Here is a 226310-nt window from a genome sequence, read left to right as displayed (position 1 = left end):
ATCCGATGACCGACCCGACCGATCTGGTGGCGCTGGTGCGCAAGTACGCGCCCGGGTCGGTGGTGACTGTCGAGTACCGGCGGGGGTCGGCGCGGCAGAACGCCTCGGTGACGCTCGCCGCCGACGCGAAGTGAGCACCGGTCACCCCCTCCCGGATGGTCACCTGACGTGCGTAGTCTTGCCGTGGACACGGACGAGGAGGCCGCGGTGTTCGAGAACCTGAACTGGTGGGAGATCGGCGTCCTGCTGCTCCTGGCGCTGTTGATCTTCGGGGACCGGCTGCCCAACGTCATCAACGACGGTCTCCGGATGGTCCGCAACCTGCGCAGCATGGCGCGCAACGCCACCGGCGACCTGAGCCGCGAGCTGGGTACGGACATCCAGCTGGAGGACCTGCACCCCAAGGCGTTCATCCGCAAGCACCTGCTCAGCGAGGACGACGAGCAGGCGATCCGCAAGCCGCTGCAGAGCATGTACGACAACCTGCGCTCGGACGTCACCGGCGTGCACGACGAGCTGAAGGACGTCGCGAAGGCCGCCGACCTGCGTACCCCCAGCGTCGCGACCAGCACCCCCACCCCGCCGGCCCCCCGCCCGTCCTACGACGACGCCACCTGACCCGGAAAAGGGACCGCCCCCTCTCGCGTGCGGCGGGAAGGGGCGGTTGGGGAGCGGTGGGAGCTAGCGGCCGGCGGGCTTCAGGCCCAGGGGCTTGCCGAGCAGGGACTCGCGACGCACGGCCAGGCGGTCGGCGACCTGGAACAGGGCCTTCGCGGCGGGAGCGTCCGGCTGCGCCAGCACGATCGGCTGACCGGCGTCGCCGCCCTCGCGTACCCGGGTGTCCAGCGGGATCTGCCCCAGCACCGGCACCTGCGCGCCGATGGTCCGGGTCAGCGACTCGGCCACCGCCGCGCCGCCACCGGCCCCGAAGACCTCCATCCGGGAGCCGTCCGGCATCTCCAGCCACGACATGTTCTCGATGACGCCGACCACCCGCTGGTGGGTCTGCAACGCGATCGCGCCGGCCCGCTCGGCCACCTCCGCGGCGGCCGCCTGCGGCGTGGTGACCACCAGGATCTCCGCGTTCGGCAGCAACTGGGCCACCGAGATCGCGATGTCGCCGGTGCCCGGCGGCAGGTCGAGCAGGAGGACGTCCAGGTCGCCCCAGTAGACGTCGGCGAGGAACTGCTGGAGCGCCCGGTGCAGCATCGGCCCGCGCCAGACCACGGCGGCGTTGCCGGGGGTGAACATGCCGATCGAGATGACCTTCACGCCGTGCGACTGCGGCGGCATGATCATGTCTTCGACGCGGGTCGGCGCGCCGTCGGCGCCGAGCATCCGGGGCACCGAGTGGCCGTAGATGTCCGCGTCCACCACGCCCACCGAGAGGCCCCGCGACGCCAGCGCGGCGGCCAGGTTGACGGTCACGCTCGACTTGCCGACACCGCCCTTGCCGCTGGCCACCGCGTAGACGCGGGTCCGCGAGCCGGGCTGGGCGAACGGGATCACCGGCTCGGCAGTGGCGCCACCGCCGCGCAGCTTCGACTGCAGCTCCTGGCGCTGCTCCGGGCTCATCACCCCGAAGACGATCTCCACGCCGCTCACGCCGGGCACCGCGCCCACGGCGGCGGTGATGTCGCTGCGCAGCTTGTCCTTCAGCGGGCAGCCGGCCACGGTGAGCAGCAGCTCCACCCGGACCACGCCGTCGTCGTCCCGCTCGGCGGACTGGACCATGCCGAGTTCGGTGATCGGCCGGCGGATCTCCGGGTCGTTGACGGTGGCCAGGGCGGCCTGGATCGCGTCGGAGACGGTGCTGACGGGTGCTGACATGCCCGCAATGCTACGTCGCGGGTCATCGGCCACCGCCGCTGGCGGGGGCGGTGTGAGCGATTCGATGGCCGGTCAGCCCTCGTAGCGACCGTCCCGCGCGAAGTCCCCGTCCAGCTCGTCCCGGGGCTCGTCCAGCCGCTCGGCGCCGGCCGTCCGGCGGGCCTCCCGCTCCTGCTGCCGCCGCTCCAGCTTGCGCCGCCGCTCGGCCGCCTCGTCCAGTTCCTCACCCAGCCGGGTCAGCTCCGAGCGGAGAAAGTCCCGGGTCGCCACGTCACCCATCGCGATCCGCAGCGCGGCGATCTCCCGCGCCAGGTACTCCGTGTCCGCCTTCTGCAGCGTGGCCCGCCGCCGGTCCTCGTCCAGCGCGATCCGGTCCCGGTCCGCCTGCCGGTTCTGCGCGAGCAGGATCAACGGCGCCGCGTAGGACGCCTGCAGGGACAGGACCAAGGTCAAGAACGTGAAGGTGTACGGGTCGAAGCGCAGGTTCGCCGGGGCCAGCGTGTTCCACAGGAACCAGGCCACCAGGATCAGCGTCATGTAGACGAGGAAGTTCGCCGTGCCCATACCCCGGGCGATGCCCTCGGCCCAGCGGCCGAACGTCTCCGCGTCGACTCGGCGCAGGCGCAGGTTCCGTGGGGTGCGCGGCTGGTCCAGCCGGTCGCCCCGTCGCTGATCACTCATCGTCGCCGTCCAGGGGGCCGTCGTCGGTGGCGGACGAGGGGGATACCGCGTCCCGGTCCCGCCAGTCCCGCGGCAGGGAGTGGTCGAGCACGTCGTCCACTGTCACCGCGCCGACCAGGCGGTTGTTCCGGTCCACCACCGGCATGCTCACCATGTCGTACGTCGCCATCCGGCGGGTGATCTCGGGCAGCGGGGTCGACGTCCGCAGCGGGTCGATGTCGTTGACCACGATGCCGCCGAGCAGATCGGCCGGAGGTTCCCGGAGCAACCGCTGGAAGTGCACCATACCCAGGTAGCGGCCGGTGGGCGTGGTCAGTGGGGCGCGGGTCACGAAGACCTGGGCGGCCACCGCGGGCGAGAGCTGCGGCTCCCGGATCCGGGCCAGCGCCTCGGCCACCGTGGCGTCCGGCGGCAGGATCACCGGTTCCGAGGTCATCACGCTGCCGGCGGTGCCGGAGGCGTAGCGCAGCAACTGGCGTACCGGGTCGGCCTCGTCCGGCTCCATCAGGTCGAGCAGCACGTCCTGCTCCGGCGGGGGCAGCTCGTTGAGCAGGTCGGCGGCGTCGTCCGGCTCCATCTCCTCCAGCACGTCGGCGGCGCGCTGGCGGTCCAGCGCGGCCAGGATCTCCACCTGGTCGTGCTCGGGCAGCTCGCTGAGCACATCGGCCAGGCGCTCGTCGTCGAGCGCTGCGGCCACCTCGTTGCGCCGGGCATCGGGCAGGTCCTGGAGGGCGTTGGCGAGGTCGGCGGGGCGCATGTCCTCCAGGACGGCGAGCAGGTTCGCCGTACCCCGGTTGTCGCCGACCGCGCCCAGGCCGTGCACCCGGTCCCACTCGACCTGGTGGAGGTGGCCGCGCCGGGTGAGCCGGCCGGTGTGCTCGCGCACGGCGACCCGGCTCAGCGTCCACTCGCCGCCGCGGCTGCACTCCATGGCCACGTCCACCACGGAGCCGGCCCGGCCGCCCTCGACCTGGACCCGGCGGTCGAGCAGTTCCTGGAGCACCAGCAGCTCGTTCGGGCGCTTCTCGAACCGGCGCAGGTTGAGCGTGCCGCTGCCGAGCACCACCCCGTCGGGATCGATGGAGGTGATCCGGTTGATGGACAGGAAGATGCGTCGTCGCATCGGCATCTCCGCGACCAGGCCGACCACCTCCGGCGGTCGCTGGGTCGCGCGCATCCGCGCCACCGCGTCCCGGACGCGGCCGACCTGATCGCCGTTCGGGTCGAAAACGGCGACTCCGGCGAGTCGAGCGAGGTAGACCCGGTTCGGCGTGCTCACGGGCACCAGCCTAAGGGCCTACTCTCTAACAGCATGTCGACCTTGGGCTACGAGATCGTGGACGTCTTCACCGACCGCCCCTTCGCCGGCAACCCGCTGGCCGTGGTGTTCGGCGCGGAAGGGCTGGCCACCGAGCAGATGCAGGCGCTCGCGCTGGAGTTCAACCTGTCCGAGACGGTCTTCGTGCTCCCGCCGACACAGGTCGGCGCCACCTACCGGGCGCGGATCTTCACCCCCGCCGACGAACTGCCCTTCGCCGGGCACCCGAGCGTCGGCGCCGCGGTGACCGCGAGCCGGCGTGGCGTCTTCGGCGCGGGCCGGGTCACCCAGGAGTGCGGCGCCGGCGTCTTGCCGATCGAGGTGACTGCCACCGGCGCGACGCTCACCGGCGGCACGCCCACGCTCGGCCCGGAACTCGACCCGGAACCGCTGCTGGAGATGGTCGGCCTCACCGGCCCCGACCACGTCGGCCCGCCGCCGCGCGTCGCCGGGTGCGGCCTGGAGTTCCCCTACCTTCCGGTACGCCCGGACGCGGTGGCCCGGGCACGGTTGAACACGGCGGCGGCGGAGCGGTACGGCGTTGAGCACGTCAGCCTCTTCTCCTGGGACGCCGATTCGCAAACCGCGCACGCCCGGGTCTTCGTGCCGGGGCTCGGCGTGCCCGAGGACCCGGCGACCGGCTCGGCCGCTCTCGGGCTGGGCGTGTGGCTGGTCGCGAGCGGGCTGCTGCCCGGCGAGGGGCGCGCGGAGTACACCGTCCGGCAGGGCATCGAGATCCACCGCCCCTCCACGCTGACCTGCACGGTGACCGCCTCCGGCGGGCTGGCGCTGGGCGCGACCGTCTCCGGCCAGGTGATGCCGGTGGCCCGAGGCGAGATCACCGTCCCCCCGTTCATCGGCTGACCCCACCCCACCCCACCCCCATCCCACCTTGTTGATCAAGGAGTTTGTGTCGGCGAACGGGCCTCTGGAGGACACGAACTCCTTGGTCAACCGGCCGGGGCGGGAGGGACGGGCCGGGATGGGGGAGGATGGCGGGGTGAGTGACGAGGTGGACGAGCGGGTGACTCCTCCGCTGGTGGACGAGGCGGTGAAGAAGGCCGCTGTCTGCTGGGTGAGCAGTGGCGGCGGCCCGGCGTACGCGCTGTGGTGCCTCCCGCTGGACGGCACGCTGCTGGTGGTCACCGGCCCGGGTGAGCAGGCCGCCCCCGGGCTGGCCGACAGCGAGACCGCCGAGGTCACGTTGCGCGGCGACCACGGCGGACGGATCGTCACCTGGTCGGCGCGGGTGACCCGGCTGCGACCCGGCACCGAGGAGTGGGACACCGCCGCGCCGTTGGTCGCGGCGAAGCGGCTCAACGCCTCAGGGGCTGCCGCCGAGCTGGTGGAGCGATGGGTGGCGCAGGGATGCGCGCTCAACCGGCTCGCGCCCGTCGGCGCCGTCGTGACCGGCGCCGACCTGCCGGACAGCTCGCTGAGTGAGCAGCCCCGGCCGGCCCCCGTGGTGCGGGCCGTCCGCAAGCCGTTCCGCCTGCACCGCGTCCGCCGCCGCTGACCGCGAACCGCCGGGGCGTCAGGCGGCCGCCCGATCCGACCCGGCCGCGTCCGACGGGCCCGGTCAGGCGACGGGGACCGGGTCGAGCAGGTCGAGCACGTCCGTCAGCGAGGTCAGCGACGGCCCGTCGAAGCCGTGGTCGGCGTTGAGGACCACGTGGCCGGCCAGATCCGGCGCGGCCAGCCGGACCGCGCTCAGCCCGGCCCGTTCCGCGCCGGTCAGTTCCTGGCTGTCGCCGTCGCCGACGTAGAGGCAGTCGGCCGGCGCCTGGCCGAGCCGGTAACACGCGGCGAGGTAGAGCTCCGGGTCCGGTTTGCAGCGCCCGAGGCGTACCGAGAAGATCTGGGCGTCGAGCAGCGGCGCGACCGGGAGCTGCGGCAGGAACGCCGGCAGCTCGTGCGTGCAGTCGCTGACCAGCCCGGTGCCGACGCCCCGGCGACGCAGCGCGGCCAGGACCGGGACCGCCTCGGCGCGCAGCCGGGTGTCGGCGCGTACGGCAAGGTGCCGGGAGGCGACGGCGGCGCGTACCGCCGCGTCGGACGGGTGGACGCCGAGCCGGGCGCACACCCGGCGCATGGTGGACTCGGCGTTACCGAAGGAGCCGCTGGCCCGTTCGTAGAAGCTGCTGTCCAGCACCTCCATCAGGGCCTCGGGGGAGCAGCCGAGCAGTTCGGCGGTGGCGATGTGGGCGGCTCCACGCCGCGCGCCGTGGGTCAGGGTGCCGAAGAAATCGAACAGCACGGCCTGGAATCTGGGCATGAGGGAACGCCTCCGGACGTCGAGGGGGGGAGATCGCCGGGACGCATGATCGTAACGGAGTGCTGACTTTCCGTGTCGGTCGGGTGTTCGTGTGAGGATTACCGCTCGTGCCGACCGTTCCGCATCGCCCGCCGCTCGACGTGTTGACGGTGGGCGCGCTCGCCCTGGCTGTCGCCTCGGTGTCGTCCTCGGCGCCGCTCGTGGCGTTCGCCGCCGCCTCGGCGCTCGCTGTCGCGTTCTGGCGTACCGCGTTGTCGGCTGCGGTCCTCGGGCCGGTGGCGCTGACCCGTCGACGGGCCGAGCTGCGCGCCCTGACGGTCGGGCCGGGCCGGCGTGAGGGCCTCTACTGCGTACTCGCCGGGGTTGCGCTGGCTGCCCACTTCGCCACCTGGATGCCGAGCGCGCAGCTCACCTCGGTCGCGGCCGCTACCGCGCTCGGCGCGACGCAGCCGGTCTGGCAGGGCCTGATCGCCCGCTGGCAGGGGCGGCGGCTGCCGGCGGCGGTGTGGGCCGGCATCGCGGTGGCCGTGCTCGGCGCGGCGCTCGCCACCGGCGCGGACTTCGGCGTCTCGGGCCGGGCGTTCGCCGGTGACCTGCTCGCGGTGGTCGGCGGCCTGTTCGCGGCCGTCTACACCGCCTTCGGTGAGCGGGCCCGGGCCAGCATCAGCACCACCACCTACACCACCGTCTGCTACGGCGTGTGCGCGCTGGTCCTGCTGGTGGTGTGCCTGGTCGGAGGGGTACGCCTGCACGGCTTCGAGGGCACGACCTGGCTGGCGATCCTCGGACTGGTGGCCGGCGCCCAACTGCTCGGCCACTCGATGTTCAACTACGCCCTGCACCGGGTCTCCGCGACCACTGTGAGCGTGCTGATCCTGCTGGAGGCGCCCGGCGCGGCAGTGATCGGCTGGGTGTGGCTGGGCCAGCTGCCCCGGCCGCTGGCCCTGCCCGGCCTGGCGTTGCTGCTGGCCGGCGTGGCGGTGGTGGTGCTCGGCGGGGCGCGGGCCGGTCGCCGTGCCACGCCGGTCGCGGCGCCCGCCGACCCGGACCCGCTGGGCGACGCGGAGCGGGCGCGGCGACCCGGCGACGCGCCCGACTGAGCCGGTCGGGGCGAAGTCGCGCCGTTCCGGCCCCTGGACGGTCCCGTTTGCACGAAAGTGCTCAGGGTGGGGGCGGAGCGGGACGACGCGGCACAGGCGGGCACGGTCGTCACGCCCTCGGCCGAGTTCCCGCCGCTCGGCGACGAGGAACGGGCGGCCCTCGGCCGGATCGGCGAGCGGTGGCGCGGCCCGCGCCGCGCCGACGACCTGCCGGTCGACCCGACGCTGGGCCGGCACGACCACCATCCGGCGCCCACCCGCTTCGGCCGGCTGGCGCCGATCGACATGTTCACCCTGGCGCAGCCGGGGGAACTGGTCGCCACCGGCGCGGCGGACCTGCCCGGCAACCGGGCCGGCCGGTCGGTCGCCCGGGTCCGCCGGACCCTGATCGGTCCGCCGTTGTCCAGCGCGTCGGTGCTCTACGAGCGGATGCGCAAGCTGGTCGCGCTGCCGGTGCTCTCCTCGGATCTGCTCAGCTCCGTCGCGTACGGGCCGGAGGCGATGCTCGCGGTGCTGGTGCTGGCCGGGAGCGCCGCGCTCGGGCTGGCCCTGCCGCTGGCCGCCGTGCTGGTGGTGCTGATGGTCGCGGTCGGCCTGTCCTACCGGCAGACCATCCCGGCCTATCCGCACGGCGCCGGCTCGTACATCGTCGCGGGGGACAACCTCGGGCGTACGCCGGGACTCGCCGCCGCGGCCGGGCTGATGCTCGACTACGTGCTGACCGTGTCGGTGTCGATCGCGGCCGGGGTGCACGCGGTCACCTCGGCGCTGCCCGGCCTCGGCCGGTGGACCGTGCCGCTCGGGGTGCTGGTGATCGCCGTGCTGCTCGCCGGCAACCTGCGTGGCGTACGCACCGCCGGGAACATCTTCGTGCTGCCCACGTACGCGTTCGTGGTGGTGCTGCTCGTGGTGCTGGCGGTCGGGTACGCGAAGGCCGCCTCGCGGGGTTTCGCGCCGCTGCCGCCGCCCTCGGCGCCCGCGGCCGAGGGGCTGGGCCTGCTGCTGGTGCTGCGGGCGTTCTCCTCCGGGGCGGTGTCGATGACCGGCATCGAGGCGGTCTCGAACGCGGTGCCCGCGTTCCGCCCGACGGAGTGGCGCAATGCCCGCACCACGCTGGGCTGGATGGTCGCCATGCTGGTGACGCTGTTCGCCGGCCTGATCGGGCTGATCCACCTCGACGGTCTGGCGCCCCGCGCGGACGAGACGCTGCTGTCCCAGCTCGGCCGGGTCACGTTCCCCAGCGGTCCCGGGTACGCGATCCTGCAGGCCACCACCGCGCTGATCCTGCTGCTCGCGGCGAACACGGCGTTCAACGACTTTCCCCGGCTGCTGTTCTTCATGGCCCGGGACGGGCACGCGCCGCGCCGGTTCCTGCACATGGGCGACCGGCTGGCGTTCAGCAACGGGCTGGTGGCGCTGGCGCTGACCGCGGCGGTGGTGTTCGTCGCGTTCGGCGGGCACACCGAGCGGCTGATCCCGCTCTACGCGGTGGGCGTCTTCCTCGCCTTCACGCTGTCCCAGACCGGCATGGTGGTGCACTGGCGGCGCCGTCGGGGGCCGGGCTGGCGTCGCCGGCTAGCGGTCAACGCGGTCGGCGCGACGCTGTCCGGCCTGGTGCTGCTGACCGCGGCGGTAGCCAAGTTCGCCGAGGGCGCCTGGGTGGTGGTGCTCGCGGTGCCGCTGCTGGTGTTGCTGTTCCGCCGGATCCACGGGCACTACGACCGGCTGCACCGCGCGCTGGCGCTGCACTCGCCGCCGTCCGCGCCGCCCGCCGAGTGCGACGAGCTGCCCCAGCAGGTACGCCACCTGGTGGTGGTGCCGGTGGCCCGGCTGAACCGGGCGTCGCTGCGCGCGCTGGCGTACGCGACCTCGCTCGGGCGGCCGACGCTCGCCGTGCACCTCGCTCCGGCGCAGGACGAGGCGGACCGGTTCCGGGACCAGTGGCGGGCCTGGGGCGACCACCTGAAGCTGGAGACGATCGTGTCGCCGTACCGGTCGGTGATCGGCCCGCTGGCGCACTACCTGGAGGCGCTGCACGCCGCGAGCCCGGACCTGACGCTCACCGTGATCGTGCCGGAGGTGGTGCTGCGCCGACGTCGGTACCGGCTGCTGCACAGCCGCGCCGAGCAGCGGCTGCGGACCGCGTTGCGGGCGCTGCCCGGCGTGGTGGTGACGAGCGTCCCGGTGCACGTGTCGCGGTGACGCTCAGAGGTATCCGGCGAAGTGGTCGGCGACCAGCGCTGCGACCGCCTCGGCGTCCCGGTCGAGGTCCACCTCGATCACGCGTACCCCGAGCGCCCGGGCGGCGGCGACCGCGTCGGCGGCGACCAGCTCGTCGCGCGCGATCCGATGACGCCACGCCCGCTCCGGGTCGCTCACGCCGGGATGCCGGGCCATCGCCCGCGGCAGCCGTTCCACCTGGTACGCGCGGAACTCCGGCGTCGGCACCAGCACCACCATCTGCCCTGTCGACTCGACGATCGGGGCAACCAGTTCGGGCCGCAGCCCCCAGCCCTCGGCGACCACCCGGCGGCCGCTCACCAGCGCGCTCAGGTCGTCGAGCACCCACTCGAAGCGGCGCGGAAATCCGGCGAGGGTCTCGGCTGCCATCCGCTCCGGGTTCGTCGTCACCCAGGTCGCCTCCGCGTCCGGGCCGTCCGGCGGCTCATCCCGTCGGATCCGGTCGGCGATCCGCCGGTCGTCGTGCCCTCGCGCGTCGTGGCGGTCGTAGAGGTACGCGGTCAGCCCGTACCGCAGTGCCAACGTGACCGCGAGTGTCGTCTTGCCGGCCCACTGCGCGCCGCCGATCCAGAGTGCGCGGCGGGCGGTGGCCAGAGGATCGAAGTCCATGCCCCGACACTGCGCCTCGCCAGCCCCAAGATCAAGTCTTGTTCTCGGCGTCCCCGCGTGATGAAGTGAGGGAGAAGGCGCAGCTCAGACGTCGCGTACCTCAAGCACGCGGGTGGCGGGCGCGGCATCGCCCAGCTCGGCGCGCAGCGCGACGCGGTCCGGGTCGACCAGGAACGCGTCCAGCCCGGCGCGGGCGGCGAACCGGATCACGTGCACCTCGGTCTCCCCGTCGCCGGTACGCAGCCGCCGTTGCAACTCGCCGCCGTGCCGGCCGAGCAGCGCCAGCACCGCGTCCTCGTACCGCCGCCCGGCGTCCGCGTCGGCGCTCAGGTCGACCAGCGCGACCAGCAGGACCTCGTTTCCCGTCGTCATGGCGTCGAGTGTCCCAGCGGACCGGCGGTCGTGGTGACCCGCTCAGGCGTCGACGCCGACGGCCTTCGCGCTGGCCGTCCAGAGCCGCGCGGCCAGCGCCGGGTCGGCCGCCTTGGGCCGGGGCCGATGCGGCTTGCGGTCGGCGTAGTAGCCGCCGTTCATCAGCCGGGACGGGTCCTGGCAGGCGAGCCAGACCAGCGTCTCGGCACCCTTCTCCGGGCTGCGGAACGGCAGCAGCCGCATGCCGAGCGCCACGATCCGGCTCTCGTTGCCGAAGCGGGTCCGCACCACGCCCGGGTGGAACACGTGCGCGGGCACCTCCGGCCAGCGCCGGGCCGCCTCGGAGGTGAACAGGATGTTCGCCTGCTTGCTGGTGCCGTACGCGCGGAACGGCCGGTACGAGCGCAGCGCGGAGTTGAGGTCGTCGGGATCGAGCACGCCGCTGCGGTGCGCGTCCGAGCCGGTGACCACCATCCGCCCGATCCGGTCTCGCAGCAGGTTGCTGAGCAGGAACGGGGCGAGGTGGTTGGCCTGCATGCTCAGCTCGAAACCGTCGACCGTGGTGATCGGCTCCAGCACGATCGCGCCGGCGTTGTTGGCGAGCACGTCGATCCGGTCGTAGCGCTCGCGCAGGCGTTCGGCGAGCCCGCGTACGTCGTCGAGCACCGCGAAGTCGGCGCGGAACAGCTCCGGCTGCTCGCCGCAGCACTCGCGGACCCGCTCGCCCGCGGCGCGCAGCCGGGCCGGGTCCCGGCCGACCAGCACCACCTGGTCACCGCGGCGCGCCAGCTCCTCCGCGGCGGCCAGGCCGATGCCGGAGCTCGCCCCGGTCAGCACCACGATCCGACGCTCAGTGAGATCTTCCACAGGTCCATTCACCCCGGTCACGGCACGAGGTTACCGTGGCGTCACCACGCCCTTTGGGATCGTTAAGTTCTCGAAATCCACCGCTGCGCCGGCGCCTGCGCCGGACGCTGGAAGGAGCGCACCCATGACCGCTGTCGGTCGTCCCCGCCGATCCTGCCTGGCGGTGCCCGGCTCCAGCGTCAAGATGCTCGGCAAGGCCCAGGGCCTTCCCGCCGACCAGGTCTTCCTGGACCTGGAGGACGCGGTCGCCCCGCTGGCCAAGCCGGACGCGCGCAAGAACATCGTGGCGACGCTGAACGAGGGCGACTGGGCGGGCAAGACCCGCGTGGTCCGGGTGAACGACCTGACCACGCCGTGGACCTACCGGGACGTCATCGAGGTGGTCGAGGGCGCCGGGGCGAACCTGGACTGCATCATGCTGCCGAAGGTGCAGAACGCCGAGCAGGTGCACTGGCTGGACCTGCTGCTCACCCAGATCGAGAAGACGCTCGGCCTGGAGGTGGGCCGGATCGGCATCGAGGCGCAGATCGAGAACGCGGCCGGGCTGGTTAACGTGGACGCCATCGCGGGCGCCTCGCCCCGGGTCGAGACGATCATCTTCGGCCCGGCCGACTTCATGGCCTCGATCAACATGAAGTCCCTGGTGGTCGGCGCGCTGATCCCGGACTACCCGGGCGACCCGTACCACTACATCCTGATGCGCATCCTGATGGCCGCGCGGATGCACGACAAGCAGGCCATCGACGGCCCGTTCCTGCAGATCCGCGACGTGGACGCGTTCCGCGAGGTGGCGAAGCGCTCGGCGGCGCTGGGCTTCGACGGCAAGTGGGTGCTGCACCCCGGCCAGATCGACGCGGCGAACGAGGTCTACTCGCCGGCGCAGGCCGACTACGACCACGCCGAGCTGATCCTCGACGCCTACGACTACTACACCTCGGAGGCGGGCGGGAAGCTCGGCGCGGTGATGCTCGGCGACGAGATGATCGACGAGGCGTCCCGCAAGATGGCCCTGGTGATCGCCGCCAAGGGCCGCGCCGCCGGCATGTCCCGTACGTCCTCGTTCACGCCGCCCTCGGCCTGATCGCGCGTCGGGCCGCCCCCGCGCCCGGGGGCGGCCCGGTGGCGTCAGTAGCTGCTGCTGGCGCTGGACGCGCCGATCGCGATCACGATCATCACGATGTAGAAGATGATGCCGGCGACCAGCAGAGCGGTCAGGATCCAGCCCACGATGATGGCCGCCGTGGCCATGCCCTCGCCCTGCTCACCGGTCTCCCGGATCTGCTTGCGCGCGACGTGGCCCATGATCGCGCCGATCGGCGCGGTGATGCACGAGGCGAATCCGACGAGCGACAGGACCAGCGCCACGATGGCCATCGTGTTGGTGCGGGCCGGCGGCATCGCGTAGCCGGGATAGGCCCCCGGCGGCGGGTAGGTGCCCGGGGGCGGGTAGCCGGGCATCGCGGCGGCGTACGGGTCGCCGCCGGGTGGGGCGTACGGGGACTTCGCGCCCGCGTACGGGTCGGCGACCGGCGCGTAGGGATCGGCGACCGGCGCGTACGGGTCGGCCTGGCCCGGCTGGTTCGGGATCGCGGGCATGATCGGGTCGGCCGGCGGCGCCGAGTGCGGCCCGGCCGCCGAGGGGTCCTGCCAACCACCGGGCGGTGGGGGATAGCTCATCTGATCATCTCCAGGTACGTGGTCGGCTCAGGGTAGCCACCGGCTCGCGACACGGAGCACCCTCTTTCCGGGCGCGCGTTGCCCGGCGGGTCGGTACCGGGCAGGATCCTCGGCATGGCACTTGACGCGCGTGGGGGTCGGTCGCGACGGGACATGAGCCGGCCGGGGTCGGTGCGGCGCCCGCGTGGCGGCGAGCCGGTCGGCGCCGCCGACTCCGAACGGCCGGCGCCGCTGCCGGAACCGGCCACCATGCGGCTGGACGGCCGGGTCGCGCTGGTCACCGGCGCGGGCAGCGCCGACGGCATCGGGTACGCGACCGCGCGCCGGCTGTCCGACCTGGGCGCCCGGGTGGCGATCGTCTCCACCACCCGGCGCATCCACGAGCGCGCGGGCGAGCTGGGCGTCACCGGCTTCGTCGCCGACCTCACCGACGAGTCGGAGGTGGGCGCGCTCGCCGACGCGGTGGCCGAGCAGCTCGGCGACGTCGAGGTGCTGGTGAACAACGCGGGCCTGGCCAGCCGGGCCAGCCCGGAGGTGCTGCGGCCGGTGGCCCAGCTGACGTACGACGAGTGGCGCGGCGAGATCGACAGGAACCTGACCACCGCGTTCCTGTGCAGCCGGGCGTTCATCGGTGGCATGGCCGAACGGGGCTGGGGCCGGATCGTCAACCTGGCCGCCACCGCCGGGCCGGTCAACGCGCTGCCCACCGAGGCGGCCTACGCGGCGGCCAAGGCCGGCGTGGTCGGGCTGACCCGGGCGCTGGCGATGGAGATGATCGCCGACGGGGTGACTGTGAACGCGGTGGCGCCGGGCATCATCCACACCGCGGCGTCCACCATGGCCGAGATCAAGCAGGGCCTGGGTACGCCGGTCGGGCGTCCCGGCACGCCGGACGAGGTGGCCGCCGCGATCGCGTTCCTCTGCTCGCCGGCCGCGTCGTACATCACCGGGCAGATGCTCGTGGTCGACGGTGGCAACAGCGTCCGGGAGGCGCAGTTCCGCTGAGCCTCAGTAGGTGCCGTTGTCGGAGTTGGCCCAGATCGCCAGCCCGATCCAGCCGCAGCAGGCCACCAGGCCGATCGCGGTGAAGATGTAGCTGAGGATCAGTCCCCAGGTGGCGAGCTGGTCGCCGTCCTCGCCGGTCTGCCGGATCTGCCGCTTCGCCAGGTGGCCGCAGACGATGCCGGCGGGCGCGAAGACGAACGCGAAGACCAGTGACAGGATGGCGAGCACGTTCGTGCCGCCGGGGCGTGGCCCCGGCCCGGGTGGGCCGTACTGGCCGTAGGGCGGCTGCGGGGCGTACGGGGGCTGCTGGCCCCACTGCGGATGCTGCTGGCCGTACTGCGGCTGCCCGTACGGCTGGCCGTGCGGCGGCGGCTCGTACGGTGAGGGTGGCTGCTCGTCAGTCACGCGCGCCCCTTTTCCCCAGGTGAACGGGCCCTCTCTCTTGCGGACGCTACCCGTAGCGGTGAACCTTTTCACAGCGGTTGTAGGGACTGGTCACCTTGGCTGCGCCGGTCCCGGGGCCGATACTGACCGAGCGTTCAGTTACCCCTGAGTAATGCGCCGACGACCCCGGAGGCTGAGATGGCCCGACTCGCCCAGACGCCCGGACTGACCGACGTGCAGCGGTCGATCCTGGAAACTGTCCGGGAGTTCGCCGACAAAGAGATCATTCCGCACGCGCAGCGGCTGGAGCACGCCGACGAGTACCCGAGCGACATCCTCGACGGCATGCGCGAGATGGGGCTGTTCGGCCTCACCATCGACGAGGAGTACGGCGGGCTGGGCGAGTCCCTGCTGACCTACGCGCTCGTGGTCGAGGAGCTGTCCCGGGGCTGGATGTCGATCTCCGGCATCGTCAACACGCACTTCATCGTGGCGTACCTGATCTCGCAGCACGGCTCCGCCGACCAGAAGGCCCGGCTGCTGCCCCGGATGGCCACCGGCGAGGTGCGCGGCGCGTTCTCGATGTCCGAGCCCGAGTGCGGCTCGGACGTCTCGGCGATCAAATCGAAGGCCGTCCGCGACGGCGACAACTACGTCCTCAACGGCCAGAAGATGTGGCTGACCAACGGCGCGTACTCGTCGGTGGTGGCCACCCTGGTCAAGACCGACACCGGGGCCGACTCGGTCTACGGCAACATGAGCACCTTCCTGCTGGAGAAGGAGCCCGGCTTCGGTGAGACCGCGCCCGGCCTCACCATCCCCGGCAAGATCGACAAGATGGGCTACAAGGGCGTCGAGACCACCGAGATGGTGCTCGACGGCGTCACCGTGCCCGCCTCCGCCGTGCTCGGCGGCGAGGAGAAGGTCGGCCGCGGCTTCTACCAGATGATGGACGGCATCGAGGTCGGCCGGGTCAACGTCGCGGCCCGCGCCTGCGGCATCTCGATCCGGGCGTTCGAGCTGGCCGTCGCGTACGCCCAGCAGCGCCACACCTTCGGCCAGCCGCTCGCCCGGCACCAGGCCGTCGCGTTCAAGCTCGCCGAGATGGGTACGAAGATCGAGGCCGCGCACGCGCTCATGGTCAACGCGGCCCGGCTCAAGGACGCCGGCCAGCGCAACGACGTCGAGGCCGGCATGGCCAAGCTGCTCGCCTCCGAGTACTGCGCCGAGGTGGTCCAGGAGGCGTTCCGGATCCACGGCGGCTACGGCTACTCCAAGGAGTACGAGATCGAGCGCCTGATGCGCGAGGCGCCGTTCCTGCTGATCGGCGAGGGCACCTCGGAGATCCAGAAGACGATCATCTCGCGCGGCCTGCTCAAGCAGTACAAGCAGTAGCGTTCAGCGTTCCGCCACGCCGGGGGCCGGCGCCGGGGGTGTCACCGGCAACCCCACCGCCAGCGCCTCCGGCGTGGTCCGGAACGCCTCGATCGCGGCGATGAGCCGTTCGTCCGGCACGGCCAGGTCGCGTCCGCCGACCACCGTCCGGGGCAGCCGCTCCGGTTCCAGCCGGAGGTGCACACCGCCGGCGCGCTCGCCGGAGCGCCGGACGCCCCGGATCTCCGACCACGGGTACCAGTCCCCGCCGTACCGGAGCCCGCCGCCGGTCAACGCCAGCCGGCCGGTGAACCGCGTCTCCGCGTAGACCACCCAGCCCAGGCCGAGAGCCACCGCGGCCAGCACCGGCGGTCGCCCCGCCTCGACCTGCGGCCAGCGCTCGGTCAGGACCGAGAAACCGCCGAGGGCCACCACGACACCCGCTGTCACGTCCGCGGTCAGCCCCAGCCATCCCGCCGCCGACCGCCGGGCGACCAGCCCCGGTTCGGCGCCGTGCGGCCCGGCCACCCGGGGCCGCCAGATCAGCCGGCCGGTCCGCCGTGGCCGCCAGTACCGCTGCGCCAGGTGCCCCAGCATCACCAGCCACACCACGCCACGAGCCGCGTCGAGGTGCGACGGATCCAGCGCGAGGAGAACCCGGCCGCTCACCGCGGCCACCGCCGTACCGGCCAGGAGCGCGATCAACCGGCGGGACCACAACCCGTCGCGGTCGGGCACCGCCGCAGCCATCGGGCCGGGACCGGACATGCCCGGAAGGGTACGCGCCGCGTGCCGCGCCGTCAGTCGGCCGTCGGGCCGGAGGTACGGGTCAGTCCGGCGGCGGCCCGCTCCACGATGAGGCACCTGTCCTCGACGTAGTCGAGGCCCGCCTCCTCGGCGATCCGGCGCGCCTCGCCCGAGAAGATGCCGAGCTGCAACCACACCGCCGGGGCGCCGATCGCCACCGCCTGCCGGACCACGTCGACGGCGTCCCGCGCCGGGCGGAACACGTCGACCAGGTCGACCGGGTGCGGGATGTCGGCCAGCGTCGGGTACGCCTTCTCGCCGAACAACTCGTCCACAGTCGGGTTGACCGGGATGATCCGCCAGCCGTGCCGCTGCATCTCCAGCGGTACGCGGTGCGCGGCCTTGCCCAAATCGCGGGAGGCGCCCACGACGGCGATCACGGCGGAGTCGGCGAGGATCTGCTGAGCGGAACGCATCCCCCGAGCCTAGCCCCGCCGGCGCGGGTCCTCCCCGCTAGAGGTAATGCTCAGCAGCGTTGTGGGTCTGCACCGGCAGGTGACAGGTGTAGTCACGCGGCCTGACTGGCCGGTGGGTGCATGATGGCCTCGAATTCAACGGGGTCAACCCGGACAGCGACCGCTGGCGTCGGCGGCGGTGATAGGTCCGTTCGATCCAGGTCACGATCGCGATCCGTAGTTGTTGGCGGGTGGCCCATGATCGGCGGTTCAGGACGTTGTTCTACAAGGAGTCCGAAGCCGCCGCGTCGCGCGAGTCGCTACCCTCCCGTTAGGTCAAGAAGCTTTCAGTAGTGACTATAGGAGGTTGTGCTTACGGGCGAAGGCGGGAAACTCAGCTCCCGAGCAGGGCAGACGAGCATCGGTTGCTCTGAGTGCCTCAATGAGGTTCCCCGCAGCCGTAAGGGTTTGTTTGCCGTCCCGGCAGGCCCCCGCGAGAAGCCAGATGGTGCCGTGCACCCGGGCGCCGTGGGCGCGGGCGACCTGCGTCGCGTTCCTGTCGTCCGTGATGGCCACCCCATCCCGCAGTTCGGCGGCAGCGAGGACGGACGCCTCCCCAAGGTCGCGCTCACCCGAGCCGAGCCGCGCGGCCCATTTGGTGAAGCACCGCACCTCATCGAGGGTGTCTAACTGGGCAGTGGTCAGCCAATCCGCCTCGCAAGCGACGGCCAGTTCACGATGATCCGCAGATCCCGCCCGCAACTCCTCCCGAACCACCTGAGTCGTCCAACAATCGGCATCGAGCAGCAGGTCCTGCAAGACGTCCAGCCGGTCAGCGAGAGTGAAGTGGCTGAGAACCATCGTGTCGAGTACAAGGACGGGGTTGGCTTGCGCCGACAGGCTCACGGCGCGATCTCCAGGTCGTCCTCCTGCGGCAGATCCTCGTCGGCGATGTGGCCATGCATCAACTCCAGAGCCCTCGCCCGGGTGATGCGCCTGTTCCGCCACGCGTCCATCACGGCCTGTGCGTAGGCGGGCGGTACCCGCACCGACACAAGGTCGGGCTGCGGCGCCCAGCCCAATGCCTCCATGAACTCCACATGCGTGGGCCGAACCTGGCTCCAGGATCTACGCGTCTCTGCGTCGATGGTCCCTGCCTGCTCAGCCTGCCGCAACGCCAGCAACCAAGAGGTACGGTATCGAGCCGCATAGCTCACGATCTGGTCCCGGCTCACCGTCCCGGGGGCTCCGGCTGCGGCAATCGCTTGCACGGGCAGCAGCAGTTCTGCGGCGAAGGCATCAATCACCGCCTCCCGTTCTGCACGCGAGGCACTCACGCCGAGGTCGGCAGAATACTCATCACCAATGATGAGATGCCCCAACTCGTGTGCAGCGGTAGCCCGACGGCGGCCAGGGTCGCCCGTAGTGCTTACGACAGCAACCGCGATGTCGCCCTCGACGAGCGATGCTCCGTCGCCTGGAAGGTCGGTGACCAGCACCCACTGACCTGCGCGCTCACAGACGTCCATGATGCTGCCGATCGGTGCATCGCCGAGCCCGAACCGCTGTCGCAGCCACCGGGCTGTCTGACGCGCATCATCCTCGGATTCCACTGAGTGCGGGTAGCGAAGCAGCGGACGGGTAAGCAATACGCCAAGATCCAGCAACTGCTGGACGTTGCGCAGCCACTCAACCATGGCGATTTCGAGGCGTTCCGACGATCGTGCTGCCTGAGTGTCCGTTTCCTCGGTCAACGGGGCCGCTCGTCGGGACAACACCGCCGGCGGCGGCTGAATCAAGTACTCCATCGACACTCTTAGTGCCCTGGAAAGCCGAGCCAGCTCCATGCCGTCCAAACGGCGGCTGCCAGCCTCAACCTTGGCCAGCATTGTGCGGTCCAGCCCCACCATCGCCGCGAGATCCTGCTGCGAGATCCCCAGCGACAACCGGGCTCGCCGTACCTGCTCACCGACGAGGGGCCAGACCCAACCATCAGCCATGGTGCGATAATCGCACACTTGGCGCTGGAGTGGGTCAACACACGGAAGTTCAGGGGTCAACCTCAGGGGCATTACCGCTAGAGCAGGGAGAGCTGTTCGGCGGCCGGGGCGGGCGGCGGGGTCTCGGGCAGCCGCCTGTTGTCGCCGGTCTCGCCCCGGTGCAGCCCGTGCCGGCGTGCCGCCATCCGCACCCGCGCGGTCACCTCCCGCTGGTACGCCTGCGGCGCGTACGAGCCGGCCTGGTAGAGCCGCCGGTAGCGGGGCACCAGGTGGGGGAACTCCCGGGCCAGCCAGCGGGCGTACCACTCCCGGGCGCCGGGCCGAAGGTGCAGCGGCAGCGGCGTCACGCTCGCCGCCCCGGAGGCGGCGACGGCCGCGACGGTGGCGTCGATCGACTCCTCGTCGTCGCTGAGGCCCGGCAGGATCGGCGCCATCAGCACACCCACCTCGAAGCCGGCGTCGGCGAGCTGACGGACCGCGTCCAGGCGGCGGCGCGGGCTCGGCGTACCAGGCTCGGCCGCCCGCCAGAGCGCCTCGTCCACGAATCCCACCGAGTACGACACCCCGACCCGGGTCACCTCCGCCGCCTCGCGCAGCAGCGGCAGGTCACGCAGCAGCAGCGTGCCCTTGGTCAGGATCGAGAACGGGTTCGCGAAGTCCCGCAGCGCCTCGATGATCGGCGGCATCAGGCGGTAGCGGCCCTCGGCCCGCTGGTAACAGTCCACGTTGGTGCCCATGGCGACGTGCGCGCCGCGCCAGCGTGGGGCGGCCAGCTCACGGCGTACCAGCTCGCCCGCGTTGACCTTGACGATCACCTTGCGGTCGAAGTCGGCGCCCGCGTCCAGGTCGAGGTAGGTGTGCGTGTTGCGGGCGAAGCAGTTGTGGCTGACCACGCCGTTGGCGATGAAGTCGCCGGTGCCGGTGGTGATGTCCCACAGCGGAAGCTCCAGGCCGAGATCCTCGACGGTGCTCACCTGGAGGTGCGCCGCGCACTTGAGCGCCATGCCCTCGATCGAGCGCCGGGCCGTGACGGCCGGGTCGGTGAGGTGGAAGAAGCGCAGCCGCTCGGGCAGCCCGCCGGTCAGCCGGAGCTGACGCGCCGCGCCCGGCATGCCCGGCACGTCGAGCGCCCACCGGAAGCCGAAACGCTCCAGCGCGCCGGACGTGCGGGCCTGGCTCCCGTCGTCCGCGACGCTGATCCGGAACACGCCCCGGTGGCAGGTGCCGGTGGCGTCGAACATGCCGGCCAGGTAGCCCAGCGACCAGTCGTCTGTCGTCTCGCCCGGCGGGCGCAGCAGGCCGGTGACGACCTCGGCCGGGCCGGACGTGCGTACCACCGTGGTCGTCGGCCGGCGGCCGACCCGGGTGACTGTGGCCCGCTCGACGGTGACCCCCGCGTCGGCCAGGTAGCGTTCGGCCCGCTCCAGCGCCTCCGCCTCGGCGGTGGCCAGCCGGAACCGGGCACCGGCCCGGTCGTCGTCGCGGAGCAGGGCGTGCAGGTAACCCCGGCGGTAGTCGGCCGAGCGCTTCGGCGCCACCGCGAACCGGCCGGTGCCCAGCAGGCGGTTGCGGGTGGTCAGGTGGGGACGGCGGCCGCCGCCCCGCATGCTCCCGGTGACGTGTTTCCAGCCGCGTTCGGTCAGGAACCGGTGGTCGCCGCTGGCGACGAGCGTGGTGCCGTCGGCCAGGGTGACCCGGTAGGCGCGCTTCACAGTGGACCACTTGTCGAGCACCGTGGTGACGACGTAGTGGCGGTAGGCGCCGCGCCGCCGGGTGCCGTAGATCCGGTCGCCGGGCTCCAGCTCGCTGATCGCCCTGGTGCGCCCGTCGGCCATCAGGATCGGCGTGTCCCCGCCCAGGCAGTAGACGCAGGCGTGTGAGCAGCCCCGGTAGGGGTTGATCGTCCACTCGAACGGCACACGCGACTGGCCGGGCACCCGGTTGATGATCGACTTGGCGCGGACCTCGTAGAACGTCATGCCGGCGAAGCCCGGGGTGTCGAAGGTGCGGGCGACGGCGCCGGGCAGCGCCAGCGGCAGGGGTGGAGCCGCCGGCGCCGCCCGATCGGGAGTCCCCTCGTCCGGGGGAGCGGAGAGGTTGTCCCAGCGCATGGAGCTCATTCGAACATGTGTACGAACAAAGCGCAAGTGACGCTGCGGACACCGCGCGCCGCCGTGCCCCGGGGCGGGGCAGGATGGGGGCATGGAGACGTCGACCTTCGTCTACGACGGCGACTGCGCCTTCTGCACCCGGTGCGCGCAGTTCATCGAGCGTCGGATCCCGACCGGCGCCCGGGTGGTCCCGTGGCAGTTCGCCGACCTGGCGGCGCTGGGCCTGACGGAGGCCGAGTGCGAGGAGGCGGTCCAGTGGGTGGGCGCCGACGGCTCCCGCGCCGCCGGGCCGGACGCCATCGCCCGGCTGCTCGGCGACAGCGGCCCGCTCTGGCGGTTCGCCGGGGCCGGACTGCGCCTTCCCCCGGTACGCGCCGCGGCCTGGCCCGCGTACCGCTGGGTGGCCCGCAACCGGCACCGGCTGCCGGGCGGCACGGCCGCGTGCGCGCTGCCGCAGGAGGCCCGGGAACGGCTGTACGGCCCGACCGGACGCCCGGGCCCGACCGCCTGACCGGCCGGGTGGCCGTGGTCAGGCGGTCGCGGTCGAGGACGGGTCGGGGGCCGGTGCCGGCGAGAGGGGCGCCGTCGCGGGCGCCGTCGGCGCGGCGGGCGGCGGACGGCCGAGCAGGCGCCGGACGAACACCACCGGACGGACCTTCTCCAGCGCCAGGAAGCTGGTCATCGCCACCAGGTGCGGCGCGAACGAGATGGTGATCGTCGCGATGGTCACCAGGTGGAACGAGTAGAAGAAGCCGACGGTCATCGTCCGCCACCGCGCCGGCAGCACGAACACCAGCGGGCTGAGCAGCTCGAACGCCAGGATGCCGAACTGCGCCACGATCAGCAGGTGCGGCACCTGCGCGATCAGGTCGGCGAGGTCGGTGCCGCGCCGGATGATCGCGCGGGCCAGCACCGAACCGTTCGCCCAGTCCAGGCCGCCGAAGCGGAACTTGGCCCAGGCGGCGAGGAAGTACGTGCAGATGACCGAGATCTGGGTGACCCGCAGCGCCCAGCCGCCCGCCTCGGTACGGGTCGGGTCGCCGTGCCGGGCGCGGCCGGCGGTGGGCAGCACGGCCAGCGCCACGAGGAGCGCGAAGCGGTCGTGGTCGACCTTGCCGTAGCTCATCGCCACGATCATCCACTCGAAGTACAGCGCGAAGACCGTCCAGCCGAGCAGCCGGTGCGCCCGGCCGGTGGCGGCGAGCAGCGCGGTGACCAGCAGCGCCCAGAACACCACGCCGACCAGGGCGGGGGTGGGGGTGGGCAGCGGGAGCAGCCGGCCGACGAGCAGCGGCTGGTAGAGGTCGCCGGGTACGTCGACCCGGGTGCGTACCCAGGGTGTGAACACCACCAGGTCGGCGGCGACGAAGAGGTAGACCAGGGTGCGGAACGCGGCGATCCGGCCGCGCGGGACCGCCTCGGTCAGCCAGGCGGTCATCCGCCGGTCTCCCAGCGCACGGCCGTCTCGTCGGTCCACCTGCCGGTCGGGCGGCCGCCCTGGATGTCGAACCAGCGGACCACGATGCGCACCTCGACCAGGTCGGGGGCGTCGGGGTGGCGTTCGGCGTACGCGTCGGCGACGGTCCGCAGCAGGCTCGGATCGGCGGCGTAGCGGTTCTGCTGGCCCTCGATCTCGGCGCGGCGGATGCCGGTGGCGTCCTGGCCGAGCGGGACCACCGCGCCGGTGCGGTCCACGCCCTCGACCCGGGTGTCCGGGGCGGGCGCGTTCGGCGGGTCGGAGGTGGAGTACATCCGGAACGGCCCGAACGGGAAGTCGTCGTCGGTGCCGCGCACGGTGCCCAGGAGCAGCAGCGCCAGGCCGAGCAGGGTGGCGCCCACTCGGACCGCGCGCCCGCGGGCGGTCAAGGTCTCCATCGCATGGTGACGATACGGGAGTGAAGCGGCCGAAAGTGTCCCTCAGTCGGCCATTCCTCACTGTCCGTCCCGGCGGTGCGGCGGGCGTGGAAACGCCGCCGGCCGGCCCCTGGCGGGGTCGTCCGGCGGCGTCGGGTACGTCAGTGGTTGTGCTCGGCCAGCTTCTTGCGGACGTCGTCCATGTCCAGCGCCTGGACCTGCTCGATCAGGTTCTCCAGCGCGGACTCCGGCAGCGCGCCCGGCTGGGCGAACACGATCACGCCGTCACGGATCGCCATGATCGTCGGGATGGAGCTGATGTTGAACTTCGCCGCCAGCTCCTGCTGCGCCTCGGTGTCGACCTTGCCGAAGGCGATGTCCGGGTGCTTCTCCGAGGACCGCTCGTAGACCGGGGCGAAGCGCTTGCACGGGCCGCACCAGTCCGCCCAGAAGTCGAGCAGGACGATCCCGTCCTGGCCGGTCACCTCGTCAAAGTTGGCCGTGGTCAGCTCAACCGTTGCCATTGCTCTCTCCGATCACCGCGGATTGTCGTACGCCCGGTGGAACCAGGGTCAGTCCGTCCGAATTCCCGGCACGGTGGGGGCGAAACGCACAGCGCCCGGACGGTGACCCTGGGCACATCGAACTCTATCTGTGCGGGCCGCTCGTGCGGAACGCAAATGCATGCCGCACTTGCGTGACGGGACGTGATGGGAGCGTTTCCAAGGAGATCACGCACAGTTCTGGCTACGAATCAGTAACTTCGGGCTTGACGAGCATCTATCCAGCCTGCGGAGATCGCTTACCGACAGTGCGTCGGTGACTTTCCGTAGTGTTACGAAAAGGTAAATGTGACCTCCGTCTCTGTTGATGTGGTGCGCCGTACGGCAGAATTCTTCGCATCAGAGCGTGGGCGGCGGGTGCCGGGGAGGGCCCCGCCGCTCATTGCGTCCGGACCTCGGTGGCCCTCGGTGTGACATTTCCGCCGCGTGAGCGCCCCGCACCTCGCCTTAACAAGCGATAAGGCATGCTGTGCCGAACTCCATCGCCGCCTGTCGAAGGGGACAAGGATGCAGTTCGGCCGCTACTACGAGGAGTTCGAGGTCGGCGCGGTCTACCGGCACTGGCCGGGCAAGACGGTCACCGAGTACGACGACCACCTCTTCTGCCTGCTCACCATGAACCACCACCCGCTGCACATGGACGCGCACTACGCCGAGTCCGCCTCGCAGTTCAAGCGCAACGTGGTGGTCGGCAACTACATCTACTCGCTGCTGCTCGGCATGTCCGTGCCGGACGTCAGCGGCAAGGCGATCGCCAACCTGGAGATCGAGTCGCTGCGGCACGTCGCGCCGACGTTCCACGGCGACACCATCTACGGCGAGACGACGGTCCTGGACAAGCGGGAGTCGGCCTCCAAGCCCGACCGGGGCGTGGTCGCCGTCGAGACCCGCGGCTACAACCAGGACGGCACGCTGGTCTGCGTGTTCCGCCGCAAGGTCATGGTCCCCAAGAAGGAGTACGCGGCCGCCGCCGTCCCGGACGGCGTCGACCCGGAGCGTCCCAGCTTCCCCGAGCCGCGCTGACCCGCGTCCGTCCGGCTCACCGGGCCTCGTTCTCCGTTCGGCGGGGACGGGGCCCGGATCTCGTCCGGAGGCATATGCTCGGGCTGGAGGTGCCCATGAGCCACTCCGAAGCCGTAGAGCCGCCTTCCGCCGGTCGCCGCGCCGCGCCGCTCACCACCGCCGCGTACTCCGCGACGGAGTGGGACCTGCTCACCGACCTGCCCGGCCGCGTGCTGGTCGCCGCCGCGGCGCCCGGGCCCGGGCGTCCGCCGCGCGGTGTCGCCGCCGGCCTCGCCGGTCTGGACGCGGTGGCCGCCGGACGCGCCTTCGACAGTGATCTCGTCCGCGCCGTGGTGGCCGCCATCTACGCCCGCCACGACGGCGCGACCGAGCGGGACGAGCGCCTGACCGACCTGGTCGACCTGCTGGCCGCCGCCCGGGCCGCGGTACGGGTGCTGCGCCGCCGCGCCGATCCGGCCGACTCGGCGGCGTACCGGCAGTGGGTGGAGTCGGTCGCCGCCCGCGTGTGCCGCGCCGGGCAGACCACGCCGAGTCCCGCCGACCGGCGTTTCCTCGACCGGCTGGGCGGCGCGCTCGACCTGCGCTGACTGTGAGGCTGGCCGGGCCGTACCCTCGGCAACCGTGACCGACGACCAGCTCGACGTGGGTGTGGGGCCGTGGCCCGGTGACCCGCCGGACGACCCGCGCTACGACCCGGAGCTGCTCGTCGCCGGTGACCGGCGCAACGTGGTGGACCGGTACCGCTACTGGCGGCGCGAGGCGGTCGTGGCCGATCTGGACCGGCGGCGGCACGAGTTCCACGTGGCGATCGAGAACTGGCAGCACGACTTCAACATCGGGACCGTGGTCCGCAACGCCAACGCCTTCCTCGCCGCCGAGGTGCACATCGTCGGGCGGCGGCGGTGGAACCGCCGGGGCGCCATGGTGACCGACCGCTACCAGCACGTCCGGCACCATCCGACGATCGAGGAGTTCGTCGCCTGGGCGCGGGACGAGAGCCTGCCGGTGGTCGGGATCGACAACCTGCCCGGCTCACGGCCGATGGAGACCGCCGTGCTGCCGCGCCGCTGCGTGCTCCTCTTCGGTCAGGAGGGACCCGGCCTGTCCCCGGTGGCGCGGTCGGCCTGCGACGCGCTCTTCTCGATCGCCCAGTACGGCTCGACCCGGTCCATCAACGCGGGCGTGGCCAGCGGCATCGCCATGCACGCCTGGATCCGGTCGTACGCCGGGCCGCCGCCGGACTGACGCCGCGGTTCCACCACCGGACGGAAATCCCACGCCGGTCGGCCCGCCCCGCTTGACGCCCCGCCGTGCGGGGGCGACGGTGAGGGTGTGACTGTCGCGGTGAGTTGTCCGAGATGCGCCGGGCCGGTACGCGAGCCGGACCTGATGCACGCCGAGCACCGGTGCCTGCGCTGCGGCCCGGTCGCGCCGCTGCACGTGCCCGAGCGCATCAACGACGAGATCATGGCCAGCGTGGTCGAGCGGATGGCGGCCGACCCCGACCCGACCGGCCGGCTCCGGATGCCGCTGTGGTGCCCGTGGCCGCTCCCACCGGGTTGGACGCTCACCGGCGTGGCCTGGGCGGGCGACGAACGCGCTGGAGTCCGGGCCACGCTGGTCGCCTGCGCCGGACCGGCCCCGCTGGACGGTGGACCGGCCGACCTGATCTTCGTCGCCGAGGAACCCGGCATCGGTCTCGGTTCCCGCTTCGCGGGACTGCCCGGCCCCGATCCCGGTCCCCAGGTGGAGGAGGCGTTGACCGATCCCGGCCCTGGTCATCCCGAGCGGCTGCCGCACGCGAAGATCCGCGTTGGCGGCCATCCGACTCCACTGTGGCTCGTACGCTCCGAAACGGATCGAAGCGCGTACGCCGGCGAGGCTCGGGGAATGTGGCTCCATGCGATAGCCTGGCCGGCGAGTGCGGGTCACCTCCTCGCGGAAGAAGTCGTGCTGCACGACCTCACCGAGTGGACACCGCCCGAACTCGTGTACGGCGCACCGTCTCCGTACCTGCACGGACGGGCCTGACCGCCCGCACCGGTGAGTCGGAGAGCGGACGCAGATATTCACGGTAAGACACCATGCTGATACTCTGGGTGCCGCTGCGGTAAACGGACCCGGCGCCGCGCGAGAGGATGGCCCGCTATGGTCAAGAAGGTCCTCACCTGGGCCGGCATCGCATTCTTGATCTTCTTCGTTGCGTACCGGCCCAACTCCGCCGCCGACGTCTTCAAGTCTCTCGGCGGCGGCATCATGGACATCGCGCAGGGCTTCGGCGACTTCTTCACCAACCTCGTCGCCTAGCCGCCCATGGGAAGCCCCTCCGGTCCACCCTTCGACCCGGACGACCCCGACCGGGCACGCCGGGAGCGCGACACCGAGCCGATCCCCCGGATCGACCCGGACGAGCCGCCCAGCGCCTACGGCCCCGGCCCGTACGCGGACGCGGACGACGCCGGCTACGGCAGCGCGTACACCGGTGAGGGGCGGTCCGGCCGGGCCTGGGTACGGGATCCGGACGGCTTCCCGGACCAGCCGATCTCCGAGGAGGAGCTGGCCGGGCTGCGGTCCGACGCCACCGGCATGGCACCCCGCCGGGTGCTGCCGTTGGAGGACGAGCCCAGCTCGCTCGTGGCGCGTTACCTCTTCCCCACCGAGCGCTACCGGGGCGAGTGGAAGCGGCACTGGATCCACCTCACCACCCCGATCATCGTCGGCGTGGCGGCCACGTTCGTGCTCGGCTACCTCTCCGGCTTCCTCGCCGGGCGGGACGTCGGCGCGCTGACCACCGTCGCCGTGCTGCTCTGGTTCGGCGTGATGGGCTGGGTCGCCTGGAAGGTCGCCGACTGGTGGTACGACCGGTTCATCCTCACCAACAAGCGGGTGATGGTGGTCAACGGGATCATCACCCGCCAGGTCGCGATGATGCCGCTCACCCGGGTCACCGACATGAAGTACGAGCAGAGCCCGACCGGCCGCGCGCTCAACTACGGCACGTTCGTGCTGGAGTCCGCCGGCCAGGAACAGGCACTCCGGGTGATCAAGAACTTGCCCAACCCGAACGAGCTCTACCTGCGCGTGGTCGAGGAGATGTACGAGCCGCAGGCGGTCGAGGCACGGCTGGGCAAGGAGGCCGACGAGGCGAAGGCCGACGACGGAGCTTGAAAGTTTTCGTCCGAACATCGGATGAACTGCACACCTTCCGCCATCGACCTGACCGACCGGGCCGTGGCATCCTGCCAGGCAGGACGGGGGGAGATGAGCGTGGTGAGCAGAGATCCGCTGGAGGAGGAGTTCCGCGAATTCGTCGCGGCCCGGTCCGGCGCGCTGCTGCGCACCGCCTACCTGCTCGCCGGTGACTGGGCCACCGCCGAGGACCTGCTCCAGACCGCGCTCACGAAGACCTACCTGGCCTGGAAGCGGCTCGGCGGGATCGAGGCCATCGAGCCGTACGCCCGCCGGGTCCTGGTCAACACGTCCACCAGCTGGTGGCGGCGCCGCTGGCACGGCGAGCGCCCCACCGAGGTGCTGCCGGAGCACGCCGGCGTCGACGAGATCGAGCAGCAACTCGACCGGGACGCGCTCTGGCGGCACCTGCAGGCGCTGCCCGCCCGGCAGCGGGCCGTGCTGGTGCTGCGCTTCTACGAGGACATGTCCGAGGCGCAGACCGCCGCGCTGCTGGAGATCTCCCCGGGCACCGTCAAGAGCCAGACCTCCCGGGCGCTCAACACGCTGCGTCGCCGCCTGGGCTCCGAGGCGGCCCTGAGCCTGCCCGAGCCCGCGTCTCCGCCGCCTGCCCCGGCCGGCCGGCCGGGGCCGCCCGCGCGCGGAAACGAGCAGTCCGTGCCAAGGACCCCGGCGCCGCGACCCGCAGCCCGGGTGCCGCGGCCGGTACCGCCACCGGCGGCCCCGGTCCGCCCCGCCGTTCCGATCCCGGCGGAGAGCCGATGACCGGCATCCGGCACGACTGTGACAACCGGACCGGTGGCCCGGAGCGTCCATTGGCCGTGAGCGACGACGAGCTGGAGCGGGCGCTGCGGGAGACGCTGTCCCGCCGCGTCGCCACGTCCCGGCCGCTACCAGTCGACCCGGCCGGAGAGGTGCTGCGCCGGGCACGCCGCACCGGCCGGCGGCGTACGCTCACCGGCCTGGCCCTGGCCGGCGTCGCCACCGTGTTCGTCACCACCGGCGTGGCCCAGTTCAGCGCCTCCGGCGGCGACGGCGGCACCCCCACGGTCGTGCTCGGCGACCCGCCCGGGCTCACCCCGTCCCCGCTGGCCTCGGGGCCCCCGATCACCCGCTTCGGGCCGGTCCGCGCCGAACTCGACCTGCTCGTCGGCGACCGGCTGGACACCAGCGGCGGCGAACGGCGGCAGCTGACCGGGGTCAGCGGCGTCGAACGGGCGCAGCGCGTCCACGACCGCGAGGGCTGGCTGATGACCTCGGCCGCCACCGCCGCCGGTCGTACCCTCTGGTGGGTGCCGGCCAACGGCACCGCGCCGCAGGTCATGCTCGCCGCCGCGGAGGCGGTCGCGATCTCCCCGGACGGGCGGCAGGTCGCCTGGCGGGACGGCCCCGAGGTGATCGCCGCCGGGGTGGTCGCCGGGCAGCTCATCGCGCCGGTCCGGACCCCCGCGCCCGACGGCGCCGTGCCGGTCGGGTTCGCCGGCGACGCCGTGCTGATCCAGCAGCCCGGCGAGGGCGGGGTGAGCGTCTGGGAACGCGCGCTCGGTGGGCAGCCGGCGCCCGCGAACCCGGACGTGCGCGCCGTCTACGGCACCCGGCCCGACGGCCGCCTGGTCGGCCTGATCACCGCCGACCGGCCCGGGCAGCACTGCCTGGCCCTGCTCGACCCGGCCCGCGACCTCGCGCCGGTGCGTACCGGATGCGGGGTGAAGCTGGCCGCCGACGGACTCGGCGGGGTGTCCGCCGACGGCCGGTGGCTGCTCGCGAACGGCAACGCCCGCTCCGCCCTGCTGGTCGACCTGGCCGACCCGGGCGCCTCCCCGGCCGCGCACCCGGCCGGCCCGGTGCTGGCCGGCGACGTGGCCTGGACCCACGCGGGCGTGGCGCTGCACGTGGACGCGACCGGAGGGCTGGTCCGGGTCAAGCCGGAGCGGGTGCTGGCCGGGGACCGGCCCACGGCGTCGCCTGTCGAAGGGCTGGCGCCGGGGGACCGGCCGGTGGTGGTGGCCGACGTCCCCGCCGCTCCGGAAGGCGCGTAGCGTCGGGCGGGTGAGCGATCCGGCCCGCATCGACCTGCACACCCACTCCACCGCCAGCGACGGCACGCTGACCCCGCCCGAGCTGGTCCGGGCCGCCGCCGGCGCCGGGCTCGACGTGGTGGCGCTCACCGACCACGACACCACCGCCGGCTGGGCGCCGGCTGTCGCCGCGCTGCCGCCCGGCCTCACCCTGATCCGCGGCGCGGAGATCTCCTGCCGCTGGTTCGGCGTCGAGCCGGCGATCCCGCTGCACCTGCTCGCGTACCTCTTCGACCCGGCCGAGCCGGAACTGGCCGCGGAGCTGGCCCGGGTCCGGCAGGCCCGCGAGGAACGCGGCGAGCGCATCGTGCGGCTGCTCCAGGCCGACGGCATCCAGGTGAGCTGGACGGAGATCCTGGCCGGCGCGGACGGCGGCACCGTGGGCCGCCCGCACATCGCGCAGGCGCTGATCCGGGCCGGACTGGTCGCCACCACGAGCGAGGCGTTCGGGCCGGACTGGCTCGGCGAGCGGTACCGGCTGCCCAAGGACGACATCGAGGTGTTCCGCGCGGTGGCGCTGGTGCGGGCGGCCGGCGGCGTGCCCGTCTTCGCCCACCCGAGAGCCAGCCGGCGCGGCCGGATCGTGCCGGACGAGCTGATCGCGGACCTGGCCGCGGCCGGCCTGGCCGGCCTGGAGGCCGACCACGAGGACCACGACGCGGCCGAGCGGGAGCACGTCCGCCGACTCGCCGCCGAGCTCGGGCTGCTGGTCACCGGCTCGTCCGACTTCCACGGCACGCACAAGACCGTCCGGCTCGGCGCGCACACCACCGGACCCGAGGCGTACGAGCGGATCGTCGCGCTGGCCCGCGGGGTGACCCCTGTCGCTTCGAGCTGAAGCGCTCCGGCGGCACGGCTACCGTGTCCGCGTGGATCTCAAGCTCTTCGGCGAGGTCTTCGTGACCCTGCTGGTGATCGTCGACCCGCCCGGAATGATGCCCATCTTCCTCGCGCTCACCGGGCCGTTGACGGCGCGCGACCGGAACCGGGCCGCCTGGCAGGCCGTGGCGCTGGCGCTCGGGGTCATCGTGATCTTCGCGGTGGCGGGGCAGACGATCCTGGCGTACCTGCACGTCGACCTGCCCGCGCTCCAGGCCGCGGGCGGCCTGCTGCTGATCCTGGTCGCGCTGGAACTGCTGACCGGCAAGTCGGACGACCCGAGCCAGCAGGTCACCTCCAACATCGCGCTGGTGCCGCTCGGCACCCCGCTGCTGGCCGGGCCGGGCGCCATCGTGGCCACCATGCTCTTCGTCCAGCAGGCCGGCGGCGCCGTCGACTACCTGGCCATCGGGCTGGCCATCGTCGCCGTGATGGTCACCGTCTGGGTGGTGCTGCGCTTCTCCGGCGGGATCGTCAAGGTGCTGCGCCCCGGCGGCATCGAGGTGCTGACCCGCATCGCCGGCCTGCTGCTGGCCGCCATCGCCGTGCAGCTCATCGCCGACGCGATCGCCGCATTCGTGACCCAGTACCTCAACAACGCCTGAGCGCTTCGTCCGCTGTCGTACCGGGGTGGCAGGATCTCAGGGGTGCGACGACAGTCAGCAGCCAGTGGCTCCCGGGCTCCCCGACCGCGCGCCGAGCAGTCCGAGCAGCTCGGCTTCGAGGGCATGCCGGAGCGCCTGTTCGTCTGCACACCGAGCAAACTCGGCGCGTACGCGGACTGTCCCCGCCGCTACCGCTACGCCTACGTGGACCGGCCCGCGCCGCCCAAGGGCCCGCCGTGGGCGCACAACTCGCTCGGCGCCAGCGTCCACACCGCGCTGAAGAACTGGTACGCGCTGGCCCCCGACCGCCGCCGCCCCGAGGTGCTCGGCACGCTGCTCAAGGGCACCTGGGTCCGCGAGGGCTACCGCGACGACGAGCAGGAACGCGACGCCTTCCGGCGGGCGCTGACCTGGCTGGAGAGCTACGTGGCGGGCCTCGACCCGGCCGACGAGCCGGTCGGCGTGGAACGGGTCGTCGCGGTGAAGACCGCGGTGCTCGCGTTCAACGGCCGCACCGACCGGATCGACTCGCGCCCCGGCCCGGACGGGCGGCCCGAACTGGTCATCGTCGACTACAAGACCGGTCGCACCGGCCTCGACACCGACGACGCGCGCGGCTCGCAGGCGCTCGCGCTCTACGCGTACGCGGCCGAGCGGGTGTTCCGCAAGCCGTGCCGCCGGGTCGAGCTGCACCACCTGCCCACCGGCACCGTCGCCGCGCACGAGCACACGCCGGAGTCCCTGCATCGGCAGCTCACCCGCGCCGAGGACACCGCCCGCGACATCATGGCCGCCGAACGCGCGGTGGCCGACGGCACCGACCCCGACGCGGCGTTCCCCACCGAGCCGGGGCCGCGGTGCGGCTGGTGCGACTACCGGCGCACCTGCCCGACCGGCGCGCAGACCCCCGGCAAGGAGCCCTGGTCCGCCGTCGAGCGATTCGCCGACCCGGCCTGAACGCGGGTCGCCTTTAGGCCGCGGTCAGGCGGGCGGCGCGTTCCTTGGCGGCCTGCTGCAACGGGCCCTCCCGGTAGCGCCGGGGCACCGCGGCCAGCGCCAGCCGCAGCGCCCGCGCGCTCAGGTCCGCCGACAGCGCGGTGGTGGGCAGGCCCAGCCCGCCGTAGAGCCGCAACGCCCACGGCGGCAGCATCCCCAGCGCGGTGGCGGCGATCCCCAGGTACGCCCAGCGCGGCGGCCCCAGGTTCAGACCGACCCGCGCCGGCAGGCTGACCTTCCACGGGATCGGCGGCGCGGTCAGGAACAGCGCCGTCTCGGCCGCCTCCCGGGTCATCCGCAACTGCGGGCGTACGTCCCGGTAGTAGTCGGCCACCTCGGCGGCGGTGCCCGGCACGTCGTCCGGGTCCAGCCCCACCAGGGCCGCCGACCGGCGCTGCTCGGTGTAGTAGCCGTCCACCTCGTCGTCGGTGAGCGCCAGACCGGCACGCCGGGCGGTGCTCACGAACGACTCGATCTCGGTGACGTGCACCCAGCGCAGCAGCTCCGGCTCGTCGACGCGGAACTCCTCGCCAGTGAACGGGTCGGTGGCGCGCATCCGGGCGTGCCGCGCACGCACCCGCCGCCCGGCCGCCTGCGCCTCGGCCGTGGTGCCGTAGATCGTCGTCCCCACGTACGTCGCCGTGCGGACCAGCCGGCCCCAGGCGTCCGAGCGGTAGTTGCTGTTCTGCGCGACGCCCGCCATCGCACGCGGATGCAGCGCCTGGAGGTAGAGCGAGCGCAGGCCGGCGACGATCAGGATCGGTTCCTCGTGCACCTTCCACGTGACCGAACCCGGACCGAACAGGCCGAGGTCGTCAGTGTCCACCGATCAAGAGTGCCACGGTCTTCGCCGGTCACCCCGGGTCGGTGTCCTCGGTGCGGCGCCCTCGGTGCTCGCTCAGTCGTCGGCGGAGCGGCGCGACTGGCAGGCCGGGCAGAGACCCCAGAAGGTCACCTCGGCCTCGTCCAGCTCGAAGCCGTGCGCCACGTTCGGGTCGAGGCAGGGCGCGCTGCCCACCGCGCAGTCGACGTCGGCGATCTCGCCGCAGCCCCGGCACACCACGTGGTGGTGGTTGTCGCCGACCCGGGCCTCGTACCGCGCGGGGCTGCCGGCCGGCTCGATCCGGCGGGACAGCCCGGCTCGGGACAGCGCGCCGAGCACGTCGTAGACGGCCTGGGTGGAAACGGAGTCGATCCGCTGACGGACCCGGCGGGTGATCTCGTCGACCTCCAGGTGCCCACCGGCGGAGAGCACGTCCAGCACGGCGAGACGCGGTCGCGTGACCCGTAGGCCCCTCGACCGGAGCAGTTCCTCACCCGTGGACATGAATCCATGACAGCACGCAGGTGACAGGCCGACAAGCGAGCGTGCTCGCGGGTGGCCGGGGCCACAGGTGAACCGGCGGGGCCGCGTCTGCGTGTGTGGGGTTACACAGCCTCGCGACGTACGCTGTGCGCGCCTAACCACCCACTCGCCGGAGGTGTCGGTGTTCAGGGAATTCAACGGTCTGCCGCTGCACGTGCTCGTCATTCACGCGGTGGTGGTGCTCGTGCCGCTGCTGGCGCTGTTCGCCATCGCGTACGGATTGCTGCCGCGCTGGCGGCACCGGCTGGACTGGGCGGTCGCCGCGCTGGCCGTGATCACCCCGGCGGTCGCCTGGGTCGCGACCGAGTCCGGCGAGGAGCTGGAGGGGATCCTGCGCGCAAAGGGCTACCCGCCGGACCGGCTCCAGCAGATCAGTGAGCACGCCGAGTACGGCGACACCCTGTTCTGGTTCTCGCTCGGTCTCGGCGCCGCGGCGCTGCTGCTGGTGCTGTCGGCGAGCAGGTTCGCCCGCGCCCGGAACCTGCCCCGCTGGCTGCCGATCGTGCTCACCGTCGCGGTGGCGGTGCTGGCGGGCTTCGCGCTCGTGTACGTCTACCTGACCGGTGACAGCGGCGCCAAGATGGTGTGGGACGGCATCGTCTGAGCGTTGCCGCTCAGAACAGCAGCCGCGAGCAGAGCAGGCAGGTGAGCAGCACCAGCACCACGGCGACGACTGCCCCGACGCCGTAGGTGAGCCGCTGCGCGCGCTGCTCCGCCTGATCCATCGCGGCCATGTCCTGCGGCGGAAGCCGGCGGGGCGGCGCCGGCTGGACGTGCACCGGTGGCCGCCAGCCGGGCGGCGGAGGCGTGCTCGGCGGCGGTCCGGCGTAGCCACCGGCAGCCGGGTCACCGGCGGACCGGCCCGGCCAGGGCCCGCCGGCCACCGTCCAGCCGCCGGCCGACTCCGGCTTGGCCCACGGGCTCTCGGTGGCCGCCTCGCGCGACCACGGGCTGTTCGGCCCGGACGCCCCGGAGGTGTCGGCGGCGGTGACTCCCGTTCCAGCGGCGCCTTCCCCGGTCGGCTGGCTCCCGGCTTCGCCGGGTCCGGGCGCGTCCCACCCGGCGTGGTCGGCGGGGTGGCTCACGGGTCGGTGGTCGGCCGGGCGGCCCACGGGTCCGGAATCGGCGGGGTCGCCCACAGGCCCTGGGCCGCCCACAGGCCCTGGGTCGCCCACAGGCCCTGGGTCGGCCTGGCCGGAGCCCGACCCGCCCGGGCGGGACGCCCCGGCGTCGTTCTCCTCGCCCGTGGCCTGTTGCTCCGGGCGTCGCCAGGTCTCGTCGTCGGGGCTGCCACCGCTCGGCGTCGTCACGCCGTCCGACGCTACCAACGCCCCGGCCGGTCGGCCGCCCGACACCGACACCTCGGCGCGTACCTCTTGCGCGGCGGGGCTCCGACCCGCTGCCGGGCCCGACGAGATCGAGTGGCCGTTCAGGGTTGCCCCCGGTCTGTGTCTGGCTGTTCGGGATCACGGTGCAGTCCGCGCCGGGCTGTTCCCGATCGCAGCCGTGGCGGCGCCGGACGTCGCGGGGTCGAGGTGGCCGCCGTTCCGGCGGTATCGTTGCTGCTCGTGACCGACCCCGGCATCCGGGCACCGCGCGGCGACGACGACCGCGTGGTCGACCTCAGCGAAGACTTCGTGGTGCTGCCCGAACAGACCACCGACGACACCGACCGCGGCTGGGGCGAGCGCCCCGGCGGCAACGACGACTGGCTGCTCGCCGAGCGCCCGCCGCACTGGGACTGACCGCGGCTTCGCGTCACCCGCGTACGACCACGGCGAAGCGGCTGCCCTCCGGCAACCCGACCGCCCGGCGCGCCTGCTCGGGCGGCAGCGCCAGGTAGAGCGCGGAGGACCCGTCGACCGCCCCGGCGGCGCCGACCACGTCGAGCACCAGCGCACGCGGCGCCAGCAGCGTGGGGTCAGCCGACCCGCCGGCGGGCACCACCATCAGATCGACCCGGGCACCTGGACGCAGCACCGCGAGGGCGGCCGGCTCGGCCAGCCGGATCGGCACACCGACCGCACCGGCCGGCAACGCGCGTGGCCCGTCGGGCGGCGGACCGGCCGGCGTCGTCGAGGCGGCCGGGGGAGCCCCGGGTTGGCAGGACGGAGGTGTCTGGAGCACCGCCGCGGCCAGTCCCAGCAGCACCGCGACGAGTGCCACCCGCAGTAGCGTCCGGCGTCGCGGCAATCCGCGCCAGCGGACCGGACGCAACGTCGCCTCGCCACCCGCCACCGCTGCCTCCCACCGTCGGCCAACCTTCCGACCCGCAGGCTAGGGCCGAGCCATCGTCGCCCGCGGCCCCACCGCTTGCCCCTGTGGATAACCCGCCGTCCTGTGCACAACCGCTGCCCGGGCGGGGTCCGGCGCCACCACTTCGGGGAGGTGGTCACATCCGGAGTGGCCGGGGCCGCCAGTTCGGGGAAGTGGCGCTATCTCGGCGAGCTGATGCAGCAACCTCGCCGAGGTGGTGAGCAGCGCGCGAGTGGTCGGGAGCGGGCGCTCCATCGTGCGGGGCGGCCATACGCAACGTGGCCGCCCCGGAAACGGGACGGCCACGAGCGCGAAAGCGTTGGTCAGGAGGAACTGGACGCCGCCGGCGCCTTGCTCGCCGTCGACCCGGAACCCGAACCAGAGCCGGAACCCGAACCAGGGCCGGAACCGGACGACCCCGATGAGGAGGACGAGGACGAACCAGACGACGTCGAACCGGACGACGAGGACGACTCGGACTTGGCCGGCTTGTTCGCGGCGCTGCTCCCGTTGTCGGACCCGGACGTACGGGAGTCCGTGCGGTAGAAGCCGGAGCCCTTGAACACGATGCCCACCGAGTTGAAGAGCTTTCGCAGCCGCCCCTCACACGCCGGGCACTCGGTCAGCGGGTCGTCCGAGAAGGACTGCACCGCCTCGAGCTGGTGGCCGCACGCGGTGCAGGCGTACTGGTACGTGGGCACGTTCTCCTCCGGATCTTGGCACGGCCTGTTGGCACTCGTGGTATTCGAGTGCCAATGGTGCGTCATGACCCCCGGGTTCGTCCAGCGGAAGCGCCCGGGCCCACACCCGGGACGGCCACCAACCCGTCCGCCGGAGTGATCACACAGTGCACCGGGCGGTCGTGCGGCTGGGCGGGGACCGCCTCGACCAGCTCGCCGTCGTGCAGGAGAGCCACCGTCGGCACGGTGGCGGGCACCCGGGCGAGCGCCCGGTCGTACGAGCCGCCGCCGCGGCCCAGCCGGATGCCCCGGCGGTCCACCGCTACCGCCGGCACCACTACGAGTCCCGCCGCGGCCACTGCGGCGCGGCCCCGGGTCGACGCGGTCGGCTCGCGCATGCCCCGGCCGGCGGCGCGCAGCGACTCCCGCCCGGTGTAGGGGGCCCAGTCCAGGTCCAGGTCGTCGCAGAGCACCGGCAGCAGCAGCTCGGCGTCGGGCGGCAGCGCGGCCCGCAGCACCTCGGGCAGGTCGTCCCCGCCGGGCTCGGAGGCGACCGGCACGTACGCGCTCATCCTGGCCGGTCGCAGTCGGCGTACCAGGGTCACCAGCTCGGCCTGGACGGCGGCCGCCGCGACCGCGCGCTCGGGCGCGGACAGCGACCGGCGGGCGGCGAGCAGCGCGACGCGCATCTTCTGCTTCGCATCGTGCGCTTCATCCGAAAATTCCGGCACGCAACACTCCTGACGCAACGCTTGCCTAATGGTCGCTCTGTGTCAGCATCGCACCAAGGGGCGCGGAACTTCCGGGGGGAAGCTTGACGCTACGCGGGCGGTTGACGGCAGCCTTCCTCGCGGTGGTGCTCGGCCCCGTCCTGCTCGGCGCGCTCTTCGTCGGGGCGACGTTGAGCGCCGTCGACCGGAGCCGCGCCACCGAGCGACTGGGTCTGGCCGCGGCCGGTGTGCGTACCTCGATCGACGCGCTCTGCCAGCAACTGCGCGCGGCGGCCGACGCGGTCGCGCTGGTGGCCGACCCGGTCGCCCGGCCGCGTGCGGCCGACCAGGTGGTCGGCCGGGGGCTCGCCGCCGGCGTGCTGATCGCCGACGCCGCCGGCCGCACCAGCTACGCCACGGCGGGCGGTCCGCCCGGGCGCTGGCAGGACTGCGCCGGCGCCCCCGCCACCCCGATCGGCGCGCTCTCCGCTCAGGTGCGGCTGCGCGACCCGGCCGGCGCCGACCTCGGCGCGGTCGCCGCCGCGCAGCCCGTCGACCGGGCCTTCGTGGCGCGGCTCGCCGCCGTCACCGGCGTCGCGGTCACCCTCCTCGACGCCCCCGGGCAGATCACCCACACGACCGAAGAGCAGGGGGTACGCGCAGCGGTGCTGGCCGCCGCCGGCAAGGCGCGCGGGAACGGCGTGGCCGGGACGGGCGACGGCCGGTACGTGCGCCGGGTGGGCCCGATGCCCGGTCAACCGCTGCCGCTGGTGCTCTCGATTCCCGGCGAGCGCCCACCCGGCCTGTACGGCGCGCTGATCGCGGCGGTGGCGCTGGCCGCCCTGCTGGCCGTGCTGACCGCGTGGCGGCTCGCCCGGGTCACCACCCGGCCGCTGGGCGAGCTGGCCGGGGCGGTGGACCGGGTGGCGCAGGGCGACCTGAGCGCCCGGGTGCCGGTGCGCAGCCGGGACGAGATCGGGCGGCTGGCCAGCGCGTTCAACCGGATGGCCCGGGAGACCGGCAGTTACGTGGCGGCGCTGACCAGCAGCCGGGACCAGCTGCGCAACCACCTCGCCGTGCTCGGCGACACGCTCGCCAGCACGCACGACCTGCAACGCATCCTGCGGGTGATCCTGGACAGCGCGATCGCCGCCACCGGCGCCCGGGCCGGCGCGGTGCTGCTCGTCGACGCCGAGGGCGTGCTCGTCGGCCGGTGCGTCGAAGGGCTGACCGGACGCTGGCCCACGAGCGACCCGGCCGACCCGGCGACGCTGCGGGTCGCGGTCGGCGCCGGGGTGCTCGGCGCGGTCGCCGCCACCGGTGAGCCGCTGCGCGGCCGGTGGACCCCACCCGACGCCCCGACCGGGGAGCCGTCCTGCGAGACGTACGTGGCGGTGCCGTTCGCCACGCCCGGCGGCGCCGAGTCGCGCGGCCCGGACCGTCCCGGCCACCCGCCCGCCGACGGCGACCCGCCCGGCTCGGCCTGCGCCGCGCTCGGCGTGCTCGTGCTCTACGACCGGCTCGGCGGTCCCGAGTTCCACGACGACGACGTGGTGACGCTGCGGACGTTCGCCGGGCACGCGGCGGTCGCGGTGGAGAACGTCCGGGTGCACGAGGAGGCGCAGCGGCTCTCCCTCACCGACCCGCTGACCGGGTTGTGGAACTACCGCTACCTGCGCGAGTCGATCCGCCGGGAGGTGGAGCGGGCGAACCGGTTCGGCCGGATGCTCAGCGTGCTCGCGCTCGACCTCGACCGGTTCAAGCGCGTCAACGACACCTGGGGGCACGCCGCCGGGGACGCCGTGCTGGTCGAGTTCGCGCGCCGGGTACGCGGCGTGATCCGCGAGGTGGACCTCGCGTTCCGGCAGGGCGGCGAGGAGTTCGTGGTGCTGCTGCCGGAGACCGACGCGCGGGGCGCCACGATCGTCGCCGAGCGGCTCGGCGCGGTCGTACGGGACCAGCCGGTGACTGTCGAGGGAAGCACCGACGGGCCGGTGCACGTGCCGGTGACCGTCTCCATCGGCATCGCCGTCTACCCGGACCACGCCGTCGACGGCCAGCAGGTGCTCGACGCCGCCGACGACGCGCTGTACGCGGCGAAGGCCGCCGGACGCGACGGCTACCGGCTGGCCCCCGCGCCCGATCCGGTTCCCACCCAGGAGATCCCGGTGGTGGCCGTGACCGTCAGCCCGCCGGACGGGCTGCCCCGGGCGGGCACGGCGGACGCGCCGGGCACCGTCCAGGGCGGCGCGTCTTCCGGTCCTCACCCGCCGCGGCAGAGCCGTGGCCGATAGTCTCGCGACATGTCGGAGCACTCAGCGAACCCCTCAGCGACCCGCGGTCGCTCCCGCGCGGTCAAGGCCGTGATCCCGGCCGCCGGCCTGGCCACCCGGTTCCTGCCGGCCACCAAGGCGGTTCCCAAGGAACTGCTGCCGGTCGTCGACCGGCCGGTGCTGCAGTACATCGTCGAGGAGGCCGCGCAGGCCGGCATCGACGACATCCTGCTGATCACCGGTCGCGGCAAGACCTCGATGGTCGACCACTTCGACCGCCGGCCCGACCTGGAGGGACGGCTCGCCAAGAAGCCCGAGCTGCTGGCCGAGGTCAAGCGCACCGAGGAACTCGCAGCGATCTACACGGTCCGCCAGCCGGAGCAGCTCGGCCTCGGCCACGCCGTCGGGTACGCCGAGTCGCACGTCGGCGACGCGCCCTTCGCGGTGCTGCTCGGCGACGAGTTCGTCAAGCCCTCCGAGCCGCTGCTGCCGGCCATGCTGGAGCTCCAGGCCCGCACCGGTGGCGTGGTGCTCGCCTTCTTCGAGGTCGACCCGGCCGAGACCAGCCGTTACGGCATCGCGTCGGTCGAGCCCGCCGAGTCGGAATACGGCGACATCGCCGAGGTCGTCAAGGTCACCGGCATGGTGGAGAAGCCCAGTCCGGAGGAAGCGCCCAGCAACCTGGCGGTCCTCGGGCGGTACGTGCTCCCGGGGAAGATCTTCGACGCGATCCGGCGTACCGACCCGGGCAGCGGCGGCGAGATCCAGCTGACCGACGCGATGGAGCTGCTGCGTACCGAGGGGGTGCCGGTGCACGCCATCGTCTACCGGGGCACCCGCTACGACACCGGCATGCCGCTGGGCTACCTGCAGACTGTGGTGCAGATCGCGGCCGAGCGGGAGGACCTGGGCGCCGAGTTCCGCAAGTGGCTGGCCGAGTTCGTCAACAACGGCGACGAGACGGTCACGGCGGCGATCCTCAACGGCATGCGTGACGCGTCCGGCGGTGCCGATACATGACCGCGACGGCCGACGCCGAGGCGGCCGCGAACGAGTTGACGCCGCTCGCCGACTACCTGGGCAGTGTGCTGCGCAGGTTACGCGCGCTGCCTCCACTCGACCTCGACCTGACCCAGGCGTACGGCAACGTGCTCGCCGAGGACGTGGTCGCCCCGCACTCGTACCCCGCCTTCGACCAGGCGGCGGTGGACGGGTACGCCGCGCGCTGGGAGGACATCTCCGGTGGGAGTCGGGGGCCGGGCTACGTCCCGGCCCCCTCCGGTATGCCCGGTGGCCGCAGCATCCGGCTCAACGTCGTCGGTGACCTGGGCGCGGCGAGCTGGCGGCCGGTTCGGCTCACCCCCGGATCGTGCTTCTCGGTCGCGGCGGGCGCGCCGCTGCCGATCGGCGCCGACGTGGTCGTCCCGGTGGAGTGGACCGACCAGGGCATGGCCGCCGTCGAGATCTTCCGCGCCCCCAAACGGGGGTACGGGCTGCGCCGCGCCGGGGAGGAACTGGTCGCCGGCACACTGCTCGCCCGCGCCGGCGCGTACGTCTCACCGGCGCTGGTGGCGGTGTTCGCCGCCACCGGCATCGGGCACGTCGTGGTGCGGCCCAGTCCGCGCGTGGTCATCGTGGCCACCGGCGACGAGCTGGTCGACGTGGGCCGGGGCAGCCAGCCCGGGCAGGTGGTCGACACCAACTCGCACGCGCTCACCGCTGCGGCGGCCGAGGCGGGCGGGCTCGCGTACCGGGTGGGGATCTGCGACGACGACCCGGAGGCGCTGCGCGGCCTGCTGGACGACCAGACGCTGCGGGCCGACCTGATCATCACCACCGGCGGCACCGGTACCGGCCCGGGCGACATGGTGCGCCGCATCCTGTCCCGCCGCGAGGGCGGCCGGGCCGGGCCGGTCACCTTCACAGAGGTGGCCCTCTATCCGGGAACGGCTCTCGGGTTCGGTACGGTCGGCGCCGAGGAGGTGCCGGTGGTGTGTCTTCCCGGTGAGCCCGGCGCGGCGCTGATCGGCTTCGAGGTGCTGGCCCGCCCGGCGATCCAGCTGCTGGCCGGCGCCGAGCCGGTGTTCCGGCCGAGCGTCCGCGCGCACCTGCTGGAGACGGTCTCGTCCCCGGTGGGGCTGCGCGAGTTCCGGCCCGCGCACGTGGCCGAGCGGCGTGGCGGCGGGTACACGGTGCAGCCGCTCGCCGGTGGCCCGTACACGCTCTCCGGCCTGTCCGACGCGAACGGCCTGCTGGTGCTGGGCGAGCGGGTCACCACCGCCGCCGCGGGGTCCACCGTCGACGTGCTCCTGCTGGACCGGCGCCGGTGAGCGCGAGGAGTGAGCTTGCGAGCCCCGCAGTCGCGAGCGAAGGGCAAGCCCGGTGAGGTTCTGGCGGGCTCCGGGGTGGCCGGCGGTGCTCGTGGACGGCCCGGTGGTGCTGCGGCCGTACCGGCGCTCGGACGCCGGCGCCTGGTCGGAGATCCGGCGCGCGAACCGCGAGTGGCTGGCGCCGTGGGAGTCGCACGTGCCCGGCGGCTGGTACGAGACCAACTCGCCGGCGGCGTTCCGGCTGGTCCACGCGGACCAGCGCAAGTCCGCGCGCAGCGGCGAGGGCATGCCGTTCGCGGTGTGCCTGCGGGAGGACGGCCGGGAGCGGCTGGTCGGCCACGTCAATATCGGCAGCATCGTGCGGCGGGCGTTCTGTTCCGGGTACGTGGGCTACTGGGTGGACTCCCGGGTGGCCGGCCGGGGCGTGATCCCGACCGCTGTCGCGCTCGCCGTGGACCACGCCTTCGGACCCGGTGGCCTGCACCGGATCGAGGTGAACATCCGGCCGGAGAACATGCCGTCCCGCCGGGTCGTGGAGAAGCTCGGCTTCCGCGAGGAGGCCTATCACGTGCGCTACATGCACATCGACGGCGCGTGGCGCGACCACATCGGATACGCGATGACCGGCGAGGAAGTAGTCGCCGAGGGCGGCTTGCTGGCGCGGTGGCACCGCGTACGTGACAACCGCCGCTGACGCGCCCGCACGGCGCGGCGCACTGTGAACTGGGTCGACGGCCCGTAACCTCAAGTAACTGCAAGCTGCGGCAAGCGCTGCCCGCCCGCATGAAGTGCGCCGTAAACGACGGTCGACGGAACAAGTTGCGGCGGGCGGCGCTCGCCGGAGAACTTTGGTGACGGGAGGGGTGAGGGTGCCCACGTCGGTGCTCCTCGCCGTCCTCGCCGCCGCCGGTCTGCTCGCCCTCGCTCCGGCGCTGGTCCGCCGGTACGACGCCACCGAGCGGCTGGTGGCGGAGCGGGCGCAGTCGACGGCGCGGGTGCTCCAGCGCCAGCGTCGACGGCGCACCGTGCCCGGGCGACGGCCGCTGCACCCGCCGCGCTCCCTCGTGGTGACCCTCAGTGAAGACTCCGACACGGGTAGTCTCGCCCGCCCGGTCTCCGCGCCACCGCTGCGCCGCCGTTCCGGCCGGCTCCGGCCCGTCTCCGCCGTCCCGGCCCAGTCCCGCCGACGGAACTCGCCCCGGCGGCGGCACACCCCGGCGATCTACCGCCGGCGCCGGGTGCTCGCCGCGCTGCTGCTGCTCAACCTGGTGGAACTGGGCGGCGTGGTACTTGTCGGACCCGGGTTCTGGATCAGCGTCTCGGTCACCGGCACGCTGCTCGTGGCGTACGTCGTACACCTGCGGCAGCGTGCCCTCGCCGAACGTCGGCGGCGGCGCGCGGACGCCCGGGAGGCGGCCTGGCTGGCCGCCCGCCAGGCCGAGGTGCGCCGCGAGCAGGCCCGGCGCGCGGCGGCCCGGCGGGAGGCGCAGCGCCGGCTGGCCGCCCAGCGCGAGGCGGTCCGGCGTACGGCGATGGGGCTGGACCGTCCCGCGGACCTGCCGCCCGCGGCGAGCGGCGGCTCGGTGTCCTACCGGCGGGCGGGTGGCCTGCGCGGACGCCCCTACCAGTCCGGCCGAGGCGCCTGACTCCCTTGCCCGCCGCGTGGGGATCCGACGGCGATCTTGGAAGATTTCGGCCCCTCTGGGGGCCCTTTCCTTCCAAGATCTACGTGGGCGGTGGGGCGGTTCGCGTCGTGGGGGCGCTACCTGTTAGCCTTGTCGCCGGCCCACCCGGTGAAAGCTGGGTGGGACCGACGCCGGTTCGCCGGCGGAGGGGCTGTGGCGCAGACCGGTAGCGCACCTCGTTCGCATCGAGGGGGTCAGGGGTTCAAATCCCCTCAGCTCCACCCAGTTCAAAGGCCGTTTCCCGTGATGGGAGACGGCCTTTTTCGAACCCGCTCGCGTCAGTCGAACAGCTGGTCAAGCGCTTTCTGTTCGAGGTCACGCCAGCGCTGGACGTCCTTCAGCGCCTTGGCGATCTCCTTCTCGTCGAGATGGTGGGCGCCTTCCTCCCGGATGCACGCGACGCTGAACGGCCGGCCGACCGACGGCGAGGTCTGCTCCAGCGCCTCCAGCACCCGCACCACGCCCACCACGCCGTACTCGACGGTGCGCTTGGTCATCCGGAAGTGGGACAGCAGCGCGCCGGCCTGCTGAGCCATCGGCGCGCCGGAGCCGATGGCGTGGAAGCCCACGTCCTCGTAGCGGCCGATGAGCCCGTTCGGGTTGATCTCCACGATCCACGGCCCGCCCTGGCTGAAGCCGGCCGCGAGCAGGTACGCCGACACCCCGCCGCCGGAGCCCTCGCCGGGCACGTCCGGGATGTAGTTCTCGTAGTGCTTCTTGAAGACGGGCAGGACGCGCTCCTGCAGCTCGCCGCCGATGTCCGGCGCTTCGAGGATGGCGGTGGCCGAGTCCTGGAGGAGGGGGCGCAGGTCGTTCAGCACTCCGCGCGCGCCGCTGCCGCCCCAGGCGGCGCAGTCGCCGAGCGGGTGCAGCTTCTGCGCGGGGAAGCTCAGACCGCGGTCGCTCTCGGTGATCTGGGAGTCCGCGCCGATCACCACCCCGTCGCTGCAGACAACGGCGAGTACGACGGTCATGGGGTCCTCCTGTGCAGGGGTGCGGGGTTGGGGCGCGAGGTACCCGGCATCCCGCCTGCCTACACCCGGCAGGGACGTCCGTGTGGCGGCTGACACCGGTCACAAGCCGGCGGTGCCCAGAATCAGACTGGGCGGTCTCGGTGAAGGCGCCACCCGGCAAACCCAGCGCCCGACAGCAGGACGGTGGCGGCCACGAGGTTGAATACCGCGACGCGCTGCGCGCCGTGGTTCTCGGCGTCCTCCACCCCCGGCGCGAGGTCGTCGGGGTTGTAGCGGATGCGTACTCGATCGCCCTCGTCGAGCTCGGGGCTGCAGCTCGTGCACTCCGCGCTCAGGGGTTCGCCGCTACGAGGTGTGAACTCCACGGTGACCTTGCTGGCGCGTCCATGACGGTCGACGTCGACGACTGTGGCGTCTGTGGTGAGGCCGCGGTTCGCGAGGCCAATCGCGGTCGTGCCGTTATAGAAGGCGGCGCAGCACATGAAGGCGGAAGAAGCGGTGAGGATGATCAACGCGCCAATCAGCTTGCGTTGTCGCGGGTGAAGTTGTTCCCAACTTTCGTCCACGTCGCGATGCTAAGCACCGACGTCAACGGTGATGCGCTACGACGACGGCTCGTGGAAGTAGACGGTGGCCGCGGTGAGGAAGAACGTGACCGCGTACGTGAACCGGCCTGCCTCGACCGCGTCGTCGAACTGCTCCTCGAACGCGCGAGCTTCGGCGGGGTCGAGTACGCCGCGCTGAGCCGCCGTACCGGCCCAACTGCGCAGGCCGAGAACGTTGTCGGCGGCGTTCGGGTTCCGAACCAGCAGCGTCCGGGGCTCGACGGTGACCTCGGCCAGGCCGAGCGTGGCGAGAATGCCGGCGTGCTGGTGAGCCAGGGTGCCGTTGCGGAGCATGACGTCGGCCCGGAATCTCAGCACGCGCCGGGCCAGATCCTGGTCGGCGATGTCGAGTACCTGCGTGTCGTAGTCGGGGTCGGCGAGAACTATCCGGCCACCCGGGCGGACGACCCTGGCGAGCTCCCTGATCGCGGCGCGGGGATCGGCGAGGTGCTGCACGGTGCGGTCGGCCCAGGCACCGTCGATCGAGTCGTCGAGGAACGGCAGCCGGTGGGCGTCGGCGACGGCGCACCGGGTCAGGCCACGGGCTCGCATGGCGACGGCCATGGTCAGGGAACGATCCACCGTCAGCACGGTGACGTCGTGATCGTCCCTCAGGCGGACCGCGCTCGCCCCGGTGCCCGCACCGACGTCGAGGTAGCGCCGGCCGGGCGACGGGCGGAGCAAGTCGCGTACCCGCTGCTGGTATGCCTGGTAGAAGGGCTCGCCGCTCAAGCGGTCGAGCACGCCCACCCACGATTTCGGGTCCGGCTGCCGGTCGACATCGGTGAATCCGTGCACGGACTGGAGCCTATTGCGCTGCTGTCGGTTGAACCCGCAGCGCCGACGCGCGTCAGCGGGGCCGCTTGTCCTCGATGTGGACGACGGTCAGCTCATGGCCGTCTCGATCTCGCTTGTGGCGCCCGTACAGACCGACAGCAAGGTCGCTGTCGTCCGAGACCTCGTCCGGGCCGACGTAGGTCAACACGTCGTTGTGATGGCCGTAGACCGCCCAGCCGGGGCCGGGATCGAGCGTGACGGTACCGAAGTCCGCAGACGGCGAGCCGACGTGGACGGGGCCGTACTCGCGCAGGATCTCGACGGCCTGTGCGGCGAGGTCGACGCCCGGCGCGGGGTCCGGCAGGACGACGCACGTGCCGTGCGCGAACACGACCCAGGACTTGCCGTCTCCCAGGATGATGCGACGCCAGGTGTCGGCCAGGTTGTCGTCGGACATGGAGCTGATCATTGCCGAGTCCGTGCGCCGTCGCTACCCGCGAACCGTCCCGCCGCCGAACCATCTGGTCAGCGCGCCCTCCAACGTCCGCTGGCCGTCGCCCACCCAGACCACGTGACCGTCCGGCCGCAGCAGCGCCGCGGGCACGTCCAGCTCGTCGCCGGTGCCGGCGACGAGCCCGACCCGGTCGGCCCAGCCGTCCACCGACAGCTTCCCGGTCCCGTCCAGCAACAACCCGCCGCCGGTACGCATCAGCTCGTACAGGCGTCCCTGCGGCAGCGGTACGTCGCGCAGCCGCCGCCCGAGCAGAGGATGACCCTCGCCGACGTCGTACCTGACGCTGATCGCGGTGACCTTCTCGATCAGGAAGCGGTTGACCTCGTCGAAGTCCATGAGCTGCGTCAGCACCTGCCGCACCGCCTGCGGTCCGGGCTCGTTCGTGGTCAGCAGCATCTGCGCGCGCGTGTTCGTCAGCACGTCGGCGGCCACCGGGCGCCGCTCGGACTCGTAGGTGTCGAGCAGGTCGTCCGGCGCCCACCCGTTCACCTCCGCCGCCAGCTTCCAGCCCAGGTTGAACGCGTCCTGGATGCCGAGGTTGAGCCCCTGCCCGCCCAGCGGCGGGTGGACGTGCGCGGCGTCGCCGGCCAGGAACACCCGCCCGACCCGGTAGTGCTCGGCCAGGCGGGTCGCGTCGCCGAAGCGGGACAGCCAGCGGGGCGAGTGCACGCCGAAGTCGGTGCCCGCGTACGCGGTCAGTTGCCGTTTGAAGTCCTCCAGCGTCGGCGGTGCCGAGGTCACGTCGGCCGCCGGCACGACCACCCGGAACACGCCGGGCGTGCCCGACGGGCCGAGCCCGAACCGCTTCTCGGTGCGGCGTACCTCGGTCATGATCGTGGTGACCTCGTCCGGGGAGGCGGTCACCTCCATCTCGCCCAGCAGCGTGTCGACTGTCGACGGCTCGCCGGGGAATCCGACGCCGAGCAGCTTCCGGACGGTGCTGCGCCCACCGTCGCAGCCGACGACGAACCGCGCCCGCAGCGGCGGCGCGCTCGCGGAGTCGAGGTGGACGGTCACGCCGTCGTCGTCCTGCTCCAGCCCGGTCACCGCACTGCCGCGCCGGATCTCGGCCCCGACCTCGGCCGCGTGGTCGGCGAGCAGCCGGTCGGTGAGCGTCTGCGGGATGCCGAGCACGTACGGGTGGGCGGTGTCCAGATCGGCGGGGGCGGGCTTGTCGATGCCGGCGAAGAAGCCCCGGATCGGGTGCTTGCCGCCGTTGTCGAGGAACCGCTCCAGCAGCCCCCGCTGGTCCATCACCTCGATGCTGCGGACGTGCAGCCCGAGCGAGCGCACGTACGGCGGCGGTTCGGGGTCCCGCTCCAGCACGAGCACGCCGACGCCCTGGAGGCGCAACTCGCTCGCCAGCATCATGCCGGTCGGCCCGCCGCCGACCACGATCACGTCGAACACAGCTTCCCCCGTGCCGATTGTCAGGCGACCGTCCCCTCGGGCGGCACGAACCGACCATAGCCGTTGTGCCGGTCAGCCTCGGCGGAACGTCCGGCGGTAGGTGTCCGGCGGCACGCCAACTGTGCGGTGGAAGTGCCGGCGCAGCGTCGTCGCCGTACCCATGCCTGACGCCTCCGCGACGGCGTCGATGCTGTCGTCGGTGTTCTCCAGCAGTTCCTGCGCCCGCCGGATGCGCTGGGTGGCCAGCCACTGCGACGGCGTGGCGCCGGTCGCGGCGGTGAAGTGGCGGACCAGGTTGCGGGTGCTCATATTGGCCTGGCGGGCCAGGTCCGCGACGGTCAGCGGGCGGTCCAGCCGCGCCATCGCCCACGGCAGCAGCGCGGCGAGCGGGTGGTCCTCGCGGGCCGGGACCGGCGTGGTGACGTACTGGGCCTGGCCGCCGGCGCGGTGCGGCGGCACGACCAGGCGGCGGGCGACCGCGTTGGCGACCGTGGAGCCGTGGTCGCGGCGGATCAGGTGCAGGCACAGGTCGATGGCGGCGGCCTTGCCGGCGGAGGCGAGCACGGTGCCGTTGTCCACGTAGAGCACGTCCGGGTCGACGTGGACGCGGGGGTAGCGGGCGGCGAGCGCCTCGGTGTGCGCCCAGTGGGTGGTGGCGCGCAGCCCGTCGAGGATGCCGGCGGCGGCGAGCACGAACGCGCCGGTGCAGAGGGAAACCATCCGAGCGCCCGCGTCGTGGGCGGCGCGGACCGCGTCGACCAGGTCGGACGGCGGGTCGGCGTCGGTGTCCTCGATCGCCGGGACGATCACCGTGTCGGCGCGGGCCAGGTGGTCCAGCCCGTGGTCGGGCGTGACGGCGAACCGGCCGACGCCGATCGGGCCGGGGCCGCAGACCACCAGGTCGTACCAGGGGTCGGCCAGCCCGGTCGGGTCGCGGACGAAGATCTCGCAGGCCGCGGCCAGTTCGAAGTGCAGCATCCCGTCGGTGGCGGCGAGCGCGATGGTGGCCATGTCCGAAACTGTACGGGCATTGGCGTTTGCGACACTGGCCCCGCCCCGGCCAGCCCGGCGAGGATCATTCCAGTCGATCTTCTGAGGGGGCGTCATGCGGGTGGCGGTGTTCGGGGCGTACGGGCACACCGGGCGGTTCGTGGTGGCGGAGCTGCGTGAGCGGGGGTACGAGCCGCTGCCGCTCGGGCGCGACGCCGGGAAGCTGGCGGCCGCGTTCCCGGAGGGGGAGCACCGGGTGGCGTCGGTGGACGATCCGGCCTCGCTGGACCGGGCGCTGGCCGGGGCAGCGGCGGTGGTCAACTGCGCCGGGCCGTTCGCCTCGACCGCGGGTCCGCTGATCGAGGCCGCGCTGCGCGCCGGGATTCCCTACGTCGACGTGGCGGCCGAGATCGAGGCCAACCGGGACACGTTCGCGCACCACGCCGAGCGTGCCGAGGCGGCCGGCGTCGCTGTGGTGCCCGCCATGGCGTTCTTCGGCGGACTCGGTGACCTGCTGGTCACCGCCGCGATGGGGGACTGGACGGCGGCCGACGAGGCGCACGTCGCGTACGGGCTGAGCAGCTGGCACCCGACGGCCGGGACGGTCGCCTCCGGCGTCGTGTCGCGCGAGCGCCGCGACGGCCGGCGGGTCCGCTTCACCGACGGGCGACTGGTGTACGCCGACGGCGACCTGCCCCGGCTGGACTGGGAGTTCCCGGCGCCGCTGGGGGTGCGGCCGGTGCTCGGCGAGTTCACCATGGCCGACGTGGTGACCGTGCCGAGTCACCTGGACATCCCGGAGGTGTGCACGTACATGACCGCCGACGCGGCCCGCGACCTGGCGGCGGGGGACGCTCCGGCCGCTGTGGACGAGCGGGGCCGGTCCGCGCAGACGTTCGCCGTCGACGTGGTCGTGCGTGCCGGTGACGTCCGGCGGCGGGTGGTCGCGCACGGGCGGGACATCTATGCGATCAGCGCGCCGCTCGCGGTCGAGGCGGTGCACCGTTTGCTCACCGGGCGTGCCCGGGCCAAGGGTGTCGCCTCGGCCGGCCGGATCTTCGACGCGCCGGACTTCCTGCGCGCGCTGTCGGACCACCTCACCGTGCGGTCGCTCGCGGCGTGACGGACGGAGACGGCCGGCCCCCCCGGATCGGGTGGGCCGGCCGTTTCGCGGGTGGTCAGCAGCTGGTGTAGCCGCGTCCGCCCTTGCCCCAGCTGCAGCTGTCGACCAGGCTGCCGGAGGGGTTGCGCAGGTAGGCGGTGTCGCCGTCGTTGTTCCAGACGTACGCGGCGCGGCCCCAGTAGCGGTGGGTGCCCTTGTTGGTGCCCTTGCCGGTGTGGATGACGATGCTGTTCCCGGCGGCCACCTTGAAGTCGCCGGTGAACGAGTAGACGTGGCCGGCCTTGTCGCGCACGTAGTAGCCCTTGAGGTTCTGGACCGTCTTGCGCTTGTTGGTCAGCTGGACGTACTCGGCGTTCAGGCTCGCGTTCGAGCGGGTGTCCTTGCCGGGGGAGTCGTAGTACACCTTGGTGATCATGAAAGGCGGCGTGGCGGCCTGGGCCGGAGCGGCGGCGGCGAACGTGCCGGCGAGGGCGATGGTGATCGCCGACGCGATGCCGAGAAGCCTTCTGCGCACGATGTCCCCTTGAGGTCAGAGCGGTGTTGGCGGGCGAGAGCGTAGCGAGGATTCCCGGCCGAAATTGTTCCCACGAGGCGTGTCCGGCGGGTTTCGGACCGGCTGGCGGGTCCGGTGTGGCCGGTCGTCGAACCGGCCCGGTCGGTGGGGTGAGGCCGGGACGCCGGAACGGTTACGCATCCACATGCGCCGATTGACAATGTTTGGAATCCAAACTTATTCTCGCGCTGGGCGGGTGCGCGCCCCGCCCTCCCCGTCCACGCGCCCACCCCACCACGAAGGAACCACCATGTTCCGCTCTTTCCGTACCGCCCGATTGCGGGTCGGCCTGGTCGCGGCGACCGCCGCCACACTCGTGGCCGGCACCGCACTGCTGGCGACGAACGCCCAGGCGGCGGCCGGCTGCCGCGTCACCTACACGACCGCCAGCCAGTGGCCCGGCGGCTTCACCGCGAACGTCGACGTGACGAACCTGGGTGACCCGGTAAGCGGCTGGAGCCTGCGCTGGACGTTCCCGTCCGGCCAGCGGGTCACCCAGGCGTGGAGCGCCAACGTCACCTCCTCCGGCGCCGACGTCACCGCCACGAACGTCGGTTACAACGGCGCGATCGCCACGAACGGCACCGTCTCTTTCGGCTTCAACGGCTCCTGGACCGGCACCAACACCGCGCCCACCGCGTTCACGCTCAACGGCGTGGCCTGCACCGGCGGCGTCGGCGGAACCACCCCGCCGCCGACCACCACGCCCCCGCCGACCACGCCGCCCCCGACCACCCCGCCGCCCACCACCCCGCCGCCCGCCGGCAACGCGATGGCCGCCGTCGCCGCCATGCAACCCGGCTGGAACCTCGGCAACTCCTTCGACGCGGTCGGCGCGGACGAGACCGCCTGGGGCAACCCGCGGGTCACCGAGGCGCTGCTGGACAACGTCCGGGCGCAGGGCTTCAACAGCATCCGCATCCCGGTGACCTGGAGCAACCACCACGGCGCCGCGCCGAACTACACGATCGACTCCGCCTGGCTCAACCGCGTACGCGAGGTGGTCGGCTGGGCGCTCGCCGACGGCTTCTACGTGGTGCTCAACATCCACCACGACTCGTGGCAGTGGATCAACACGATGCCCACCGACCGCACAGGCGTGCTGAACCGCTACAACGCGCTCTGGACCCAGATCGCCGCCGCGTTCAAGGACTCCTCGCCGAAGCTGACCTTCGAGAGCGTCAACGAGCCGCAGTTCACCGGCAGCTCCGGCGACGCGCAGAACGCCACGCTGCTCAACGAGCTGAACACGTCGTTCCACCGCATCGTCCGCCAGTCCGGCGGGAACAACGCCACCCGGTTGCTCGTCCTGCCGACCCTGCACACCTCCGCCGAGCAGGCCCGGGTGGACGAGCTGGTCAGCACGTTCAACACGCTCAACGACCCGAACCTGATCGCCACCGTGCACTTCTACGGGTACTGGCCGTTCAGCGTGAACGTCGCCGGCGGCACCAAGTTCGACGCGACGGTCCAGCAGGACCTGACCGACCAGTTCGACCGCGTCTACAACGCCTTCGTCACCCGCAACATCCCGGTGATCATCGGCGAGTACGGGCTGCTCGGCTTCGACCGGCACACCGGCACCATCGAGCAGGGCGAGAAGCTGAAGTTCTTCGAGTTCCTCGGCCACTACGCGCGCAGCCGCAAGCTGACCACCCAGCTCTGGGACAACGGCCAGCACTTCGACCGCACGTCGTTCGTGTGGAAGGACCCCGAGCTGTTCGCGCAGATCAAGTCGAGCTGGACCACCCGCTCCGGCACCGCGTCCAGCGACCAGGTGTACGTGCCGCGCACCGGCACGATCACCGCCAAGAGCCTGACGCTCAACCTGAACGGCACCACGTTCCAGGGGCTGCGCCAGGGCACCACCGACCTGGTCAACGGCACCGACTACACGGTCTCCGGCAGCACGCTGACGCTCACCGCGTCGGCGCTCACCCGGCTGGTCGGCTCCCGCGCGTACGGCGTGAACGCCAACCTCCAGGCACGCTTTTCCGCGGGCGTGCCGTGGCGGATCAGCATCATCACGTACGACCCGCCGGTGCTCTCCAACGCGACCGGCACCACCGCCGCGTTCACGCTCCCGGCGCAGTTCCGCGGCGACCAGCTCGCCACCATGGAGGCCCAGTACGCGGACGGCAGCAACGCCGGCCCGCACAACTGGACCTCGTACAAGGAGTTCGACGTGACGTTCGCGCCGAACTACACCGGCAACACGATCGCGCTGAAGCCGGAGTTCTTCGCCGAGGTCAACGACGGTCAGCGGGTCACCCTGACGTTCCACTTCTGGAGCGGCACGAAGCTGACCTACTACGTGACGAAGTCCGGCAGCACCGTCACCGGCACGGTGAGCTGACGGCGACGGCACGGCTCGCGGCGGTGGGCGTCGACACCGCCGCGAGCCGGTCCCGGCGGAGTTCCCCGCCGGACCGATGAGTTCCCGGGCCGGCGACGGTCGACAGAGGCATGAACACGCTTACTCTGCAGACGCCCGAGGTCGACCTCGTCTACGACATTCGCACGCCGAGCGCCGCCGACGCCGGACACCGCCCGCTGTTCATGATCGGCCAGCCCATGTGCGCCGACGGCTTCGCCACGCTGGCCTCGTACTTCCCGGACCGGACCGTCGTCACGTACGACCCGCGCGGGCTCGGGCGCAGCGTCCGCAAGGACGGCCGCGGCGACGACGTGCCCGAGGTCCAGGCCCGGGACGTACGCGACATCATCGACGCCCTCGGCACGGGACCGGTGGACATGTTCGCCAGCAGCGGCGGCGCGGTGACCGCGCTCGCCCTGGTGGCCGCGTACCCGGACGCGGTGGCCACGCTCGTGGCGCACGAGCCGCCGCTGGTGCAGGTGCTTCCCGACGCCGAGGCCGCCCGGCGGGCCATGGCCGCCTGCCAGGAGGCGTACCAGAAGAGCGGCTGGGGCGCGGGTATGGCGGCGTTCATCGCCATGACGTCGTGGCGGGGCGAGTTCACCGACGAGTACTTCGCCCAGCCGCTGCCCGACCCCGCCGCGTTCGGCATGCCGACCGAGGACGACGGCAGCCGGGACGACCCGCTGCTCTCCGACCGCGCCGCGGCGGTCACCCGCTTCCGGCCGGACGTGGACGCGCTGCGCGCGGCGCGTACCCGGGTCGTCGTCGCGGTGGGCGAGGAGTCGGCGGACACCTTCACCGGACGCACGTCGGTGGCCGCGGCCGAGCTGCTCGGCGGCAAGGCCGCGGTCTTCCCCAGCCACCACGGCGGATTCCTGGGTGAGGAGATGGGCCACGCCGGGCAGCCGGAGGCGTTCGCCCGCCGGCTGCGGGAGATCCTCGACGGCGCCGCCTGACCGGACTCAGGCGCGGCGCACGTCGGTGACCATGACCGGGTAGGGGCCGGCCGGCATGTCGGCCCCCGCCTGGTCGGCCGGAACCACGTTCTCCATCCGCAGCCGCAGGGTGGCCGGGTCGGCGGTGTCCACCGTGATCCGCCACTGCCATCCGTCGCCGTACCCGGCGCTCAGCTCGACCACCGCCGCGCCGCCCGCCGTGCCGGTCAGCGTCATCGCCGTCGGCTGCTGGTGCCACGAGTCGCCCCACCAGGCGACGAGCGAGCCCGGCTGCTCGCCGGCGGCGATCACCAGCAGACCGTCCTGCGGCCCGTCGCCCGGATGGCCCCACGAGTACGAAACGGTGGTCAGGTGGCCACCGGCGGCGGTCGCGACAATGGCGGTGGCCGGCGACTCGGCGAGCGGATCGGCGGGCATCAGACGGAAACCGCTGGTGCCGGCCCAGGACCCGGTGACGTCAGTGAGAACCATCGCCCCAGGATAGGAACCACCCCCGACACCGCCCGCCGACGCGGATCACGCGGCGCGCCACCGGGCCCGGGCATCGCCGGCCTTGCGCGTGCACCGCATCAGCGTGCCCTTGACGGTACGGCCGGTCGCGCCGACCGGCGAGCAGAAAGCGCCAGGGTGGACGGCGCCCTGGACGGTGCCGGTGGACGGCTTGGTGGTCCGGGGCGCGCTCGTGGTCCGCTTCGGTGTCGGCTTGGGCGTGGTCCGCTTCGGCTTCGGCCGGGGCGCCGGACGCGCGGTCGCGGTCTGCGGCGACGGCTCGGCGGCCCGCGTCGTCGGCGGAGCGGACGGCGAGTCGGTCGGTGCGGCGACGTTCGAGGGCGAGCCGGACGAGTGGGCGGCAGGGGGCGGATCGGCGCTGCGCGCGGTCGCGGTCGAGGCGGCGCTGATCGACGCGGGCTTCTCGTCCGTCGCGCCGCCGACGGCGGCGATCCCGCCGCCGCAGCAGCACAGCACCAGCACGCCGCCGGACACGAGCACGGCTTTCGTGCCGCCGGAAAGCCGGCGCCACCAGGACTGATTCGGTATCGCCCATGATCTCTGCGGTGATGGCTTGGTCACGCAACTCAGTCTGCTTGCGTCATCAATGATTGCGATTGGTCAACTGGTGCGTTTCGCATCGACGCTCGGCGACCCGTGCCGCCGATCCGTCGAGACACACAAGCCGATCATCGTGGATGACCGGACGCCGAGAGATCTTGGAAGATTTCGGCCCCTATGGCAGCCGTTTGCTTCCAAGATCTGGCTAGGCGGTGAAGTTGTCGTCGGCGTCGCGGGCGTCCTCCTGGATGTGCTCGCCGGGGCGCTTGCCGCGGATCTCGTCCAGTTCCCGCACCCGGTCGGCCTCGGCGTGCTCGTCCTGGTTCAGGTCACCCAGGCGGGCCCGGGCCGGACCGGCCAGGTTCTCCAGGTCGTTGTTCGCCCGTTCGACGCTCATGCCGCCTCCCCGGATCGTCGCGTGGCGGCCCTCGCCGCCTGCCACGTCGCGTCCCCGCTGACCCGCACGGCAAACCGCCGCCACCGGATCGGCGTCAGCCCGCATCCGGCCGGCGGTCATGCGGTCGGCAGGGCCGGGATCATGTCCTCGGCGTGCCGCAGCGTGTCGGCCAGCCGGACGCGCGACTCGTCGTCCAGTGGGACCGACCGGGCCTGCCTTACCCGTTCCCGGGCGGCCTCCGGCTCCCCGAGTTGCAGCGCCATCTCGGCCCGGTAGACCAGCGCCTCCACCAGGACGGCGGGTTCGTCGGCCGCGTCGGGCCGGGCCAGCGCGCCGTCGAGGATGCGCGCGGCCTGAGCGGGATTACCGCGCGAGTCGCCCTGCACCACGGCGTTGCCGAGCGTACGGGCGAGCCCGCCCCGGTCGTCGTCGGCGTCGGGCGTCGAGGCCCGGGCCACGAACCGGATCCAGTTGCCGCCCGGATCGACAATGCTGAACCCGGAATGCCCGTCCTGGTTGCGGCGGGGCCGGGGCCGGGTCATCCGGGGTACACCGGCGACCAGCACCTTGCCGTACGTGGCGCGCATGCCGTCGGCGAAGGCGCGGTGCAGGACGGTCAGGTCGTCGACCACCACCAGGCAGGAGCCGTACGAGTCGGCGGGGTCGAACCCGGGCATCCCGAAGAAGTGCAGGTTGAGGTCCTCCCGGCGCAGGGCCAGGTACGGGTTGGGGCGCTCCTGCCGGTGCGTCACCTCGAAGCCGAGCGCCTGGTAGAAGGGCGCCACGTCGTCAAGTGAGCGGCAGGGCAGCAGCGGGATGGTCGTCTCGTTCGCCATGCTCCGAGCCTGGCCACCGGGAGCGCCCACGCGCACATGGAAAGGCCCGAACGGCCGACGGGCATTGTCCGAACGGGCACCGGGGCCGGTCCGAGACGGACCGGCCCCGGTGCGGGGTCAGGCGCGGGTCAGGGCTTCCAGGACCCGGCGGTACGGAAGCGGTGCTTGTACTCGACGACGCCGTTCTGGTCCTTGACGTCGAAGATGAGCTGACCGCTGCGCTTGGAGCCGGCGGGCAGGTTGTTGCCCGAGGTCATCAGTTTGCCGCACCCCGAGAAGGCGCCGCCGATGCCGTTCTCCTCGGTGCCGTCCTCGGCCACCCAGGAGAAGTAGAACGGGTTGATCGAACCGGTGCCCTTGGTGATCTCGGCGGTCACGTCGGCGATCAGGAACATGCCCTTCTTCGGGCCGGGCATGATCTCGTTGCAGGCGGAGTTCCGGGTCCGGAAGTTGCCGACGGTGATCTCGATGGTGCCGTCGGTGTCGTTGACGATCAGCTTGTCGCCGGCCGGCATGTTGAAGGTCTTGTCGTCGGTGGTGCCCGGCTGCGGCGTGCCGGTGGGGCCGCCGGTCGGGGTCTGCTCGTCCGGGACGCCGTAGGTGACGCCCGGCGTGGGCAGCGAGTCAACCGCCTCCTGGGCCTTGTTCACGCCGCTGTAGACGGCGAAGATGCCGCCACCGCAGCAGAGCAGCAGCAGGAGCGCCGCGACGATGCCGATCGTGATCCAGACGTTCTTGTTCGACTTCTTGGCCGGCGGTCCGAACGGCGCTCCCGGCTGATACGGCGCGCCGGTGGGCGGGTGCGGCTGCCCACCGCCCGGCGGCGGGTAGCCCCCCGGCTGCTGATACGCCGCGCCCGGCGGCTGGTACTCACTGCCCGGGGGCGGGTACGCGGTGCCCGGCTGCTGGTACTCGCCTCCCGGCGGCTGATACGCCGCGCCCGGCTGCTGGTACTCACCGCCCGGGGGCTGATACGCCGCGCCCGGGGGCTGATACTCACTGCCGGGCGGCGGGTACGGCGCGCCCGAGGTCGGCGGCGCCGGCGGGAACGCCTGGGTGGGAGCGGGCGGCGGGTACTGCTCACCCGGCCCCGGCTGCGGCGGGTACGGCGCCCCGGAGGCCGGCGGATACGGCGCTCCCGACACCGACGGCTGCGGCGGCCCCGACACCGGCGGCTGCGGCGTGCCCGGAGGCGGCGGGTAGGGCGCGCCCGAGATCGGGGCCGTCGGCGCGTCCGGGGCGGGCGGCGGCTCGTAGGGGTCGCTCGGCGGCATCGGCGCGGTGGGGAACGCCTGCGTCGGCGGTTCCGGCGGCTGCTGGTTCGGGTCCGGTGACCCGGACGGAGGCTGAGGGTGGCTCACCGTACTCCTTGGGGCGCCTTCGGGATTTCAGTCGGAACGACGGTACAAGCCGGGGTCAACCCGGCCGACAGGGCGTCATCGATGTGGCAGGACGGCGGCGGTGCGGACCAGATCGTCGTCCACCGCGAACCGTCCGGTCACGCGCGACGGCGGGTCGGCCACCGGAGCGGCGGCGAGCCGGGCCGGCTCGATCTCGGCGTGGAACGTGCCCGCCTGCGGGTCGAGCGTGACGCGCGCGTCGGCGAAGCCCAGCCAGGTCCCGACGAGCGGGTGCCAGACCTTGTAGACGGTCTCCTTGGCGCTGAACAACACGGTCGGCCAGGGCATCCCGGCCGGCAGCCGGGCCAGGTCCGCCTCCTCGTCGGGGCGGCACACCTTCCGCCGTACCCCGGGGGAGAGCGGGCGGTGCCGCTCGGCGTCGATGCCGACGGCGCGCACGTCGGCGGCGCGGGCGGCGGCGGCCGCGCAGTAGTCCCGGGTGTGGGTGATCGCGCCGACGACGCCGGGCGGCCAGACCGGGGCCCGGTCCGCGCCGGCCGGCACCGGCGTGCCGGTCAGGCCGAGCGTGGCGAGTGCCCGGCGGGCGCAGACCCGGCCGGCGGTGAAGTCGCGGCGGCGGTGGAGCACCGCGCGCTCGCCCAGGGCGGCTCGTTCGGCCGGGAGCAACTCGCCGGACCAGTCGGCCGGGCCGGCCACCGACACGGCGACCACGGCCGGCAGCAGATCACGCACGTGCGACGGATGACGGAGGCACGCGGTGAACGTACCGTAACGCTGGGGCGTGCGGTGGCGCTGAAGGTGTGTTGCGGGGAGGCAACCGGCCCATCACGACCACGATTCCGAACAGGGAAGGAGCGGCGGATGACGCGTGGCGCGGAGGCACCGGGGAGGCGGGACGGCGAGCACGTGCCGGTGACCCCCGACTGGACCTGCGGCTCGTGCGGTGACGAATGGCCCTGCGCCACGAAACGTCACCACCTGCTGAGCGAGTACCAGGTGGATCGGGCGTCGTTGAGCGTCTATCTCGGCTCCTGCCTGGCCGCGGCCACGCAGGATCTGCGCTCCGTGCCGGTCACCGCGCTCCAGGACCGGTTCATCGGCTGGGTGCCGCGCGGCTCGAGGACGATCTGAGCTCCCGGTGGCCGTCGTGTCGGGTTCACGACGGCCACCGGGAGTGGTCCTTCAGCCGCGGCGGGGCCGCCGGGTGAGCGCGAAGCCCACCACGCCGGCCACGGCGGCGAGCACGCCGCCCACGCCGGTCCACACCCAGCGCGAGCCCGCGTCGGGGAGCCAGCCGGTCAGGTCGGTCTCCTCCTCGGCCACCGGCTCGGGGGTCGGCTCGGCGGCCAGCACCGTGCCGGCCCTCGTGTTCGGCACCAGCGGCGCGGCCAGCTCGCCGTCGTCGCCGGACGCGCCGCCCTCGTCGGTGGCGCCGACGAGCATCTCCACCTCGACCGGCAGGCCGAGGTCGGGCTCGGGCAGGTCGGTGACGGAGAGCCGGACGTAGTAGGTGCCGGGCAGCGGGTCGCCCGACCACGGCTCGGCCCACGGCCGTACCCGGCGCAGCGTGCAGCCGAGCGCCACGCTCGTGGCCGCCGCGTCCGCTGTCGGCGTCTGCGCGCCGGCCGTGCACGCCTGCCGGCGGCGCAGCCCGTCGAAGACGTCGACGGTCCAGGTGGACGCGCCGGTGCGTCGCTTCGGGAACGTGACGGTGGCGGTGATCTCGTGCACCTGCCCGGCGTCGGCCCGGAACGACCAGTACAGGTGGTCGCCGGTCGACGCGCCCACCTGCACCGGCTGCCCGGCGGTGACGGTGGTGGCGGTGAGGAACGAGGTGCCGGCCTTGGTCACAGTGGTCGCGCCCGGTGACGGACTGGGCGCGGCCAGGGCCGCCGCCGGGGTGAGCGCGAGACCGACGGCGGTGGTCGCCGCCGCGGCGCGGATCAGCGTACGCATGCTCAGTTCACCCTCCACGTGTGCACCCACCAGCGGGTGAGCAGTCCGGCGACCAGCCCGGTGAGCAGTCCGGCCAGCGTGAGCAGGAGCAGCAGCACCCAGCCGCGGCCGAGGTCCGGCCCGTCCGGGGCGGGGGAGGCGGCGACCACGTCGACCGTGAGCTCCACCGGCATACCCGGCTGGGTCTGCGTGCCGGGCTTGGCCGCGAAGGAGTTGCTGACCACCAGGCAGACGGTTCGCACGGCCTGCTCCGCGCCGGGGCTCGGCTCCGGGCTCGGGCCGTCGTCGTCCTCCTCCTCGGCGGCCGACCAGCGCAGTCCGGCGGAGACCACGTCGGTGCGCCCGCTTCCGGCGTCGACGCCGCGGACCAGTTCCCGCCCGTCCGGCGCGGTGGCGCGCAGCAGCACGCCATAGTCCGGGTTGACCGGCCGGTCCAGCGCGACGCTCACCGAGGCGCGCAGCTCCTGGCCGGGCCGCACCGGCACCCGGTACCAACGGTGCTCGGAGAACGCCTCCCGGTCGCTGTAGACGCCGGGGGCGAGCAGCGGCGCGCCCTGGCACGCCGCGCCGCCGCCGACCACCGCCGGGGTGGCCGTGTACGTGTCCCGGGCCCGGTCGACGAGCTGCTTGATCCGGCCGGTCAGCTCGTCGGCGCTCTGCGCCGCCGTGTAGGTGCCGCCGGTCGCGCCGGCGATGCAGAGCAACTGCTTGCGTACCTTCTCGTCCGGGGCGAGGCCGAGCGTGTCCACGACGAGCCGGGTGCCCTGGGCGGCCAGCTCGCGTGCCACCTCGCACGGGTCGGGCGGGGCGCAGGTGTCCTCACCGTCGGTGATCAGCACGATCCGGCGGGCGGTGCTGCCGGTGCCCAGGTCCTGCGCGGCGGAGCGCAGCGCCAGCCCGACCGGTGTGAAACCGGTCGGTCGCAGCCCGGCGACGGCGGCCTTGGCCTGGGTACGGTCCACCGGGCCGACCGGCACGATCTGCTGGGTGTCCAGGCAGCCCTGCTTCTTGTCCTTGCCCTGGTAGGTGGCGCCGAGCACCCGGATGCCGAGCTGTGTCTCGTCCGGCAGGGCGTCGACCACCTCGTTGAACGCCTGCTGCGCGACGGAGATCCGGCTGCGCCCGTCGATGTCCCGGGCCCGCATCGAGCCACTGACGTCGAGGACCAGCTCCACCTTGGGTGGCTCGGCGACGGGCTCGGAGGTCTCGTCGTCGGCCCCGGCGGGGCTCGGTCCGATCAGCGCGGCGGCCGTCAGCAGTCCGAAGAGGACAATCGTCGATCGTCTCTTGTTGATCACCGGGCGAAGTGTAGTGAGATCCACTTTGGAAGATCATCCGGGTCCGGCGTCCCTCCGCTCCTGCCTGGCGCCGGAGATCGAACCCGTTATGTTCCCGCAGGATGACCCACTGTTAGATGCCGGAGGTGAACCTTTCGGCAGTGGCGTGCCCGTCGCAAATCTGACCGGCCCGCACCCGTTGTGCCCGTGCCGGAGTGTGGTTAAGCTCTGTCTTGCGCGCCCCAATCGCCCGCTTCCCCCGTGGCAGGCGATCGGGGCGCGCTTCTTTGTGCCGGCGCCCGCGCCTCTAGATCCAGCGGCCGTCCAGCCACATCCGCGCCGACCACTCCGCGTACGGCAGCACCCGGCCCACGAAGATCGGGTAGAAGTACGCGAAACAGAGCGCCACCAGCAACACGTAGGCGCCCGCGATGATCCCGCCCACCATCCGCCGATCCCGTAGCTGCTGCGGATCGGGCGGCGCGGCCGTAGCGGTCGTCGCGGTTACCGGCGCCGGAGTGGTGATCGCGCCGAGCACATAGACCACCGCCAGCACCAGGAACGGCACCGCGGGCGCGGCGTAGAAGGAGAACATCGTCCGGCCGTCGAGCGCGAACCAGAACCACGGCAGCAGGCCGGCGGCGATGCTGAGCAGGATCGCGCCCGCCCGCCAGTCCCGCCGGGCCAGGCCGAGCCAGGCGGTCGCGGCGATCGCCGGCAGGAACGACCACCACAGCAGCGGCGTGCCCAGCAGCAGCACCTCCGACGCGCAGCTCGGCGCGCCACAACTGCCGTCCCCGGACCAGTGGAACGCCACCGGGCGGCCGAGCAGCAGCCACTGCCACGGCCAGGACTGGTACTTGTGCGGGTCGTCGAGCTGGGTGTGGAAGCCGTACGAGGCCTTGTGGTATTCCCACAGGTTGTTCAGCGCCCCGACGAACGGGGTGTCGCTCAGCTCCGGGTTGTTCGGGTAGCGCTCGGCCAGGCGGTAGTAGCCCTCGTCGCTGAGCAGCCAGCCCGACCAGGTCGCGACGTAGGTGACCACCATCAGCACGCCGGCCGCGAGCAGCCAGGGCAGCTCGTCCAGCACCGCGTCACGCCACGGACGGCGAACCCCTGCCGAACGGCGGACGCCCACCTCCCAGAACAGCACCAGCAGCGCGAACGCCGGCACGAAGTAGATCGCGCTCCACTTGACCGAGCAGGCGCAGCCGAGCAGCACCCCGGCCGCCAGCCGCCACCACGGCCAGTTCCGCCAACCGGACGGAGGCCGCCCGGCCCGCCCCGGCCGGGTCGGGTCGAGCCCGGCCTCCAGGGCCCGCGTCCAGCGCCGCCGCCGGGCGTCCCGGTCGAGCACCAGCGCGCCGAACGCGGCCAGCACGAACAGCAGCAGGAAGATGTCGAGGATGGCCGTGCGGGACAGCACCAGGTGGAACCCGTCGAGCGCGAGCAGCAGGCCCGCCGCGCAGCCCAGCACCGTGGACCGGAACATCCGCCGGCCGATGCGGACCAGCAGCAGCACCGACAGCGTGCCGGCCACCGCCGCGCCGAACCGCCAGCCGAACTCCGGCGACGTCGTGATCAGGTGGCCCGGCACCGAGACGCCGCTGTCCGCGTCCTGGTAGCCGAAGGCCCACTCGCCGATCCCGATCATCCACTTGCCCAGCGGTGGATGCACCACGTACGAGGGGCCGTTGTCCTTGTAGTTCCACTCGACGCCACGGTCGATCAACCCGTACGCGTCCTTGGCGTAGTAGGTCTCGTCGAAGACCTTGCCGGGCGGGAAACTGAGCCCCACGAAGCGCAGGATCGCCGCGATCGCCACCACCACGGCTGTGGCCAGCCACGCCTGCCCCCGACCGATGCGGTCGTCGACGGTGGCGAGCCGCCGCCGCACGGCGGCGGGCAGCCCGCCCCCGCTGCCGTCGCCGCGCTCGGCGGTGGAAGGGTCCGGGTTCGCGCTCTGTGCTGTCGACGCACTCGTCACCCGGCGATCGTAGGCTGCGAGGGTGCCCGGTGGCGTCCATCGTCTCCGAAATTGGTACGACCATCGATGAGGGAGCACGCGCCGTGGGGGAAATGTCCGAGGTCGGACGGCTGGTGTTGCTCGGCGCGCCGCTGGGCAACCCGGCCGACGCGTCCGCCCGGTTCCGGGAGGTGCTGGCCGTCGCCGACGTGGTCGCCGCCGAGGACACCCGGCGGCTCACCCGGCTCGCCCGCGACCTCGACGTGACGGTGCCCGGCCGGATCGTCTCCTACTTCGAGGGCAACGAGGAGCGGCGCACCCCGGAGCTGGCCGAGGTGCTCGTCGCCGGCTACACGGTCGCGCTGGTCACCGACGGAGGCATGCCGAGCGTCTCCGACCCCGGATACCGGCTGGTCCGGGCCGCCCTGGACGCGGGCGTGCCGGTCACCGCCGCGCCCGGGCCGAGCGCCGTCACCACCGCGCTGGCGCTGTCCGGGCTGCCCTGCGACAGGTTCTGCTTCGAGGGCTTCCTGCCCCGTACCCCCGGCGCCCGCCGCTCCCGCCTGCGGGCGCTCGCCGCCGAGGACCGCACGCTGGTGTTCTTCGAGGCGCCGCACCGCATCGCCGGCGCGCTGGCCGACCTGGCCGAGGCGTTCGGCGCCGACCGGCCCGCCGCGCTCTGCCGCGAGCTGACCAAGACGTACGAGGAGGTGGTCCGCCGTCCGCTCGGCGAGCTGGCCGAGTGGGCCGCCGACGGCGATCCCCGGGGTGAGATCACGCTCGTCGTGGCGGGCGCGCCGGCCACGCCCGCGGTCCGGCCCGACGACGACACGCTGCGCGCCGCGGTGGCCGAGCGCGAGGCGGCCGGGCTGTCCCGGCGCGACGCGATCACCGAGGTCGCCACCGCGTACGGGCTGCGGCGGCGCGAGGTGTACGCGGTGGTGCACAGCTGAAAGGAAGGGCCCCTTCTTAACGCCTGCGGTAGAGGAAGGGCCCCCTTTTAACACCTCACCTCACCAGGCGGCGGCCAGGAACCCGACGGTGATCAGCGCCGGCCCGGCCAGCGCCAGGCCGACCGCCCAGCGCCGCTGCCGCTCGTCCGCGAGCCGGGTCGCGCCGGTCCACCGGGCGATCCCGGCGGCGCACCCGGCCACCAGCGCCAGCCCGAGCAGCCAGCGCAGGTGCTGTCCGGGGCCGGTGTCCGCGTAGGCGGTCGATCCGTCCGGCCCGGTCATCCGGGCCGGCAGCAGGGTGCCGGTGGCGGTCCGCCCGGCCGGCACGCCACTGACCCGTACGCCGTGGGCCTGGAACCGGTCGCCGTCGGCCAGGAAGATCCCCCGGCAACGCTGGGTGAGCCCGCCGCCCGCGCACTCGGTGATCATCACGGTGCCGCCTGTCGAATGCCCCGCGGCCAGCCAGAACGGCCCCGCGCTCACCCAGGCGAAGAACGCGGCGAGCAGGCTCAACGCCAGCAGCACGGCGAGGCCGACGGGCGGGGTCGGCGGGAGGACCGGGCGGGCCGGCGCCCGCCGGCCCGGTGGCCGGGCGGGGAGCGGGTGCGGCTCGTCGCGCAGCGGCGTGCCGTCCCAGTGCACCTCCTCGATCGGCGCCCAGCCGCCCGCCTGCGCGGCCCTGCGCTGCCAGCGGGGCTGCCGCACCGGCACCCGGCTCGGCACCGCGTCCACCGGCGCGCCGGTGGTCGGCTCCACCTCGACCGGCGGGTCCGCCGGGTCGAGCCGGGGCTGCGGCGCGACGGGCGCGCCCGCCGGGGCGGGTCGCGCCCGCCGGGTGGTGGCCGCCGACGGCTCCGGCGCCGCTGGTCTGTTGGTCACGATGTTCATTTCACACCGGTACGCCCGGCTTGCGGTGAAGCTCACGCCGCGTGTCGGCGACAAATCGGACGTACGGCCGGCGCCTGCCGCCCATTGGTTCGCGGCCCGCCCACCGCAATCACTAGGCTTGCTGCTCATGAGTCACGTTCTCGCCGCGGTCGCCTGGCCCTACGCCAACGGCCCGCGCCACATCGGCCACGTATCCGGATTCGGCGTTCCCTCCGACGTCTTCGCCCGGTACATGCGGATGGCCGGCCACGACGTGCTCATGGTCTCCGGCACCGACGAACACGGCACCCCGATCCAGGTGCAGGCCGACGCCGAGGGAGTCACCCCGCGCGAACTGGCCGACCGCTACAACCGGGTGATCGCCGAGGACCTGCGGGCGCTGGGCCTGTCGTACGACCTGTTCACCCGCACCACCACGCGCAACCACTACGCGGTGGTGCAGAAGCTGTTCACCGGCCTATACCGCAACGGCTACATCGTCCCGAAGGTCACCACCGGCGCGATCTCCCCGTCCACCGGCCGGACGCTGCCCGACCGCTACATCGAGGGCACCTGCCCGATCTGCGGCTACGACAGCGCGCGCGGCGACCAGTGCGACAACTGCGGCAACCAGCTCGACCCGATCGACCTGATCGACCCCAAGTCGAAGATCAACGGGGAGACGCCGGAGTTCGTCGAGACCGAGCACTTCTTCCTCGACCTGCCCGCCCTGGCCGACGCGCTGCGGCAGTGGCTGGACAACCGCGAGGGCTGGCGCCCCAACGTGCTGCGGTTCTCCCGCAACCTGCTCGACGACCTCCAGCCCCGGGCCATCACCCGCGACCTGGAGTGGGGCGTGCCGATCCCGCTGGACGACTGGCGCGACCGGCCGGACAAGCGGATCTACGTCTGGTTCGACGCGGTCATCGGCTACCTGTCCGCGTCCATCGAGTGGGCCCGCCGCACCGGCGACCCGGAGGCCTGGCGCAAGTGGTGGTCGGCGGACGGGGAAGGGAAGGACGCCCGCTCCTACTACTTCATGGGCAAGGACAACATCGTCTTCCACTCGGTGATCTGGCCGGCGCTGCTCGGCGGCTACTCCGGTGAGGGGGCCCGCGACGGCGAGCCGGGCGAGCTGGGCCGGCTCAACCTGCCCACCGAGGTCGTGTCCAGCGAATACCTCACCATGGAGGGGCGGAAGTTCTCCTCCTCCCGCAAGGTGGTCATCTACGTCCGGGACTTCCTGGAGCGCTACGACGCCGACGCGCTGCGCTACTTCATCGCGGTGGCCGGCCCGGAGAGCAACGACACCGACTTCACCTGGGCCGAGTTCCTGCGCCGCAACAACGACGAACTGGTCGCCGGCTGGGGCAACCTGGTCAACCGGTCGGTGTCGATGGCGGCGAAGAACTTCGGCGCCGTCCCGCCGGTCGACCCGGCCGGGCTCACCGAGGCCGACCAGGCGCTGCTGGACACCGCGAAGGCGGGCTTCGCCACCGTCGGCGACCTGATCGCCCGGCACCGGCAGAAGCAGGCCATCGGCGAGGCCATGAAGGTCGTCGCCGAGGCCAACAAGTACCTCTCCGAGCAGGCGCCCTGGAAGCTCAAGGGTGAGGACGACAAGCCCCGCATGGGCACCATCCTGCACGTCGCCCTCCAGGTGGTCAGCGACGCCAACACGCTGCTCACCCCGTTCCTGCCGCACTCCGCCCAGAAGATCCACGAGCTGCTCGGCGGCACCGGCACGCACGCCCCGATGCCGGTGATCGAGGAGGTCGACGACCTCGACGGCGGGCCGTCGTACCCGGTGCTGACCGGTGACTACACGGTCGGGGCGCGCTGGGAGTCCGTACCCCTGGAGGTGGGCCGGCCGCTCGCGGCGCCGAAGCCGGTGTTCCGCAAGCTCGACCCGTCCATCGTCGAGGAGGAGCTGGCCCGGCTGGCCGGCTGAGCACGCGCGCGAACCGCGGCCCCGGGGATCTCCCCGGGGCCGCGATCGTCCGCCGGGTCAGGCGGTCGCCATGCTCGGCTTGCCGATGAACTCCATGATGGCCTTGTTGACCTCGGTGGGATGGGTCCACGGCGTGCCGTGCGGCGCACCCTTCAGCGTGACCAGCTTGGCGTCGGACAGCATGTTCACCAGCCGCTGGCCCGTCACCGGGAACGGCAGCACGTTGTCCTTGTCGCCCTGGATGATCAGCACCGGCACGTCGATGTTCGGCAGGTCACCGCGGAAGTCGGTCTGCCAGGCGTCCACCGAGTCGTGGGTGCCCTTGGCCGACGCCTGCGCGCCGATCTGCCAGTGCGCGTGGTACGCCTCGTCGCTGACCAGCTTCCCCCGGTTCTCGCTGGCGTTGAAGAACGCGTCGCAGAACTGGGTCAGGTAGGCGAACCGGTCCTGGATGATCGCCTTCTGGAACCCCTCGAACATGCTCTTGTCGACGCCCTCCGGGTCGTCGGGCGTCTTCAGCAGGTACGGCGCCAACGGGGCCAGCAGGACCGCCCGGTCCACCCGGTCCGACCCGTACGCGCCCAGGTAGCGGGTCACCTCACCGGTGCCCATCGAGTGCCCGACCAGGATCGCGTTGCGCAGGTCCAGCTCGGTCATCAACACGTCCAGGTCGGCGGCGAACGTGTCGTAGTCGTAGCCCATGGCCGGCTGCGCGGAGTTGCCGAACCCACGCCGGTCGTACGTGATCACCCGGTACCCGGCGTTCAGCAGCGGACCGCTCATCTTCTCCCAGGTCGCCCCGTTGAACGGGAAACCGTGGATCAGCACGATCGGCTGACCGGAACCGTGATCCTCGTAGTACAGGTCGATGGGTGCGGAGTTCTCCGTACCGACGGTGACGAAAGGCATGTCGGGATTCCCCCTCAGCGCGGGCTTCTCGGACCCCAACGGCTTCCCGACCTGCCCCCGTCTATGCGTGCCGGGCCGGATAGGGCAGGTCCACCACCCGGTCATCGGTCAGCTCGCCGCCCGGCGCCCAGACCTCGTACACGCCGCGTTCCAGACACTGAGCGCCGGTCGCGGCCACCGCGTCCGGATCCGGGCGGCGCAGCCGCAACCGCAGCCAGCCGCCCTCCTCCCGCAGCACCAGGCACGGCGCCCCGCGCCAGGTCGCCGTGCGCAGCCGCCGGGCCGCCGTGTCCACCGGGTAGCGGGCCGCCCGGGTCATCGCCAGCACCCGGAACCCGCCCGGCTGGTCGGCCACCGCCTCGTACTCCGAACCCGCGTACGTGCCGACGAGCCGGGTCGAGCGCGGCGCCTCGCCGGTCGGCACGTACTCCTGATCGGCGGCCAGGCCGGGCACCGCGGCGAGCAGGTGCCGCCACTGCGGACCCGCCAGGCGCAGCCAGCCCCGCTGCTCCGCCTGGTAGGTGTAGAGCACCACCTCCACGCCCTCGGCCGGATAGGCCAGCAGCGTGGCGTTCGCTGGCATCGGCAGGTCGGCGAACTCCCGGGTGACGAACTCCGGCACGAGCTGCGCGCTGCTCGGCACGAACCCGGTGCCCAGCACCGGCGGCCCCAGCCGGTCCCGGGGCGGCAACGCCATGAGGCCGCGGTGCGCCTCGCCCACCGGCACGTCGTAGTCGGCCGGGTCGGCGGCCCGCCAGCGCAGCGCGTACGCCACGTCGCCGCCCTCGGAGTCGCCCCGCAGCACCGCCATCCCGGCCGGTGTCCGCAGGTGCGCCACGTCGTGCTCCCGGTAGCAGAAGCCGTGCGGCAGCCACCCCCGCACGTAGCCGGCGAGCTGGCGGGCGGAGAGCACCTTCACCATCCGGGTGCCGGGCCGGATCACCGCCGAGGCCCGCACCGCGGCCAGCGTCGGGTCACCCGCCGCCCCCGGCTGCTGGCTGAGCCGGTGTACGTACGCCCAACCCCGGTCCCGGTGCACCGGCATCAGCAGCGGCGCGTCCGTCTCGTCGGCCGTCCCAGGACCCCCGTGCACCGCGTCCACCTCGGTCGCGTGCACGAACCGGCGCCACGGATAGCCGCCCCCGGGCCGGGGACACCACTCGAAGCCAGGTGCCTCGTCGGCGCTGAACAGCTCGTACGCCGCGCCCCGGGCGATCTCCTCGGCCGGGTGCACCCGGCCGGCGTACGTCACGCGCAACCCGGCCCGGTCGGAGGCGGGCCCACCGGCATGGTCGGTGACTGTCACTCCGGGACGCTAAGCCCGCCAGATGTGGGGCGTGTGAACGGCCGGTGGCGGTCCGGGAACGCCGGCCCGCGCCGGTGTGTGATGCTGGCCGCGATGACCGAGCAGACCGAGACCCGCAAGCAGCGCGCCGCCCGCCGGGCCGGGGAGTTCCCGCCCGCACCCGAGCCGCTGCCCGTACCCGTGCCGGACAGCCACACCCACCTCGACATCACCGTCGGCGAGTTCGGCACACCGCCGGGCGGCGCCTCCGGCGAGGACCCGGTGGCCGCCGCGATCGCCGTCGCCGCCCGGGCCGGCGTGGACCGGCTGGTCCAGGTCGGCGTGGACGTCGACTCGTCCCGGTGGGGCGCCGACGTCGCCGACCGGTACGCAGCGGTGCTCGCCACCGTCGCGCTGCACCCGAACGAGGCGCCCCGGCTGGCCGACCTGGACGAGGCGCTGCGCGAGATCGAGACGCTCGCCGGCCAGGACCGGGTCCGCGGCGTCGGCGAGACCGGGATGGACTTCTTCCGTACCGGCGAGGAGGGGCGCGCCGCGCAGGAGGAGAGCTTCCGGGCACACATCGCCATCGCGAAGCGGCACGGCAAGGCGCTGGTCATCCACGACCGCGACGCGCACGCCGACGTGCTGCGCGTCGTCGACGACGAGGGCGCCCCGGACACCGTGGTCATGCACTGCTTCTCCGGCGACGCCGACTTCGCCCGCGAGTGCGTCCGGCGCGGCTTCCTGCTCAGCTTCGCCGGCACCGTCACGTTCGGCAGCGCCGCCGCGCTACGCGAGGCCGCCGCCGTCACCCCGCCGGAGCAGATGCTGGTGGAGACCGACGCGCCGTACCTCACCCCGATGCCGCACCGGGGACGGCCCAACGCCTCGTACCTGATCCCGCTGACCGTCCGCTTCCTCGCCGAGACCACCGGCGCCGACCTGGACACCCTCTGCGCCGCCATCTCCACCAACGGTGAGCGCGCGTTCGGCCCGTGGCGTTAAGAAGGGGCCCCTCCATATCGCGAGGCGTTAAGAAGGGGCCCTTCCTTCCCCTCGGGCGGGGGCGCTTACGCTACGGGGCGTGACCGGACTCCTCGGCCCGGCGGAGATCCGGGAACTCGCCGCGCGCCTCGGCGTCACGCCGACAAAGAAGCTCGGCCAGAACTTCGTGCACGACCCGAACACCGTGCGCCGCATCGTCACCACCGCCGGGCTGACCCCGCACGACGTGGCGCTGGAGGTCGGCCCCGGCCTCGGCTCGCTCACGCTCGCCCTGATCCCGGTCGCCGCGCACGTGCACGCCGTGGAACTCGACCCGGTGCTCGCCGCCGCGCTGCCGGAGACCGCCGCCCGCTTCGCCGGCGAGGCCGCCGGGCGGCTCACCGTCCACCCGGCCGACGCGCTGCGGGTCACCGCCGCCGACCTGGCCGACCCGGCACCGACCGCGCTGGTGGCGAACCTGCCCTACAACGTCGCCGTGCCGGTCGTGCTGCACCTGCTCGCCGAGCTGCCCACACTGCGGCACGGCCTGGTGATGGTGCAGAAGGAGGTCGCCGACCGGCTCGTCGCCGGTCCCGGCTCCAAGGTGTACGGCATCCCGTCGGTCAAACTCGCCTGGTACGCCCGCTCCCGGGCCGCCGGCAAGGTCCCGCCGAACGTGTTCTGGCCGGTGCCGAACGTCGACTCCGGTCTGGTCGCGTTCACCAGGCGCGAACCGCCCCGGCCGGACGTACCCCGGAAGGCCGTCTTCGCCGTCGTCGACGCCGCGTTCGCGCAGCGCCGCAAGACGCTGCGCGCCGCCCTGGCCGGCTGGGCCGGCGGCGCGGACCGGGCCGCCGCGGCGCTCGCCGCGGCCGGCGTGGACCCGTCCGCACGCGGCGAATCGCTCACCGTGGAGCAGTTCGCCGCCATCGCCGCGTCGGCCCCCGACGGCTCCGCCGCCGAGCAGTAGGCTGGCGCCGTTGCCCGACCCCGCCGAGGAGCTGACCGTGCAGAAGCCGTTCGACATCCGCCCGCGTCCAGGGGAGCGCACCCGGTGACCGAGGCATGGCGACCGGAGGACGAGGACGGGCAGCGGCGCGGGGCCAGCGGCCCGGTCAAGGTGCGGGTGCCCGCCAAGGTCAACCTGCATCTCGGGGTGGGACCGCTGCGCCGTGACGGCTACCACGAGCTGAACACCGTCTACCACGCGATCTCCATCTACGACGAGCTGACCGCCCGGCGCGGCGACACCCTCACCCTCACCATGGAGGGCGAGGGCGCCGGGGAGCTGGCGCTGGACGACACCAACCTGGCGCTGCGCGCCGCGCACGCGCTCGCCGGCTACGCGGGCGTCGCCCCGCACGCCCGGCTGCACCTGCGCAAGCAGATCCCGCTCGCGGGCGGGCTCGCCGGCGGCAGCGCCGACGCCGCCGCCGCGCTCGTCGCCTGCGACACGCTCTGGGGCACCGGGCTGTCCCGCGACGAACTGGCCGGCATCGCCGCCGACCTCGGCTCCGACGTGCCGTTCCTCATCCACGGCGGCACCGCGCTCGGCACCGGCCGCGGCGAGACGGTCAGCCCGGTGCTCGCCCGCCCCACCTCCTGGCACTGGGTGGTGGCGATCGCCGACGGCGGCCTGTCCACCCCGGCCGCCTACCGGGAACTGGACCGGCTACGCGACGCCGGGGCCGCCGGGACGCCGCTGGGCAGCACCGACGCGCTGCTCGCCGCGCTGCGCCAACGCGACCCGCGGGTCCTCGCCGCCACGCTCGGCAACGACCTCCAGGCCGCCGCGCTGACCATGCGCCCGTCGCTGGCCGAGACGCTCAAGGCCGGCGAGGCCGCCGGCGCGCTCGCCGGCATCGTCTCCGGCTCCGGACCCACCTGCGTCTTCCTCGCCGCCGGCGAGTCCGACGCGGGGCGGATCGCCGCCGAGCTGACCGCCGCCGGGGTGTGCCGGGAGGCCCGCGTCGCGCACGGACCGGTCGCCGGCGCCCGCGTGGTCTGACGCCCCGTACCCTTGACTCAGGCGTCCCGGGCCCCGGGACGCCTGAGTCGTGAAAGGTGGGGAATGGCCAACATCGTCAACCTGGACCGGGTGTCCAAGGGGTACGGCGCCGCCGGGCCGCTGCTCACCGACGTCTCGCTCGGCCTCGACGACGCCGACCGGGTCGGCGTGGTGGGCCTCAACGGCGCCGGCAAGTCGACGCTGCTGCGGCTGCTCACCCGCACCGAGGAACCCGACGACGGCCGCGTCACCCACCGCCGCGACCTGCGCGTCGCCTGGCTGCCACAGCGCCTGGACCTGGCCCCCGACCTCACCGTGCGGGACGTCGTGCTCGGCACCGCCTGGCTCGGCGAGAGCATGGGCGCCGAGCACGAGTGGGCCGGCGACGCGGGCGTGCGCGCCATCCTCGACGGCCTCGGCATGCCCCACCTCGGCCTGGACACGCCGGTCGGCCCGATGTCCGGCGGGGAACGCCGCCGGGTCGCGCTCGCCGCGCTGCTGGTCCGCGACGCCGACCTGCTCGTCCTCGACGAGCCCACCAACCACCTGGACGTCGGTGGCGTCGACTGGCTGGCCCGGCACCTCGTCACCCGCAAGGGCGCGCTCGTCGTGGTCACCCACGACCGCTGGTTCCTCGACGCCGTCTGCACCACCACCTGGGAGGTCGCCGACCAGACCGTCCGGGCGTATGAGGGCGGCTTCGCCGCGTGGACGCTGGCCCGCGTCGAGCGGCAGCGCGTGGCCGCCGCCACCGAGGCCCGCCGGCAGAACCTGCTCCGCAAGGAGATCGCCTGGCTGCGCCGCGGTGCCCCGGCGCGCACCTCCAAGCCCAAGTTCCGCATCGACGCGGCGAACGCGCTCATCGCCGACGTCCCGGAACCCCGCGACACCATGTCGCTGCAACGGCTCGCCACCGCCCGGCTCGGCAAGCAGGTGTACGACCTCGAACACGTGCGGCTGCACGCCGGCCCGAAGGAGATCCTGCACGACACCACCTGGCAGGTCGGGCCCGGCGACCGGGTCGCGATCCTCGGGCGCAACGGCGCCGGCAAGACCACCCTGCTGCGGATGCTCGCCGGGGTGACCGGCCCCGACGGCGGGCGCTTCGCCGCCGGGCAGACCGTCCGCCCCGCGTTCCTCTCCCAGGAACTCGCCGAACTCCCCGGCCACCTGCGCGTGCTGGAAGCCGTCGAAGAGGTGGCCCGGCGCGTGCAGTTCGGCGACCGGGAGATCAGCGCCGCCCAGCTCGCCGAGATCTTCGGCTTCGACGACCGGCGGCTCTGGACCCCGGTGAGCGACCTGTCCGGCGGGGAACGCCGCCGCCTGCAGATGCTGCGCCTGCTCGCCGGGGAACCCAACGTGCTCCTGCTCGACGAGCCCACCAACGACCTGGACACCGACACGCTCGCCGCGCTGGAGGACCTGCTCGACTCCTGGCCCGGCACGATCGTGGTGGCCAGCCACGACCGCTACCTGATCGAGCGGGTCACCGACGTCGCGTACGGCATGTTCGGCGACGGCCGGCTGGTGCACCTGCCCGGCGGCGTCGACGAGTACCTGGCGCGCGCCGCCGCGGCCGGCGGCCCGGCGCCCGCCGACCTCACCCCGGCCACCGCGGCGCCGGCCCGCGAGGGCATGTCCGCCGCCGAGGTACGCACCGCGAAGAAGGAACTCAACCGGCTGGAACGGCAGATCGCCAAGCTGGAACAGAAGGAGGCGGCCCTGCACGAGCAGCTCGCCGCGAACGCCACCGACTACGCCCGGGTCGCCGAGCTGGACGCACAGCTCAAGGAGGTACGGGCCGAGCGGGACCGCACCGAGGAGACCTGGCTGGCCCTGGCCGAGGAGCTGCCGGGCGGCTGACCTGCCGCCGGGGTGGGGGGTGTGCGGCGTCACTGACCGGCGTACGGGACAATCACCGGTGGAACCCTCGTCCGAACGGTCTTTTGGAGACGCAGAGATGGCCCACACCCCCGTCAACCACCCCGCGCGGCCGATCTACCGGGCGATCGGCGGGATCGTTGGTCTGTACTTCGTCGTCTTCGGCGGCCTCGGCGTCATCGCCAGCGCCGGTGGCGATTTCTTCGCCCAGGACGACACCAAGGTTCTCGGCCAGGGCACCAACATGGCGTTCTCGCTGGTGTCGGTGCTCGTCGGCGTCGTGATCCTGGTCGGCACCGCGATCGGCCGCAACCTCGACGTGGCGATCAACCAGTGGCTGGCCTACACCCTGATGGTGATCGGCCTGGGCTCGCTGGCGTTCCTGCAGACCGACGTCAACATCTTCAACTTCTCGATCATGACCGACGTCGTGGTCCTGACCCTGGCGCTGGTGCTCCTGATGGCCGGCATGTACAGCAAGGTCGGCTCCGACGAGGAGCACGAGGCATGGCAGAAGGCCCGCCTGGTGCTCTGATCCCTCCTCGTACGAAGGCCCGGCGCGCCGCGCGCCGGGCCTTCGGTGTTTTCCGGACGCGAACGGACAACCCAGGCGACAATTGCCCCGAATCAGTCGCACGACTGGAGGGCACCATGGCGCACTTCCCGGTGAACCACCCCGCGCGGCCCCTCTACCGGGTGCTGTCCGGGCTCATCGGCCTCTACATCCTCGTCTTCGGCGTCTACGGCGTCTTCCTGACCTGGGGCGAAGGGCTGTTCGGCCGGGGCAGCAACTGGGCGCTGGGCCTGCGCACCAACCTGGCCTTCTCGCTGGTCTCGGTCGTCTTCGGCGCGGTCCTGCTGGTCGGCGCGTCCCGCCGCACCAATCTCGGCCACTACATGAACCTCACCGCCGGCGTGGTCTTCCTGGTCACCGGCATCCTGATGATGTCGGTGCTGCAGACCTCGGCGAACTTCCTCAACTTCTCGATGTCCACGGTCATCGTGTCGCTGCTGTTCGGGCTGATCCTGCTCGCCACCGGCCTGTACGACAAGGTCGGCACCGCCGAGCACGCCGAGGAGGAACGGCAGCGCCGCTACCACCCGATCGGCGAGCGCTGACGCGGCTGTTGCGCTGACGCGGCGTCAGCCCCGGGGGATCGGCCCGGGCTTCGACTCCAGGTGCGACAACCCGTTCCAGGCCAGGTTCACCAGGTGCGCCGCCACCGTCTCCTTGCGCGGCTTGCGCACCTCCAGCCACCAGCGCCCGGTCAACGCCACCATGCCCACGAGAGCCTGGGAGTAGAGCTCGGCGAGCTTCGGGTCGTACCCCCGGATGGAGAACTCGCCCGCCAGGATGTGCTCCACCTGGTGCGCCACGTCGTTCATCACGCTGCTGAAATTGCCGGTCGCCGACATCAGCGGCGACTCCCGGACCAGCACCCGGAACCCGCTGGTCTCCTCCTCGATGTAGGTCAGCAGCGTCAACGCGGCCTGCTCCAGCAGCTCCCGCGGATTGCCCGCGGTCAGCGCCGTGGTGATCCGGTCCAGCAGGGCCCGGACCTCCCGGTCCACCACCACCGCGTAGAGCCCTTCCTTGCCGCCGAAGTGCTCGTAGACCACCGGCTTGGACACCTTGGCGCGCGCCGCCACCTCTTCGATCGAGGTCGCGTCGAACCCGCGCTCGGCGAAGATCTGCCGGGCGATCGAGATCAACTGCTCGCGCCGCTGCGTCGCGGACATCCGCACCCGGGACGGCTTCGCCGCCGGCGCGGGCCGCCGCCGGGCGCGGTCACTGCCGGGAACGTCGGTCACCCGCCCCATCCTGCCAGGCGAGGCGTACGCGGTCCGACCGGACGCCTCGTTGTCGTACGTACGTTCTAGCCTCCGAGGGTGGCTCTCGGTGATCATTCGAACGCGCACGGCTCGTACCGTGGTCGAAAGCCGGAACTGCACGCCCAGGCGCTGGCTCTGCGGCGCGCCGGTTGTCCCGTCGGGGAGATCGCCGCGCGGCTCGACGTCTCCAAGTCGACGGCTTATCTCTGGACTCGGCACCTGCCGCTCGACCCGGCGTTGGTGCGGCGGCGTCGTCAGGCCGCGCAGCGGGCCCGATCTGATGCGCAGTGGGGCGCGCACCGGGCGGCACGCGACGCGGCCAGGGCGGAGGCGGTCGCCGCGTCCGCCGAGTGGGTGCGAGGGCTGGGCTTGCGCGAACTGCTGCTGATCGGGGCGGCCATCTACTGGTGCGAAGGCGGCAAGGCCAAGCCGTGGCGCCCGCACGACTGCAGGATCAAGTTCGTCAACAGCGATCCGATGCTCGTGGCCCTGTTCCTGCGCTTCCTGGATGCCGTCGAGGTGCCGCCGGAGGATCGACGCTTCCGGGTCAGCATCCATGAGACGGCTGACGACGCGGCGGCGGTCCGGTGGTGGGCGGCGCGGGTGGGTGTGCCCGCTGATCGCTTTCAAGCCACCACCATCAAGAGGCATCGTCCACAGACGACACGGAAGAACGTCGGAACCGACTATCACGGCTGCCTGACCATCCATGTGGTGGGCGGAAGCCGGCTCTACTGGAGGATCGAGGGGATCATGAAAGGAATGAGCAATGAAGATCCACCACGTGACCGGTAAGGTGTAGGCAGCCGGCGGGCAGCTTGCCTTTTGCCCGTTTTCGACCATCCCGGGTCGTCTAATGGCAGGACGTCAGGTTTTGGTCCTGATTATAGGGGTTCGAATCCTCTCCCGGGAGCTTCTGCTGTTTGCCCTCCCGCGGGTGGTTAGCATGACCGCGAGACTGTCGCCGTCCCGACGGGAGAGCCACGTCGTGTCCCAGCCCCACCTCCGCACCGTTGTCGTGCTCGCCGCCGGTGAGGGCAAGCGGATGAAGTCGTCCCTGCCCAAGGTGCTGCACCCACTGCTCGGCCGTACCCTGCTCGGTCACGTCCTCGCCGCGGCCGGGCCGCTGCGCGCGGACCGCACCGTGGTGGTGGTCGGCCACGGCGCCGACCAGGTCCGGGCGCACCTGACCGACGTGGCCCCGGCGGCGACGCCGGTGCTCCAGGAGCGCCAGCTCGGCACCGGGCACGCCGTCCGCATCGCGCTGGACGCGGTGCCGGACGCGACCGGCACCGTCGTGGTGATCAACGGGGATGTGCCGCTGCTGCGGCCGGAGACGGTTCGGGCGCTCGTCGAGGCGCACGAGGAAGCCGCCGCGGCGGCGACGGTGCTGGCGGCCGAGGTGCCGGACCCGACCGGCCTGGGCCGGATCGTGCGGGACGTGCAGGGGCACCTGGAGCAGATCGTGGAGGAGCGGGACGCCTCGCCCCAGCAGCGCGCGCTGCGGGAGATCAACGCGGGCATCTACGCGTTCGACGCGGCCCGCCTGCGGGAGGCGCTGGGCAAGCTCTCCACCGACAACGACCAGGGCGAGGAGTACCTGACCGACGTCTTCGCGCTGCTGCGCGACGCCGGGGAGCCGGTGGCGGTGCACTGCGCCGCCGACCACGTGGAGACGCTCGGCTGCAACGACCGGGTGGAGCTGTCCGCGCTGCGGCGGCTGCTGCGGGACCGGGTGAACGAGGGCTGGATGCGTACCGGGGTCAGCATCCTCGACCCGCACACGACGTGGATCGACGTGACGGTGACCGTGGAACGGGATGCGGTGATCGACCAGAACACGCAGCTCCAGGGCGCCACGGTGGTCGGCGCGGGCGCGCTCGTCGGCCCGGACACCACGCTCGTGGACACGGTGGTGGGCGCGGGCGCGAGCGTGGTGCGCTCCCACGCGCTCGGCGCCGAGGTGGGGCCGGAGGCCAGCGTGGGGCCGTACGCGTACCTGCGGCCAGAGTCGCGGCTGGGCCGCAAGGCGAAGGTCGGCACGTTCGTGGAGACCAAGAAGACGTCGATCGGTGAGGGCTCGAAGGTGCCGCACCTGTCGTACGTGGGGGACGCGACGATCGGCGACCACAGCAACATCGGCGCGGCCACCGTCTTCGTCAACTACGACGGGGTACGCAAGCACCACACCACCATCGGCAGCCACGCGCGTACCGGAGCGGACAACATGTTCGTGGCGCCGGTGCGGGTCGGCGACGGCGCGTACACGGCTGCGGGTTCGGTGATCACCGGGGACGTGCCGCCGGGCGCGATGGCGGTGGCGCGGGGCCAGCAGCGCAACGTGGAGGGCTGGGTGCTGCGCAAGCGGGCCGGCACGGAGGCCGCGGAGGCGGCGCGGCGGGCCGGTGAGGATGCGCCGGACACGGGCGCAGCCGCAAGGGAAGGTGACTGACTCCACGGGGATCGGCGGGCCGTGGGTGGATCGCTGAACCGGGGGCATACTGCAACCGAACACTCCCCGGCCTCACCGCCGCCGGGCACCACCGACATACGGGAGCAGACGGGCCCATGGGCAGCATCGTCGCCGAAAACCGCAAGAGCCTGATGCTCTTCTCCGGGAGGGGTTTTCCGGAGCTGGCCAAGGAGATCGGTGAGGTGCTCGGCGTCGCGCCGACGCCGGCCGACGCGTACGACTTCGCCAACGGCGAGATCTTCGTCCGGTACAAGGACTCGGTTCGTGGTTCGGACGCCTTCGTGGTGCAGTCCGTGACGCACGGCGTGAACACCTGGGTCATGGAGACCCTGATCATGGTCGACGCGCTGAAGCGCGGTTCGGCCAAGCGGATCACCGTGGTGCTGCCGTTCTACCCGTACGCGCGGCAGGACAAGAAGCACCGCGGCCGGGAGCCGATCTCGGCGCGGCTGATCGCCGACCTGCTCAAGACGGCGGGCGCGAACCGCATCCTGACCGTCGACCTGCACACCGCGCAGATCCAGGGCTTCTTCGACGGCCCGGTGGACCACCTGTTCGCCATGGACGTGCTGGCCGAGTACGTGGAGCACAAGTACGCGGGCCGCCCGATGACTGTGGTGGCGCCGGACTCGGGCCGGGTACGTGTGGCGGAGCGCTGGACCGACCGGCTGGGCGGCTGCCCGCTGGCGTTCATCCACAAGACCCGCGATCCGCTCAAGCCGAACCAGGTCGTGGCGAACCGGGTGGTCGGTGAGGTCGAGGGCCGGGTGTGCCTGATCGTGGACGACATGATCGACACCGGCGGCACGATCACCAAGGCGGCGGACATCCTCAAGGAGCAGGGCGCGGCGGAGATCGTGGTCGCCTCGACCCACGCGCTGCTGTCCGACCCGGCGACGGAGCGGCTGAAGAACAGCCCGATCAGCGAGGTCGTGGTGACGAACACGCTGCCGCTGCCGTCGGAGAAGCAGTTGGACAAGCTGACCGTGCTGTCGATCGCCCCGCTGCTGGCGCGGGCGATCCGGGAGGTCTTCGACGACGGTTCGGTGACCACCCTGTTCGGTGGCCTGAGCTGAGGAGTGCCGGTCCGGTCGCCGGTGTTCCGGCGGCCGGGCCGATGCCCTGCGGAACCGGCGGCGCGGTGATATGGGGGACTGCCGGAGAGCCGGGAATTCCCTCGGGTAGACTGGTGCGGTTGCCACGGCGAGGGTGCCCGGCGGGCTGCTGACAAGCACCGCACGGAGGCGCCGTCATCGACGCGGTGCTCCGGGCGGTCGTTCATGACCCTAGCCCCAGCGAGCCCCTCGCCCCAGCACCGCCAGACGACAAGCCGCCGCAGCGAAGCATCAGGAGTTTCCCCGTGTCCGAGGTAAAGATCAGCGCCGAGCCCCGTACCGAGTTCGGCAAGGGTGGTGCCCGTCGTACCCGCCGGGCCGGCAAGGTGCCCGCCGTGCTGTACGGCCACGGCGAGAAGCCCAAGCACATCGCGCTTCCGGCGCGGGAGTTCGCCGCCGCGATCCGTAAGGGCGGCGCGAACCAGCTCTTCGCGATCGAGGTCAGCGACGGCACCCAGGTGCTGGCGCTGCCGAAGGCGATCCAGCGTGACCCGATCAAGGACACCTTCGAGCACGTGGACCTGCTGCTGGTCCGCCGCGGCGAGAAGGTCACCGTCGAGGTCCCGGTCCAGCTGACCGGTGAGGCCGCCAAGGACACGCTGATCGTGCACGACCACGACACGCTGTCGGTGACCGCCGACGCGACCAAGGTGCCGGACCACCTGGAGGCGTCGATCGAGGGCGCCGAGCCGGGCACCACGATCACCGCCGCCGACGTCGAGCTGCCGGCCGGCGTCGAGCTGGCCACCGACGAGGAGACCGCTGTCGCCTCGGTGACCGCCGCTCCGACCGCCGAGCAGCTCGAGGCCACCCTCCCCGAGGTCGAGGAGGCCACCGAGGAGGCCGAGGCCGAGGTCGGCGAGGAGACTGCCGAGGGTGCCGAGGGCGCTCCGGCCGCCGAGGGCGAGGAGGCCCCGGCCGAGGCGAAGACCGAGGCCTGACCGGTCCGCAAGGCTGTGCGACAGGCGTCCCCGGTTCCCGGGGGCGCCTGTCGGCGTATCGGGACGGCTGGTCGGGGAAGCGAGCGGGAAGGGGCGTCGGGTGACGGACGAGGCGGGGCCGTGGCTGGTGGTCGGCCTGGGCAACCCCGGCCGGGAGTACGCGAACAACAGGCACAACGTCGGGTTCATGGTGGCCGACCTGCTGGCGGCCCGGGTGGGCGCGAAGTTCGGGCGGCACAAGCGCGCGATGGCCGAGGCCGCGGAGGGGCGGCTGGGGTTCGGCGGGCCGAAGCTGGTGCTGCTCAAGCCGTTGACGTACATGAACCTCTCCGGCGGCCCGGTGGCCGGGTTGGCGCAGTTCCACAAGATCCCGCCGGCGCACGTGATCGCGGTGCACGACGAGCTGGACATCCCGTACGGGCAGGTGCGGGTGAAGTGCGGCGGCGGCGAGGGCGGCCACAACGGTCTGCGTTCGATGTCGAAGTCGCTCGGCACGAAGGACTACGTGCGGGTGCGGTTCGGCATCGGCCGGCCGCCGGGGCGGCAGGACCCGGCTGACTACGTACTCTCGGATTTCTCCCCGTCGGAGCGCAAGGAGCTGGAGTTCCTGGTGGACCGCGCGGCGGACGTGGTGGAGTCGGTGGTTCTCAAGGGCGTGGAGCCGACGCAGAACCTGTACCACGGGGGCTGAGCAGTGGCCGGGGACCGAAGGGCGGGCGACGGGAGCATCATGGGCAGTCCTCCGATGATCGACGGCGGCTTCGCCCGGTGGCTGGCGTCGCGGGCCGGTCAGGCGCTGACGGCGTTGCGGACGGAGATGGGGTTCGCCGACGCGGGCGCGCTCCGGTCGGCCGGGGACAAGGTCTCGCACGACCTGATCCGCACCGAGCTGGCGAAGTGGCGGCCGGCGGACGCGGTGCTGTCGGAGGAGGACGAGGGTTCGCGGCTGGCCTGGACGGCGGAGGTGACGGACGCGGCGTTGTCGCGCCTGAACGCGGACCGGGTCTGGATCATCGATCCGCTGGACGGCACCCGGGAGTACGCGGAGGAAGGGCGCTCGGACTGGGCGGTGCACGTGGCGCTCTGGTCGCGTCACGCGTCGACGCCGCACGGTCTGGTGGCGGGCGCGGTGGGCCTGCCGGCCCAGCACCGGGTGCTCGGCACGGACCATCCGCCGGCGTATCCGCCGATGACAGTGGAGGCGGCCGTGGGTGGCGGCCGGCGGGTCATCCGGTTGGCGGCCAGTCGTAGCCGTCCGCCGGTTTTCCTGACCGATCTGGCAGAGGACGTCGGCGCTCATCTGGTCCCGATGGGCTCGGCGGGCGCGAAGATCGCCGCCGTGGTCACCGGCGAGGTCGACGCGTACATCCACGCGGGCGGTCAGTACGAGTGGGATTCGGCCGCTCCGGTCGCTGTGGCGACGGCCACCGGTCTGCATGCTTCCCGGATCGACGGTTCTGCGCTGAAATACAACGGGGCCGACCCGCGTCTACCGGATCTGCTGGTCTGCCGCAAGGATCTCGCGAGTCGGTTGCTTGCAGCGTTGCAGCGGCATTCCGGGTAACCTGAGCGTTCTTCTTCACGAGTCCGACCTGAAAGGTCTGGAATCCGATGTACGGATCCGTGCGAATCGAGTTCGTGTCATGACGTCCCCCGCCGCGTACCAGGTGTCGCACCTCGACGCCCTTGAGGCGGAGAGCATCTTCGTGATGCGCGAGGTGGTCGCCGAGATGGAGCGGCCGGTGCTGCTCTTCTCCGGCGGCAAGGACTCGATCGTGATGCTCCGGTTGGCCCAGAAGGCGTTCGCGCCGGCCAACATCCCCTTCCCGGTGATGCACGTGGACACCGGGCACAACTTCCCCGAGGTGCTCGACTACCGCGACCAGCGGGTGGCCGAGCTGGGCCTGCAGTTGATCGTGGCGAGCGTGCCGGAGGCGCTGAACAAGGGCCTGGTCCGCGAGTCCGCCGACGGCATGCGCAACCGGATCCAGACGCCGGTGCTGCTGGAGGCGGTGGAGAAGCACCGCTTCGACGCGCTGTTCGGCGGCGCCCGGCGCGACGAGGAGAAGGCGCGGGCCAAGGAGCGGGTGTTCAGCTTCCGCGACGAGTTCGGCCAGTGGGACCCGAAGAACCAGCGTCCGGAGCTGTGGGCGCTGTACAACGGCCGGCACCACCCGGGCGAGTCGATCCGGGTGTTCCCGCTGTCGAACTGGACCGAGCTGGACGTGTGGCACTACATCGCGCGGGAGCGGATTCCGCTGCCGTCGATCTACTACGCGCACGAGCGCGAGGTGATCGAGCGCGACGGCATGCTCTACGCGGTGAACGAGTTCTTCCGGGCCCGCGCCGGTGAGCAGCCGTTCAAGGCCCAGGTGCGGTACCGGACCGTGGGTGACGCCTCCTGCACCGCGGCGGTCCGGTCGGACGCCGACACGGTGGAGAAGGTGATCGAGGAGGTGGCCGCCACGCGGATCACCGAGCGCGGCGCGACCCGTGGTGACGACCGGGTCAGCGAGGCCGCCATGGAGGACCGCAAGCGAGAGGGCTACTTCTGATGAGCGTCGAGACCCTGGCGCCGGCCGAGAGCGACACCGCGCGGCCGATGGACCTGCTGCGGTTCGCCACCGCGGGCAGCGTCGACGACGGCAAGTCGACGCTCATCGGCCGTCTGCTCTACGACACCAAGTCGCTGTTCACCGACCAGCTCGCCGCCGTCGAGGCGGTCAGCGCGGCGCGTGGCGACGAGTACACCAACCTGGCGCTGCTCACCGACGGCCTGCGCGCCGAGCGGGAGCAGGGCATCACCATCGACGTGGCGTACCGCTACTTCGCCACGCCGCGGCGCAAGTTCATCATCGCCGACACCCCCGGGCACATCCAGTACACCCGGAACATGGTCACCGGCGCCTCCACCGCCGACCTGGCGCTGATCCTGGTGGACGCGCGTAAGGGCCTGGTGGAGCAGTCCCGCCGGCACGCGTTCCTCTGCTCGCTGCTGCGGGTGCCGCACCTGGTTCTCTGTGTGAACAAGATGGACCTGGTGGACTGGTCGCAGGAGGTCTACGAGCGGATCGCCGACGAGTTCACCGCGTTCGCGGCGAAGCTCGACGTGCCCGACCTGACGGTGGTGCCGGTCTCCGCGCTCAAGGGCGACAACATCGTCACCCGCTCGGAGAACATGCCCTGGTACGAGGGTCCGTCGCTGCTGCACCACCTGGAGCGGGTGCACATCGCCTCCGACCGCAACCTGGTCGACGTGCGGTTCCCGGTGCAGTACGTGATCCGGCCGCAGTCCACCACCGTCACCGACTACCGGGGCTACGCCGGGCAGGTGGCCTCCGGTGTGCTCAAGCCGGGCGACGAGATCATGGTGCTGCCGTCCGGCTTCACCAGCCGGATCGCGGCGGTGGAGACCGCCGACGGCCCGGTGGACGAGGCGTTCCCGCCGATGTCGGTGACGGTCCGGCTGACCGACGAGCTGGACATCTCCCGCGGCGACATGATCTGCCGGCCGAACAACGCCCCGATGGCCGTGCAGGACATCGAGGCGATGGTCTGCTGGATGGACGAGACCCGCCCGTTGCAGGTCGGCGGCAGGTACGCGATCAAGCACACCACCCGCTCGGCGCGGGCGATCGTGCGCGGCCTGCACTACCGGCTGGACATCAACTCGCTGCACCGGGACGAGACGGTGGGCGAGTTGAAGCTCAACGAGATCGGCCGGGTCCGGCTGCGCACCACGGTGCCGCTGCTGGCCGACGAGTACCGCCGCAACCGCACCACCGGCGGCTTCGTGATCATCGACGAGGCCACCAACCGTACGGTCGGCGCCGGCATGATCGTCGAGGCCGGCTGACCCCCTGCTTCGTAAGGAAGGGCCCCTTGTTGACAGCGCGCTGTTAACAAGGGGCCCTTCCTCTACCGCAGGCGTTAATAAGGGGCCCTTCCTTACACCCTCAGCCCAGGCGGGTGACGCCGTCGGCCGGGAGGACCGTGAGCGTGCCGGGGGCGGTGAAGCCGCGCTTCGCGTACGCCTCGGTGACGGCGGCGGCCACCGGGTCGGCGGCCTCGGCGTCGACCAGGGCGAGCACGCAGCCGCCGAAGCCGCCGCCGGTCATCCGCGCGCCGTACGCCCCGGCGGACAGCGCCGCCTCGACCGCGGTGTCGATCTCCGGCACGGTGATCTCGAAGTCGTCGCGCATGGAGGCGTGTGAGGCGGTCAGCAGCGGACCGGTGTCGCGGACCCGGCCGGCGCGCAGCAGCGCGACGGTGTCGAGCACCCGCTGGTTCTCGGTGACGACGTGCCGGACCCGGCGGCGGGTCTCGTCGTCGTCGAGGCGGGCCAGCGCGGCGTCGAGGTCGGCCACGTCGACGTCGCGCAGCGCGGTCACCCCGAGCGTCGCGGCGGCCCGCTCGCAGCTGCGGCGCCGGGCCGCGTACTCGCCGTCCGCGTGCCGGTGCGGCGCCCGGCTGTCGATCACCAGCACGGCCAGCCCGGCGGCGTCCAGGTCGAACGGGATCTGCTCGACCTCCTCGGTGCGGCAGTCGAGGAACAGGGCGTGCCCGGCCTGGCCGCGGATCACGGCGGACTGGTCCATGATCCCGGTGGGCGCGCCGACGTAGTCGTTCTCGGCCCGCTGGGCCAGCCGGGGCCACGCCTGCGCGGGCAGGTCGAGGCCGCCGAGGTCGACCAGCGCGGCCAGCACCGCCGACTCGATCGCGGCCGACGAGGAGAGCCCGGAGCCGACCGGCACGTCGGAGGCGACGGCGAGCCGCGCGCCCGGCACGTCGTGGCCGGCGGCGCGCAGCGCCCACACCACCCCGGCCACGTAGGCGGCCCAGCCGTCGACGCCGCCGGGCTCGTCGGCCTCCGCCGCGCCGAACTCGACCGGCTCGTCGTCCAGCTCCGACCAGACCGTCCAGCGTCCGTCGGGGGCGGGCGCGGCGGCGACCACGGTACGCAGCGGCAGCGCGAAGGGCAGCACGAAGCCGTCGTTGTAGTCGGTGTGCTCGCCGATCAGGTTGACCCGTCCGGGTGCCGCCCAGCGGCCGGCCGGCTCGGTGCCGTACCGCTGCCGGAAGCCGGCGGTGGCGCGGTCGGCGACGGTCATGAGGGCTGCCCCGCGACGTGGGCCCGGTAGAACGCCCAGGCGTCGCCGACCATGTCGTGCAGGGTGGGCTTGGCCGGCGTCCAGCCCAGCTCGTCGCGGGCGAGCGCGGAGGACGCGACCAGTTCGGCCGGGTCGCCCTCGCGGCGGGGGGCGACCTCGACCGGCACCGGGTGGCCGGTGACCTCGCGGACCACGTCGACCACCTGCCGGTTGGTGAAGCCGTTGCCGTTGCCCAGGTTGTAGATGCGGTGCCGGCCCGGGGTGGCCGCGTCGAGCGCGAGCAGGTGGGCGCGGGCCAGGTCCTCCACGTGGATGTAGTCGCGTACGCAGGTGCCGTCGACAGTGGGGTAGTCGTCGCCGAAGAGCTGGAGCTTCTCCCGCCGCCCGGCGGCCACGTCGAGCGCGATCGGGATGAGGTGCGTCTCCGGGTCGTGCCGTTCGCCGATGGCCAGCCCGTCGCGCAGGTACGCCCCGGCGACGTTGAAGTAGCGCAGCGAGACGGCGGCCAGGTCGTGCGCGATCGCCTCGGAGGTGAGCGCCATGTCGACGGCCAGCTTGGTCGCGCCGTAGGTGCTGGTGGGGGCCTTGACGGCCGTTTCCGGGATGGGTAGTTCGGTGGGGTTGCCGTAGACGGCGGCGGTGGAGGAGAAGACCATCCGGGGCACCCGGGCGGCGCGGACCGCGTCGATGAGCGCGATCGAGCCGACGGTGTTGGTGTGCCAGTACAGCTCGGGCCGGATCATCGACTCGCCGGCGGCGATGAGGGCCGCGAAGTGCAGCACGCCGTCGTACCCGGCGTCGGGGGTGAGCACCCGGGCGGCCTCGTGCACCGGCAGGTCGACGTGGGTCGCCTCGGGGGCGAGGGCTTCCCGGTGACCGGTGCGCAGGTCGTCCAGCACGGTCACCTGGTGGCCGTGGTCGAGCAGCATCCGGGTCACCACGCTGCCGATGTAGCCGGCGCCGCCGGTGACGAGCAGTTTCACGTCGGTCGTCCTCCTGCCTGGGCCGCGTCCCGCGGCCTTCCCGCGATCACCCTACGGCCGGGGGCGGTGTCGCGGCTGTCGAGTTGAGCCCGCCTCCATTCCATCACAATCCTTCATGACTGAACAGATCCGAACATCGGCCCGAGCGTACGGTGGCCGCTGTCTACCATCCTTCTCATGCGGGAGGGTGGTGGTCCCGGGCCCCGGCGGCGTCCGCCGGGGCGGCTCCGACGCGAACCCGGCCCGCTGGCCCGCACCGTGGCCCGCCTCGTGGTGCGGGCCGCCGACGGCGCCACCCGCCTGGTGACCGACCTGCTCGGCGCCAGCCCGGTCGCCGGCCGGGAGCGGATCAGCGAGGCCGAGCTGCGGGACCTGGTCGCGGCGAACACGCTGCTCGACGCCGACGAGCGCCGGATCATCGACGAGGTGCTGCTGGCCGGCGCCCGGCTCGTCCGCGAGGTCATGGTGCCCCGCACCGAGGTGGTCTTCCTCAGCGCGGCGCTGCCGCTGGCCCAGGCGCGGCGACTGGTCCGGGACGACCCGCACACCCGCTACCCGGTGGTCGACGGCACCCACGACGACGTGGTCGGCATGGTGCACCTGCGGGACGTGCTGCTGCGCCCGGAACCCGACCGGCCGCTGGTGGTCGGCGAGCTGACCCGCGAGGTGAAACGCCTGCCGGACAGCAAGCGCGTGCTCGCGGCGCTGACCGAGATGCGCCGGGAGGGCCACCACCTGGCCGTGGTCATCGACGAGTACGGCGGCACCGCCGGCATCGTCACCTGCGAGGACCTGGTCGAGGAACTGGTCGGGGAGATCCGCGACGAGGAGCACGGCCCGCCCGAGCCGGAATCCACCGGGCTGCCCGCCGTCGTGGACGGCCGGCTCAACCTGACCGACTTCGCCGAACGTACCGGGGTGCCGCTGCCCGCCGGCCCGTACGAGACGGTGGGCGGGTTCGTGATGGCCGCGCTGGGCCGGCTGCCGGTGGCCGGGGACGAGGTGCCGGTGGCGCTCGACCCGGACGACGGATCGGTCCCCGCCGATCCGGCCGGCTGGCTGCTGCGGGTGCTGGCGCTCGACGGCCGGCGGGTGTCCCGCCTGGCGGTCTCCGCCGCGCGGCTGCCCGAGCCCCGGCGTGAGGTGAACAGTCCGCTTCCGCCCGTACCCGCCCGATCCACCGGCCCGTCATGACGGACGCCGGGGCTTGCTGACAGAATTGCCGCCATGTCCGACGTACCCGCCCGCCCGCGCGTCTTCTCCGGCATCCAGCCGACGGCCGACTCGTTCCACCTCGGCAACTACCTGGGCGCGCTGCGGCACTGGGTGGCGTTGCAGGACAGCCACGACGCCTACTACTGCGTGGTCGACCTGCACGCCATCACCGCCGGGCACGACCCCAAGGTGCTCAAGCACCGCAGCCGGGTGGCCGCCGCGCAGCTGTTCGCGCTCGGCCTCGACCCGGAGCGCAGCACGCTGTTCGTCCAGTCGCAGGTGCCCGAGCACCCGCAGCTGGCCTGGGTGCTCGGCTGCATCACCGGGTTCGGCGAGGCCGGCCGGATGACCCAGTTCAAGGACAAGTCGCAGAAGCAGGGCAGCGAGCGGGCCAGCGTCGGCCTGTTCACGTACCCGATCCTGCAGGCCGCCGACATCCTGCTCTACCAGGCGAACGCGGTGCCGGTGGGCGAGGACCAGCGGCAGCACCTGGAGCTGTCCCGCGACCTGGCGCAGCGGTTCAACTCGCTGTTCGGGCGCACCTTCACGGTGCCCGCGCCGCACATCGTGAAGGACACCGCGAAGATCACCGACCTGCAGGACCCGACGGCGAAGATGTCGAAGTCGTCGTCCTCCCCGGCCGGCATCATCGACCTGCTGGAGGACCCGGCCCGCTCGGCCAAGAAGATCCGCTCGGCGGTCACCGACACCGGCCGCGAGATCGTCTTCGACGCCGAGGGCAAGCCGGGCATCAGCAACCTGCTCACCATCTACTCGGCGCTGTCCGGCCGGTCCATCGACGACCTGGTGGCCGCGTACGACGGCAAGGGCTACGGCGACCTCAAGAAGGACCTGGCCGAGGTGGTGCGCGAGTTCGTCACCCCGATCCAGGAACGCACGAACGGCTACCTGAACGACCCGGCCCAACTGGACAAGCTGCTCGCGCGGGGCGCGGAGAAGGCCCGCGTGGTGGCCGACGCGACGCTGCGTGCGGCGTACGAGCGGGTCGGTTTCTTCCCGCCGGTGCGGTTCGAGTAGCGGCCCGGGCGGGACGGGTGACGCAGCCGGAGGCCGGAGGGGTGGCGCGCGACGTGGCGGGCAATGACGCGGCGCCGGGCGGCGCGGACACGATCCAGATCGGGATCGCCGTCGACATCCCCGAGCCGTGGGGCGGGATGCTCACCCGCCGCCGGGTCGAGGCCGGCGACCCGGCGGCCGTCCCCGCGCACGTCACCCTGCTCGGGCCCACCGAGATTCCGGTACGCGCGCTGCCCGCCGTCGAGGAGCACCTGGACCGGGTCGCCGCCGCGCACCTGCCGTTCACGCTGCACCTGCGCGGCACCGGCACGTTCCGCCCGGTCACCCAGGTGGTCTTCGTGGCGGTGGCGGCCGGGATCAGCGAGTGCGAACTGCTGGCCGCCGCCATCAACTCCGCTCCCGAGCTGCGCCGCGAGCTGCGTTTCCCGTACCACCCGCACGTCACAGTGGCACAGGACGTGCCACCCGAGGTGCTCGACAAGGCGTACGAGGATCTGGCCGACTTCTCCGCGCTGTTCCAGGTGGAGGCGTTCACGCTGTTCTCGCACAGCGGGGCTACCCGGTGGCAGCCCCGGCGCGACTTCCGGCTCGGCGGGGCGAGCTGAACATTCGACCGGCCGGGGCTCCTCCGCCACGGGCGGAGATCAGCGAGGATGACGGGGTGAACGTCTTCGGCCGGATCGAGGCGGCGGTCGGGCGCCGCATCGACGCGGCCCGGGGCCGGTCGTCGGTCTTCGACCACGTGTGGCGGGCCGGGACGCTCTACGCCGACCTGCTCGCCGGGCGGCTCGCCGCCGCCATCGCGTACTACGGCTTCTTCGCCGTGTTCGCGCTCGCGCTCGTCGCGTACTGGGTGTTCGGCGCGGTGCTGCGCGACAACGAGGAGGTCAGCCGCGCGGCCGCCCACTTCCTCGAAGAGAACCTGCCCTTTCTCGACCCGGCGCAGATCGCCGAGAGCAGCAACACCGTCGGCGTGGTCGGCCTGGTCATCCTGGTGTTCACCGGCATCGGCTGGGTGGAGGCGATCCGCTCCTCGCAGCGGCTGATGTACGGCTTCAACCAGCAGCCCGGCAACCTGGTGATGCGGCGGCTGGTCGACCTGGGCGTGCTGGTCGCGGTCTTCGTGCTGCTGTTCGTCTCGGTCGCCGCCGTGGACGCGCTGGAGTCGCTGCTGCGTTTCCTGCTGCGCAGCACCGGCTCGGTGGGCCTGACCACGGTCAGCGCGGTGCTGAGCGTGCTCGTCAACGCCGTGCTGGCCGCCGCGCTGCTGCTCGCAGTGCCCCGGCTGCGGATGAGCCGGCGCCGGCTGCGACCGGCGGTGCTCGCCGTCGCGATCGGCATCACCCTGCTCAACACGGTGGGGCGTTACTACGTGGTACGCACCGAGCGGAACCCGGCGTACACGGTGGTCGCCACCGCCGTGGGCCTGCTGCTCTACCTCTACCTGCTCAACCAGTTGGTGCTCTTCGGCGCGGCGCTCGCCGCCACCAGCCCGTACGGCCGGGTGGTGGACCTGGCCGAAGGCGGCGCCCGGGAGGTGGACGTGGAGGCGGACGTGCTCGACGAGGAAACCGAACCGGGAACGCCGGGAGGGGCGGGATGAGCGCGCGGATCCGGATCGACGCCGCGTCGGCGGTGCCGCCGTACGAGCAGGTGCGCGCGCAGTTCGCGGCGCGGATCGGCGACGGGCGGCTGCCGGTGGGGACCCGGCTGCCCGCGGTCCGGCAGCTCGCGGCGGACCTGGGGCTGGCGGTGAACACGGTGGCGCGGGCCTACCGGGAGCTGGAGGCCGCCGGGCTGGTCCAGACGCGCGGCCGGCACGGCACGGTGGTCGCGCCGGGGCGGGACGACGCCGTCGACCGGTTGCAGCAGGCCGCCGCCGGGTACGCCGTCGAGGCGCGCCGCCTGGGCGTCCCGCCGGAGCGGGCGGTCGCCCTGGTCCGCGCGGCGCTGGACGCCGGCACGCGTGGCTGAGCGTGGTCCCCTGAGCGGGGAGAGTCGAGCCGATGCGTTCCCCGGGCGGATCCCGTCCGACGATGATGGGCCGGTGGGCGCACTCGTGACACTCGACCTGCCGGACGACTCGCCGATGCTCGGCCTGCCGTGGATCATCACGTTCGGCCCGCTCGGCGCGGACGACGAGTGGGAGCCGGTGGTCTGCGGCCCGTACGAGCGGGCGCACGCGCTGGCGCTGGCCGAGGCGGTGGTGGCCGAGGAGCAGTTGATGGCGGTGGTGGAGCCGCTGCTGCCCGCGCTCACGCCGGAGGAGATCCGGGGCGAGATCGCCGCCGCGCAGATCGCCGCCGAGGACGAGGCGGCCGAGATCGACCAGGCGGACCTGTACGGCGACTTCGAGGACGTCATCGACGAGGAGCTGGAACGGGCCGCCGAGCGCGAGCCGGAGCCCGAGCCGGCGAAGGCGCCCGACCGGGAGGAGATCCGGGCCGGGTTCGCCCGGATCGCCGCGCTGCTCACCGCCAAGGGCGGCTGAGGACGCTCAGCGCGGCGGCCCGTCGAGCACGCAGAACTCGTTGTCCTCCGGGTCGACGAGCACCACGAAGCCCTCCGCGCCGGTCTGCCCGACGTCGGCGCGCCGGGCGCCGAGCCCGATCAGTCGCTCGACCTCCGCCGTCTGCCCCTCGTCGGCGACCAGGTCCAGGTGGAGCCGGTTCTTGCCGCGCTTCGGGGTGCCGCTGCCCTGCAACCAGACGGTCGGGCCGGGCCGGCCGGGCGGCGGGTAGAGCTTCGCGTTGCCGTCGTCGCCCTGCGAGACGGTGTAGCCGAGGGCGGCGGACCAGAACCGGGCCATCCGGTCCAGGTCGCTGACATCGAGGGTGTACTGCGCCACGCGTGCGGTCATCCCCCGGTGGTACCCCGGGCTGCCGGGATGGACACCGGCCCCCCGGGAGCGGACTCCCGAGGGGCCGGGACCACCTCACCCCCCACCACAAGGGGTCGGCAGCCCAGCCGCCCGTCGGCGCGGAGCACAACGGACGGCCAGGTCGTTGGCGGGTTACCCGGCTCAGCGCCGTTCGAACCACGCAGCCGCGTCCACCGGCAGGACGTGCCCGTCGCCCCGCTCGGTGAGGTCGGCGCTCGCGACGAGCGGGCGGCCGTGGCCGCTCACCGTCACGTCGGTGCCGCTGATGTTGACCACACAGGTCAGCTCGGCGTCCCCGGCGGCGCGGCGGAACGCGAGTACGCCGGGCTCGGTCTCCAGCCAGGTGATGCCGCCGACCCCGGCGAGCGCCGGGTGCTCGTGCCGGATCCGCAGCGCGGTCCGGTACAGCTCCAGCGTCGAGCCGGGCGCACCGGCCTGGGCGGCCACCGACAGCTCCCGCCAGGTCGCCGGCGCCGGCAGCCAGCTCAGCTCGCTGCCGTCGGGCCCGAAGCCGTACGGGGGCAGGTCGCCGCCCCACGGGATCGGCACCCGGCAGCCGTCGCGGCTCTCCCCGGTACGCCGGAACGCCGGGTCCTGGCGCAGCTCGTCGGGGAGGTCCAGCACCTCCGGCAGGCCCAGTTCCTCGCCCTGGTAGACGTACGCGCAGCCGGGCAGCGCGAACATCAGCAGCGCGGCGGCGCGGGCGCGGCGCAGGCCGACCTCGCCGTCGCCGTACCGGGTGACGTGCCGTTGCCGGTCGTGGTTGGACAGCACCCAGGTGGTCGGCGCGCCCACGATCGTGGACTCGGCCAGCGCCGTGTCGATCACCTTGCGGAACGAGTCGGCCGACCAGGTGGCGTCGAGGAAGTCGAAGCTGAACGCCTGGTGCAGCTCGTCCGGGCCGATGTAACGGGCCAGCCGCTGCGGGGTCTCGGCCCACGCCTCGGCGACCGCCATCCGGCCGCCCGGGTAGCTGTCCAGGATCGGCCGCCAGGCGCGGTAGATGTCGTGCACCTCGTCCTGGTCGAAGTACGGCAGCCGGCCCTTGCCCAGCAGCTCGGACTGGCGCCGGCCGGTGGTCATCGAGTTGAAACCGACGTCCGGCAGGCCCTCGGCCTTGATCATTCCGTGGGCCACGTCGATCCGGAAGCCGTCCACGCCCCGGTCCAGCCAGAAGCGCAGGACGTCCTCGAACTCGGCCCGTACCTCGGGGTGACGCCAGTTCAGGTCGGGCTGGGCCGGGTCGAACAGGTGCAGGTACCACTGGCCGTCGACCACGCGCGTCCAGGCCGGGCCGCCGAAGATGCTCTCCCAGTCGTTCGGGGGCAGCTCGCCCTGCTCGCCCTTGCCGTCGGCGAACAGGTAGCGCTCACGCTCCGGCGAACCGGGGCCGGCGGCGAGCGCGGCGGCGAACCACGGGTGCGCGCTGGAGGTGTGGTTGGGGACCATGTCGACGATGATCCGCAGGCCGAGCGCGTGCGCGTCGGTGATCATCTCGTCGAAGTCGGTCAGGTTGCCGAACAGCGGGTCGACGTCGCGGTAGTCGGCCACGTCGTAGCCGGCGTCGACCTGCGGCGAGGTGTAGAACGGCGTCAGCCAGAGCGCGTCCACGCCGAGGTCGCGCAGGTAGGGAAGGCGCTGCCGGATGCCCTGGAGGTCACCGACCCCGTCGGCGTTCGCGTCGGCGAAGCTGCGGACGTACACCTGGTAGACGACCGCGGACCGCCACCAGTCGTCGTCGGCGGTCCGTGGCGTGGGGGTGGTGGCGGAGGTCATCGCTGTCGATTCCCGTTCTGTGGTGGCGCAGGGTGTCAGAGCAGAATGCCGCCACAGGCCTGCAAGAGTCAAGCATTCCTTGCGCAAGAAATGACAGCCATCACCCGCGCCGACCCTGCCCCCGTCTCCCGCATCCCGGGACGCCCACCCACCCCCACTGCCGCCGATCCGGTCGATCATGAGGTTGACGGCAGTCTCTGCCCGCTTTGTCCCCGCCAACTTCATGATCGCCGCGCCCTGAGCCGGGCGGGAGGGAGGGGAGTGCGGGGCGTCAGGCGGGGATGGGGAGGGAGGGGGAGGACGGGCTGGCGGGGCGCTGGCGCTTCGGGGGGTCGGCGGGGCGGGTCACCGCGGTCGAGCCGCGTACCACCAGCTCGGGCCGGAACAGGTACTCGGAGTTCGGGGAGGGGTGGCCGTTGATCTCGTCGACCAGGGCCCGCACCGCCGCCACCGCCATGGCAGCCACCGGCTGGCGCACTGTGGTCAGCGGCGGGTCGGTGAACGCCATCAGCGGGGAGTCGTCGTACCCGACCACGGAGACGTCGTCGGGCACCGACAGCCCGCGCTGGCGGGCGGCCCGGATCGCGCCGAGCGCCATCAGGTCCGAGCCGCAGACCAGTCCGGTCACGCCGCGTTCGATGAGCCGGCCGGCGGCGGCCTCGCCGCCCTCGACGCCGAACAGCGACAGCTCGGTCAGCTCGGTTAGCTCGTCGGAGGTGATGTCGGTGAGTCGCCCCATCGCGGCCTTGTAGCCGGCGACCTTGCGCTGCACCGGCACGAACCGGTCCGGGCCGGTGATCAGGCCGATCCGGCGGTGCCCGAGCGCGACCAGGTGGGCGACCGCCAGTTCGGCGGACTCCCGGTCGTCGCAGGAGACGAACGGCGCGGGGATGCCCGGCGCGTACCCGTTGATCATGACGATCGGCAGCGGCCGGGCCAGCAGCGTGCGGTAGCGGTCGTGGTCCGCGGCGGTGTCGGCGTGCAGGCCGGAGACGAAGACGATGCCGGAGACCTGCCGGTCCAGCAGCATCTCCACGTACTCGTCCTCGCGGACGCCGCCCGGGGTCTGCGTGCAGAGCACCGGTGTGTAGCCGGTGGGGGCGAGCGCGGACTCGATGATCTGGGCGAACGCCGGGAAGATCGGATTGTCCAGCTCCGGCACGACCAGGCCGACCAGTCCGGCGCTGCGCTTGCGCAACCGGGCCGGACGTTCGTACCCGAGCACATCGAGGGCGGTGAGGACGGCCTGCCGGGTCTCGGGGGCCACGCCGGGGCGGTCGTTGAGCACCCGCGACACCGTGGCCTCGCTGACTTCGGCCTGTTGGGCGATGTCGGACAGTCGAGCGCGCATGTGCGGCACTTTAGCCCAACGGCAAAGTCTTGCGTACACTTCTGCAAGCCCTTCCATTCTCTGCAACCTCTTGCTAACGTCCCCGCAACATGCGAGAGCAGCGGCGCAGCACCCCTGTGCCGGTCAGCAAGAAATTTCAGAGGTTTCCACTGGCGGGCCGCCCTTCCCCCGGCGGGCCGCCATGACGACAGGAGTACCGATGCGCATCCGTACCGCGGGTGTGGTCGCCGTCCTCGGCCTGGCGCTCGCCGCCTCCGGCTGTGGTGACAGCGGCAGCGACGACAAGCCGGCCGCCGGCGAGTCCGCCAAGGCGACCGGCGGCAAGCTGGTCATCTGGGCCGACGACAAGCGCACGGCCGCCCTCAAGCCGTTCGCCGAGGAGTTCGGCAAGGAGAACGGCGTGACCGTCGAGGTCCAGGCCGTCTCCAAGGACCTGCAGACCAACTTCGTCACCGCCTCGCAGCAGGGCAGCGGCCCGGACGTCGTGGTCGGCGCGCACGACTGGATCGGCAACCTGGTCCAGAACGGCGCCATCGACCCGGTGCAGCTCCCGGCCGAGCAGAAGAGCGGCTTCAACGAGACCGCGATCAAGGCCGTCACGTTCAACGGCCAGCTCTACGGCGTGCCCTACGCCACCGAGAACGTCGCGCTGATCCGCAACACCGAGCTGGCCCCCGAGGCGCCGAAGACGATCGAGGACCTGGTCGCCACCGGCAAGAAGCTCAAGGCCGAGAAGAAGGCCAGCGAGATCCTGTGCCTGCAGTCCGGCCAGAACGGCGACGCCTACCACATCTACCCGCTCTACACCTCCGGCGGCGGCTACCTGTTCGGCACCACGGCGAACGGCGACTACGACCCGAAGGACCTGGGCGTGGGCAAGCCGGAGTCGATCGCTGCCTTCCAGAAGATTGCCAAGCTGGGTGAGAAGGGCGAGGGTGCGCTGAAGCGCTCCATCACCGGCGAGAACTCCATCGCCACCTTCACCGGCAAGAAGTGCGCGTTCCTGGTCTCCGGCCCGTGGGCAGTGGCCGACGCCAAGAAGGCCAACATCTCCTACGACATCTCCCCGGTCCCCGGCTTCGCCGGTGGCCAGGAGGCCCAGCCGTTCGTCGGCGTCCAGGCGTTCTACGTGGCCGCCAAGGGCAAGAACAAGGCCCTGGCCCAGGAGTTCGTCACCAACTACGTGACCAAGCCCGAACTGGCCGTCGCGCTGTACAAGGCCGAGCCGCGCCCGCCGGCGCTGACCGCCGCCTTCGACCAGGTCAAGGGCGAGGACCCGGACCTGGCCAAGTTCTCCGAGGCCGGCAAGAACGGCCAGGTGCTCCCGGCGATCCCGGCCATGGCCGCGATCTGGGACCCGTTCGGCAAGGCGGAGGCCGCCATCATCGGCGGCGCCGACCCGGCCAAGACGATCACGGCCGCCGGCAAGACCATCCAGGGTCAGATCAAGTAATGAGCGCGCCGCTGTCCGGCCCGGGGTCTGCACCGCAGGCCCCGGGCCGGGAGCCCGCACGCCCCGGGCTCCCGCGCACGTCCCGTACCGCGCGGCAACACGCGCCGATCACCGCGACCGGCCTCGTCGTCAAGGTGGTCCTGCTCGGCCTGGTGGCCGGGATCGCGATCTGGGCGGCCTTCCCGCTCATCGAGGCCGAACACTGGATCGGGCTGGGCATCCTGGTGGCCACCACCGCCGGCCTGTTCTACCTCTACCTGAGCCGCCGGCACATCCCGGCCAAGTACCTGGTCCCCGGCACGCTCTTCCTGATCGCCTTCCAGGTCTTCCCGGTGCTCTACACCGCGAGCACCGCGTTCACGAACTTCGGCGACGGCCACCGCGGCAGCAAGGACGACGCGATCGTCGCCGTGCAGACCTCCTCGGTGAAGCAGGTCCCCGGCTCGACCGAGTACAACCTCACCATCGCCACGAAGGGCGACCCGGCGAGCGGCCCCCTGGTCTTCCTGCTCAGCGACCCGAAGACCAAGGACGTCTTCGCCGGCGACGCGGACGGGCTGCGCAAGCTGGACGCCGCCGACGTCGAGGTGAGCAGCCTCAGCGGCAAGATCACCGCCGCGGACGGCTACACCCTGCTGAACATCGGGCAGGCCAGCAGCCGCAGCGACGCCGTCACCGCGCTCATCGTGCCCACCGACGAGGGCGCCATCCGCTCCAACGGCCTCACCCGGGCCTACGAGGGCAAGGCGATCCGGGCGTACGACGCCGGCTGCGACTGCGTCAAGGACAGCGAGACGGGCAAGACGTGGACCGCCGACGAGGAGTCCGGCTCCTTCGTCGCCGCCGACGGCGAGCGTCTCGCCCAGGGCTGGAAGGTCGACGTCGGGCTGAAGAACTTCAGCACCGTGCTCACCGACCCGAACATCTCCGGCCCGTTCTTCGGCACGCTGGCCTGGAACTTCGCGTTCGCGATCGGCTCCACCGGCCTGACGTTCCTGCTCGGCATGGCCATCGCGCTCGCGCTGCACTCACCCCGGATGCGGGGTACCAACTTCTACCGGGTGCTGCTGATCCTGCCGTACGCCATGCCGTCGTTCGCGATGCTGCTGATCTGGCGGGACATGTTCAACACCGACTTCGGCCTGCTCAACAACCTGTTCGGGCTGGACGTCGACTGGTTCGGCGGCAACTGGTCGGCCCGGATCGCGGTGCTGCTGGTGCAGCTCTGGCTCGGCTACCCGTACATGTTCCTGGTGGCCACCGGCGCGTTGCAGGCCATTCCGCGGGAGCTGACCGAGGCGACCTCGGTCGACGGCGCGTCGCCCTGGCAGTCGTTCCGGTCGGTCACCCTGCCGCTGCTGCTGGTGGCGCTCTCGCCGCTGCTGATCGCGTCGTTCGCGTACAACTTCAACAACGTCAACGCGATCCTGTTCACCACCGAGGGCGGCCCGTTCGCGCCGGACAACCCGACGAACGGCGCCACCGACCTGCTGATCACCTACACGTACCGGCTCGCGTTCGGCGCGCAGGGCGCCGAGTTCGGCCTGGCCGCCACCGTCTCGATCTTCATCTTCGCGATCGTGGCGACGGTGTCGGCGATCAGCTTCCGGCGGACCCGTAAGCAGGAGGAGGTGTACTCGTGACCACAATCGCGCGGAAGCCCACGGCCACCCGCACGCCGGCCCGCCGCTCGCGTGGACGCTGGTTCGCGCAGGTCGGCTGGCGGCACGTGGTGGGCGTGCTGGCGGTGGCGTTCAGCCTCTTCCCGATCCTGTTCGTGATCTCGGCGGCGCTCAACCCGCTCGGCACGCTCTCCTCCACCGAGCTGCTGCCGACCGGCGCGTCGCTGGAGAACTTCACGAACCTGTTCGACCGGACCGCGTTCGGCCACTGGTTCCTCAACTCGCTGCTGCTGGCGGGCGTGGCCAGCTTCGCGTCGATCTTCCTGTCGTCGCTCGCGGCGTACGCGTTCTCCCGGATGCGCTTCGCCGGGCGCCGGGTCGGCCTGCTCGCGCTGCTGCTGATCCAGATGTTCCCGCAGTTCCTGGCGATCGTGGCGATCTTCCTGATCTTCACCACGCTCACCGACCTCTACCCGGCGATCGGGTTCAACACCCCGTGGGGCCTGTTCCTGCTCTACATGGGTGGCGCGCTCGGCGCGAACACCTGGCTGATGAAGGGCTTCTTCGACACGCTGCCGAAGGAACTGGACGAGTCGGCGACCATGGACGGCGCGTCGCACGTGCAGGTCTTCTTCCGGATCATGCTGCCGCTGGTGGCGCCGATCCTCGCGGTGACCGGCCTGCTCGCCTTCATCGGATCGATCAACGAGTTCATCATCGCCAACGTGTTCCTCACCGAACCCGAGGCGAAGACGCTCGCGGTCGGCATGTACGGCCTGGTGGCCGGCGAGCGCAACAACAACTTCGGGATGTTCGCGGCGGGCACCCTGCTCACCGCGATCCCGACGGTGCTGGTGTTCCAACTGCTCCAGCGCTACATCGTCTCCGGACTCACCTCCGGAGCGGTAAAGGGCTGAGCCTCCTCGGCTCACGCTGCGGCAAGGGCGTCGTGTCGGCGTACACCGGAGCGGTTCTCGGGCGGACCGCCGCGGTCGGGTGAAACCGATCGCGGCGGGTGCCCGCCCCTCTCCCTGTCGGTACGACGCGAAAGGCAGCACCATGTCCCTTCAGCCGCACCACGACGGCTCCGCCACCTACGTCCCGGAGCAGGAGCCCGCGCTCGGGCAGACCGTCCCCGTCTTCGTCCGGGTGCCGGCCGGATCCGGCGTCTCGCAGGTGCACGTGCGCACCACCGGCGACGGCGAGCCGCGCTTCGCCGAGGCGCGGGTCGACCGCACCGACGGCGGCGACGTGTGGTGGCGGGCCGACGTCGAGGTCCGCAACCCGGTCAGCAACTACCGCTTCCTGCTCGACGGTGAACGCGGCGCCCGCTGGCTCAACGCCGCCGGCCTGGCCGGGCACGACGTGCCGGACAACGGCGACTTCAAGCTGGTCAGCTACGCCCCGCCGCCGGCCTGGGCCCGGGACGCGGTGATCTACCAGATCTTCCCGGACCGGTTCGCCCGCTCGGCCGCCGCCGACGGCCGGACCGTGCCGGACTGGGCCATCCCCTGTGACTGGGACACCCCGGTCGTCGGCCGCGGCCCGGAGACGCCCCGCCAGTTCTACGGCGGCGACCTCGACGGCGTCACCGAACACCTGGACCACCTGGACCGGCTCGGCGTCAACACCGTCTACCTGACGCCGGTGTTCCCGGCGCGCTCTAACCACAGGTACGACGCGTCGAGCTTCGACACCGTCGACCCGCTGCTCGGCGGCGACGCGGCGCTGGCCCGGCTCGCCGACGCGGTGCACGCCCGGGGCTGGCGGCTGCTCGGCGACATCACCAGCAACCACACCGGCGACGCCCACGACTGGTTCACCGCCGCCGTCTCCGACGTCAACGCGCCGGAACGCGAGCTGTACTACTTCGACCTGCCCGGCTCGGACTACGAGTCGTGGAACGGGGTGAAGTCGCTGCCGAAGCTGAACTGGGGCAGCGCCGAACTGCGCCGCCGGTTCGCCACCGCCGAGGACTCGCTGCTGCGCCGCTGGCTGCGCCCGCCGTACGGGCTGGACGGCTGGCGGGTCGACGTGGCGAACATGACCGGGCGGCGGGGCGCTGACGCGTACACCCACGAGGTGGCGCGGCTGCTGCGCGAGGTGGTGGCCGAAACCCGGCCGGACGGGCTGCTGCTCGCCGAGCACGGCCACGACCACACCGGTGACCTGGACCGCGACGGCTGGCACGGGACGATGAACTACGTCGGCTTCACCGACCCGGTCTGGTCCTGGCTGCGCCACGGCGACGACCCGGTGCCGAACTTCCTCGGCACCCCGGGCGGGGTACGGCGGCGCGACGCGGGCGCGGTGCTCGCCACCATGAACACGTACCGGTCGCTGGTGTCGTGGCGCTCGTACACGCACTCGTGGCAGCTGCTCGGCTCGCACGACTCGGCCCGGATCCGCACCGTGGTCGGCGACGCGGCCCGGCAGGAGGTGGCGGCCGGACTGCTCGCCACCATGCCCGGCACGCCCGTGGTCTTCGCCGGGGACGAGCTGGGCCTGACCGGCACCAACGGGGAGGGCTCGCGTACGCCGATGCCGTGGCACCGGCGCCAGAGCTGGGACCGGCGCACGTTCGAGGCGTACCGGTCGTTGCTGACGCTGCGCCGCGACGAGCCGGCGCTGCGGCACGGCGGCCTGCGCTGGGTGTACGCGGACGCGGACACGCTCGTCTTCCTGCGCGAGGCGCCCACGTCGACGGTGCTGGTGCTGGCGAGACGTGCCCCCGGCACCCCGGTCCGCCTGGCCGGCGTGGGCGCCGCAGAGAACGTCTACGGCAACGCCCCAGCTCTCCACCCCGACGCCGACAACAAGGTGACCCTCCCCGCGGACGGCCCCACGTTCCAGGTCTGGCGCCTCCGCTGACCCCGGGCCCTCGCGATCTTGCGGTTTCGGCCCGTGTGCCGCGCCTTTCGTCCCGTTGTGCCGGGGCGGAAACTGCAAGATCGCGGGGGAGGGGTCACGGTATGACGGCAGGTCGGCCGGGTCATTACTACAAAGCGTCGTTGATGGGGGAGGATGGGCCGCGTGGAAGCTCTTCGACTGATTCTTCTCTACGTCCATCTGATCGGTTTCGCGCTGCTGCTCGGCGGCGCGATCGCCCAGTACGTCTCCGGCAAGCTGCGCATCAACGCGGCCATGCTCTGGGGCGCGATCATCCAGATCCTCACCGGCATCGGGCTGTCCGCCCCGCTGCGGGACGGGGACGAGCCGGCCCCGGCGAAACTTGTTACCAAGTTGGTGCTCGCGCTGCTCATCTTCGTCATGGTCTTCTTCTCCCGTAAGCGGGAGACCGTCAACCGCGGCCACTTCCTCGCGATCGTCGGGTTGACGCTGGTCAACGCTGCCGTCGCGGTGTTCTGGCGTTAGTTCGCCGCCAGTCGGGGAAGCTGCGGGAAACGGACGTTCGCGACACCATCGCGCACGCCCACCGGCCGGATAAGTGACCTGCCCCACCCAAGGGTTACACCGGGGTAACGGACGCTCAACAGTCGTGCACGATTGTCGGCCGGTGGGTGGGCGCGGGCGTACGCTCCCGTCCGTAACGTGGGACGCCGGCCGCACATCGCAGGCCGGCGCAAGGGCTGCGCACCGCGCACAACGCGGTGTGCAAGGGGAAGGAGACGTCTTGCGCTCTGTGCGTGGGATGCGGATTGCCTCCGTCATTGCGGCGGGTGGACTCGTGCTGGGCGCTGCCGCGTGTGGTGAGGCTCCGGACGACGACAACAACGCCGGCGGCGACGGCGGCAAGAAGTTCAGCGCCTGCATGGTGACCGACGTCGGCGGCGTCGACGACAAGTCCTTCAACGCCTCGGCCTGGAAGGGCCTGCAGGAGGCGAAGAAGGAGAACGACAAGATCGACATCAAGTACGTCCAGTCGAAGGCCGAGGCGGACTACGAGGTCAACCTGACCGGGTTCGTCAACCAGAAGTGCGACTTCATCCTGGCCGTCGGTGGCCTGATGTCGGACGCCACCAAGGCGGCGGCTGAGAAGAACCCGAACCAGCAGTTCGCGATCGTCGACGCCAACCCGGGTGTGTCGAACGTCTACCCGATGCAGTTCGACACCGCGCAGGCCGGGTTCCAGGCCGGCTACCTGGCCGCCGGGATGAGCAAGTCCGGCAAGGTCGGCACCTACGGCGGCCTGCCGATCCCGCCGGTCACCATCTTCATGGACGGCTTCGCCGACGGCGTGGCGTACTTCAACAAGGCCAAGAGCAAGAACGTCCAGGTGCTGGGCTGGGACAAGGCCACCCAGAAGGGCTCCTTCGCCAACTCGTTCGAGAAGCAGGACGAGGGCAAGAAGGTCTCCGACGCGCTCGTCGCGCAGGGCGCCGACATCGTGATGCCGGTCGCCGGTGGCGCCGGTCTCGGCACCACCTCCGCGGCCAAGGCCTCGGGCGGCAAGTACTCGGTCGTCTGGGTCGACATCGACGGCTGCGAGAGCACCCCGGACTGCTCGGCGATCCTGACCACCGTCGTCAAGAACATCCCGGACGCCGTCAAGGAGGCCGCGCTGAAGGCCGCCAGTGGCGAGAAGCTCCAGGCCACGCCGGGCTTCGTGGGCACGCTCGCCAACAACGGCGTCTCGATCGCCCCGTACCACGACTTCGACAGCAAGGTCCCGGCGGACCTGAAGGCCGAGGTCGACAAGATCAAGGCGGACATCGCCGCCGGCACCATCACCGTCACCTCGAAGGCCCAGCCGACCAAGTGACGGTCCCGCCGGCCGCCGCGGTGCGATCATCGGCAGCGGGGGCCGGCGGCCACCAGGTTTGACGATCCGGCCGTCCCGGCGCAACGGGGAAGGTACCCCGAGCGCCGGGGCGGCCGATCAGCTTGACTCCCCCCGACATCCCCACCCGGCGTGGTGGCGGCGCGGCAGGTCGCTACGCTGCACCATCGCTCGCACTCCAGGAGGTTGCGCTGAGACTCGAACTGCGCGGCATCACCAAACGGTTCGGTGATCTGGTCGCCAACGACCACATCGACCTGACGGTGGAGCCTGGAGAGATCCACGCCCTGCTCGGCGAGAACGGTGCCGGCAAGTCGACCCTGATGAACGTGCTCTACGGCCTCTACCAGCCGGACGAGGGCGAGATCCTGGTCGACGGCAAGCCGCTGAAGCTGAAGGGCCCGTCGGACGCGATCGCCGCCGGGATCGGCATGGTGCACCAGCACTTCATGCTGGTGCCGGTCTTCACCGTGGCGGAGAACGTGATGCTCGGCGCCGAGCAGGTCCGGGGGCCGTTCGCCGGCATCCTCGACCGGCGACGGGCCCGCCGCGAGGTCGCCGAGGTGTCCGAGCGGTACAACCTGCGGGTCGACCCGGACGCGGTGATCGAGGACCTGCCGGTCGGCATCCAGCAGCGGGTGGAGATCGTCAAGGCCCTCACCCGCGACGTCGACCTGCTGATCCTCGACGAGCCGACCGCCGTGCTCACCCCGCAGGAGACCGAGGAGCTGCTCGCGGTCATGCGGTCGCTCAAGGCCGCCGGCAAGTCGATCGTGTTCATCACCCACAAGCTGGGCGAGGTGAAGGCCATCGCCGACCGGATCACCGTGATCCGGCGCGGGAAGACGGTCGGCACCGCCGAGCCGAGCGCCAGCCGGGACGAACTGGCCGCGCTGATGGTGGGCCGCAGCGTCCGGCTGACCGTGGACAAGAAGCCGGCCACCCCCGGCAAGCCGGTCCTGGAGGTCTCCGGCCTGGTCGTGGACGACGACCGGCAGGTACGCGCGGTCGACGGCGTCGACCTGACCGTGCACGCCGGTGAGGTGCTCGGTGTCGCGGGCGTGCAGGGCAACGGCCAGACCGAGCTGATCGAGGCGATCATGGGCCTGCGCCCGGTGCTCGCCGGCACGATCAGCCTGGACGGCGAGCCGACGCACGGCTGGTCGACCAAGAAGGTGCTCCACGCCGGCGTCGGCTACGTGCCGGAGGACCGCAGCGTGGACGGCCTGGTCAAGGAGTTCTCCGTGGCGGAGAACCTGGTGCTGGACATCTACGACCGGCCGCCCTTCGGCAAGGGCCTGTCGCTGAAGCCCGAGGCCATCGCGAAGTCGGCCCGGGAGCGGATCGAGCAGTTCGACGTCCGTACCTCCTCGGCCGACGCCGCGGTCGGCACGCTCTCCGGCGGCAACCAGCAGAAGGTGATCGTGGCCCGGGAGCTGTCCCGGCCGCTGAAGCTCTTCATCGCGGCCCAGCCCACCCGGGGCGTGGACGTCGGCTCGATCGAGTTCATCCACAGCCGGGTCATCCGCGAGCGGGACATCGGCACCGCGGTGATGGTGGTCTCCAGCGAACTGGACGAGGTGATCGGCCTGGCCGACCGGATCGCGGTCATGTACCGCGGCCGGATCATCGGCATCGTCGGCCCGGACACCCCGCGCGAGGAGATCGGCCTGCTGATGGCCGGCATCACCCCGGACGCCGCCACCCCGGACGCCGCCACCGCGACCGAGGGCGGCCCTGGCAACGAGGACGAGGCATGACCAACCCGAACCCCGTCTCGGGCTCGCCGGACAAGGAACCGGCGACCGAGGCGCAGGAGTCGCTGAGCGAGGCCCGGGCGACGCCGACGCAGCCGGCCGGTGACACCGAGCAGACGGTGCCCGCGACTGCGACCGCGAAGAGGCCGGACCCGGCCGGGGAGTCCCGTCCCGGCATGGGCCGGATGTTCCTGGACAACCTCTGGGCGGCCAACACGGTCACCGTGACGGTGCTCGCGGTGCTGCTGGCCATGGTGGTCGGCGCGGTGCTGATCATCGTGTCCGACCCGGAGGTGCTGGCCACCTACAGCTACATCACGGCTCGCCCCACGGACGCGCTGAACGCCAGCTGGACTGTGGTCAGCGAGGCGTACGCGAACCTGTTCAAGGGCGCGATCTTCGACCCGGACGCGGTCGGCTTCACCGCCGTCATGAGCCCGATCTCGGAGACGCTCACCTACGCCGCGCCGCTCGTCTTCACCGGCCTGTCGGTGGCGCTGGCCTTCCGCGGCGGCCTGTTCAACATCGGCGCCCAGGGCCAGGCGACGATCGCCGTCATCCTGGCCGCCGTGGCCGGCTTCGCGCTTCCGCTGCCGCCCGTCGTGCACCTGCTGGTGGCGCTGATCGCGGGCGCGCTCGGCGGCGCGCTCTGGGGCTTCATCCCCGGCATCCTCAAGGCCCGGGCCGGCGCGCACGAGGTGATCAACACGATCATGCTCAACTACGTGGCGGTCTACTTCCTGTCCTGGATCATCGTCCAGAACGGGGTGCAGAACCCGAACCGGTCGGACGCGATCAGCAAGCCGGTCGACTCCACCGCGCAGCTGCCCCGCCTGCTCGGCGACGACCTGCGGGTGCACGCCGGCATCCTGCTCGCGGTGGCGGCCACCTGGTTCATCGCCTGGCTGCTCAACCGCTCCACGCTCGGCTTCGAGCTGCGGGCGGTGGGCGCGAACCCGGACGCGGCCCGCACCGCCGGCATCAGCGTGACCAAGACGTACGTGCTGGTGATGGTGCTCGCGGGCATGCTGGCCGGTCTCGGCGGCTCGACCATGGTGCTCGGCACCACCGCTACCGCGCTGACCCCGCTGGTGATCGCGCAGATCGGCTTCGACGGCATCCTGGTCGCGCTGCTCGGGCGCGTGAAGCCGTGGGGCGTGCTGCTGGCCGCGCTGCTGTTCGGCGCGCTCCAGGCCGGTGGCAACCGGATGCAGTCGTACTCCGGCATCTCGCTGGAACTGGTCACCGTGCTCCAGGCGCTCATCGTCATCTTCATCGCCGCGCCTGCCCTGGTGAAGACGATCTTCCAGCTCCGGGCGGCCCGCGCCGCCCGGTTGCAGACGAGCCTCGCGAAGGGCTGGTGAGCATGTCCACCACCGCTGTCCCCGAGGTCGCCGTTACCGCGGTCGACGAGGGTTTCTGGACCCGTAACCGGAAGATCGGCGTGGTCCTGCTGGCGCTCGGCGTGCTCGCGGCGGTGCTGTTCGGCGCGCTCGCGACCGACCAGCACGCCCGGTTCACGCTCAGCGAGACCGAGGGCGGCGCCGCCCTGGAGATCAACGGTACGGTCGGCGCGATCCTGTTCGGGCTGATCACCGCCGCGGCCGGAGGCGCGCTGCTGGCCGGTGTGCCGAAGCGCTGGTTCGCGCTGCTGCTCGGCGCCGGGCTGGTCGCCTTCGTGCTGAGCTTCCTGTGCTGGCAGGTCTCCGCCGCGCCCGAGGGCCGCAACTTCATGCCGCTGGTCAACGTCGTGCGCGGCACGTTCATCCTGGCCCTGCCGCTGATCTTCGGCGCGCTCGCCGGTGTGCTCTGCGAGCGCTCCGGCGTGGTGAACGTGGCGATCGAGGGCCAGCTCCTGATGGGCGCGTTCTCCGGCGCGCTGTTCGGCAGCATGTCCGGCAGCGTCTGGGTCGGCCTGGTGGCCGCCGCCATCGGCGGCGCGTTCATCTCGTTCCTGCTGGCCGTGTTCTCCATCCGCTACCTGGTCGACCAGGTGGTCATGGGCATCGTGCTCAACCTGCTCGCGGTCGGCATCACCGGCTTCCTCTACGAGCGGCTGATGCAGACCGACGCGGCGAAGTACAACAGCGCGCCCCGGTTCGGCAACTGGGAGATCCCGCTGCTGTCCGACATCCCGCTGATCGGTCCGGCGCTGTTCCGGGGCAACATCTTCCTCTACCTCGGCCTGCTGCTGGTGCTGGTCATCCACCTGGCGCTGTTCCGTACCCGGTGGGGCCTGCGGACCCGCTCGGTCGGCGAGCACCCGACCGCCGCCGACACGCTGGGCGTGAAGGTGCTGCGGCTGCGCTACCGCAACGTGATCCTGGCCGGTCTGGTGGCCGGTGTCGGCGGCGCCTCGTACACGCTGGCGCTCTACTCGTTCACCAAGAACATGATCGGCGGTAAGGGCTTCATCGCCCTGGCCGCGCTGATCTTCGGCCGGTGGAGCCCGACCGGCGCGCTGCTCGCGGCGCTCTTCTTCGGCTTCGCCGACCAGCTCGCCACCTACCTGGGCGCGATCGGCAGCAGCATCCCGAGCCAGTTCCTGGCGATGCTGCCGTACCTGGCGACGATCCTGGCCGTGGCCGGGCTGGTCGGCAAGGTCCGGGCGCCGGCCGCCGACGGCAAGCCGTACATCAAGGGCTGACCGCCCGCCGCGACACCGTGCCCGGCGGGGCGACCCGCCGGGCATCGTCGTCTCCGGCCGCGCCGCGACCGATCGGCGCAAATTGGGCAGAATGGGAGTCGTGATGGAGATCGACTGGGAGCGGCTGCGGGCCGCCGCCACCGAGGTCATGCGGCACGCCTACGTGCCGTACTCGAAGTTCCCGGTGGGCGCCGCCGCGCTCGTCGACGACGGCCGCGTCGTGGTCGGCTGCAACGTGGAGAACGCCGGATACGGTGTGACGCTCTGCGCCGAGTGCGGCGTGGTGTCGCAGCTGCACGCGACCGGCGGGGGCCGGATCGTGGCGCTGTCCTGCGTCGACGCCACCGGCGAGCCGCTGATGCCGTGCGGCAGGTGCCGGCAGTTGCTGTGGGAGCAGGGCGGGCCGGAGTGCCTGGTCGAGTCGAAGGGCGGGCCGCTGCGGATGGCCGAGCTGCTGCCGCACGCCTTCGACGTGGCCGACATCGAGGCGGTGACCGGCGAGCACCCGGTGCCGGTGGTGCCGGACCGGCTGGCCGCCTGGCGGGGCCGGGGCACCGTGTTCGTGCACCCCGACCTCTCGGCCGGGCAGCAGGTCTGGACGGCGTACTGGGAGCGGTCCTCCGGCGGCGCCGAGGACGCCGAGACCGGCGTGCTGGAGGAGGGCTCGACCTGGGACGACCCGGCGAGCGCGATCGAGTGGGGGTTGGCGCGTACGCCGCGCGTGGTGGTGGTGGATGCTTCGGGCACTGTCTTCTGGGCCGGTGAGGGTGAGCCTCCTACGGAGATTCCGGTTCGCTGGGGTTGAGGTTGTGGGCCGGGGCCGACCGTGCCCGGCTCCGGGCGGTCAGGCTTGATCCCTCCGCCGGGCACGGTCGGCCCCGGCCGGACCTGGTCACCGTTCGCGGGTCGGTGTGGCCACGCGCGATCAAACTGATTGGATCTTGTAAGTGAGTGCTTTTACGGCGGTTGACGTCATTCGGGCCAAGCGGGACGGGGGTGTGCTGAGCGAGGGGCAGATCGACTGGGTGGTCGACGCGTACACGAAGGGTCTGGTCGCCGACGAGCAGATGTCCGCGCTGGCCATGGCGATCCTGCTGCGCGGCATGACCGCGCCGGAGATCGCCCGGTGGACCGCCGCCATGATCGCCAGCGGCGAGCGGCTCGACCTGTCGCCGGTGGCCCGCCCGACAGTGGACAAGCACTCCACCGGCGGTGTCGGCGACAAGATCACCCTGCCGCTGACCCCGCTGGTCGCCGCCTGCGGCGCGGCCGTCCCGCAACTGTCCGGCCGGGGCCTGGGTCACACCGGCGGCACGCTGGACAAGCTGGAGTCGATCCCGGGCTGGCGGGCGGCGCTCACGAACGACGAGTTCATCGCGCAGCTCCGCGACGTGGGCGCGGTGATCTGCGCGGCCGGCGACGGGCTCGCCCCGGCCGACCGCAAGCTGTACGCGCTGCGCGACGTCACCGGCACCGTCGAGGCGATCCCGCTGATCGCCAGCTCGATCATGAGCAAGAAGATCGCCGAGGGCACGGGCGCGCTGGTGCTCGACGTGAAGGTCGGCTCCGGCGCGTTCATGAAGAACGCCGACGACGCCCGCGAGCTGGCCCGCACCATGGTCGAGCTGGGCGGCGCGCACGGCGTACGGACCGTCGCCCTGCTCACCGACATGTCCACGCCGCTCGGCCTGGCCGTCGGCAACGCGGTCGAGGTGACCGAGTCGGTGGAGGTGCTGGCCGGTGGCGGCCCGGCCGACGTGGTGGAGCTGACGCTGGCGCTGGCCCGGGAGATGCTCCACGCGGCCGGGCTGCCCGACGCCGACCCGGAGGCGGCGCTGCGCGACGGCCGGGCGATGGACGCCTGGCGGACGATGATCCGGGCGCAGGGCGGCGACCCGGACGCGCCGATGCCCACCGCGAACGAGGTCGAGGTGGTCACCGCGGCCGAGGACGGCTGGGTCGCGGAGCTGGACGCGTACGCGATCGGGGTGGCCGCCTGGCGGCTCGGCGCGGGCCGGGCCCGCAAGGAGGACCCGGTGAGCATCCCGTCCGGCGTGGTGCTGCACAAGCGACGGGGTGACCGGGTACGTGTCGGCGACCCGTTGTTCGAGCTGCGCGCCGAGCACGCCGAGCGGATCCCGGCCGCGCTGGCCGAGGCGCGCGAGGCGGTGCGGATCGCGCCGGACGCGCCGGAGGCGACGCCGCTCGTCATCGAGCGGATCGGCTGAGGGCCATGGTGCCGGGCCGGTCGGAGTCGCTATCCTCCCAGGCCAGGGGGGACCGACCGGCGAGGACCCGAACAGACAGGGACTGACCGTGCGCGTATCCGCCCCCGACCCCCGGGCCGTCCGGGAGGCGAGCCTGGACGAGCTGTCCCGGCTGGGCCTGCCGCTGCCCCCGCCGCAGTTCCCGCTGGTCTGGGAGCCGGGCGACGAGATCGAGCTGCGTCCGACGCCGGAGGTCGAGGCCCGGATCGCGGTGCTGCACGTGATCCTGGCCCGCTGCTTCGGCATGCCCGCGCAGGCGGCGATGAGCTGGCTGCTGGAGTCGCACCTGGTCGATTCGGTGACGCCGCCGGAGTGGCAGTTCGTGATGGGCGGCCGGGGTGACCACAGGTCGTTCGTGCTGCACCACGACGCGCTGTTCTCGCTGGCCTGGGTGCTCGGGCTGGCCAAGGAGCTGGACCCGACGGTGCCGGTGGACGAGCGGCTGGTCGAGCGGATGCCGAACCTGGTGGCGGGGGAGACGTTCGCCCAGTGGCAGGCCCGGATCCTGGCCGCGCCGCAGCACCCCGGGGACGCCGCCGCGCTGCTCGACCTGCACTACTGCCTGGACTGGGCGTACCTGGAGACGGAGAAGGCCGGCGGCGCGCTGCCGGGCCTGGTGGACGCCAACGCGATCGGTCAGCGCCGGTGGGCGCTGGAGTGGGCGGTGGTGCTGCGCGGGCCGTACCACGACGAGCCGCCGGGCTGGGAAGAGGTCGACCTCTCCACCTGAGCCGGGTCAGCGCGGGCGGTGCACGCCGAGCCGGACCGAGAGCGTGACCGGGACCGGCTCGGGCAGCGCGGCGACGCGCGCGGCGAGCCGTTCCGGTTCGGCGTGCCAGGCGCTCGGTCCCATCCCGACGAGCGTGGTGACCTCGGCGCGGGTCAGCGCGAGGCGGGCCCGGTGCCCGGTCGCGGACTCCTCGGCGAAGTGGGCGCCGAGGCTGCCCGCGACCCGGTCGGCTTTGGCCGGGTCCACCCGCAGCAGGTCCAGCGCCTCGACCAGTTCGGCCAGGTGGTCGGCGGCCGGGGTGACGACGAGCAACGCGCCGCCGGGGTCGAGCACCCGGTGGAACTCCGGGCCGTTGCGCGGCGCGAACACGTTCAGCAGCACGGCCACCGACCGGTCGGCCAGCGGCAGGCGCTGCCAGGTGTCGGCGAGCGCGGCGGCGGCCCGCGGGTGGGCGCGGGCCGCGCGGCGCAGCGCCGGCTTGGAGACGTCCAGGGCCAGGCCGGCGGCCTCCGGCAGCGCCGCCAGCACCGCCGCGAGGTAATGCCCGGTCCCGGCGCCGGGCTCGACCACCAGGGGGTACGGGTCGACGCCCGCGACGCGTACCGCTGTGGTCGCGAGCGCGGCGGCGACGGCGTCGTAGTGGCCGGCGGCGAGGAAGTCGGCGCGGGCGGCGACCATCTCGGCGCTGTCCCCGGTGTGCGGGGAGCGGCCGGCGAGCAGGTTGACGTACCCCTGCCGGGCGGTGTCGAAGCTGTGCCCGCGGGGGCAGCGCAGGGCGCGGGTGGTGCCGGCGGTGGCGGCGGTCAGCGGTTCGGCGCAGACCGGGCAGCGCAGCCGGGCGAGGATGCGGTCGTCCACGCCTCAGTCCTTCGCTTCCGGGCGGCCGGTGGGGCGGCCGGTGAGGTGGTCGACCACCCGGTGGCTGAGCGTGCCGAGCGCGGCCAGCTCCGCCGGGGTGAGCAGGTCGATCAGGTGCCGGCGTACGGCGGCGACGTGCCCGGGCGCGGCGGCCTCGACGGCCTGGCGCCCGGCCGGGGTGAGCGTGACGACCGAGCCGCGGCCGTCGGTGGCGCACTCCTCCCGGGTGACCAGGCCACGCTGCTGCATCCGGGAGATGTGGTGGGACAGGCGGCTGCGGGACCAGAGCATGCGGTCGGCCAGCTCGCTGAGCCGCAGCCGCTGCTCCGGGGTCTCGGACAGGTCGCTCAGGACGTCGTAGTCCGGCTCGGAGAGGCCGGCGTCCTGCATCAGTTCCCGGGCCAGTTCCAGGTCGAGCAGGCGTCGCATGCGGCGGTAGCCGCGCCACGCGCGGTCCTCCTGCTCGTCCAGCCAACGCGGTTCGTCCACGGACCGATCCTACCGGTTTTGTTGACATGTCACCAAGTTGCGGTCTAGCTTGATGACATGTCAACCAAACTGCCGTCGCGGCTGGTGCGGCTGTTCGCCGGCCTGGCCCTGTTCGGCGTCAGCGTCGCGCTGATGGTCCGCGCCGACCTCGGGCTCGCGTCCTGGGACGTGCTGCACCAGGGGCTCGCCGAGCGCACCGGCCTGCCGATGGGCGTGCTGGTCAACGGCGTGGCGCTGCTGGTGCTGCTGCTGTGGATCCCGCTGCGGCAGCGCCCGGGCGTCGGCACCGTGGCGAACGTCGCGCTCGTCGGCCTGGCCCTCGACGCGACGCTGGCGCTCCTGCCGCCGGTCGCCCCGCTCGCCGGCCGGATCGGTCTGCTGGTCGCGGGCGTCCTGCTCAACGGCCTCGCCACCGCGCTCTACCTCGGCGCCCGCCTCGGCCCCGGCCCGCGGGACGGGCTGATGACCGGCCTGGCCGCCCGCGGCCTGCCGCTCGGCCCGGCCCGCACCGCGATCGAGGTGACGGTGCTGGCCGTCGGCTGGCTGCTCGGCGGCGTCGTCGGCCCCGGCACCCTGCTCTACGCGATCGGCATCGGGCCGATCGTCGCCTGGCTCGTTCCCCGGCTCACCGCGCCGGCCCCGGCCGCCGCCCCGACAGGAGTGACCTCACCATGCCCCGCCTGAACGTCGTCGTCGCCAGCACCCGCCCCGGCCGGGTCGGCCGTCGCATCGGTGACTGGTTCACCGCCGCCGCCGTCCGCCACGCCGGCTTCGACGAGGTGCGCCTGCTCGACCTGGCCGAGGTCGGGCTGCCCTTTCACGACGAGCCGCACCACCCGTCCGAGCGGAACTACGTGCACGAGCACACCCGCGCCTGGAGCGCCGAGATCGACGCCGGGGACGCCTTCGTGCTGGTGATGCCGGAGTACAACTACGGCTTCAGCGCGCCGCTGAAGAACGCGATCGACTACCTCTACCACGAGTGGCAGCACAAGCCGGTGGGCTTCGTCAGCTACGGCATGACCTCCGGGGGCCTGCGCGCGGTGCAGATGATCAAGCAGGTGGTGACGACGCTGAACATGACCCCGGTCAACGACCAGGTGGTCGTCTTCCTCCGGCAGTCGCTGGACGAGTCGGGCGAGCTGCGACCCGACCCTGGCCGTGAGGAGGCCGCCGCGCTCATGCTGGATCAGCTCGCCCGGCTGGCCGCCGCGCTCGCCCCGCTGCGGGTGACCGCATGAGCGCCCGGCTGTGGGAGCTGTTCGGCGAGCGCGGGCGCGGGGTGCTCGTCACCCTGCGCCGCGACGGCCGGCCCCAGCTGTCCAACCTCGACTACCTGGCCGAGCCCGGCCTGATCCGCTGCTCCACCACCGACGGCCGGGCGAAGGTGCGCAACCTGCGCCGCGATCCCCGGGCCAGCTTCCACGTGGCCACCGCCGACGGCGGGGCGTACGCGGTGGCCGAGGGCACCGTGACGCTCACCCCGCCGGCCGCCGCCATCGACGACGCGACGGTCGACGAGCTGGTCGAGGTGTACCGGCGCATCCGCGGCGAGCACCCGGACTGGGCCGAGTACCGGGCCGCCATGGTGGCCGACGGGCGGGTGGTCCTGCGGCTGGCGGTGGAGCGGGTGTACGGCTGGCGGCCCTGAACCGGCCCGGTCCACCGTCGCGCCCGTACCGGGGGTGACTAGGGTCGGAGCATGGTCGCAATCTCGTACGAGGACATCGTCAAGGTCCCGAAGGCGCTGCTGCACGATCACCTCGACGGCGGCCTGCGGCCCGCGACGATCGTCGAGCTGGCCGCCGAGGTCGGCCACGAACTGCCCACCACCGACCCGGCGGCGCTCGGTGTCTGGTTCACCGAGGCGGCGAACTCCGGCTCGCTGGAGCGCTACCTGGAGACGTTCGCGCACACGGTGGCGGTCATGCAGACCGCCGGCGCGTTGCGCCGGGTCGCCCGCGAGTGCGCGCTGGACCTGGCCGCCGACGGTGTGGTCTACGCCGAGGTGCGGTTCGCCCCGGAACAACACCTGGAGCAGAACCTGACGCTGGACGAGGTGGTCGACGCGGTGGTCACCGGGTTCCGGGAGGGCAGCGCGCTGGCCGCCGAGGCGGGCACCCCGATCCGGATCGGCACGCTGCTCACCGCGATGCGGCACGCCGCCCGGTCGCAGGAGATCGCCGAGCTGGCCGTGCGGCACCGCGACACCGGGGTGGTCGGCTTCGACATCGCCGGCGCCGAGGCGGGCTTCCCGCCCACCCGGCACCTGGACGCGTTCGAGTACCTCCAGCGGGAGAACTTCCACTTCACCATCCACGCCGGTGAGGCGTTCGGCCTGCCGTCCATCTGGCAGGCGATCCAGTGGTGCGGCGCCGACCGGCTCGGCCACGGCGTACGCATCGTCGACGACATCACCCCCGGCAACCCGCCGGTGCTGGGCCGGCTGGCCGCGTACGTGCGGGACAAGCGCATCCCGCTGGAGCTGTGCCCGTCGTCGAACGTGCAGACCGGTGCCGCGGCCTCGATCGCCGACCACCCGATCGGGCTGCTGCGCGACCTGCGGTTCCGGGTGACTGTGAACACCGACAACCGGCTGATGAGCGGCACCTCGATGTCGCGGGAGATGGCGCTGCTGGTGGAGGCCTTCGGCTACGGCTGGAAGGAACTCCAGTGGTTCACCATCAACGCGATGAAGAGCGCGTTCATCCCGTTCGACGAGCGGCTGCGGATCATCGACGAGGTGATCAAGCCGGCGTACGCCGAGCTGATCGGCTGATCACGACTGGCGGGGGTGGCCGGAGAGCAGTGCGGCCACCCCGCGCAGCACCTGACCGGCCCGGGCCGCCTCGGCACCGAGCCCGGTCTGCCGGCGCAGCACGGCCGGCTCGGCACGCAGCAGCGCGACCCCGCGCCGGAGCAGCACCCGGGGCGCCTTGCGCTGCTCGGCGAGGTCCCGGGCGAGGCGGCGCAGGAACGTCGCGCCGCGGGGGCGGCGCAGCGCGTACGCGCCGGCGAGCACGCCCTGCCGGCGGCACTCGGCCACGATCTCGGCGGCGAAGATCCCCTCGGCGACAAAGATTGGCGATCCGTCGATGTCGAATGGCCGGGTGGCCACCCTGCGGTCCGCGCCGATCGCATAAACCGGCACTTCGGCCTTGCCCTCCCGAGCCAGTCGGGTGATTGTTTGCACCGCCATGTCCGCATCCCAGGACAGTGGGGACTCCCAATCCACCTGTCCGTTCCGACGCGGACACGTAGGGTCGTCGCCGTCCTTGTAGAAGTCGTCCAGGCAGAGCACCGGAAGTCCGGTTCGCTGCGCTATGTATGACTTTCCTGACCCGGAGGGGCCAGCGAGCAGGACAACGCGATGCGGGTGTTCCATTACCTTCAGTGACTCCGGCCAGACGGATAGCTATCAAATTGCATCAACATCTCATCACACCTCCGGTGAGGGACAACCTGGTCTTTCTCTTTGCGGGGCGGCGTGATGGAATCTCGGAGGTCCGACCCGCCGGGTCGGTCGCTCGGCGTTGCCCTCAGGTGACGTCGGGCGCGGTAATGCGAGGGCGGTGACGTGAGCAAACGGCCAACGACGGCGGGCTCCTTCCTGTCGCGGCTGCGCCGGCCGATGAGTCGGCTGCGCGACATGCCGATCTGGTCCAAGCTCGGTCTGATCATGATCGTGCCGACCATCGCCACGGTCGTGGTGGGCACCAGTGGTCTGGTCGACCACCTGGAGACGCTCAACAATGCCAACCGTGCGGGGGACCTGGCCAATCTGATCGGCTACTCGGGTGACCTGATCGACACGGTGCAGGACGAGCGGGTCGGCGCCGTGCTCTTCCTCGGCGCGAAGGAGTTCCAGACCCGGGCGCAGTACCAGGAGGGCTACAACCGGGCCAACCAGCGGGTGGACCAGGCGAAGTCGCCGTACCTGCGGCAGCGTGGCGAGATCGACGACCTGCCGCGCAACTTCGTCGGGCTGCTGGACGCGATCGACACCCAGCTGAAGGACCTCCCGGCGACGCGCAGCCAGGTGCTGAACGGCAAGCTCAAGATCAATGACGCCGACCTGACCTACCGGCAGCTGATCGAGGACCTGCTCGCGATCCGCGACTCCGCCACCCAGCTCGCCGGCGACAACGACCTGAGTGACCGGATGCGCGCGGCGGCCGCTGTCGCCCGGCAGAAGGAATTCCTGACCCAGCGCCGCGTGGTCGTCCACCAGGCGATCACCCAGAACCAGTACACCCCCGCGCTGCGCGAGCAGTTCATCGCCAGCGGCACCGGCCAGTCGCAGGCGTTCGCGACGTTCCAGGCGGTAGCCACCGACCCGGACAAGCTGTTCTACGACCAGACCGTCTCCGGGCCGGACCTGCGCCGGGCGGAGCTCTACACGAGTTTCATCTCGGGCAACAACAGCGGCTCGATGGAGAACGCCCAGTTCGGCGCGGACCAGTGGGACCAGGCCATGGTCGCCAACGCGAAGCTGATGCGGACGGTGGAGTCCCGCCTCGACGGCAACGTGGTCCGGCAGGCCGACGCGCTGCGCTCGGACACCCAGCGCCAGGTGTTCCTGGAGACCGGCCTGCTGCTCACCATGCTGCTGCTGGCCATCCTGTTCGCGTACCTGGTCGCCCGCTCGATGGCCCGCTCGCTGCGCGACCTGCGCCAGGGCGCCCTGGCGGTGGCCCAGTACGGGCTGCCGCAGGCCGTCGCCCGGCTGCGTGACCCGCAGGTGACCGGCCAGCTCACCCCGGTGCAGCTGGCCAACCAGATCGCCGAGCCGCTGCCGGTGCGCAGCAAGGACGAGTTCGGCCAGGTGACCGAGGCGTTCAACGCCGTCCACCTGGAGGCCGTCCGGACCGCCGCCGAGCAGGCCGCCCTGCGGGCGTCCGTCGCGACCATGTTCGTCAACCTGGCCCGCCGCTCGCAGATCCTGGTCGACCGGCTGATCGGCCACCTCGACCGGCTGGAGCGCGGCGAGGAGGACCCGGACCGGCTGGCCGAGCTGTTCCAGCTCGACCACCTCGCCACCCGGATGCGCCGCAACGACGAGAACCTGCTGGTGCTCGCCGGCGCGGACTCCACGCGTGTGCAGCGCGAGCCCGCCGCCCTGATCGACGTGCTCCGCGCCGCCCAGTCCGAGGTCGAGCACTACACCCGGATCGAGTTCGGGGTGATCGACCGGGACATCGAGGTCGCCGCCCACGCGGTGAACGACCTCGTGCACCTGGTCGCCGAGCTGTTCGACAACGCGACCGCGTTCTCCCCGCCCGACTCCCAGGTCATGGTGGAGGCCCGCCGGGTCGGCGACCGTGCCTCCCTATACGTGGAGGACCGGGGCATCGGCATCAGCCCGGAGCAGCTCCGGGACCTCAACGAGCGGCTGGCCACGCCGCCGCAGGTGGACGTCGCGGTCTCCCGGATGATGGGTCTGGTCGTGGTGGCGCGGCTGGCCGCCCGCCACGGCGTCCGGGTCGAGCTGCGACCGGGCACCGACCGGGGCACCGTCGCCGACGTGACGCTGCCCACCACGGTCCTGGTGCCGCGTGCCCTGGCCGGGCGTGGTCCGGGCGCGCCGGCCCTGCCGCCCGCCGCCCCGCAGCAGAGCGGACCGACGCCCGCCTTCGGCGCCCTGGCCGCTTTCGGCAACAACAACCCGCAGAGCCTGCCGCCGGCCCCGCACCCGGGCGCCTCCGGCAACCAGGTCACGCTCGGCGGACGCGCCTTCGACCCGGCGCCGCGCAACGGCTCGGGCACCCCGACGAACGCCGGTGGCGCTCGCGCCATGCCGGCCTGGTCCGACCTGACCGGCGCCAACCCGGGCGACGGGGACGGCGGGTTCGGCTCCCGGCCCTCGTCCGGTTCCGGGTTCGAGCCGCTGCCCCAGCGGCGCAACCCGGCCGAGGGCGACCCGGGCACCAGCGGCCAGCAGCCGGCGATCCCGCGCCAGCTGCCGAGCAGCCCCGAGGCGCGGCCCTACAGCCCGCCGCCGGTCTCCGCGCCGCCGGTCCCGCCGGTGTCGGCGCCGCCGCTGCCGCCGGTCTCCGGCGCCCCGGCCGCCGGCAACCCGCTGCCGTACCGTCCGGTCTCGGCCGCCCCGGTCTCCGGCGACCCGTTCTCCGGCCGTCCGGTCTCCGCGGCGCCGGTCTCCGGCGACCCGTACACGGGCCGTCCGGTCTCCGCCATGCCGGTCTCCGGGCAGCCTACGTCGGCCGCGCCGGTCTCCGGCCAGCCGGCCGCCGGCTACCAGGTCTCCGCGCCGCCGGCGAACCAGCTGCCGGCGCGACCGGTGACGCCCGGGCCGGGCGTCGGTGCGCCGCCGGTCTGGCCCCCGGTCACTCCGGCCCCGGCCCCCGCGGCGCCGGAACGGCCCACCAGCGGCATGGACATGACCACCGAGCTGCCCCGGGTGCCGCGCACGGAGATGCCGGCCACCGCGCAGCCCGCGACCGGCCAGCCGTCGGCCGCCGGCCCGGCGACGAACCAGCCGGCTGCCACCCCGGCGACCAACCGGCCGGCTGCCGCCCCGGCGGCGCGACCGGGCCCGGCAGCGCAGCAGCAGGGCAACCGCCAGCGGTACGCCGACGAGACGATGGAGCTGCCGATCTTCCGGGAGCTCGAGTCGGCGTGGTTCCGTACCCGCCGGCCCGGGCCCCACGAGGAGGCGGCGGCCCCGGCCCCGGCCCCGACGACGAACGGCGGCGACGCCACCCAGCAGTTCGCCAAGGTGGACACCGCCGGCCGGCCCGTGCCGCAGCCGACACCCGCAACGACAGGTAACGCACCGATGGCACACACTCCGACGGCCGGCGGAGCACCGCGTGACAACGGCGCGGCGAACGGGAACACCCGTCCCGCGTACGGCGGAGGGCTGCCCACCCGGCAGCCGACCGCGTCGCCGCAGTCCTCGCCCTGGCAGACCGCGGCCGACGACGGCTGGCGCGCCGCCTCGGCGGCCACCGAGGTGCCGGTCGCGGAGACCACCCAGAAGGGCCTGCCGAAGCGGAAGCCGATGGCGCAGCTCGTGCCCGGCAGCATCGACAAGCCTTCTGCCTCGGTGCAGCGGCGGACGCCGGAAGGCGTCCGGGGCCTGCTGTCGGCCTACCATCGGGGCGTGCAGCGCGGGCGTAACACCGACAGCAACACGACCGGCCCGGAGGGCACTCCGGGCGGGCAGCAGTCCTCGCAGTCTGGCTCAGGCCCGGTGGCCGGGAGCGGGCAGAAGGAGCAACAAGGATGACTACTACGCAGGATCTCGGATGGCTGCTCGCCAACTTCGCCGACCGGGTGCCCGGTGTGGCGCACGCGGTCGCGGTCTCGGCCGACGGCCTGCTTCTCGCCTCGTCCCGTGACCTTCCGCGGGACCGCGCCGACCAGCTCGCCGCGATCGCGTCCGGTCTGGTCAGCCTGACCCAGGGCGCGGCCCGCTGCTTCGAGGGCGGAGCGGTGTTGCAGACAGTCGTCGAGATGGACAACGGATTCCTGTTCCTGATGTCCATCTCCGACGGTTCGTCGTTCGCGGTGCTGGCGGCGCGGAGCTGCGACGTGGGTCAGGTCGGGTACGAGATGGCCCTGCTCGTGGACCGGGTGGGCGATGCCCTGACGCCGCAGCCGCGCACGGCTGTGGGGATGATGGGCTGAATGACGCGCTGGCCGGTGGGTCAGGTGCGGGAACAACAACGACAGCGACGGATGTCACCGGGGCGAGCCGGTGCCGGGTACGAGGGAGGTGAGCGGCGACATGGCGGATCGTGACGAGCCGACCGGCGCATTGGTCCGGCCGTACGCCGTCACCCGTGGTCGTACCCGTCCCCGGCTCGACATCGCCCTGGAGGCGCTCGTCGAGACGACGGTGCGCGGCCGAGCGGTTGCCACTGGCAATGGTGGCCACGGTCGTGAACACCAGTACATCGCCGCGTTGTGTGACGGACGTGTGCAGTCGCTCGCCGAAATCGCGGCGCGGATGCAGCTTCCGCTCGGCGTGGCCCGGGTGCTCATCGCCGACATGGCGACGGACGGCCTGGTCGCGGTCCACGAGCCGACCATTTTGGACGACTCCGACGACGCGGTGGGCACTGAACTGCTGGAGAGGGTGCTGAGTGGACTTCGCAGGCTCTGACATGTCGCACCGGCCGCCGGCCCCGAGCGGCCGAGTGACGTCGGCGAAGATCGTTATCGCCGGTGGGTTCGGCGTCGGCAAGACGACGCTGGTCGGCTCGGTCTCCGAGATCACGCCGCTGACCACCGAGGCGATCATGACCTCCGCCGGTGTCGGCGTCGACGACACCCGGCAGGTGCCGGGCAAGACGACGACCACGGTGGCGATGGACTTCGGTCGTATCTCGATCGACCGGGATCTGATCCTGTACCTGTTCGGTACGCCGGGTCAGACGCGGTTCTGGTTCATGTGGGACGAGTTGGTCCGGGGTGCGATCGGCGCTGTGGTGCTGGTCGACACCCGGCGGCTCGCCGACTGCTTCGCCGCCATCGACTTCTTCGAGCACCGGCGGCTGCCGTACCTGGTGGCCATCAACTGCTTCGACGGCATGCAGTACCACGATCCGCAGGACGTCCGGGACGCGCTGGCGATCTCCCGCGACGTGCCGGTGGTGCCGTGCGACGCCCGTAACCGGGAGTCCACGAAGCACGTGCTGATCTCGCTGGTCGAGTACGTGCTCACCATGCGGCGCTCGCGGGCCGTCGCACCCGCCTGACCGACGCGCGGAAGCGCCCGGCGGCCTGAGGCCACCGGGCGCTTCTTGCCGTCCGGGGACGGACACGGTACGCGGTCGCCCGGTGACCTCCAGGAAGGAATCGCCGGGCGGCGCTCCGGGTCAGCCGAGACGCGTCCAGCCGCCCCGGTAGACCTGGTAGACGGCGAGCGAGTCGGGTTCCATGCCACCGTGCCGCGCGGCGGTGAACGCGTACCCGCCCGCGATGCCCTGGACCGCCTGCGCCTGGAGCAGCGCCCGCAGGCGGCCCCGGTCCAGGCTCGTCGCCATCCGCGCCGACCACGCGAGGAGCTGGAGGGCGTCCGAGGCGTACGGGGCGAAGCCGGGGCTGCCGCCGTGCCGCTGGGTGTAGCGGGTGGCGAAGTCCCGCCGGGCCAGCTGCGCCGTGGTGGTGGCGGTCACCGCGGAGATGTCCAGGCAGGCCGGGTGCACGGCGTATGCGCCCTCCACGGCGGCGGCGTTGGCCCCCTGCACGGTGTCGTCGGCGACCGCGCCGGCGTCGAAGAAGATCGGGCCGCGGTGCCCGGCGGCGCGCAGCTCCCGTGCCGCGGCGCCGGAGTCCGGCGCGGTGGCCCAGACGACCACGCCGTCCCGCTCGCCACCAGCGACGCGGTCGGCGGCGGCGCGGAAGCGTCGGCCGGTCGCCGGCAGGCGTACCGTGCGGGCCAGGTCGGTGCTGCTGTCCGCGAGGGCCTCCCGCATCGCCCGCACACCCGAGTCGCCGTGCAGCCCGTCGGCGGCGAGCAGGGACACCTTCCGGACCTTCATGGACTCGAACAGCTCCACCAGGCGGCGTGCCATGTCCACGGCGTCCGGCGTGAGCTTGTAGGTGAACGTGCGCTCGTCGAGCGGCAGCGCGATGCGGTCACCGTAGCCGAGCGATAGGAAGGGCGTCTTGACCTGCTGGGCGGCCGTTGCCAGGGCGACGGAGGTCTCGCCGAGCACGCCGCCGATCAGGGCCTGCGCGCCGGCCCGGGTCAGCTCGGCGGCATGCCGGGCGGCGACCTGCGGGTTGCTGCCGTTGTCCAGGATCTGGAGCCGGACCGACCGGACCAGGTTCCCGACCGGGATGCCGGTGCGGTTGAGCGAGTCGGCGGTGAGCTGCAGGGCCTGCCGCTGGGCGACGCCGAGCACCGATCCCGCGCCGGTGAGCTCCAGGCTCGCCCCGACGATCAGATCCTGGTCGCTCGGCGCGCTGCTGGACGGGCCGTCCTCCGGCCGTTGGCCCTGCGGCGCGCAGCCGGCGAGCAGCACGCTCCCGGCCGCGGCGGCGAGGACGCCCCGCCGGGTGAGCACAGTGGAGTCGAACGCCGGTGTCGCCATTGGAATCGCCTTCCCACCCCGGCGAACAGGCGCCGCCGCTGGTCCGCCGGGTATGTTCCCGGCCGGTCCAGCTCAGCGTCAAATCGCCCAGGTGTGGGATGAAACACCCCACTCGTGGGCCTGGCGGACTCTGATCAGGAGCGGTAACCGGCCGAGCGGTACTCGTACTCCCGGTCGTCCTCGCGGTCCCCGGTGTCGCGGGTGAAGTCCCAGCCGCCGGCCGCCTCGCGGCCCGGACGGCCGCCCACGGCGAAGCCGCCGATCTCCTGGCCGCGTCGCCAGCCCCGGAAGTATCCGGTGGTGTTCTCGGCCAGGCTCGCCGCGTTCCGGACGATCCGCAGGGGACGCTCCTCGCGCAGCGGGGAGCCCGGCACCAGGTTGGCCTGCGGCACCCGCTTCGGCAGGCCGGCCTTGGTCTCCGCGCCGACGGACGGGCGGGCGGCCTGTTCGGCCGCCTGCCAGCCGGTGTCAGCGGTGCTGGACCACTCCAGGTCGGCCTCGTCTCCGTGCCCGACGAACCAGGCGGACTTGGCCTGCGCGAAGATCAGCAGGTCGCCGTCGCCGTCGTCGGAGACCGGCGGCGGGCGGTGCTCCTTCGGCGCGGGACGCCGCTCGGGCGGGGCGGTCATGGGTACGCGGCCCGGGTCGCCCTGGTCGACCAGACGCAGCGGCGGCGTGTCCAGCCCGGGATCGGCCTGCCGGCTCATCTCGTCGCGCAGCGCCCGGTCGGCCAGCGGCGGAGGCTCCACCAGCCGCAGCATCGGCGGCTCCTGCGGAAGGTCGTCGGCGAGCCACGGCGGCGTGACCCGGCCCGGGTCGCTCGGCGCGTCCACGCCCCGTCCGTACGGGTAGGTGGTGCCCTCCCGCTCCCGAGCGGTGTCGTCCTCGTTGTTCACGAGCGGCCAGTTCGCCCGGGAACCGGGCGGGGCTGCCTCCGGCGCCGGTGGGCGCGGGGCCGGCACCGGGATGCTCAGGTCGGTGGCGCTGAACCCGCCGGTCGGCGGTTCCTGGTGCGGATTGGTCTTCGGGCGGGGCGGGATGACGGTGCGCTGCCGCTCCGCCCGCGCCTTGTTGATCGCCGCGGTGGTCAGCGTCGGCCGGAACGGCTCGCCGGCCTCGGCCGGCGGCACGGCGCCGCGCGGCGACGGGGCGATCGGGGTGATGCCGGGCGGCGGCGGAGGCGGCGCGGAGATGGGCCGGTTGGTGGGTCCGTCCACCCGCGACGGCAGCGGCGCGCCGGTCGGCTCGGGCCGGGACGGCGGCGCGGAGGCCGGACGGCCCAGCGAGGCAGCCGGAGCCACGGGAGTCACCGGGGCCGGAGCGACCGGCGGAGGCGTGACCGGGGCGGGAGCGACGGGTGGCGGGGCGAGCGGCCGGGGCGTCGTCGTGGCGGCCGGGCCGGAGACCGGCTCGGGCCGGCCGCGGCGCCCGCCGGGAATCGGCTCCGGGCGGCTGCGCCGGCCGGACGGCTCGGGTGCGCCGGCCGGCTCGGGACGACCACGGTGTGCCGGCTCGGCGGCCGGCTCCGGCCGCACCGCGCGCAGGTCGGTGGCCGGGGCCAGCTCGTCGACCTGCTCACCGCGTCGGGCGGCGGCCCGGCGGCCGGTGGCGGGCGCGGGAGCGGTGCGTTCGGCGAGCGCGCCCACGAGCGCGTCGCATCCGGCGTCACAGGTCCGGACCGAGGCGACCGCCTGCCGTACCGTCTCGGCGACGGCGGCGGTGAGCGTCCGGTTGACGGTGGCCCGCCGGGGTGTCTCGGAGATGGCGACCCGCAGCGCGGTCACCGCGTCGGAGATGTCGCCCGCGTCCGCCAGACCCTCGGCGGCCAGCTGCGCGACCACCGCGTCGGCGGTCAGCCCGCCGTCGCGGCCACGGGCCGCGGAACCGGTGAGCATCCCCGGCTCGGGCAGCGCGTCGAGAACCGCGAGGGCGACCCGGTCCGCCGGGTCCGGATACGCGCGCAGCGCGGCCGGGTAGAGCTCGCGGAGCACCTCGCGCAGCGTCACCGCGGCCGAGTGCCGACCGCTCGCCAGCGCCGCGTGCGCGGCCAGGACCTGCGTGTATCCGGCTAGCTCACGCGGCGCCGGGAGGGTCACCGCGGAGAGCGCGCCGGCCTGCAGCGCGCGGGCCAGCCCGACCGCGCGGCGCTCGGCGGGCGGGGACTGCATCTCCTCCAGGGAGTCGTCGTCGGCGAAGCGCTCGGCGAAGTCGTCGACCGAGTCGTCGTCGGCGATCGCCAGCGGACGGCCGGCGGCGCTCAGCAGCGAGGTGACGATGTGGTCGTCGCTGTCCGCGGCGATGGCCGCGCCGCTCGGACCGCCGGACCGCTCCACCAGCAGCGCGACCAGCTGGGCGTACCCGGCGGCCTCGTCGGCGATCTCACAGACGTGCAGCAGACGGCCTGCGTCGTCGACCACAGCGGACGTCAGCGTCGTTCCGGCCGAAGCCGTTCGGTCGGCCGGATCTGCCGAGGCCAGACCGCAGTACACGCGCACGAGCGCCACGGCGTCGTCCTCCTCCCGGGACACAGGTCTTGCTCTGCCAGAGACTGATGCTCCCCGCTCCGGGTCAGTCGCGCCAGTCCACAACCGCAGAGATCTTGCCGACAATGGTGCGCCAACCCAAACTTGCGGTTTGTGCCCCGATTTTCTTCAGCCGGCGCCGACCCAGGAAACCACCGATTCCGCCGTTGACGGAAGCCCGCAGCGCCTCGTCCAGATCGTCCAGGCTCGAGCCGGCGGAGAGCATGTCCAGCACGGCTGGTAGCCGCAGCGCGTACGCCAGGTCACGGGCGATCTCACCAGCTTCGATGAGTAGCTCGTGGTCCCATGCGTCGTGGCCGCCGCGCAGGTTCTCCACCACCAGGTCGAGTTCGTAGGTGTCCTCGTCCAGCGGGGCGATGTCGGCCGGTTCCAGCCGTTCGGACAATTCATTCCAGCTGTCCAGTTGGGACAGGTCGTTGGGCGCGCCGGAACGGATGAAAGAGACCAATGACTCCGGGGTCTTGAACAGCAGGAGCCGGCCCTTGTGGGTGAGGAAGACCGGCACCTCCTCGTCGCCCGCGGCGTCCTCGTCCTCGTCGTCGTCCTCTTCGTCCTCGGACTCGGCCTTGTCCTCGGTCGCGTCGTCGTCCGCCTCGCCCTTGCGGCGCCCCTTGGCGGCCTTCTCGGCCTTGTCGTCGTCCTCGTCGTCCTCCTCGGCGGAGAGGGCGGCGAACTCCTCGTCGAGGATCACCACCTCCTCGTCGTCCTCGGTCTCGACGACCTGGCGGCGGGCCAGGAAGGGGTCGTCCTGGTCGCGCTCGGCGACGTCGGTCGGGGTCAGCTCGCGCGCCGGCCGGTACGCCCGCAGCGTGAAGCCGGTGCCGGCGGGCAGCGCGATCTCCACCGGGTCGATCCGCACCTCGTCCCAGAGCGCGCGGTCCGCCGGCGGGCGGTCCGCCTCGACCTCGTCGGCTGCGGCGGGCGCGTCGGTGTCGTCGAGCTCGGGCTCGTCGGCGTCGGGCCGTTGGGGCGACTGGCGGGCCACGCTGACCTCCGTGTGCGTTCGGTTGCCCACCCGGCGGCGTCGCGCCGCCGAGTGACTCTGCGCACATACCCTAGTGGGCGAACCGTTGCGGCCGGGAGCCGCACCCCTTGGCGTTCCGGAGGATCGACAAGTAGCGTTGCTACGCATGAAGGCGCAGGCGCTGCACGGCCACCTCGACGCGCTGCTGCTCGCCGTGCTGGAACAGGGCCCGAGACACGGCTACGCGATCATCGAGGCGTTGCGTGCCCGCAGCGGCGGGACGCTGGATCTGCCCACCGGCACCATCTATCCGGCGCTGCGCCGGCTGGAGCGGGCCGGGCTGGTGGCGAGCACGTGGAGCACAGTCAACGGCCGGGAACGCCGCACCTACGAGCTGACCGAGGCCGGTGGCCGGGCGCTGGTGGGGGAGCGGGCCGGCTGGCGCGAGTTCAGCGCCACCGTCGGCCGGTTCCTCGGGGCGGACGAACCGCCCACGGCCCCGGCCTGAACCCCGCCGGCCGGACCGGTGGGCCGGCCGCTCAGGCGGCCGACCGGCTCAGCCGGCCAACCGCCGCTCGGCGAGCACCCAGCAGCGGGCGGCCCGGACCAGTGCGAACCAGGCCGCGGACACCACCGTCGCCCCGATGATCATCGGGGGCCAGGTGAGCGCGGCGTCCCACAGCCCGACCGACCAGCCGAACAGCGCGCCGCCGGCGGTCACGCCGAGCGCCAGGGCGCCGGTCAGACCGAAACCGATCAGTCGGGCCGGACGGACGAGCCGGGGCGACCCCCACCGGGCGGTGAGCGGGCCGACGAGCAACGCGGCCAGCGCCAGCGCGGCGATCACGCCCCAGATGACGTTCAGCCCGGCGGAGAGCAGCAGGTAGCTCGCCGGCGGCGGGGGACCGCCGCTCCAGCTCGACCCCTGCCAGGTCAGGTCACCGGCGGCGATCAGCACCACCGAGATCAGGAGCGTGCGCAGCGCCAGCCCGCGCAGCGCGCCGGTGGCCAGCTCGGCCTGGAACTCCGGCACGAGCTGCCGGTCGCTGCCGAACTCGGCGACCGCCCGCCGCTCCGCCTCCGCGCGCGGCAGGCCCTCCTCCCGGTACGCCTCGACGGCGTCCTCCAGCGCGTGCCGCGTCTCGGTCAGCAGGTCGGCCTTGAGCCGGTCCGGCCCGTACAGGCGTCCGGACAGCTCGCGCAGCCGGCGGTCGACCACCGCCTCGTCATGGACCCGCATGCGCACAAGCCTGCCATCGGGGGACGGGCTACCGCGTCAGGGAAAACCCCGATCGGATTCAGTGCGCGCTACGGCGTGACCGCCAGGTAGCCGCGTTCGGCCGTCTGCTGCCGCAGCCACTGCTCCCGGTACCACCCGGGGCGTGCCACCAGCTCGTCGTGCCGGCCGCGCTGTACCACCCGGCCGCCGTCGAGCACCACGATCTCGTCCAGCCCGGCCAGGCCGCTGAGCCGGTGGCTGATCAGCAGCACCGAGTGCCCGGCCGGGGTGGCGGCGAGCGTGGAGTCCAGCACCGCGTCGGCGGCGGACGGGTCGAGCCCTTCGGTCGGCTCGTCGAGCACCAGCACCGGCGGGGCGGCCAGCAGCGCGCGGGCCAGCGCGAGGCGCTGCCGCTGCCCGCCGGAGAGCTGCCCGCCCTGCTCGCCGACCACTGTGTCCCAGCCGTCGGGCTGTTCGCGTACCCAGTCGAGCAGGCCGGCCGCCCGGGTCGCGGCGACCAGGTCCGCCTCGGTGGCGTCCGGACGGCCGAGGAGCAGGTTCTCCTTGACCGTGGCGTGGAAGACGTACGCCTCGGCGAGCAGGCCGCCGACCACCCGGGGCAGGTGCTCGTCCGGGATCCCGGCCACCGGCACGCCGCCGCCTACGGTGACCCGGCCGGTGTCGGGGCGTACCGCGCCGGTGAGCACGGCGGCGAGCGTGCTCTTGCCGGCGCCGCTCGGCCCGACCACCGCCACCCGCCGGCCGGCCGGCAGGTCGAGGTCGAAATCGGCCAGCGCGGGGGCGGCCCCGGCCCGGTAGCGGACCGTCACGTCGGCGAACCGTACGTCGTGGCCGTCGATCGCGGGCTCCGGCGCGCTCGTCGGCGGCGCCGTGGCGGCGGGCTCGGCCAGCAGGTCGGCCACCCGGGCCAGCCCGGTCCGGAGCTGGGCGCGCTGGCGGGCCGCCGCGACGAGCGCGAGAGCCACCTCCACGGCGGCGAGCGACCCGACCGCGAGGACGCCGACGAGCACCCCGCCGACCCCGGCCCGCAGCGCCACGGCCACCACCGCGGCGGCGGTGAGGCCACCCACGAGTACGCCCGTCGCGTCCACCGCGAAGCCGGTAGCGGCGAGCCGGCGTTCCAGCTTCGCCAGCCGCGCGCCCCGGTTCTCGGCGGCGGCGAGCGCGGCGCCGGTGGCCCCGAACGCGGCCAGGTCGGCGGCGCCGTGGGTGAGGTCGACCGCGTCCACCGCGAGCGCGCCGCGCAGCGGGGCGACCTCGTCGGCGGCGCGGCGGGTGAGCCGGGTGGCCAGCGCGGGCAGCGCCACGCCGGCCACCAGCAGGCCGATCGCGAGCACACCGGCGGCCGGCGGTGAGATCAGCGCGGCGACGCCGACCGCGAGCACGCTGACCACCGCCGCAGCCGCGCCCGGTACGAGCACGCGCAGGAGCAGGTCCTGGGCCGCCTCCACGTCCGACACCAGGCGGCTCAGCGCGTCCCCGGTACGCCGGCCGGCGTCGCGCCGGGCGGCGAGCGTGGCGAACACCCGGGCCCGTACGTCGGTGATCATGCGGAGCACGGCGTCGTGCCCGGCGAGCCGTTCGGTGTACCGCAGCACGCCCCGGCTGACCGCCAGCGCCCGGACCGCGACGATGGCCACCGTCAGCCGGTCCAGCGGCGGGCGGCCCGCCGCGCTCATCAGCAGCCAGGTGGCGGTGGCCATCAGCGCCAGGCCGGCGAACTCGGTGGCGGCGGCGAGCAGCCCGGCGCCGAGCAGCCGGCTCAGGTACGGCCGGGCCAGGCGCAGCACCGCCCGTTCCGCGCCGGGGATCATCGGGCCACTCCCGGCCCGGTGGCGGTCGGGTGCAGTTCGGTGACCCGGCCGTCCTCGACGCGCAGGATCCGGTCGGCGTCGGCGAGCAGTGCGGGCCGGTGCGCGACGAGCAGCGCGGTACGTCCGGCGACCAGCCGCCGGGTGGCGTCCAGCACGACCGCCTCGCTGGCGGAGTCCAGTCGCGCGGTCGGCTCGTCGAGCAGCACGATCGGCGCGTCCCGCAGGAACGCGCGGGCGAGCGCGACCCGCTGCCGTTGACCGCTGGACAGGCCGTGGCCGCGTTCGCCGAGGCGGGTGTCCAGCCCGTCGGGCAGCGCGTCGACCACCTCGTCCAGCGCGGCGTCGGCGACCGCGGCGGCGAGCACGTCGTCCGGGGTGTCCGGCGCGCCGAGGCGGATGTTGTCGGCGAGCGACCCGGCGAACAGGTGCGCCCGCTGCGGCACCCACGCCAGTTCGCGCCGCCAGGCGTCCAGGTCGACTCCGGCCAGGTCCACGCCGTCGACGGTGACCCGGCCGGAGGTCGGTGCGACGAAGCCGAGCAGCAGGTTGAGCAGCGTGCTCTTGCCCGCGCCGCTGGGCCCGATGACGGCGATCCGGTCGCCGGGCCGGATGGTCAGCGTGACGTCGCGCAGCGCTGTGGTCCGGTCGTACGCGACGCTCACGCCCTCGAAGCGGATCTCGCCCCGGCCGCCCGGCGTGGGACGGCGGGGTTCGGTGGTGGCGGGCGCGTCGGTGGCGGAGAGCGTCAGCGCCTCGTCCAGCGCGGTGAGCCCTTCCATGCTGGCGTGGAACCGGCTGCCCGCCGCACGCAACGGCAGGTACGCCTCCGGGGTGAGCAGCAGCACCAGCAGCGCGGTGGAGAGCGTGAGGCCGCCGCCGAGCAGCCGGATGCCGACCGGCACCGCGACGAGCGCGACGGAGAGCGTGGCGACCAGTTCCAGCACCAGCGCGGACAGGAACGCGATGCGTAGCGTCTTCATGGTGGCCTGGCGGTGGCCGTCGGCCATCCGGCGCACCACGTCGACCTGCCCCTTGGACCGGCCGAACGCGCGCAGCGTGGGCAGCCCGGCGACCATGTCGAGGAAGTGCCCGCCGAGCAGTGACAGCCGCCGCCACTGCCGTTCGGTGGCGGCCTGCGCCTGCCAGCCGAGCAGCGCGCCGAAGATCGGGATGAGCGGGATGGTGAGCGCGATGATCAGCGCCGAGCTCCAGTCGGCGAACACGATCCGGGCCAGCACCGCCACCGGCACCGTGACGCTCAGCACGAGCTGCGGCAGGTAGCCGGTGAAGTAGGGGTCCAGCGCGTCCAGCCCGCGCCCGGCCAGCGTGGCGAGCTGCCCGGCCCGCTGCCCGGCGACCCAGGTGGGTCCGTGCCGGCCGACCGCGCCCAGCAGGTCGGCGCGCAGCGCCGCCTTGACCGTCGCGGCGGCCCGCGCCGCCACTGTGCCCTGCGCCCAGCTCACCAGCGCCCGCCCGGCGACCGCCGCCACGAGACCGGCCAGCGCCGGCCGGTGCAGCCGTCCGTCGAACGCGGTGGCCAGCAGCGTCGCCAGCGCGGTCGCCTGGGCGATCACCAGCAGCGCGGTCAGCCCGCCCAGCGCCGCGAGCACGGCGAGGTCGCGCCGGGCCGCGGGGACCCGACGCAGCAGACGCGGGTCGAACGGGCGGCGGTTCACCAGTACACCGGTGCCCTGCCGTCGATCCGTCCCCGGAACACCCACCAGCACATCGCCTGAAAGCCTAGTAGGGCCGGCACGAGCGGTAACGCGAGCCATCCCAACAGTGCCAGCGTCGGACGGCCGGCGGCCGCCTCGGCCACCGTCAGCGAGGCTGCCGGGTCGGCCGTGGAGACCAGGATCCGGGGCCAGAGCGCGGCCCCGACCAGCGGCGCGGGCAGCGCCAGCGCCGTCGCGGTCGCGGCGAAGGCCACACCGGCCCGGCCCCGCCGCAGCGCCGCGCGGGCCGTCAGCAGCGCGGCCACGAGCGCCAACGGCAGGAGTACGGCCACAGCCGGGCGCGCCACCGCGGCGCGTACCCGATCGGAGAGCACGCCCAGGACGGTGGCCGCGCCGACGGCGACGAGTGCGGCGGGCACCAGGGCGCTCGCCAGCCGGGCGAGCGCCGGGGCGTCGGCGGTGGGCAGCCGGAGCGTGAGGAACGTCGCACCGTGCACCGCCACCAGCGCCAGCAGGGCCAGCCCCGCGGCGGCGACGAACGGGGTGGCGAGATGACCGACACCGACCACGTGCCCGTCGGCGCTCAGCGGCACGCCCTGGAGCAGCCCGCCGAGCACCGCGCCCCAGCCCAGCGCGGCGAGCACGCTGCCGACCACCACCACCCGGTCCCAGCCGGCGCGCGCCGTTCCGGAGACCGGGCGGCTGCGCAACTGCACCCCGGCGGTCACCAGCACCACCCCGGCCAGCGCGGCGAGCACCGCCGGGTAGAAGCCGGAGAGCAGCTCGCCCTCCAGCCGGGGGAACGCGCCGAACAGGATGCCGACGGCCGCCACCAGCCAGACCTCGTTGCCGAGGAAGAACGGCCCGAGCGCGGCGAGCGTGGCCCGGCTGCCCGGCGTCGGGCCGCGCCGGGCCAGCAGCAGGCCGACGCCGTAGTCGTAGCCGCCGAGCACGAGGTAGGTGGCGAAGAAGAGGCCGAGCAGGGCGTACCAGGCGAGTTCCACGGCGGGCTCCCTCAGACGAGCACGGGCTGGTGGTGGGGGTCGGTGTCGGGCGCGGGCGGTCGGCCGAGGGCGGGGTCGTGCGCGCCGCGCGCGGCGTGCCGGGCCAGCAGCGTCCAGTTGGTCACCGCGAGCGCGCCGAGCAGCAGGCTGAACCCGATCAGCGAGGCGAGCATCAGCCCCGGCGAGACCGGGGAGACGGCCTGCGCGGTGGGCAGCAGCCCGTACGCGGCCCAGGGCTGGCGGCCGACCTCGCGGGCGATCCAGCCGAGCAGCATCGCCACGAACGGCAGCGGCAGGCCGAGCAGGATCAGCCAGAGCGGGAACCGCAACCGGATGATCCAGTCGCGCCAGAGCAGCGGCAGCAGGAGCCAGAGGGCGCCGAGCGTGAAGCCGATCAGGATCATGAAGCCGAGGCCGACGTTGGAGAGCACCGGCGGATCCCAGTCGCCGGGGCCGAACCGCGCGGTCCAGTCGGCGACGAGCGCGTCGCGCTCCGGCCCGCCGCCGAACTTCGTCGGCTGGAGCTGCGCGACCGGGCCGAACTGGGCGAAGCCGAAGCCCTGGAGCGTGCTGACCGCTAGCGCCGCGGTGACCAGGCCGAGGCGCAGCGAGGTGCGGAACAGCGCGTAGTCGCTTGTACGCCGCAGCAGGTGCCACGCGCTCACCGCGGCCATCAGCAGGCCGCCGGTGACCAGGCTCGCCGAGATCACGTGGCCGAACGCCATGCCGAACGTGGGATTGGTGAGCAGCGCGCCGAAGTCGGTGAGGTGGGCGATGCCGTCGCGGACCTCGTACCCGACCGGGTTCTGCAGCCAGGCGTTCGCCACCATGATCCAGAACGCCGAGGCGTACGCGGTGATCGCCACGCCCCAGAGCAGCGCCAGGTGTACGCCGCGCCGCAGCCGATGCCACCCGAAGATCCACATGCCGAGGAACGTGGACTCCAGGAAGAACGCCACGAGCGTCTCGATGGCCAGCGGCGCCCCGAACACGTTGCCGACGTAGCGCGACAGCCCGCTCCAGTTCAGCCCGAACTGGAACTCCATCACGATGCCGGTGGCGATGCCGAGCACGTAGTTGATCACGTAGAGCTGGCCCCAGAACCGGGTCAGCCGCTCGTACACCGGTTTGCCGGTGAGGAAGCCGGCCGTCTGCAACCCGACCAGCAGCGTGACCAGGCCGAGCGTGACCGCCACGAACAGGAAATGGATCGAGGTGGTGGTGGCGAACTGGAGGCGGGCGAGGAGCAGCGGATCCACTGTCGTCCTCCCATGGGTCGACTCTCTTGTCGTAGTCAACCTACACGTAGCTTCACTACCTATAGGGGTGTGCGAACCCGGAGAAGTCCCTTAGGGGGGCGAGATCAGCTCAGGAACAGGGCGAACGGCAGGGAGACGAGCGTGCCCGCGACGGCGAGCGCCATCGCGCCGAGCACCCGCGGCGGGCGGTCCGCGACGAGCAGCCGCTGCACCCGTACGTCCAGGTCGCGGTCGCCGAGACCGAGCGTGCCGGCCGGTTGCACCCGGTGCTCGGCGGCGGCGAACCGGCGCAGCGCGCCCGCCAGCGGCGCGTCCGCGTGCAGCTCCCGGGCCTTGTCGTCGGCGCGCATCTCGACCAGCAGCGCCACCCGCGCGTGCGCGTCCCGCACCCACTGGAACCAGGGCAGCGCCCGGCACAACGCGGTGAACGGCAGCAGCACCAGATCGTGCCGCTCCTGGGCGTGCGCCCGCTCGTGGGTGAGCACCGCCGCCAGCTCGGCCGGGTCGAGCAGGTCGAGCGTGCCCGCGCTCACCACCACCCGGGGCCGCACCCCCGGCAGGCAGTACGCCGCAGCGCTCGGGTGGTCCAGCACCAGCGCGCCGGGCACCGTCGGGTCACGCCGGGCCACCAGGTGCAGCAGCTCCCGGTGCCGGCGCTGGGCGCGTACCGCGCCGTGCAGGCTGCGTACCGTCGTGGTGAGCAGCACCACGCCGATGCCGAGACCGACGCCGACCAGGCTGAGGTGCACCGCGCCCACACCGGCCGGAAGCGTGCCGTGGGCCAGGTCGTCGGCCAGCGCCAGCAGCGCCCACCCGGTCGCCCGGTCGTAGACGTCGAGGCCCAGCGCCATCGGCAACCCCATGGCCGACAGGCCGAGCGCCAGCCCGACCGCCTGCCAGCACAGGATCGCCACCCGGGGCGCGCGCCACGTCCAGCGCGCGGCGGCGAGGACCTGCGCGGTCAGCCAGCAGGCCAGAATGGTCGCGGCGAAGTGCAGGGCGTACGCCACGGCGGCCGCCTACCGGTCCGTCGCCTCGTCGAGCGCCGGCCGACCGGGCCGGGGGTCCTCGATCCGGCCGGTCGGTCCGTCCTCGACAGTTGCGGGCCCGGTCGTCCCGGTCTCGACGGTCGTCCCGGTCTCGGCGGTCTCGGCGGTCGCTCCGGTCGCGGGGCCTGTCGTCCCGGCCTCGGTGGTCGCGGGTCGGGTCGCCCCGGCCTCGGCGCTGAGCGCGGCGCGGAGCACGTCCGCCTCCGTGCCGGTCACCGAGCGGGCGAAGCGCACCAGCGCGGCGTCCCGGCTGCCGCCGAGATCGAGGGCTTCGAGCATGAGCTGGGCGATGTGCGCCTCGCGGGTGGCGGCGGGGCGGTAACGCCAGGCGCGGCCCTCCCGCTCGCGCTGCACCATGCCCTTGCCGGCGAGCCGGTCGAGCACGGTCATAACGGTGGTGTAGGCCAGTTCGCGGCCGTCCAGGGCGTCGGCGACCTCGCGCACCGTCACGCCGCCCGAGGCGGCTGGTGCCGCATCCCACAGCACGTCCATCACCGCACGCTCAAGGTCCCCCAGCCGAGTCACCCACCAATCCTACCCCCGGTAGTAGACCCTCTCCGCCGCCCCGGTCCCCGGTTCCAGTCCCCGCCCCTCGCCCCCGAAGATCAACACCAGCTCGGGGAGGTGGTGTGGTCCGAGGCGGCTCGATGCAGCCACCTCGCCGTACTGGTGTCGATCTAGCTCTCCTCGGACGGCCCCGCCAAGATCCACTCCGCCTCGGGGAAGTGGTGCAGTCCCGGGTCGGTCGACGCGGCCCTCTCGGGGATCTGGTCTTGATCGTGCTGGCCTCGGGGTGGGCGCCTCGGCAAGATCCACGCCAGTTCGGGGAGGTGGTGGCATTCGGGGCGGGTTGATGTGACCACTTCGCCGTACTGGTGTCGATCTTGCTCGGCTGCGGGTGCGGTCGACGACGGCTCGCGGGAAGAGCGGGAACGGGAAGTGGCGGCAACCCGGGAGGGTGTGCCGCCACTTCGGGCCGGGACCGGACTGCCGTCTGTCAGACGCCCTTGGGGTGCCAGACCGTCTTGGTCTCCAGCAGCGTGGTCATCCGGGTGATGCCGGGATCGGCGTACCAGTCGTGGTCGGCCGGGGCCGGCCGGAGCACCCGCTTGAGGTTCTCCGCGGCCTTGATCTCCAGGTCGGCGGCCAGCTCGGCGTCGGTGACGCCGGTCAGGTCGATCGCGTTGACGTCCATGTGCGCGGCGAGCGTCGGCACGGTCTCGGTCAGCCGGCCGGTGAGGATGTTGACCACCCCGCCGGGCAGGTCGGAGGTGGCGAGCACCTCGGCCAGCGTCACCGCTGCCAGCGGCGCCGCCGGGGAGGCGGCCACCACGACCGTGTTGCCGGTGACGATCGCCGGGGCGATCACGCTCACCAGGCCGAGCAGCGCGGGCTCCTCGGGGGCGGCCACCGCCACCACGCCGGTGGGCTCCGGCGCGGACAGGTTGAAGTACGGGCCGGCCACCGGGTTCGCGCCGCCGTACACCTGGGACAGCTTGTCGGACCAGCCCGCGTACCAGACCCAGCGGTCGATCGCGGCGTCCACCTCGTCGGCCGGTACGCCCAGGGCGACGAACTGCTCGCGCCGGCCCTCCAGCATCTCGGCGACCCGGTAGAGGATCTGACCCCTGTTGTACGCGGTCGCCCCGGCCCAGCCCTTCACCGCGGCGCGGGCGGCCACTACCGCGTCCCGCGCGTCCTTCCGGGAGGCAAGAGACACGTTCGCGGATTGCACGAGATACGACCGTCCCGACTCGCTGCGCGGGAACTTCCCGCCGATGAAGAGCTTGTACGTCTTGCGTACCGCGACCCGCTCAGACATTGAGGTACCCCTCCAGCCCGTGCCGGCCGCCCTCGCGACCGTAGCCCGACTCCTTGTAGCCGCCGAACGGCGACGTCGGGTCGAACTTGTTGAACGTGTTCGCCCACACCACTCCCGCGCGCAGCCGGTCGGCCAGCCACAGGATCCGGGAACCCTTGTCGGTCCAGATTCCGGCCGACAGCCCGTACGGCGTGTTGTTGGCCTTTTCGACGGCCTCCGCCGGGGTGCGGAACGTGAGCACGGACAGCACCGGGCCGAAGATCTCCTCGCGGGCGATCCGGTGCGCCTGGGTGACGCCGGTGAAGATGGTCGGCGCGAACCAGAAGCCGCGCTCGGGCAGCTCGCACGGCGGCGACCAGCGCTCCGCGCCCTCGGCGGACCCGGCGTCGGACAGCTCCCGGATGCGGGTGAGCTGCTCGGCCGAGTTGATAGCGCCGATGTCGGTGTTCTTGTCCAGCGGGTCACCGACCCGGAGCTGAGCCATCCGGCGCTTGAGCGACTCCAGCACCCGGTCGGCCACCGACTCCTGGACCAGCAGCCGCGACCCGGCGCAGCAGACGTGGCCCTGGTTGAAGAAGATGCCGTTGACGATGCCCTCGACGGCCTGGTCGATCGGCGCGTCGTCGAAGACGATGTTCGCGGCCTTGCCGCCCAGTTCCAGCGTGAGCTTCTTGCGGGTGCCGGCGACCGAGCGGGCGATGGCCCGGCCCACCTCGGTGGAGCCGGTGAACGCGACCTTGTCCACGCCCGGGTGCTCGACCAGCGTTCGGCCGGTGTCGCCGGCGCCGGTGACGATGTTGACCACGCCGGAGGGCAGGTCGGCCTGCTGGCAGATCTCGGCGAACAGCAGCGCGGTCAGCGGGGTGGTCTCGGCGGGCTTGAGCACGACCGTGTTGCCGGCGGCCAGCGCCGGGGCGATCTTCCACGCCAGCATGAGCAGCGGGAAGTTCCACGGGATGACCTGCGCCGCCACGCCGAGCGGCTTCGGGTCCGGGCCGAAGCCCGCGTGCGGAAGCTTGTCCGCCCAGCCCGCGTAGTAGAAGAAGTGCGCGGCGACCAGCGGCAGGTCGACGTCGCGGGACTCCTTGATCGGCTTGCCGTTGTCCAGCGACTCCAGCACCGCCAGCTCGCGCGAGCGTTCCTGGATGAGCCGGGCGATCCGGAACAGGTACTTGGCCCGGTCCCGGCCCGGCATCGGACCCCAGACCTTCTCGTACGCGGTCCGCGCGGCGCGCACGGCGCGGTCCACGTCGTCGGCGCCGGCCTCGGCGATCTCGGCCAGCACCTCCTCGGAGGCCGGGTTCACCGACTTGAAGCTGCCGCCGGAGGCCGGGTCGACGAACGCGCCGTCGACGAAGAGCCCGTACGAGGGCTTGATGTCCACCACCGAGCGGGACTCGGGGGCGGGTGCGTATTCGAACATCGCGTTCAGTCCAGGGTGAAGTAGTCGGGGCCGGCGTAGACGCCGGTCGTCAGCTTGGTGCGCTGCATGAGCAGGTCGTTGAGCAGGCTCGACGCGCCGAACCGGAACCAGTCCGGGCTCAGCCAGTCGGCGCCGACCGTCTCGTTGACCATGACCAGGTACTTGATCGCGTCCTTGGTGGTCTTGATGCCACCGGCCGGCTTGACGCCGACCTGACGCCCGGTGGCGGCGCGGAAGTCGCGGACCGCCTCCAGCATCACCAGCGTCACCGGCAGGGTGGCCGCGACCGGGACCTTGCCGGTGGAGGTCTTGATGAAGTCGCCGCCCGCGAGCATGGCGAGCCAGGACGCCCGCCGCACGTTGTCGTACGTGGCCAGCTCGCCGGTCTCCAGGATCACCTTGAGGTGGGCGTCCCCGCAGGCTTCCTTGGTGGCCACGATCTCGTCGTAGACCTCGGCGTAGCGCCCGGCCAGGAACGCGCCCCGGTTGATCACCATGTCGATCTCGTCCGCGCCGGCCTCGACCGCCGCCCGCACGTCGGCGAGCTTGATCTCCAGCGGGGCCTGACCGGACGGGAACGCGGTCGCCACGCTGGCCAGGTGCACGCCGCTGCCGCGCAGCACCTCGGCCACGTACGGGACCATCGACGGGTAGACGCAGACGGCGCCCACGTGCGGGCAGCTCGGATCGGCCGGGTCGGGGCGCAGCGCCTTCGCGGCCAGCGCCCGCACCTTGCCGGGCGTGTCCGCGCCTTCCAGGGTGGTCAGGTCGACCATCCGGATCGCCAGGTCGATCGCCTCGGCCTTCGCCGTGGTCTTGATGGAGCGGGTGCCGAGCTGCGCCGCCCGCTGCTCCGCGCCGACCTGGTCCACGCCGGGCAGGCCGTGCAGGAAGGTCCGCAGAGCGGTCTCGGATCGTCCCAGCTCGGAGAGATCCGACCGGGCCGACGTCGTTGTCGCCGTCATGCCCCGAATAGTACGCACTCGCGAGTCCTGTGATCTTGGTCACGGTGAACGGGTTGCGAGCGTCGTACGTGAGCGGGGTCGCTGGTCGGGCCGCACCCACCGTGCGCCGGTCCACGGAGCGGTAGGTTGAGCGATCGTGGACGTAACCGTCATTGACCATCCGCTCGCCCAGACGCGGCTGACCGCCATGCGGGACGCCCGGACCGACTCGTCGTCGTTCCGGGCGGCGCTGCGCGAACTCACCACCATGCTGGTGTACGAGGCCGCGCGCTCCTTCCCGGTCGAGAAGTACTCGATCCAGACCCCGGTCACCGCCACCGAAGGCAGCCGGCTGGCGAACCCGCCGCTGCTGGTGCCGGTGCTGCGGGCCGGTCTCGGCATGGCCGACGCCGCGCTCGGCCTGCTGCCCGAGTCGTCGATGGGCTTCGTCGGCCTGGCCCGCGACGAGGAGACGTACGAGCCCCGCGCGTACATGGAGTCGCTGCCGCGCGACCTCAGCGGCCTGCCGGTGCTGGTGCTCGACCCGATGCTCGCCACCGGCGGCTCGCTGGAGCACTGCTGCCGGCTGCTCGCCGACCGCGGCTGCACCGACATCACGGTGCTGTGCGTGCTGGCCGCGCCGGTCGGCATCGAGCGGCTGGAGCGCTCCGGCCTGCCGTTGCGCCTGGTCACCGCCTCGATCGACGAGGGCCTGAACGACTCGAAGTTCATCGTCCCCGGCCTGGGTGACGCCGGCGACCGCCAGTTCGGCGGCATGCCCCGTTTCTGAGGCCGGTCCCGGTGCGGAGGGGCGGCCCTCCGCACCGGGAACCGGACTGCCCCGGCGAGTTGGTGCGCGGGGGTGCGGGGAGGCGCTAGCGTTCCGGGCCATGACTGGTGTTGCGCTCGCCGAAGAGCTGCTGCTCCTCGCGTACGACGACGAAACCGGCAAGGCCACCATGCCGCGGATCAGCCTTGACCTGGGCATGGCCGCGGCGGTGCTGGTCGAGCTGGCCCTGGCCGGACGGCTCGCGTACGCGGACGGGAACCTGGCGGTGATCGATCCGGCGCCGACCGGTGAGCCGATCGCCGACGCCGTACTCGCCAAGATCGCCGCGGAGACCCCGCATACACCCTCGTCCTGGGTGCAGCGGCTGCGGCACGGGCTGCGCGACCGGATCCTCACCGACCTGTGCGGGCGGGGCGTGGTCCGGGACGTGGAGGAAACCGAGCTGGACTTCATCCACGTGCACCGCTACCCGGTGGCGGACCCCTCGGTCGAGGCGGACATCCGGCAGCGTCTGGCCGAAGCGCTGACCAGCGGGCAGCTCCCCGACGAGCGGACCGCCGCGCTCGCCACGCTGGTCGCGGTGCTGCGCATGGAGCCGGCGCTCGGCCTCACCGGCCCGGCCGCCGAGGACGCCGGGCGCCGCCTGGAGGAGATCGCCGCCGGCGCCGGGTTCTCCGGCTCGGTGAGCCTGGACGACAGCGTGGTGCGCCCGTCGATCAGTCTGGTCATCGCCGCGCTGGGCCAGGCCGTCGACGCCGCCCTGGGCAAGCGGTAAGGAAGGGCCCCCTCTTAACGCCTCCGGTAGAGGAAGGGCCCCTTATTAACGCGAGGCGTTAATAAGGGGCCCTTCCTTACACCCGGTCAGAGGCCGAGGGCGGCGGCGATCTCGTTGCGCAGCTCGGTCACGGCGGCACGCGCGCGCTGCCGGGCCGCCGGCACGTCGCCGCCGGTCACCGGCTCCACCACCTCCAGGTACGCCTTGAGCTTCGGCTCGGTGCCGGACGGCCGGATCACCACCCGGGCCGCGCCGGTGCGCAGGATCACCACGTCCGCGTCGGGGAGCAGGTCGGTCGCCTCGGTCACCGGCTGCCCGAGCAGCGCGGTCGGGGTGGCCGCCCGGATCCGCGCCATCGAGTCCGCGATGACCCGCAGGTCCTCCACCCGGACCGAGAGCTGCTCGGTGTGGTGCACGCCGAACTCGGCGGCCAGCTCGTCCAGCCGGTCGAGGAGCGTACGGCCCTCGGCCTTCAGACCGGCGGCCAGCTCGGCGACGGTCAGCGCGGCGGTGATGCCGTCCTTGTCGCGTACGTGCTCCGGCGCGACGCAGTAGCCGAGCGCCTCCTCGTAGCCGTACACGAGCGGCTCCCGGCCGCCGCCGGCCCGGACGATCCACTTGAACCCGGTGAGCGTCTCGTCGTAGGGCAGCCCCCGGGCCGCCGTCATGGCGCGCAGCAGCGCCGAGGACACGATCGTGGTGGCGTACAGGCCGGTCACGCCACGTCGCATCAGGTGGTCGGCGAGCAGCGCGCCCACCTCGTCGCCGCGCAGCATCCGCCAGGACCCGGCGTCGCGTACGGCCACCGCGCAGCGGTCCGCATCCGGGTCGTTGGCGATGGCGAGATCCGCGCCGGTGCGGTCGGCGAGCGCGACGAGCAGGTCCACCGCGCCCGGCTCCTCCGGGTTGGGGAAGCTGACGGTCGGGAACGCCGGGTCCGGCTCGGCCTGCTCCGGCACCACGCCCGGCACGCCGAACCCGGCGTGCGCGAACGCGGCGGTCAGCACCGCGCCGCCCACCCCGTGCAGCGGCGTGTACGCCACCTTCAGGTCGCGCGGCCCGGTCGGGTCCACCACGGCGGCGGCCCGTTCCACGTACGCGGCCACCAGGTCGTCGCCGAGCACCTGCCCGGCCGGGCCGAGCGGCACCTCGGCGAGCGGGCCGACGGCCCGGATGGCCGCCTCGATGCCGGCGTCGGCGGGCGGCACGATCTGCGCGCCCGCGCCCAGCTCACCGCCGAGCTGCGCGCCCAGGTAGACCTTGTAGCCGTTGTCCTGCGGCGGGTTGTGGCTGGCGGTCACCATCACCCCGGCGACCGCGCCGAGCTGCCGGACCGCGAACGCCAGCACCGGCGTGGGCAGCGGCCGGGGCAGCAGCAGCGCCGGACGGCCCGCGCCGGTGGCCACCTGGGCGGTGCGCTCGGCGAAGGCCAGCGAGCCGCGCCGGGCGTCGTACCCGATCACCAGCGGGCCCTCGCCGCCCTGGGCGGCGAGCCAGCGCACGAGCCCGGCGGCGGCCTGGGTGACCACGGCGAGGTTCATGCCGTTCGGCCCGGCGCGCAGCGGGCCGCGCAGTCCGGCGGTGCCGAACGTCAGCGGGCCGGCGAACCGGTCGGCCAGGTCGGTCGCCGTGCCGGGCAGCCCGTCCAGGACGGCGCGCAGCTCGTCGCGGTCAGCCGGGTCCGGGTCGTCGGCGAGCCAGCGCTCGGCTCGGACGCGAAGGTCGTCTAGGTCAGTGGTTTCCGCCGCCATTGCCTCTTGATAGCACGGCGGCGGATCACCACTGGCCGTCGGCCTCGACTCAGTTCGCCTCGGTGAGCTGGAACGAGCCGACCATCGCGTCGAAGATCGGCTTGCTCTCCGCGAACCGCGCGTCGGTCGAGGAGAGGTAGAACGAGTAGACCTTGCCGTCCTTGACCACGCCCCGCCAGATGCCGTGACGCATGGACTCACCCTCACCGCAGGTGTATTCGAGCTGGCCCGCGGTCTGCCCGGCGAGCGGCTGCTCGGAAACCGACACCTCGGTGTATGGGGCGGGACAGGTTTTGCTCTTGGCGCTGTTCTTGTTCAGGTTCCGCGAGGCGAACTCGGCCCAGCTGATCGAGGTGCCGCCCCACGGCTCGGCGATCACCCGCACCTTGCGGCCCTCGTCCTCGGGGTCGACGTAGTCGACGTAGAGGCCGCCGGTCTGCCGCTGCCAGCCCTTCGGCACCTGGATGGTCACGCCCTTGACGGTCTGCTCCTGCATCTCGGGCGCGGCGGCGGCCGAGTTCGACGGCAGCGTGCCCACGATCGGCGGTGGCGTGTCGTCGCCGCCGCTGGTCAGCGCGATCACGCTCACCAGCAGCACCACGGCGAGGCCACCGGCGGCGGCGAGCTGGACCTTGCGCGGCCACGCCTTGATCCGGCCGAGCAGGCCCTTGGCCGAGCCGAGCGCGCCGCCACCACCGGCGGCCGGAGCGGTGGCCGGCGTGGTCCACGGCTGGCCGGTGCCGGGCACCGACCACTGGTTGCCGCCGCCGTACACCGGCTGGGTGGCGTCGGCGGCACGGCCGTAGACCGGCTGGGTGGTCGGCACCTGCTGGGTGGCGTCCGCGCCGGCGCCCTGGCCGAGCCGGACCGTGGCGTCCGGCGAGATGCGCTGGGTGGCCTCGGGCGCGGGCCCGGACATCGCGCCGGTCGGGGTGTGCAGCGGGCCGGCCAGCGCGTCCGCGCTGGTCTCGTCCAGCGCGGCGTCGCCCGCCGCCGGCTTCTCGCCGGCGGGCCGCTCCCCGCGGCGCAGCGCGGCGAGCCGGTCGGTCAGCGACTCGTCCGGACCGATCATGGCCCGACCGCCGATCTGGCCGCTCGGCTTCGGCTCGGCCGCGATGGCCGGCGGCGTGGTCGGGCGCGGCACCGGCACCACCGCGTACGGGTCGGTGACCGAGTTGACCGCGGTGGCGGTGCTGGTCAGCGGCCCGGCGAGCAGTTCGCGCAGGTTGGCGCGGGCCCGGTGCACGTCCATCCGGCGGGCCGGGTCCTTCTCCAGCAGCCCCATCAGCACGCCGGTGAGCGGGCCGCTGCGCTGCGGCGTGGCGGGCGGGTCCTCGACCACGGCGTGCATGGTCTCGATCGGGTCGCCCTTGTCGAACGGGGGACGGCCCTCGACCGCTGTGTAGAGCGTCACGCCGAGCGAGAACAGATCGCTGGGCGGCCCGAACTCCTGGCCCATGGCCCGCTCGGGGGAGATGAAGTGCGGCGAGCCGAGCACCATGCCCGGCGTGGTGAGCTGCACGTCGGTGGGCATCCGGGCGACGCCGAAGTCGGTGAGCACGCAGCGGCCGTCGGAGCAGATCAGCACGTTGGCCGGCTTGACGTCGCGGTGCAGCACACCGATGGCGTGCGCCACCTCCAGCGCGCCGAGCAGCGCGATGCCGATCTTGGCGACGGCGCGCGGCGCGACCGGCCCGTCCTCGATCACCATGTCGGCGAGGCTGCGGGCGTCCAGCAGCTCCATCACGATCCACGGCCGGCCGCCCTCGGTGACCACGTCGTAGACCTGCACCACGGCCGGGTGCTGGATCGCGGCGGCGGCGCGGGCCTCCCGCAGCGTCCGTTCGTAGAGCGCGTCGCGGTCGCTCGGGGCGAGCCCCGGCGGGAGGACGACCTCCTTGACCGCCACGTCGCGGCGCAGCAATGTGTCTGTGGCCCGCCAGACCGTGCCCATGCCTCCGTTGCCCACCGGGGAGCGCAGCGAGTAGCGACCACCGATGGTGGTGCCGGGCGCCGCGCGTCCAGTGGGGGGACTGGCCGGTCCGCCGCTCCACGTCGGAATCTGAGTCACAGAAAAGCCACCGGGGGATATCGAGGGGGCTGGGACACAACCCCTCTATCTTGCTGGTTCCGACGCCCGATGCGAAACCCGACGCGGCGGGCGTTTACCTACTCGACGGTATGTGGCCGGTTGCTCACCTCCGGTGGTGTGCCGTGGCCAGGTGTGCGGTATCCCTCACCCACCAGGCGGTCAGCGCGTCCTACCATCCGGTAATGAGCGATGCGCGGTCAAGCGAGTCGGGTTTCCCGATCCAGGGCGTCTACACGGCGGCAGACCTTCCGGCGGACCTGGAGGCCCGGCTGGGCGAGCCGGGCGAATTCCCGTACACCCGCGGGGTCTACCCGACGATGTACACCTCCCGGCCCTGGACGATGCGACAGTACGCCGGCTTCGGCACCGCGACCGAGAGCAACGCGCGGTACCACCAGTTGCTGCGCGCCGGGACGATGGGCCTGTCCGTCGCGTTCGACCTGCCCACCCAGATGGGGTACGACTCGGACGACCCGATCGCGCACGGCGAGGTGGGCAAGGTCGGGGTCGCCATCGACTCCATCGAGGACATGCGCACGCTGTTCGGCGGCATCCCGCTGGACAAGGTCTCCACCTCGATGACGATCAACGCGCCCGGCTCGGTGCTGCTGCTGCTCTACCAGCTCGTGGCCGAGGAGAACGGCGTGCCGGGGGCGGCGCTCAACGGCACCATCCAGAACGACATCCTCAAGGAGTACATCGCCCGGGGGACGTACATCTTCCCGCCGAAGCCCTCGCTGCGGCTGGTCGCCGACACGTTCGCCTACTGCCGGGCCGAGGTGCCCAAGTGGAACACCATCTCGATCTCCGGCTACCACATGGCCGAGGCCGGCGCCTCGCCCGCGCAGGAGGTCGCGTTCACGCTGGCGAACGGCGTGGAGTACGTCCGCGCGGCGCTCGCCGCCGGGCTCGCAGTGGACGACTTCGCGCCCCGCCTGTCGTTCTTCTTCGTGGCCCGCACCACGCTGCTGGAGGAGGTCGCGAAGTTCCGCGCGGCCCGGCGCATCTGGGCCCGGCTGATGCGTGACGAGTTCGGCGCGAAGAACCCGAAGTCGATGATGCTGCGGTTCCACACCCAGACCGCCGGCGTGCAGCTCACCGCCCAGCAGCCGGAGGTGAACCTGGTCCGGGTGGCGGTGCAGGGCCTCGGCGCGGTGCTCGGTGGCACCCAGTCGCTGCACACGAACAGCTTCGACGAGGCGATCGCGCTGCCCACCGAGAAGGCGGCCCGGCTGGCGCTGCGCACCCAGCAGGTGCTGGCGTACGAGACGGACCTGACCGCCACCGTCGACCCGTTCGCCGGGTCGTACGTGGTGGAGGCGATGACCGCCGAGGTGGAGGCGGCGGCCACCGAGCTGATGGACCGCGTGTTCGACCACGGTTCGGCGGTGGACGCGATCGAGGCCGGTTTCCAGAAGCGCGAGATCGAGCAGTCGGCGTACCGGATCGCCCAGGAGATCGACTCGGGTGAGCGGGTGGTGGTCGGCCTCAACCGGTTCCAGATCGACGAGGAGGAGCCGTACGAGCCGCTGCGGGTGGACCCGGCGATCGAGGCGGCGCAGGGGGAGCGGCTGGCCCGGCTGCGCGCCGAGCGGGACTCCGGCGCGGTGGAGCGCGCACTGGCCGAGCTGCGTTCCGCAGCCGAGGGCGACGCCAACGTGCTCTATCCGATGAAGGAGGCGCTGCGCGCCCGGGCCACCGTCGGCGAGGTGTGCGGCACGCTGCGCGAGGTGTGGGGGATCTACCGGCCGAGCGATCGGTTCTGACGTTTTCAGGCGGCGGTCCCGTCGGCGCACGCAGGTGCCCGGCGCGGGCCGCCGTCGTGCGTCCGGTAGTGGTCTGAACTGGGCAAACGGGGACGCTGAGGCGTACCGTTGGTCCCCTCCCGGGCGACGGCGCCCGGCCGGTCACGGCGGGTGGCCGGGCGGTGGCGCCCGGTGCCGCGCGTGTGCGATTCGGCGATTCGGGTAACCGGATCGGATGAACGGGACGGACAGCCTGTGCGGTCGACGGCCGGGCGGTCATGTCACCGTCGGGAGTCTTCCGGCAGCCGACAGTTGTCGCGCAATTGTCCGAGCGGCGGTTAATTGCCGTGACTAATGCGACAATTCGGAACAGCGGCCCGGATATTAGTGGCCGTTGAAACGGTTACGCGTTGTAGGAGGTGGGAGGCGGATGACGGGCTCCGACCGTGATCTACCTGCTGTCCCGCAGATATTCGAGCACTCTCACCAGGGCATTCGTGACGCTGCGCGGTCCGACCGCTACGCGAAAGATGTTGCGCAGCGTCACCGCCGGAGGTCTAGGCTGTCTGCTGTTCTACCCGATGATCCATCCATCTCTAGTGATCGAGAATTCGACGTGACGAGTGCGTTGACGCTGCCTTCCGGCGGCCCGCTGGCGTCGTCCCGGCCCGAGGCGCCGACCGGTTCCCAGCCCCTGCCCTTCGAGCTCGACCATCTCCTCGCGCTGCGCGTGCCCGGCCTGATCGCGACCCGCCGGCACCTCCACTCCCACCCGGAACTGTCCGGCGAGGAGTTCGAGACCGCCGCCCTGGTGCACCGCGAGCTGTCCCTCGCCGGGCTGAAGCCGCGCCTGCTGCCGAAGGGCAACGGCGTCATCTGCGACATCGACGGACGCCCGGACGGCCCGGTGATCGCGCTGCGCGCCGACATCGACGCGCTCCCGCTGGACGACCCGAAGGACGTGCCGTACCGCTCGACGGTGGAGGGCGTCTGCCACGCCTGCGGCCACGACGTGCACACGTCGGTGATGCTCGGCGTCGGCATGCTGCTGGCCCAACTCGCCGACATCGGCCAGCTCGACGGCCGGGTACGGCTGATCTTCCAGCCGGCCGAGGAGATCCTGCCCTGCGGCTCGCTGGAGGTCATCGAGGCCGGCGGTCTGGAGGACGTGGTGCAGATCTTCGCGCTGCACTGCGACCCGAACCTGCCGGTGGGCAAGGTCGGCCTGCGGGTCGGCCCGATCACCGCCGCCGCCGACAACGTCACCGTCCGGCTCACCGGGCCGGGCGGACACACCGCCCGCCCGCACCTGACAGTCGACCTGGTGGACGCGCTCGGCCGGCTGGTGACCGAGGTCCCGACCCTGATCAGCCGCCGGGTGCCGGCCAACAGCGGGCTGCTGCTGGTGTTCGGCCACGCCTCGGCCGGCACCCGTTACAACGTCATCCCCTCCGAGGCGTGCGCGGCCGGCACGCTGCGGGTGATGGACCGCGACACCTGGGACGAGGCGCCCAAGATCGTGGCTCAGGTGGTGCGGGACGTGCTCGCGCCCACCGGCGCCACTGTCGATCTGGAATACCTGCGCGGCCGGCCGCCGGTGACGAACGACGCCGGCGCGATCGGCGTGCTCACCGCCGCCACCGCCGCCGCGCTCGGCCCCGACGGCATCGCCGAGACGCCGCAGAGCATGGGCGGCGAGGACTTCTCCTGGTACCTGGAGCACGTCCCCGGCGCGCTCGCCCGCCTCGGCGTGGGCCGCAGCGGGCCCAATGTGGACCTGCACCGGGCCTCGTTCGACGTGGACGAGCGCGCCATCGAGGCGGGCGTACGCCTCATGGTCCAGACCGCGCTGCGGGCACTGGCGGCGGCGCGCTGACCGGAGCGTCGGCCGGACCGGCCGGGCCCGGCGGCATCGGGCCCAGGCCCGGCTGCGGCATCGCGCCCGGGCCGGGCGGCGGCGTCCGCCGGGCCCGCCGGCGCCGCCACAGGAGCAGCAACCACAGCGGTACGCCGATCACCACCGCGAAGGGCAGCACCGCCCCGAGCACGGTCAGCGCGATGCGGGCCGAGGCCCGGAACGCCGTCCACCCGCCGTCCAGCCCGCTGCGGAAGCCCAGATCCGCCTCCTCCTCGGCGGTGCTGGCGTCCTGCCCGAGCAACGTCACGGTGATGGTGGAGAGCGCGGTCAGGTCCGCCAGCCGGCGCTTGCGCGCCTCCAGCGCGGCCAGGTCCGCCTGACGGCTGCCCACCTCGTTCTCCAGCCGGACCAGCTCGTCCACCGAACTCGCCTGGGCGAGCAGCTTGCGGGCGCTCTCCACCCGCGCCCGCTGGGTGGCGATCCGGGCGTCCAGGTCGACCACCTGCTCGGTGACGTCCTCGGTGCGGATCTCCCGGCGCTCCTGGCGGCCGAGGCCGGCGAGCTGGTCGATCACACCGGCGAACTTGTCCGCCGGCACCCGCAGGGTCAGCACCGCCCGGGCCTCGGCGGAGCGGCTCGACCGCCGGTCGCCGCCGACGAACCCACCGGCCGCTGTCACCGCGGTGACCGCCTCCCGCGACGCGGCCTCCACATCGTCCACCCGGATCTGCATCGTCCCGGTGTAGATGATGGACCGCTGGTCGACCCGCAGGTCCGCGCCGCCGGTGCCGCCGGGAGCCGCCTGGTCGCGATCCGCGCCGCCCGCGGCGGGCTGCTCGCGCGCCGCGCCTCCGTCCATGGCCGGCGCGGCCGCGTCGCCGCCGCTGTCCTCGTCCGCGCCGCAGGCGCCCACGGCGAGCGCCGCGACCATGCCCACCGCCACCAGGGCAAGGCCCCGGAACCGTCGTCCACCCATTCCCCGTACTCCGATCGTCGGCGGCCCCGCCCACCGGGACCGATACCTCGGACGTGGCGCGTGGTCGCGCCGGTTCCGGCAGACTGCGCTGAGGACATCACGATTCGGTATGCGAGGAGTCACGATGCACGTCACCAAGTACTCGCACTCCTGTCTCCGGCTGGAGCACGACGGGGCGGTGCTGGTCGTCGACCCGGGTGGCTTCAGCGAGCCGGAGGCGCTGGACGGGGCGGACGCGGTGCTCGTCACCCACGAACACCCGGACCATGTGGACGTCGTCGCGCTCACCCGGGCGCTGGAGCGGCGGCCGGTGCCGGTGCACGGCCCGGCCTCGCTCGCCGGGGTGCTCGGCGACGCCGCCGAGGCGCTCGTCACCGTCTCGCCGGGGCAGTCGCTCACCGTCGCCGGAGTGCCGGTGCGGACGTACGGCGGGCAGCACGCGGTCATCCACCCGGACATCCCGGTGATCCCGAACATCGGCTACCTGTTCGCCGACGTCCTCTACCACCCGGGCGACGCGCTGTTCGTCCCCGACGACGTGCAGGTGGACACGCTGTTCGCCCCGATCCACGCGCCCTGGTCGAAGTTCTCCGAGGTGGTCGACTTCATCCGCGCGGTCGCCCCGCGCCGGGCGTACGCGCTGCACGACGCGCTGCTCAACGGCAACGGCCTCGGCGTGCTGGACCGGCAGTACACCGCGTTGTCCAAGACCGACTACCGCCGTCTGGAGCCGGGCACCCGGATCGACGTCTGAGCATGGCCGAGGTGCCCGCGGAGGTGATCCGGCAGCTCTACGCCACGCCGCCGGACCGGTTCGTCGCGGCCCGGGACGCCGCCGTCGCGCAGGCGCGGCAGTCCGGCGACCCGCGTACCGCCCGCGAGATCGCCAAGCTGCGCCGGCCCACGGTGGCGGCCTGGCTGGTCAACCTGCTCGCCATCCGCCGGCCCGAGCTGGTCGCCGACCTGAGCCAGCTGGCCGAGTCGCTACGCGCCGCGCAACGCGACCTGCGCGGCGGCACGCTGCGGGAACTGTCCGCGCAGCGGCGCGCCGTCGTGGGCGCGCTGGTGGCGGAGGTACGCCGTCTCGCCGCCACCGAACCCGCCGCGCCACCGGCCGGGCGGCTGCCGCTGGGCGAGGTGGAGGCGACACTCAACGCCGCGCTGTCGGACACCGAGGTGGCCGAACAGGTACGCGCCGGACGCCTGCTGCGGGCCAGCCACTACGCCGGGTTCGGCGAGGTGCCCCGCCCCCAGCTGCGGCTCGTGACAGGGGGCGAAGAGGCGCCTGTCGTACCGGATCGGGCGGCCGAGCGGGCCGACGCGCGCCGGGCCCGCGACGAGCGGGCGGCGCGGGCCGAACGGGCCGGGCGGCGGCGGACCGCGACCCGGGAGCTGACCCGGGCCCGGACGGACCTGGACCGGGCCGAGAAGGAGCTGGCGGCGGCCGACGCGGCCGAGCGGGACGGCGCCGCGACGCTGGACCGGATCGAGACCGAACTGGCCGAGCTGGAGCGTCGCCGGGCCGTGGCCGAGCAGGAGCTGAGCCGGGCCCGGCTGGCCCGGCGGGGCGCGGAACGGGCGGTCACCGCGGCCCGGCGCCGGGCCGGTGAGGTGGAGGCCGTGTTGGAGGCGCTCGACGCCGAAGAGGGGGATGCCGACACCGGTGACGACCGGGCAGACTGAGCGTGATGAATGGCTACGGTGGAGTGACGGGCGGCCGATGACTCCGGAACAGCTCGCCGCCGCCTGCAAACCGCTGGTGCTCGAACTCGGGGAGGCGTTCGCGCGCTGCCCGTCCACGCTGCGCCGGGCGCGGCTGCTGGGCATCTCCGGGTGGGCCTTCTACATCACCGGACGGGCCGGTGCGCTCGGTGACGTCCGCGCCGAGACCGTCGCCGCGGCGCTGGGCTTCATCGCCCCCGAGGCGGTCACCGACGGCTGGGACGCCGCCGCGCGCACCGTCCCGCCGCTGGAGGTGGCCGCCGCCAACCTGGCCGAGTGCTGCCGGTGGGGCACCGCCCGGCTCGGTGACGGCGCCGAGTCGTCCCGGCTCGCCGCGCTGCTGGGCCGGGCGGTCGAGGCGGCGGACGGCAGCGGCATGCCGCTGTTCGCCGCCTGGCGGGCCATGCCCGTGCCCGACCCGTCGCCGGGCGCCCGGGCGGCGGTCGGCATGCTGCTGCTGCGCGAGCACTTCGCCGGGGCGTACCTGCTGGCGGTACGCGCGGCCGGGCTGACCCCGCTGGAGGCGGTGCTGGCCGGGCCGGAGGGCGAGGCGGGCGCGGCGGCGTGCGGCTGGGCGCCCCCGTACCCGCCGGTCGGGCCGCTGGTGCGACGCCGACTGTGGGCCGAGGCGGTGACCGACCGGCTGGCGTCGGCGGCGTTCCGCGCGCTCAGCACCGCCGAGGGGGCGGAGCTGCTGGGTCTGCTCGCCGCCGCGCGGAAGCGCGCCCGGCGCGGATAAATGGGAGGCGGCCCCGCCGGTCCGGCTGCCAGGATCTGGCCCGTGACGCTCCCCGCCGGCTGGTCGGCCCGCCGCCCGACCCTCGACGACGTGCCCGCGATCCTGGCTGTGGTGCACGCCTCCGACACGTTCGCCGTGGGCTACCCCGACTTCGACGCCGAGGATGTGCGGTCCGCGCTGATCGCGCCGTTCGTCGACCCGGCGCGGGACTCCTGGCTGGTCACCGACCCGGACGGTACGGCGGTGGCCTGGTCGATCCTGGCCAACCCCAGCGGTGTCGGCCGGGAATGGGTGGACGTCCTGGTCGACCCCGACCGTGGCGCCGACCTGCGCGCGCCGCTGCTGGCGCGGCTGCTGGAGCGGGTCGCCGAACGTGCCGCCGAGCGCGGCCTGCCCGCGCTCACCGCCCGCGCCGGCGTGTACGCGCCGGAGACCCGCTGGGCCGGTGAGCTGGCCGAGGCCGGGTTCACCCGGATCAAGCGCTACATCCGGATGAGCCGCTCGCTGGCCGACCTGCCCGCCGAACCGGCGCCCCCGCCCGGGGTGACGGTGCGGCCGCTGCGCGCCGACGACGAGAACGACCTGCGGCTGTTCCACCGGATCTACGACACCGCGTTCCGGGACACGCCCGACCACGACCCGCTCGACTTCGAGCAGTGGCGGGACCTGCTGCCCTCGTACGGGAAGGTCTGGGACGAGTGGTTCCTGGCCGAGGTCGACGGCGAGCCGGCCGGCGCGCTCCAGTCCTCCGACCAGGCGCTCGACCAGGACCGGGGGTGGGTGCGGACGCTGTCGGTGCTGCCCGCGTACCGGCGGCGCGGGGTGGGTGCGGCGCTGCTGCGCCGGGCCTTCGCGGTCTACGCGGCGAAGGGCCGCGAAGGGGCCGGGCTCGGCGTCGACCTGGCCAACCCGACCGCACCGGTCACGCTCTACCGCTCCGTCGGGCTGGTGGAGGAGCGCTGGGTCGACATGTACGAGCGGAGCGTGCCCGCCTCGCGGGTGTGACCCGGCACCCCTCGTACCGGGGTCGCCGAGCGCGGGTGCGGCCGCACGGCGCACACTGTGGGTGTGGGAGACGCGCTACGCGGACGCGGTGCCGGTGGGGCGGGACCGCAGCTCGGTGACGTAGTCGTCCGGCGCGCCCGCCTTCTCCGCGGCGTTCGCCAGCTCCGACAGGTACCACGCGGTGGGCAGACCGCCCTCGTAACCGTCGAACACGTAGACCCACGCGGTCACGTCGCCGTCGAGCGTCGACACGCGCACGGTCAGCCTGCGGTACGTCTCGGCGGTCACGCCCTCGATCTCGTCGAGCTGCGCGGCGTCGTATGGGTGGATGTCGTAGAGCGCCACGAAGACCCGGTCACCCGGGGACTCGACAACGGTGCTGACCGAGCCCTCCCATCCGATGACGTCCTCGCCGGCGAAGGTGAGCCGCCACCCCTCCAGCCAGCCGGTACCCACCATCGGCGAATGCGGGCAGTAGGCGCGCATGCGGGCCGGGTCCAGGTTTGAGCCGTAAGCAGCGTAGAGACGCACGGCGACGACGATAGCCCGGCTGGCGGGTGGGGGAGAATACGACAGTGCGTGTCGAACCCGACGGGGAGAAGAAAGTCACTGTGAGCACAGACGAGGGGCTAATGCTGTGAGCCAGATCGTGATCATCGGCGGCGGGCCGGCCGGGTACGAGGCGGCCCTGGTCGCCGCGCAGTTGGACGCCGAGGTCACAGTGGTCGAGGCGGAGGGGGCCGGCGGCGCCTGCGTGCTCTCCGACTGCGTGCCCTCCAAGACGTTCATCGCCAGCTCGGAGGTGGTCACCGGCTACCGGGACACCGAGGAGTTCGGCGTGCACTCCGACGGCCTGGAGGCGGTCACCGTCGACGCCCGGGCGGTGCACGAGCGGGTCAAGCGGCTCGCGCTGGCCCAGTCCGCCGACATCCACACCAAGCTGGTCAAGGCCGGCGTCGAGTTCGTGGCCGGCACCGCCCGGCTGGGCGAGGACACGCTCGGCCACACCCACCGCGTGATCGTCACCCCGGCCGGCGGCGGCGAGGAGTACTCCATCGCCGCGTCGACGGTGCTCGTCGCGACCGGCGCGACCCCGCGCCAGTTGCCCACCGCCGTACCGGACGGCGAGCGCATCCTGACCTGGCGTCAGGTGTACGACCTGCCCGACCTGCCCGAGCACCTGATCGTGGTCGGCTCCGGCGTGACCGGCGCCGAGTTCGCCAGCGCGTACCTGGCCATGGGCGTCAAGGTCACGCTGGTCTCCAGCCGGGACCGGGTCATGCCGCACGAGGACGCCGACGCCGCGATGGCGATCGAGCGGGTGTTCCGCAACCGGGGCATGAGCATCCTGAACAACTCCCGCGCCGAGGCGGTCCGCCGCGTCGGCGACGGGGTGGAGGTGGTGCTCTCCGACGGCCGCCAGGTCACCGGCTCGCACGCGCTGATCGCCGTCGGCTCGATCCCGAACACCGCCGACCTGGGCCTGGCCGAGTACGGCGTGGAGCTGGCCCGGGGCGGTTACGTGACTGTCGACCGGGTGTCCCGTACCAACGTGCCGGGCATCTACGCGGCCGGCGACTGCACCGGCGTGCTGCCGCTCGCGAGCGTCGCGGCCATGCAGGGCCGGATCGCCATGTGGCACGCGCTGGGCGAGGCGGTCCGGCCGCTGCGGCTGCGTACCGTCGCGGCGAACGTCTTCACCGACCCGGAGCTGGCCACGGTCGGCGTCTCCCAGGACGAGGTGGACGCCGGCAAGACCCCGGCCCGCCAGGTGATGCTGCCGCTGTCCGGCAACGCGCGGGCGAAGATGGACGACCTGGCCGACGGCTTCGTCAAGCTGTTCTGCCGGCCCGCGAGCGGCCAGGTGATCGGCGGCGTGGTGGTGGCGCCGAAGGCCAGCGAGCTGATCCTGCCGATCACGATGGCGGTGGAGAACAACCTCACCGTCAACGAGCTGGCGCACACCATCACCATCTACCCGAGCCTGTCCGGCTCCATCACCGAGGCCGCCCGCCAGCTCATGCTCCACGAGCTGGAGTGACCCGGCGAGCGGCGGCCGGCTTCGAATGCGCCGGTGGCTGCGTGCCGTCGATGTCCGTAGGATGCGGCCAGGGCGAGCGGCGGAGCGTGTCGGATGCGGGTCCTGATCACCGGGGCTGCCGGATTCATCGGCACCCACCTGCGACGGCACCTGACCCGGTCCGGCGCGACGGTCATCGCCGTGGACCTAGCCGACTGTGACATCCGGGACCACGACGGGATGCGCGACGTCGTCGCCGGCGCCAGCCCGGATGCCGTCTACCATCTCGCCGCCCTGGCCAGCGTGAGCGAGTCGTGGACGCGCCCCTTCGACGCCTGGTCGGTCAACGTCCTCGGCACCGTCTCCGTGCTCGATGCCGTGCGGACCGCCGCTCCGGGCGCCCGGGTGCTGCTGATGAGCACCGCGAGCGTCCATGACGGCGGCGACGTGGCCGACCCGATCACCGAGGAGCAACCGGTAGCGCCGTTCTCGCCCTACGGCAGCAGCAAGGCCGCGGCGGAGGCCGCCGGTCGGCAGTACTTCTCCGCCTTCGGCACGCACGTGATGTTCGCCCGTGCCACCAACGTGATCGGGCCGGGTCAGGCGGCCACCTACGTGGTGCCGGCCCTCTGCCGGCGCATCCTGCACGCCCAGTCGGCGAATCTTTCGCAGATCAATGTGGGTAACGTGGAATCCGAACGGGACTTCGTCGACGTGCGGGACGCCGTCCGGGCACTGGCCGCGATCATGGAAGGCGGCCGCCCAGATCGCGTGTACAACGTCTGCACCGGGGTCGGCACAAGGATCGGCGACGTGGCGCGTCGCTTGTGCGAACTGGCCGGCGCCCGGCTGGACGTACGGGTGGAACCGGCGCTCGACCGGCGATCCGACACCCGGCGGCTGGTGGGTGACCCCACCCGGACCGGCAGGGAAATCGGGTGGCGCTGGGAGACCCCGCTGTCCCGCACGCTCGCGGACGTGCTGGCCGCCGCTCAGGAGCCGGTCGTGCCCGGTCCCCGCAGCGGCCACTGCTCGACGGAGGCCGGAAGATGACACCGAGGATCCCGCTCTCGCGCCCCGCCCTGGGTCCCCTGGAACGCAGGTACGTCGAGGACGCTCTGGCCTCCGGGTGGATCTCCGGGACCGGTCCCTACCTGGAGCGGTTCGAGGCTGCCATCGCTGAACGGGTCCGACGCTCGCACGTCGTGGCAGTGTCCAGCGGCACCACCGCCCTGGAGTTGACGCTGGCCGCCCTTGGGATCGGGCCGGGCAACGAGGTCATCGTCCCGGCCCTCACCTTCGTCGCCCCCGCAGCCGCGGTGCTGACGGTCGGCGCGGTTCCAGTCCTGTGCGACGTGTCCCCGGTCGACTGGACCATCGATCCGGTGAGGGCTGGGGACCTCGTCACGTCCCGCACCCGTGCCATGATCGCCGTGAACACCCTCGGCCATCCCTGTGACCATCGGGCACTCGCCAGGCTAGGCATTCCCGTGATCGAGGATGCCGCCCAGTCTCACGGCGCCGCGGTCGGCGCCTCGCCGGCCGGCAGCTTCGGCCGGGTGTCCGTCTTCAGCTTCCACGCCAACAAGGCGGTCACGTCAGGCGAGGGCGGATGCGTGGCGACCGACGACGGGGACCTGGCCGCCCGGATACGACTGCTCGCGAACCACGCGATGAGCCCGGACCGGCCGTACGTCCACCACCTCGTCGGCCGCAATGGCCGGATGACGAACCTGACGGCCGCGCTCGGGCTGGCGCAGGCGCAACGGTGGGACGAACTGGTCGACGCGCGACGTCGGATCGGTGACCGGTACGTCGACCAGGCGAGAGAACTCGGGCTCGGTAGTCGTCCGACGCGCCGGGGCGTGACGCCGTCCTGCTGGCTCCACACTGTGGTGACGGCACCGGAGACCCGGAACCGCATGATCCGGTTGGGCCGCGACGCCGGGATCGACGTCCGCGCCATCTGGCCGGCCCTGCCGAGCCTGGATCTGTACTCAGGTCGAACGCCCCGGCCCTGTCCGGTCGCGGTCGGGGCCTCCGCATCGGCCGCCTGGCTGCCGACGTCGGCCGACCTGACTGACGTCGAGATCGAGACGGTGGTGGAACGGGTGCTGAGGCCGGTTGCCGGCGCGAGCGCCTAGCGACCGAGCGCTTCGAGCACGCGGCGCACCTGGGTCAGGGGATCGGCGCCGATCGGACGGAGCACCACCGTGTCGGCGCCCGCATCCCAGAGCGAGGTGACGCGCTTCGCCGCCGTTCCCGGATCGCCCGCCGCGATCATGGCGGGATCGGGCGCGACCCGGTGCAGCTCGGCGAACTTGGCGATGACGGGTCCGCCCACCTTCTCGACATGTCGCTTGTCGGAATGGATCAGCAGGTGCTGGTAGACCACGACCTCGTGGGGCCCGGCGCCGCCCGCCCTGAGGTACGCGAGATCGCGTCCGAGGACGTCCGGTGTGCATCCCTCGGCCAGGACCGTGCCGTCCGCGATGCGGCCGGAGAGCGCGAGCGTCCGGGGTCCCACGGCGCCGACGTACAGCGCGGGCGGTACCGGAGGCACGTGTTCCAACCGCGCGTCGTCGAGGTGGACGGACTCGCGTCGGAGCGTGACCCGGTCCCCCGCGAGCAGACGACGGACGGCCGCGAGCGTCGCTTCGAGGAGGGCAAGCTGCGATCCGCCACGGGGCGCGACCCGTCGCAGCCGGGCCGGTGAGCCGTGCCCGAGCCCGGCGATCAACCGTCCCGGGTGCAACTCGGCCAGCGCGGCGAGTTCCATGGCGTGGAGTACCGGGTTGCGCAGGGGCACCGGGCAGACGCCCATGCCGATCCGCAGCCGGGAGCTGTTGGCTAGCGCGGTCGCGGTGAGGGCCACCGAACCCGCCCATCCGATGTCCTCGACGATCCAGCAGTCGTCGACCGGCATCCTGTCGAGGGCACGGACGAACTCGGGCAGCGCGGTGGGTCGGTGCGAGCGGTCGAACATGACGCCGATCGATCGCCCCCGCAGTGGCGTGTGCCTGGGCGGCATAGGTCCTCCTGACACCACCGGTGAGGTGCTAACCTGCTGAAACGCTATAACATGGCAAGTGCGTCGAGCCCCAGGTAGCCAATGTCCACATCCACGAAGTCACCGGTCCGGAGCAGGCGCCGGAAGGCCGTCGGGCTGACCACCAGCACCTCGATGAATTCCTCCGGGTCTGGACGTGGCGCCCGAGCCACGATGCAGTCGCGGGCCACTCCACAGTATTTCCTGGCTGTGGCGTACGAATCGCCGTAGCATTGGCCGACGATCTCCATCACCCCCGCGAAGCCGGTCTCCTCCAACAGTTCCCGCTCGGCGGCGACGGCAGGGCTCTCTCCGTCCTTTAGGTAGCCACCGGCCAGTTCGTACACGAACCGTCCGGGACCGGGACGGAACTGGCGCGTCAGGATCACCTCCTGCGCCGGGGTCAGTGCCAGCACGCCGACGTTGTCGCGCTCGGCTCGGAGCGTGAAGGTGTCCTCCCGCCCGGAGGGCAGGCGGAAGTCGACCTCGACCACCGCACGACCGAACCGCTCGTAGACGGTGCGCCTGCCGAGTTCCTGCCAGGCGACGGGCGCCAAGCCCTGCCGGGGGTTCAACCGCTCGCCGTCCGTCGGAGCACCCGCCAGAGCAGGACCAGAGGTAGCACGATGAGGGTGGCCGAGATGCCGAGTCGTACCCATGTCCCGGCGTCGGCCCAGTCCGCGATTTGCTCCACGAAACCGGGCACCTGCACGACGGCGAGGACCACCGCGAGCATCGCGATTAGGGCGTCCCTTCGGGAGCGTTCGGTCTCCTCGTGTACGCGGTACAGGCTCATCGCCAACGCGCTATACCGGTCAATGTGGCGCAGCAGTGCACTCGTGGCGCGACTGCCCGAACGGTAGGTCGTGATCTGCTCGTCCAGCGCCCGGTTGCGAGCCTCGACGAATTGATCGCGGAAGGTGACGATCCGGTCGAGCAGCCGAGAGTGCCGCACGTGGAGGCGCGTCATCTCCGCCTGCTCGACCACGGTGATCTGACGACGGGCGATCAGGTCCACCACCGCTTCCCGGTATCGCTGGCTGAGATCCTCGGCGATCGCGGTGCGCAGCATGCTGATGGACCAAACGAAGATCGATGAGGAGTCGTATCCGTAGTTGGTCAGGCGGAAGTCGGACCGGTCCCGGAGCCAGGCGGGAAGGTGGGCCATCTCCAGACAGCAGTCGGCGTTGACGAAGACCATGTGGTCGTCAAAGAAGCCGGACCCCGACCGCACCGTGCTGTAGATCTGCTGCCGGCTCCGTCGCCGCCACAGCCCGTCTTCCTTGAAGTGGTCCGAACTGTAGGAGAGGATCGCCGAGATCTCCCACGAGTACTCCGCGGACTCCTTGCTTCCCTCGTACAGCTTCGCGGTGTCCCGCCCTGTCGTTCCGTCGAGGTTCCAAATCTGGATGCCGAACGATCCGGTGACGGGCCAGGTCCGCTCGATCTCGTCCACCCGCAGGCCCAGCCTGCGCGCCAGGGCTGCGGCGGCCTGCTCTCCGACAGAACGCGCTATGGCCGGCTCGGCGAGGAGACCGAGGAACCGCAGCAGGCCGTCCACGGTCAACGGGGCAGTCAGTTCGATGCCCGCGCGGTCCGGTCGGCGTACCGAGAGGAAGAACGGGATCGCCGATACAACGTACTCCTCGCCGAGCCACAGCACGGACTGCTGGAGCCGGGCGGCGTGGTTGCTGTGCACGATGCGGGTCAGGGCTGCCGGCACCGGACCGGCGTCGACGAACGCCGAGTACTCAAGTCCGGAGCCGGGCCGGACCTTGCTCGCGTACGACCGGTCGTCGTCGATCGAGGCGAGGGTGCCGAGTTCGAACGCCTCCGCCAGGCGGGTCGGGGAGGCCAGCCGGTGGGCGTGATAGCTAACCACGCTGCAACCGCTGATGAGCAGGCGGTCGGTGACGGGTGGGGCGGGCACGTCGTCGAGGGACGAGAGGATGACGCTGCCGTTTTCCACGCTACCTGCCTTCCTGATGGTCGGCGCGGACGAGAGCTGGATCAGCCGTAAAACACCTCGAGGCGGGTCACCTGCCCGCCCGGTTCGAACAGCAGCCCCTGGGTGCGACGCCGAGTGCGTGGATCCGGCCCGGCGAGCCCGAGCATCGGTTCGTCGGTGACCGCGAAGACCACGGCGGCTCGGCCACCGCCCGGCCGGACGACGTCCGTGTTGGTGTACTGGCGGTCGGTATGCCAGCCGTACCGCGCGAACTCCCGCTCCTCGTCCGGTGAAAAGTCGAAGATCGGATCGAGCGTCACCGAGGTCGGCCGGGACCGAGGCCCGTCGATCGATGCGGCTCGGAACGCGAAGCCGTGGTCGGGTGCGACGAGGTCGAGCAGGAGCGCCGCGAAGGCCAGCTCGGACAGGCCGATGCTGCCGATCATCGTGTCGATGCGCGGCTCGGCCAGCCCTGCGAGGCTTACCAGATATGGCGGCTCGATTGTCACGAGGGGCGGCACGATCACGGTGCCGGCGCGGGAACGGAGCAGCTCCACCAGCGTCTGGTGCAGCGGCTTCCCGGAGAGGGAATGGGTGAAGACGGTGAGTTCCGGGACCGGCTTTCCGAGCGAACGGGCGAGCTGTCCGAGCACCGCCTCCGCGTGCTTCTCCGGAGGCGACATGATGTCGATGCGACCGAGCAGGGAGGCCGGTGCGAGCACGAGGTACGCCGACAGGTCGGGCACCGGGCGAAGATCGATGCCGAGTCCGCCCAGCGCCAGGGCTCCCGGCTCGCCGGTCGCCGCCAACGTCGTGCCGTCCACGTAGTCGAAGATGCCGTCGAGGACGGGCACTCCGGCCGCCCCGCGCCCCAGCACCTGCCCGCTGTGCGCGCCAGGGCTGCTGTCGCGCTGTCCCTCTCCGCCTGTGACCCTGATCCGCGCGGGGGACCGCTGGAAGACGGCCTCGGCCGCCTCTGTCGCGGCCCCGTCGACCAGTGTCTTCGTCTCGGGCAGCGGCGCCCGGTCGGTGTCGACGCCGGCCGCCGCGAGCGCGGCCGCCGACATCGCCGCGATCAGGGTCGCCCGCTCGGGGGTCGGCAACGGCGCCCCGTCCGTCGCCTCTCGAACCCGGCTGACGCTTACCGCTACGACCCGGTCGTCGAGGGCCCGCATCGCCCGCTCCAGTTCCTCACGCGGTTCCGCCATCAGCGTCCTCGTTTCGTCATGGTCGTGCGAAGGTGAGCCCGTCCCGCGCGACGGCCGGCGGAGGGCGGACACAACGTCCACAGTGACATGCCGGCTCGACGCCGGCGACAGGACGGTCGGCTTTCGGCGCCCCGCGCCCGACGCGCGCGACGGCGGAAGCCGGACCGGCGCCGCTCAGTCAGCCGTGACGCGCGCCTCGGCCTCGGCGGCGGAATATCGGGCGTCGGTCCAGGTGATCGCCCAGCCTGCCGCCGCGAACCCGCTCGCGGCCACGCCGCCGATCAGCAGCAGCCGCCACGCCGACTGGTTGAGCGCCGTGCCGCCCAGTTGGCCGACGAGCGGGCCAGCCGATCGGCGTGTCTCAGGACGAGGTGGACGCCGGCAAGACCCCGGCCCGCCAGGTGATGCTGCCGCTGTCCGGCAACGCGCGGGCGAAGATGGACGACCTGGCCGACGGCTTCGTCAAGCTGTTCTGCCGGCCCGCGAGCGGCCAGGTGATCGGCGGCGTGGTGGTGGCGCCGAAGGCCAGCGAGCTGATCCTGCCGATCACGATGGCGGTGGAGAACAACCTCACCGTCAACGAGCTGGCCCACACCATCACCATCTACCCGAGCCTGTCCGGCTCCATCACCGAGGCCGCCCGCCAGCTCATGCTCCACGAGCTGGAGTAGCCCTCTTCTTTCGTCGATCATGGAGTTGCGGCCCCCGATCCGACCGGTATGCCCGGTCTGTGCGGGGTCACAACTGCATGATCGACGACTTTGGTCAGGGTGAGGTGCAGGGCCAGGGTGGTGATGACTGCCGTCTCCGTGAGGATGAGCGCGCGCTCGATCAGGCCCAGCAGGGCCCGGTCGCCGGGGTAGGCGGACCAGATCATCGCGCCCGCCAGCAGCAGGCTGGCCACGGTCAGGCCGCGCAGCCAGGCCGCGGCTCCGGCGACCGGGTTGCGGGCCAGCAGCCAGCCGGCCACCGGTAGGGCCAGGAACGACAACACCGAGGCGTACCGGTGCACGTACGCGGCGGTGTCCATCGGCGTACCCGGCTCGTTAGTGGGCACCACCGCCGCGGCCAGCAACCCGGCCGACCAGGCGGTGAGCAGCGCGAGCGGCACCCGGCCCGCACCGGCCCGGCGCAGCGCCGGCAGCAGCACCACGCTGGCCGCCGCGAGCACCGCCATCGCGGTGTCGATGACGCCGCCCCGATCGGAGACGGCGAAGTCGCTGACGGTCAGCGACCAGGGATCTAGATCGTCGCTCACCCCGACGTGACCCATCACCGCGAGCACCGCCGCCAGGACGATCCCGCCGAGGGCCAACAGGCCGCTGCTCCGCGTTCCAGGCATACGGCCAGCCTGTCGCCGGAACCGCCCCAGACGGATCCGGGACCACCACCCACTTCGCTACCCGGGTCGTCCCCTACCGGACCCCCGAGAACGGCGTCAGGTCCCGTCGGGTGAAGGCGCATCGTCTGCCGGGTCTCCCGTCGACTGCGCGCCGTTGATCGAGGCCAGCATCTGTTCTCTGAGCTGCCCGCGCCGGGTCACGCGCTCGGCGTCATCCCATGAGGGATCGATTCGCCGAGCCCTGGCCTTGACGTCGTGCCACGCCGCCGTGTCGCTCATGGCCTGTTCTTCCTTCACGTCGATCAGGTGCTCGGGGGTCAGCTGCCGGTCGAGTCGGCGGTGGCCTCGGCGCGGGTCTGCCGGGCGCTGCTGATCCAGGTCATCGCCCATCCGGCCAGCGCGAACCCGGCCGCCGCCACCCCACCGATCAGCAGCAGCCGCCACGCCGAGTGGGTCAGCGCCGTACCGCCCAGGTGGCCGACGAGCGCGCCGTAACTGGACCAGGCGAGCGCCGCCGCCGCCTCGTAGGGCAGGAAGAGGCGGTACGGGTAGCGGCTGCGGCCGGCCGAGAAGCAGGCCGCCATCCGGCCGCCGGGCACGAACCGGCAGAGCAGGATCACCAGCGGCCCCGGCTCGCGCAGCCCGCGGGTGACCCGGGTGACGGCCCGGCGTGCCCGTCCGCGTGGCGTGGCCCGTGCCGGCCGGCGGGTCGGCGTGGTGCGGCCGATCAGGTAGCAGGTCAGGTCGCCGATGAAGACGCCGGCCGCGCCGACAGCGATGGTGACCGGCAGGCTGAGCCCGCCGTAGACGGTCAGCGCCCCACTGGTGATCATGACGAGCTGGGTCGGCACCACCGGGACGAAGGCGTCGGCGATCAGCAGGGTCAGCAGCAGCGCGTACGCCCACATGGGCGACGCGACGTCAGAGATGAGCTCGGCCACGACCGCCACCTCGCCGGAGTTCTCCGTTCGACCGGATCGAGGGTGACGCCGTGTCCGGCGTCATCACCACCGGCCCCACCTGGCGGTGACCAGCGACACCGACGGGCCGTAGGTGTGGAACGAGCCGACCCGGCCGGAAGTGACGGATGGGCGGGGCCGCGGAGCGGGGCGGCGGATCGACGGATCGCGGCGTACCGTTGGCGGGACGCGGCACCGGAGCCGTCGGGTCCCCCGTTCCCGATGTCCGGGCCGCCGCGGGTCGCCGGCAGGTCCCGTGTCGGCGACCCGCACCCTCTCTCCGAAATCCAGGTGCGCCGGTGCCGTCCGCGCGTCTACGGTCGGGGCATGCGCAGCGCGGTAGTGACCACGACGCCGGGTGTTCCCGGCGCGCCGCACTGACGTTTCCGTCGACGAGGCCCCGGGGCGATCCGCTCCGGGGCTTCGCGGCGTTCCGGGCCTGCTCGCCTCCGGGTCGTACCCGATCAAGGAGAGCGACATGATCGACCACCGCAGGCTCGGCCGGGACCTGGAGCTGTTCGTCTCCGACCCGCTCGCGGGCGCCGGGCTGCCGATCTGGCTGCCGGACGGCGCCGCCGCCCGGCACGCCGTCGAGGAGTACGTGCGGGAGCTGGAGCGGCGGGCCGGCTACCGGCACGTCTACTCGCCGCCGCTGGGCAAACGGGAGCTGTTCGAGCTGTCCGGGCACCTCGGCTACTTCGCCGACGACATGTTCCCGCCGATGCGGCTGAGCGCCGACGACGAGTTCGTGCTGCGTCCGGCGCTGTGCCCACATCACGCGCTGGTGTTCCGCGCCCGGGGCCGCTCCTACCGGGAGCTGCCGCTGCGGATCGCCGAGCTGGGCGGCATGTACCGGGCGGAGCGTTCCGGGGTGCTCGGCGGGCTGTCCCGGGTGCGCGCCATCTCGCTCAACGACGCGCACACCTTCTGCGCGCTGGACCAGGTCGGTGACGAGGTCCGCGAGGTCCTGCGGCTGATCGGCGAGGCGCACGCCGCGCTCGGCGTGCGTCCCGCCGGGTTGCGGCTGTCGTTGCGCGGGCCGGGCCAGCGGTACGTGGGCGACGACGCGAGCTGGGCGCGGGCCGAGGACCTGCTCCGCGCGGCGCTCGACGGGGTGGACGTCGTGGAGGCGCCCGGCGAGGCCGCGTTCTACGGCCCGAAGATCGACATTCAGATCGTGGACGCGGCCGGCCGGGAGTCGACCATCTCCACCGTCCAGCTCGACTTCGACAAGCCGGAGCGGTTCGACCTGTCGTACACCGACTCGGACGGCCGCCGGAAACGGCCGGTGATGGTGCACCGCAGCCTGGTCGGCAGCATGGAGCGGCTGTTCGCGTACCTGATCGAGGTGCACGAGGGCGCGTTCCCGGCCTGGTACGCCCCGGTGCAGTTGCTGCTGCTCCCGCTCGACGCGGCGCAGGCCGACGCGGCCGCCGGGCTGGCCCACCGGGCCGAGGCGGCCGGGCTGCGGGCCGAGGTGGACCATGCCGGCTCGCTCGGCGCCCGCATCCGCGACGCGGCCCGCAGGCGCATCCCGTACACCGGGGTGATCGGCCCCCGGGAGGCGGCCGACGGGTCGCTCTCGCTGCGTCTGCGCGACGGCCGGGTGCTCGACCCGATGCCCGCCGCGCAGGCGCTGGGCCTGATCGGCGCGGTGGTCGCGAGCCGGTCGGCGGCGCTGCTCCCGGTCTGACCCCGGCCCGTCCGGGTGCCGGGAAGGCACCCGGACGGGGACCGGTGTCGGACCTGTGGCCGGGTCCACGTCAGTTCCCGACCGGCGTGCCGGCGCCGGCACGCATTCCGTTCGGCGGGCCGGCCGGTGCCGGCGCCGGAACCTCGTCGGTGATCACCGCGCCGGTGAACTGCGCCCGGTAGAGCCGGGCGTACGCGCCACCGGCGGCGACGAGCTGCTCGTGGGTGCCCTGCTCCACGATCCGGCCCTGCTCCATCATCAGGATCAGGTCGGCGTCGCGGATGGTGGAGAGCCGGTGCGCGATGACGAAGCTCGTCCGGTCCGAGCGCAGCGCCGCCATGGCGCGCTGGAGCAGCACCTCGGTGCGGGTGTCCACCGAGCTTGTCGCCTCGTCCAGGATCAGCAGCGACGGCTCGGCCAGGAACGCGCGGGCGATGGTGATCAGCTGCTTCTCGCCGGCGCTGACGTTGCTGCCCTCCTCGTCGATCACGGTGTCGTAGCCGTCCGGCAGGCTGCGGACGAACCGGTCCACGAACGTGGCCCGCGCGGCGGCGAGGATCTCCTCCTCGGTGGCGTCCGGGCGGCCGTAGGCGATGTTGTCCCGGATGGTGCCGCCGAACAGCCAGGTGTCCTGCAGCACCATGCCGATCCGGCCGCGCAGGTCGTCGCGGCGCATCGTGGAGATGTCCACCCCGTCCAGCGTGATCCGGCCGGCGTCCAGCTCGTAGAACCGCATGACCAGGTTGACCAGCGTGGTCTTGCCCGCGCCGGTGGGACCGACGATGGCGACCGTGTGGCCCGGCTCGGCGACCAGGGACAGGTCGTCGATGAGCGGCTTCTCCGGGTCGTACCGGAAGGAGACGTGCTCGAACTCGACCCGCCCGTGCGGGTCGGCGATCCGGGCCGGCTCGGCCGGGTCGGGGCTCTGCTCGTCGGCGTCGAGCACCGCGAAGACCCGCTCGGCCGAGGCCACGCCGGACTGCAGCAGGTTGGCCATCGACGCGACCTGGGTGAGTGGCTGGGTGAACTGCCGCGAGTACTGGATGAACGCCTGCACGTCACCGAGGCTCATCGAGCCCGACGCCACCCGCAGCCCGCCGACCACCGCGATCGCGACGTAGCTGAGGTTCCCGATGAAGAACATCGCCGGCATGATGATGCCGGAGACGAACTGCGCGCCGAAGCTGGCCCGGAACAACTCCTCGTTCTTGGCGTGGAAGGCGGCCTCGACCTCCTTCTGCCGGCCGAAGACCTTGACCAGCTCGTGCCCGGTGTACGCCTCCTCGATCTGGCCGTTCAGCTCGCCGGTGTGCTTCCACTGCGCGATGAACTTGCCCTGGGACCGCTTCGCGATCTGGCCGGTGACCACCACCGACAGCGGCACCGCGACCAGCGCGACCAGCGCCAGCAACGGCGAGATCCAGAACATCATCCCGAGTACGCCGACGACTGTGAGCAGCGACGTGAGCAACTGGCTGAGCGTCTGCTGCAGCGTCTGCGACACGTTGTCGATGTCGTTCGTGACCCGGCTCAGCAGCTCACCCCGGGGCTGCTTGTCGAAGTACGGCAGCGGCAGCCGGTTGAGCTTGTCCTCCACGTCGGCGCGCAGCTTGAGCACGGTGCGCTGCACCACCCCGTTGAGCACCCAGCCCTGCGCCCACTGCAGGATGCTCGCGCCGATGTAGAGCACCACCGCGAACGCCAGCACCCGGCCCAGCGCGTCGAAGTCGATGCCGGCGCCGGGGATGACGTCCATCCGGGCCAGCATGTCGGCGAAGTTGCCGTTGCCCTCGGCGCGGGCCGCCTCCGCCGCCGCCTCGGTGGTGGTGCCGGGCGGGAGCTGCCGCCCGATCACCCCGCTGAAGATGATGTCGGTGGCGTGGCCGAGCACCTTCGGTCCGACGACGCTGAGCCCGACGCTGCCCAGGGCCAGCGCGAGCACGCCGGTGAGCTGGAGCCGGTACGGCCGCAGCCGCCCCAGCAGGCGGCGCGCCGACGGCCCGAAGTTCATCGCCTTCTCGGCCGGCATGCCCATGTTCATGTGCGGCGGTCCACCGGCGGGCCGGCGTCCGGCCGGAGGCAGCCGCTTCGGTTCGTTCTTCTGCTGCGGAACCGGCGCGCTCACGCGGCCACCTCCGCCGTCTGCTGCGACGCCACGATCTCGGCGTACGTGGGGCAGCTCTCCAGCAGTTCCTCATGTCGTCCCATCCCGACGACACCCCCGTCCTCGAGCACGATGATCTGGTCGGCGTCGACGATCGTGGAGACCCGCTGGGCCACGATCACCACCGCCGCGTCCGCGGTGACCGGCTTGAGGGCGGCCCGCAGCCGGGCGTCCGTGCCGAGGTCGAGCGCGGAGAAGGAGTCGTCGAAGAGATAGATCTCCGGTTTGCGTACGAGCGCACGGGCGATCGCCAGCCGTTGCCGCTGGCCACCGGAGACGTTCGTGCCGCCCTGCGCGATCGGCGCGTCCAGTCCGCCCGCCATCTCGGCGACGAAGTCACGCGCCTGGGCGATCTCCAGCGCGGCCCACAGGTCCGCGTCGGTGGCGTCCGGGTTGCCGTACCGCAGGTTGCTGGCGACGGTGCCGCTGAACAGGTACGGCCGCTGGGGTACCAGCCCGATCCGCCGCCACAGCTCCTCCGGGGCGAGTTCCCGGACGTCCACGCCGTCGACCAGGACGGCGCCGGCGGTCGGGTCGACCAGCCGGGGGATCAGGGTCAGCAGCGTCGTCTTGCCGGCGCCGGTGGAGCCGATGATCGCGGTGGTCCGGCCCGGTTCGGCCCGGAACGAGATGTCGTGCAGCACCGGCGCGCTCGCGCCCGGGTACTGGAATCCGGCGCCGCGCAGTTCCAGCTCGCCGTGGCCGGTGACCTCGGTGACCGGGTCGGGCGCCGGCACCACCGACGAGTCGGTGTCCAGCACCTCCTCGATGCGTTCGGCGCAGACCGCGGCCCGGGGCACCATCATCAGCATGAAGGTGGCCATCATGACCGCCATCAGGATCTGCATCAGGTACTGCAGGAACGCGGTAAGCGCGCCGACCTGGATCTGGCCGGAGTCGACGCGCGCCGCGCCGAACCAGAGCACCGCGACGCTGGAGACGTTCAGGACCAGCATCACGATCGGGAAGATCAGCGCCTGGAGCCGTCCGATCCGCAGCGCGGTGGCGGTCAGGTCGGTGTTCGCCGCCCGGAACCGGTCGGTCTCGTACGGCTCCCGGACGAAGGCCCGGACCACCCGGATGCCGGTGATCTGCTCGCGCATCACCCGGTTGACGGTGTCGATCCGGGTCTGCATGAGCCGGAAGCCCGGCACCATCCGGCGGATGATCAGGCCCAGCGCGACGGCGAGCACCGGTACGCAGACCAGCATCAGCCAGGAGAGCCCGACGTCCTCGCGCAGCGCCATCACCACGCCACCGACGCTCATGATCGGCGCGGCGACCAGCATGGTGCAGCTCAGCAGCACCAGCATCTGCACCTGCTGGACGTCGTTGGTGTTGCGGGTGATCAGGGACGGCGCGCCGAACCGGGCCACCTCGCGGGCGGAGAAGCTGTTCACCCGCCGGAAGATGGCGCCCCGCACGTCGCGGCCGAAGCCCATCGCGGTCTTCGCCCCGAAGTAGACGGCGGCGATCGAGCAGGCGATCTGGAGCAGGCTGACCAGCAGCATCCAGCCGCCCGTACGCAGGATCTGGTCGGTGTCGCCGACGGCGACGCCGCGGTCGATGATGTCGGCGTTGAGGCTGGGCAGGTAGAGCGACGCGATGGTGCCGACGAACTGGAACGCCACCACGGCGACCAGCCATCGTCGGTACGGGCGCAGATGTGTGCGGAGCAGGCGGATCAACACGGATGGCTCCCCGTTGGCGGCTCGGTGTCGGACTCGCTGTCCCGGTTCAACCGACGGAGGTCTCCGTCGGACATGCCGGTGATGATTTCGATCAGGAACTCGCGGATGACCGCCCGCTTGTCCGGGTCGGCGTCGACGGACGTCAGTGGCCGGTCGCTGTGGATCATGTCGATGATGGTGCGGGCGTGCTCGCCGCCCTTGTCGGTGAGGGCGAGCCGGACGGTGCGGCGGTCCTCGGGCGCGCGGCGCCTGGTGACGAAGCCGTCGCGTTCGAGGGTGTCCACGATGCCGGTGAGCGTGGCGGGCCGGACGAAGCACAGCTCGGCCATTTCCCGGTGGCTCACGTCGCCGGATCGGAGGAGGATCATCAGGACCCGCATGCCGGCGGACGTGAGCCCGTGGTGTTCGGCGAGGTAACGCCCCCAGTGCTGCTCGACGACGTGGCCGGCGATGGAGACCAGCCGGCCGAGTGGCGCGTGGTGCAGGGCGTCGGGGAAGCGGACGAGCGGGCCCATGTTCACGAGCGTCAGATTAGCTCCCGAACCATCAGGGCCCAAACTATTTCTGAGAATCTCCTCAGCCGCGGTCGGCGCGGGCGCGCGGAGGCTCGTCCGGGGCGGTGGCGACGTACTCGCGCATCACCTCGGTGACCTCGCGCAGGAACGCTGTGGTGGCCTCGGCCTGCTCGGGGGTGAGCCGGGAGACCGCCCGGTCGACGCCGACGAGCATCGGGCGCAGCGCCTCCAGCACCTCACCCACGCCGCTCTCGGTCACCTGGAGGCTGAGCCGACGCCGGTCGTGCGGGTGCGGGGCCCGGGCGACGTGACCGGCCTGCACCAGCCGGTCCACGAGCGTGGTCGCCGAGGCGGACCGGATGCCGAGCCGGTTGCCCAGTTCGACCGGGCCCAGTGGCTCCGGGCTGGAGATCAGGTGATGGATCGCGGCGGCGTCGGTCGAGTTGAGGCCCAGGCGGCGGGCCAGCGCGGCCCGGGTGTCACCGGCGATCCGTAGCACCTCGCGCAGCGCCCGGGAGGTCTCGCTGCTCGGCGGCGGACCCGGTGCGGGCTCCCCGGTTGACGGCACCCCCTCCATGGGATAAAGCTAGCACTTCGGGTAGCTAGAAAATCTAGCTAAAGGGAGGGCACCATGCGCGGCGACGGGCGCGGACGCTGGTTCGGGCTGCTGGCCATCAGCCTCGGCGTAGCGATGATCATCGTGGACGCCACCATCGTGAACGTCGCGGTGCCGCAGATCATCCGGGACCTCGACATCACCTCCACCGACGCGCAGTGGGTGCAGGAGGCGTACACCCTGGTCTTCGCCGCGTTGCTGCTGGTCGCCGGCCGCTTCGCCGACCGGTCCGGACGGCGGCGGATGTTCCTCGTCGGCGTCACAGTGTTCGTGGTCGCCAGCGTCCTCGCCGCGCTCGCCGGCTCCGGCGAGACGCTCATCGCCGCCCGGGTGCTCCAGGGCGTCGGCGGGGCGATGATGCTGCCCACCTCGCTCTCCCTGCTCAACGCCAACTTCACCGGCCGGGAGAAGGGCATCGCGTTCGCCGTCTGGGGCTCCACCATCGGTGGCGCAGCAGCGCTCGGTCCGCTGCTCGGCGGCTGGCTCACCACCACGTACTCCTGGCGGTGGGCCTTCGGCATCAACGTCCCGGTCAGCCTCGCCGTGATCGTGGCGACGCTCGTGCTGGTGGCCGAGTCCCGCGACGACCGGGCCGAACGCGGCCTGGACCTCACCGGCGCGCTGCTCTCCGTGATCGGCATGACCGGCGTGGTCTTCGCGCTGATCGAGGGCCGCACCTACGGCTGGTGGGAGCGGGAACGGCCGTTCAGCCTCTTCGGGCTGGACTGGACCGCGTCGATCTCACCGGTGCCGGTGGCCGCGCTCCTCGGGCTCGCCGCGCTCGGGCTCTTCCTGACCCAGCAGGTACGCCGCAACCGGGCCGGCCGTCCGGCACTGCTCGACCTGTCGCTGTTCGGCATCGGCTCGTTCCGCAACGGCATCCTGGCCGCCGCGATCGTCAGCCTGGGCGAGTTCGGCCTGCTGTTCGCGCTGCCGCTGTGGTTCCAGAACGTGCTCGGCTACAGCGCCTTCCGGACCGGCCTGGCGCTGCTGCCGCTCGCCGTCGGCAGCTTCCTGGCCAGCGGCATCGGCGCGCCGCTGACCCAGCGCTGGGGCGCGGCCCGGGTGGTCCAGCTCGGTGTCGCCGCCGAACTGGTCGGCGTGGCCGGGCTCGGATTCGTGGTCGCGCCGGACACCAGCTGGTGGGCGCCGGTGGGCTTCCTGTTCGTCTACGGCGTCGGCGTCGGCCTGGCCACCGCCCAGCTCACCGGCGTCTCGCTGTCCGAGGTGCCGGTACGCCGCAGCGGCCAGGGCTCGGGCCTGCAGAGCACCGCCCGGCAGGTCGGCTCCGCGCTCGGCATCGCGGTCCTCGGCACCGTGCTCTTCGCCGGCCTCGGCGGGCTGCTCGGCGACCGCCTGGCCGACCAGCCCGGCCTCGACCCGGCCCAGCGGGACCAGGTGGTCAGCGCGGTCAAGGAGAGCGCCGGCGCGGCGATCGGCGGGCTGGAGGCGGACCCGCGTACCGCGCCGATCGCCGAGGAGGCGAAGGCGGCGTTCTCCGACGCCACCCGGTACGCGGCATTCGCGGGCGCCGGGTTCCTGCTGATCGGCCTGGTCGCCTGCCTGCGCCTGCCGACAGTTCGCCACGGGGAGACCGGGGAATCCCAGCCCGCCGAAGCGGAGCCGTCCCGGGCCTGAGCCGGGTTCCGCCGGTCGGCGTGGGCGGGCGGGGTCGCCGGGCCCGCGGCGGGTCATCCGCCGAGGGTCACCGTCAGCGCCGCGGCCACGAAGACGACCTGGAGCACGGTACGGACGCCGAGCGGCGTCACCGGGCGCCCGGCGAGCATGAGGCGTCGCCGTGCGGCTGACACGTTGGCCGGGAACATGGCGAGCATCAGCAGTGCCAGCCCGGCCGCCGCCGGGCGCGCGGTGGCCGGGAACAGCAGCGCGAGCGCGCCGGCCAGTTCCAGTACGCCGGTGACGGTGACCAGCAAGGCCGGCCGGGGCAGCGACGGCGGGACCATCGCGATGAGGCCGGCGCGGCGGGACACGAAGTGGGCCACGCCGGTCAGCACGAACATCAGCGCCAGCCCCACTCGCAGCGCGGGGTGCCACCCGTCCAGGGCGTCCACGCCGAGCAGGCCGGCTATCCGGGCCAGCGCGGTGCCGGCGAGCAGTGCGATCAGGGGTGCCATTGTCGATCCCTCCGACGAAAATCTTGTCGCTGACAAGATTGCGGCGATGGTGCCATCTTGTCAATGACAAGTTAGGGTGACTGCATGGCCTCGTACCACCACGGCGACCTCCGCCGCGTCCTGCTGAGCACCGCCGCCGAGGCGATCGCCGAGTCCGGACCGGCCGCGCTGAGCCTGCGTGAGCTGGCTCGGCGCGCCGGGGTCTCGCACGCCGCGCCGGCGCACCACTTCGGCGACAAGGCCGGGCTGCTCACCGCGTTCGCCACCCAGGGCTTCGACCTGCTCGCCGACGCGTTGCGGCAGGCCGGGGACGACCTGCTCGACACCGGCGTGGCCTACGTCGGGTTCGCGGTGCGGCACCGGGCGCACTTCGACGTCATGTTCCGGCCCGAGCTGTACCGGGCCGACGACCCGGAGCTGGTCGCCGCCCGCGCCCGCTCCGGCGACGTGCTGCGCGAGGGGGTGGCCCGGCACACCGGGCGGGAGCCGGACGCCGACGCGCTCGCCGCCTGGTCGATCGTGCACGGCTTCGCCACGCTCTGGCTCTCCGGCGCGCTGCCGCCACGGGTGGGCGACGACCCGGAGGCTGCCGCCCGTACCGTGATCAGGCGGTTGTTCGACTGAGCGGGACCGAACGTCACCAGCTCGTCGGCAGCGGCATCCCCTCGGTGTAGCCGGCGGCGCTCTGCACACCGACGAGCGCCCGCTCGTGGAACTCCTCCAGGCTGCGCGCGCCCGCGTAGGTGAACGCGCTGCGCACCCCGGAGATGATCTCGTCGATCAGGTCCTCGACGCCGGGCCGGTTCGGGTCCAGGTACATCCGGGCCGAGGAGATGCCCTCCTCGAAGATCGCCTTCCGGGCCCTGTCGAACGCGCTGTCCTCGGCCGTACGGGCGCTCACCGCACGCGAGGACGCCATGCCGAAGCTCTCCTTGTAGCGCCGCCCGTCGGCGTCGGTGTACAGGTCGCCGGGGGACTCGTAGGTGCCGGCGAACCAGGAGCCGATCATCACGTTCGACGCGCCCGCGGCCAGCGCCAGCGCCACGTCGCGCGGGTGGCGTACGCCGCCGTCGGCCCACACGTGCCGCCCCAGCGAGCGGGCCGCCGCGGCGCAGTCGAGCACCGCGGAGAACTGCGGACGGCCCACGCCGGTCATCATCCGGGTGGTGCACATCGCGCCCGGCCCGACACCCACCTTCACGATGTCCGCACCGGCGTCGACCAGGTCGCGTACGCCATCAGCGGTGACCACGTTCCCCGCCGCCACCGGCACCGGCGGGTCCAGCCGGCGGACCGCCCGCAGCGCCTGGAGCATCCGCTCCTGGTGCCCGTGCGCGGTGTCCACGACGAGCGTGTCCACCCCGGCCTCCAGCAGGGCGGCGGCCTTGCCGGTGACGTCGCCGTTGATGCCCACCGCGGCGGCGATCCGCAACCGCCCCCGGTCGTCCACCGCGGGCTTGTACAGCGTGGCGCGCAGCGCGCCCTGCCGGGTCAGCACCCCGACCAGGCGGCCGTCGCCGTCCACCACCGGCGCGATCCGCCGCCGGCCCGCCGACAGCCGGTCGAATCCGGTACGCGGGTCCGCGTCCGCCGGCACGGTGTGCAGCTCGGTCGACATCACGTGCCGGAGCTGGGCGAAGCGGTCCACCCCGACGGTGTCCGCCTCGGTCACCACGCCCATCGGCCGGCCGTCCCCGTCGACCACCACCACCGCGCCGTGCGACCGCTTCGGCAGCAGATGGATGGCGTCGCCGACGGTGTCGGTCGGGCCGAGGGCGATCGCCGTGTCGTGCACCAGGTGCCGCTGCTTGACCCAGCCCACCACGTCGGCGACGACCTCGATCGGGATGTCCTGTGGGATCACCGCCACCGCGCCGCGCCGGGCCACCGTCTCGGCCATCCGCCGGCCGGCGACGGCCGTCATGTTCGCCACCACGAGCGGGATCGTGGTGCCGGTCCCGTCGGTGGTGGCCAGGTCGACGTCGAGCCGGGAGCCCACCTCGGACCGGTTGGGCGCCATGAAGACGTCGTTGTAGGTCAGGTCGTGCGCGGGGACCGCGCCGTGAAGGAACCGCACCCGGCCATCATTCCCGCCCCGGGCCGTGCCCGCCCCCGGTGGTGGCTCACACCACCCGGCCTCGCGCTGTTAAGAAGGGGCCCCTTCACTACCTCAGGCGTTAAGAAGGGGCCCTTCCTTACACCTCAGGCGATGGTGCAGATCGCGGCGCCGGACGTGATCACCGCGCCGACCTCGGCGGCGAGCCCGCTGACCGTGCCGGCCTTGTGCGCGTGCAGCGGCTGCTCCATCTTCATCGCCTCCAGCACCACGACCAGGTCGCCCTCGGCCACCTCGTCGCCGTCGGCGACCGCGATCTTCACGATCGTGCCCTGCATCGGCGAGGTGAGCGTGTCGCCGCTGACCGCGGCGCCCGCCTTGCCTCCGCCGCCCCGGCGGGCCGGCTTCTTCGCGGCGGGCGCGGCTGCCGCCGTACCCGCGCCGAGCCCGGCGGGGAGGACGACCTCCAGCCGCTTGCCGCCCACCTCGACCACGACGGTCTCGCGCTCGGCCGGCTCGTCGGCGGCGCCGGCGGCGGCGGTGAACGCCGGTACGGTGTTGTCCCACTCGGTCTCGATCCACCGGGTGTGCACGGTGAACGGTTCGGCGGTGAACGCCTCGTCGCGGATCACCAGGCGGTGGAAGGGCAGCGCGGTGGCCATGCCGTCGACCACCATCTCGTCGAGCGCCCGGCGGGCCCGCTCCAGCGCCTCGGCGCGCGTCTCGCCGACGATGATCACCTTGGCGAGCAGCGAGTCGAAGTTGCCGCCGATCACGTCGCCGGCCGAGATGCCGGTGTCCACCCGCACGCCCGGCCCGGAGGGCAGGCGCAGCGCGGTGACGGTGCCCGGCGCGGGCAGGAAGTTGCGGCCCGGATCCTCGCCGTTGATCCGGAACTCGATGGCGTGTCCGCGCGGCGTCGGGTCCTCGGTGAAGCGCAGCTTCTCCCCGTCGGCGATGCGGAACTGCTCGCGTACCAGGTCGATGCCGGCGGTCTCCTCGGTCACCGGGTGCTCGACCTGCAGCCGCGTGTTCACCTCTAGGAAGGAGATCGTGCCGTCCGCGCCGACCAGGTATTCCACGGTGCCGGCGCCGTGGTAGCCGGCCTCGCGGCAGATGGCCTTGGCGCTGTCGTGGATCTGGGCGCGCTGGGCGTCGGTGAGGAACGGCGCGGGCGCCTCCTCGACCAGCTTCTGGTGCCGGCGCTGCAACGAGCAGTCCCGGGTGCCCACCACGATCACGTTGCCGTGCTGGTCGGCCAGCACCTGCGCCTCGACGTGGCGCGGCTTGTCGAGGTAGCGCTCGACGAAGCACTCGCCCCGGCCGAACGCGGCGACCGCCTCGCGGGTGGCCGACTCGAACAGGTGCGGAATCTCCTCCATGGTGCGGGCGACCTTGAGGCCACGCCCGCCACCGCCGAAGGCGGCCTTGATGGCGACCGGCAGGCCGTGGTCGACGGCGAACGCCATCACCTCGTCCGCGTTGCCCACCGGGTCCGGGGTGCCGGGCACCAGCGGCGCGCCGGCCCGCTGCGCGATGTGCCGGGCGGTCACCTTGTCGCCGAGGTCGCGGATCGCCTGCGGGGTGGGCCCGATCCAGGTGAGCCCGGCGTCGATGACGGCCTGGGCGAAGTCGGCGTTCTCGGAGAGGAAGCCGTAGCCGGGGTGCACCGCGTCCGCGCCGGAGCGGGCCGCGACGTCGATCAGCTTGTCGATGCGCAGGTAGCTGTCCGCGGCGGTGTCGCCACCGAGCGCGTACGCCTCGTCGGCGAGCGTGGCGTGCAGGGCGTCCCGGTCGGAGTCCGCGTAGACGGCGACGCTCGCCAGGCCGGCGTCGCGACAGGCGCGAATGACGCGGACGGCGATCTCGCCGCGGTTGGCGATGAGAACCTTGCGCACCTTGAGGCTCCTCCCGGGAGGTCGTTGCCGGGAGTTTAGCGGCCTGCCTGCGGAGCCTAACGAACGCTCAGTGTGGGATGCGGCACTGTAGTCAAATTTGCCTATTACGCTTGTCCGGTGTCGGCAACGAGGATGATGATTCTGGGCCTGGTCCGGTGGATGCAGCCGGTGCACGGCTACGACGTGCGCCGTGAGCTGCTGAGCTGGAGCGCGGACAAGTGGGCCAACGTGCAGCCCGGCTCGATCTACCACGCGCTGCGCAAACTCACCGACGAGGGCCTGCTGCGGACCGTCTCGGTCGAGCAGGTGGGCGCCCGCCCGGCCCGCACCACGTACGAGGTGACGGCGAAGGGGGAGGACGAGTTCGAGACGCTGCTGCGCGCGCAGTGGTGGCAGGTGCAGGAGCCGCCGGACCCGTTCGTGGCGGCGTTCTCCTTCCTGCCGGCGATGCCGCGCGAGGAGGCCGCGGCGGCGCTGCGCAACCGGGCGAACCTCCTTCGCGCCGGGGTCGAGTCGATGCGCGCCTCGCTCGACTCGGACTGGGTACGCACCCGCAAGCCGGTGCACGTCGGGTGGATGTTCGAGCTGTGGCTGGCCCGCGCCGAGGCGGAGACGGCGTGGTGCGAGCGGATCGCGGAGCGGATCGAGTCGGGAGTGTCGTACCTGCCGGATGGGATGGAGCGGGCCGAGGGCTGGTCGGGCTGGACCGACGGCTCCCGATGACACGACATAATCAACGTTGACCAAAGAAGCTATATCGCGTTAGCCTCGGTAGGAATCGCGGGGGATTCGTGCGTCCTCGCGGACGATCGGCGGCCGGTCAGGCCCGCCCGGACGACCAGGAGCAGAAATGATCGAGACCAGGGGGTTGCGGAAGTCGTACCGCTCCCGCGAGGGTCGCGAGACGAAGACCGTGGACGCCGTCCGCGGCGTCAACCTCGACGTCGCCGAGGGGGAGATCTTCGGCTTCCTCGGGCCCAACGGCGCCGGCAAGACCACCACGCTGCGGATGCTCGCCACGCTCATCGAGCCGGACGGCGGCGAGGCCACCGTGGCCGGCGCCGACCTGCGCAAGGACCCGGCCGAGGTGCGCCGCCGGATCGGGTACGTGGCCCAGGGCGGCAGCACCTGGGACGAGTCGAGCGCCCGCGAGGAGCTGGTGCTCCAGGCCCGCCTCTACGGCATCAGCAAGGCCGAGGCGCACCGACGCGCCGAGCGCGCGCTCGAAGCCTTCCAGCTCACCGAGTACGCCGACCGCAAGTGCAAGACCTACTCCGGCGGCCAGCGCCGGCGGGTCGAGATCGCGCTCGGCATCATCCACGAGCCGAAGATCGTCTTCCTGGACGAGCCGACCACCGGCCTCGACCCGCAGAGCCGCGCGCACATGTGGGACGAGATCCGCCGGCTGCGTACCGAGGGGATGACCGTCTTCATCACCACGCACTACCTGGACGAGGCGGACGCGCTCTGCGACCGCATCGCGATCATGGATCACGGCGAGATCGTCGCCGAGGGCACGCCGGCCGAGCTGAAGCGGGAGATCTCCGGCGAGGTGGTGATCGTCGGACTGGACGCCCCGAGCACCCCGCGCGCCGCCGAACTGCTCGACACCGAGGCGTACGTGAGCAAGCTGGAGACCGTCGACGAGGGCGGCCTGCGCCTCTACGTCGACGAGGGCGCCACCGCCATCCCGCAGGTGCTGCGCCGCCTCGACCACGCCGGGCTGGACCTGCGCTCGATCGAGCTGCATCGGCCCAGCCTCGACGACGTCTTCCTCACCAAGACCGGCCGCTCGCTGCGCGAGTCCTGAACCCCGGAGAAGCTGTCATGAAACTCGCCCGCGACACCTGGCTGATCTTCCAGCGCCAGACGCAACTGCTGCTGCGCAACCCGGTGTGGATCTTCGTCGGCGTCTTCCAGCCGGTGATGTACCTGCTCCTGTTCGCCCCGCTGCTCAAGCCCGCGCTGAACGCCCCGACGCAGGCCGCCGCGTACAAGATCTTCGTGCCCGGTCTGCTCGTGCTGCTGGCCATCTTCGGCGGCCTGTTCCAGGGCTTCGGCCTGATCGCCGAGTTGCGCGCCGGCGTGATCGAACGCTCCCGGGTCACCCCGGTCAGCCGGCTCGCGCTGCTGCTCGGCCGGTCCCTGCGTGACGTGGTCTCGCTGATCGCGCAGGCGATCATCATCACGCTGCTGGCGCTCGCGTTCGACCTGCGCGTCTTCATCGGCAACCTGCTCCTGGCGTACCTGATGCTCGCCCTCATCGCGCTGATGACCTCGGCCGTCTCCTACGGCATCGCGCTCAAGGTCAAGAGCGAGGACGCGCTCGCCCCGCTCATGAACACCGTCGCGCAGCCGGTGCTGCTGCTCTCCGGCATCCTGCTGCCGCTCACCTTCGCGCCGGGCTGGCTCCAGGGCGTGGCCAAGTGGAACCCGTTCTCCTGGGCGGTCGAGGGCACGCGCGCGCTGTTCAACGGCGACCTCGGCAACGACCGCGTCTGGCAGGGCCTCGGCATCATCGCGGTGCTCGCCGCCGCAGGCGTTTTCTGGGCCGCCCGCCAGTTCGCCCGCAGTGTCCGCTGACCAGGGGAGACGTACCTCTCAGGAGGCAGGGGGCACCGGTGCCACGCGCGTAGCGTGGGCCGGTGCCCCGCCTCACCCGTGACCGGATCACCTGGCTGACCTACGCCCAGCTCGGTCTCTGGGGCTTCTTCCTCTACGGATTCGGCCCGGTCGTACCGCTGCTCCGCGACGAACAAGGCACCAGCGCCGCCGTCGCCGGCCTGCACAGCACCGGCATCGCCGTCGGCGCGCTGGCCGGCGGAGCGCTGTTCGCCCCGATCGCCCGCCGCCTCGGCCGCGGCCCAGCCATCTGGCTCGGCCTCGCCGGCGTCGCCGCCGGCGTCACCGCGCTCGGCCTGCTCCGCCCGCTACCCGCCACGCTCGCCGCCGTCGCGGTCATCGCCACCTTCGGCATGATGATCGTCAGTGGCGTCAGCGTGGTGCTCACCGCCCGGCACGGACCCGCCGCCCCCGCCGCGCTCACCGAGGCCAACGCCGCGTGCGCCGGCATGGGCATCCTGGCGCCGCTGACCATCGGCGCCAGCGTCGACGCCGGCCTCGGCTGGCGACCGCTGATGGCCGTCGAGGTCGGGCTGATCACGCTTGTCGCGCTCGCGGCTCTGACCTTCCGGGTACGCGGGCCGAACCGCGCCCCCGCTGTCGCGGCTGCCGGCACACCGGTCGCCGTGGCCGCATCCACCCGGGTGCCCGCCGTCCCCACGTCCGGGGTGGCCGAGGCCACCGCGCCCGCTCCGGCAGTACCCGCCGTCGGCGCATCCGACGCCGCCGTGCCCGCTCCGGGCGCTCCCGTCACCGTGTCGTCCGGGGGTGCCGTGCCTGTGCCCGCTTCGGCCGTGCCCGCGCCGGGGATGCCGGCGTCGGAGGTGCCCGCCTCCGGGGTGCGTGGGGCAGCGGGGCGGCTGCCGCGTGCGTACTGGATCGCCTGGGTTCTGATGTCAGTCACCGGGTCGATCGAGGTCTGCCTGTCGCTCTGGACCGCCGACGTGCTGCGGACCCACGCCGGGCTGAGCGCGGGCGGGGCGTCGGCGGCGGTGGCCGCGATCGTCTGCGGCATGTTCGCCGGCCGGATCGCCGGTGGCCGGGCCGCGCTGCGCTGGCCGCCGGTGCCGCTGCTGCTCGGCGCGCTCACCGTCTCGCTGGCCGGGTTCGCGCTGTTCTGGGGCAGTACGGTCGGCTGGCTCGCCGTCAGCGGCCTGGTCGTGCTCGGCCTGGGCAACGCGCTGCACTACCCGCTGGCGATCTCCATCGCGCTCGCAGTCGCCGGTCCGGCCGCCGACAAGGCGGCGGGCTGGTCGGCGTACTCGATGGGTGTGGGTTTCGGGATCGCGCCGGTCGCGCTCGGGTGGGTGGCCGACGGCGCCGGCCCGCACCCGGCGTTCCTGCTGCTGCCCGCGTTCATCGCGGTGGCGGTGCTGCTGACGGTGCGGCTGGGGCGTGCCTTGCCCGCGCCGGTCCGCGCGACTTGATCGACTCCGTTTCGGCGAGGTGGCGGTATCCGGTGTTCAGGGTTGCCGCCACTTCGGCGAGGTTGTGTTCGGGCCGGCTCAGAGCACTCGGGCGAGTGTGACGCCGTCGGCGATCGGCAGCATGACCGCCTCGACGCGCACGTCCGCGATCACCGCGTCGTTGAAGGCGGCGATCGCCCGGTCGTCGGCGTTGCGCGGGGCGAGCACCCGGCCGTCGCGCAGCGTGTTGTCGACGGCGACCACCGCGCCGGGGCGCATGCGCGGCACCAGCTCGTCCCAGTAGATCGGGTAGCCGACCTTGTCCGCGTCGATGAACGCGAAGTCCAGGTAACGCTCGCGGGGCAGCTCGCGCAGCGTCTGGGCGGCCGGGCCGATGCGCAGCTCGATCCGGTCCTGCACACCGGCGCGCTCCCAGTAGCGCCGGGCCACGCCCGTGTACTCCTCGGAGATGTCGAAGCAGGTCAGCCGCCCGCCATCGGCGAGCCCCCGGGCGATCGCCAGCGAGGAGAGGCCGGTGAACGTGCCCACCTCGACCGCCTGCCGTACGCCGAGCAGCCGGGTCAGGAACGTCAGGAACGCCGCCTGCTCCGGCGCGACCTGCATGACCGCCTCGGCGGGCAGGGCCGCCCGGGTCTCCTCGGCCAGCTCCCGGACGATCTCGTCCGGCGCGGACCCGTGGGCCACCAGGTAGGCGTGCAGTTCCGGGGTGAGCGGCAGAGGCTTCGTGGTCATGTCCGGACGTTAGCCGAGATGCTCGATCTCCTGGCCCCCGGGCGCGACCTTCGTCCACAGGTCGACGATGCTCAGCTCCACCTCGGCGAGCAGTCGGCGCAGCAACGGCAGGGACAACCCCACCACTGTGCCCGGGTCACCCTCGATCCCGGTCAGGAACGCGCCGCCCAGCCCGTCGATGGTGAACGCGCCGGCAACGGCCAGCGGCTCGCCCGTCGCCACGTACGCGGCGATCTCCTCGTCGCTGATGTCGGCGAAATGCACAGTGGTCGACGCGACGGCCTCGGCCCGCGACTCGTGCGTCACGTCGATCAGACTGTGCCCGGTGTGCAGGACACCGCTGCGCCCGCGCATCCGCTGCCACCGCCGGGTGGCGTCCGCCGCGTCATCGGGCTTGCCGAGGATCTCACCGTCGAAGGCCAGCACCGAGTCACAGCCGAGCACGAGAGTGCGCTCGTCCGGCGACGGCCGCAGCCGATCGCGTACGGCCTGCGCCTTCAACCGGGCCAACTCCAGACACAGATCCTCGGCGCGCTCGCTGACCACCTGGGACTCGTCCACGCCGCTGACCAGCACGTCGGGCTCGATGCCAGCGGCCTGGAGCAACTTGCGGCGGGCGGGAGACTGCGAGGCGAGCACGAGGCGCACCGGTACGGAGGTCGACACCCCGCCGACGCTACCGGCTGACCCTCGGCGGCGGGTCGTCGGCACGTCGGCGCCGACGCCAGAACAGGTATCCGCCGCCCGCCGCCACCAGCACACCCAGGGTGGCGAGCCCGCGTACGGTCGCGCTGCTGTCGTCGCCCTTTTCCGGGGCTGCCTCCGCCGACGCCGGTGGCGTGACGTTCGAGGACTCGAAGCCGAGCGGGGGGACATCGGCGGTGAGCGCCGCTACCAGGTCGATGACGCCGTAGCCGTACTGGTCGTCGCGGCCTGGTGGTCCCTTGTCGACGGCGGTGGCGGTCAGCCGGTGGGCGACTTCCTGCGCGGGGAGGTTGGGGTACTTGGAGCGGATCAGGGCAGCAGCGCCGGCAACGATCGCCGTGGCATCTGAGGTACCGGTACCAAGCCGGTAGCCCCCATTGAGACCGGTGCTGTAGATGTCGACGGCCGGAGCGACTACGTCGATCTCCGGCCCAGCAACCGAGATGCTAGCGCGATTTCCTTGTCGATCAACCCCGCCGACAGCGATTACACCAGGCTCGCGCGCCGGATACTCCACGACAGATGAACTTGTGGTATTGCCTGCCGACGCCACGACCACGATATCTGCTTGCTGCGCGAGCTTGATTGCCTTGCGGACTTGGGCGTCCGCGGGAGCCGCAGCAGAGATGCTTATAACATCAACGCCTGCTGAGACTGCGAACTCGATCCCGCTAACCAGTTCGGCAATGTCGCCCTCTGAATTCCTGATTTTTGCCCGCACGGGCAAGACTTTGGCACCCGGAGCGACGCCGGTAGCGCCCTTGCCAGTTGGTCCGCCGTTGGCGGCGATGAGCCCAGCCATTGCTGTTCCGTGGCCGTCTGAATCCCGCTGGCCGTTAGGTGAATGGTCGGCTGTTAGGTCTATTCCGGCTAGCAGGTTCTGTTTGAGATCAGTGTGGGGTGCAACCCCTGTGTCCACTACGGCAATCACCGTCCCGGAGCCCGTGGAAAGGGAGTGTGCCTCAACTGTCCGCAGATAGGATAGGTGCCACTGCGGCTCGGGCTTCGCGGCCGCAGTGAGCGGGGTGGAGATTATTGACTCAACCGAGATGGTTGCGGCGAATACGAGGCCGCCAAGCGCCAAATTTGCCAATATTCGGCTTTGGGCTTTCCTCACCTGTTGAATCCGATGGCGGGGCCGGGGTCAATCGGTCCTTCCTCCTCTGGTGGAATAACGACAGGAGGTACTCCCTTTCGGGTGACCCAGGGGTGGTCTGGATCCCATGAGGGCTCGCGGTCCTCGGGGCGATGCGTTGCTGCTGCGCGGTTGCTTCCTCCTGTGCGCCCAAAGCCAGGAGCACCGCCAAGCGGAGACGCTCCGTGAAAACCCTCCGGGTTCGAGAATTTTCCAGATCCAGGGCGCGATCCGGCGGCGCCGGTTGGCGCCGTTCCGGCTCCTCCGCCGCCGATTACACCGCCGACCGGGTTAATTCGACGCGGGGGCACCGATGAGGCAGGCTGGCCGGCACCCGGTACTCCACCGATTAGTCCGCCTGGGTAGCTCGCGGAAGGCGGCAGCGGGCGACGAATGCCCTCTCCGTTATTCGCGGTCGTCCTTCCTAATGGCGAGGACCCGTTAATTCGCGGCGGTTGAGGTGCGCGGGCCATCGAGCCTGGCGAGCCTGGAAGTAGCGGTGGGCCGCCCAGTGCTGGATGTGATGCGGGATGGCCGGGCGTGGAGGGTGTAGCCGAGGCGGAACCCTGTGGTGCTACCGCGGTTCCGGTTGGGGCGCCCCCGAGCACTGGCCCGATCCCCGGAGGACTTGGCGTGATGGAGTTGGTCACATTGGCATTCGGCCGAGGTGTCGGGCCGCTTTCAACTGACGTTACAAATGGAGTAGGGATGATAGGCGGTATCGAGGGGACTGTTGGATCGTTTGGCAGTGCTGCCCCATCATCGCGGCCGGGCCATGTCTTGGGTGTGGGCGGGCGCTGGAGCATGACCTGGGCGTGCTGTAGCTCGCCGCTCAACCCCGTCATCAACCCGCGCGCCCGTACGTTCAACTGCTCCAAGTCGTCGTCAGTGACCGGGGGCCGTTCCGGCAACCGGCTACCCGCCACCGCCTTCGGGTCGGCGATCGTCGCCTCGTACGCCCGCTTCTGCCGCAGCCTCTTCTCGTACTCCTCGTGCAGGGGTTGCAGCTCGGCCCGCGCGCTGCCGATGGCGCGGGTGGCGGCGGCGAGCGCGTCGTAGTTCGCGGCGGCTGCGTCGTGGGTGCGCTGCACGCGGTCGATGAGCTGGTCGAGTTCGGCGATGTACGCCCGCGCGGCGGCGTTGGTCTCGGGTGGCCAGGCCTCGGCGAGGCCGCGCCGGTATTCCCGCAGCCGGCTGAGGTGGGTCAGCGCGAGGTCACAGACCTTGCGCCAACCGGCGACCTGCTTCCACTGGCCGGTGGTGTCCTGGTCCTGGAGGCACGCCCACATGCTGAGGACGTCCATCAGCCGCCAGTCGGTCAGCCCGGAGGTGCGTCCGCTGCCCCGTTCGATCACGGCAGGATCACCCGGCTCTGTTCGGGGGCGGTGGGGTCGGCCAGTGGCGGCAGCGGGCGGGCGACGGTGCTCGACGGCCCGGCGAGTGCCCGTTCGACGTCGGTGACCCGTGCGGAGGAGAACGCGTCGGCGTCGCCGTAGTGGTTGGCGATCCGGCCGGCGGCGTCGGCGAGCCGGCCGGTGGCGGGTGCCAGGTCCCACACGGCGCTGACCGCTGCCGTCTGGGTGTCGTGGTGGGCCTGGAGGAAATGGACCAGCTCGATGAAGGCGTCGGCCGGGTTCGGCACCGGGGCCTTCATGTCGTCGGCGATGTACGACAGATGCGGCGAGTAGTTGCGCGTCACCTCGTCCTGGAGGCGGTCGGCGAACTCCCGCATCTGTCGGATGTCGGCCTCGATGCCGCCGTAGCCGCGCAGCCAGCCGGCTGGCTGGTTGTCCTCCGGGATCATCGGAGCCTCCTGCCCGTCACCACACGGTTTCCCTGAGTGAGGTTAGTGGCTCAACGTGGATCCCGGCAGCCCCGCCCGGCGCCGCGGGTGGAACCAGACGTCAGCGGGGCAGGCCGGAGGCCCGCCACGCGCCGGCGCCGGCGACCGGGCCGGCGAGGGCGGGACGTGCGCTGCGCGCCCACTGCGACACGGGGGCCGGCGTGGCGGCCTGGGCCGGGCGGGTACGCACCATGATCGCGCCGACCAGAGCGGCCAGCTCCTCGGCGGTGGGCACGCCGCGGACGATCCGGAACAGCGGCTCTTCGGCAGACATGCCCCAAGGGTAACCGTCACGAATTCGACCTTCGCCGTACAGTGGCGTGCCGACGGTGTAGGCGTCGCAGCGGCCGGGTACGGTTTCTGCGATGTCGAACGCGCTCCCCCAACTCGTCGCCGACCGGTACCGGCTTATCACGCCGCTCGGTCAGGGCGGCATGGGCCGCGTCTGGAAGGCGCGGGACGAGGTGCTGCACCGGGACGTGGCCATCAAGGAACTGGTCCCGCCGCCCGGCCTCACCCCGGAGGAGCGCCGCGAGATGCGCGAGCGCTCGCTGCGGGAGGCGCGGGCGATCGCCCGGCTCAACAACGTCAACGTGGTCCGCATCTTCGACGTGCTGCGCACCGACGGCGATCCGTGGATCGTCATGGAGTACGTGGCGTCGAAGTCGTTGCAGGACACCATCGCCGAGGACGGTCCGGTCTCGTCGGCCAAGGCGGTCGAGATCGGCCTCGGCGTGCTGAACGCGCTGAAGGCCGCGCACAAGGCGGGCATCATGCACCGCGACGTCAAGCCGGGCAACGTGCTGCTCGGCGAGGACGGCCGCGTGGTGCTCACCGACTTCGGCCTGGCCACGATCCCCGGCGACCCGAACGTGACGCGCACCGGCATGGTGCTCGGTTCGCCCGCGTACATCTCGCCGGAGCGGGCGCGGGACGGCACGGCCGGGCCGGAGGCCGACCTCTGGTCGCTCGGCGCCACGCTCTACGCGGCGGTCGAGGGCAAGTCGCCGTACGCGCGTCCGTCGGCGATCGCCACGCTGGCCGCGCTCGCCACCGAGCCGCTGCCGCCGCCGCGCAACGCCGGGCCGCTCAAGCCGGTGCTCCAGGGCCTGCTGCGCAAGGACCCGGACGAGCGGATCACCGCCGAGGTGGCGGAGCGCATGCTGCGCAAGGCCGCCGGTCGCCGGGCCAAGGGCATTTCACTGCTGGACGGCGTACGCCGGCCGGGGCCGAACGGTCCGCGCGTGCCGCGCCCGCCGCTGGTGCCGGCGCCGCGCCCGGCCGACCAGGCCGAGCGCGCGGCGACCTCGGTCTCCGGGGCCGCCACCGGGGGTACGGCCGCAGCCGTCGACCCGACGGCGAAGGTGGCGGCGCCCACCTCGGACGCCGGCCCGACGGCGAAGGTGGCTCCGCCGGCCGCCGATCCGACCACCAAGCTCGACCCGGCGCCCTCCACCGACGAGACCCGGGTGGACGACGAGGCCCCTGTCGACGGCGTCGACCCGGCGCTGGACGAGACGCGGCTCGACGGCGAGCCCGTCACCGACGCCCCGGCGCCGGTCAGCCCGGCCGTGTCCGGTTCCGCACCGGTCAGCCCGGCTCCGGTGCAGGAGGCGCAGTCGACCGGCCGGGCCACGGTGCTGCCGGTCGAGAAGTCCGCGCCCAACCGGCGCAACCTGCTGATCGGCGCGCTGGTACTGCTGCTGCTGGTCGGTCTGGTGGTGGCCGTGCCGCTGCTGAACAACGGTGACGACGGCGACGGCGGTCAGCCGACGGCCGGCACCTCCGCGTCGGCGGCGCCGCCGCCCGCGGCGAGCGAGAGCGCGTCCCCGAGCGCCCCGGCGACCAGTGCGTCGGCCAGCCCCACGCCGTCGGCCAGCCCGTCGGCGTCCGGGGCCGCGTTGCCGGCCGGCTGGCGTCTCTACACCGGCCCGAACGGCTTCAAGGTGCCGATCCCGAACGGTTTCGAGGCGCGGGTCCGCAGCGACAACGTCGTGCTCTATGAGGTCGGTGGCGCTCGGCGGGTGCTGTTCATCCAGTGGACGCCGAACCCGAAGAAGGACGCGTACGCGGACTGGAAGAGCCAGGAGTCGAGCCGGCGCAACTTCGTGCGCAACTACAAACTGGTCGGCATCACCAAGTGCGACCCCTACTTCCGCACCTGCGCCGACTGGGACTGGCTGGAGACGCGCAACGGCGACACCCGCTTCCACGTCCGCAACCGTGGTGTGGCGACCGCCAGCAACCGGGGCTTCGCGCTGCGCTGGGAGGTCCCGGCGAAGGACTGGGACGCCAACCTGGCGAACTGGGAGATCATCACCAAGGGCTTCGTGCCGGACCGCCAGAACTGACCGGGAATCCCGCCGGTCACGAAACTCGCTCGCATGGCTTTCCGTCCTCGGGGGTATGAATCCTCCGACGACGGAAGGAGGCGCGACATGGGTTACCGACGCAGGGACACCGGCCCGCGGCTGGCACTGTGGATGCTCGTTGCGCTCGGCGACGTCGTGCTGCTCCTGATCGCCGCCGGCCTGTCCGCGCCGGTCGCGGTCCTCGGTGTGCTGACCCTCACGATCGCGGGTGTGGCGGCGTGGCGCTGGATGCGCCGGACGCCCGTGCCGGCCTCCGCGCGCCGCAGAGCCTGAGCCACGTACGACGCGACAGTGGGACCGCCTCGCACGGAGGCGGTCCCACTGTCGTAAGCCGGTGGATCAGGTGTTGTTGGCCAGGGCGATCAGCCGGCTGCGGTCACCGTTCCAGTAGTTGCGGTCCACGTTGCCGCTGATCCCGGAGACGGAGCCGGTGCTCGTGTACTGCCAGAAGCTGTAGAACGGAGCACCGGCCGGCAGGGTGCCGGGCGAGCTGGCCCAGCGGGCGATCCACAGCGGGTGGTTGGCCCACGGGCCGCTCCAGCTGCCGGTGCACTGGTTCCACCAGCTCGTCGTGGTGTAGATGACCGCGTACCGGCCGGTGCGGGAGCGGTAGGTGTTGAGGAAGTCCTGGACCCAGTTGCGCATGCCGGTGGTGCTCAGGCCGTAGCAGTAGCCGCCGCTGTACGGGTTGCCCTCCAGGTCCAGCGCGGCGGGCAGCGTGCGGCTGTCGGCCGACCAGGCGCCGCCGTTGCTGGCCAGGTAGTTGGCCTGGGTGGAACCGGCGGAGATGTTCGGCCGGGCGAAGTGGTATGCCCCGCGGATCACCCCGGCGTTGTACGCGTTGACGTAGTTCGCGTTGAAGTTCGGGTCCTTGTAGCTCGTGCCCTCGGTGGCCTTGATGAAGGCGAACTGGATGCCCGCGTTGCGCACGCTGGTCCAGTTGATGCTGCCCTGGTAACGGGAGACGTCGATCCCGGGCGTGGTCGCGGCGGCGGCCGGTCCGGCGGTCGCCACGAGGGCCACGGCCGCGGTGGCGGCGGCGGCCAGGCCGGCAGCGAGGAGCCGGCGTACGGAGAGTCTGGTACGGGCCATGGTTGCCTCCAGAGGAACGTCCGTTTATTGACGCCCATCTTTGGAGCTTAGTGCCCTAGATCGCAATAGGGAGCAAGGAAATTTTCATCGACGCCCATCGTTCGCCCAGGTGGCGCGTCGTTTGCGGATCAGCGGAGCGCGCTCGGGTCCATCGCCCAGCGGAACGGCTCGGTGACACTGAGCGTCTCACCCGCCTTGGCCACCGCGTCCTCGACGTAGTGCGCGCCGTCGAGCCGGTGCAGCCGCAGCGAGTGGCTGTCGCCGTCCTGCTCGTGCGAGCTGTAGGGCTCCAAGGGAGCTGCGCTCACCGACCTCACCTCCGCTCCGGCGCCTCGTCCGATCAGTCTCACACTCTATGAGACTCGGCCGGTCGAACGACACGGCTCGGGCCGGTAGGCTCCCCGCCCATGCCCCTGATCGACGGCCTCACCACGCTCTGGGACACGCTGACGAGCGCCCAGCCGGACCCGCCGCCGCTGCTGGTGGTGCTCACCGCCGTGGTCGCGCTCGCCGTGGTCGCCACCCGGCTGCCGTGGCGGATCGCCCGGAACGCGGTCACCATCGCGCACGAGGGCGGCCACGCGCTCGTCGCGCTGCTCACCGGCCGCCGGCTGCACGGCATCCGGCTGCACTCGGACACCTCCGGGCTGACGCTCTCCGCCGGCCGCCCCACCGGGCCCGGGATGATCCTCACGCTGCTCGCCGGGTACGTCGCGCCGTCGCTGCTCGGCCTCGGCGGCGCGTGGCTGCTGGCCGGGAACCGGATCACGCTGCTGCTGTGGCTGGCGGTGGCGCTGCTGCTCGCCATGCTGGTGATGATCCGCAACCTGTTCGGCGTGCTCTCGCTGCTTGTCACCGGCGGGGTGGTGCTCGCCGTCTCCTGGTACACCTCGCCCGAGGTGCAGGCCGCGTTCGCCTGGACGTCGGTCTGGTTCCTGCTGCTCGGCGGCGTACGACCGGTGTTCGAGCTGCACCGGCAACGCGCCCGGGGCCGGATGCCGCAGTCCGACGCCGACCAGCTCGCCCGGCTCACGCCGTTCCCGGCGCTGTTATGGGTGGGCGTGTTCCTGCTGGTGAGCGTGGGCGCGCTGGTGGTCGGCGCGCTGCTGCTGGCCGGTCCGATCCTGGCCGACGCGGGGCTCACCGCCTGACAAGCGGCGTATCCGGCGGGCGAGGCCACATAGGGGCAGAATCGGACCCGTGCGATATGTGATCATCGGAGCGGGCGCGGTCGGCGGCACCATCGGCGTACTCCTGGCCGACGCCGGCCACGACGTGACGCTCGTGGCCCGCGGCGCGCATCTGGACGCGCTGCGGGAGCGGGGTCTGACGCTGCGCACGCCGGAGCGTGAGGTCATCGGCCGGCTGCCGGCGGTGGCCGGGCCGGACGGCCCGCCCCTGCCGGCCGACACCGTGCTGGTGCTCACCGTGAAGTCGCAGGACACCGTGGCGGCGCTGACGGCGTGGGCGGACGCGCCGGTCGAGGGCGGCGGAACGGCGGGCGAACGGCTGCCGGTCGTGCTGGCCCAGAACGGCGTGGCGAACGAGCCGGCCGCGCTGCGGCGCTTCGCCCGCGTACACCCGGTGTGCGTGTGGCTGCCCGCCACCCACCTGGAACCGGGCCTGGTGGTCGCCAACGGGCATCCGCACCCGGGCATGCTGCACATCGGCCGCTACCCGAGCGGCGCCGACGACACCAGCCGGGCGGTCGCCGCCGACCTGACCTCCGCCGGGTTCGTCGCGCCGGTGCGCGACGACGTGATGCGCTGGAAGTACGGCAAGCTGCTCGCCAACCTCGGCAACGGCCTCCAGGCGCTGCTCGGCCGGGACGTGCCCGAGGCCCTGTCGAAGCGGGTACGCGCCGAGGGCGAGGCGGCGCTCGCCGCCGCCGGCATCGCGCACACCACCGTCGAGGAGGAGGCCGCCGAGCGCGGTGACCTGGTGTCGCACCGGCCCGTCGGCGGCGAGGAGCGCTCCGGCGGTTCCACCTGGCAGAGCCTGGCCCGGGGCGCGGGCTCGGTCGAGACCGACCACCTCAACGGCGAGATCGTGCTGCTCGGGCGCCTGCACGGCGTACCCACCCCGGCCAACGCGGTGGTGCAGACCGCCGTCCGCCGGGCCGTCCGCGACCGGATCCCGGCCGGCGGCTTCCCGCTCGGCGAACTCGAGAAAATGATCGGCTGAGCGGGCAACCGCACCAGGCACGCCAGGCGTGTCCCCTGCGACCGTCACTCGGGAGGTAGCAGGTGCCGGACGTCGACGGATTCGACGAGTTCTACCGGGGCAGCCGACAGCGGCTGCTCGGCTTCGTCTACGTGCTCACCGGCGACCTCGCCGAGGCGCAGGACGCCGTGCAGGAGGCGTACATCCGGGCCTGGCAGCGGTGGTCCACAGTGCGCGGATACGACGACCCGGAGGCATGGGTGCGGGTGGTGGCGAGCCGGATCGCGGTGAGCCGCTGGCGCAGCCTGCGCAGCCGGGCGCGCGCCTATCTGCGCCATGGCGCCGAGGAGAGCATGCCGGCGCCGAGTACCGACACGGTCGAGGTGGTGGCCGCGTTGCGGCGGCTGCCCGAGGAACAACGCGTCGCTCTCGCGCTGTACTACCTGCTCGGCATGCCGGTCGCCGAGGTGGCCCGGGAGACCGAGGCCCCGGTCGGCACCGTCAAGGCCCGGCTGTCCCGGGGCCGAGCCGCCCTGGCCGAACTGCTCGCGGTAGTGGATCTGGAGGAGCCCGCCGATGCGTGACGACGACCTGGCGTTCATCGACGTGATGCAGCGGGACCTGCGCAACGTCCGCTGGGCGGAACCGGCCGAGCTGCGGGCACGTGCCCGGCGCCGCAGCCGCCGCACGGTGGCCGCCGCGGCGGTGGCGGTGCTCGCACTCTCCTCCGGGGCCGCGTTCGTGGCCTCCGGGCGTGCCGCCTCACCAGCGCGGGCCCCGGTCGCCGCCAATCCGTCGGCGACGCCGTGGAGCGCCACGGAGGTGCCCGCCGAGGCGCTGCTGCAACCGTCCGACGTGCGGCCGGCCGGCACCACGCCGTGGAACGACTCCGGCCTCGACGAGGAGATCCAGCTGGACAAGATGCTGGAGGTCTGCCGGCAGGAGCAGGGCCTGCGGACGGAGTGGGTGAAGTCCCGCTACTCGCGGTCGGTGACCCTCCTGCGGAAGCGGCCGGGCGCCGGTGACCAGTCGGCCCCGCAGGCGGTGGTCCTGCAGGATGTGCACCGGCTGGCGCCGCGGGACGGCGAGCGGCTCTTCGACGAGCTGCCCGCGCTGCTCGCGCCCTGCCGCACGTGGCGGTTCACCGGCCCGGTGGAGTTGAAGGGCAAGCGGGTCCAGGCGGAGGTCGTCCACTCCTGGCAGACGGTCGACAGCGGCTTCGCCGGCGACGAGTCGGTGCTCGTGCGGCACGCCGTCGGGCAGGGCCGGCGGCTGGACACCGGGGCGCGGCTCGGTGACGGGACCCCGCCGAAGGAGCAGGTGGTGGTGCGGGTCGGTGACCTCGTCACGGTGCTGAGCACCGGACCGGGCGGCGACGAGGTGACACTGCGGGACCTGGCCCGGGTCGCGGCCGAGCGGCTGTGCCGCGCCACGAACCCGGGCTGCTGACGCCGGTGCCCCCGCCACCGAGGCGGCGGGGGCACCCGACGTACTACAGCGGGATGTTGCCGTGCTTCTTCGGCGGCAGCGTCTCGCGCTTGGTCCGCAGCACCCGCAGCGCCCGCACGATCTGGGTACGCGTCTCGTGCGGCGGGATCACGCCGTCCACGTAGCCGCGCTCGGCGGCGATGTACGGGTTGGCGAGCGTGTCCTCGTACTCGGCGATCTTCTCGGCCCGGACCGCGGCCGGGTCCTCGGCGTTCGCCAGCTCCGAGCGGTAGAGGATGTTCACCGCGCCCTGCGCGCCCATCACCGCGATCTGTGCGGTCGGCCAGGCGAAGTTCAGGTCGGCGCCGAGGTGCTTGGAGCCCATCACGTCGTACGCGCCGCCGTACGCCTTGCGGGTGATGACTGTGACCTTCGGGACGGTGGCCTCGGCGTACGCGTAGATGAGCTTCGCGCCGCGCCGGATGATGCCGTCCCACTCCTGGCCGGTGCCGGGCAGGAAGCCGGGCACGTCCACGAAGGTGAGCACCGGGATGTTGAACGCGTCGCAGGTGCGCACGAACCGGGCCGCCTTCTCCGACGCGGCGATGTCGAGCGTGCCGGCGAACTGCATCGGCTGGTTCGCCACCACGCCCACCGGGCGCCCCTCGACGCGACCGAAACCGACCACCATGTTCTGCGCGTACAGCGGCTGCACCTCGAGGAACTCGCCGTCGTCGAGCACGTGCTCGATGACCCGGTGCATGTCGTACGGCTGGTTGGCCGAGTCCGGGATCAGCGTGTCCAGCTCCCGGTCCTCATCCGTGACGTCGAGGATCGCGGGCGCGTCGAACACCGGCGGCTCGTCCAGGTTGTTCGACGGCAGGTACGACAGCAGCGCCTTGACGTACTCGATCGCGTCCTCCTCGTCGGTGCCGAGGTAGTGCGCGTTGCCGCTGCGGGTGTTGTGGGTACGGGCGCCGCCCAGCTCCTCCATGCCGACGTCCTCGCCGGTGACCGTCTTGATCACGTCGGGGCCGGTGATGAACATGTGCGAGGTCTGGTCGACCATGACGGTGAAGTCGGTGACCGCCGGGGAGTAGACGGCGCCGCCCGCGCACGGGCCCATGATCAGCGAGATCTGCGGGATGACGCCGCTGGCCCGCACGTTGCGGAAGAAGATCTCGCCGTAGAGCCCGAGGGACGTGACGCCCTCCTGGATCCGCGCGCCGCCGGAGTCGTTGATGCCGACGACCGGGCAGCCGATCTTCATCGCGAGGTCCATCAGCTTGACGATCTTCTCGCCGAAGACCTCGCCGAGGGAGCCGCCGAAGACGGTGAAGTCCTGCGAGAAGACGCAGACCTGCCGGCCGTCCACGGTGCCGTAGCCGGTCACCACGCCGTCCCCGTACGGGCGGGTCTTCTCCAGCCCGAAGTTGGTCGAGCGGTGCCGGGCGAACTCGTCCAGCTCGACGAACGATCCCTCGTCGAGGAGCATCTCGATCCGCTCGCGGGCGGTCTTCTTGCCCCGCGCGTGCTGCTTCTCGACCGCGCGTGCCGACCCGGCGTGCACCGCCTCGTCGAGCCGTCGCTCCAGGTCCGCCAGCTTGCCGGCGGTCGTGTGGATGTTGAACCCGGTCTCGGTAGTCACCCGTGGAATATAACGATGGTTCAGGTGTCTGAGGCTGTGCAGTACGCCTCATCCGGGCCGTAGGCTGGCGTGATGCCCGGCTCGCCGTACACGGATCTGGACCGACCGCCGCTCTCCGCGGCCCGGCTGCGGCGCGCGCTGGTCGCGCCGAACGGGCCCTGGCGACGCTTGGAGTTGCTGGCCGAGACCGGCTCGACGAACGCCGACACGGTGGCCGCGGCGCGGGGCGGCGAGCCGGAGGGCCTGGTGGTGGTCGCCGAGCGGCAGACCTCCGGCCGGGGCCGTCGGGGCCGTGTCTGGCAGTCGCCGCCGCGCGCCGGTCTCGCCACGAGCGTGCTGCTGCGGCCCGGCGAGGCGGTCCCCGAGCGCGGCTGGGCGCCGGTGCCGGTCACCGGGTACGGGTGGCTGCCGCTGCTCGCCGGTGTCGCGCTGGTCGAGGCGGTACGCCTGCTGGCCGAGCTGGACGCGCGGCTGAAGTGGCCCAACGACCTGCTGGTGGACGGCGCGAAGTGCGCCGGCGTGCTGGCCGAGGCGGTGCCGGGGGAGAACGACAGGCCGCCCGCGATCGTGGTCGGCGTGGGGCTGAACGTGACGCTGCGCGCCGACGAGCTGCCGGAGAACCCGACCGGGCTGCCCGCCACCTCGCTCCAGCTCGCCGGCGCCACCGCCACCGACCGGGACCCGCTGCTGCGGGCGCTGCTGCGCTCGCTCGCCGACTGGTACGAGCGCTGGCGTGACGCCGGAGGTGATGCGGAGGCCAGTGGGCTGCGCGAGGCGTACCTGGCCGGGTGCGCCACCATCGGTCGCCAGGTGCGGGTGTTGCTGCCCGACGGCAGCGAGGCGCACGGCACCGCGACCGGGGTGGACGCCGACGGGCAGCTCCTGGTGGAGACGAATGCCGAGACGCTGCGGCTGGCCGCGGGAGACGTGCTGCACCTGCGGTGAAAGGAAGGGCCCCCTCTTAACAACCACGGGCAGCCGCCCGCGCGGCCGATGCCGACGGGATGCGCCGACCGGTTACGGTCAGCGCGTCCTGTTCTGCGAGGAGGTTCCCCCGTGGCGTTCCCCGAAGACGTGCTCACCGAGGACGAGCACGTCGTGTTGCACCTGCACCCGCACTGGAAGGCCCTGATCCGGCCGGTCCTGGTGCTCGTGCTCGCCGTCGCGGCAGTCGTCGCCGGCTGGATTCTGCTGCCCGACGGCAGCGGCGGCACCATCGCGCTCTACGCCCTCGCGGTGGTCGCCCTGGCGCTGGTGCTGTGGCTGGCTCTGTGGCCGTTCCTGGTCTGGCGCACCACGCACTACCTGTTCACAAACGAGCGCGTCCTGCTCCAGCAGGGGGTGCTGTCGCGCAACCGGCGGGACCTGCCGTTGACCCGGATCAACGACCACGCCATGAACCAGCGCTTCGTGGAGCGGCTGCTCGGCTGCGGCACGCTGACCATCGAGTCGGCGGGTGAGCGCGGCCAGTCGGTGCTGCACGACGTGCCGGGCGTGGACCGGGTGCAGACGAAGCTGTACGAGCTGGTCGAGGCGCACCACGACAAGCACAGCCTGGGCGACGACGAGATGCGCGAGATCCTCGCCGACATGGCCGAGGGCAAGTCCCTGCGCGACCAGCCCTGACCGCGCCGCCGACCGAAGAGGGCCGGCACCCCCGGAAGCGGAGGTGCCGGCCCTCTTCGTCGGTCAGCGGCGCGCGCGGCGGGGCTGGAGTTCGGCGGCGAATTCGGCGTCCAGGTCGGCGCCGAGCGCGCCCCCGAGCCCGGCGTCAGCAGGTGCCGGACGGCCCCGGGGCGGCGCGTAGTCGGGTCGCCCGGCGCCCGGGGGAGGTTCCTCCTCCTCCAGCTCGCTCACCGACTCGGCCAGCTCGGCCACCGGGTCCATCTCGGCGACGTTGTCCCACTCGTCACGCGGCACCGAGTGCCAGGTCTCCTCGGCGTGCTTGGGCACCGGCTGGAAGACGAACGTGCGGTAGGACCAGAAGCGGAACAGCGTCGCCAGCAGGACACCGATGGTCTTGGCGACGTTCAGCGCCAGCAGTCCGTGTACGCCGAGGCCGTACTTGGCCAGGGCCAGGACGCCGAGTTCGATGACCAGGCCGGCGCCGTTGAAAAGGAAGAACAGGACGTATTCCCGCCGGAGTGCCGATTTCGGCCGATCCCGGTACGTCCAGTGACGATTCATCAGATACGACGTGATCGTGGCGACAATCGTCGCGATCACAGTCGCTTTCAGCTGACCGTCGCGGAAAACCGTGAGTGCCAGGGCATTGAACACCGCGTAATTGATGACGGTGTTGATGCCGCCGACGATGCCGAATTTGAGCGCCTCGTGGATGAACTTCTGCCAGCGCTCGGGCAGCAGACGGACTCCAGGCATGCGGAACACCTTAGGCAGTGGGCTGGGCCGGCTCGGCCCGGCGGGTCGGGATGGGCGGTTCGTCACGCCCCGGACTCTCGGTCGTGGCTCGTTGCCGGAACGGGTGGTGTTCCCGCGTCGACGAAGACGAACCGTCGGTACGACCAGAACCGGAAGAGCGTCCCGAGGCCGGTGCCGACGATGAAGCTGGCGATGTTGTCGGCCAGCGGGGTCTGGAACACCGCCGGCCAGACCGCGCCCAGCCCGTAGTGGCTGACCGCGAGACTTGCCACCGCGATACCGAGACCGACCGCGTTGAAGAAGAAGAACAGCGCGTACTCCCGGGCCGGGTTGGAGCGCTGCCGGTGCCGCCAGGTCCAGAACCGGTTGCCGAGGAAGGCGACGGTCGCCGCGATCACCGTGGAGATGGTCTTCGCGGCGAGCGGCGGCATGTCCCGGCCACTGGACAGGAAGTTGAAGAGGACGAAGTCGACCACGAAGGCGAAGCCGCCGACGGTGGCGAACTTGCTCAACTCGTGGATCAGGTGACCGAAACGGTCGAGTAGTGCTCCGATCGGACCCCGACGGGTCTGCGGAGCCCCCGGTTGGTCCCCGGTCATCGTCGCGGCCACCCGCCGAGAGTACCGGTTGTGGGGTACACGGGCGGACCGCAACGGCGAGTCGGCCACGACGGCTTCGTCGTGGCCCTCGCGGCCGGGCCGCCCGGGCCGGGGATCTGTCGCCCGTTCTCGATGTCCGTGAGCAGAGGGTAACCCGCTGTGTGAATCTGTGGAGCCCATCACGGAATCGTCTTTCACGACATGTTCGTACGCTTCCCCGCGATCAGGCGTCGCGGTCACTCCGGGGACGGAGCGGGCCGTCGAAGGTTCACCGCAGGATTTGCGTGAAACTGCGCGCGAAAGCGGGTATCAGATCGTGAAGCCGCAGCGTGGCCGTACCTTGTGCAGTTCTTCACAACCAGTCCCACTGACTGGCGAGGCAGTCCGGTTTACGCTGAGCCCAATCCCAGGTTTCCACGAGGCGGCGTACTTGCCCGCCAGAACTCGTGCACCCCATAGATCGGTCAGCGTCGACCACAAGGAGAAGTGACATGGTTGCTCCGGCTGCTGTTCGGGGTATCGATCAGGCCCCGACGTCCCACCCCAAGCTGCTGGCCTGGGTACGTGAGGTCGCGGAACTGACCACCCCCGACCGCGTGGTCTGGGTGGACGGGTCTGATGAGGAGTGGCGCCGCCTCACCGACGAGCTCGTCTCAAACGGCACCCTCATCCGGCTGAATCCCGAGAAGAAGCCCAACTCGTTCTACGCGCGTACCGACCCCACGGACGTCGCCCGGGTGGAGGAGCGCACCTTCATCTGCTCCGTCGACGAGGCGGACGCCGGCCCCACCAACAACTGGATGGCGCCGGCCGAGATGAAGCGGACGATGACGGAGCTGTACCGCGGCAGCATGCGCGGGCGCACCATGTACGTCATCCCGTTCTGCATGGGTCCGATCGAGGCCGAGAACCCCATGTTCGGCGTGGAGATCACCGACAGCCCGTACGTGGTCGCCTCCATGCGGATCATGACCCGGATGGGGTCGGCGATCCTGGAGGCGATGGGCGACGACGCCGACTTCGTGCACGCGCTGCACTCGATCGGCGCGCCGCTGGCCCCGGGTCAGCAGGACGTGGCCTGGCCGTGCAACGAGACGAAGTACATCTCGCACTTCCCGGAGACCCGGGAGATCTGGTCCTTCGGCTCCGGCTACGGCGGCAACTCGCTGCTGGGCAAGAAGTGCTACTCGCTGCGTATCGCCAGCGTGATGGGGCGCGACGAGGGCTGGCTGGCCGAGCACATGCTGATCCTCAAGATCACCTCGCCGGAGGGCAAGGTCTACCACATCGCCGGCGCCTTCCCGTCCGCCTGTGGCAAGACCAACCTCGCCATGCTGGAGCCGACCATCCCGGGCTGGAAGGTCGAGACCATCGGCGACGACATCGCCTGGATGCGGTTCGGCCAGGACGGCCGCCTCTACGCGATCAACCCGGAGTACGGCCTGTTCGGTGTCGCCCCCGGCACCGACTGGAAGACCAACGCCAACGCCATGCGGACGCTGGACCGCGGCAACTCCATCTTCACCAACGTGGCGCTGACCGACGACGGCGACATCTGGTGGGAGGGCATGGGTGAGCCGCCGGCGCACCTGATCGACTGGAAGGGCAACGACTGGACGCCGGAGAGCGAGAACCTCTCCTCGCACGCGAACAGCCGCTTCTGCACCCCGATCACCCAGTGCCCGATCCTGGCCGACGACTACTACGACCCGAACGGCGTGCCGATCGACGCGATCCTGTTCGGCGGCCGTCGGCGGGACACCATCCCGCTGGTCACCGAGGCCCGCGACTGGGTGCACGGCGTCTACATGGGCGCCACGCTCTCCTCGGAGACCACCGCCGCCGCCTCCGGCGCGGTCGGCGTGGTGCGTCGTGACCCGATGGCCATGCTGCCGTTCATCGGTTACAACGCCGGCGACTACTTCCGGCACTGGATCGAGATGGGCAAGGGCGCGGACGGCGACGAGGCCAAGCTGCCCAAGATCTACTACGTCAACTGGTTCCGCAAGGACGCCGAGGGCAACTTCCTCTGGCCGGGCTTCGGCGAGAACTCCCGCGTGCTCAAGTGGGTCATCGAGCGGTTGGAGGGCCGGGCCGAGGCGGTGGAGACGCCGATCGGCATGGTCCCGGCGCAGGACGCGCTCGACGTCGAGGGTCTGGACATGACCCCGGAGGACGTCCGGATCGCGCTGAAGGTCGACGCGGACGAGTGGCGCAACGAGCTGCCGCTGGTCACCGAGTGGTTCGAGAAGTTCGGGGACAAGCTCCCCGGCGTGCTCTGGGCCGAGCTGGACGCGCTGCGCGCCCGCCTCGACGCGGAGCCGCAGAAGTAACAGGTGTGCCTGTTGCCCGCGCCGGGCAACATCGGATGCCATGAGGACGGCCGCTGAACCTGTCGAGGTCCGGCGGCCGTCCGCCGTCCGGGCGCTGACCACGCTGCTCGCCGTGACCGCGGCGGCCACCGTCGTGGTCGAGTTGCTCAACTACTGGTACGCCCCGGAGCAGGAGTTCGGTCTGGCCGTACGCACCGGCTGGGCGATGCTCCGATCGCTCGGCTTCCTGCTGCTGATCGGGCAGGTGAACAAGGGCCGGGTGGGCGCCCGGCCGTTCGGGCCTGGCGGTGACCACGATCTTCGCGGTCGGGCGGCTGATCGTGCCCCGGCAGGGGGTGCCCGCGCTGCCCGGCCTGATCGGGTTCGCCGTGCTCACCGCGCTCTGCGTCGCCGTGGTGGTGCTGCTCTACCGTTCCGAGGCGATCCGCGCGTACCTGGTCCGGCACCGCAAGGGCCTGGTCGTCGAGGGCGGGACGATCGCCTGGCGGGAGATGACGCCGAAGCGTCCGCAGGCGAACGGCTGGCTGCTCACCGCCCGGGTCGCGGCGTTCACCTACAGCCCGCTGATGCTGGTGCCGGCGCTGGTGGCGACCGGCGCCGTGCTGGACGGGCGGCTGGCCGCCGTACCGGCATTGATCTTCTGGTTCGGCGCCGGCATCGCGGTCAGCTACGCCGTCCTGTTCTGCACCGCGTTCCTGCTGCGCGACAAGGCGTGGGCGCGGAAGGGCCTGGTGGCCGTCACCCTCGGCGTCCTCGCGATCGACCTGCCCCTGTGCTGGTGGCTGCTCGGCGCCGACGGCCTGATCCGCGACGGCGCCCCGCTGGTCACGGCGGCAGCCCTCTGCGTCTGGTCGCTGTACCGGGCCACCCGGTCCCGTTGATGCCCGGGGTGGGGGCCGGCGGGGGAGGATGAGGTGGTGTGGGACGTCGTGGTGGTGGGGGCGGGGCCGGCGGGAGCGGCCGCCGCGCTCGGCGCACGACGGGCCGGGGCGGCGCGGGTGCTGCTGCTGGACCGGTCCGACTTCCCCCGCGACAAGGCGTGCGGGGACGGCATCGCCGCGCACGCGCTGGACGTCCTCGACGAGCTGGGCGTGACCGGGGCCGTCGACGGCTACCCGCCCCTGCCCGCGCTGCGCCTGGTAGCACCCGGTGGCGGCACCGTCGCCCGGACGCTGCCCAGACCCGCGTACACGGTGCCCCGCCAGGTGTTCGACGCACGCCTGGTGGCGGCGGCGGTGGCGGCCGGCGCGGAGTTGCGGCGGCACACCGTACGCCGGGTGGAGATCGCTCCCGACCGGGTGGTGCTCGACGGTGAGCTGTCGGCGCGGGCGCTGGTGGGCGCGGACGGCGCCGGTTCGGTGGTCCGGCGCGCGCTCGGGCACCCGGTCAACCCGGACCGGCACCTGGCGCTCGCCATCCGGGGCTACGCGCCGGCCCCGCCCGGGCCGCCCGAACAGCTCATCGTCACCTCGGCGGCGCGCTGGCCCGCGTACGCCTGGGTCTTTCCGATCGGTGACGGTCGCGCGAACGTCGGGTACGGGGAGGTGCTGCGCGGCGAGCCGCTCAGCCGCGCGCACCTGCTGGACCGGATGGCCGCGCTGCTGCCCGGAGTCGACCCGGCCACGGTGACCGGCCTGCGCGCGCACCACCTGCCGCTGTCCACCCACCGGCCGGCGCCCGGGCGGGGCCGGGTGGTGCTGGCCGGGGACGCGCTGTCGCTGATCAACCCGTTCACCGGCGAGGGCATCTTCTACGCGCTGCGCTCGGGGGCGCTGGCCGGCGCGGCGGCGGCCGGCAGTCCGGCCGAGGCCGCCCGGGGGTACGCCGCCGCGCTGCGCGCCCGGCTCGGCACCCACCTGCGGCACAGCTCGGCGGCGGCCTGGCTGGCGCGTCGGCGCTGGGTGGTCGACGCGGTGGTCGGCGCGGCCGGGCGCGACGAGCGGGTCTACCGCACCGTGGTGGAGCTGGGGCTCGGCGACGGGCGGCTGGACGCCCGCACGCTCGCGGCAATCGCCGCTGACGTGCCGCGACCGCGCCGGACCGGCTCGCCGTCGGCTGATACGCCACCGAGACACTGATCTTTCTCACGGGTCGCTACCCTGCAAGGTGATGACTCTGCGGAAACTCCTCTACTCCGTGTACGAGCGCCGGCTGACGGCGAAGCTCGCGGGCAAGCCTGTACCCGCGCATGTCGGCGTGATGTGCGACGGCAACCGCAGATGGGCCCGGGAGATGGGCTTCGTCGACCCGAACGACGGCCACCGGATGGGCGCCGAGCGGATCAAGGAGCTGCTCCGCTGGTGCGACGCGGCCGGTGTCGGGCACGTCACGCTGTGGCTGCTCTCCACCGACAACCTCTCCCGCCCGGCCGCCGAGCTGGACCCACTGCTCCAGATCATCGAGGACCTCACCACGGAGCTGGCCGAGGAGGGCAACCCCTGGCGGCTGCGGATGGTCGGCGCGCTCGACGTGTTGCCGGCGCAGCACGCCGCCGCGCTCAAGGCCGCCGAGGAACGCACCCGGGACCGCGACGGCGGGGCTCAGGTCAACATCGCGGTCGGGTACGGCGGGCGGCGCGAGATCGCCGACGCGGTCCGCTCGCTGCTGGCGGAGCACGCCGCGAACGGCGGCACGCTCGAGGAGCTGGCCACCTCGCTCGACGTCGACCACATCTCCGAGCACCTCTACACCAAGGGGCTGCCGGACCCGGATCTGATCATCCGGACCAGTGGCGAGCAGCGACTCTCCGGTTTCATGCTCTGGCAGAGCGCGCACTCGGAGTTCTACTTCTGCGAGCTGAACTGGCCCGACTTCCGCAAGGTCGACTTCCTGCGTGCCCTGCGCTCCTACGCTACCCGCCAGCGCCGATTCGGCACCTGACCCCCCGCCTCCCCGTCGATCTTGCACTTCCGGCCCCGCGTGCGCGGCTTTCGTCCCCGTTTGTCGGGGCGGCAAGTGCAAGATCGACGCGGAAGAGCGGGGTCAGGTCAGGTGGCGCAGGGCGTCGGTGAGGAACTCGGCCAGGGCGGCGGGGGAGTCCAGGGTCAGGTCGGCGGCGTCGGCCACCTCGTGCCCGGTCTCCGGGTTGGCCACGGCGACGCAGACCCCGAGGAAGCCGGGGTCGGCGGCGGCGCGGGCGCGCAGCGCGGCGAACGCCTTGATGTCGGAGACGTCGTCACCGAAGTACCAGGCGCCGCCGGCGTCCCGGACCGTCTCGCCGATCACCATGCCCTTGTCCCGGTCGACGGGGGGCTTGAGTTCCAGCACCATCCGGCCCGGCTGGGCGCGCAGGCCAAGCCGCTCGGCCTGGGCCCGGCCCCACTCCTGCACCAGCTCACCGAGCTGCGGGGCGGTACGCCAGTGCAGCGCGACGGAGAGCCGCTTGTACTCGACCAGCGCGCCCGGCGGCAGCTCGGCGCGGGCCTGCTCGGCCAGCTCGGACATGGTGGGCACCCACGGCAGAGCGGCCGGCTCGGTGACCGTCTCACCGCCGGAGTGGCTGTGCTCCAGGCCGTACAGCCCGTACAGGTCGATTCCGGCGAGGCCGCCGAGGTGGTCGCGGAGGAAGTCCACCGGCCGGGCGGAGACGATGGCGATCCGCCGCACGTGCGGGGCGAGCGCCTCCAGCGCGGTGAGCACGTTGGGCGCGGGCCGGACGGCCGTGGGGTCGTCGTCGACCGGCGCCAACGTGCCGTCGAAGTCGAAGAAGAGAACGACGTCCCGTGCGCGATCGGCGGTCGCACGCCAGGCGTGCTCCGCGTTCAACGGGGTCTTCGGCTGCTGGTTGCCCAGATTCAACGGCGGCACGCGCGTCAGCGTACCCCGCGCCGGGCGGCGTATTCGTGGCCGAGATGTGACGTGGGAACGTCGTGGGGATCAGCGTTCGGCGGCTCCCCGTCCCCGGCGCCCGAACGGCACCACTGCCGCCTCCTGCCCGTGGCTGAGCAGGTAGCCCTCCACGAAGCCGGTGTTGCGGTCGCCGGTGTGCGCCTCGATCTCGTTCAGCCGCGCCACCAGGAACTCGGTGAGCGCGCTGACCCGGTCGTTGAGACGATCGTGCAGCTCGGCGACGACGGCGAGGATCACCGCGGTGCCGGCCGTGGTGAGCGCGAAGAGGTTGACGACCAGGGGAAGCTGCCCGCCGTCCAGTACGCCGACCACCACGTTGCCGGTCACGCACGATGTCAGCGACACCACCGCGACCACGACTGCCAACCATTTCAGGGTCATGGACAGACCCCTCCTTCTGTCCCGCAGGGCTGGGTTCGGCTGTGTCCCGTCCCCCCGCCGATGACGAGCCCCTAGCAGTACAAACGTGGACGCTAGCGGGTCCGATCCGTCCCCGAGGCGAAACGATCGGGTCTGACCTTCCGTTCTTTCGCCATCTGAGGAACTACCCGGCCTGTTTCCCCCTATTTCGGACACCGCCCGGCAGTGTCGGGCGATATGCGAGGTAACGAATGGTTTCTCGAATGTGGAACTTCTCCGCGTCCGACACGGTCGGGTCGACCAGTCGGCGCAGCAGCGCCTCCACGTCCGGGTCCATCGGAGGTGGGGTGGGCGTGGCCCGTGGGCCGGCGGCGCGGTCCCAGCCGAGCGCGGTGAAGGCGGCGGCCGGATCGAGCCCGAGGCCCTCGCAGAAGGCGACCACCCGCTCGGCCTCCGGGTCGCTGGCCCAGTCGCCGCGGACCCAGCGGTTGATGGTCTGGCGGGAGACGCCTGTGCGCCGGGAGACCTCGGTGCCGCTCCAGGCCCGCAGCGCTCGCGCGTCGTCGAGCGCACGTCGGACGAAGGTGGCGAAGGCGATCTTCCGCGCGTTGGCCGTCTCGGTCACCCCGTGACGGTACGGCCAGTCGGTCCCGTCGGGCGGTCTCGGCACGCTGCTGTCACGCTGACGTGACGGTGATCGCGGTTTTCCGGTAAACGATCCAGTGCTGCTCCTGAGGGGTGTCACCTGGGCAGAATAGATGGACACGAGTACGGCGGCAAAGGTCTGAAAAGCTGATACTGTCACGCTCATGAGACAACTTACGGTGTGTCACGTGCTTGAGACGACGAGTGCTCACATGCGTCACTCCGCGGGTGCCGAGGGGGTCTCGTGACCGAGCTCGCGACCCGTGCCCAGGCCTTCGGGCTGATCGCGGACGGCGTGTCCGCAGGGCTGAGCGCCCCCTGGCGTCTCTATCTCGCCCGCGGGTGCCGGTACCTCTCACTCAGCGTCGGCGACCGGGGGGAGTGGGACGCCTGGCGTACCCACCTCGGCTGCCCCGAGCTGAGCGTGCGGGTCTACGACTCCGGCGGCGAGATCCGCCGGGCGTCGGTGGCCGAGGTGATCCTCGACGGCTGCCGGATCAGCGTCGAGCTGGTCGAGGAGGTCAGCACCGACGACCTGGAACGCCTGCTGGTGGTCGACCCACTCCCCGGGACGGACGAGCGATGACCCCTTTTCTCGCCGTGGTGCTCGTCCTGGTGCTCGGCTCCACCTGCTACGCGGCCGGTCGCCTGCACGGGCAGCTGAGCTACCGCATCGGCTACCGGTTCGGCTACCGGCAGGGCTACTTCGACGGTGACCGGGGCGCCTGGAACCGTCGCCGTCGAGATGCCCAGGCCGCGATCGCCTCGGCGCTGTCCGCCCCCGGCGCGACAGTGGTGACGTCGGCCGGGCGCTCGGCCGTGCCGTTCGCCGGCACCGCCGTACCGGCCGCTGTCGCCGTGCGGTCCGGCTCCGCCCCGGCCGTCCGGGTCACCGCCACCGCCCAGCTCGGCGCGGTGGGGCGGGCGGGCACCACGTACACCGGATCGTCGTTCGGCGCGGCCGGCGCCGGGCCGAGGGCCGGCACGCTGGCGCGGCGGCCGGGCTGAGGCCCGCACCGCGACGCGGTGCCGCCCGTGGGCGACCGGCCGGGATGCGCGCAGGGGGCATGCATCCCGGCCGGTTCCGGTCCGCCCGTCACCCGAACAGGTGTACGTCCGGCGACTGGCACGCGATGATCCACGCGCACCTCTAGCCCCGCGGCCCCGCGGCGATTAGCGTCTAGGCATGGCGCGGGGTTTTCCCGGGCCAGCCGGACAGCCCGGACCTGCGTCCTCGCACACGGGGCCCGCATCCGACCCCGTGTCCTCCGGGCACCGGAAGAGGCGGAACTCGGGTGGCCGGGTGCCCATCCGCGGAGCAGGCCTGTGACCACTCGCCGTACCCCCGCCGGAGCCGAGCAGCAGACCCCGGCCTCGACCGCCCAGACCCGCCGGACCACCCGCAGCCGCCGCAGCGCCGCTGTCGAGGCCGAGGAGCCCCGACCAGCCGGCCCGGCCTTCGTCCTGGACACCTCGGTCCTCCTCTCCGACCCGGCGGCGTTCCACCGCTTCGCCGAGCACGAGGTGGTGCTGCCGCTGGTGGTCATCTCCGAACTGGAGGGCAAGCGGCACCACCCCGAGCTGGGCTGGTTCGCCCGTCAGTCGCTGCGCATGCTCGACGAGCTGCGGGTACGGCACGGCCGGCTGGACCGGCCGGTGCCCGCCAACGAGCAGGGCGGCACGCTGCGGGTGGAGCTGAACCACACCGACGACGGGGTGCTGCCGCCCGGCTTCCGCAACGAGTCGAACGACGCGCGCATCCTGTCCGTGGCGCTGAACCTGGCCGCCGAGGGGCGTGAGGTCACGCTCGTCAGCAAGGACATGCCGCTGCGGGTGAAGGCGGCCTCGGTCGGCCTGCGCGCCGACGAGTACCGCCACGGCCAGGCCAGCGATCCGACCTGGACCGGCATGGCCGACCTGGACCTGTCCGAGGAGGAGATCGGCCGGCTGTACGCGGGCGAGACGCTCGACGTCGACGCCGCGGCGGGCCTGCCCTGCCACACCGGTCTGGTGCTGCACTCGGGGCGCGGCTCGGCGCTGGGCCGGGTGCTGCCGGACAAGACGGTCCGGCTGGTCCGGGGCGACCGGGAGGCGTTCGGCGTGCACGGCCGCTCGGCGGAGCAGCGGGTCGCGCTCGACCTGCTGCTGGACGAGTCGATCGGCATCGTCTCGCTCGGTGGCCGGGCCGGCACCGGCAAGTCCGCGCTGGCGCTCTGCGCCGGCCTGGAGGCGGTGATGGAGCGGCGCCGGCACAAGAAGGTGATCGTGTTCCGTCCGCTGTACGCGGTCGGCGGCCAGGAACTCGGCTACCTGCCCGGGTCGGAGTCGGAGAAGATGTCGCCGTGGGCGCAGGCCGTCTTCGACACGCTCGGCTCGGTGGTGCACGAGAACGTGCTGGAGGAGGTCACCTCGCGCGGGCTGCTGGAGGTGCTGCCGCTGACCCACATCCGCGGCCGGAGCCTGCACGACGCGTTCGTCATCGTCGACGAGGCGCAGTCGCTGGAGCGGGGCGTCCTGCTCACCGTGCTGTCCCGGATCGGTCAGGGGTCGCGGGTGGTGCTCACCCACGACGTGGCGCAGCGGGACAATCTGCGGGTCGGCCGGCACGACGGGGTGACGGCGGTGATCGAGGCGCTGAAGGGGCATCCCCTCTTCGCGCACGTCACGCTCAGCCGATCGGAGCGTTCTCCGATCGCCGCTATGGTCACCGATCTACTGGAGGACATCCCCGGCTGACCGCCGCTTTTGCCCCACTTTATCCTGATTTTCAGGGTGACGCAGGTCACTTTTCGGCCCGGCCATTTCCCACCGGCCTCACTGTGCGCAATGGTGTCCATCGAGCGTCACCGACCACTCGGGAGCCATGTACGCCCCGCAGTCACACCGGTACCGGAGCGCTCGCGGCACCTCGGCGCGGCCCGGTAGGCCACGCGTGCCGCGTCCCTGCCCCCGACGAAGGGAAACTTCGTGAGTCGGCTGTGGAGCCGGTTCGGCGCCCGCACCGCCGCTGTGGCACTGCTCTCCGTGGGCGTGGCCGGCGGCTTCTATCTGGGCGAGGATCGCCAGACCCAGCAGCAGGGCCTGACCGCGCAGGTCGGCCTGGAGGTCGACCAGGCGGAGTACGCGTACCAGCGCGAACGGCTGTCCGACCACCGCGTGGACTCGTCCCGGCAGCGTGCCGCCGAGTACCAGGCGAAGCTGCGTGCCGCCGCGGCGGCGAAGGAGGCCGCCGAGCGGGCCAAGAAGGCCGAGGCGGCCGCCGCCACCCGCAAGAAGGAACGGGAGGCGGCGGAGAGCGAGACGAAGATCAAGCCGTACGACGGCCCGATCCCGTCCTCGTGCGCGGAGTACAGCGGCAACCGGAAGATCGGTTGCGCCGTCATGCTCGACAAGGGCTTCGGCATCGACCAGTTCCCGTGTCTGGACAAGCTCTGGACCAAGGAGAGCGGCTGGAACCCGAAGGCGTCCAACAGCTCCTCCGGGGCCTACGGCATCCCGCAGGCCGTGCCGGGCAGCAAGATGGCCTCGGTCGCGGACGACTGGAAGACGAACCCGGCGACCCAGATCACGTGGGGTCTCGGCTACATCAAGGGCCGGTACGACACCCCGTGCGGCGCCTGGCAGAAGTCGCAGAGTTCAGGCTGGTACTGACGTCGTGACGACGGCGGGACACCCGGGCGGAACCGGGTGTCCCGCCGTCGTCGTACCCGGCCCCGACTGGCGGCCCGCCACTTTTACTGATAGCTCTTGGTAGGTGACCTGGCCTGACAGCCCACGCGGCGGCGACCCTCACCGGTTCGGCACCGATGCGTTCTACGCGGCGCTCGGCCGGGCCTTCGTCGCCATGTGCGCGGTCGTGCCGGTGCTGTTCCTCATCGAGGCGCTCGACGTCGGCCTGCGACTCGGCCTCGACTACACCGCCGGCATCATCCCGCAGCGGATCCAGGGCCTGGACGGTGTCTTCTTCTCGCCGTTCCTGCACGCCGGCTGGAACCACCTCTACAGCAACAGCATCCCGCTGATCCTGCTGGGCACGTTCGTGCTCGCCGCGGGCACCCGCCGGTTCCTCTGGTCCACCGCTGTCATCATCCTGGTCAGTGGCCTGGGCGTCTGGTTCACCGGCTCGCCCAACTCGGTGGTGGTCGGCGCCAGCGGCGTGATCTTCGGCTACCTCGGCATCCTGCTCACCCGCGGCGTCGTCGAGCGGAGCTGGTGGAACTTCGCCGTCGGCCTGCTCGTCGGGTTGCTCTACGGCTGGCAACTGCTGGGCATCCTCCCCACCGACGAGCGCGTCTCCTGGCAGGGCCACCTGTTCGGGCTGCTCGGCGGCGTCGTGGCGGCGATCCTGTTCCGCCGCCGCCGGGACACCGACGACGCGGACCGTCTCGGCTCACCCAGGATGACGCTGCCCTGACGGCACGTTGATCAGACCCCGGGACATGCTTGCCCGCGGCCACCCGCCCGCCTACCGTTTCGGCATCAGCGAGGGTTGATCCCGAAGCGGAAAGTGACGGTGAGCCATGCGCGAGGTCGATGTCGCCGTGATCGGGGCCGGTCCCGCCGGGCTCTTCGCCGCCTACTACGCCGGATTCCGCGGACTCTCCGTGTCGGTGATCGACGCGCTGCCCGAGCCGGGCGGTCAGATCACCGCCATGTACCCGGAGAAGCTGATCCTCGACGTCGCCGGCTTTCCCGCGATCAAGGGCCGCGAGCTGGTCGCGAACCTGGTCGCCCAGGCCGCGCCCTTCCACCCCGACTACCAGCTCGGCGTACGCGCGGAAAAGCTGTCCTACCTCGACGGCCGGCCGGTGCTCGGCCTAGCCGGCGGCGAGCAGCTGAGCTGCGGCGCGGTGGTCGTCACCGGCGGGCTCGGCAGCTTCACGCCCCGGCCGTTGCCGGTCGCGGAGAGCTTCACCGGCGGCGGCATCGTCTACTTCGTGCCGCAGCCGGCCGAGCTGACCGACCGGCACGTGCTCATCGTCGGTGGCGGCGACTCGGCGTTCGACTGGGCCGCCACGCTCGCGCCGCTGGCCCGGTCGGTGACGCTCGTGCACCGGCGGGACCGCTTCCGGGCGCACGCCGCCACCATCGAGCGGGTCCGCGCGCTGCCGGTGCGGATCGTCGTCAACGCCGAGGTGAGCCGCCTGTACGGCGAGGAGACGGTCACCGGCGCCGAGCTGACCGTCCGCGGCGGCGAGGCGGAGACGCTGCCGGTCGACACGGTGGTGGCCGCGCTCGGCTTCACCGCCGACCTCGGCCCGCTCGCCGAGTGGGGGCTGAACATCGACCGGCGGCACATCGTGGTGGACAGCGCGATGGCCACCAACCTGCCCCGGGTGTTCGCCGCCGGCGACATCACCGAATATCCGGGCAAGGTCCGCCTGATCGCCACCGGCTTCGGCGAGGCGGCCACGGCTGTGAACAACGCGGCTGTCGTCATCGACCCGACCGCGCACCTGTTCCCCGGTCACTCCTCCGACGGCACCTGACGCCGCATCCTCACCGTTCCGTGGCCGGAGCGCGACTGTCCGCGCCCACGATGGACGGATGCGCCCCTCCGAGTCGACAGCACCCGACGGTGCCCGGATTTCGCTCGCCTGGCTGGGTCATCCGGGAACCGTGCTCTCGTTGATCGTGCTGGTGCTCAACGACCATGTGTTCAAGGCGGCCTTTCCGGGCCTGGTGACCGGCAAGCTGAGCGACGTCGCCGGGCTGGTGCTCGCGCCGCCGCTGGTGGCGGTGCTGGTGACGCTGGCCGTGCCCGGGCTCCGGCCCCGGGCCGTCGCCGGTTTCGCGCTGGGTTCGGTCGGTGCCGGTTTCGCGCTGGTCAAGAGCAGTGGGTACGCCGCGACGGCCGCCTCCGGCCTGTGGAGCGTGGTGAGCGGGCCGTCGCTGATCCGGGCCGACCGGACCGACCTGCTCACCCTGCCGGCGCTCGCGGTGGCCGCGTGGACGTGGAAGGCGGCACGGCGGGACCCGGTGGGGCACCGGGCCGCCCGGCTGGTCCGGCTGGTCGTGCTGCTGCCGGCGGCGCTCGTCGCGGTGGCGGCCACGAGCCCGATCGAGCGCCCCGACGCGGTCGCCACCAAGGTGGTCGACGGTCGGCTGGCCGCCGGCGCCGCCACCGGCCCGATGTCGGCGGAGGAGGGCATCCCCACCTGGTGGCGGATCAGCGACGACGCCGGCGTCACGTGGCGCGACCCGGTGGACGCCGAGCAGGAGGCCCTGTGGAAGCGCGTGCCGACCAGGATCGGACCGGACCACCCGGTGTGCGTTGCCGCCACGCCCCAGCGTTGCTACCGGGTGGCGTCGGGCCGGATCCGCGTGGAGGAGAGCGACGACGCCGGACGGACCTGGCGACTGTCCTGGGAGATCCCCGAGAAGCAGCGGGAGTTGTTGAAGGCCCGCTACGAGGAGGCCGGGCCGGACGGGAAACGGATCACCGGTCAGGACCTCGCCGTACTCGACGTCCCCGGTGGCGGACACGTGGTGCTGGTGGCGAACGCCCGGGACGGTTTCGCGTTGCGTGACGTCGCCGGCAGGTGGCAGCGGATCGGTTTCCCGGGTGGCCGGTGGGAAGGGGAGCCGCCGCCGCTGGGCATGATCTCGCCGGGGGACCGTTACGACGACACGGTCCGTGCGCTGCTGCTGGTGCCGGCGTTGGTCGTGCTGGTGCTTCTGGTCGCCCGGACACGGGCCGGACGGGCGTCCGGTCACGGCTCGTCGCTGCCTGTCCTCCAGGGCGCGCTCCAGGTCCTGATCGCGATGCTGCTGTTCGCGGTCTGGACGAGCGAGAACACCACGCTGGTCAGACTGGCTCCGCTGGTCGTCGTGCCGCTGTTGCTGGGCGCCGCGGCGCTCACCCTCGTCTCGCGCGATCTGCGGGCGGCGCCCGGCCGGTGGGTCGCCGAGGTGCTGGCCGCCGCGGGCCTCACCGCGGCGCTGGCCGGGGCGGCGATGGTGGGATGGCTGCACGGCCGACCGGTGTACGCCGGGACAGCCGTCGTGCTCGCCGTGCTCGGCACGGTGCCAGGGCTGCTGCTCGGCTGGCGGGCGGCCCGGCTGATCGGGCCGTGGCGACCGCCGTACGAGCCGCCGTACCCGCCGGCGGTCCCGGTGGACCGCTCGCGGCCCGGCTGACCCGGCGTCAGGGCAGGCCGATGAGGTCCGCCATCAGGCCGATCTGGTGGTCGAAGTACTCGTCGCGGTGTGGCAGCGCCCGGTTGATCCGGCCGAACAGCTCGAAGCTGATCAGCCCGAACAGCTGGGTCCAGCCGGCCATGCCGCGGGCCAGCAGCGCGGGCGGCACGTCCATGCCGATCTGCTCGACCAGTTCGGCCACGTCGCCGCGCAGCGGCTCGGGCAGTTCCTGGTCGGGCGGGGCGAGCCGGCCGGTGGCCAGCCCGTCGCGCAGGATGCCGATCAGCGTCAGCGGTGGACGCTGGGCCGGCACGATGGTCTCGTCGGGGGCCGCGTACCCGGGCACCGGGCTGCCATAGAGCAGCGCGTACTCGGCGGGGTGGGCCAGCGCCCAGGCGCGCGCGGCCCGGCAGGCGGCGAGCCAGCGTCCGCGCAGGTCGGCCTGGTCGGCGGCGGCGTCGGCCGCCTCCACCGCGTCGCCGAGCGCGTCGTACGCCTCCAGGATCAGCGCGGTGAGCAGGTCGTCTCGGCTGGGGAAGTAGCGGTAGATCGCCGAGGAGACCATGCCGAGGTCCCGGGCGACCGCGCGCAGCGAGAGGTTCGCGCCGTCGGTGTCCAGGTGGCGGCGGGCCACCGTCTTGATCTCTTCGATCATCCCGGCGCGGACCCGGGCGCGCAGTGAGGGAGCGACCATGCCCTCACTCTGCCACGGATGAGAGCAGCAATCAAAAGAGAGAGCACTGCTCTTGACGTCGACCTGCATTTGAGTCATGCTCTGTTTCGAGAGCGGTGCTCTCGCTTCGGACAACTGCTTCAGAAAAGGTGGATCTGTCATGGCCCTGCATGTGATCGTCGGCGCCGGCCCCGTCGGCACCGCCACCGCCGACCTGCTCGCCGAGCGCGGCGAGCAGGTACGGATGGTCACCCGGCGCGGCACCGGCCCGGAACACCCGGCGGTCGAACTGGTGGCCGCCGACGCCGCCGACGCGGACCGGCTCACCGAGCTGACCAAGGGCGCGGCCGCGCTCTACAACTGCGCCAATCCGGCGTACCACAGGTGGGCGACGGACTGGCCGCCGCTGGCCGCCGCCCTGCTCACCGCCGCGGAGCGCAGCGACGCCGTGCTCGCCACGGTCGGCAACCTCTACGGGTACGGCCCGGTCGACGCCCCGATGACCGAGGCGACCCCGCTCGCCGCCACCGGCGTCAAGGGCCGGGTCCGCAACCGGATGTGGGCCGACGCGCTGGACGCCCACCGCGCCGGCCGGGCCCGGGTCACCGAGGTCCGCGGCTCCGACTACATCGGGCTCGGCGGCAGCTCCCTGCCCATGATGGTGCTGCCCAAGGTGCTCGCCGGGCAGCGGGTGTTCCTGCCTGTCGACTGGGACGCCCCGCACACCTGGACGTACGTGCCGGACGTCGCCCGTACCCTCGTCACCGCCGCGACCGACCCGCGCGCCTGGGGACGGGCCTGGCATGTGCCGAGCCCGCCGCCGGTGCCCATGCGGCACCTGGCCGAGCGGGCGGCGCAGCGGGCGGGCGTCGCGGCGCCACGGCTGGCCCGGATGCCCTACCCGGTGCTCTGGCTGGGCGGCCTGGCCGACCCGTTCGCCCGCGAGATGCGGGAGACCGCGCACCAGTTCGCCGCGCCGTTCGTGATGGACTCCAGCGCCGCCACCACCACGTTCGGGATCGAGGCGACGCCGCTGGACCGCGTCGTCGACGAGATGGTCTCCGGCCTGCGCGCCCCGGCCCCCGCCGCCCGTTAGGGGCGGGGGCGGGACGCCGCCGGGCTCACTCCTGCTCGGCCAGCGGGCGGCCGTCGAAGTCGACGGCCGAGTAGAGGGCGAGCTTCTCCAGGCGGTGGTACGAGTCGATCACCCGGATCGTGCCGCTCTTCGAGCGCATCACGATCGACTGGGTGTACGCGCCACCGGAGCGGTAACGCACTCCGCGCAGCAGGTCGCCGGAGGTGACGCCGGTGGCCACGAAGAAGCAGTTGTCGCCGGTGACCAGGTCGTCGGTGAACAGCACCCGGTCCAGGTCGTGCCCGGCGTCCAGCGCCTTGCGGCGTTCCTCGGCGTCCTTCGGCCAGAGCTTGGCCTGCATCATGCCGCCCATGCACTTCAGCGCGCACGCGGCGGTGATGCCCTCCGGGGTGCCACCGATGCCCATCAGCACGTCCACGTCCGACTCGCCGCGGGCCGCCGCGATGGCCCCGGCGATGTCGCCGTCGGAGATGAACCGGATCCCGGCCCCGGTACGCCGGATCTGCTTGACCAGGTCGTCGTGGCGCGACCGGTCCAGCACGCACACGGTCACCTCGGCGGCGTCGGTGCCCTTGACCTTCGCGATCCGGTGGATGTTCTCGGCCACCCCGGCGTTGATGTCGACCACGTCGGCGTACATCGGGCCGACGGCGAGCTTCTCCATGTAGAAGACGGCGCTCGGGTCGAACATCGCGCCGCGCTCGGCCACCGCGAGCACTGCCAGCGCGTTCGGCATGCCCTTGCTCATCAGCGTGGTGCCGTCGATCGGGTCGACCGCCACGTCCACCTCGGGGCCGGTCCCGTCGCCGACCTCCTCGCCGTTGAACAGCATCGGCGCGTTGTCCTTCTCGCCCTCGCCGATCACCACGACGCCGCGCATCGGGATGGAGTTGATCAGCTTGCGCATGGCGTCGACCGCTGCGCCGTCGCCGCCCTCCTTGTCGCCCCGGCCGACCCAGCGGCCGGCGGCCATCGCCGCGGCCTCGGTCACCCGTACCAGATCGAGGGCGAGGTTGCGGTCGAGATCCTGGGGCGTCCGCGTCCTGGTGGTTGTCATGGCGGCCTCCTCGCGACGTTGCGGGGTGGGACCGGCGGTCGTCGCCGCCGGTTTTGTCGCTGATCCTCACACGATCTCAGGTTCGCGGTCCCGGCGGGGCGGAGGAGGCCAGGATCACGCCTCCCGGCGGGCTGCGACAATGGCCGGGTGGAAGCCGCACAGCCTGCCGACCGCGCACCGACCGACGCCACCCCGCCGGACGGCCAGCCACCGGTCCGACCGGGTGGCGGCCCGACCCCGCCCGAGGGCCAGCCCGCGCTCGTCGCGGAGCAGGGCGAACCGGCCGCCGCGGGCGACACGCCCGCGCCGCCCGCCGGCAAGGAGAAGGCCCGCTCCGAGCGGTCGCCGAAGGACATGGCGCTGTCCCTGCTGATCCTGCTGGTCCCGATCGCGCTGCTGCTCGCCTTCTACCGCGGCTTCCTCGGCGGCGACTCGCCGGTCACCGTCGACCCGGCGCCCGCGCTGGAACAGGCCCGCTCCGCGAACGTCTTCCCGGTCAGCGCGCCGACCGGTCTGGGCGACGACTGGCGTACGGTGAACGCCCGCTTCCGGACCGAGGCCGACGGCTCGACGCTGCGGATCGGGTACGTGACCCCGGAGGGCCGCGGCGCGCAACTCGTGGAGAGCAACGTCCCGGCGGAGAAGCTCCTCCCGGCCGAGCTGAGTGAGGGCCGGCCGCAGGGGGCGGCCGACCTGCCCGACGGGCTGAGCTGGCAGCGCTACACCGCCCGCGGCAACGAGCAGGCGCTCGTCCTGCTGGAGCCGAACCGCACCGTGATCGTGGTCGGCGACGCCGGGGAGACGGAGCTGCGCAGGCTCGCCACGTCACTGCGCTGACGTCCGCCCTCCGGGTGAGGCGGGATTGCGGATCCCCGCTTCCGGGAACAGAAGGGACATCGAGCCCGGACGACCCACCTGGAGAGGTTGACGTGAAGATACGACGCTTCAGCGCCACCGCGTTCGCCGCGGCGCTGCTCATTCCCGGCCTGGCGGCCTGCAACGGCGACGCGACGACCTCCGGCGCCTCCTCGACACCGAGCGCCTCCGGCAGCGTCGCACCGAGCGCCACGGCGTCCAGCAGCGCGGCCAAGCAGGCCCTGCTCGACTCCACGAACGCGATCCGTGAAGGGAACTTCAAGTTCACCATGACCGGCGCGGGCTCCACCGCCGAAGGGCAGGTGCACGAGCCGAGCCAGAGCGCCGACATGCGGATGACCATCGGCGACCCGTCGTCGGACCTGATGATGAAGCTGGACCTGATCCACGCCAAGCCGGACAGCTGGGTCAAGCTGGAGCTGGGCGGCACGGCGGCGACCCAGATCCCCGGCGTGAAGAACCTCAACACCGGCAAGTACCACCACCTCGACCAAAACCGGATCAAGGGCAACCGGGCGCTGGGCTTCGACTTCGAGAAGCTCGACCCGGCCGGCAGCGCCGTGCTCACCCAGGGCATCACCGAGGTACGGCAGACCGGCGAGGGCACGTACGAGGGCACCGTCGACGTGTCCAAGGCCGCCGAGGCGGGCTCGCTCGACCCGGCCGTGATCACCGCGCTCGGCGCGCAGGCCCAGTCCGTGCCGTTCACCGCCAAGGTCGACACGCAGGGCCGGCTCAGCGAGATGGTGCTCAAGATCCCGGCGGCCGGGCAGAACGCCGCACAGGACCTGAAGATCACCTACACCGACTACGGCAACGCGGCGGCGGCCCAGAAGCCCCCGGCCGACCAGGTCGTCGAGGCGCCCGCCGAGCTGTACAACCTGTTCAACTGACCTCCGCGGTGGGGTTCGGCGATCACGCCGGACCCCACCGTCAGTCCTCGGCGCGCTGCCGCGCGGCGTCGATACGGGCGCGCGCGCCGTCCAGCCAGCGCTGGCACACCCCGGCGAGCTGCTCGCCGCGCTCCCAGAGGGCCAGCGACTCCTCCAGCGAGGTGCCGCCGGCCTCCAGCTTCTCCACCACCGAGGCCAGCTCGGCGCGGGCCTGCTCGTAGCTGAGCTGCTCGTCCTTCGTCCCGGTCATCGTCTCTCTTTCCTCAGCCGTCGACGGTGGCGGTCAGCTCGCCCTCGGCGAGGCGTACCCGCAGTGGATCGCCCTTGGCGACCTCGGACGCCGCGCGGACGACGTGGCCGTCGGCGCGCTGCACGATCGCGTAGCCGCGCTCCAGCGTCGCGGCCGGGGACAGCGCGCGCAGCCGGGCCAGCGTGTGCCGCAGGTCGTCGGTGGCCCCCCGCAGCCGGTGCTCCAGGGACCGGCCGGCGCGGTCACGCAGCGCCGACACGTCCACCGCCCGCTGCTCGACCATCACCTGCGGCCGGGCCAGCACCGGACGGGAGCGCAGCAGGTCGATCCGGTGCTGCTCCCGGTCGACCAGGTGACGAACGGCCCGTTCCAGCCGGGACCGGGCCTGCCCGATCAGCCGGACCTCCTCGGTCAGGTCCGGCACGATGCGCTTGGCCGCGTCGGTCGGGGTGGAGGCGCGCACGTCGGCCACGTAGTCCAGCAGCGGCGCGTCGGTCTCGTGGCCGATCGCGCTGACCACCGGCGTGCGGCAGGCGAAGACCGCCCGACACAGCGTCTCGTCGGAGAAGGGCAGCAGATCCTCGATGCCGCCACCGCCCCGGGCGATGACGATCACGTCGACCGCCGGATCGGCGTCGAGCACCTTCAGCGCGCCGACGATGTCCGGCACCGCGCTCGGCCCCTGCACCGCCACGTTGATCGTGCGGAAGTCGACGGCGGGCCAGCGGCGGCGGGCGTTCGTCAGCACGTCCCGCTCGGCCGCCGAGGCGCGGCCGGTGATCAGGCCGACCCGGCCCGGCAGGAACGGCAGCCGCCGCTTGCGGGACCGGTCGAACAGGCCTTCGGCGGCGAGCAGCTTCTTGAGCTTCTCCAGCCGGGCCAGCAGTTCACCGAGGCCGACCTGGCGGATCTCGTCGGCGCGCAGGCTGAGCGTGCCCCGCGCGGCGTAGAACTCGGGCTTGGCGTGCAGCACCACCCGGGCGCCCTCGCGCAGCTCCGGCGCGCCGGCGTCCAGCACGTCGCGGTTCGTGGTGACGGTGAGGCTCAGATCGGCCGACGGGTCGCGCAGCGTGAGGAAGACGGTGCTCGCGCCGGGACGGCGGCTGATCTGCGCCACCTGGCCGTCGACCCACACCCAGCCGAGGCGGGCGATCCAGGCGCCGACCTTCTGGCTGACCACCCGGACCGGCCACGGCTCCTCGGCCGTGCTCCGCCCGTCCGGCTTGCTCTGCCCGTCCGGCCTGCTCCGCCCGTCCGGCCTGCTCTGCCCGTCCTCTCCCGCGCTCACCAGCCCACCCTACGGCCCGGGACCGACAGCGCCCGCGCGCGCCTCGCGGCCGCTGCCGCGCGGGAGAGCGCCACGTACGATGGGCGGGTGACTGACGCTGAGACGACTCCCCGGACCGGCAAGCGCGTGCTCCTGGCCAACCCCCGCGGCTACTGCGCGGGCGTGGACCGGGCGGTGCAGACCGTCGAGGAGGCGCTGAAGCTCTACGGCGCGCCGATCTACGTGCGTAAGCAGATCGTGCACAACAAGCACGTGGTGCGCACGCTGGAGGCCCAGGGCGCGATCTTCGTGGAGGAGAACGAGGAGGTGCCGGAGGGCGCCACCGTCATCTTCTCCGCCCACGGCGTCGCCCCCGAGGTGTACGAGCAGGCCAAGGAGCGCTCGCTGCGGGCGATCGACGCCACCTGCCCGCTGGTCACGAAGGTGCACCACGAGGCCCGGCGGTTCGCCGCGCAGGACTACGACATCCTGCTCATCGGGCACGAGGGGCACGAGGAGGTCATCGGCACCGCCGGTGAGGCGCCCGCCCACATCCAGCTCGTCGACGGCCCCGACGGCGTCGACAAGGTCACCGTGCGCGACCCGGAGAAGGTGGTCTGGCTGTCCCAGACCACGCTGTCGGTGGACGAGACGCTGGAGACCGTGGCCCGGCTCAAGAAGCGCCTGCCGCTGCTCCAGTCGCCGCCCAGCGACGACATCTGCTACGCCACCTCCAACCGCCAGCACGTGGTCAAGGAGATCGCCCCCGAGTGCGACGTGGTGATCGTGGTCGGCTCGCGCAACTCCTCGAACTCGGTCCGGCTGGTCGAGGTGGCGCTGGACGCCGGCGCCCGCGCCGGGCACCTGGTCGACTTCGCGCACGAGATCGACGACGCCTGGCTGGCCGGGGCGAGCACTGTAGGTGTGACCTCCGGCGCGAGCGTCCCGGACGAGCTGGTCCAGCAGGTGCTCGCGCACCTGGCCGAGCGCGGCTTCGGCGACGTCGAGGAGATCACCACCGCCGACGAGCGGCTGACGTTCTCGCTGCCGCAGGAACTCAAGCGCGACATGAAGGCCGCCGCCGCGGCGCGCGGCTGACGGGAACGCAACGGCCGTCCGCCGCGTCCAACCGACCATGAAGACTCCTCGTACGGTGCTCGTCGCACTGCTCGCCGGCCTCGCGCTGACCGCCTGCGCCGCACCCGGCGACGGGTCCGCCGATCCCAGCCCCAGCCCGAGTACGACGGGAGCCGCCCCGGTGACCAGCCAGCCCGATCCCGGCACCGGCCCGAGCCGGCCGGACCCCTCCTGGAAGGGCGGCCCGTCGACGCCGCCGGGCGTCGGCGGCACCGTCATCACCGGAACCGTGCAGGCCGGGGTCGAGCCGAACTGCCTGCTGCTCGACGGCCACCTGCTCGTCGGCGGCCCCCGCGACGTGCTCAAGGCCGGCGCCCGGGTCGAGGTCACCGGCCGTCCCGAACCGGGCATGATGACCACCTGTCAGCAGGGCACCCCGTTCGTGGTCGAGTCCGCCCGCCCCGCCTGACGACACGAAAGAGCCCCGCCCCCTGCGAGAGGGGACGGGGCTCCGTCGTGTCAGCGGATCAGTTGACCGCGAGAACCTCCACCGAACCGCGGCCGACGACCGCGCCCTCGGTGGTGGTCACGGCCATGTCGCCGTACAGCTCCCGGCCGGCGGCCGGGGTGGACAGGGCGGTCACCGAACCCGTGAGGGTGGCGGTGGCGCCGTTGGCCAGCGACAGCGGCGTGGACGACGCGGAGAGCGTGCCCAGCTCCGGGGAGGCGAACGAGTCCCGGTAGTCGTACGCGGTGCTCGGGTCGCTCATCGAGTAACCGTCGACCACGACGCGGTAGGTGCCCGGGGTCGGGTTGGTCAGCGTGACCGCCTCCTCCGAGTCACCGTCGGCCGACTGGCCCACCCGGGTGGTGCCCAGGAAGACCGTCAGGTCCAGGTCGGCGCTCAGGTCGGACGGGTTGCCGATCCGCGCGGTGAACGAGGTGGCGCCCGCCGGCACCTCCACCAGGTACTCCTGGCTCGCGCCCTGGGTGATGCTGGGCCGCTCGGACCGGACGCTCGCCAGCGGACCGCCGACGCCGGTCACCTGGACCGGACCGAACGCGTTGGTCAGCTTCCAGCTCACCGGAGCCGGCGTACCGGCGGTGACCGACGGGAGCTGCACCACGGCCGGCTCCACCTTCACGCCCTGCACGCGGGCCTGCAGCCGGAACGGGTTGTCCAGCGCCGGCGAGGTGCGGCGCGCCTCCACCTCGATCTCCCACACACCCGGGATCGGGTTCTGGTAGTCCCGCTCCTGCGGCTTGCAGACCGCGGCGTCGGAGAAGTTGGTGTAGCAGGCGGTGCTGGCGGTGCTCTCGACCGGCACGCCGTACGGGTTGATGGCGATGAAGCGGGTCTGCGAGCCGGTCGCGATGCCGGACAGGTTGACCTGCAGCGCGCCCGCGCCCGGCGGGACGGTCACGAAGTACGACCGGAAGTTGTTCCGCTCGACCGAGCCCTCGGCCGAGAAGGAGTACGCCGGAGCGGACACCGGGTTCGAGGCGACCACGACGGTGGCGACCTCGAAGTCGACCACGTTGGTGGCCGGGTCGTCGACGGTCATGATGGCGCCGTGCGCGCCGGCCGTCATCGGCTTGGCCTTCACCTTGACCGTGACGGTCTTGTTCAGCGGCAGCCAGACCACCTTGGGGGCGGAGTAGGTGCCGTCGTTGCCGCGGAACGCGACCTCGTGCTTGATGCCCTTGTTCGGGCCGCTGGTCCGGGTCAGCTTGACCTCGTAGTGGCGGCTCTCCTTGACCTTCTGGCCACCACGGTCGGCGGCGCAGCGGTTGTAGAGGCCGGTGCCGACGTTCGGGTTCGGCACGAACGTGCCGGAGGCCCGGTCGTAGCGGGTCAGGTTCGGCGACAGCTCGGTGCAGACCGGCGCCTCGGAGGTGTACGTGCGGGTCGGCACGCCCTTGGCGAGCAGGCTCCACGCGCCCGGCACGTTGAACATGCCGTAGCCCTGCGCGTACGTCGGGACGCCGGCGATCGGCTGGGCCGAGGTGTAGACGGCCCGGCGCAGCGCGGCCGGGGTGACGCCCTTGCCGGTCGCCTTGGCGGCCGACAGCAGCAGCGCGGCGGCGCCGGTGGCCTGCGGTGCGGCCATCGAGGTGCCGTTGAGCATCTGGTAGCCCGGGGGCAGCGGGTAGCCCGCCTCCGGCACCGGGTTGCCCGGCTGCCAGGTCGGCGCGGTGGAGATGGCCGAGCCGGGGGCGGCGATGTTCGGCTTGAAGCCGCCGTCCTCACGCGGGCCGCGCGACGAGAAGTTGAACAGCGCGTTGTCCTTGCGGACCACCGAGCCGTAGTTGGCCAGCCAGGTGTCCTTGCTGACGCTCGCCGCGACGCTCACCACGTCGGTGGCCACTGACGGGTCGCCGACGGTGTTCAGGCCCGGGCCGGAGTTGCCGGCCGAGATGAACAGCTGCACGCCGTAGGTGTTGATCAGGTCGTTGTAGAGGACCGCGCGGGCGTTCGAGCCGTCGTTGAGCGCGGGCAGACCGCCGATCGACATGTTCACCACGTCGACCTTGCGGTTGATGACCAGGTCGGCCATGCCGGTGGTGAGCGCCGCCGCGGTGCAGCCGCCACCCCACGAGCAGGCGCGGGCGGAGACCAGCTTGGCACCCGGGGCGGCGCCGTCGAAGGCGCTGTTGCCGAGCATGTCGTTGGCGGCGGTGATGCCGGCGACGTGGGTGCCGTGGGTGCTCTCGATGATGCCGATGTTGACGTAGTCGACCAGGCCCGGGCCGCCGGCCGGCGTGGTGTCCACGTTGCGCCGGTACTCGACGACGAACGGGATCTGCTCGCGTACCGCGGTGGCCGGGTTGTCCGTGCCGAAGTGGCCGACCTGGAACTTCTCCTTGTACGGCCGCATCACCTCGTCGTCGGTGAAGTCGTTGTTCTGGTTCGCGTCGACGCGGACGTCACCGTTGGCGGGGTTGTAGAGCACGCCCCAGAAGTCGGTGGTGTCGCCGTCGCGGTTGAGGTCGCCGCGCGCGTCGCTGTTCGCGGTGATGTTCTCGCGGAACACGTTGAACCGGTAGTTGCCGGCCGGCGCGGTCCAGGTGCCCAGCGAGGTGGTGAACGTCGGGCCGCTGACCTCGGTCAGCATCGGTCGCCAGGAGGCGTCCTCCAGCGGGTCGGTGGCGGTGACCCAGTCGACGATCTTGCGCTCGCCGGTGGTGGTCGTCTGCAGCGCCGGCTGGTCGAGGTCCACACCGGAGTCCATGATGCCGATGGTGACGCCGCGGCCGTCCCACTGCGGGTTCGCGGCCTTGAAGGCCTCCGCGCCGGTCTCGTTCGTCGGCATGTACGGGTTCACCGCACCGGTGTCACCGCCCGGCCCGGCGAGCGTCTGGGCCTGCGCGGCGGTCTTCGCGCCCTTCGGGGCCGCCTCCGGCGCCGGGTCGGGGAGCTTGATGGTCTCGTCGAGGTCGACGGCGGCGACACCGGGCAGCGTGGCGGCCTTGAGCGCCTTGTCGGTGGGGACCTTCGCCAGCACGTAGCCGATCTGGTCGTACCGCTGGCTGACGGTCGCGCCCAGGCCGGTCAGGCCGTCAACGACCTTCTTGGCCGATCCCTTCTTGGCCGCGATGATCATCGTGACGGTCGGCGCGTTCTTCGCCTCGGCCTCGTCGAGCAGCTTGGCGTCGTGTGCGCCCAGTGCCTTCGCGGCGGTCGGCTGCGAGGGTTGCGGGGCGGCGGGGGCGGCGCTCGCGGTGCCGGCGCCACCTCCGACGGTCAGGGCGCCGGCCGCGAGGACCGAGGCCAGGAGCGCGGCGGACGGTCGCCGGCTGCGCGTGCGGGGTTTACTCAACGTTCTCTTCCTCCAGAGAACAGGGCCCCCGAGGGGCAGGGCACGTGTGACGGTGATCCTGCGTGCCAGGACGGCAGGTGTCACTACTCGGCCCAGGTTTGTGATCAGTCCGTGATGGAAATCGGCCTACGTCAACACGTGCGACGTGTTAGGCGTCAACGTCGGTCGACCTCTCGGCCGATGTGGACGGCGGACCCAGCAACTCGGGCGCCTGCGGCTGCCTCGGCGCCAGCTCGACCTGCGCCGGGGCGGCCAGCTCGTCGTCGGAGACCCCCAGCTCGGCCAGCTTCCGCGCGCTCACCAGCACCCGGGCCTCAAGCGAACCCACCGCCCGGTTGTACGCCGTCACCGCCCCGCCCAGCGAGCTGCCCAGCTTGCCGACGTGGTCGCCCAGCGTGGACAGCCGCCCGTACAGCTCGCGGGCCAGCGAGTGGACGGTCGCCGCGTTGCGCGCCAGCGCCTCCTGCCGCCACGAGTAGGCCACCGTGCGCAGCAGCGCCACCAGCGTGGCCGGGGTGGCCAGCACCACGTTGCGGGCGAACGCATGCTCCAGCAGCGTCGGGTCGCGTTGCAGGGCCACGTCGAGGAACGGGTCGGCCGGCACGAACAGCACCACGAACTCCGGCGTCTGGTCGAACGCCGACCAGTAGGACTTGGCGGCCAGGCCGTCCACGTGCGCGCGCAGGTGCCGGGCGTGCGCGTCCAGGTGGGTGTCACGCCCCCGCTCGTCGCGTGCCTCCATCGCGGTCAGGTACGCGTCGAACGGCGCCTTCGCGTCCACCACCACCGTCCGGCCGCCGTGCAGCCGGACCACCAGGTCGGGGCGTACCCCCTGGTGGTCGGTAGCGGCGGTGACCTGCTCGCTGAAGTCGCAGTGCTCCAGCATGCCGGCGGCCTCGACGATCCGGCGGAGCTGGTGCTCGCCCCAGCGGCCCCGCACCTGCGGCGCGCGCAACGCGGCCACCAGCTGCTTGGTCTCGGTGCGCAGCTCGCCGGAGACCGCGCTCATGGACCGCACCTGCTCGCGCAGCTCGGCGTACGCGTCGACCCGGTCCCGCTCCAGCTCGGCCACCCGCTGCTCGTAGCGGCGCAGCGTGTCGTGCAGCGGCGCGACCGCGCGGGCCACCGCCTCCTGCGACTGCGCCGTGGCCTCGTAGCTCAGCGCCCGCATGGACTGCTCCAGCCGGCCCTCGCCCGCCTTGGTCGCGGCGAGAGTCGCCTCCAGGCGGGCGATGTCGGCCGCCGCGCGCGCCCGCGCGGCCAGCCAGCCCACCGCGCCGCCCGCGGCGAGGCAGAGCACCACCACGGCCAGCGTCGCAAAGCTCATGGCCAAGAGCTTGCCAAACGGGTACGACGTGCGCCCGGTGGGTACGTTCGAGTCATGGAGTTCGCGTTGTGGCTGTTCCTGATCCTGCTGCTCGGAGGTGCGTTCATGTTCTGGCGGAGGGGGAGCAGATCGCGTCGCTCGAACGAACTGGCCGACGCCCGCGCCGAGGCGCAGCGGTGGTACGAGCGGCTCGGCGGCCAGCTGATGAACCTGCACGGCGACGCCCCGGCGGTCCGGCAGGCGCTCGCCGACGCGGGTGAGCGCTACAACGCGGCCGGTTCCCAGTTGGAGCAGGCGAGCACGCCGCGCCAGTTCGGGCTGGCCCGGGAGACCGCGCTGGAAGGGCTGGCGTACATCCGGGCGGCGCGTACCGCGATGGGCATCGACCCGGGCCCGGAGCTGCCGCCGCTCGCCGCCGCCCAGGGCGCGGGCGCGCTCACCAAGGAGCGGCAGGTCGACGTGCAGGGGCAGACGTTCCGGGCCGGACCGCAGCCGGGCAACGCGACGCCCTACTACTACCCGGGTGGCCGGTTCCAGGGGCGGCCGGTGCCGGCCGGCTGGTACTCCACGCCGTGGTGGAAGACCGCGCTCGGCGCCGGCGTCGGTGTGGTCGGCGGTCTGCTGATCGCCGACGCGCTGTTCTCGCCCGCGTTCGCCGACCCCGGGTACGGCTACGACGCCGGCTACCAGGAGGGCTTCGGCGACGGCCAGGACTTCGGCGACCAGGGCGGAGACATGGGCGGCGGTGGTGACTACGCCGGTGGCGACTTCGGCGGCGGGGACTACGGCGGTGGCGACTTCGGTGGCTTCGGCGGCGGAGATTTCGGCGGTGACTTCGGCGGCGGCGACTTCTAGCCGGCACCGCCGCGCCGGGCGCGGTGCGCCGCGCGTCGGGCGCTGCTCGCGACGCGCCGCGCGCAGGCGTTAAGAAGGGCCCCCTCTTATGCACGAGGCGTTAAGAGGGGGCCCTTCCTTACACCTCAGCCGGTGTTGCGCATGCCGGCGGCGATGCCGTTGACGGTGGTCAGCAGCGCCCGCTCCAGCGCCGTACCGTCGTTCGGGGCACGCCGCCCACCCGGCGCGGTCGCCACCGCCCGCCCGGCCGCACCTGATTCGCGGTACTGCCGCAGCAACGCCACCTGGAGGTGGTGCAGCGGCTCCAGGTAGGTGTCCCGCACGGCGAGCGTGCGCTGCAGCACGGGGGAGTTCTCCAGCAGCGCCGGTGAGCCGGTGACGGCCAGCACCTCCTGCTTGGTCAGCTCGTACTCCTGCTCGATCTTGTCGAAGATCGGGTGCAGCTTCTTCGGCACCAGCGTCTCCACGTACCGCCGGGCGATGGTCAGGTCGGTCTTGGTCAGCATCATCTCGACGTTCGACAGGAACGTGCGGAAGAAGTGCCAGTTCCGGTTCATCTCGGCGAGCACGTCGGCCAGCCCGGCCGCCCGCGCGGCGGCCAGCCCGGAGCCCACGCCGAACCAGCCCGGCACGATCTGCCGGGTCTGCGTCCAGCCGAACACCCACGGGATGGCCCGCAGGCCGGACAGGCCGGCGCCGGTGTTCGGGCGCTTCGCCGGCCGGGAGCCGATGTTCAGCGCGCCGAGCAGCTCGGTCGGCGTGGAGGCCCAGAAGTACGCGGGCAGGTCCGGGTCCTCGACCAGCGACCGGTACGACCGGAACGCCGACTCGGACACCACGTCCATGGCCGCGTCCCAGCGCTCCAGCATCTCGGCCGGCTGCCGGGGCGCGGTGTGCAGCAGCGTCGCCTGAAGCACCGCCGCGACAGTCAGCTCCAGGTTCTCCCGGGCCAGCGCCGGCAGCGTGTACTTGTCGGAGATGACCTCGCCCTGCTCGGTCACCTTGATCGCGCCGTCCAGCGTGCCGTACGGCTGGGCCAGGATCGCGTCGTGCGTGGGACCGCCGCCACGGCCGACGGTGCCGCCCCGGCCGTGGAACAACCGCAGGTGTACGCCGTGCCGCGCGGCCACGTCCCGCAGCGCGCGCTGCGCCCGGTGGATGGACCACTGGCTGGTGGTGATGCCCGCCTCCTTGTTGGAGTCGGAGTAGCCGAGCATCACCTCCTGCACGTCGCCCCGGGCCGCCACGAGCGCCCGGTACGCGGGCAGCGACAGCAGCTCGTCCAGCAGCTCGCCGCCGGCGTTCAGCTCGGCCGGGGTCTCCAGCAGCGGCACGATGCCGATGCGGGCACGGCCGGAGTGCACGTCCACCAGGCCCGCCTCGCGGGCCAGCACCACGGCGGCGAGCACGTCGTCCACGCCGAGCGTCATCGAGATGATGTACGACTCGATCACCTCGGGGCCGAACCGGTCCTGCGCCTCGCGGATGGCCGCGAACACGTCGAACGTCTTGCGGGCCGACTCGGTGAGCGGGCTGTCCTGGGTGGAGAGCGGCCGGCGGCCGGTCAGCTCGTCGGCGAGCAGCTTGGTGCGCTCCAGCCGGGTCAGCGCCGGGTAGTCGGACACCTCGCCGACGGCCTCGTAGAGCTGGGCCAGCACCTCGTGGTGCTTCTCCGCGTGCTCCCGGATGTCCATGGTGGCCAGGTGTAGCCCGAACGCGGACACCGTACGGATGGTCGAGGCGAGCCGCCCGACGGCGGTGAGCTGGCCGGAGTTGCGGGCCAGCGACGCGCGCAGCAGCTCCAGGTCGGCGATCAGCTCGGCCGAGCCCCGGTAGTCGCGCCCCGGCACGTGCGGGGTGTCGGCGCGCAGCCGCTCCCGGGTGTTGGCGAGCTTCGCCTTCACGCACCGCGCCTTGAGCCGGTACGGCTCCTCCGCGTTGACCCGGCGGAACCGGGGCGCCACCTCGGGCAGCGCGTCCAGGTCCTTGGCCAGGCTGGCGGACAGGTCGAGCGACACCGCGCGCAGCCGCCGGGACACGCTGACCTCGGTGATCAGCTCGTCCATCGCCTTCTCGGTGGCGGCGATGCCGTGCTCGTGCTGGATGCGCAGCACCTCGCGGGTGACCACCGGCGTGACGAACGGGTTGCCGTCGCGGTCGCCGCCGATCCAGGTGCCGAAGCTCAGCGGGCGGGACGTCGGTGACGTCTCCACGCCGAGCGTGCGCAGCGTGTCGGCGAGGTCGTCGAGGACCTGCGGCGCGGCCTCGGCGTACAGGTCGCGCAGGTAGTAGATCGCGTTGCGCGCCTCGTCGGTCGGGTCCGGCCGGTCCAGCCGCAGCTCGTCGGTCTGCCACATCAGGTCGAGCAGTTCGGCCAGGCGGCGGTTCGCCGGGCCCTCGTCGCTGGCGCCGTACAGGATCGCGTTCGCGGTCTCGGTGTCCAGCTCGTCGGCGACCGCGCGCAGCTTGGACAGGATGGACCGGCGGGCCGCCTCGGTCGGGTGCGCGGTGAAGACCGGGCGTACGGCCAGCCGGCGGGCCGCGGCGGCGATCTCCTCGGCCGGTACGCCCCGCTCGGCGATCATCTTGGCGGCCTGGTCCAGCCAGCCTCCGTCGGTGGCGCGGCGGCGGCGCAGGTCCCGGGCGCGGTGTACCTGCTCGGTGATGTTCGCCAGGTGGAAGTAGGTGGAGAAGGCACGGGCGAGCTTCGTGCCGGTGGTGACGTCGAGCCCGGCGAGGCGCTGGGCGGCGGCCGGCGCGTCGGAGCGGACCTGGGCGCGGATCTCCTCGACCAGGTCGAGCAGCGGGCGGCCCTCCTGCCGGGCGAGGGTCTGCCCGAGCAGCGTGCCGAGGCGGCGGATGTCGGCCCGGAGAGCGGCGTCGGGGCCGTCGTGGTCGTGCTGGTCGGTCACGGTTGCGCTCCTTACGCGAGGACGAAGGACAGCGCTGTCCGACTCCCCTGGATCGTATCCGCGTACCCCCGGGGGACAGGAGGGGGACCGCGTGATGATCTGCACTCTGGGACGGCCCGCCGGTCAGCCCCGGTCGACGGCGTGCCGGCCCGGCGCCGGGCGCCGTCGGGCGCGGAACATGGTCGCGGTGAGCAGCCCGGCCAGGCCGGCGACGACCCAGATCAGCAGGCCGGTCAGCGCCCAGCCGCCGCCGCGCCAGTCGAAGTAGATGGCCGACTTGAACAGGTCGGTGGCGAGGCCTGGAACGTTCCAGCGGTGCATGCCGCGCAGGAGCGGCGGCAGGAACTCGGGCGCGTAGATGCCGCCGGACCCGGGGTTGCCGAGCACCACGAGCAGCAGGATCACGATGCCGGTGCCGAGCAGTCCGAGCCAGCCCTGGACGGCGGCGGCGACCATCCCGGCCGCGAACGCGGCGAGCGCACCGACCACCGCCACCGCCGCCACGTGACCGGCGAACACGCCGAGCACCGGTCCGACCAGGATCGCCCCGATGACGCCGAGCAGGATCGCGTGCACCGCGAGCGTGGCGATCCGCAGCCCGGCCCGGCGCAGGTCGCGGGGGCTGGTGCCGAGTGAGATGCCGAGCGCCGTGGACGCCAGGTAGCCGCCCAGCACCACGCCGACGGCCAGGTAGAACGGGACCAGGCCGCGCGGGTCGTCGCCGGAGACCGGCACGTCGTCGGTGACCTGAAGCGGCACCCCGGCCTGCCGGGCCGCCTCGGTGAACACGTCGGTGACGAGTTCGGTGGCGGCGGGCGCTCCGGCGCTGGCGGTGGCGAGCGTCAGGCCGCCGTCCGGGGCGGAGCTGAGCACCGCGTACACCGATCTGTCGGTGAGGCCGTCCTGGGCGGCGCCGCGGCTGTCGTACCCGACGGGTTTGATCGTGTCGGTGCGGGCGCGGACGGCGGACATCACGGCCTGGGCCTGCTGGTCGCCGGTGACGACGGCGACCGGGATGTCGCGCGGGTCGGGCTTGTGCAGCGCGCCGACGTAGGCGGCGATGAACGCGCTGGCCAGCGCCAGGGTGCCGAGGATCAGCGCCGCCGTGCGCGGCAGCCAGTCCCGGGTACGCAGTTCCGGCTCGTCGTCCACGCGCTCAGCCTATTGGCGGCATTTGCCTGGCTGAGGCGGTTTTGTCAGGGCGAAATCCGCTGGTCCGGGCCGATAGCGTCGGGCCATGCAGGCACCCGTCTATCCCCCCAAACCGAAGCCGGGCGACCGCGTCGCGGTCGTCTCACCCTCCGCCGGCCTGCCGGGTCTCTTCCCCCACGTGTACGAGCTGGGGCTGCGCCGGCTCCGCGACGAGCTGGGGCTGGAACCGGTGGAGTACCCGACCACCCGCGTCATGGGCGCCGACCCGCGCGACCGGGCACGTGACCTGATGGCCGCGTTCACCGACCCGACGATCACCGCCGTGCTGGCCACCGTCGGCGGGGACGACCTGATCACTGTCACCCCGTACCTGAACGACGAGGAGCTGTGGGCCAACCCGAAGCCGTACTTCGGCTACTCGGACAACACCAACGTGCTCAACCACCTCTACCGGCTGGATCTCGTCGGCTACCACGGCGGGTCCGTGCTGGTGCACCTCGGGCGCTCCGGCAAGCCGCACCCGCTGACACTCGACTCGCTGCGCGCCGCGCTGTTCACCTCCGGCTGGTACGAGCTGACCGCCGCCCCCGAGTGGGGCGACGAGCCGTGCGACTGGCGCGACCCGGCCACCCTGGCCGAGGAGCCGCCGATGTACCCGTCCGAGGGCTGGCGCTGGCACGGCCCGGCCGAGGTGGTGCAGGGCCGCACGTGGGGCGGCAATCTGGAGATCCTGCACTGGCTGATGGCGACCGACCGCGTTCCGCGCGCGGCCGACCTGGCCGGCTCGGTGCTGGTGCTGGAGACCTCGGAGGAGATGCCGTCCGCGCAGGAGGTCTTCCGGATCGTGCGGAACCTGGGCGAGCGCGGGTTGCTCGCCGGCTTCCCGGCGATCGTGGTGGGCCGGCCCAAGGCGTGGGACTTCGACCGGCCCCACACGGTCGCGGAGCGGCTGGCCTGGGCCGCCGACCAGCGGGCGGCGATCCTGTCGGCTCTTGCCCCCTACGCGGGCGACCCGGTGGTGGTCTTCGACGTCGACCTGGGCCACACCGACCCGCAGCTGATCATCCCGTACGGCGGCGAGATCCGCGTGGACGCGGTGGAGCGACGGATCGCCGTCCGCTACTGACCTCGCACGAACACACCCGCCGCCCGCCGCCCGGCCATGGGTGTCTACGTCCCCGTTTGACACCCACGCCGTTCCACTCACGGATGGAAGTGCCGGTCAGTGGAACGCCGTGGGTGTCTTGGGC

General features: G+C 72.6%; 221 protein-coding genes, 2 tRNA genes and 5 pseudogenes (1 of these 228 running past the window's edge). 125 read left to right on the top strand and 103 right to left on the bottom strand.

Translation table 11 applies throughout. The features are described 5' to 3' along the window. On the top strand, positions 1–134 hold the 3' end of the coding sequence (locus O7542_RS22690; RefSeq protein WP_176722725.1) for a trypsin-like peptidase domain-containing protein. 1171 nt of this gene lie to the left of the window's left edge; 134 of the gene's 1305 nt are visible here — the last part of the coding sequence; its start codon lies off the left edge, out of view; its stop codon occupies positions 132–134. A 73-nt stretch (positions 135–207) separates the two neighbouring features. Next, positions 208–618, top strand: a complete 411-nt coding sequence (locus tag O7542_RS22685) for a preprotein translocase subunit TatB (protein ID WP_043330672.1) — start codon at positions 208–210, stop codon at positions 616–618. Positions 619–681: 63 nt separating this feature from the next. On the opposite strand, the gene O7542_RS22680 is transcribed toward O7542_RS22685, so the two are convergent. The 3 genes from O7542_RS22680 to O7542_RS22670 form a co-directional block, all read right to left on the bottom strand. After that, positions 682–1830: an Mrp/NBP35 family ATP-binding protein gene (locus O7542_RS22680; protein ID WP_030501083.1), complete on the bottom strand. Its 1149-nt coding sequence runs from the start codon at positions 1828–1830 to the stop codon at positions 682–684. Between the two features lie 72 nt (positions 1831–1902). Next, on the bottom strand, positions 1903–2511 hold the full coding sequence (locus O7542_RS22675) for a DUF1003 domain-containing protein (RefSeq protein WP_281605177.1): 609 nt from the start codon (positions 2509–2511) through the stop codon (positions 1903–1905). Next, positions 2504–3790: a CBS domain-containing protein gene (locus O7542_RS22670; protein WP_043330671.1), complete on the bottom strand. Its 1287-nt coding sequence runs from the start codon at positions 3788–3790 to the stop codon at positions 2504–2506. The genes O7542_RS22675 and O7542_RS22670 overlap by 8 nt, the downstream gene beginning before the upstream one ends. A gap of 33 nt (positions 3791–3823) precedes the next feature. On the opposite strand from O7542_RS22670, the gene O7542_RS22665 reads away from it, so the two are divergent. Both O7542_RS22665 and O7542_RS22660 read left to right on the top strand, forming a co-directional pair. Continuing rightward, positions 3824–4693: a PhzF family phenazine biosynthesis protein gene (locus O7542_RS22665; RefSeq protein WP_064447573.1), complete on the top strand. Its 870-nt coding sequence runs from the start codon at positions 3824–3826 to the stop codon at positions 4691–4693. A gap of 118 nt (positions 4694–4811) precedes the next feature. Further along, positions 4812–5345 (top strand): hypothetical protein, encoded by a 534-nt coding sequence (locus tag O7542_RS22660; protein WP_210872297.1) that lies wholly within the window; start codon positions 4812–4814, stop codon positions 5343–5345. Positions 5346–5408: 63 nt separating this feature from the next. Here O7542_RS22660 and O7542_RS22655 read toward each other — a convergent pair whose 3' ends face one another. After that, complete coding sequence (locus O7542_RS22655) at positions 5409–6104, bottom strand: HAD family hydrolase (RefSeq protein WP_069087214.1); 696 nt, start codon at positions 6102–6104, stop codon at positions 5409–5411. 107 nt (positions 6105–6211) lie between these two features. Between O7542_RS22655 and O7542_RS22650 the strand changes: the two genes are divergently transcribed. Both O7542_RS22650 and O7542_RS22645 read left to right on the top strand, forming a co-directional pair. After that, a complete protein-coding gene (locus O7542_RS22650) occupies positions 6212–7204 on the top strand; it encodes a DMT family transporter (protein ID WP_069087213.1) in 993 nt (330 codons plus the stop codon). 66 nt (positions 7205–7270) lie between these two features. After that, on the top strand, positions 7271–9406 hold the full coding sequence (locus tag O7542_RS22645) for an APC family permease (protein ID WP_281605176.1): 2136 nt from the start codon (positions 7271–7273) through the stop codon (positions 9404–9406). Between the two features lie 3 nt (positions 9407–9409). Here the strand turns inward: O7542_RS22645 and O7542_RS22640 are convergent, their stop codons facing one another. The 3 genes from O7542_RS22640 to O7542_RS22630 all read right to left on the bottom strand — a co-directional run bounded on the left by O7542_RS22640 (position 9410) and on the right by O7542_RS22630 (position 11293). Beyond that, positions 9410–10054 (bottom strand): hypothetical protein, encoded by a 645-nt coding sequence (locus tag O7542_RS22640; protein WP_281605175.1) that lies wholly within the window; start codon positions 10052–10054, stop codon positions 9410–9412. 84 nt (positions 10055–10138) lie between these two features. After that, the gene (locus O7542_RS22635) at positions 10139–10426 is read right to left on the bottom strand and encodes a hypothetical protein (protein ID WP_043326906.1); all 288 of its coding nucleotides are present in this window, start codon (positions 10424–10426) and stop codon (positions 10139–10141) included. 42 nt (positions 10427–10468) lie between these two features. After that, the gene (locus O7542_RS22630) at positions 10469–11293 is read right to left on the bottom strand and encodes an SDR family NAD(P)-dependent oxidoreductase (RefSeq protein ID WP_199495936.1); all 825 of its coding nucleotides are present in this window, start codon (positions 11291–11293) and stop codon (positions 10469–10471) included. A 124-nt stretch (positions 11294–11417) separates the two neighbouring features. Here O7542_RS22630 and O7542_RS22625 point away from each other — a divergent pair, with 124 nt between their 5' ends. Further along, entirely contained in the window at positions 11418–12374 is a 957-nt protein-coding gene (locus O7542_RS22625; protein ID WP_043326903.1) for a CoA ester lyase, read from the top strand. Between the two features lie 44 nt (positions 12375–12418). Here the strand turns inward: O7542_RS22625 and O7542_RS22620 are convergent, their stop codons facing one another. Next, positions 12419–12970, bottom strand: coding sequence for a DUF4190 domain-containing protein (locus O7542_RS22620; protein ID WP_030501095.1), 552 nt, complete (start codon positions 12968–12970; stop codon positions 12419–12421). A 153-nt stretch (positions 12971–13123) separates the two neighbouring features. On the opposite strand from O7542_RS22620, the gene O7542_RS22615 reads away from it, so the two are divergent. After that, positions 13124–13975, top strand: a complete 852-nt coding sequence (locus O7542_RS22615) for an SDR family NAD(P)-dependent oxidoreductase (protein WP_030501096.1) — start codon at positions 13124–13126, stop codon at positions 13973–13975. Positions 13976–13978: 3 nt separating this feature from the next. Here O7542_RS22615 and O7542_RS22610 read toward each other — a convergent pair whose 3' ends face one another. Continuing rightward, positions 13979–14380: a DUF4190 domain-containing protein gene (locus O7542_RS22610; RefSeq protein WP_043326898.1), complete on the bottom strand. Its 402-nt coding sequence runs from the start codon at positions 14378–14380 to the stop codon at positions 13979–13981. Between the two features lie 177 nt (positions 14381–14557). On the opposite strand from O7542_RS22610, the gene O7542_RS22605 reads away from it, so the two are divergent. Next, complete coding sequence (locus O7542_RS22605) at positions 14558–15754, top strand: acyl-CoA dehydrogenase family protein (protein ID WP_013283885.1); 1197 nt, start codon at positions 14558–14560, stop codon at positions 15752–15754. Between the two features lie 3 nt (positions 15755–15757). On the opposite strand, the gene O7542_RS22600 is transcribed toward O7542_RS22605, so the two are convergent. From O7542_RS22600 to O7542_RS22575, 6 genes and pseudogenes are all read right to left on the bottom strand, one after another. Next, positions 15758–16501, bottom strand: coding sequence for a hypothetical protein (locus O7542_RS22600; protein WP_281605174.1), 744 nt, complete (start codon positions 16499–16501; stop codon positions 15758–15760). 32 nt (positions 16502–16533) lie between these two features. Beyond that, positions 16534–16956 carry a CoA-binding protein gene (locus tag O7542_RS22595; RefSeq protein WP_281605173.1) on the bottom strand — a complete coding sequence of 141 codons (423 nt, stop codon included), beginning with the start codon at positions 16954–16956 and terminating at the stop codon, positions 16534–16536. 136 nt (positions 16957–17092) lie between these two features. Further along, positions 17093–17215 (bottom strand): annotated as a pseudogene (locus tag O7542_RS22590) (IS3 family transposase); the annotation flags it as partial. A 77-nt stretch (positions 17216–17292) separates the two neighbouring features. After that, positions 17293–17841, bottom strand: coding sequence for a hypothetical protein (locus tag O7542_RS22585; RefSeq protein ID WP_064447582.1), 549 nt, complete (start codon positions 17839–17841; stop codon positions 17293–17295). Further along, positions 17838–18935 carry a helix-turn-helix domain-containing protein gene (locus O7542_RS22580; RefSeq protein WP_043330670.1) on the bottom strand — a complete coding sequence of 366 codons (1098 nt, stop codon included), beginning with the start codon at positions 18933–18935 and terminating at the stop codon, positions 17838–17840. The genes O7542_RS22585 and O7542_RS22580 overlap by 4 nt, the downstream gene beginning before the upstream one ends. Positions 18936–19012: 77 nt before the next feature. Next, entirely contained in the window at positions 19013–21046 is a 2034-nt protein-coding gene (locus tag O7542_RS22575; protein WP_281606496.1) for an intein-containing Rv2578c family radical SAM protein, read from the bottom strand. Between the two features lie 91 nt (positions 21047–21137). Here O7542_RS22575 and O7542_RS22570 point away from each other — a divergent pair, with 91 nt between their 5' ends. Continuing rightward, positions 21138–21557: a DUF393 domain-containing protein gene (locus O7542_RS22570; protein ID WP_043326890.1), complete on the top strand. Its 420-nt coding sequence runs from the start codon at positions 21138–21140 to the stop codon at positions 21555–21557. Positions 21558–21575: 18 nt separating this feature from the next. Here O7542_RS22570 and O7542_RS22565 read toward each other — a convergent pair whose 3' ends face one another. The 3 genes from O7542_RS22565 to trxA form a co-directional block, all read right to left on the bottom strand. Beyond that, on the bottom strand, positions 21576–22484 hold the full coding sequence (locus tag O7542_RS22565) for an HTTM domain-containing protein (RefSeq protein WP_064447584.1): 909 nt from the start codon (positions 22482–22484) through the stop codon (positions 21576–21578). Next, the gene (locus tag O7542_RS22560) at positions 22481–22921 is read right to left on the bottom strand and encodes a hypothetical protein (protein WP_064447585.1); all 441 of its coding nucleotides are present in this window, start codon (positions 22919–22921) and stop codon (positions 22481–22483) included. Before O7542_RS22560 ends, O7542_RS22565 begins: the two co-directional genes overlap by 4 nt. A gap of 140 nt (positions 22922–23061) precedes the next feature. Next, positions 23062–23424: a thioredoxin gene (trxA, locus tag O7542_RS22555; RefSeq protein WP_018789069.1), complete on the bottom strand. Its 363-nt coding sequence runs from the start codon at positions 23422–23424 to the stop codon at positions 23062–23064. 528 nt (positions 23425–23952) lie between these two features. On the opposite strand from trxA, the gene O7542_RS22550 reads away from it, so the two are divergent. The 11 genes from O7542_RS22550 to O7542_RS22500 all read left to right on the top strand — a co-directional run bounded on the left by O7542_RS22550 (position 23953) and on the right by O7542_RS22500 (position 32194). Further along, a complete protein-coding gene (locus tag O7542_RS22550; protein WP_338013367.1) occupies positions 23953–24486 on the top strand; it encodes a MaoC family dehydratase in 534 nt (177 codons plus the stop codon). A gap of 95 nt (positions 24487–24581) precedes the next feature. Beyond that, positions 24582–25073: a hypothetical protein gene (locus O7542_RS22545; RefSeq protein WP_043330668.1), complete on the top strand. Its 492-nt coding sequence runs from the start codon at positions 24582–24584 to the stop codon at positions 25071–25073. Between the two features lie 34 nt (positions 25074–25107). Then, a complete protein-coding gene (locus tag O7542_RS22540) occupies positions 25108–25731 on the top strand; it encodes an RNA methyltransferase (RefSeq protein ID WP_043326883.1) in 624 nt (207 codons plus the stop codon). A gap of 99 nt (positions 25732–25830) precedes the next feature. Beyond that, on the top strand, positions 25831–26517 hold the full coding sequence (locus O7542_RS22535) for a TFIIB-type zinc ribbon-containing protein (protein WP_307189064.1): 687 nt from the start codon (positions 25831–25833) through the stop codon (positions 26515–26517). A gap of 117 nt (positions 26518–26634) precedes the next feature. Continuing rightward, complete coding sequence (locus O7542_RS22530) at positions 26635–26793, top strand: hypothetical protein (protein WP_013283898.1); 159 nt, start codon at positions 26635–26637, stop codon at positions 26791–26793. A 6-nt stretch (positions 26794–26799) separates the two neighbouring features. Next, on the top strand, positions 26800–27654 hold the full coding sequence (locus tag O7542_RS22525) for a PH domain-containing protein (protein ID WP_281605172.1): 855 nt from the start codon (positions 26800–26802) through the stop codon (positions 27652–27654). 93 nt (positions 27655–27747) lie between these two features. Continuing rightward, a complete protein-coding gene (locus O7542_RS22520) occupies positions 27748–28440 on the top strand; it encodes a SigE family RNA polymerase sigma factor (RefSeq protein ID WP_064447586.1) in 693 nt (230 codons plus the stop codon). A gap of 56 nt (positions 28441–28496) precedes the next feature. After that, positions 28497–29714, top strand: coding sequence for a hypothetical protein (locus O7542_RS22515; RefSeq protein ID WP_223201248.1), 1218 nt, complete (start codon positions 28497–28499; stop codon positions 29712–29714). Positions 29715–29724: 10 nt separating this feature from the next. Then, positions 29725–30591 (top strand): PHP domain-containing protein, encoded by an 867-nt coding sequence (locus tag O7542_RS22510; protein ID WP_043326874.1) that lies wholly within the window; start codon positions 29725–29727, stop codon positions 30589–30591. Positions 30592–30622: 31 nt separating this feature from the next. Beyond that, on the top strand, positions 30623–31237 hold the full coding sequence (locus tag O7542_RS22505; RefSeq protein ID WP_043326872.1) for a MarC family protein: 615 nt from the start codon (positions 30623–30625) through the stop codon (positions 31235–31237). Between the two features lie 123 nt (positions 31238–31360). Then, on the top strand, positions 31361–32194 hold the full coding sequence (locus O7542_RS22500) for a PD-(D/E)XK nuclease family protein (protein ID WP_274479316.1): 834 nt from the start codon (positions 31361–31363) through the stop codon (positions 32192–32194). A 13-nt stretch (positions 32195–32207) separates the two neighbouring features. Here the strand turns inward: O7542_RS22500 and O7542_RS22495 are convergent, their stop codons facing one another. Continuing rightward, positions 32208–33059 (bottom strand): oxygenase MpaB family protein, encoded by an 852-nt coding sequence (locus O7542_RS22495; RefSeq protein WP_166455805.1) that lies wholly within the window; start codon positions 33057–33059, stop codon positions 32208–32210. A 72-nt stretch (positions 33060–33131) separates the two neighbouring features. After that, on the bottom strand, positions 33132–33560 hold the full coding sequence (locus O7542_RS22490; RefSeq protein WP_030501115.1) for a Fur family transcriptional regulator: 429 nt from the start codon (positions 33558–33560) through the stop codon (positions 33132–33134). A 160-nt stretch (positions 33561–33720) separates the two neighbouring features. Between O7542_RS22490 and O7542_RS22485 the strand changes: the two genes are divergently transcribed. Continuing rightward, positions 33721–34203 (top strand): DUF2231 domain-containing protein, encoded by a 483-nt coding sequence (locus O7542_RS22485; protein WP_043330667.1) that lies wholly within the window; start codon positions 33721–33723, stop codon positions 34201–34203. Positions 34204–34213: 10 nt separating this feature from the next. On the opposite strand, the gene O7542_RS22480 is transcribed toward O7542_RS22485, so the two are convergent. Continuing rightward, positions 34214–34684 (bottom strand): hypothetical protein, encoded by a 471-nt coding sequence (locus O7542_RS22480; RefSeq protein WP_082931080.1) that lies wholly within the window; start codon positions 34682–34684, stop codon positions 34214–34216. Between the two features lie 483 nt (positions 34685–35167). On the opposite strand from O7542_RS22480, the gene O7542_RS22475 reads away from it, so the two are divergent. Further along, positions 35168–35344 (top strand): hypothetical protein, encoded by a 177-nt coding sequence (locus tag O7542_RS22475; RefSeq protein WP_166455806.1) that lies wholly within the window; start codon positions 35168–35170, stop codon positions 35342–35344. A 13-nt stretch (positions 35345–35357) separates the two neighbouring features. On the opposite strand, the gene O7542_RS22470 is transcribed toward O7542_RS22475, so the two are convergent. After that, entirely contained in the window at positions 35358–35765 is a 408-nt protein-coding gene (locus tag O7542_RS22470; RefSeq protein ID WP_223201247.1) for a flagellar biosynthesis protein FlgA, read from the bottom strand. A 237-nt stretch (positions 35766–36002) separates the two neighbouring features. On the opposite strand from O7542_RS22470, the gene O7542_RS22465 reads away from it, so the two are divergent. After that, on the top strand, positions 36003–36401 hold the full coding sequence (locus O7542_RS22465) for a hypothetical protein (RefSeq protein WP_281606523.1): 399 nt from the start codon (positions 36003–36005) through the stop codon (positions 36399–36401). Positions 36402–36415: 14 nt separating this feature from the next. On the opposite strand, the pseudogene O7542_RS22460 reads toward O7542_RS22465, so the two are convergent. Then, positions 36416–36622, bottom strand: a pseudogene (locus tag O7542_RS22460) (FmdB family zinc ribbon protein); the annotation flags it as partial. Then, positions 36619–37224 (bottom strand): 5-formyltetrahydrofolate cyclo-ligase, encoded by a 606-nt coding sequence (locus O7542_RS22455; protein WP_176722728.1) that lies wholly within the window; start codon positions 37222–37224, stop codon positions 36619–36621. The pseudogene O7542_RS22460 and the gene O7542_RS22455, both read right to left, overlap by 4 nt. Positions 37225–37349: 125 nt before the next feature. Between O7542_RS22455 and O7542_RS22450 the strand changes: the two genes are divergently transcribed. From O7542_RS22450 to O7542_RS22425, 6 genes are all read left to right on the top strand, one after another. Next, complete coding sequence (locus tag O7542_RS22450) at positions 37350–39539, top strand: diguanylate cyclase (protein ID WP_176722723.1); 2190 nt, start codon at positions 37350–37352, stop codon at positions 39537–39539. Positions 39540–39548: 9 nt separating this feature from the next. Further along, entirely contained in the window at positions 39549–40538 is a 990-nt protein-coding gene (locus tag O7542_RS22445) for a UTP--glucose-1-phosphate uridylyltransferase (protein WP_281605171.1), read from the top strand. Further along, complete coding sequence (glp, locus tag O7542_RS22440; protein WP_043326858.1) at positions 40535–41848, top strand: gephyrin-like molybdotransferase Glp; 1314 nt, start codon at positions 40535–40537, stop codon at positions 41846–41848. The genes O7542_RS22445 and glp overlap by 4 nt, the downstream gene beginning before the upstream one ends. Positions 41849–41900: 52 nt before the next feature. Next, on the top strand, positions 41901–42542 hold the full coding sequence (locus O7542_RS22435; protein ID WP_030501124.1) for a GNAT family protein: 642 nt from the start codon (positions 41901–41903) through the stop codon (positions 42540–42542). Between the two features lie 169 nt (positions 42543–42711). Further along, positions 42712–43494 (top strand): hypothetical protein, encoded by a 783-nt coding sequence (locus O7542_RS22430; RefSeq protein ID WP_176722722.1) that lies wholly within the window; start codon positions 42712–42714, stop codon positions 43492–43494. 186 nt (positions 43495–43680) lie between these two features. After that, a tRNA-Ala gene (locus tag O7542_RS22425) sits at positions 43681–43754 on the top strand. 57 nt (positions 43755–43811) lie between these two features. Here the strand turns inward: O7542_RS22425 and O7542_RS22420 are convergent. From O7542_RS22420 to O7542_RS22395, 6 genes are all read right to left on the bottom strand, one after another. Then, entirely contained in the window at positions 43812–44507 is a 696-nt protein-coding gene (locus tag O7542_RS22420; protein ID WP_166455813.1) for a proteasome protein, read from the bottom strand. A gap of 122 nt (positions 44508–44629) precedes the next feature. Beyond that, on the bottom strand, positions 44630–45073 hold the full coding sequence (locus tag O7542_RS22415) for a DUF3592 domain-containing protein (protein WP_281605170.1): 444 nt from the start codon (positions 45071–45073) through the stop codon (positions 44630–44632). A gap of 36 nt (positions 45074–45109) precedes the next feature. Next, positions 45110–45910 (bottom strand): methyltransferase domain-containing protein, encoded by an 801-nt coding sequence (locus O7542_RS22410; protein WP_210884119.1) that lies wholly within the window; start codon positions 45908–45910, stop codon positions 45110–45112. Positions 45911–45962: 52 nt separating this feature from the next. Further along, positions 45963–46346, bottom strand: coding sequence for a hypothetical protein (locus O7542_RS22405; protein WP_281605169.1), 384 nt, complete (start codon positions 46344–46346; stop codon positions 45963–45965). A gap of 33 nt (positions 46347–46379) precedes the next feature. Continuing rightward, positions 46380–47813 (bottom strand): rifampin monooxygenase, encoded by a 1434-nt coding sequence (gene rox / locus O7542_RS22400; protein ID WP_210884123.1) that lies wholly within the window; start codon positions 47811–47813, stop codon positions 46380–46382. Between the two features lie 72 nt (positions 47814–47885). After that, positions 47886–48824 carry a helix-turn-helix domain-containing protein gene (locus tag O7542_RS22395; protein ID WP_281605168.1) on the bottom strand — a complete coding sequence of 313 codons (939 nt, stop codon included), beginning with the start codon at positions 48822–48824 and terminating at the stop codon, positions 47886–47888. Positions 48825–48918: 94 nt separating this feature from the next. Between O7542_RS22395 and O7542_RS22390 the strand changes: the two genes are divergently transcribed. After that, a complete protein-coding gene (locus O7542_RS22390) occupies positions 48919–49926 on the top strand; it encodes a saccharopine dehydrogenase NADP-binding domain-containing protein (protein ID WP_113972078.1) in 1008 nt (335 codons plus the stop codon). A 55-nt stretch (positions 49927–49981) separates the two neighbouring features. Here O7542_RS22390 and O7542_RS22385 read toward each other — a convergent pair whose 3' ends face one another. Further along, the gene (locus O7542_RS22385) at positions 49982–50440 is read right to left on the bottom strand and encodes a lamin tail domain-containing protein (protein WP_051611237.1); all 459 of its coding nucleotides are present in this window, start codon (positions 50438–50440) and stop codon (positions 49982–49984) included. A gap of 289 nt (positions 50441–50729) precedes the next feature. Here O7542_RS22385 and O7542_RS22380 point away from each other — a divergent pair, with 289 nt between their 5' ends. Continuing rightward, the gene (locus O7542_RS22380; protein WP_281605167.1) at positions 50730–52835 is read left to right on the top strand and encodes a cellulase family glycosylhydrolase; all 2106 of its coding nucleotides are present in this window, start codon (positions 50730–50732) and stop codon (positions 52833–52835) included. Between the two features lie 110 nt (positions 52836–52945). After that, entirely contained in the window at positions 52946–53815 is an 870-nt protein-coding gene (locus O7542_RS22375) for an alpha/beta hydrolase (protein WP_064447601.1), read from the top strand. Between the two features lie 6 nt (positions 53816–53821). Here the strand turns inward: O7542_RS22375 and O7542_RS22370 are convergent, their stop codons facing one another. Further along, positions 53822–54286, bottom strand: a complete 465-nt coding sequence (locus tag O7542_RS22370) for a hypothetical protein (protein ID WP_281605166.1) — start codon at positions 54284–54286, stop codon at positions 53822–53824. A 181-nt stretch (positions 54287–54467) separates the two neighbouring features. Here O7542_RS22370 and O7542_RS22365 point away from each other — a divergent pair, with 181 nt between their 5' ends. Then, positions 54468–54845, top strand: coding sequence for a hypothetical protein (locus O7542_RS22365; RefSeq protein WP_166455821.1), 378 nt, complete (start codon positions 54468–54470; stop codon positions 54843–54845). Positions 54846–55070: 225 nt separating this feature from the next. On the opposite strand, the gene O7542_RS22360 is transcribed toward O7542_RS22365, so the two are convergent. The 4 genes from O7542_RS22360 to O7542_RS22345 all read right to left on the bottom strand — a co-directional run bounded on the left by O7542_RS22360 (position 55071) and on the right by O7542_RS22345 (position 58191). Further along, the gene (locus O7542_RS22360; RefSeq protein ID WP_043326835.1) at positions 55071–55262 is read right to left on the bottom strand and encodes a hypothetical protein; all 192 of its coding nucleotides are present in this window, start codon (positions 55260–55262) and stop codon (positions 55071–55073) included. Positions 55263–55378: 116 nt separating this feature from the next. Then, the gene (locus O7542_RS22355; RefSeq protein WP_281605165.1) at positions 55379–56098 is read right to left on the bottom strand and encodes a VOC family protein; all 720 of its coding nucleotides are present in this window, start codon (positions 56096–56098) and stop codon (positions 55379–55381) included. A 128-nt stretch (positions 56099–56226) separates the two neighbouring features. Then, positions 56227–57459, bottom strand: coding sequence for a hypothetical protein (locus O7542_RS22350; protein WP_281605164.1), 1233 nt, complete (start codon positions 57457–57459; stop codon positions 56227–56229). Positions 57460–57534: 75 nt separating this feature from the next. Further along, on the bottom strand, positions 57535–58191 hold the full coding sequence (locus O7542_RS22345; protein ID WP_043326831.1) for a 4'-phosphopantetheinyl transferase superfamily protein: 657 nt from the start codon (positions 58189–58191) through the stop codon (positions 57535–57537). A 129-nt stretch (positions 58192–58320) separates the two neighbouring features. Here O7542_RS22345 and O7542_RS22340 point away from each other — a divergent pair, with 129 nt between their 5' ends. Beyond that, positions 58321–58590, top strand: coding sequence for a hypothetical protein (locus tag O7542_RS22340; protein ID WP_043326829.1), 270 nt, complete (start codon positions 58321–58323; stop codon positions 58588–58590). A gap of 51 nt (positions 58591–58641) precedes the next feature. On the opposite strand, the gene O7542_RS22335 is transcribed toward O7542_RS22340, so the two are convergent. The 3 genes from O7542_RS22335 to O7542_RS22325 form a co-directional block, all read right to left on the bottom strand. Continuing rightward, positions 58642–59415: a hypothetical protein gene (locus O7542_RS22335; RefSeq protein WP_043326828.1), complete on the bottom strand. Its 774-nt coding sequence runs from the start codon at positions 59413–59415 to the stop codon at positions 58642–58644. 2 nt (positions 59416–59417) lie between these two features. Beyond that, complete coding sequence (locus tag O7542_RS22330; protein ID WP_043326826.1) at positions 59418–60713, bottom strand: VWA domain-containing protein; 1296 nt, start codon at positions 60711–60713, stop codon at positions 59418–59420. Between the two features lie 286 nt (positions 60714–60999). Further along, positions 61000–62679, bottom strand: coding sequence for a phospholipid carrier-dependent glycosyltransferase (locus tag O7542_RS22325; RefSeq protein ID WP_281605163.1), 1680 nt, complete (start codon positions 62677–62679; stop codon positions 61000–61002). Positions 62680–62762: 83 nt separating this feature from the next. On the opposite strand from O7542_RS22325, the gene rsmI reads away from it, so the two are divergent. Further along, positions 62763–63611, top strand: a complete 849-nt coding sequence (gene rsmI / locus O7542_RS22320) for a 16S rRNA (cytidine(1402)-2'-O)-methyltransferase (RefSeq protein WP_104113791.1) — start codon at positions 62763–62765, stop codon at positions 63609–63611. A gap of 60 nt (positions 63612–63671) precedes the next feature. Here the strand turns inward: rsmI and O7542_RS22315 are convergent, their stop codons facing one another. Then, positions 63672–64499, bottom strand: a complete 828-nt coding sequence (locus tag O7542_RS22315; protein WP_205796080.1) for a hypothetical protein — start codon at positions 64497–64499, stop codon at positions 63672–63674. A 127-nt stretch (positions 64500–64626) separates the two neighbouring features. Here O7542_RS22315 and metG point away from each other — a divergent pair, with 127 nt between their 5' ends. Beyond that, a complete protein-coding gene (metG, locus tag O7542_RS22310) occupies positions 64627–66429 on the top strand; it encodes a methionine--tRNA ligase (protein ID WP_166455825.1) in 1803 nt (600 codons plus the stop codon). 57 nt (positions 66430–66486) lie between these two features. Here metG and O7542_RS22305 read toward each other — a convergent pair whose 3' ends face one another. Continuing rightward, complete coding sequence (locus O7542_RS22305) at positions 66487–67338, bottom strand: alpha/beta hydrolase (RefSeq protein ID WP_043326820.1); 852 nt, start codon at positions 67336–67338, stop codon at positions 66487–66489. A gap of 61 nt (positions 67339–67399) precedes the next feature. Beyond that, the gene (locus tag O7542_RS22300) at positions 67400–68644 is read right to left on the bottom strand and encodes a hypothetical protein (RefSeq protein ID WP_166455826.1); all 1245 of its coding nucleotides are present in this window, start codon (positions 68642–68644) and stop codon (positions 67400–67402) included. An 81-nt stretch (positions 68645–68725) separates the two neighbouring features. Here O7542_RS22300 and O7542_RS22295 point away from each other — a divergent pair, with 81 nt between their 5' ends. The 6 genes from O7542_RS22295 to O7542_RS22270 all read left to right on the top strand — a co-directional run bounded on the left by O7542_RS22295 (position 68726) and on the right by O7542_RS22270 (position 74618). Next, positions 68726–69631 carry a TatD family hydrolase gene (locus O7542_RS22295; protein ID WP_166455871.1) on the top strand — a complete coding sequence of 302 codons (906 nt, stop codon included), beginning with the start codon at positions 68726–68728 and terminating at the stop codon, positions 69629–69631. Between the two features lie 79 nt (positions 69632–69710). Further along, complete coding sequence (gene rsmA / locus O7542_RS22290) at positions 69711–70580, top strand: 16S rRNA (adenine(1518)-N(6)/adenine(1519)-N(6))-dimethyltransferase RsmA (RefSeq protein WP_166455827.1); 870 nt, start codon at positions 69711–69713, stop codon at positions 70578–70580. An 84-nt stretch (positions 70581–70664) separates the two neighbouring features. Beyond that, positions 70665–71618, top strand: a complete 954-nt coding sequence (locus O7542_RS22285) for a 4-(cytidine 5'-diphospho)-2-C-methyl-D-erythritol kinase (RefSeq protein WP_043326815.1) — start codon at positions 70665–70667, stop codon at positions 71616–71618. Positions 71619–71681: 63 nt separating this feature from the next. Continuing rightward, positions 71682–73481 (top strand): ABC-F family ATP-binding cassette domain-containing protein, encoded by a 1800-nt coding sequence (locus O7542_RS22280; protein WP_281605162.1) that lies wholly within the window; start codon positions 71682–71684, stop codon positions 73479–73481. 97 nt (positions 73482–73578) lie between these two features. After that, positions 73579–74034 carry a DUF4383 domain-containing protein gene (locus tag O7542_RS22275; protein WP_043326811.1) on the top strand — a complete coding sequence of 152 codons (456 nt, stop codon included), beginning with the start codon at positions 73579–73581 and terminating at the stop codon, positions 74032–74034. A gap of 116 nt (positions 74035–74150) precedes the next feature. After that, positions 74151–74618, top strand: a complete 468-nt coding sequence (locus tag O7542_RS22270; protein WP_043326810.1) for a DUF4383 domain-containing protein — start codon at positions 74151–74153, stop codon at positions 74616–74618. A gap of 24 nt (positions 74619–74642) precedes the next feature. Here O7542_RS22270 and O7542_RS22265 read toward each other — a convergent pair whose 3' ends face one another. Further along, positions 74643–75320: a TetR/AcrR family transcriptional regulator gene (locus O7542_RS22265; RefSeq protein WP_174534858.1), complete on the bottom strand. Its 678-nt coding sequence runs from the start codon at positions 75318–75320 to the stop codon at positions 74643–74645. Between the two features lie 69 nt (positions 75321–75389). Between O7542_RS22265 and O7542_RS22260 the strand changes: the two genes are divergently transcribed. The 9 genes from O7542_RS22260 to O7542_RS22220 all read left to right on the top strand — a co-directional run bounded on the left by O7542_RS22260 (position 75390) and on the right by O7542_RS22220 (position 83717). Beyond that, the gene (locus tag O7542_RS22260) at positions 75390–76127 is read left to right on the top strand and encodes a resolvase (RefSeq protein ID WP_166455829.1); all 738 of its coding nucleotides are present in this window, start codon (positions 75390–75392) and stop codon (positions 76125–76127) included. 47 nt (positions 76128–76174) lie between these two features. Next, positions 76175–76245: transfer RNA gene (locus tag O7542_RS22255), tRNA-Gln, on the top strand. Between the two features lie 33 nt (positions 76246–76278). Continuing rightward, positions 76279–77784, top strand: coding sequence for a bifunctional UDP-N-acetylglucosamine diphosphorylase/glucosamine-1-phosphate N-acetyltransferase GlmU (gene glmU, locus O7542_RS22250; protein ID WP_210869899.1), 1506 nt, complete (start codon positions 76279–76281; stop codon positions 77782–77784). A gap of 116 nt (positions 77785–77900) precedes the next feature. Then, positions 77901–78881 carry a ribose-phosphate diphosphokinase gene (locus tag O7542_RS22245; protein WP_030501163.1) on the top strand — a complete coding sequence of 327 codons (981 nt, stop codon included), beginning with the start codon at positions 77901–77903 and terminating at the stop codon, positions 78879–78881. Positions 78882–79165: 284 nt separating this feature from the next. Continuing rightward, positions 79166–79861, top strand: coding sequence for a 50S ribosomal protein L25/general stress protein Ctc (locus O7542_RS22240; RefSeq protein WP_013283957.1), 696 nt, complete (start codon positions 79166–79168; stop codon positions 79859–79861). Positions 79862–79961: 100 nt separating this feature from the next. Continuing rightward, complete coding sequence (pth, locus tag O7542_RS22235) at positions 79962–80552, top strand: aminoacyl-tRNA hydrolase (RefSeq protein WP_030501165.1); 591 nt, start codon at positions 79962–79964, stop codon at positions 80550–80552. A gap of 39 nt (positions 80553–80591) precedes the next feature. Continuing rightward, on the top strand, positions 80592–81425 hold the full coding sequence (locus O7542_RS22230) for an inositol monophosphatase family protein (RefSeq protein ID WP_069087186.1): 834 nt from the start codon (positions 80592–80594) through the stop codon (positions 81423–81425). Between the two features lie 79 nt (positions 81426–81504). Continuing rightward, complete coding sequence (gene cysD, locus O7542_RS22225) at positions 81505–82416, top strand: sulfate adenylyltransferase subunit CysD (RefSeq protein ID WP_030501167.1); 912 nt, start codon at positions 81505–81507, stop codon at positions 82414–82416. After that, positions 82416–83717: a GTP-binding protein gene (locus O7542_RS22220; RefSeq protein WP_030501168.1), complete on the top strand. Its 1302-nt coding sequence runs from the start codon at positions 82416–82418 to the stop codon at positions 83715–83717. Before cysD ends, O7542_RS22220 begins: the two co-directional genes overlap by 1 nt. A gap of 100 nt (positions 83718–83817) precedes the next feature. On the opposite strand, the gene galK is transcribed toward O7542_RS22220, so the two are convergent. Both galK and galE read right to left on the bottom strand, forming a co-directional pair. Further along, positions 83818–84972 (bottom strand): galactokinase, encoded by a 1155-nt coding sequence (galK, locus tag O7542_RS22215; RefSeq protein ID WP_166455830.1) that lies wholly within the window; start codon positions 84970–84972, stop codon positions 83818–83820. Further along, positions 84969–85901 carry a UDP-glucose 4-epimerase GalE gene (gene galE, locus O7542_RS22210; RefSeq protein WP_231915590.1) on the bottom strand — a complete coding sequence of 311 codons (933 nt, stop codon included), beginning with the start codon at positions 85899–85901 and terminating at the stop codon, positions 84969–84971. The genes galK and galE overlap by 4 nt, the downstream gene beginning before the upstream one ends. A 231-nt stretch (positions 85902–86132) precedes the next feature. Here galE and O7542_RS22205 point away from each other — a divergent pair, with 231 nt between their 5' ends. The 6 genes from O7542_RS22205 to O7542_RS22180 all read left to right on the top strand — a co-directional run bounded on the left by O7542_RS22205 (position 86133) and on the right by O7542_RS22180 (position 90699). Beyond that, positions 86133–87149, top strand: a complete 1017-nt coding sequence (locus O7542_RS22205; protein ID WP_281605161.1) for a hemolysin family protein — start codon at positions 86133–86135, stop codon at positions 87147–87149. Positions 87150–87182: 33 nt separating this feature from the next. Continuing rightward, the gene (gene trpS / locus O7542_RS22200) at positions 87183–88208 is read left to right on the top strand and encodes a tryptophan--tRNA ligase (RefSeq protein WP_043326798.1); all 1026 of its coding nucleotides are present in this window, start codon (positions 87183–87185) and stop codon (positions 88206–88208) included. Between the two features lie 41 nt (positions 88209–88249). Continuing rightward, complete coding sequence (locus O7542_RS22195) at positions 88250–88813, top strand: 2'-5' RNA ligase family protein (RefSeq protein WP_223201447.1); 564 nt, start codon at positions 88250–88252, stop codon at positions 88811–88813. Positions 88814–88869: 56 nt separating this feature from the next. Continuing rightward, positions 88870–89811 (top strand): YhjD/YihY/BrkB family envelope integrity protein, encoded by a 942-nt coding sequence (locus O7542_RS22190; protein WP_043326794.1) that lies wholly within the window; start codon positions 88870–88872, stop codon positions 89809–89811. After that, positions 89808–90182: a GntR family transcriptional regulator gene (locus tag O7542_RS22185; RefSeq protein ID WP_113972064.1), complete on the top strand. Its 375-nt coding sequence runs from the start codon at positions 89808–89810 to the stop codon at positions 90180–90182. The genes O7542_RS22190 and O7542_RS22185 overlap by 4 nt, the downstream gene beginning before the upstream one ends. A gap of 73 nt (positions 90183–90255) precedes the next feature. After that, positions 90256–90699: a hypothetical protein gene (locus tag O7542_RS22180; protein WP_043326791.1), complete on the top strand. Its 444-nt coding sequence runs from the start codon at positions 90256–90258 to the stop codon at positions 90697–90699. 6 nt (positions 90700–90705) lie between these two features. Here the strand turns inward: O7542_RS22180 and O7542_RS22175 are convergent, their stop codons facing one another. The 3 genes from O7542_RS22175 to O7542_RS22165 form a co-directional block, all read right to left on the bottom strand. Beyond that, positions 90706–91068, bottom strand: coding sequence for a VOC family protein (locus tag O7542_RS22175; RefSeq protein ID WP_043326789.1), 363 nt, complete (start codon positions 91066–91068; stop codon positions 90706–90708). A gap of 162 nt (positions 91069–91230) precedes the next feature. Beyond that, complete coding sequence (locus O7542_RS22170) at positions 91231–92865, bottom strand: glycoside hydrolase family 13 protein (RefSeq protein WP_281605160.1); 1635 nt, start codon at positions 92863–92865, stop codon at positions 91231–91233. A gap of 271 nt (positions 92866–93136) precedes the next feature. Then, the gene (locus O7542_RS22165; RefSeq protein WP_043326785.1) at positions 93137–94216 is read right to left on the bottom strand and encodes a LacI family DNA-binding transcriptional regulator; all 1080 of its coding nucleotides are present in this window, start codon (positions 94214–94216) and stop codon (positions 93137–93139) included. Between the two features lie 199 nt (positions 94217–94415). Between O7542_RS22165 and O7542_RS22160 the strand changes: the two genes are divergently transcribed. The 12 genes from O7542_RS22160 (at position 94416) to O7542_RS22105 (ending at position 109433) form a co-directional block, all read left to right on the top strand. Then, a complete protein-coding gene (locus O7542_RS22160) occupies positions 94416–95669 on the top strand; it encodes a maltose ABC transporter substrate-binding protein (RefSeq protein WP_043326783.1) in 1254 nt (417 codons plus the stop codon). Next, a complete protein-coding gene (locus O7542_RS22155) occupies positions 95669–97312 on the top strand; it encodes an ABC transporter permease subunit (protein ID WP_043326781.1) in 1644 nt (547 codons plus the stop codon). Before O7542_RS22160 ends, O7542_RS22155 begins: the two co-directional genes overlap by 1 nt. Continuing rightward, complete coding sequence (locus O7542_RS22150; RefSeq protein ID WP_043326779.1) at positions 97309–98208, top strand: sugar ABC transporter permease; 900 nt, start codon at positions 97309–97311, stop codon at positions 98206–98208. The genes O7542_RS22155 and O7542_RS22150 overlap by 4 nt, the downstream gene beginning before the upstream one ends. A gap of 142 nt (positions 98209–98350) precedes the next feature. Then, on the top strand, positions 98351–100162 hold the full coding sequence (locus O7542_RS22145; protein ID WP_166455831.1) for a glycoside hydrolase family 13 protein: 1812 nt from the start codon (positions 98351–98353) through the stop codon (positions 100160–100162). A 162-nt stretch (positions 100163–100324) separates the two neighbouring features. Next, positions 100325–100666, top strand: coding sequence for a hypothetical protein (locus O7542_RS22140; protein ID WP_043330653.1), 342 nt, complete (start codon positions 100325–100327; stop codon positions 100664–100666). Between the two features lie 277 nt (positions 100667–100943). After that, positions 100944–102014 (top strand): BMP family ABC transporter substrate-binding protein, encoded by a 1071-nt coding sequence (locus O7542_RS22135; RefSeq protein ID WP_043326775.1) that lies wholly within the window; start codon positions 100944–100946, stop codon positions 102012–102014. 209 nt (positions 102015–102223) lie between these two features. Beyond that, positions 102224–103792: an ABC transporter ATP-binding protein gene (locus O7542_RS22130; RefSeq protein WP_181373783.1), complete on the top strand. Its 1569-nt coding sequence runs from the start codon at positions 102224–102226 to the stop codon at positions 103790–103792. After that, positions 103789–105153 carry an ABC transporter permease gene (locus O7542_RS22125; RefSeq protein WP_069087178.1) on the top strand — a complete coding sequence of 455 codons (1365 nt, stop codon included), beginning with the start codon at positions 103789–103791 and terminating at the stop codon, positions 105151–105153. The genes O7542_RS22130 and O7542_RS22125 overlap by 4 nt, the downstream gene beginning before the upstream one ends. Before the next feature lie 2 nt (positions 105154–105155). Then, a complete protein-coding gene (locus O7542_RS22120; RefSeq protein WP_043326769.1) occupies positions 105156–106436 on the top strand; it encodes an ABC transporter permease in 1281 nt (426 codons plus the stop codon). Positions 106437–106539: 103 nt separating this feature from the next. Then, positions 106540–107241, top strand: coding sequence for a cytidine deaminase (locus O7542_RS22115; protein ID WP_166455874.1), 702 nt, complete (start codon positions 106540–106542; stop codon positions 107239–107241). Between the two features lie 142 nt (positions 107242–107383). Then, the gene (locus tag O7542_RS22110) at positions 107384–108664 is read left to right on the top strand and encodes a thymidine phosphorylase (RefSeq protein WP_043326767.1); all 1281 of its coding nucleotides are present in this window, start codon (positions 107384–107386) and stop codon (positions 108662–108664) included. 88 nt (positions 108665–108752) lie between these two features. Further along, on the top strand, positions 108753–109433 hold the full coding sequence (locus tag O7542_RS22105) for a DUF4272 domain-containing protein (RefSeq protein ID WP_043326765.1): 681 nt from the start codon (positions 108753–108755) through the stop codon (positions 109431–109433). A 6-nt stretch (positions 109434–109439) separates the two neighbouring features. Here the strand turns inward: O7542_RS22105 and O7542_RS22100 are convergent, their stop codons facing one another. Together O7542_RS22100 and O7542_RS22095 are read right to left on the bottom strand one after the other, a co-directional pair. After that, positions 109440–110291, bottom strand: coding sequence for a putative RNA methyltransferase (locus O7542_RS22100; RefSeq protein WP_064447620.1), 852 nt, complete (start codon positions 110289–110291; stop codon positions 109440–109442). A gap of 3 nt (positions 110292–110294) precedes the next feature. Continuing rightward, entirely contained in the window at positions 110295–110780 is a 486-nt protein-coding gene (locus O7542_RS22095; protein ID WP_043326762.1) for a MarR family transcriptional regulator, read from the bottom strand. Positions 110781–110837: 57 nt separating this feature from the next. Here O7542_RS22095 and O7542_RS22090 point away from each other — a divergent pair, with 57 nt between their 5' ends. Genes O7542_RS22090 through O7542_RS22075 form a run of 4 tightly spaced genes read left to right on the top strand, consistent with a single transcriptional unit; the run spans position 110838 to position 113559 of the window. Next, complete coding sequence (locus O7542_RS22090; RefSeq protein WP_104113223.1) at positions 110838–111464, top strand: hypothetical protein; 627 nt, start codon at positions 110838–110840, stop codon at positions 111462–111464. Next, a complete protein-coding gene (locus O7542_RS22085) occupies positions 111452–112021 on the top strand; it encodes an NAD(P)H-dependent oxidoreductase (RefSeq protein ID WP_064447622.1) in 570 nt (189 codons plus the stop codon). Before O7542_RS22090 ends, O7542_RS22085 begins: the two co-directional genes overlap by 13 nt. After that, a complete protein-coding gene (locus tag O7542_RS22080; protein ID WP_166455833.1) occupies positions 112018–112431 on the top strand; it encodes a PPOX class F420-dependent oxidoreductase in 414 nt (137 codons plus the stop codon). Before O7542_RS22085 ends, O7542_RS22080 begins: the two co-directional genes overlap by 4 nt. Positions 112432–112482: 51 nt before the next feature. Beyond that, the gene (locus tag O7542_RS22075; RefSeq protein ID WP_043326756.1) at positions 112483–113559 is read left to right on the top strand and encodes an adenosine deaminase; all 1077 of its coding nucleotides are present in this window, start codon (positions 112483–112485) and stop codon (positions 113557–113559) included. Here O7542_RS22075 and O7542_RS22070 read toward each other — a convergent pair whose 3' ends face one another. Continuing rightward, complete coding sequence (locus O7542_RS22070) at positions 113560–113898, bottom strand: hypothetical protein (RefSeq protein WP_223201242.1); 339 nt, start codon at positions 113896–113898, stop codon at positions 113560–113562. A 459-nt stretch (positions 113899–114357) separates the two neighbouring features. Here O7542_RS22070 and O7542_RS22065 point away from each other — a divergent pair, with 459 nt between their 5' ends. From O7542_RS22065 to O7542_RS22050, 4 genes are all read left to right on the top strand, one after another. Further along, positions 114358–118029 (top strand): nitrate- and nitrite sensing domain-containing protein, encoded by a 3672-nt coding sequence (locus O7542_RS22065; protein ID WP_281605159.1) that lies wholly within the window; start codon positions 114358–114360, stop codon positions 118027–118029. Continuing rightward, positions 118026–118430 carry a roadblock/LC7 domain-containing protein gene (locus O7542_RS22060; RefSeq protein WP_013283992.1) on the top strand — a complete coding sequence of 135 codons (405 nt, stop codon included), beginning with the start codon at positions 118026–118028 and terminating at the stop codon, positions 118428–118430. Before O7542_RS22065 ends, O7542_RS22060 begins: the two co-directional genes overlap by 4 nt. Before the next feature lie 100 nt (positions 118431–118530). Beyond that, the gene (locus tag O7542_RS22055; RefSeq protein WP_030501200.1) at positions 118531–118908 is read left to right on the top strand and encodes a DUF742 domain-containing protein; all 378 of its coding nucleotides are present in this window, start codon (positions 118531–118533) and stop codon (positions 118906–118908) included. A gap of 1 nt (position 118909) precedes the next feature. Then, positions 118910–119503: an ATP/GTP-binding protein gene (locus tag O7542_RS22050; protein ID WP_030501201.1), complete on the top strand. Its 594-nt coding sequence runs from the start codon at positions 118910–118912 to the stop codon at positions 119501–119503. A gap of 120 nt (positions 119504–119623) precedes the next feature. Here O7542_RS22050 and O7542_RS22045 read toward each other — a convergent pair whose 3' ends face one another. From O7542_RS22045 to O7542_RS22035, 3 genes are all read right to left on the bottom strand, one after another. Then, positions 119624–120844: an ABC transporter substrate-binding protein gene (locus tag O7542_RS22045; RefSeq protein ID WP_281605158.1), complete on the bottom strand. Its 1221-nt coding sequence runs from the start codon at positions 120842–120844 to the stop codon at positions 119624–119626. 134 nt (positions 120845–120978) lie between these two features. After that, entirely contained in the window at positions 120979–123372 is a 2394-nt protein-coding gene (locus tag O7542_RS22040; RefSeq protein WP_113972058.1) for a transposase, read from the bottom strand. Between the two features lie 40 nt (positions 123373–123412). Next, complete coding sequence (locus O7542_RS22035; RefSeq protein ID WP_064447625.1) at positions 123413–124402, bottom strand: hypothetical protein; 990 nt, start codon at positions 124400–124402, stop codon at positions 123413–123415. Between the two features lie 115 nt (positions 124403–124517). Between O7542_RS22035 and O7542_RS22030 the strand changes: the two genes are divergently transcribed. Further along, complete coding sequence (locus O7542_RS22030; protein ID WP_043326746.1) at positions 124518–124859, top strand: helix-turn-helix transcriptional regulator; 342 nt, start codon at positions 124518–124520, stop codon at positions 124857–124859. A gap of 48 nt (positions 124860–124907) precedes the next feature. Here the strand turns inward: O7542_RS22030 and O7542_RS22025 are convergent, their stop codons facing one another. From O7542_RS22025 to deoC, 10 genes and pseudogenes are all read right to left on the bottom strand, one after another. Beyond that, positions 124908–125591: a permease prefix domain 1-containing protein gene (locus tag O7542_RS22025; protein ID WP_043326744.1), complete on the bottom strand. Its 684-nt coding sequence runs from the start codon at positions 125589–125591 to the stop codon at positions 124908–124910. Positions 125592–125659: 68 nt separating this feature from the next. After that, a pseudogene (gene cydC / locus O7542_RS22020) lies at positions 125660–127381 on the bottom strand (thiol reductant ABC exporter subunit CydC); the annotation flags it as partial. A 20-nt stretch (positions 127382–127401) separates the two neighbouring features. After that, positions 127402–129081, bottom strand: a complete 1680-nt coding sequence (gene cydD / locus O7542_RS22015; RefSeq protein WP_166455834.1) for a thiol reductant ABC exporter subunit CydD — start codon at positions 129079–129081, stop codon at positions 127402–127404. Continuing rightward, positions 129078–130085, bottom strand: coding sequence for a cytochrome d ubiquinol oxidase subunit II (locus O7542_RS22010; RefSeq protein ID WP_140946578.1), 1008 nt, complete (start codon positions 130083–130085; stop codon positions 129078–129080). The genes cydD and O7542_RS22010 overlap by 4 nt, the downstream gene beginning before the upstream one ends. Before the next feature lie 11 nt (positions 130086–130096). After that, positions 130097–131344 carry a cytochrome ubiquinol oxidase subunit I gene (locus O7542_RS22005; protein WP_166455836.1) on the bottom strand — a complete coding sequence of 416 codons (1248 nt, stop codon included), beginning with the start codon at positions 131342–131344 and terminating at the stop codon, positions 130097–130099. A 104-nt stretch (positions 131345–131448) separates the two neighbouring features. Beyond that, complete coding sequence (locus O7542_RS22000) at positions 131449–132354, bottom strand: M56 family metallopeptidase (protein WP_043326742.1); 906 nt, start codon at positions 132352–132354, stop codon at positions 131449–131451. Between the two features lie 9 nt (positions 132355–132363). Beyond that, entirely contained in the window at positions 132364–132918 is a 555-nt protein-coding gene (locus O7542_RS21995) for a BlaI/MecI/CopY family transcriptional regulator (protein ID WP_281605157.1), read from the bottom strand. Between the two features lie 472 nt (positions 132919–133390). Next, on the bottom strand, positions 133391–134215 hold the full coding sequence (locus O7542_RS21990) for an aldehyde dehydrogenase family protein (RefSeq protein WP_064447630.1): 825 nt from the start codon (positions 134213–134215) through the stop codon (positions 133391–133393). Beyond that, the gene (locus tag O7542_RS21985; protein ID WP_281605156.1) at positions 134208–135638 is read right to left on the bottom strand and encodes an aldehyde dehydrogenase family protein; all 1431 of its coding nucleotides are present in this window, start codon (positions 135636–135638) and stop codon (positions 134208–134210) included. Before O7542_RS21985 ends, O7542_RS21990 begins: the two co-directional genes overlap by 8 nt. A 5-nt stretch (positions 135639–135643) precedes the next feature. Then, entirely contained in the window at positions 135644–136603 is a 960-nt protein-coding gene (deoC, locus tag O7542_RS21980) for a deoxyribose-phosphate aldolase (RefSeq protein WP_030501215.1), read from the bottom strand. A 136-nt stretch (positions 136604–136739) separates the two neighbouring features. On the opposite strand from deoC, the gene upp reads away from it, so the two are divergent. Further along, positions 136740–137372 carry a uracil phosphoribosyltransferase gene (gene upp, locus O7542_RS21975; protein WP_043326733.1) on the top strand — a complete coding sequence of 211 codons (633 nt, stop codon included), beginning with the start codon at positions 136740–136742 and terminating at the stop codon, positions 137370–137372. A 100-nt stretch (positions 137373–137472) separates the two neighbouring features. Then, positions 137473–138147: a GPP34 family phosphoprotein gene (locus tag O7542_RS21970; RefSeq protein WP_281605155.1), complete on the top strand. Its 675-nt coding sequence runs from the start codon at positions 137473–137475 to the stop codon at positions 138145–138147. Positions 138148–138233: 86 nt separating this feature from the next. Here the strand turns inward: O7542_RS21970 and O7542_RS21965 are convergent, their stop codons facing one another. Both O7542_RS21965 and O7542_RS21960 read right to left on the bottom strand, forming a co-directional pair. Then, positions 138234–139898 carry a phospho-sugar mutase gene (locus tag O7542_RS21965; RefSeq protein ID WP_104113237.1) on the bottom strand — a complete coding sequence of 555 codons (1665 nt, stop codon included), beginning with the start codon at positions 139896–139898 and terminating at the stop codon, positions 138234–138236. 49 nt (positions 139899–139947) lie between these two features. After that, positions 139948–141969, bottom strand: a complete 2022-nt coding sequence (locus O7542_RS21960) for a serine/threonine-protein kinase (RefSeq protein ID WP_043326728.1) — start codon at positions 141967–141969, stop codon at positions 139948–139950. 203 nt (positions 141970–142172) lie between these two features. On the opposite strand from O7542_RS21960, the gene O7542_RS21955 reads away from it, so the two are divergent. Continuing rightward, positions 142173–143756 (top strand): methylmalonyl-CoA mutase family protein, encoded by a 1584-nt coding sequence (locus O7542_RS21955; RefSeq protein ID WP_043326726.1) that lies wholly within the window; start codon positions 142173–142175, stop codon positions 143754–143756. Positions 143757–144351: 595 nt separating this feature from the next. After that, a complete protein-coding gene (locus tag O7542_RS21950; RefSeq protein WP_043326724.1) occupies positions 144352–145611 on the top strand; it encodes an amidohydrolase in 1260 nt (419 codons plus the stop codon). Here the strand turns inward: O7542_RS21950 and O7542_RS21945 are convergent. Next, on the bottom strand, positions 145568–146569 hold the full coding sequence (locus O7542_RS21945) for a DUF4349 domain-containing protein (RefSeq protein WP_209959989.1): 1002 nt from the start codon (positions 146567–146569) through the stop codon (positions 145568–145570). The genes O7542_RS21950 and O7542_RS21945 overlap by 44 nt on opposite strands. A gap of 124 nt (positions 146570–146693) precedes the next feature. Between O7542_RS21945 and O7542_RS21940 the strand changes: the two genes are divergently transcribed. Genes O7542_RS21940 through O7542_RS21925 form a run of 4 tightly spaced genes read left to right on the top strand, consistent with a single transcriptional unit; the run spans position 146694 to position 150035 of the window. Then, the gene (locus O7542_RS21940; protein WP_281605154.1) at positions 146694–147323 is read left to right on the top strand and encodes an MBL fold metallo-hydrolase; all 630 of its coding nucleotides are present in this window, start codon (positions 146694–146696) and stop codon (positions 147321–147323) included. 2 nt (positions 147324–147325) lie between these two features. Continuing rightward, on the top strand, positions 147326–148252 hold the full coding sequence (locus O7542_RS21935) for a hypothetical protein (protein ID WP_064447636.1): 927 nt from the start codon (positions 147326–147328) through the stop codon (positions 148250–148252). Between the two features lie 37 nt (positions 148253–148289). Further along, the gene (locus tag O7542_RS21930; RefSeq protein ID WP_043326717.1) at positions 148290–149030 is read left to right on the top strand and encodes a hypothetical protein; all 741 of its coding nucleotides are present in this window, start codon (positions 148290–148292) and stop codon (positions 149028–149030) included. A 42-nt stretch (positions 149031–149072) separates the two neighbouring features. Beyond that, positions 149073–150035 (top strand): GNAT family N-acetyltransferase, encoded by a 963-nt coding sequence (locus tag O7542_RS21925; protein ID WP_043326715.1) that lies wholly within the window; start codon positions 149073–149075, stop codon positions 150033–150035. A 75-nt stretch (positions 150036–150110) separates the two neighbouring features. Here O7542_RS21925 and O7542_RS21920 read toward each other — a convergent pair whose 3' ends face one another. Then, a complete protein-coding gene (locus tag O7542_RS21920) occupies positions 150111–150566 on the bottom strand; it encodes a gamma-glutamylcyclotransferase (protein WP_030501227.1) in 456 nt (151 codons plus the stop codon). Positions 150567–150672: 106 nt separating this feature from the next. Here O7542_RS21920 and O7542_RS21915 point away from each other — a divergent pair, with 106 nt between their 5' ends. The 3 genes from O7542_RS21915 (at position 150673) to O7542_RS21905 (ending at position 154199) form a co-directional block, all read left to right on the top strand. Next, positions 150673–152076: an NAD(P)H-quinone dehydrogenase gene (locus O7542_RS21915; RefSeq protein ID WP_043326713.1), complete on the top strand. Its 1404-nt coding sequence runs from the start codon at positions 150673–150675 to the stop codon at positions 152074–152076. 93 nt (positions 152077–152169) lie between these two features. After that, positions 152170–153108, top strand: a complete 939-nt coding sequence (locus O7542_RS21910; protein ID WP_166455842.1) for a GDP-mannose 4,6-dehydratase — start codon at positions 152170–152172, stop codon at positions 153106–153108. Further along, complete coding sequence (locus O7542_RS21905; RefSeq protein WP_069087158.1) at positions 153105–154199, top strand: DegT/DnrJ/EryC1/StrS family aminotransferase; 1095 nt, start codon at positions 153105–153107, stop codon at positions 154197–154199. Before O7542_RS21910 ends, O7542_RS21905 begins: the two co-directional genes overlap by 4 nt. Here O7542_RS21905 and O7542_RS21900 read toward each other — a convergent pair. From O7542_RS21900 to O7542_RS21885, 4 genes are all read right to left on the bottom strand, one after another. Then, positions 154196–155041: an LLM class flavin-dependent oxidoreductase gene (locus O7542_RS21900; RefSeq protein ID WP_083296900.1), complete on the bottom strand. Its 846-nt coding sequence runs from the start codon at positions 155039–155041 to the stop codon at positions 154196–154198. The genes O7542_RS21905 and O7542_RS21900 overlap by 4 nt on opposite strands. Positions 155042–155130: 89 nt before the next feature. After that, on the bottom strand, positions 155131–155679 hold the full coding sequence (locus tag O7542_RS21895; RefSeq protein WP_199744086.1) for an NUDIX hydrolase: 549 nt from the start codon (positions 155677–155679) through the stop codon (positions 155131–155133). Beyond that, positions 155676–157073 (bottom strand): hypothetical protein, encoded by a 1398-nt coding sequence (locus tag O7542_RS21890; RefSeq protein WP_069087156.1) that lies wholly within the window; start codon positions 157071–157073, stop codon positions 155676–155678. Before O7542_RS21890 ends, O7542_RS21895 begins: the two co-directional genes overlap by 4 nt. 41 nt (positions 157074–157114) lie before the next feature. Beyond that, entirely contained in the window at positions 157115–158260 is a 1146-nt protein-coding gene (locus O7542_RS21885) for a fructose-bisphosphatase class II (RefSeq protein WP_069087155.1), read from the bottom strand. Positions 158261–158610: 350 nt separating this feature from the next. Between O7542_RS21885 and O7542_RS21880 the strand changes: the two are divergent. Continuing rightward, positions 158611–158931: pseudogene (locus O7542_RS21880) on the top strand (NAD(P)H-quinone dehydrogenase); the annotation flags it as partial. Positions 158932–158948: 17 nt separating this feature from the next. Here the strand turns inward: O7542_RS21880 and O7542_RS21875 are convergent. The 3 genes from O7542_RS21875 to O7542_RS21865 all read right to left on the bottom strand — a co-directional run bounded on the left by O7542_RS21875 (position 158949) and on the right by O7542_RS21865 (position 160543). Beyond that, on the bottom strand, positions 158949–159602 hold the full coding sequence (locus tag O7542_RS21875; RefSeq protein ID WP_210871860.1) for a DUF998 domain-containing protein: 654 nt from the start codon (positions 159600–159602) through the stop codon (positions 158949–158951). A 96-nt stretch (positions 159603–159698) separates the two neighbouring features. After that, a complete protein-coding gene (locus O7542_RS21870; RefSeq protein ID WP_210871858.1) occupies positions 159699–159881 on the bottom strand; it encodes a hypothetical protein in 183 nt (60 codons plus the stop codon). Between the two features lie 38 nt (positions 159882–159919). Beyond that, positions 159920–160543 (bottom strand): DedA family protein, encoded by a 624-nt coding sequence (locus O7542_RS21865; RefSeq protein ID WP_043330647.1) that lies wholly within the window; start codon positions 160541–160543, stop codon positions 159920–159922. Between the two features lie 496 nt (positions 160544–161039). On the opposite strand from O7542_RS21865, the gene thrS reads away from it, so the two are divergent. Next, complete coding sequence (gene thrS, locus O7542_RS21860) at positions 161040–162254, top strand: threonine--tRNA ligase (protein WP_281605153.1); 1215 nt, start codon at positions 161040–161042, stop codon at positions 162252–162254. A 70-nt stretch (positions 162255–162324) separates the two neighbouring features. Here thrS and O7542_RS21855 read toward each other — a convergent pair whose 3' ends face one another. From O7542_RS21855 to O7542_RS21840, 4 genes are all read right to left on the bottom strand, one after another. Next, on the bottom strand, positions 162325–164295 hold the full coding sequence (locus O7542_RS21855) for an ABC transporter ATP-binding protein (RefSeq protein ID WP_223201446.1): 1971 nt from the start codon (positions 164293–164295) through the stop codon (positions 162325–162327). Between the two features lie 80 nt (positions 164296–164375). Continuing rightward, entirely contained in the window at positions 164376–166109 is a 1734-nt protein-coding gene (locus tag O7542_RS21850) for an ABC transporter ATP-binding protein (protein ID WP_030501234.1), read from the bottom strand. Further along, on the bottom strand, positions 166103–166624 hold the full coding sequence (locus tag O7542_RS21845; protein ID WP_043330646.1) for a MarR family winged helix-turn-helix transcriptional regulator: 522 nt from the start codon (positions 166622–166624) through the stop codon (positions 166103–166105). The genes O7542_RS21850 and O7542_RS21845 overlap by 7 nt, the downstream gene beginning before the upstream one ends. 61 nt (positions 166625–166685) lie before the next feature. Further along, positions 166686–167201, bottom strand: coding sequence for a MarR family transcriptional regulator (locus tag O7542_RS21840; RefSeq protein WP_064447643.1), 516 nt, complete (start codon positions 167199–167201; stop codon positions 166686–166688). Positions 167202–167255: 54 nt separating this feature from the next. Between O7542_RS21840 and O7542_RS21835 the strand changes: the two genes are divergently transcribed. Then, a complete protein-coding gene (locus O7542_RS21835) occupies positions 167256–168878 on the top strand; it encodes an MFS transporter (protein ID WP_043326702.1) in 1623 nt (540 codons plus the stop codon). Positions 168879–168931: 53 nt separating this feature from the next. On the opposite strand, the gene O7542_RS21830 is transcribed toward O7542_RS21835, so the two are convergent. Beyond that, the gene (locus tag O7542_RS21830; protein ID WP_281605152.1) at positions 168932–169375 is read right to left on the bottom strand and encodes a DoxX family membrane protein; all 444 of its coding nucleotides are present in this window, start codon (positions 169373–169375) and stop codon (positions 168932–168934) included. Between the two features lie 84 nt (positions 169376–169459). Here O7542_RS21830 and O7542_RS21825 point away from each other — a divergent pair, with 84 nt between their 5' ends. Further along, positions 169460–169999 (top strand): TetR/AcrR family transcriptional regulator, encoded by a 540-nt coding sequence (locus O7542_RS21825; protein ID WP_064447645.1) that lies wholly within the window; start codon positions 169460–169462, stop codon positions 169997–169999. Between the two features lie 13 nt (positions 170000–170012). Here O7542_RS21825 and O7542_RS21820 read toward each other — a convergent pair whose 3' ends face one another. Together O7542_RS21820 and O7542_RS21815 are read right to left on the bottom strand one after the other, a co-directional pair. Continuing rightward, entirely contained in the window at positions 170013–171452 is a 1440-nt protein-coding gene (locus tag O7542_RS21820) for a GuaB1 family IMP dehydrogenase-related protein (RefSeq protein ID WP_043326696.1), read from the bottom strand. A gap of 125 nt (positions 171453–171577) precedes the next feature. Continuing rightward, entirely contained in the window at positions 171578–173329 is a 1752-nt protein-coding gene (locus O7542_RS21815) for a biotin carboxylase N-terminal domain-containing protein (RefSeq protein WP_069087149.1), read from the bottom strand. Between the two features lie 132 nt (positions 173330–173461). On the opposite strand from O7542_RS21815, the gene O7542_RS21810 reads away from it, so the two are divergent. The 4 genes from O7542_RS21810 (at position 173462) to O7542_RS21795 (ending at position 177378) form a co-directional block, all read left to right on the top strand. Then, positions 173462–174052 (top strand): PadR family transcriptional regulator, encoded by a 591-nt coding sequence (locus tag O7542_RS21810; RefSeq protein ID WP_043326691.1) that lies wholly within the window; start codon positions 173462–173464, stop codon positions 174050–174052. Positions 174053–174179: 127 nt separating this feature from the next. Continuing rightward, positions 174180–175139, top strand: coding sequence for a daunorubicin resistance protein DrrA family ABC transporter ATP-binding protein (locus O7542_RS21805; RefSeq protein ID WP_043326688.1), 960 nt, complete (start codon positions 174180–174182; stop codon positions 175137–175139). Positions 175140–175156: 17 nt separating this feature from the next. Beyond that, on the top strand, positions 175157–175912 hold the full coding sequence (locus O7542_RS21800) for an ABC transporter permease (protein ID WP_013284036.1): 756 nt from the start codon (positions 175157–175159) through the stop codon (positions 175910–175912). Positions 175913–175974: 62 nt separating this feature from the next. Continuing rightward, positions 175975–177378, top strand: a complete 1404-nt coding sequence (locus O7542_RS21795; protein ID WP_281605151.1) for an MFS transporter — start codon at positions 175975–175977, stop codon at positions 177376–177378. Positions 177379–177456: 78 nt separating this feature from the next. On the opposite strand, the gene O7542_RS21790 is transcribed toward O7542_RS21795, so the two are convergent. Genes O7542_RS21790 through O7542_RS21780 form a run of 3 tightly spaced genes read right to left on the bottom strand, consistent with a single transcriptional unit; the run spans position 177457 to position 179746 of the window. Next, positions 177457–178110 carry an O-methyltransferase gene (locus O7542_RS21790; RefSeq protein WP_064447649.1) on the bottom strand — a complete coding sequence of 218 codons (654 nt, stop codon included), beginning with the start codon at positions 178108–178110 and terminating at the stop codon, positions 177457–177459. Between the two features lie 9 nt (positions 178111–178119). Further along, entirely contained in the window at positions 178120–178776 is a 657-nt protein-coding gene (locus O7542_RS21785; protein WP_043326679.1) for a Maf family protein, read from the bottom strand. A 10-nt stretch (positions 178777–178786) separates the two neighbouring features. Then, on the bottom strand, positions 178787–179746 hold the full coding sequence (locus tag O7542_RS21780; RefSeq protein ID WP_281606495.1) for a S8 family serine peptidase: 960 nt from the start codon (positions 179744–179746) through the stop codon (positions 178787–178789). A gap of 1092 nt (positions 179747–180838) precedes the next feature. Here O7542_RS21780 and O7542_RS30545 point away from each other — a divergent pair. Next, positions 180839–181009, top strand: a complete 171-nt coding sequence (locus O7542_RS30545) for a hypothetical protein (RefSeq protein ID WP_181373755.1) — start codon at positions 180839–180841, stop codon at positions 181007–181009. 292 nt (positions 181010–181301) lie between these two features. Here the strand turns inward: O7542_RS30545 and O7542_RS21770 are convergent, their stop codons facing one another. Then, positions 181302–181754, bottom strand: a complete 453-nt coding sequence (locus O7542_RS21770) for a hypothetical protein (RefSeq protein WP_113972043.1) — start codon at positions 181752–181754, stop codon at positions 181302–181304. Positions 181755–181854: 100 nt separating this feature from the next. Next, positions 181855–182067, bottom strand: coding sequence for an acyl-CoA carboxylase subunit epsilon (locus O7542_RS21765; protein ID WP_030501250.1), 213 nt, complete (start codon positions 182065–182067; stop codon positions 181855–181857). Between the two features lie 91 nt (positions 182068–182158). On the opposite strand from O7542_RS21765, the gene O7542_RS21760 reads away from it, so the two are divergent. After that, on the top strand, positions 182159–184144 hold the full coding sequence (locus tag O7542_RS21760) for a serine/threonine-protein kinase (RefSeq protein WP_166455848.1): 1986 nt from the start codon (positions 182159–182161) through the stop codon (positions 184142–184144). An 87-nt stretch (positions 184145–184231) separates the two neighbouring features. Continuing rightward, positions 184232–184438, top strand: coding sequence for a hypothetical protein (locus O7542_RS21755; RefSeq protein WP_043326669.1), 207 nt, complete (start codon positions 184232–184234; stop codon positions 184436–184438). Between the two features lie 66 nt (positions 184439–184504). Here O7542_RS21755 and O7542_RS21750 read toward each other — a convergent pair whose 3' ends face one another. Both O7542_RS21750 and O7542_RS21745 read right to left on the bottom strand, forming a co-directional pair. Next, complete coding sequence (locus O7542_RS21750) at positions 184505–185257, bottom strand: GH25 family lysozyme (RefSeq protein ID WP_043326667.1); 753 nt, start codon at positions 185255–185257, stop codon at positions 184505–184507. 128 nt (positions 185258–185385) lie between these two features. Further along, complete coding sequence (locus O7542_RS21745) at positions 185386–185565, bottom strand: hypothetical protein (protein WP_233514584.1); 180 nt, start codon at positions 185563–185565, stop codon at positions 185386–185388. A 99-nt stretch (positions 185566–185664) separates the two neighbouring features. Here O7542_RS21745 and O7542_RS21740 point away from each other — a divergent pair, with 99 nt between their 5' ends. From O7542_RS21740 to O7542_RS21725, 4 genes are all read left to right on the top strand, one after another. Further along, on the top strand, positions 185665–186408 hold the full coding sequence (locus tag O7542_RS21740; RefSeq protein WP_166455849.1) for a M50 family metallopeptidase: 744 nt from the start codon (positions 185665–185667) through the stop codon (positions 186406–186408). 49 nt (positions 186409–186457) lie between these two features. Further along, positions 186458–187441, top strand: a complete 984-nt coding sequence (locus tag O7542_RS21735; RefSeq protein ID WP_166455850.1) for a ketopantoate reductase family protein — start codon at positions 186458–186460, stop codon at positions 187439–187441. Positions 187442–187503: 62 nt separating this feature from the next. Then, positions 187504–188004 carry a SigE family RNA polymerase sigma factor gene (locus O7542_RS21730; RefSeq protein ID WP_043326656.1) on the top strand — a complete coding sequence of 167 codons (501 nt, stop codon included), beginning with the start codon at positions 187504–187506 and terminating at the stop codon, positions 188002–188004. After that, positions 187997–188869, top strand: coding sequence for a hypothetical protein (locus O7542_RS21725; protein WP_166455851.1), 873 nt, complete (start codon positions 187997–187999; stop codon positions 188867–188869). Before O7542_RS21730 ends, O7542_RS21725 begins: the two co-directional genes overlap by 8 nt. A 43-nt stretch (positions 188870–188912) precedes the next feature. Here the strand turns inward: O7542_RS21725 and O7542_RS21720 are convergent, their stop codons facing one another. Next, positions 188913–190496 carry an acyl-CoA carboxylase subunit beta gene (locus O7542_RS21720; protein ID WP_069087137.1) on the bottom strand — a complete coding sequence of 528 codons (1584 nt, stop codon included), beginning with the start codon at positions 190494–190496 and terminating at the stop codon, positions 188913–188915. 72 nt (positions 190497–190568) lie between these two features. On the opposite strand from O7542_RS21720, the gene O7542_RS21715 reads away from it, so the two are divergent. Both O7542_RS21715 and O7542_RS21710 read left to right on the top strand, forming a co-directional pair. After that, positions 190569–191441, top strand: a complete 873-nt coding sequence (locus O7542_RS21715) for a biotin--[acetyl-CoA-carboxylase] ligase (protein WP_043330645.1) — start codon at positions 190569–190571, stop codon at positions 191439–191441. A gap of 111 nt (positions 191442–191552) precedes the next feature. Further along, complete coding sequence (locus O7542_RS21710) at positions 191553–192122, top strand: PH domain-containing protein (protein ID WP_043326648.1); 570 nt, start codon at positions 191553–191555, stop codon at positions 192120–192122. A 63-nt stretch (positions 192123–192185) separates the two neighbouring features. Here O7542_RS21710 and O7542_RS21705 read toward each other — a convergent pair whose 3' ends face one another. Both O7542_RS21705 and O7542_RS21700 read right to left on the bottom strand, forming a co-directional pair. Beyond that, the gene (locus O7542_RS21705) at positions 192186–192878 is read right to left on the bottom strand and encodes a GtrA family protein (protein WP_043326646.1); all 693 of its coding nucleotides are present in this window, start codon (positions 192876–192878) and stop codon (positions 192186–192188) included. 62 nt (positions 192879–192940) lie between these two features. Then, the gene (locus O7542_RS21700) at positions 192941–193477 is read right to left on the bottom strand and encodes a GtrA family protein (RefSeq protein ID WP_043330644.1); all 537 of its coding nucleotides are present in this window, start codon (positions 193475–193477) and stop codon (positions 192941–192943) included. A 491-nt stretch (positions 193478–193968) separates the two neighbouring features. Here O7542_RS21700 and O7542_RS21695 point away from each other — a divergent pair, with 491 nt between their 5' ends. The 4 genes and pseudogenes from O7542_RS21695 to O7542_RS21680 all read left to right on the top strand — a co-directional run bounded on the left by O7542_RS21695 (position 193969) and on the right by O7542_RS21680 (position 198690). Beyond that, entirely contained in the window at positions 193969–195810 is a 1842-nt protein-coding gene (locus tag O7542_RS21695) for a phosphoenolpyruvate carboxykinase (GTP) (protein ID WP_113972039.1), read from the top strand. Positions 195811–195850: 40 nt separating this feature from the next. Then, a pseudogene (locus O7542_RS21690) lies at positions 195851–196691 on the top strand (hypothetical protein). A 33-nt stretch (positions 196692–196724) separates the two neighbouring features. After that, complete coding sequence (locus tag O7542_RS21685; protein WP_281605149.1) at positions 196725–197888, top strand: geranylgeranyl reductase family protein; 1164 nt, start codon at positions 196725–196727, stop codon at positions 197886–197888. A gap of 31 nt (positions 197889–197919) precedes the next feature. Continuing rightward, entirely contained in the window at positions 197920–198690 is a 771-nt protein-coding gene (locus O7542_RS21680) for an isoprenyl transferase (RefSeq protein WP_043326637.1), read from the top strand. A gap of 102 nt (positions 198691–198792) precedes the next feature. Here the strand turns inward: O7542_RS21680 and otsB are convergent, their stop codons facing one another. The 3 genes from otsB to O7542_RS21665 form a co-directional block, all read right to left on the bottom strand. After that, on the bottom strand, positions 198793–199617 hold the full coding sequence (gene otsB, locus O7542_RS21675) for a trehalose-phosphatase (RefSeq protein WP_043326635.1): 825 nt from the start codon (positions 199615–199617) through the stop codon (positions 198793–198795). 69 nt (positions 199618–199686) lie between these two features. Further along, complete coding sequence (locus O7542_RS21670; RefSeq protein ID WP_013284062.1) at positions 199687–200040, bottom strand: hypothetical protein; 354 nt, start codon at positions 200038–200040, stop codon at positions 199687–199689. A 163-nt stretch (positions 200041–200203) separates the two neighbouring features. Continuing rightward, positions 200204–200644: a helix-turn-helix transcriptional regulator gene (locus O7542_RS21665; protein WP_030501268.1), complete on the bottom strand. Its 441-nt coding sequence runs from the start codon at positions 200642–200644 to the stop codon at positions 200204–200206. 264 nt (positions 200645–200908) lie between these two features. Between O7542_RS21665 and O7542_RS21660 the strand changes: the two genes are divergently transcribed. From O7542_RS21660 to O7542_RS21630, 7 genes are all read left to right on the top strand, one after another. Then, on the top strand, positions 200909–201250 hold the full coding sequence (locus tag O7542_RS21660) for a hypothetical protein (protein WP_064447658.1): 342 nt from the start codon (positions 200909–200911) through the stop codon (positions 201248–201250). Further along, positions 201247–201672, top strand: coding sequence for a hypothetical protein (locus O7542_RS21655; protein ID WP_064447659.1), 426 nt, complete (start codon positions 201247–201249; stop codon positions 201670–201672). Before O7542_RS21660 ends, O7542_RS21655 begins: the two co-directional genes overlap by 4 nt. Positions 201673–201990: 318 nt before the next feature. Continuing rightward, the gene (locus O7542_RS21650) at positions 201991–203400 is read left to right on the top strand and encodes a PhoH family protein (RefSeq protein WP_043326627.1); all 1410 of its coding nucleotides are present in this window, start codon (positions 201991–201993) and stop codon (positions 203398–203400) included. Positions 203401–203631: 231 nt separating this feature from the next. After that, entirely contained in the window at positions 203632–204315 is a 684-nt protein-coding gene (locus O7542_RS21645; protein ID WP_043326625.1) for a transglycosylase SLT domain-containing protein, read from the top strand. A gap of 103 nt (positions 204316–204418) precedes the next feature. Beyond that, positions 204419–205078, top strand: coding sequence for a rhomboid family intramembrane serine protease (locus O7542_RS21640; protein WP_030501272.1), 660 nt, complete (start codon positions 204419–204421; stop codon positions 205076–205078). 106 nt (positions 205079–205184) lie between these two features. After that, a complete protein-coding gene (locus O7542_RS21635; protein WP_113972036.1) occupies positions 205185–206153 on the top strand; it encodes an NAD(P)/FAD-dependent oxidoreductase in 969 nt (322 codons plus the stop codon). Positions 206154–206211: 58 nt separating this feature from the next. Beyond that, a complete protein-coding gene (locus O7542_RS21630; protein WP_281605148.1) occupies positions 206212–207804 on the top strand; it encodes a hypothetical protein in 1593 nt (530 codons plus the stop codon). Positions 207805–207811: 7 nt separating this feature from the next. Here the strand turns inward: O7542_RS21630 and O7542_RS21625 are convergent, their stop codons facing one another. Continuing rightward, the gene (locus O7542_RS21625) at positions 207812–208498 is read right to left on the bottom strand and encodes a TetR/AcrR family transcriptional regulator (RefSeq protein WP_113972034.1); all 687 of its coding nucleotides are present in this window, start codon (positions 208496–208498) and stop codon (positions 207812–207814) included. A gap of 139 nt (positions 208499–208637) precedes the next feature. Here O7542_RS21625 and O7542_RS21620 point away from each other — a divergent pair, with 139 nt between their 5' ends. Then, positions 208638–209573: an NAD-dependent epimerase/dehydratase family protein gene (locus tag O7542_RS21620; RefSeq protein ID WP_166457225.1), complete on the top strand. Its 936-nt coding sequence runs from the start codon at positions 208638–208640 to the stop codon at positions 209571–209573. 25 nt (positions 209574–209598) lie between these two features. On the opposite strand, the gene glpX is transcribed toward O7542_RS21620, so the two are convergent. Further along, entirely contained in the window at positions 209599–210630 is a 1032-nt protein-coding gene (gene glpX, locus O7542_RS21615; RefSeq protein ID WP_043326614.1) for a class II fructose-bisphosphatase, read from the bottom strand. A 147-nt stretch (positions 210631–210777) separates the two neighbouring features. Here glpX and O7542_RS21610 point away from each other — a divergent pair, with 147 nt between their 5' ends. Continuing rightward, positions 210778–211467, top strand: coding sequence for a DUF4245 domain-containing protein (locus O7542_RS21610; RefSeq protein ID WP_043326612.1), 690 nt, complete (start codon positions 210778–210780; stop codon positions 211465–211467). Between the two features lie 92 nt (positions 211468–211559). Beyond that, positions 211560–212399 carry a hypothetical protein gene (locus O7542_RS21605; protein ID WP_064447664.1) on the top strand — a complete coding sequence of 280 codons (840 nt, stop codon included), beginning with the start codon at positions 211560–211562 and terminating at the stop codon, positions 212397–212399. 40 nt (positions 212400–212439) lie between these two features. Here the strand turns inward: O7542_RS21605 and O7542_RS21600 are convergent, their stop codons facing one another. Both O7542_RS21600 and xseA read right to left on the bottom strand, forming a co-directional pair. Further along, entirely contained in the window at positions 212440–212649 is a 210-nt protein-coding gene (locus tag O7542_RS21600; RefSeq protein WP_064447665.1) for an exodeoxyribonuclease VII small subunit, read from the bottom strand. 13 nt (positions 212650–212662) lie between these two features. Beyond that, positions 212663–213829, bottom strand: coding sequence for an exodeoxyribonuclease VII large subunit (gene xseA / locus O7542_RS21595; RefSeq protein WP_069087478.1), 1167 nt, complete (start codon positions 213827–213829; stop codon positions 212663–212665). A 195-nt stretch (positions 213830–214024) separates the two neighbouring features. Here xseA and O7542_RS21590 point away from each other — a divergent pair, with 195 nt between their 5' ends. Beyond that, positions 214025–215014, top strand: a complete 990-nt coding sequence (locus tag O7542_RS21590) for a 4-hydroxy-3-methylbut-2-enyl diphosphate reductase (RefSeq protein WP_064447666.1) — start codon at positions 214025–214027, stop codon at positions 215012–215014. Positions 215015–215051: 37 nt separating this feature from the next. Further along, the gene (locus O7542_RS21585) at positions 215052–215462 is read left to right on the top strand and encodes a hypothetical protein (RefSeq protein ID WP_043326603.1); all 411 of its coding nucleotides are present in this window, start codon (positions 215052–215054) and stop codon (positions 215460–215462) included. Between the two features lie 58 nt (positions 215463–215520). Here the strand turns inward: O7542_RS21585 and O7542_RS21580 are convergent, their stop codons facing one another. Together O7542_RS21580 and O7542_RS21575 are read right to left on the bottom strand one after the other, a co-directional pair. Beyond that, positions 215521–218814, bottom strand: a complete 3294-nt coding sequence (locus tag O7542_RS21580; protein ID WP_043326601.1) for a S8 family serine peptidase — start codon at positions 218812–218814, stop codon at positions 215521–215523. A 148-nt stretch (positions 218815–218962) separates the two neighbouring features. Further along, a complete protein-coding gene (locus O7542_RS21575; protein ID WP_069087409.1) occupies positions 218963–220141 on the bottom strand; it encodes a DNA recombination protein RmuC in 1179 nt (392 codons plus the stop codon). Between the two features lie 54 nt (positions 220142–220195). Between O7542_RS21575 and O7542_RS21570 the strand changes: the two genes are divergently transcribed. Next, the gene (locus O7542_RS21570; RefSeq protein WP_043326597.1) at positions 220196–220996 is read left to right on the top strand and encodes a hypothetical protein; all 801 of its coding nucleotides are present in this window, start codon (positions 220196–220198) and stop codon (positions 220994–220996) included. 125 nt (positions 220997–221121) lie between these two features. Here the strand turns inward: O7542_RS21570 and ppc are convergent, their stop codons facing one another. Continuing rightward, positions 221122–223908 carry a phosphoenolpyruvate carboxylase gene (gene ppc, locus O7542_RS21565; RefSeq protein WP_064447670.1) on the bottom strand — a complete coding sequence of 929 codons (2787 nt, stop codon included), beginning with the start codon at positions 223906–223908 and terminating at the stop codon, positions 221122–221124. Between the two features lie 123 nt (positions 223909–224031). Next, positions 224032–225060: a membrane protein gene (locus O7542_RS21560; RefSeq protein WP_043326592.1), complete on the bottom strand. Its 1029-nt coding sequence runs from the start codon at positions 225058–225060 to the stop codon at positions 224032–224034. A gap of 85 nt (positions 225061–225145) precedes the next feature. Between O7542_RS21560 and O7542_RS21555 the strand changes: the two genes are divergently transcribed. Next, positions 225146–226186: a S66 peptidase family protein gene (locus tag O7542_RS21555; RefSeq protein ID WP_069087411.1), complete on the top strand. Its 1041-nt coding sequence runs from the start codon at positions 225146–225148 to the stop codon at positions 226184–226186. Positions 226187–226310: the final 124 nt, after the last annotated feature.

This window comes from Micromonospora sp. WMMC264, from assembly GCF_027497275.1.
GTDB classification, from domain to species: Bacteria; Actinomycetota; Actinomycetes; order Mycobacteriales; family Micromonosporaceae; genus Micromonospora; species Micromonospora chalcea.
Note: the sequence above shows the minus strand (reverse complement) of the source record. Positions and strands in the feature narration are given on the sequence as shown.

Bases quoted from the DNA above. Each gene is read 5' to 3' on its own strand.
- O7542_RS22625 (WP_043326903.1), top strand. From the start codon at position 11,418: ATGACCGCTGTCGGTCGTCCCCGCCGATCCTGCCTGGCGGTGCCCGGC.
- O7542_RS22660 (WP_210872297.1), top strand. From the start codon at position 4,812: ATGGGGGAGGATGGCGGGGTGAGTGACGAGGTGGACGAGCGGGTGACT.
- O7542_RS22370 (WP_281605166.1), bottom strand. From the start codon at position 54,286: ATGGTTCTCACTGACGTCACCGGGTCCTGGGCCGGCACCAGCGGTTTC.
- O7542_RS22230 (WP_069087186.1), top strand. From the start codon at position 80,592: ATGGGCAGTCCTCCGATGATCGACGGCGGCTTCGCCCGGTGGCTGGCG.
- O7542_RS22615 (WP_030501096.1), top strand. From the start codon at position 13,124: ATGAGCCGGCCGGGGTCGGTGCGGCGCCCGCGTGGCGGCGAGCCGGTC.
- O7542_RS22575 (WP_281606496.1), bottom strand. From the start codon at position 21,046: ATGCGCTGGGACAACCTCTCCGCTCCCCCGGACGAGGGGACTCCCGAT.
- O7542_RS21625 (WP_113972034.1), bottom strand. From the start codon at position 208,498: ATGGTCGCTCCCTCACTGCGCGCCCGGGTCCGCGCCGGGATGATCGAA.
- O7542_RS22395 (WP_281605168.1), bottom strand. From the start codon at position 48,824: ATGGCCACCATCGCGCTCGCCGCCACCGACGGGATGCTGCACTTCGAA.
- O7542_RS22545 (WP_043330668.1), top strand. From the start codon at position 24,582: ATGAGCCACTCCGAAGCCGTAGAGCCGCCTTCCGCCGGTCGCCGCGCC.
- O7542_RS22175 (WP_043326789.1), bottom strand. From the start codon at position 91,068: ATGACCGCACGCGTGGCGCAGTACACCCTCGATGTCAGCGACCTGGAC.
- O7542_RS22565 (WP_064447584.1), bottom strand. From the start codon at position 22,484: ATGACCGCCTGGCTGACCGAGGCGGTCCCGCGCGGCCGGATCGCCGCG.
- trpS (WP_043326798.1), top strand. From the start codon at position 87,183: ATGTCCGACGTACCCGCCCGCCCGCGCGTCTTCTCCGGCATCCAGCCG.
- O7542_RS21930 (WP_043326717.1), top strand. From the start codon at position 148,290: ATGACTCCGGAACAGCTCGCCGCCGCCTGCAAACCGCTGGTGCTCGAA.
- glp (WP_043326858.1), top strand. From the start codon at position 40,535: ATGACCGCGACGGCCGACGCCGAGGCGGCCGCGAACGAGTTGACGCCG.
- O7542_RS22125 (WP_069087178.1), top strand. From the start codon at position 103,789: ATGACCAACCCGAACCCCGTCTCGGGCTCGCCGGACAAGGAACCGGCG.
- O7542_RS22340 (WP_043326829.1), top strand. From the start codon at position 58,321: ATGACGCGTGGCGCGGAGGCACCGGGGAGGCGGGACGGCGAGCACGTG.
- O7542_RS22030 (WP_043326746.1), top strand. From the start codon at position 124,518: ATGAAGGCGCAGGCGCTGCACGGCCACCTCGACGCGCTGCTGCTCGCC.
- O7542_RS21725 (WP_166455851.1), top strand. From the start codon at position 187,997: ATGCGTGACGACGACCTGGCGTTCATCGACGTGATGCAGCGGGACCTG.
- O7542_RS22600 (WP_281605174.1), bottom strand. From the start codon at position 16,501: ATGTCCGGTCCCGGCCCGATGGCTGCGGCGGTGCCCGACCGCGACGGG.
- thrS (WP_281605153.1), top strand. From the start codon at position 161,040: ATGATCGACCACCGCAGGCTCGGCCGGGACCTGGAGCTGTTCGTCTCC.
- galE (WP_231915590.1), bottom strand. From the start codon at position 85,901: ATGCTGCTCGACCACGGCCACCAGGTGACCGTGCTGGACGACCTGCGC.
- O7542_RS22280 (WP_281605162.1), top strand. From the start codon at position 71,682: ATGGCCAACATCGTCAACCTGGACCGGGTGTCCAAGGGGTACGGCGCC.
- O7542_RS22025 (WP_043326744.1), bottom strand. From the start codon at position 125,591: ATGCGGGTCCATGACGAGGCGGTGGTCGACCGCCGGCTGCGCGAGCTG.
- O7542_RS22305 (WP_043326820.1), bottom strand. From the start codon at position 67,338: ATGCCTTTCGTCACCGTCGGTACGGAGAACTCCGCACCCATCGACCTG.
- O7542_RS21750 (WP_043326667.1), bottom strand. From the start codon at position 185,257: ATGGCCCGTACCAGACTCTCCGTACGCCGGCTCCTCGCTGCCGGCCTG.
- O7542_RS22120 (WP_043326769.1), top strand. From the start codon at position 105,156: ATGTCCACCACCGCTGTCCCCGAGGTCGCCGTTACCGCGGTCGACGAG.
- O7542_RS21800 (WP_013284036.1), top strand. From the start codon at position 175,157: ATGAAACTCGCCCGCGACACCTGGCTGATCTTCCAGCGCCAGACGCAA.
- O7542_RS22530 (WP_013283898.1), top strand. From the start codon at position 26,635: ATGGTCAAGAAGGTCCTCACCTGGGCCGGCATCGCATTCTTGATCTTC.
- O7542_RS22205 (WP_281605161.1), top strand. From the start codon at position 86,133: ATGCGGGAGGGTGGTGGTCCCGGGCCCCGGCGGCGTCCGCCGGGGCGG.
- deoC (WP_030501215.1), bottom strand. From the start codon at position 136,603: ATGACGGCGACAACGACGTCGGCCCGGTCGGATCTCTCCGAGCTGGGA.
- O7542_RS22675 (WP_281605177.1), bottom strand. From the start codon at position 2,511: ATGAGTGATCAGCGACGGGGCGACCGGCTGGACCAGCCGCGCACCCCA.
- O7542_RS22665 (WP_064447573.1), top strand. From the start codon at position 3,824: ATGTCGACCTTGGGCTACGAGATCGTGGACGTCTTCACCGACCGCCCC.
- O7542_RS21705 (WP_043326646.1), bottom strand. From the start codon at position 192,878: ATGCCTGGAGTCCGTCTGCTGCCCGAGCGCTGGCAGAAGTTCATCCAC.
- glmU (WP_210869899.1), top strand. From the start codon at position 76,279: ATGACCGCGAGACTGTCGCCGTCCCGACGGGAGAGCCACGTCGTGTCC.
- O7542_RS21810 (WP_043326691.1), top strand. From the start codon at position 173,462: ATGATGATTCTGGGCCTGGTCCGGTGGATGCAGCCGGTGCACGGCTAC.
- O7542_RS21845 (WP_043330646.1), bottom strand. From the start codon at position 166,624: ATGGGCCCGCTCGTCCGCTTCCCCGACGCCCTGCACCACGCGCCACTC.
- O7542_RS22360 (WP_043326835.1), bottom strand. From the start codon at position 55,262: ATGAGCGTCGAACGGGCGAACAACGACCTGGAGAACCTGGCCGGTCCG.
- O7542_RS22265 (WP_174534858.1), bottom strand. From the start codon at position 75,320: ATGGGGCGGGTGACCGACGTTCCCGGCAGTGACCGCGCCCGGCGGCGG.
- O7542_RS22275 (WP_043326811.1), top strand. From the start codon at position 73,579: ATGGCCCACACCCCCGTCAACCACCCCGCGCGGCCGATCTACCGGGCG.
- O7542_RS21680 (WP_043326637.1), top strand. From the start codon at position 197,920: ATGACTCTGCGGAAACTCCTCTACTCCGTGTACGAGCGCCGGCTGACG.
- O7542_RS22165 (WP_043326785.1), bottom strand. From the start codon at position 94,216: ATGCGCGCTCGACTGTCCGACATCGCCCAACAGGCCGAAGTCAGCGAG.
- O7542_RS21990 (WP_064447630.1), bottom strand. From the start codon at position 134,215: ATGTCTGAGCGGGTCGCGGTACGCAAGACGTACAAGCTCTTCATCGGC.
- O7542_RS22115 (WP_166455874.1), top strand. From the start codon at position 106,540: ATGGAGATCGACTGGGAGCGGCTGCGGGCCGCCGCCACCGAGGTCATG.
- O7542_RS21585 (WP_043326603.1), top strand. From the start codon at position 215,052: ATGAAGACTCCTCGTACGGTGCTCGTCGCACTGCTCGCCGGCCTCGCG.
- glpX (WP_043326614.1), bottom strand. From the start codon at position 210,630: ATGACAACCACCAGGACGCGGACGCCCCAGGATCTCGACCGCAACCTC.
- O7542_RS22455 (WP_176722728.1), bottom strand. From the start codon at position 37,224: ATGCGCGTCGCGCTGCTCGCCGCCCGCCGGTCGCTGTCCGCGCCCGAG.
- O7542_RS21755 (WP_043326669.1), top strand. From the start codon at position 184,232: ATGGGTTACCGACGCAGGGACACCGGCCCGCGGCTGGCACTGTGGATG.
- O7542_RS21770 (WP_113972043.1), bottom strand. From the start codon at position 181,754: ATGATCCCGGAGGACAACCAGCCAGCCGGCTGGCTGCGCGGCTACGGC.
- O7542_RS21905 (WP_069087158.1), top strand. From the start codon at position 153,105: ATGACACCGAGGATCCCGCTCTCGCGCCCCGCCCTGGGTCCCCTGGAA.
- O7542_RS21965 (WP_104113237.1), bottom strand. From the start codon at position 139,898: ATGGCGGCGGAAACCACTGACCTAGACGACCTTCGCGTCCGAGCCGAG.
- O7542_RS22525 (WP_281605172.1), top strand. From the start codon at position 26,800: ATGGGAAGCCCCTCCGGTCCACCCTTCGACCCGGACGACCCCGACCGG.
- O7542_RS21885 (WP_069087155.1), bottom strand. From the start codon at position 158,260: ATGGCGGAACCGCGTGAGGAACTGGAGCGGGCGATGCGGGCCCTCGAC.
- O7542_RS22355 (WP_281605165.1), bottom strand. From the start codon at position 56,098: ATGGCGAACGAGACGACCATCCCGCTGCTGCCCTGCCGCTCACTTGAC.
- O7542_RS22380 (WP_281605167.1), top strand. From the start codon at position 50,730: ATGTTCCGCTCTTTCCGTACCGCCCGATTGCGGGTCGGCCTGGTCGCG.
- O7542_RS22245 (WP_030501163.1), top strand. From the start codon at position 77,901: ATGGGCAGCATCGTCGCCGAAAACCGCAAGAGCCTGATGCTCTTCTCC.
- O7542_RS22080 (WP_166455833.1), top strand. From the start codon at position 112,018: ATGAGCGCCCGGCTGTGGGAGCTGTTCGGCGAGCGCGGGCGCGGGGTG.
- O7542_RS21740 (WP_166455849.1), top strand. From the start codon at position 185,665: ATGCCCCTGATCGACGGCCTCACCACGCTCTGGGACACGCTGACGAGC.
- O7542_RS21715 (WP_043330645.1), top strand. From the start codon at position 190,569: ATGCCCGGCTCGCCGTACACGGATCTGGACCGACCGCCGCTCTCCGCG.
- O7542_RS22045 (WP_281605158.1), bottom strand. From the start codon at position 120,844: ATGGCGACACCGGCGTTCGACTCCACTGTGCTCACCCGGCGGGGCGTC.
- O7542_RS21600 (WP_064447665.1), bottom strand. From the start codon at position 212,649: ATGACCGGGACGAAGGACGAGCAGCTCAGCTACGAGCAGGCCCGCGCC.
- O7542_RS22655 (WP_069087214.1), bottom strand. From the start codon at position 6,104: ATGCCCAGATTCCAGGCCGTGCTGTTCGATTTCTTCGGCACCCTGACC.
- O7542_RS22050 (WP_030501201.1), top strand. From the start codon at position 118,910: ATGTCGCACCGGCCGCCGGCCCCGAGCGGCCGAGTGACGTCGGCGAAG.
- O7542_RS22680 (WP_030501083.1), bottom strand. From the start codon at position 1,830: ATGTCAGCACCCGTCAGCACCGTCTCCGACGCGATCCAGGCCGCCCTG.
- O7542_RS22085 (WP_064447622.1), top strand. From the start codon at position 111,452: ATGCCCCGCCTGAACGTCGTCGTCGCCAGCACCCGCCCCGGCCGGGTC.
- O7542_RS21620 (WP_166457225.1), top strand. From the start codon at position 208,638: ATGGCCCTGCATGTGATCGTCGGCGCCGGCCCCGTCGGCACCGCCACC.
- O7542_RS21830 (WP_281605152.1), bottom strand. From the start codon at position 169,375: ATGGCACCCCTGATCGCACTGCTCGCCGGCACCGCGCTGGCCCGGATA.
- O7542_RS21955 (WP_043326726.1), top strand. From the start codon at position 142,173: ATGAGCGATGCGCGGTCAAGCGAGTCGGGTTTCCCGATCCAGGGCGTC.
- galK (WP_166455830.1), bottom strand. From the start codon at position 84,972: ATGACCGTCGCCGACCGCGCCACCGCCGGCTTCCGGCAGCGGTACGGC.
- O7542_RS22170 (WP_281605160.1), bottom strand. From the start codon at position 92,865: ATGACCTCCGCCACCACCCCCACGCCACGGACCGCCGACGACGACTGG.
- O7542_RS22075 (WP_043326756.1), top strand. From the start codon at position 112,483: ATGGTCGCAATCTCGTACGAGGACATCGTCAAGGTCCCGAAGGCGCTG.
- metG (WP_166455825.1), top strand. From the start codon at position 64,627: ATGAGTCACGTTCTCGCCGCGGTCGCCTGGCCCTACGCCAACGGCCCG.
- O7542_RS21695 (WP_113972039.1), top strand. From the start codon at position 193,969: ATGGTTGCTCCGGCTGCTGTTCGGGGTATCGATCAGGCCCCGACGTCC.
- O7542_RS22560 (WP_064447585.1), bottom strand. From the start codon at position 22,921: ATGGAGACCTTGACCGCCCGCGGGCGCGCGGTCCGAGTGGGCGCCACC.
- O7542_RS21940 (WP_281605154.1), top strand. From the start codon at position 146,694: ATGCACGTCACCAAGTACTCGCACTCCTGTCTCCGGCTGGAGCACGAC.
- O7542_RS22335 (WP_043326828.1), bottom strand. From the start codon at position 59,415: ATGCGTACGCTGATCCGCGCCGCGGCGGCGACCACCGCCGTCGGTCTC.
- O7542_RS21670 (WP_013284062.1), bottom strand. From the start codon at position 200,040: ATGACCCTGAAATGGTTGGCAGTCGTGGTCGCGGTGGTGTCGCTGACA.
- O7542_RS21945 (WP_209959989.1), bottom strand. From the start codon at position 146,569: ATGGGTGGACGACGGTTCCGGGGCCTTGCCCTGGTGGCGGTGGGCATG.
- O7542_RS22090 (WP_104113223.1), top strand. From the start codon at position 110,838: ATGTCAACCAAACTGCCGTCGCGGCTGGTGCGGCTGTTCGCCGGCCTG.
- O7542_RS22635 (WP_043326906.1), bottom strand. From the start codon at position 10,426: ATGACGACGGGAAACGAGGTCCTGCTGGTCGCGCTGGTCGACCTGAGC.
- O7542_RS21635 (WP_113972036.1), top strand. From the start codon at position 205,185: ATGCGCGAGGTCGATGTCGCCGTGATCGGGGCCGGTCCCGCCGGGCTC.
- O7542_RS21570 (WP_043326597.1), top strand. From the start codon at position 220,196: ATGGAGTTCGCGTTGTGGCTGTTCCTGATCCTGCTGCTCGGAGGTGCG.
- O7542_RS21805 (WP_043326688.1), top strand. From the start codon at position 174,180: ATGATCGAGACCAGGGGGTTGCGGAAGTCGTACCGCTCCCGCGAGGGT.
- O7542_RS22570 (WP_043326890.1), top strand. From the start codon at position 21,138: ATGGAGACGTCGACCTTCGTCTACGACGGCGACTGCGCCTTCTGCACC.
- O7542_RS21985 (WP_281605156.1), bottom strand. From the start codon at position 135,638: ATGTTCGAATACGCACCCGCCCCCGAGTCCCGCTCGGTGGTGGACATC.
- O7542_RS22220 (WP_030501168.1), top strand. From the start codon at position 82,416: ATGAGCGTCGAGACCCTGGCGCCGGCCGAGAGCGACACCGCGCGGCCG.
- O7542_RS21765 (WP_030501250.1), bottom strand. From the start codon at position 182,067: ATGTCTGCCGAAGAGCCGCTGTTCCGGATCGTCCGCGGCGTGCCCACC.
- O7542_RS21790 (WP_064447649.1), bottom strand. From the start codon at position 178,110: ATGACCACGAAGCCTCTGCCGCTCACCCCGGAACTGCACGCCTACCTG.
- O7542_RS22580 (WP_043330670.1), bottom strand. From the start codon at position 18,935: ATGGCTGATGGTTGGGTCTGGCCCCTCGTCGGTGAGCAGGTACGGCGA.
- O7542_RS21835 (WP_043326702.1), top strand. From the start codon at position 167,256: ATGCGCGGCGACGGGCGCGGACGCTGGTTCGGGCTGCTGGCCATCAGC.
- O7542_RS22620 (WP_030501095.1), bottom strand. From the start codon at position 12,970: ATGAGCTATCCCCCACCGCCCGGTGGTTGGCAGGACCCCTCGGCGGCC.
- O7542_RS22605 (WP_013283885.1), top strand. From the start codon at position 14,558: ATGGCCCGACTCGCCCAGACGCCCGGACTGACCGACGTGCAGCGGTCG.
- O7542_RS22595 (WP_281605173.1), bottom strand. From the start codon at position 16,956: ATGCGTTCCGCTCAGCAGATCCTCGCCGACTCCGCCGTGATCGCCGTC.
- O7542_RS21630 (WP_281605148.1), top strand. From the start codon at position 206,212: ATGCGCCCCTCCGAGTCGACAGCACCCGACGGTGCCCGGATTTCGCTC.
- O7542_RS22490 (WP_030501115.1), bottom strand. From the start codon at position 33,560: ATGTCCACGGGTGAGGAACTGCTCCGGTCGAGGGGCCTACGGGTCACG.
- O7542_RS22060 (WP_013283992.1), top strand. From the start codon at position 118,026: ATGACTACTACGCAGGATCTCGGATGGCTGCTCGCCAACTTCGCCGAC.
- O7542_RS22295 (WP_166455871.1), top strand. From the start codon at position 68,726: ATGCTGGCCGCGATGACCGAGCAGACCGAGACCCGCAAGCAGCGCGCC.
- trxA (WP_018789069.1), bottom strand. From the start codon at position 23,424: ATGGCAACGGTTGAGCTGACCACGGCCAACTTTGACGAGGTGACCGGC.
- cysD (WP_030501167.1), top strand. From the start codon at position 81,505: ATGACGTCCCCCGCCGCGTACCAGGTGTCGCACCTCGACGCCCTTGAG.
- O7542_RS22640 (WP_281605175.1), bottom strand. From the start codon at position 10,054: ATGGACTTCGATCCTCTGGCCACCGCCCGCCGCGCACTCTGGATCGGC.
- O7542_RS21875 (WP_210871860.1), bottom strand. From the start codon at position 159,602: ATGCCTGGAACGCGGAGCAGCGGCCTGTTGGCCCTCGGCGGGATCGTC.
- O7542_RS21555 (WP_069087411.1), top strand. From the start codon at position 225,146: ATGCAGGCACCCGTCTATCCCCCCAAACCGAAGCCGGGCGACCGCGTC.
- O7542_RS21575 (WP_069087409.1), bottom strand. From the start codon at position 220,141: ATGAGCTTTGCGACGCTGGCCGTGGTGGTGCTCTGCCTCGCCGCGGGC.
- O7542_RS22405 (WP_281605169.1), bottom strand. From the start codon at position 46,346: ATGTCCGACGACAACCTGGCCGACACCTGGCGTCGCATCATCCTGGGA.
- O7542_RS21840 (WP_064447643.1), bottom strand. From the start codon at position 167,201: ATGGAGGGGGTGCCGTCAACCGGGGAGCCCGCACCGGGTCCGCCGCCG.
- O7542_RS22375 (WP_064447601.1), top strand. From the start codon at position 52,946: ATGAACACGCTTACTCTGCAGACGCCCGAGGTCGACCTCGTCTACGAC.
- O7542_RS22135 (WP_043326775.1), top strand. From the start codon at position 100,944: ATGCGGATTGCCTCCGTCATTGCGGCGGGTGGACTCGTGCTGGGCGCT.
- O7542_RS21970 (WP_281605155.1), top strand. From the start codon at position 137,473: ATGACTGGTGTTGCGCTCGCCGAAGAGCTGCTGCTCCTCGCGTACGAC.
- O7542_RS21870 (WP_210871858.1), bottom strand. From the start codon at position 159,881: ATGAGCGACACGGCGGCGTGGCACGACGTCAAGGCCAGGGCTCGGCGA.
- O7542_RS21855 (WP_223201446.1), bottom strand. From the start codon at position 164,295: ATGAACATGGGCATGCCGGCCGAGAAGGCGATGAACTTCGGGCCGTCG.
- O7542_RS22445 (WP_281605171.1), top strand. From the start codon at position 39,549: ATGTCGGAGCACTCAGCGAACCCCTCAGCGACCCGCGGTCGCTCCCGC.
- O7542_RS22520 (WP_064447586.1), top strand. From the start codon at position 27,748: ATGAGCGTGGTGAGCAGAGATCCGCTGGAGGAGGAGTTCCGCGAATTC.
- O7542_RS22270 (WP_043326810.1), top strand. From the start codon at position 74,151: ATGGCGCACTTCCCGGTGAACCACCCCGCGCGGCCCCTCTACCGGGTG.
- O7542_RS22185 (WP_113972064.1), top strand. From the start codon at position 89,808: ATGAGCGCGCGGATCCGGATCGACGCCGCGTCGGCGGTGCCGCCGTAC.
- O7542_RS21910 (WP_166455842.1), top strand. From the start codon at position 152,170: ATGCGGGTCCTGATCACCGGGGCTGCCGGATTCATCGGCACCCACCTG.
- O7542_RS22160 (WP_043326783.1), top strand. From the start codon at position 94,416: ATGCGCATCCGTACCGCGGGTGTGGTCGCCGTCCTCGGCCTGGCGCTC.
- O7542_RS22420 (WP_166455813.1), bottom strand. From the start codon at position 44,507: ATGACCGTCGTACTCGCCGTTGTCTGCAGCGACGGGGTGGTGATCGGC.
- O7542_RS22055 (WP_030501200.1), top strand. From the start codon at position 118,531: ATGGCGGATCGTGACGAGCCGACCGGCGCATTGGTCCGGCCGTACGCC.
- O7542_RS22155 (WP_043326781.1), top strand. From the start codon at position 95,669: ATGAGCGCGCCGCTGTCCGGCCCGGGGTCTGCACCGCAGGCCCCGGGC.
- O7542_RS22390 (WP_113972078.1), top strand. From the start codon at position 48,919: ATGCGGGTGGCGGTGTTCGGGGCGTACGGGCACACCGGGCGGTTCGTG.
- O7542_RS22145 (WP_166455831.1), top strand. From the start codon at position 98,351: ATGTCCCTTCAGCCGCACCACGACGGCTCCGCCACCTACGTCCCGGAG.
- O7542_RS22500 (WP_274479316.1), top strand. From the start codon at position 31,361: ATGCCGGAGCGCCTGTTCGTCTGCACACCGAGCAAACTCGGCGCGTAC.
- O7542_RS21655 (WP_064447659.1), top strand. From the start codon at position 201,247: ATGACCCCTTTTCTCGCCGTGGTGCTCGTCCTGGTGCTCGGCTCCACC.
- O7542_RS21935 (WP_064447636.1), top strand. From the start codon at position 147,326: ATGGCCGAGGTGCCCGCGGAGGTGATCCGGCAGCTCTACGCCACGCCG.
- O7542_RS21825 (WP_064447645.1), top strand. From the start codon at position 169,460: ATGGCCTCGTACCACCACGGCGACCTCCGCCGCGTCCTGCTGAGCACC.
- O7542_RS21760 (WP_166455848.1), top strand. From the start codon at position 182,159: ATGTCGAACGCGCTCCCCCAACTCGTCGCCGACCGGTACCGGCTTATC.
- O7542_RS21900 (WP_083296900.1), bottom strand. From the start codon at position 155,041: ATGTTCGACCGCTCGCACCGACCCACCGCGCTGCCCGAGTTCGTCCGT.
- O7542_RS21700 (WP_043330644.1), bottom strand. From the start codon at position 193,477: ATGACCGGGGACCAACCGGGGGCTCCGCAGACCCGTCGGGGTCCGATC.
- O7542_RS22315 (WP_205796080.1), bottom strand. From the start codon at position 64,499: ATGAACATCGTGACCAACAGACCAGCGGCGCCGGAGCCGTCGGCGGCC.